The organism is Caballeronia sp. SBC1 (genome assembly GCF_011493005.1).
GTDB lineage: Bacteria > Pseudomonadota > Gammaproteobacteria > Burkholderiales > Burkholderiaceae > Caballeronia.
In genome coordinates this window covers 1,605,512-1,836,197 of the sequence record NZ_CP049157.1, presented here as the reverse complement: position 1 = coordinate 1,836,197, position 230,686 = coordinate 1,605,512, and the positions used below count along the sequence as shown (strand labels likewise).

The following is a 230,686-nucleotide window of genomic DNA, read 5'->3' as shown; positions in this document are numbered from 1 at the left end:
AGCGTGTGCAGCATGGCCAGAACAGGCGTCGCCCCGATTCCCGCGCTGAGCAACACAACCGGCCCTCCTCCGGGCTGCAGAATGAAGCTTCCGCGCGGCACGCTCACGTCGAGAGTATCACCCACCCGGACATGCTCCCGCAGCCAGGTGCCAGCCGCTCCATTCGGCTCGATCTTCACGCTGATCCTATAACGCTCCGTCGAAAGGGCACTCGAGAGCGAATAGCTGCGCAAAAGCGGCGGCCCACTGGCGGACCGTTGAAGACGCAAGACCACATACTGGCCGGGCAAAGCCGTTCGCAGCGGCTGACCGTCCGCGCGCTGCAACGTCAGCGACAGGACGTCCACGCACTCCCGCTCGATCGCCGTTACCGCTAGCGAGCTAAATCCTGGTGCAACCGGATGCGCAGCTGCTGAGGGCGCGAGCCCAGCGTTCCCACTCGCCGCGCCAGTCGTCCAGCTCCGCAATAATGCCTCGAATGAAGAACGCCATCCGGGTGAAAGCGCCTCGATCCGCAACGCGCGCCTGCAGTTCGCTGGCGTGGGCGGGCAGGATCGTGTGTTGCCACGCCCCTCGCGGCGCGGTCTGCGCACCCGCCCGGACGGCGTACCAGGATGTGGGCCCGAGGTCGGGGTGCTGGGTGGTATGGTCGATGCGTTCGAGAGTATTCGGAGAGATGTCAGTCTCCGGGAAGTAGGCTACCGGATAGCGGCCTGGTTCAAACAGGAGGAGAACCTGCTCGCTATCGGCGATCCAGTTTCCACCAAAGCACACGCGCATGCGCCGGCGCAACGGCTCGACGTACAACAGTCTCTTGGGCAGCGATTCGGGCACGAGAAACCGACCGATTGCTCCCGGTGAGAGCGGCCCTTGTTGCCATGACAGTCCCATTGCTGTTCTCCCTCCTTCAGGGCTAGCCAGCCGCGATTGGGCGCTATGAGTTTATCGGCCCCCACGCGCGCCGGCTGAACTTGCAGTCAATGCTTCTCGTCGGAAAAATCAGTCGCATCGCGCCATGCATTGGACGAATATCGGTCGCGGCCCAACGTCATTCCCATGAGCGTACTAAAGATCCCGTTGGTCAACAATACGATCCTTGATCTACGGCCAAAGCGGTCGCCAGCACACTGGGATTCGTGTCCAAGGGCGAACGCAGTCTGTTTAATCTGATTAACGAGTGAAGCACCCAAATGTAAAATCGCCGGCCATGGTGAACGACACTTCATAGCCTGTCCCTGCCTGACGGCGATCAGCAGCACGCGACCCTTTAGGCCACACGGGTTCACCGCCCCAGCGTTCGCTGTCAGAGTCACCGCGGACATTGACCATCGCCACCGAGAGGCGCCGGCAACTCCCGGCACAGACTTGGCGCTTCACTGGCAACCTTATGTCATCCTGCCCGCGACGACGCGTAGACGCTTCACCTCTTCCTCAAGTTCAGCAATACGTCGATCACGCTGATCAATGGCAGCAGCAACGTCTGCGGCATCGAAGCGATGCTGGATGTGCTTTGCGCAGTTAGCGTCCCAAGCCGTTACTTTGTCGCAGCGGTGGCAGCACCGGGTTTTGCAGGCATGACAGCACGGCCGTGTATTTCGAGTGAACGTGCAGGATGCAACGCGCTTCGTTATGCCGCCTGTGGATCGCCGAATGAATTGCCCACGCGGTGATGTCGGGCGCGTCGAGGCGATCGATGGTCTGCGTGTCGTGCGCATCCACTAGCCGCAGGTCGCTCGCCTTGATGCTGGAAAAGTGCCTGCCACTGCGCGGATGCCATGGCATCGAACTGGCAGTTGAAACCGTACGGACGTTGATGATGGCCTCGGGACCTTGGATTCCGCGCCGGCAACCCCCGCCCAAGATTGGCTGGCCGCTACGGTCGAGAATCGGAGCTTGATCCACAAGTATCTGGACGTGTTTGAGCACCCCGATAGGCGCATCGAAATTCGTGTCAATGGGGCCGCGCTCCCCTACTTCGAATACGACCGCCTGTCGCAGATCGATCAGGCTCAGTGAACGCGCATCAACGGCGTGTCGATGTAGCAATCGACGGCTTGCCTGAGCTATCGTCGGCCTCGTGCGAGAGTCGATTCAGACCGTCCGATGTGAAGGTCTGCTGCAGGATGAAGTAGCTGCCACTGTGCGGGTCAAAATTGTAGAATTGTGCATACTTGTACGTGTCGCCAGGATCACGATAGCCATTGAAGAGGACGAGGGACTGAGCTGCGCGTGATGCCGCGGAGTTGGTAGTCGAGTTTCCTCCAGCCATCGGGCAAGTCACGTCGCAAACGAATGGTGTCCAGGCGTTCCCGGTGCCCGGCTCAGCAGGAAAACTTGCGGCCAGGTGTTCATCGCGTCTACCGTCGCATGATTGGCGTTGAAAGCTCTCCGTATGCAGTACTTCCCGTGCGCGCTGCTAATGTTCTGACAGTGCGCAGCCAGACACTGATAGTTTGCGTTCGGTAAATTAGGGGGAATGTCTTGTCTACCCAATTTGAAGAGAGCGATGAAGAAAGCAACTACGCGTTAAAGCCGCATGAACAGCCGCTGATACTGGGCAGTCCCGCAAGTCCCGACCATCCGCCGGCAAGGCGCTATGCCTATTTCGCGATCGGATGCCTGATCGGGATCACCCAGGGCCTGGGCAATGGGCTCGTGTCGGTGAACCTGGTTTACGCGCAGGGGACGCTCGGTCTCTACAGCGACGAGGCGACCTGGCTCACCGCTGCCTATTTCATGGTCTATGCGTCCGCCAACCTGATCCTCGTGAAATTCCGCCAGCAATTCGGTTTGCGGCGCTTCGTCACCGCCGTGCTTGTGACTTACACCGTGATCGCACTGCTGCATCTATTCGCGCAAGGGTTCTGGTCGGCGGTCGCCGTGAGAGCCATCAGCGCTATCTCCGCAGCCGGCCTCTCGTCGATGGGCATTTATTATCTGATGCAGTCGATGCTCCCACCAAAAAGAATGCTCGGGATGCTCATTGGCATCAGCGTTCCCCAGCTTGCGACGCCGCTGGCGCGCGTCTTGTCGCCCGGGCTGCTGGAGACGGGCAACTGGCACAGGCTCGGTTGGTTCGAACTGGGGATGGCACTGGCGACGCTTGCTGCCGTGATGGTCCTGCCCTTGCCGCCAAGCGAGCGCCGCAAGGTATTCGAGCCGGCCGACTTTCTGACCCTGGCCCTGCTGGCGCCGGGGCTCGCGCTATTCGTGGCGGTATTCTCCGAAGGCCGGATCGAATGGTGGACCGATCGCGCCTGGCTGGGCTGGGCGCTCGCCGGCAGCGTGGCACTGATCGGAGCAGGCCTGATCATCGAACACTGCCGCGTCAGTCCGTTGATCAATACGCGCTGGCTGGGCACCCGCGAAGTGATCCGCGTCATGCTGATCGCGGCAGCGATCCGCATACTCCTCTCCGAGCAAACCTATGGGTCGGTTGGCTTGCTGACATTGTTTGGCATGCTCAATGACCAGATGATCACGCTTAATTCAATCATCCTGGCGGCATCGATCGCCGGGATCGTTGTCAGTGCGTTGACCTTCAATCCCGACAATCCAGGGAAGCCGATTGTCGCGGCGGCCCTGCTGATCGCGATCGGGGCCTTTATGGATTCTGGCGCGACCAACCTGTCGAGGCCGGCAAATTTCTATGTCAGCCAGGGATTGATCGGCTTCGCCTCGCTTCTGTTCCTGGGACGGGCCATGGTGCTCGGCGCTTCGCGAATGGTGCTGGCCGGCGGCCAGAATTATCTGGTGAGCTTTGTCGTCGTGTTCAACATCAGCCAGAGCGTCGGAGGCGTAGTTGGCAGCACCCTCCTCGGTACATTTCAGACGGTTCGTGAAAAGTTTCATTCGAACGAACTTGTCCAGTCGCTGGTCATGAGTAACCCAGTGGTCGCCGCGCAGGTTCGCGAGGGGGCGTGGCAACTGTCGCAACGCGTGTCGCGCGAAGCGAATGTTCTGGCCTATAACGACGTATTCTTGCTGGTGGGTGTGCTGGCAAGCCTGACCGTTGTTTGGGGCCTGGGAATCCAATGGCTGATATGGCGGCGAGGTGAAATTTCGCCTGTCATCCTTCTCCAGCAGGCGCTGAAAGCGAAGCTGGCACAAACCGACAGGAAGAGCCCGGAATGAACGAGCCCAGGAAAGATTCGCCCGCGGGCGATAGCCAAACGCAAACCGCACCCTCTCCTGCCGCTGCGGCTGAGCCGCATGGCTGGCAGTTGCCGAAGAAGAGTCCGGTAACGATCATCGTCATCGTGCTGCTGGCGCTGTTCGCCATTGTCGTGGTCCTTCGTGCCTGGCGCCTGCCGCCTTTCGCCGGCGCGTCGGAAGACACCGACAACGCCTATGTTCGCGGGCTGGTGACGACCATCAGTTCGCAAGTGAGCGGCTATGTCACCAGCGTGCCGGTCGACGATTTCGCCGAAGTGAAGACCGGGCAGATTCTCGTGACCGTGGACGACCGCACCTATGCTGCCAAGGTCGCGCAAGCCGAGGCCAATCTCGCCGCACAGCAAGCGGCGTTCGCCAATTCCAGACAATCGCAGCGATCGAGCGAGTTAGCGACGCGGAGCCAGGACGCCAATATTGCAACCGCGCGTGCACAGCTGGTCCGCGCCGAAGCCGATATGCGCCGCGCAGACGCACTGGTCAGCGACGGATCGCTTTCGAAACGCGAGCACGATCAGACTCTCGCCGCACTGCTCGCGGCCCGGGCGTCGCTGCAACAGGCCCTCGCGGGCCGCGCGATCGGCACGGAAGAAGTGCGCACCGTGCTTGTCGCGCGCGCGGGATTACAGGCGGCGATCGATTCCAGCAAGGCGGTGCTGCGCAGCGCGCAGGTCGACCTGGAGAACACCGTCATTCGCGCGCCTGTCGATGGACAGCTTTCCGAAATTGGCGTGCGCAACGGCGACTACGTCACCGCAGGCACGCAGCTGATGTCACTGGTACCGCACCACGTCTGGATCGTTGCCAACTACAAGGAAGCGCAGACGCATCGCATGCGCGCCGGGCAGCGCGTGACGTTCCGGGTCGATGCGCTTGGCGACGCGGAACTGCATGGTCATCTTGAAACAATATCCCCCGCAACGGGATCGGAGTTCGCGGCGATCAAGCCCGACAATGCGACCGGCAATTTCGTCAAGGTGGCGCAACGCATTGCCGTACGTATCAGCGTCGATCCGGGACAGGAATTGGCGGGGCGGCTGCGGCCGGGCATGTCGGTCGAAACCGCGGTCGATACTCGCGACGGTGACCGATGAGCCGCTGCGTCCGTAGTTGCGTCCTTAGTTGCGCCCTTACCCTCGGCGTTGCTCTGCTGCTGTCTGCTTGCGCGGGGCCCCAAGTAAAAGTTGCAGCCGTGCCCGATGTCGTGGAGCCCGCGGCATGGCAAGGCGATACCGCGCAGACGATCTCGCTGGATAAGGCCTGGTGGCGGCAATTCGGCGATCCGGAATTGACCGCGCTGGTGGAAAAGGCGCTTGCCAACAATACCGATATCGGCAAAGCAGTCGGCCGCGTGCGCGAGGCGCGCGCAGACGCACGGATCGCGCGTGCGGCGTTGCTGCCGACGCTCGACACCGGCTTCAATAATGCTGGGCGCTCCCGTGTCGTCAGCCCCTTTGGTACGCCGCTCGAATTGAGCACCGGACAAGTAGACATCGAGGCTGCATGGGAAGTGGATCTGTTCGGCCGGCTGGCCGATCAGCGCGCCGCGGCACGCGACGCGTATCTCGCCAGCGCGGCAGCACGCGACGCCATACGACTGTCAGTCGCCAGTTCGACGGCCAGCGGCTACATCACGCTGCTCAGCCTCGATGCACAGTTGAAGATCGCGCAGGCAACGCTCACCGCGCGCGCGAATTCGCTGCGCCTGGCTACAACGGAATTCGAGAATGGCTATTCGTCCCGGTTGGAATTGCAGCAAGCGCAGACGGAATATGATTCGACCGCGCAGCTCATCCCGCAAACGAGGCTAGCGATTACGCGCGCCGAAAATTCGCTGAGCGTACTCACCGACGATCTCCCAGGCGCTATCTCGCGCGGCGGGGTGCTCGATGCGCTGACCGAACCGGTCATTCCGCAGGCCCTGCCATCCGGGCTGTTGCGGCGGCGCCCCGATGTCGCTCAAGCGGAATACCAGCTTGCGGCAGCAGACAAGTCGCTGGCCGCGGCGCGCAAGAACTTCCTGCCACAGTTCAATCTGGCGGCCTCGTTCGGCCGGTCCTTCGGCACAGAACAGATATACCCGTTCAACATCTGGTCGTTGGGCGGCAGCATCCTCGCGCCGCTGTTCGAGGGGGGCAAGCTGACTGCCTTGGCCGAAAAGGCCGGTGCGCAGCGCGATCAGGCCGCGTTCGCCTATCGGGGGACTGCGCTGACCGCGATCAGCGAGGTTGAAACAGCGTTGTCCGCCGCTCAGCGTTTGGATGAGCAGTTGGTGATGGTCGTCGCCCAGCGCGATTCCCTGTCCGAACAGTTGCGGATCGCCACCAATCGCTATCGCGAAGGCTATGCGACCTATCTGGATCAGCTCGACGCGCAGCGCAATCTGCTTTCGGCGGAACTCGGTGTTGTCCAGCTTCGAGCCAATGCACTTGCAGCACGCGTGACACTCTATGAGGCGATGGGCGGTGGATGGAGCGCCGACATGATCGACAAAGCGGATGCAGATTAGTTAGTGCCTCCGTCTCCCGCTACACCCGGATTGGTGTGACCGGGGTATTTCAATCGGCTACAAATATCAAGCAGGACGGCGAATCGCAGTGCAAGGGCTCCGCTGCGGCGCAGCATCTGATCTTATCGGAGACCTGATGTCGACAAGCACCGGCAACGGAGATGTTGTGGATCGTCTCTACATCTAAAGCCGGTTGACTCAGGTAAACACAACGTTTCATACTAGAAAAAGGTTCACGACGAAAAGCAATGCATCGACCTTGCGGTCAACGCGCCGCAGGTATGGAACACGCAGGAACGTGTCGTCGGCTTCGAGCAGGCAATGCGCGAAGCGAAAGCCAAAGCTGTTGTTCGTGTCGTGGACATGACCATGCAGAAGGGCTTGGCGTCTGATGTCACACCAGATCTGCAAACGGGCCATTGTCATCCCGCGTATCCGTGCCGGTGTGCAGTCAATCGTCCGTCAATCTATTGTTGCCTGTATAACAGCGGGCAGAAAAACGGGGGCATTGTGAGTGAGCTAACAGGCAAAGGCGCGGTCGTGACCGGCGGTGGACGCGGTATCGGGCTGGCATGTGCACGGTTGATCGCCCAGCGCGGCGGATCCGTCGCATTGCTGGGCGAGGACCCTGACGTGCTGGAACAGGCAGCGGCAACGTTGCGCGCCGAAGGACTCAATGTCACCGCCATCGTCGCCGATGTTGGCATCGAGGACGAAGTTGCCGTCGCAATGGAAAAGTCCGCAGCATTTCTGGGTTCGATCGACATTCTGATCAATAATGCGGCGATTCAGCCCTATGGCACCGTTGCGTCCATGGGATCGGCTGAGTGGGACAACGTCATGCGTGTCAATCTACGAGGAACGTATCTGGCATGTCATCACGCCTTGCCATACATGCTCAGGTTACAACGCGGTTCGATCGTTAATATCGCCTCAGTACAAGCGCTTGCCAACCAGACCCGGGTGGCGGCCTATGCCACCTCGAAGGCCGGCATGCTTGCTCTGACGCGCTCTCTCGCCGTGGATTTTGGCCCTTCGGGCATACGTGCAAATGCAGTCTGTCCGGGTTGCATCGATGCGCCGATGACCCGCTTCGCGGCCGCTCAAACCGCTCCGGGGCGAGAGGAAGAAATCCTTCGTGAATGGGGTAAAGCGCAGCCGCTGGGCCGAATCGGGCGCCCGGAAGAAGTCGCTGAGGTCGTCGCCTTTCTGGCCAGCGATCGCGCAAGTTTTTGCACAGGAGCGGAGTTCAAGGTTGACGGAGGGCTGATGGCAAGCCTTGGCGTGACATTGCCGGAATGATAGGAACCGTGATTGTGCGGAATGCGCTAAAGAGCAAACCAACACTGTCACAACGGTTCGGAGGGAATCTGATCAAGCAGTGGGCAAGCAGTGGGCGCGTTTAACCCGTGCTAATTGCGTGCAAGCGAAATCAGCAACAATAGATCGATAGCTAGATTGAGCAGGATCACGAGTTTCCCGCAGCCTTAAGGACGGGAAGGCGTACCTTGATGGAGGTGCCGTGACTCGGCGAGCTCGCGACGTCGAGCTCACCGCCGAGCATAAGTACGCGCTCTTTCATTCCGGCCAGGCCAAATGATTTCTTGCCGGTCTTTGCCGGATCGAATCCACGGCCGTCATCGCGTACTTCCAGCAGGTAATCGCTCCCTTGTTGCTCCAGCGTAATGAACACTTGTTTGGCATCCGCATGTCGCGTGACGTTGGTTAGGGCCTCCTGGACGATGCGAAACAGCGCCACGGCCTGGTCTTCGGCAAGCTCCGGATTTTCTTCCGGTACGCACACGTAGCAGGCAATCTGGCCGCTCTGCGAAAATTCGGCGCCCAGCCATTCGAGCGCGGCGCCGATCCCGGCGTCGAGAGCCCCAGGGCGCAGAGAGGTAACAACATTACGTATCACCTGCATTGTCTTGTCGGCGAGGGACAGTATTTTTTGGACATGCTCGCCGAGAGCAGGATTGTCCTGGCCAAAACGGATGCGTAGAGTCGACACCCCCATGCGAAGCGCCGTCACGTGCTGGCCGAGTTCGTCGTGCATTTCGCGAGCAATACGCTTGCGCTCTTCCTCGCGCGCCGTCTCGCGTCGGGAGGTAAGCTCCCTTAGCAACTCGTATGACTCGCGCAAGCGCTGTTCGGCTTCCTTGCGCTCAGTGATGTCACGCCAGACAGTCAATACACTTTGCACGACCCCATGCGAATCGAGCTCCGGGACAGCATGGGCGTACCAGCACTGAGGCTCGCCATACCGGCTCCAGTTCACTTCGAATTTGGCCGCCACGCCGCTCTCCATGATCGCCTTGAGTTTCTCGTGAACATCCAGTGTGACTTCGTCCGTCACACCCAGTACGTCCGTAGGCTCACCTAGCAGCTTCTCGGCCTCGACGCCGCTCACGCGCACGAACTCCGGATTAACGTACGTACGACGACAGTTCAGGTCGTACCGGACAATTGCGTCCGGTGCATTTTCCGCAAGTGTGCGAAACGCCCGTTCGCTGTCGCGCAAGGCCAGCTCGGTCGTTCTCAGTCTAGTGATGTCGCGTCCAACGCCCAGCACGCTGACGACCTTGCCTTCCGCGTCCTTCTCCGGAAGATGCCGTGCCTCGAGTATGTGGACCTCCTCGACGGCTTGCCATCGCGTTTCATCTACGTTCGATTGCCCTTCGAGAAACGCACGCTGGATAGCCTGCTCAATACGCTCGGTCTGCTCCGCGTCGCGGGTCCAAAGCTCGCTCGGCCGCTTGCCGATCAAGGCTTCCTGCGGCAAGCCGTACGCTCGGGTTACGGCGGGATTGACGTAGAGATATCGGCCGTCGCTGTCGAACCGGGCAATGAAGTCCGGGAAGTTCTCGGTCAGTGTGCGAAAGAGCTGTTCGCTTTTCTTCAGGTCGTCAATGTCGCGACTAATGGCGAGCACGCTGGCGACCTTTCCATCGGGCGCAAATTCTGGAACGATCCGCATGTGCGTCCAGCGAATCCGACCCGCGGCATCGCGCAACCGCAACTCCTCGCGCGCTTCATTGCCCGTCTCGACCACGTGCTTCAACAGGTCCATATAGCGGGATGCATCGAGGAACGTCGACACTTCCGCCGGCGTGGTGCCAAGCATGGTTTTGTCAGGATGACGTACCAAATCGAGTAACGCCGGGTTGGCGTACACGCGGCGATACCCGAGATCGTAACGGGCGATATAGTCAGGCGAATGTTCGACGACGGCGCGGAATGCCTGCTCGCTTGCATAGAGTCTCTGTTCAGCTTCCTTGTGTTCGGTAATGTCCAGCCCGAGTGCAAGCGCGCCTACGATCTCGCCCGTTAAATCGCGCTCGGGGACGATGCGGCCGTGATGATGGCGCACGCCGTTACCAACATCGGGCAGCACGATGTCGAAATTACGTTCGATCCCGGTGTCGATTACCCGTGCGATCAACGCCTCATACCGAGCAAGATGGGAAGAGCGCGCGTGCTCTGTGGGTGTCTTGTCCAGCAAGTCCGCCAAGGGTTTGCGCAGAAGCTCCGCAAGCCCTGAATTCGCGTAGACAAGCTTGCATTGCCTGTCATAACGGCAAACAACGTCGAGCGTGCTTTCCGCCAGCCTGCGAAACCGCGCTTCGAGTTCCAACTGCGTTGTCAACAGCGACTCGGTCAGCTTGTGGGCCGTCAGGTCACGAGCAATCCCAACGATCCGGTGAACGCGCCCATAGCCGTCATGCACGGGCATAAGGATCGAGCGGTAGTGGTGACGCCCGCCTGGCAGATCGAGCGTGAATTCCTCGTCGGATGCCCTGCCAAAGTCAAAGCATTGCTGGTATTTCGCGGTCAGGATGTCAGCCGCTGCCTTCGGCACGATGTCGTCGATGAATCTTCCGATCAATTCTGTTCGTGCAAGACCGAGTGCTTGTTCGCCGGCCGGGTTGATCTCGAGAATGCGAAAGCGCCCTTGCGGCGTTGTTTCGAGCAGATAGAGCACATCGGAAACATTGTCGAAGACTTGCCGGTAGCGCTGCTCACTCTCGCGGAGCGCGAGCTTGGCACGCTCGCGCTCCGTGACGTCGCGGGCGAGCGCCAGGCAGTATTCCTGGCCGCCGTACTCGAAGTAGCTGGCATTGACCTCGACCGGTACCAACGTACCGTCCTTGCGGCAGTGCGTGGTCTCAACGACAAGCGAGCCCTTCTCACGCAGTACCTGCCAGGCTCCGACCAGCTTTTCGGCGGTCCAGTCCGGGTCGATATCCGTCACGGTCATCTGCAGCAACTCTGGGACACTGTACTGGAGCGTCCGGCAGGATTCGTCGTTGACGTAGACGAAACGCGAATTTACATCGATCAGGTAAGCCGCCTCGCGCACCCGATTGAGGGCGAAGCTCATCAGGTCCCCTGCCTCAATGCGTGCCGGCGATTCCCACCCCGGACTCTTGCAGTCTTTTGGATTCGTATTTGCCATGGAGTCAGGCGCGGATTCGGTCATACACTGGCTACCAAAAACTGAACGACACCCAATCTCGCTAGCAGCGGCAATTCGGGCGGCCAAGCAACTCGCGTGGGCGAAAGACCTGCTGCCAGACGAGATGGAAGATTGTGTTCCCAAACAAAATCAGAAGAGAACGCATTTCTCCAGGCTTGACTATCAGGATATCCCGCAGTGACATGACACGCGCGTCAATCGATATGAGATTTCCAGTCCCCTTCGCACCACGACATAAGGGGCGTGGTGGGCGCCCCAAGCAGGGATCCATCAGCAGGGATGAAAACGCGTTGACCCTGCCTGCCAGTGTGAAGCGCTTCGTCCACAAGCCGTTGGAATTCCGCGGTAACCGGCTCAAGCGATCCCGGCAGAATCCGCACCTCAACGCATTAAGTACTTAAGGAGATGGTCAGGCGGCCAAGTAGTCAGCATTCGTTATACTTATACAATTGTTCGGTATACGAATTATTAAAGATAAAAAAATAAACTGCCGAGCGCGTTAAAAACCTTGAGTAACACCTCTTCCAGCCGCAGCCGGCACCACGCTCGGTCATGAACAAGCCGCAAAGTGGCCCACGCCGAATCTTTTGACAATATTTTTGCCCAGGACACAAGACTTCGAACCGCCCGGGACTAGCGCGTCCTCGGTGATGGTTCCTAAGGCAGACTCATCTATCATATTTTGGATTACGAATGTTTATGAAGATCACATCGACAGAATAGTCGAAGCGGCACCGGGAAGTGACTCTCTGCCTTGCGGAGGCGGCGCTCGGGGAAGCAAATGAACGTCCTGATGTAGCCAGCCCGAGCCGACCGAAGAGGTGAATTTTGCTTCTTAGCGAAATGTGCGAATATCGCGTTTCGCGTCACATCGGCTTACTTGCCCTCAGACGGCTTTAACGCGGTAGGCTAGTTTTCTGTGTCATTCGCCGCATTCAATTCTTTCGACTCGCCCTGAAGTTCGAGGGATATGAAATCAACGAATGCCCTGATCCGATTTGACATTTGTTGCCGCTGAGAATAAACCGCGAAGATGTCGGCATCCGGCGTCTCATAGTCTGGCAGTACAGGAACAAGTTCGCCTGAATCGATGTACTCCCGTATGTCCCATTCCGCGCGCATCAGGATGCCATGTCCGGCAAGAGCCCATTTGACCGCAATCTCGCCATCGTTCGTGGTCAGGGTGCCGTTGATCCTCACAGCTTCCGTTTTGCGTGATGTCCCTCTGCCCGAGGACAACTTCCATACGCCATACGCTTCGTCACCCTGCCGGATGCCGATGCAGTCATGCTTGGTGAGCTCATGAGGCACGCGTGGAATGCCTCGTTTGGCCAGATACGACGGCGCGGCGCAAAGCAGTCGCCGATTGGGCGCCAGTCGACGAGCGACTACTCGCGCGTCAGGCGGCTCGCCAAATCGAATGCAGACATCGAACGCATCGTCGGTCAGCGGCGGCGGCGTGACGGATAACTGAAGCTGCACGGAGACCTGCGGAAACTTGGCAACAAAGCGGGAAATAGTCGGTGCGACGACGCTTCGTCCAAATCCCAGTGTTGCATTCACTCGCAGCAGCCCCTTCGGGCTTTTCTTCGCGCTGCCCAACAGTTCGGCAAGCTCGTCAATTTCATCGAGAATCCGACGCGCGTGCTCCAGGTAAAGCTCGCCCTCTGGGGTGAGCATCATTCTGCGTGTCGTGCGGTTGACCAGCGGTACGCCAGCGCGCGCTTCCATCGACGTCAGGTGTTTGCTCACTGCTGCAGGCGTGAGGCCCAGTTCGCGGGCGGCTGCACTCAGGTTTCCTGCCGCCGCAAGCGCAGAAAAGAAGCCCAAATCGGACGGTTGTACAGTTTCGCGCACGTTGTCACTTGTGAATTTAAGTTAAAAACGCTTTGAGTTTAGCACCGGTTTTTTGCGAAGTGGCGAGGGTAAAGTTCACTCACACCCACAACAGGTTGGAGACGGAAACATGAAGACATACCGCATTGCAACGATCCCCGGCGACGGCATTGGCAAGGAAGTCGTACCCGCTGGTGCTCAGGTCCTCGAGGCAGTTGCCAAGACCACGAAGTCGTTCACCTTCGAGTTTGAAAACTTTGACTGGGGCGGCGACTACTACCGCGAACACGGCGTCATGATGCCCGAGGACGGCCTCGACGCGATCCGCAACAAGGACGCCATCCTGTTCGGCTCTGCCGGCGATCCGGACATTCCCGATCACATCACGCTGTGGGGCCTGCGCCTGAAGATCTGCCAGGGCTTCGATCAATACGCGAACGTCCGTCCGACCCGCATCCTGCCGGGTATCGATGGCCCGTTGAAGCGCTGCGCCCCCGAAGACCTGAACTGGGTGATCGTCCGCGAAAACTCGGAAGGCGAATATTCCGGCGTGGGCGGCCGCGTCCACCAGGGCCATCCGATCGAGGCCGCAACGGACGTGTCGATGATGACCCGCGCCGGCGTCGAGCGGATCATGCGTTTTGCTTTCCGCCTTGCGCAATCCCGTCCGCGCAAGCTGCTGACCGTGATTACGAAAAGCAACGCACAACGACACGCCATGGTGATGTGGGACGAGATCGCGCTTGAGATCTCGAAGGAATTCCCCGACGTCAAATGGGACAAGGAACTGGTGGATGCGTCGACGGCCCGCATGATCAATCGCCCGGCTACCCTCGACACGATCGTCGCCACCAACCTTCACGCCGACATCCTCAGCGACCTCGCGGCCGCACTCGCCGGCAGCCTCGGCATTGCGCCGACCGGCAACATCGATCCGGAACGCCGTTATCCGTCGATGTTCGAGCCAATCCACGGTTCCGCATTCGACATCATGGGCAAGGGTCTTGCCAATCCGGTCGGTACCTTCTGGTCGGTCGTGATGCTGCTCGAACATCTCGGGGAATTCGACGCGGCCAGGCGCGTCATGCAGGCGGTCGAAGCGGTGACTGCGGACAAGTCCCTGCATACGGGAGACCTCGGCGGCACCGCAACGACCGCACAAGTCACGGCGGCCATGTGCGCGCTGCTCGACAAAGGCGCAGCCGCACCTGCAAGCGCTGCAGCGTAACCAGACCGACTCCGGGCCCCTGAGCATGCGTCTTATGCGTGTCGCATAGCGACCTCGTCAGGCGGCCCGAATCAACTCGCAGTCCGAGATTGAAACCGCAGTTTTCTGCGGCTGGGGAAGTGTTTGCCCCGCGTATCAATCAAAAGCAGGAGACAAGATGTTCCAGCCATCCAGTTCCAACCGATCCGCGCGCTCACAGTTCGTACGACTTGGACCACGAGCGCCGCAATGAACCGCGCCGACACCCCCACCCCGCCGGCGAACAAAAACCATTCCATTGCCGAGATAGACGGACTCCTAAACGATATGTTCAGCGCGGCGATCGCCGTTGCACAGCCAACGTTGCGTGTACCCGAATTCCTTCCATCACGCCCCAAGGGACGACTTATCGTGCGCTAACAAAGAGCCGCCGAAGCGGCCACCGCCCGCGCACCGCTGGCCGCATTTTCCATAGAGCACTGCTCACCCCTCCAAGGAGGAGACACAATGATTTCCGATCTCGAAGCCCGGGTCTCCCGAAAACTCATGCTGCGGATTATTCCGTTTGTCATGTTGCTTTATTTCGTCAGCTTTCTTGACCGCGTCAACGTCGGCTTCGCCGCGATGACCATGAACAAGGCCATCGGCCTATCTCCAACGGCGTTTGGTCTTGGCGGCGGACTATTCTTCGTCGGCTATTTCCTGTGTGAGGTTCCGTCGAATCTCATCCTCAATAAGGTCGGTGCACGACTGTGGATCGCCCGCGTGATGGTCACCTGGGGCATCGTCTCGGGCGCGTCCGCATTCGTGGTCGGTCCGAACAGCTTCTATGCTTTGCGGTTCATCTTGGGCGTTGCAGAAGCAGGCTTCTTTCCCGGCATCATCTTGTACCTGAGCCTGTGGTTCCCGTCGCGTCAGCGTGCGGTGGCGGCAGCATGGTTCATGGCCGCTGCGCCGATCTCCACGGCCATTGGTTCACCACTGTCCGGCGCGATCATGAAGCTGCCTCCGATCTGGGGTCTTGCTGACTGGCAAATGCTATACGTCTTAGAAGCTGTGCCCGCTATCATCCTCGGCTTCGTTGTCCTGAAATACATGACCGACTCGCCCAAACAAGCTCACTGGCTGCAACCGGATGAACGTGAATGGCTTGTCACCAAGCTTAAGACCGAGTCGGAGGCAAAGCAGTCGCATGCCGGTCACACCGCTGGCGCCTTGAGCGCATTGCTCGATCCGCGGGTTCTGGCGCTTGCATTGATCTACTTCGGAACGTCGGCCGGTCTTTATACGCTCGGTCTCTGGGCTCCTCTTATCATTCGCCAATACGGCTTCGGAAGCTTTGAAACGGGCTTGCTTGCCGGGGTACCCAGCATCCTCGCGGTCATTGTCATGATCTTATGGGCGAAGCATTCAGACCGCACCGTGGAGCGCACCTGGCACGTCGTCATCCCGTGTGTTGTCGCGTGCCTCGGTTTCGTACTCGCCGGCCAGGCTCAAACTGCCTTCGTGATCATCCTGGCACTCGTGATCGTGAACATCGGTATCAGCGCCGCGAAGGCCCCGCTCTGGGCAATGCCTAGCATGTTTTTGTCGGGCGCTGGAGCGGCCGCAGGGATCGCGATGATCAATTCGGTAGGAAATCTGGGTGGTTTCGTTGGCCCCTTCGCAATCGGCTGGTTGAAGAACGTGACGGGCGGCTATTCAGCGGGGCTGTATGTTGTCGGCACGACGCTCGCAGTGTCTGCTGTGGTGACATTGCTGCTAGCTCGACATTCAAAGCAGCATGAACCGGTGCCCGCCGGCGAGCGTCACGGTCATTGACGAAGCTGCGATGGACCGCTGCCAGACGAACTGGGTGCCACCCTCTTTCACACGAAAGCGTCCAAGTCTCGCTCAACTCGTTCAAGGTTCACTGCGCCCCGTCGGAGGACTAGACACGGGCGTAGCGCCTCATCGATCTTTGTCGGCAGCATTCACGCAATGAAAACACGAGCTCAAATGCGCTCAAGGACAGCGCCAGAAATGCGCGCGACCGGATCCTTCATGGTGGCGGACACAAAGGCTGAAACACGGCGTGCTCCCAGAATCCAGGAGAACAAACCACGAACCATTCCAATGACGCAAGAACGGAGTCACTAGTTGATTCGGCCCGGATTTCCGTTCCGCAGGAGCGGCGCAGTGGCCAAAGGCTGTGCCGCGCGTTACGGAAATGCTGTCTGACGACCCTACGGAGCGCCAAATTTAACCAACCTTTTTCCGGCGGTTCATAATCATCTCCAAGAGCCAAGCTTCGATGCAGGAACGAGCAGGACTCCGCGCGTCGTTCCCGGGTGCTGCCTCGTGTTCAATCGCGACGTAGACCGAAGGTTGCCGACACAAAAAACTGGCTGGAATTCGATTGTATGCAAGCAAGGATTAGGCGGAGCCTAAAGATGCGAAACGAACGAATGCAACAGGCTCATCGCCACTCGTTCGGCCATTGACTCTGACTGGCTCTAGCTGGCAGAACGGGACATCCTACACGTCAAACGGGCCGCCGACGCTTAGCCGCGGCAAGCGTGGGCAGCGGAACCGGGACGGCACCCGACATACCTTGATCGATGAGAAAATCACGAAACAGGCTTGCCACATGCGGCAAGCGCTTGTCGGAGACATGCATCACATACCAGTCCCGCTCAATTGGATTGCCTGGCAACGGCAGCAACGCGAGCAAGCCTGCCTGAAACTCCAGCGAACACGCGTGCAACGATAAAAACGAAATCCCAAGGCCCGCTTCAACAAGCTGCTTGATCGCTTCGTTACTCGATAGCTCTGAGCCAATGTGCAATTTATGGCCTTCCTGCTTGAACAGATTTTCGACAGTTGAGCGCGTACCCGAGCCCCGTTCACGCACGAACATATTTGCGCTTTTCAGATCGTCGAGGGACAAGCGCTTTTTTTTCATCAGTGGATGCAACGGCGAAGCGACAAACGCCATGGGATGTTTCGCGAATGGCGTGGCCGACGTGCGCAACTCTCGCGGCGCGCTGCCCATTATCGCCAGATCGATCTCATGCGTCGCCAGCATCCGAATGATGTCCGCACGATTGCCCACCTTCAACTGCACCTTCACCTGCGGCCGCTGTTCGGTGAAGCGCACCAGGAACGGCGGAATCAGATATTCGGCCGTGGTGATCGCGCCAATGCGCAGCGTTCCGCCCTGCTCTCCCTGCAGCGCGGCCAGGTCGTCGGCAGCGCCATTCCATAGATCAAGGATTTCAAGCGCATAACGCGCGAGGATTTCGCCCGCCGCCGTGAGCTGTATTCCCCGACCGACCCGTTGCAATAACGGCGCACCCGCTCCGTCCTCCAACAAGCGAATCTGCAGCGATACGGCCGGCTGCGTCAAACGCAATTCTTCAGCCGCGCGTGACACGCTGCCCAGCTTCGCCACGGTGTGAAGCGTTTTCAACTGGCGGAAAGTCGCTGCTTTTAGCATAAGTTATGACTTATATATTGAGTACAAACATTAAATTGTGCTGTGGTTTTAGCGGATTCTATACTCGGCCTCAGAGAATGTGTTGATGACCATGCGCAATGTCTCATCAGCATGTTCGTGGTAGTCCGGAAGAACGGTCCGATGCAACCCAACGCTTCAGGAGGATAGACACCATGGCCGCAATTGATCGACCAGCAACACGCACGAACCGCCAAAGACCGCATCGGATCGTTATCGTCGGGGGCGGTGTCGGCGGTCTTGGGCTGGCAACACGTCTTGGCGAGACGCTCGGAAAAGGCGGTGACGCGCAGATCGTGCTCGTTGACCGCTCGCCCACTCACTTCTGGAAGCCGCTGCTGCACGAAGCCGCGTCTGGACAAATCGACCCGGCCACGCATCAGCTTCAATATGCGGTGCAGGGACAACGCAATGGCTTCGAATTCGAGCAGGGCGAACTCGCCGGCATCGATCGCGCAGAGCGGCTGGCGATGATCGGCGCGACGCACGATGCCAATGGGCGCGAGATTCTGCCCGCGCGACAACTCGCTTTCGATACCCTGGTGCTCGCACTGGGCAGCGTGACCAACTTCTTCGGCGTGTGCGGCGCCGCCGAGCACGCGCTGCCGCTCGAATCGGTCGCGCATGCGGAAACGTTCAGGCGCAAGCTGCTGGACGCATGCATTCGCGCGAACCATGCACGCCGCGCGAACGCAGCACAAGCGGCCGCGCCCGTGTCGATCAACATTGTGGGTGCCGGCGCAACGGGGGTTGAACTAGCGGCTGCGCTGCGCGATACCGTGCGGCTGCTCAATCGCTACAGCTTGTTCGCGCTCGACCCGGTACGCGACTTCCGCATCCGGCTGATAGAAAGCAGCGCCCGGGTGCTGCCTGCGTTGTCCAACGAGATCTCCGATCGCGCGCAACAGATGCTCTGCGGTCTCGGTGTCGAGGTGCTGACGGACACGCGCGTCACCGAAGTGCGCACAGATGCAGTGTTCACGCACGGCGGCGTTCAACTACCGAGCGACATCGCTATCTGGACAGCGGGTATTGCCGGGCCACCGGTGCTGCGCGCGCTGGATGGCGTTGCCGTGAACCGGAGCGCACAGGTGCTCGTGAACCGCACGCTGCAGACCACAACCGATACGAACATCTTCGCGCTTGGCGACTGCGCGGCGTGTCCGTCGCACAGCGCGGATGCTTTTCTCGCGCCGCGCGCTCAGGTCGCACACCAGCAGGCGGAGTTCCTCGCGCGCGCAATGAAGTGCCGTGTCACTGGGCGCGCACTGCCGGAATTCACCTACCGCGACGCAGGCACGCTGGTCGGGTTCGGCAACAAAGGAACGATCGGGAGCCTCAGCGGGCCACGAGCTCAGCCCATATTCGTCGATGGCTGGCTTGCGACGATTGTGTACAAGCTGATCTATCGCAAGCACGTGATGACCCTTACGGGCTTCGCCAGGATGGCGTCCGATACGGCAAGCCATTGGTTGCGGCGGCGTGCGCATCCGTTGAGCAAACTGTACTGAGCAGGATACGGAAGGCAGATCCCGGCACTTACCCGGTTAGATCAGTAGGGACCGGGTTCTTCGCCGTGCACGTTCAAGCCAGCTAAATACTGCTCTAAACCGGCGACCTGTAAGCGTGCCAAGAAGCAGGCGGGGCTTTGTGTCATCGGCGTTCTGAAAGTCGTCAAAAATTGACGGCGTGAAAGTGTTTTTTCTTCCTGCATTTTCTTGCCCAAATTCATCTCTCTAGAACCTGGCTTTTCTTCGGTTCTTCGTCGCTTCTTCGTCGGTCTTTTCCTTGGCTGTGCTGATGACCCTGCCTGTTCTTCGCGCGCGCTGCGTGGGCTTAGCTCGCGCAGCGGCGCATGATCTGGCCCCAGGGAGGGGCCGGTCCATGACACGCCAAAGACAGCGTAAGTGCCTGGGTTGCGGGACGTTGTTCCGGCCGGATCCGCGCAATGTGCGGCACCAGCGGTATTGCTGCCAAGCCGCGTGCCGTCAGGCGAGCAAGGCGGCCAGTCAACGCCGGTGGCTTTCCCTACCTGAGAACCAGGACTACTTCCGCGGCGCGGAGAACGTCGTGCGAGTACAGCGCTGGCGTGGCGAGCATCCGGGGTACTGGCGGCATCCAGGCTCACCAGCGGCCGGTGCGTTACAAGATGACTGCCGCACGCAAGCCATTGAAATAAAAGAGGAATCCGCATTCTTAGTGGGCGAGGCGTTACAAGAGGCCTTATCGGCGCAACCGGCCGTGCTGATTGGGCTGATCGCCCATTTAACCGACAGTGCGTTACAAGAGGACATCGCGCGCAGCACCCGGCGACTGCTACAACTGGGAAAGGACATCTTGAGCGGGGGGCGCGAGCATGCCGATCAAGCGAGTCATCTGCCCTGAGCGGATGCGGCAGATTCCGGCGCACTTCAGCTGGGTCGATCACCGGCTGGTGCGCGAGCGGTATATCGAGCGCTGTGACGCGTGTGCCGCCGCGCTGTACCTGTTTCTGGTCACTGTCGCCGATGCCCAGGGCCTGAGCTATTACGCGGACACGTCGCTGGTGCATCGCCTGTCGATGGCGCCGGCGCGTCTGGAGATGGCCCGCAACGATCTGATCCGTATTGGCTTGATCGCCTGGCAAAGGCCGCTGTATCAGGTGCTGGCGCTGGATGCGCCGCCTCCTGAGTCGGCAGCGTCCCCGCGTGGCCACCCGGATGTGGCCACGCAGCTCGAGCGGCTGCACGCGGCGCTGGGCAAGCGCCATGCTTGACTATGAGGCGTACTGCAAGATCCGCGATTGCCATGATCGGCAGCACCTGACGATTACGCAAACGGCGCGCGCGCTCGGGCTGCATCCGCAAACCGTGACGAAATGGCTCAAGGCCGGTCAGTACCGGCCCCGCCAATCGCCCCCACGCGCCAGCCGACTTGATCCGTTCAAGGCGCAGGTGGTGCGTTGGCTTGACGGGCATCCGTACAGCGCGCAGCAGATCTTCCAGCGCTTGCGCGAAGTTGGCTTTGACGGTGGCTACACGATCGTGCGCGACTATGTGCACAAGGTTCGTCCGCCGCGGCGCCAGGCGTTCCTCAAGCTCGCCTTCGCCCCCGGCGAGTGCGCGCAAATCGACTGGGGCGAATACGGCTCGATTGGCGTCGGCTCGACTCGGCGGCGACTGTCGTTCTTCGTCATGGTGTTGTGCTACAGCCGCCTGATGTATGTGGAATTCACCGTGTCGCAGACGATGGAGCACTTCCTTGCGTGCCATGAGCACGCGTTCGCAGCCATCCATGGTTGCCCGAGGAAGGTGATGGTGGACAATCTGAAGTCCGCCGTGCTGCAACGCCTGGCGGGCGAGGCGCCAGTGTTCAATCCGCGCTACCTCGATGCGGCGCGGCACTGGGGTTTCGACATCGTTGCCTGCAACGTCGGCAAGGGCAACGAGAAAGGCCGGGTGGAAAACGGTGTTGGTTACGTCAAAAAAAATCTCCTCAACGGGCTCGAGCTATCCGAGTTCAGCGCGATCAACCCTGCGGCCCGACTCTGGCTCGACACCATCGCCAATGTGCGCATACACGGTGAGACGCATCAGCGACCCGCCGATCTGTTCGCCGCCGAACAAGCCCATCTGAAACCGCTCAATCCATTACCCTACGACGTTGCACGCATCGTGACGGTACGTGCGTCCAAGCAGTTTCGCGTGGCGTTGGACACCAACCATTATTCCGTGCCGGCACAGTACGCAAGCGAGCGCGTGACGCTCAAAGCCTATCCCGAGCGGGTCTGCATTTACCACGACAACTTGCTGATCGCCCGACATGCCCGCAGCTACGATCGCCGCCAGGACATCGAGGACCCCGAGCATCCGAAGGCACTCCTCGCACAACGCCGCAATGCTCGCGAACAGCGGTTGATGCTGCGCTTCCTGAGTCTGGGCCCTCACGCTCAGGCCTATTACGAAGGGCTCGAGCAACGGCGTGCCAATGCGCGGCAGCACATGCGCAAGATCGTCGCGCTGAGCGAGATCTACGGCATCGAGGCCCTCGCGCGCGCCTTGCAGGATGGGCTCTCGTTCCACGCCTTCAGTTGCGAGTACATCGCCAACATCCTCGAGATGAAAGCACGCGATTTGCCTGAACCCGGCGCGCTGCACCTGATCCGCCATCAGGATTTGCTGGACATCGAACTCGCGCAACCGGATCTCTCACGCTACGGACCGGAGCAGCCCCATGACGACGAAAGCTCAACGTAACACCACAATCGCGCACCCGAGCGAACTCGCCATCGATCCGTTGCGCACGCAGCTCACGGGACTACATCTGGGCTACGTGCTGCAACATTACGAGGCGTTGGCCACCGAGGCGGCGGCGCAGCACTGGTCGCATGTCGACTATTTAGCGAACCTGATCGAAGGTGAAGCGCATCAACGCGAGGATCGCAGTATTGCTCGGCGGGTCGCGCTCGCCCGTTTCCCGGTGCTCAAGACGCTCGATCAATTCGAATGGAATTGGCCCAGCAAGATCAATCGGCTGCAGATCCAGAATCTGTTTCGCCTGAACTTCATCGAAGAGCGAGCCAACGTGATCTTCCTCGGTGGCGTCGGGCTCGGCAAGAGCCATTTGAGTATCGCGCTCGGACATACCGCCTGTCTGCGCGGCTACTCTGTACTCTTCGCCACCGCGGTCGATATCATCAACTCGGTGAACGCCGCATACGCGCATGGCGGGCTCAAGCGTGAACTGCGCCGCTACGTCAAACCGCGCGTGCTCATCGTCGATGAGCTGGGATATTTACCCATCGATAAACAGGGTGCCGACGCGCTGTTCCAGATCATCAGTCAGCGGTACGAGCATGGCGCAACAATCCTCAGTTCAAATCGAGCGTTTAAGCACTGGGCCGAGATCTTCAACCACGACAGCACGCTGACCTCCGCGTTGCTCGATCGCGTCCTCCATCATGCCGAGACCGTCGTCATCGAAGGCAAAAGCTATCGCATGAAAGACCAGAGTGATCCTGAACCCACCACTTGATCATCTCGCCATGGTGAGTTTCAAACCGTCCGTTTTACTTGAAATTGACGCCGCCGCTGACACTTTGACTCGTTGCCGGCTCCAATCGGTAACTGCGTGTTACCAATCTCGCAAGCCGGTTGCACTTGTGAGCGCGAGTCACCCATAGACTCCAGCGACTGGACGGCATCGTAGTCCGACTATCTTTTTGGAGCTACACATGAACACACGCAATGTGGTCACTGCAATATCGGCGCTGACATTACTTACGGCCGTCGGCACGGCGCACGCGGCGGGATGTTTGAAAGGCGCGGTTGTCGGCGGAGTGGCCGGCCACGTTGCGGGCCACCATGCGGTTATCGGAGCCGTGGGTGGTTGCATCGTGGGGCATCACTATGCAAAGGAAAAGGAGAAAGAGCGGGCGGTCGCCGTGAGCCAACGCTCCGCGGTCGCACCGTCCTGATGGCTGGTAGTAGGTAGCGCGTATCGAACGCACAGACTAATGCGTCATGCTCGGTTCAAGAGACGGGTTGCTTCGCTGCGTCCCGCCTTGAGTCGAGGATGGTCGTATAAGGGGCTTGGACGTTCACCACCTCATCAATTGGAGAGACCCATGCTGCGAGTCCGTAGCCTTCGAGTTACCGCGCAGTTGGCAGACACAGAGATGTGCGCCGAATACTGCGCGCAGACCGGACACCTTCGCATCCTTAAAGATGGTGCTCTCGTGCGTGAGTGGTTTCCGCCAAATTCGTGGATGGCCATTGCGTCAGTCGCTGGCGCTCGCAATTGGGGAACTCGGCCCGATTCGAATGAGCTTCGCGCGTTGCTGGAAAGCCAGATGTTACTGCTGCACATAAGCTAGTCGTCGCGGGCGCCTGGGTGTAGCAACCAGAGCAGTTGCCGCCGTTGCCATTTGCTGATTTTCCTCGAAGAGACGTAATTCCGTTTGGTAGCGCCTTTGGCAGTGCCTTTGGTCACGCCACCTGCCGTCACTGGGCCAAGCGTCGCAGCTCGCCCTTTTATCACACGAAAATGTCCTCGCCAATCCGTTGGGCGTCCAGGTCCCTGACAGCTCAAAGCAGCATCGCGGACGGCCCGCCCTTGGATAGTAAAAAGAGAAGCCATGCTTTGCCTGATATCCGGCGACCTGATTACTTTAAGTACCTGCTGACACGTGTCACCGCCTATTTGAATACCTTGCCAAGGCCGCGGGTGATCGCTGAAGTTCGCGCAACGGGTACATGAACGGCGACCGCAGCAATTGCTGCCCGCACCCGCCGACGTTCGATGAACGCAGTGCGCCCCATTCAACGCGTCGACCGGAATCCCGAAATCAACATTGCCGAGCAACGACCGGGGCGACGTCCGCCCTCGGCTCCCTCAAAACGACGAAAGTGCATGTGCCAAAGTGCATGTGCCAATTACGCCGAGGCGGCGGTCGGGAAAGATAACGCGCTTCAAGACACACGGTTTTCGAAGAAATCGCGTCGATGCAAGGGAATATCGCCATCATTGAAGCAAGTTCTCTTGATTCCCGCCCACACGCGGCCTATTTTTAACATTGTGTCCTTTCGACACGTAAGGAGGTCAAAATGCCATCGCCCAAAAAGGCTTCACCAAGTCACGCGGCCGAAACCGATATGCCGAGCAGGAAGAAGGAAGTTGCAGCACCCAGCAAGTCCCTCGGGAAGACGCAAGATCAAAAGGGTGCGCAAGTAACGCAGCGTTCGAAGAGCAAATCTAAAGGCTGAGCGGCCTGCCCTCGTCTGCGCGAGGGTGGGGGCGCCTCGCCACAGCGGGGCGCCAGGTTGTCGCAACGCTGCGTGAGTTCTCCCGGTCATTGAAGCTTCGCAAGAATCGCCTCGGCCGCCTTGCGGCCGGTTTCGACGGCGCCGTTCATGAAACCCTGGAACGCCAGGCTGCAGTGCTCGCCGGCAAAAAACAGATTGCCGGCTGGCTCGCCTTCCCACCCGGCCAAGGTGGTCCATTGTCCCGGCTTATAGCAGGAGTAGGAACCGCGAGAGAGCGGATTGATACACCATTCGGTCGCTACACTGACACCCGTATGGCTTTGCTGCATCCCGGGAAACAGTGCATCGGCCTCACGCAGGTACTCTGTGGCCCGGGTTGCCTGATTGCCGGTACTGAGTTGCTTAGCGGTCGCACCGCCAAGAAAGAAGGTGTAGGAACTGCCGCCCTCCTGTAGACGGCTCGAGTCCCAGCCGGTCTGAAACGCAAGGTCCGAATAAGCTCCGCCGTCGCGCCCCTGGTCACGCCAGACGGAGGAACCCAGCCCAACAATGAGCTTTTCGCCGCTGCCGTATCCGAGCATATCAATTGCGTGGCGTTTCGAAGGCGGTAGATCAAGTCGCAGTTCGATGTCCCGCAACACGGTAAACGGAATCGCCAGTACAACGAAATCAGCGTCGATACTCTTGCTGCCGCTATCGCGGACGAAGTCCAGGCCAAGTCCTGTGCTGTGCTCGCGCACCGCTACCAGCCGATGTTCCAATTCGACTCGCCCATCCAACCGCTCGGCGAGCGCGTGGGCGATCCTCTCGTTGCCACCAAGGACCTTGAAGCGCTCGTCGCTGTCTCCAAAGATACTGAAACCCGCCGACGTATCGAGCGGCACCACGGAGAGCAGGTTAAGACACGACTGTTCTCCGATATCGGCTCCGTACTCGGTCGCGTAGGCCACGTCCAGCAGCGCACGCAACCAGCCGCCAGCACCTGCCCGATCCAGATATTGCGCAATCGACATGCGGTCGAACTCAACATCGAGGGGCAAGTGGCTGGTCGCCGAGATATCGGGCGAAAGTGTCTCCATGTCGGCGCGCATCCGCGCGGCCAGAGGGGCGAATTCGGTGATCACCTGGGCTTCCGAATAGTGCCTGCCGCCAAAGAAGTACGACGGCACGAGCGCATGCTCGGAGTCCACCTGCGTGTCGATGAGTGGAATGCCAAACTCCCTGACGAGCGCAAGCATGTCAGTGTGAGTGCTATCGATAAACTCGCCGCCCAACTCAGTCACAAGCCCCGGGGCTAGCCGGCCCACGACCGACTGTACCCGCCCACCGACCCGGCCCGAGCCCTCGTACACCGTGACCTCCACTCCCGCCTGCGTCAACCTCCATGCGGCGGTGAGCCCGGCCAAGCCTGCTCCCACCACGGCAACACGGGGGCTGGCCGAAGTTGATCTCGTCGCGTTCGCGCCGGGCGACACGGCTGTGTCTTCTCGACCGGCGCCCTGCTTACGTTTGTGCGTCATCGACGTACTCCACATGACGGGCGCGCAACTCCTCCCGGCGAATGCTGTCGATCCGCAAGAGAAATGCCTCGCGGCTGAGTTTATAGAACGGCTTAACTTCAGAATTACCCAAGTATGTCGAGTACTGCTGATCTGGGCCGAGCCACTCCTTGGCCTTGGAACCCTTCTTTGCCTTGGAACCGGTCTTCACCTCGGCGCCGTTGCGATCGAGAAACGAGAACAACAAATAAATGTACTCCAGTTCCCAACAGTCACTAGCGTGCTCGATAGCGTGCCGCAATTGCGGTTCGAATTCTTGCAATATCGCGTCGCGTTGCTCCTGTTCAGCGAGTCTCACCCACGCGAAAAATTCATCGAAGCATATGCCCCGCACGCGCGAATTCGCGTGCGCGAAATTGTCTCTTAGCGCACGCCGAAGCCGCTTGTAATCGTCCAGCTCCCGCACGTTGAACGCGGCATCCACCGTGCCATAACGCACGCGCCAATAGGCGTCGCGCTCGTCCAGCAACTCGTCAATCAGGCTGAGGTGGGCAATGTCCTCCTGCGCCAGGTCCGCTACTACCGACGTGGCGGCCTCGGCCACGGCCCAGAGCGAATGAGAAAACAGCACCTTGATGATGTCTTTGGCAACACGCCTCGTTTCGGCGTTTTTCTTCAAGGCGGCAAGCAATGCCGGGAAGGCATTTCGCACCCGCGGGTCGCCTGCGGCAAGCTTGTCGTAGGCTTTCAGGAGCGTGAGCAGCGGTTGATCCTCTCCTCCGCTTCCATTTCCATTTACATACGGATCGGCAAGCAGCCGATTTAGCAGCTTCGTGGTTTCATCATGCTCGCTTGCGCACTTCAGCAGCCTGGGATTAGCGGCGCCATCGGTCAAATGCTTTTCCGTCAGGACTTTGAAATCATCAATATCGATCGCATTGTTTTCCCAGATGGGATTCCAGAACACGTCGCCGTGGATCAGACTCACAATCTCGCCTTTCTTGTCATGCGCCAAACTGACCAGCAGCTCGCCAAGGATCATTCGTTCTATATTCGTCTCGCTGCCGGACCAACGCGAAATAACGTCGCTATCGATCAGATCAGGATTAGCGATGAATATCTCCTGCAGCGCATAGCCGGCCGTCTCGCGTTCCTCGATATTCTTGCCGAGCGCCTTCGCCTTGATTTCCGCCATCAGTTTTCTTCGCCTTGGCACGCTCGCGATCTGGAATACGTCACTCAACGCCTCGCCTACCGTGTGTTTCGCCACCATGTCGTACGGAGTAATGAACCGGTCGCGGATGCCCTCCTTGTTGGGACGCCACCACTCTTCGTAGTTGAATTCAATCAGGATACGCAGGACTCCGCTGTATATGCCTGTTTCATAGGTGTCGAAGATAATGTTGGCAAGCGCCCGTGGCGACATGGCCCGCGCGGCGGCATCCCGCGCCTTGCGCTCGGCGTCAGACAGCTTGTCCGAAGTCCGTTCCTCCAGCCAGTTGTGCAGGGCGAGCCCAACCTTCCTGCTGGTCACCGACGAAAGGTAGCCGCGTGGGAAGGATGTCTGCCGGTCCGCCCGGGTTTTCAGGTGATCGAGCAGCTTGACTGCCTCGGCTATTTTGTTGGCCTCGAGCAGGTGCACCACGCCGTGGCGCGCAAAGTACACAGCGAATGGCCCAGCTTCCTCCAATGACGCGCACGCACAGGCCCGGCTTACCAGCCACTCCTGCGCCAGTTTCACTGAGTCGCTGGTCGCCGCATCCTCTTCGAGGTGTTGGCGCAGCGAGTGGTGGTAGAGGCTGTAGCTGTTTCCCGTTTGTCCGTCTGTTCCTCCGCGCAACATGGTCGACAACTTGAGAATGACGGTTTCAAACCAGTCGTCGGCACTCGCCGTTTCTGAAAGATAACTCCGAAGGCGCAACAAGATCTGCTCTTTGGAAAGCGGCTCCTTGGCAATGGCTATCAGGCACAGGACCGGTGTGAGAAGCGTCTGTTCAACACCGATGTCCTGCTGTTTAAGAAGCTGCCGGTAGTAGGCTGTCAGGCCTTCTGGGAGTGGCTCCCGCCCGTCCAGCTTCACCAATCGACCGGCAAGAATATCGAGCACCACGTACCTGACATAAAGGGGCAGCCCCTCCGATCGCTTGGTGACAAGATCGACAAACTCGCTGTCCACCTTGTCCGAACAGACCTGCAGGTCCAACGGACCCCGCTCGATGTAATACATCTTGCCGCGTGTATCGTCGACGAGCCACGAAGTACTCTTTGCACCTTTATCCCCTGCGCCAGGCTGCGTGCGTTGACGGATAGGGTAACTACGAGCCGACGCGCTGAGCTCGTATCCTTTACCGGCAAGTTTGGTGAACACCGCGGCGGGTACGATACCCGCGTCGAGTTGCGTCGTGAATTCCCTGGACGAAGGCAGCGGAAACAGTTCGGTCCGTGTAGTCGTGTCGTTGAGGAGAAGCGCGTTGCGCGCGGGGCCGGTCTGGTCAAGCAAGATCGCGCGAATGTCCTCGTCGGTCATCTTCTCGAGTCCGTCTCGGAAGATGTCATCGGCTCCGGCGTCCTTCAGCCTCTGGGTAAGCAATGAATTGCGAGAATGCGCGCGGCCGGCCAAAAACCACGTGACGTTGCCGCGATCCGCAAACTCGTGTGCGAGCTTTATGCAAACGTCGGATAGAAACGCCGGGTCGAGCTCGTCAATCTCGTCAATCCCGTCAAGGACGAAGATGCATTTGACATCGCGCGGAAGCACGGTAAGCGCTCGGTGCAATGCTTCCGACTTGTAGTCCCCAAGCCCGGCGGTCTTGTTCGTCCGGGAAATACTGCGCGATGCCAGCATAAAGAACTGTTCGCGCGAGCATCTGGGGTCTCCCCGCCGAAACCGGTACGGCACGATCCGCAGCTTCGCGCCGGACGACTCTTTCGCTTCCGCCACCAGGCGATGCGCGACCTTGGCAACAAGGATCGACTTCCCAATGCCAGCTGTTCCCGAAAGCCAAAGCAGCGGGATGGGAGTGCGCGGGGGTGCACGGACCAGGTCAAGCACCTGCTCCAGCACATTCTGGCGCCCCACAAAGAGCTTTGCGTCCTTGCTGATCTCTCGTCTGAAGCTCTCTGCTGCGTCGTTGCTGCGCAAGTTCGAGCCCGTGGCTGCTCCTGGGGGAAACATCTCCATGAACCTGGCTGTCGCGTTCGCTCTGCTCGAACTCCAGTAAGCCAGGCGCAAGCCGATGGGAGTGTAGTGAAAGCCTTCAACGTTGCTGCGCCGCGCGTAGATTTCGACCACCGTATCCCTTGGCAATAAATTCTGTGTCGAAACCCATGGGATGCCATATCTGACGAGGGGCCAAATCACCATGCATCGATCACGCCGGACCACGATGACTTCATCTTCATTCAGGTCTCGTCCGAGCGTTACCGGGTCCACGACGCACCGAGGCACTTTTCCACGTAGAACAACTAACTTGCCGTCCGGTGAGCGCGCGTAGAACGACAAGTCGCCGAGCCAGTGGAAGCGCTGCAGAAACGCGTTGATTCTGTCTTCCCACGCATCCAGCAGCATGGCGGCCGCCCCGTCGGTCAGTCCCCCTCCATGAGCCAGACGGTTTCGAAGCGCTGAAAACGAGGTAAGCATGTCCGGCCCGTCGCTGGTGCGAACGGCCTTCGCTCCGTCGAAAAAATCTGCAATGACCACACGCATGTCGCGTAGCTCGACGAGCACGCTGTCAGCGGGCGAGATCGCGCCGATCAGATCGATCAGCATGGATTTCCAGAGTCCTAGCGTGGGCCGCTCTATTCGGTCGCGCAGCGAATCGACGAGAGTCGCTTTCAATTTGTTTCCTGCGTACAGCTCACCTATGCAGGTGAGAACGAGCAGCCGGACAAGCAGTTCGACCGCCTCGCAAGCGTGCCAGAGCTTGAGCAAGTGCAACCTTTCGTCGTTTTCGTTTTTATATTCTTTTTTGTAATCGACGATAGCAATGGCGAGTGGTGTCGGCAGCGCAGCAATGCGCGTCTCGTCAAAAATCGAATTTTCCTGGTCGGCCATAAGTCCTCACTTGAACTCGGCAACAGGCGGCGCAGGCGGCTCGCCACGACTCAACCCCGGCAGTATGGCTGCCTTGGCAACTTCTTCGGTGGGACATCGCACAGTCGCCGTCAATGTCTGCAACTACGCTCAGGTGAGCGCGCGCGGACAAATTACGTATAACTTACGAATTGACAACACACATTACAATCACCCACGCTGATTGATACCCTATGGACATCACCGCCTTCCTTGACGCCCTCAAGAACGCTCGATCACGCGTGATCGCGGTAGATACGTCAGGGCCAGAGGCCTTACAAGCGCTCAACGGCCGTCTGGCTGTCGCGCTGGGTGCGGGGTTCCCTCGCGATTCAGGCATCGCCGGGATTGTGTTGAAAAAAAGTCCGCACGATTCATCATTGTGCAGCGTGGTGGCCGGCACGGCGTCCACGTTGCTCACCCAGCCGCCCCTCAAGAAGCTGGCTGGGCAAAGTCCCGCGCAAGTGCTGGACAGCATGGTGTTCTTTATCAAGGACGCCAGCCCGGACAGTCTGCTGACCGCGCTACTGCTTGTGGCGCACGTTGCCGGTGTCGCAAAGATCGACACCACATTTGATCAATGGATTACGTCAGTGACCAATTGGGACCTTGGCCACATGCCGGAGCAGCCCTTCCGCTCATGGCCGGCGCTTGCCAGCGCCTTGAGCCATTCACACTTTGCCGTGTCCGATGCATCGGCTTCCCGCTCCCCAGCGCCCTTTGCCAGAGCACCGCTTCGACCTGAAGCTGCATGGGACCGGAGCTTTGAGTTCTTGATCAATAGTCTGAAAAGCGGACACGAGCCCGAGCAAATGCCGAGGGTTCCCGGCAGCCTCGCCGTGATTGCGTTGCGACGGCTCGAGCAGGTCTACGAGCACACGCTGACCCATGCCACCATGCTGCGTCTGTCAGTTCCCGCGGCGGATGCACCGACAGCCCATGTCATGGTCGATACGCTGGTCTACGTGGAAGACGATCCAAGCGACGCCGTCAAGATCTTCGGCCGCGCAGACACCAAGCGCGCGAGCGGTGGACGTGGATTCAAGCTGGGCGTTACCTATCGTCCAACCGCCGACGCATGGAACCGTTTCACGATTCATGGCGATCCGACTGAAGGACTCGACCTTACCCGCCTGTGGGTCGAACTCGAACGCCGTGAGACCGATGCGTACCGGGAACCGGCCACCGGTTTCATTACCCGCATGGCCGACAAGGGAGCACCCGGCCGGGACGAGTTTACCGCAGGCAACGCCGACAGTCTGAAGTTCCTTCCGAAAGGGATCAGTGGTCCTAACTCTTTTAAAATCGATGATCTCGACCGGCTTTCCAATAAGAACGGCGAGGCGCGCGTGCTGGCGAGCGTCAACAACATCTGGTGCAATCCGTGGTTCTTGCTCAAGGACGCGAGCCTGATTGCATCGCCCGGACTGGACGAAGCACGTGCGCAAGCCGAGCCTTCGCGTCTGACGTGGGAGCAGGTCCTCGACAGCCTCTGGACCGTATTCAATCCATTGAGCGGCATTCGCGTGCAGGCGCGCCTGAGTTCGAAGGAGGCTACCCTCGAAGAGGTCGAGTTGCTGAAAGCTCCGGCCATGGACCCCGGGCAGGATGGCCCGGTCTTCCGCTATCTGGACTGGACCAAAGGCACGGCGAAGTCAAATCAGACACGCGGCATTGAGCTCAACGATTCAGACGTCAGGATACTGGCGGCACTAGCCGAGCAGCCCGCCAGACCGGCGCCCATTGGCCTGGCGAACTTGCCGCCACGTACGGAGTGCCGCCTCGTCATGCTCAACGGGGGCTGCGCCGTGCTCTCCAATGGCGGCTGTGTCGTCATCGATGACTGGCATGATCCGCGTCTCAAGGACAGCGAGATAATCGAGGCAATGCAAAAAGCCGCCGAGTGGCGGAAGCAACTCGACTGTCATGAGGTCGATCTAAGCACATTCAACAAAGAATGGAAGGGTGAGGCAGGCGAGCGCAATGCGTCCGGATCCGTCCGGCAGTCTGCCCGGCAGCGGCAAAACTCAGCTCGAGGCTGGCTTAAGGAAGGCGCCTCTTACCGGCTCCTCGGTCAGGTCGCGCTGGGCCGGTCCACGCTCGCGGGTCAACGTGTCAAGGCGGCGGCTTCTCTGAAAGACGCCAACGCACGCCTGCTCTATCAGGAATTGAAGAGCTTCTGGGGTCTCGCCGAACGGGAATCTTATGTCGATCAGGGATACCAGCAGAGCGAGGCGTCCGCCAAAGCCCTGCTCGACGCGCGTTCCGCCCGGCTTGTCAGGTACCTGGCAATCTACGGGTTTCCCGCTTTCGTCAGCAGCAATATTTCGAAGCCGATGGCGAACATCGTCAATGCGTTTTGCGTGTCCCGGCATTGGATCTTGTGGACCACGCCCTCGCCGCTCTACGACGCACTCATCACGGGCGAAGAAGCCTTGTCATGGATTGCATGGACCCTGTTTTTGGCATGGGTGGTCAGTGCGCTGTATCGGAAGTGGGATCCGGTTCTGGCCAGCGCACTTGATCGATGAACCTTGAACGCGAAACGCTCGTGCGATTGAAGGTGTTGCGTTCAAAACGCGCGAGCTCTAGATCGGCTTGCCCTCGATCACGGTCGTACCGGTAGGTGAAATTGTTTCGACCGTTCGTGTCAGCTCGAACCCGGCAGCGCGGTAAAGCGCGCTATATTCCTCCTCGGTGCGCTCGCAACCTCCTGTCATAAGGAGCATGTTCAGGTCGGAGAGTTGGGGATAGACGGTCCTCGCGGCCGGACGCAGCATGGCTTCCAACAAGACCAATTTGCCGTTGGCGGCAATAGCCCGGCGGACGATCGTAAGGATTGCGGTTGCCCTTTCGTTGTCCCAATCGTGGATTACCCGGGAAAGAAGATAGGTATCCCCGCCGGCCGGAACGGAGACAAAGAAATCGCCCGACATGACCTCGCAGCGGTCTTCCAATCCAGCTTGCGCAATCGTGCTTTGACCACCCGCCAACGCGTGAGGCAGATCGAACAATATGCCGTGCATGCCCGGATTCCGCGTCAGGGTGTCAGCAATGATTCTTCCATGCCCTCCACCCACATCGACGATTTCTGTAGCTGAAGAAAAGTCATACGCTTCCAGCACCCCGCTCATATGAAGGGCCGAGAACGCGGTCATGGTGGCGTTGAAGTGTTTCGTCCGCTCGGGGTTGCTGAGGAGCCAATCGAAACAGTTGGAGGCGCCAGAGAGTTTCTGGCTCGCGCTTTCACCCGTCCTGACGCAGTGTTCGAAAAGCTCCACGACGCTCGCTCCGTCTGCGCCGCCGAAGAACAGAGCCGCGGAGTGCAAAGACCCCACTGTGTCATGCCTGAGCAGCTCACCCACGGGTCCCAAAGCGAAGCGGCCTGGCGTCTCTTCTGAAAAGACGCCAAAGCTCGACAGTGCTCGCATCGTGCGCCCAAGGGAAGGCGCGCTGGCGCCGGCCGCTTGAGCCAGTTGTTCGATGCTCCTGGACTCATCGGCGAGTAAATCGGCAATTCCCAGTGCCGCCACAACGTGAATTGCCTCTGAAATGAGCCGCATCTGGATTAGCTCAAGCAGTCGGGCGGCCGCCTCTGGTTTGGTTGCTTGTGCTTGTAATGGAGTAGTGGCATGCATTTGCTGTCCTCCCAAGTCTAGCAGTCAGCATCCTGCGGAACCGGGCACTTGGCAAGTCCCCGGGGCTCAGCCCTTGTGCAAGACGAAAAGAACCCGCGGGCATCGCATTGCTTGAGCGCACCCCAAGCATCGAAATTTGGCTTACGCCATTTCGTCGTTGCTCATGGTTCTCGCCCACAGGTGAAGGGACCGCAGGGGATTTGAAGGAAACTGAGCTGCTGCCATGCCAGTTTGGGTTTGTTGCGAGCCGCTTGGTCAGACTTCGGCAAATCAGGTTATAGATCGGTCCCCAGGGCGCCAAGCGCCGACACTATCTCCGTCCGTATATATATGATAATTTCGCATATCACATACAGCGGGACACGCCATGCCGACCACGGAAACCCTGCGCCTGACCTTGGTCCGCGCGTCAGGCGACGACGCATCTTTCAGCCCCGCCTACCAACGCGAACTGCGGCAGTTTTATAGCCTGGCGCGCGCGGAGGGCAGCAAGATTAGTGCGGTCACCTTTACGACCGACCGCGCGGACGGAGGCGACGGGCTCGTTGGGGAGTTTCTGGTCCCGTTCACCCCGGTCGCCGGGTCAATACTCACCGCTGCGACCAGCGCCTGGCTGCAAGGTCGCGCGGGTCGACGGTTGCGCCTGACAATGGGCGACGTTGAAGTCGAAGCGACGAGTGCGGGCGAACTGTACGGGCTCTTGAATCTGACCATGGCGGTAAGCGAACGAAAAGCGAAGCCAGAAGCCGATCGTGTCTGAGGCGCGCTCGCAGTTCGCCCATTAAGGACGCGCAGAGTTCGGTGTTTCGGACAACCCAGCACGGTATGGGGTAGCTCGGCGACACCCCTTTGCCACCAGGTAACAGCTACGCAATGACGCAGCGTAGCGCGATCGCCACAAGGCAGGCACAAGACTTGCTCAATCTCGTGCACCTTAATAAAACGAGAAATCAATATGAAAGTTTGGCAGAACGTGACGCGTGCAACCCTGCTTGCAACCCTGATTGGCACGGCAAGTATCACAGCGCAAGCACAAGTGGCCGGCACCCAGCCGCTGACTGTCACGGTCCAACAGTCGCAAGCATTGCTGCAAGGTTGGAGCGCTAAAAAGAGCATCCTCGGGAAAGCGGTCTACAACGACAAGAACGAGAAGATTGGCTCTATCCTCGACTTGGTGATTTCACCGGATACGACGGTATCGGCGGCCATCATCTCCACTGGCGGCTTCCTTGGCGTCGCGACGCATGATGTCGCCGTACCCATTGGCTCGCTCGACATACGCAACGGAAACTTCTATCTGGCGGGTGCAACGAAGCAAGCGCTGAAGGACACGCCAGAGTTTCAGTACAGCAAAGTGCAGGCGCCCCCGAAGCCGCGAAAGATTCAAGCCCAGTAACTGAAAGCGAGTAAAAGCGCGCGTCTCTCGCGAGCTTTGTACAAAAGCCGCGCTCATATCAGCGCGGCTTTTCTGTTTGGGGCAGGCAGAGATTCTTCGCGCTGAACGTTTCGGATCGATCCACCGATCCACAACTGGGCTTCACTGCTCCGATCACGAATCACGCCTGGATCACGGAATCAGCCAAAGCGCGGCCGCGTAAATCACCAGCGACACGACGAAAGTCACGGCCGTGTACCCCATCACGCGCTGGATCCGTATCCCGGCGATCGCAACAACCGGGACCGCCCAGAACGGCTGCAGCATGTTCGAGACGTTTTCTGCCATGGCAACACCCATTGCCGTGCGCGGAACCGATGCATGCAGACTGAGCGCAGCGGGCAAGACGAATGGCCCCTGCACGGCCCAGTGACCGCCCGCGCTCGGAATCAGCAACGTGATAATCAGCGAGCTCAAATAACTCAATACCGGCAACGTTGCCGGCGTGGCGATTGCCACGAAGCTCTTGGCGATCATCGACGCCAGGCCCGTGCCCGTCATGATCCCCATGATGCCGCCGTAGACCGGGTATTGCAGAAGCATCGAACCGGTCTGCCGGGCGGCGCGACGGATGGCGTCGGCATAGGCGATCGGCGTGCGTTGCAAGGCCAGGCCCGCGAGCAGGAAGATGAGAATCGTCGTGTTGATATCGAGTTCGAAGCCCTTGGTATGCCACGTCATCGCGAGGTAACCCACGCCTAGCGCTAACAGGAATACTGTGCCGAGCGGCGAATTTTCGGCACGAGCAGCAAATGACAACGACGCCCCCGATGTCCCCGACGACGCCACGCGCGCGTGTGGATCGGCCTCGCTTGCGGCGCCTGACGTGTTGTCACCGCTTTGCGTATCGATGAACGCAACGACCTGCTCCTGCTTCGGATGCATCCAGATAAAAATCGCCGTCATGACGACGACCACCAGCACCGTCGGGATGAAGACAAACGGCGCAAAAACCGTCTCGCTCAAGGGCACCACCTGCCCTGTGGCTTTCTCCACCAGATTTAACGCATTACCGTGAGACGCCTGGGACAACGCTATCGAACTCGATAAGCCGCTATTGCAAACCGACCAGGCAGAGTAGCTGCCCGCGACGAGCCACGCGAAATCCACCTTCACCCGCCGCGCGATTTCACGCGACAGCAAGGCGCCCACAACCAGGCCGAGCCCCCAGTTGAGCCACGCTGCAACCGCCACGATTGGAAATACAATCAGCGCGGCGCGAGTCGGCGTCTGTACCTTCGCGGCCAGGGCACGCAAGCCTCGCTGAACGATGGGCGCGTCGGCAATGGCATATCCGGTTGCGAGAATCAGGATCATCTGCAACGCGAAACCGAGGATGTTGAACGTGCCCGAGTACCACGACGCGAGCACGACCGGCACCGAGCCATGCGGCGCGAAAGCGACGGCGATCACGCTGACAAAGAACGTCAGACCAATTGAAAGGACAAACGGATCCGGCATGACCCGCTCGAACACATAGACCAGACCAGCTACAACGCCTCGCGGACGATCGGATTGATTCACAGGGGCTAAAGGCTTGTCTCTGGTGTTCATGGTCTCTGACTCCCTGGATGCCGCACTCCGCCGTACGTGTCAGCGTGGCCAGATACGGCGCGTGTTTTAATGACCGATGCGTTTTTCGATATCCCGGAACCGCCCCATCGACCGGTAGCGACGGAACCACGCATTCGTGCGCAATTCGCACAGGCGTGGAGAGCGGTCAGCCACTGCCAGTTCGAGCCAATGAAACATCTCGTCCGGTTTCGCGAGCCGCGCATAGAGTTCCGCAAACAGGAGCGGTGACGTGTAGCCCTTTTGACGTCTTGCCTGCAAGTCCTGCAAATACCATTGCAGGACCGCGTCGTAGCCGCCGGATTCCCAGACTGTCTGGATACGCTCGGCTCTGGCGAACTCGTTGCAACGCGTCAGTGCTTCGATGGACGCGTCAATGGCCTCCTTGTATAGACCCTGCACTTCGAACGCCGTTGCCAGCAACTGATACACCAGCGGCGAACGATTGCCATGACCGGCAGCAAGGTACTCCTTGACGACTTCTTCGTATCTGCCTGACTGCACGAGGCCGAATACGCGTGAGCCTTCGAATCCAAGCGGGTCGGTCTTCTCGGCACGCTCGAATTGAGCTCTCCCCTCCGCCTCCCGCCCAAGCACAAGCAGCAGCCTCGCGTAAAGCCGGCTGGTCTCGGCATGGCTCGGGTTCAGACGCAGCGCTTCCAGAAACTCGGCCTCCGCTTTGCGCCAATCCCAGTCATAAAAATAGTGTACGCCAGCCAGTGCCTGATGAGCCTCCGGAAGATCGGCGTCGAGCTCCAATGCACGTAGCGCTGCTTCGCGCGCTCGTGGGTAGCCTTGGCGAGCGGCATAGAAACCATGCGCCGCTGTTGCGCCATGAACGTTGGACAAGCCGACATAGCCCAGCGCATAAGTCGGATCCCGATCGATTGCCGCTTCGAAGTAGCCGCGCGCTCGAATGAAGTCCTCCGCGCTAAGCCCGTGATGGGCGGCGAAGCCGGCGTCGAAATGCACGCGACGGGTCCAGTAATACCGGCCGCGCAGATACGCATCGTGTGCGCAAGGATCGATTGGCAGGCGCCTTGCCAGCATGCGCCGCTGCTGCTCCCCCAGCGCGGGCGCGATCTGCTCGGCAAGCGCGGTGCCCACCTCCTTCTGCACGTCCAGCGCGTCTGTCGCCGTCGTTTCGCGCAAGCCGCTCCAGACTTGCGTCTGATCGAAGCAGCGCACCAGTTGCGCACGGACGCGCGCTCGCCCTCTATCGCGGGTCAACGCGCCTTCCAGCACGTAGTCGAGCCCCAGTTCATGGGCTATTTCCGCAATGCTCTTGCGAGTGTGCCGGTAACAGGCGGCGGTCGTTCTTGCGATGACCGCAATCTGCTCAGGATTGAGCATGCCGAGATTCGCCGAGGTCTCGTCGGCCAACGCGTCGCAAAAGTTGTCCAGGCTCGCATCATCGCTCTTGTTTTCGAAGGGCAGGACGAGCACGCGCACGGCGGCCGGCGGCGCGACCGGGGGCGGCGGCGGAGAAGAGATTCGTACCGCCTCGAGGCGATAGCCTTTGCCTTTCACTGTCAGCAGATAGCGCGGGTTCTCAGGGTCTTCGCCAAGCGCGATGCGAATTTTCCGGATCGCCGTATTGATGCCATTGTCGGTGTCGCGAAACGCGTTTCCACCCCACAGCGCCTTGACGATGTCTGCCCGCGTCACGAGTTGCCCGCTGCGCGACGCCATCAGGATCAGCAACTCCATCGGCATGCGCTCAAGGCGGATTCGCTGGCCGCCTCGGCGCAATTCATAGCGCTCGATGTCCAGCTCGATATCCGCGGCGCTGACCGAACATGGGCTGTTCACGTGTGCTCCTCGCACGTCGATCGTTTAATCGCTCGTCAGAACGCCACGTTTTGCGTCAGACGGCTTCATCGCGAACGACGCCACAAAAGCGAGGCCCGCGAACAACACCATGATGAGAGCCGGTGCTGCGTTCCAGTGTGTCCTCGCAACCAAAATGGTCGCGGCGAGCGGAGCGGTTCCCATTGTTGCGGCCAAGCCAAAATTCATGGCTGAGCCGAGGCCGCTATACCGCACGCCGATCGGAAACATTTCGGCAATCGCGCACGCGAAGGTGCCGCCTGCGAATGAAGCAACGACCCCTGCCAACAGAAACCATAGCATCAGGTCAGCCCGATCGCGGCTCATCGCCATGTAGAAGCACGGTGCGAATAGCGCAGTCAGCACGGCGCCCGCGCGGAACACGTAGCGTCGCGGCAGCAGATCACCGGCCTTGGCCGTGACGAGAACACAGCATGCAATAACGATCACATAGAGCGTCTGGGCTATCGCGATCTCGCGCGGCGCATAGTCGAGCTCCCGCAGATAGGCCGGCATATAGGCCACGAAGAGTCCATTGGACACGCCCGCCAGCGTGGTCGCCGCGACCCCCGTGACCAGCGCCCCGAGATGCCGGCGCAGCAGCTCGGCAAGCGGTTCCTGGTGTACGCCGCTGACCGAGCGCGCATACGCATCGGTCTCCGTCAGCGTGCGGCGCAAAACGAAACTGAGCAGTCCGATCAAACCGCCGACCAGAAAGCCCACCCGCCATCCGTACGCACCGACTTGCGCGGGTGTCAAAGCCAGCTGCATGCAAAGATTGATGCCTGCAGCGAACAACAATGCAATGTTGACCGCGAAAAACACGATACCGCACAGGAATCCCCGCTGCGTGCTGGTAGTTTCAACGGCATAGACCACAGCCCCCGGCAATTCTCCTCCCACGCAGACACCCTGTGTCAGCCGCAGTAACAGCAAGAGTGCGGGCGCCGCGACGCTCCAGGTCCGATATGAAGGAAGTACTCCGATGAGGAGCGTCGATACCGCAGACACCATTGCCGACGCGGCGAACACGAGACGGCGCCCGTACTTGTCGCCAAGACGGCCAAGAAAAATGCCGCCCAAGGGCCTTGAAAGGTGGCCAATCGCGAAGATCACAAACGACAGCGTCACAGCGGACGCGCGAACGCTCGGCGGGAAAAACTCGCGGCCAATGTCCTGCGCGAAGAAGCCGTAGATAATGAAGTCGAACGTCTCGAGCGCCCCTCCCGAACTGGCGATCAGGATCGTCCGGCGCTGCCGGGCGGTCATCGGCTCATGGCGGATCGAAAGTGCTTCGTCGAGCATGTCATCCCCAGCAATCACTTGGCGGGCGATGTCATCGTCACCACTACCATCTTAGTCGCTGACGAAGCATCGCAAAGGTTCGTCTCTACGGCTATGCGTATTCGGCCACTTCGTATGGAGCGGCATCGACTCTCGTTAAGTGTTTAACCCGAAGATCATGCGCACGCAGTGGCAGGTCTAGAAGCGGTGCGTTATGGCGAGAGCGGTTGCAAACTGGCTGCGACTCGACGACGGAGCGGCGTTGAAGCCGTCGCCTATTGTCGCGGTTGCGCCGATGACATCGCCAGCACCGCCCGTGCCCAGTGTCTGCCCGTGCGAGCGTTGGAAACCCTGCAACGCGTATAGCATGGTGCGCTTTGAGAGGTTGTATGACTCGGCCAGATTGAACTGCTGATACTGCGCGGGGCTGGTAATGCCATTGGCCCTGGTGGCGCGCGTGATGCTGTAGCCCGCCGCCAGATTGAGTGCCGCGGTTGCGCCAAAGTGCAGCGCGGCGCCGGCCGTATTAAAGGTCGCCTGATCCCGGAAGGCCGAACCAGCGCCCGGAATGTATTGAACGTTCGAACAAGATGCCGACATGCTCCACGCCGAAGTAAACGCCCAGAAACCCGCGATTGCGATCCGCTGCTGAGCGGCCGCGGTCTGATAGCCATTGGTAAGCGCAGACACGCCGGGCTCACCGCCCGAGTTCACGGTCGAGTCCGCTCCCCATGCGCCGCCGCCAGGCGTCGAGTTATTGAAACGCTCGATGCCCGCAGCAAGGCCTAGCGGTCCCTTCGCATACTGAATGGCAGCGCTCCAGCTCGAACCCCGGCTAACACTACCCGCCACTCCACCGAACGCGTAGGTGCCGCTGACGGTCACACCGTAAAACACGGGGGACGTGTACACGAGTGAGTTGTTGACGCGGTAAATGACGTCGAGATTGTCAATGTCCCCGGCGTGCGCGCCGAAATAGCCGGTCAACCAGGTGGTGGGGCCGTACGGCCCGACCAGCGAGTAATAAGAGGTGTACTGACGGCCTACCGTAAGCGAACCGTAACTCGCATCGGCCAGACCGACGAATGCCTGTCTGCTGAATTCACCGTTCGCAAACTGCTGGGTACCACTAAGGAGGTTAAAGCCCGACTCTAGCGTAAAGATGGCTTGAGCGCCGCCGCCCAGATCTTCCTGCCCTTTGATTCCGACGCGATTGCCATTCCAGATGTTCTGACCGAGCTTGACGACGGAACGGCCATCGGCGGTCGAGCCGAGCGACGTCTGGCTGCTCTGGTAGACGAGCCCCGCATCGACAATCCCATACAGCGTGACACTGCTCTGAGCGAGTGCGGACGCGGCAACGCAAGCGGTGCCGGCAATGACAAGCAGCCTGACATAAGGACCGTTGCTGTTCATTCAGTACCTGTTCTCGCGAGGGCCTGCGTGACACCAGGAAGCTCGCTTTGCATGATAGGCAACTTCTGTAGCTGATGCGAAGTTCGAGACATGCGAATGTCGCCTGACCCCGAACGAATGTCCGATCCTGTGCACGGTTGCAGTGAGAGCGTTCAGTACGAGGGTCTTCGTACGCGGATCTTCGTGGGTTAACAGTTTCTTAAGGTTGCCTCAATGGCACCGGCGTGAACTCCTTGCCAGAATGCAAACGGGGTCAGGTCGAACGGCAAGCATGGTCCTCGCCGTATCCGTGCGCCCACTCCAGCGAGCCCTGGCGAACCGCCGCGTTTGCTTGGGCGCTCAACCCATGGCTTCGGCGACAAGGAGATGAACATGAAAAAGCGTACAAGCGTTTTATCGATAGTGGCCGTTGCCCTCTTTTCCCTGGGCGGTGTGGCGCACGCTGCAGGCCTGTGCTCTAACGCAACGCTGAGGGGCTCATATGGGTTCAGCGCTCACGGCGAGGTGCTCGGCCTGCTCGATGCAAGCAATACACTCCATCCGTTTGCCACACCAGCGATCCTGGACGACGTCTCGATCTTCACGTTCGACGGCTCCGGGAAATTTGCGCGCACCGACTTCGGCAATATCGGCGGAGTTCCCAAAGGCGGCCAGACCGCTTTCAATCCGAACCAGAACGGCACCTACACGGTGAACTCGGATTGCACCGGCTCCATGCAGCTCGTCTACAGCACCGGTGTGGTGCTTGGTCTGGAAATGGTCGTCGCCGACGACGGGACGCTTGTCAAGGCCATCATCAGCACGGAGCTCGTCCCTACGGCCACGCCGACGGTGGACGGGACGACGTGCCCACCAAATTGCACGGAGGGCGTGCAAGTGAGCCTCGAGGGAAAAAAGGTCCTGGTCTACGGCTTCCGCTAAGCGCACGGCCAGCACGATACCTGTCCCGGCAACCAACCCGGAGGTTCGTCATGAACGCCGCCCCTCCTTGCGGCTTCGTTGACCTGCACGGCCACCTCGCACTCGTCACCGGCGCCGGCAGCCCGAGCGGAATTGGTTTCGCGACAGCCACGCTGCTGGCCGAACGCGGCGCGACCGTGTTCGTTCACGACATCGACCAACGCGCGCTGCTGCGCGCCGATGCGTTGCGACAACGCAACCACATCGCATTCGGCCATGCATGCGACCTGACCTCGCGGGAAGAGGTCGAGGCTTTCATTGAACGGATCATTGCCGAGTTCGGCCGGATCGACATCCTCGTCAACAATGCCGGGATGACGCAACCTGGCGAGCCGGAAAGATTCGAAGTGTTTGCTCAATGCCGTTATGAACACTGGGACGCCACTATCGCGCGAAACCTGACTACCTGCGTCAACGTAACGCGCGCAACGCTGCCACGCATGATCGAACGGGGCTATGGCCGCATTGTCAACGTGTCGTCGGTCACCGGCACGCTCGTCAGCGTACCGGGCGAGTCGGCCTATGGAGCCGCCAAAGCCGCGATGATCGGCATGAGTCGCGCTATTGCGCTCGAGGCCGCGGCGCATAACGTGACGATCAACAACGTCGCACCCGGCTGGATCGCATCAGGGTCGCAACGCGGGGATGAACTTCAGGCGTCGCAGCACACTCCGCTGCGGCGCGCAGGCAGGCCGGACGAAGTCGCGGCGATGATCGTGTTTCTCGCCTCCCCCGATGCGAGCTATATCACTGGCCAGATGTTCGTCATCGATGGAGGCAATTGCTTGCAGGAACGCAAGTTCGTAGTGGCGGAAGAAGCCTTCGCGCCGGGCACACTCGCGTCGGTCGCCTGACGCGAGTGTGGACTTCCAGTGGGGACCGATAGCCAGGGGGCTGACATGTTCGACGCGAGTCTCTTCGAAGGTAAGGTCATGCTCATCACAGGCGCGGCAGGCGGCGTTGGGCGAGCCGTCGCTGATCGGCTGCGGCGCTGTGGCGCAACGTTGAGCCTCACGTCGCAGAACGTCGAAAGGCTCCGGCGGCTCGCGACCGAACTCGGTGCGCATGCGATTGCGGCGGATGTCTCGCGGGTCGAAGATTGCCAGCAGGTTATTGACACTACGCTTGCGCGCTTCGGCCGCCTCGACGCGTTGGTGAACTGCGCGGGCGTCTGGATCGAGGGCGATAGTGACGCGGCGAGCGAAGCCGACTGGGACCGCTGCATCGACATCAACCTTAAAGGGACCTTCTTCCTCTGCGCCTATGCGATACCATCGCTCAAGGCAAGTCGCGGCGCGATCATCAATGTCGGCTCTGATGCGGGCGTGGTCGGCAACGCGGGCTGTGCGATCTACTGCGCAAGCAAAGGCGGCGTGACGCTAATGAGCAAGGCGCTCGCGCTTGAACTCGCGCCGTTCGGCGTGCGTGTCAATACGCTATGTCCTTCCGATATCAACACGCGGATGCTGCGCCGACAGGCGATGGAATACGGAGCAGGCAATCCTGAAGGCTATCTCAACGACCTGCTCGCGCACTATCCGCAGCGGGAGGATGCCCGTTTCATCGAAGCCGACGAAGTCGCCTGCTTCATCGCCTTCCTGCTGACCAAGGCCGCTGCGCCAATTACCGGCGCGGCGCTGGGAATGGATTTTGGCTTGACGGCTGGATATTGAAGCGCACGTATTTTCTGATCAGGATATGAAGCGCGGGCATGACGGCTAGTCATCGAACAGAGTCGCAACGACAAACGGCGTTGCGGTGTTAGCTTTGCCAAAGTGATGCATTGAACTCATGCACTATAAATAGCTATCCTTATTGATAGCGCCAGCAGAAACGAACGCGTTACAAACGAATATCAATTCTACAGCTTGGAAATGCGGGCAATGCCTTGCATGGTGATCTTGGTTTCCCCGCGCTCGTTTTTATGACAGAACCGTGACAACAGCTCGCTAACCTCGTTCAAGAGTAGTCTCTAATAGCGCGCAAGTGGCCAGATGGTGCCGGTTTCGCCGACTACCCAGCACTCGCCGCAACACCGTGATCGTGCCGGCCACCGTATTCGGTCTTCCGATGCAAACCCCGCGTCAATCGGTTCCTGCCGACCCATTTTAACGTTTGCGTATTTGCAGCAAATGACCGTTATGCCACGCTTTGCACAGGTCCGCTACGCCCGGCGCCGATCAATCGCTTTGTTTCGCAAGTCTCACTAAAGAGTTTCCAGAAAGGGCCGATATTGCGTCCAGAACACGCAAATATCGGTGATGTGCCTGAATACCCAACAAACAAAATACGGGACCGGGCGTCAACTCTTCGGGGGCTACATGAATCAGGAATCCTTGTCCAGATTGCGGGCAGTCGCACCAGGCGAAGTCATCTACTCGGAAGGGTATATCGGAACCTCGGCGATCTATGTAATTGCTGAAGGAAAAGTCGAGATCTCCGCGAAATGCGACGACAGGCGGGTTGTCCTCGCGACCCTGGGCAAGGGAGAGTGCTTCGGAGAGTCAGCGTTGTTGCCCTCCGAGCCACGCGGGTCGACGGCAAAGGCGCTTAGCTTCTGCCGTCTGAGCGTGATCGAAGCAAAGGTCGTGGAAGAAGAATTGGAGCGCGTCTCACCGCTCCTTCGCCACTTGGTGCGCACTCTGATTCGCCGAAACAAAAGAAAAGACGAACTCCTCGCGACATACACAAATGCGGACTTCCTGCCCGGCATAGTTTCCTACGCGCACGTGCTCAGCTTGATGGCGGGAGGTGAAAATAGAGAAGGACGCGGCCGCCGGCCTCAATCCGATGAAGTGTCAATCGCGCTTGCTGAAGTCTGCAAGCGGTGCCAGGCAGTAGCAGGCCATCCTCGCGTGCATGTCATGGCCATGCTCAAACGCATGGAGAAACTCAACCTCGTCACGCTCGAGTCCGGTCGCGCGGACTTTCTCGGCAACCTTGCGGCTTCCGCCACGGATGACCCCTCCAGCCGCCAGGTTGTCACCTTCGATCCTGTGCGGATTATTGAACGTGCTCAACGAGTGGGTGACCACGACCTCGATATTTCGATCGCCAGCGAATTGGAGTTGATAGAACTGTCCGATCTCGAGGCGCTTATCGGCGTCGAGAGACAGTTGATACTCGATAAGTTGTCACGCGCCGAAATTGCCGACGATATCTTCGCGTTCCGGCGAACCAAAGTACTGACATACATCGAAAAGAACGGCGTAGCTTACTTCTCCAAGAAAAAGGCGCGACCGGCCAGTGAGCTCGAATCGCTTACGGACCTTGATCTCATTGACGACCGGACGCTATTCGATGCCGTCAGCGCGTTCGATACCTACGATCTTGCAAAACTGCTCGCCTCGGCGACAGATCGTAAGGTCTCCGAGCGGCTGCTTTCAGTCATGACAAAGGCACGGCAGAGCGAGACGTCGTGGATCATGCGGCGTGACCTGGTGATCAATCCGCTCGAGATACAGGACATTGAAGAACGCTTCATTCAACTGGTCAAGTCGATAAAAGCCGGGCCCGCAGCCGACGCCCCCGAACAGCTTTCAGTCGGAGCCTGACCGTCCGGAGCTCGTCTGAAACAGCCGTCGCCGCAATCATCAAAAGATAAACGAGAGATCGAATGGATATCCTAACGCTGTGCGGAGCGCTGCTTGGCATCGTCGCCATCGTGGCCGGGTTCACTTTGGAAGGCGGCCGTTTCCTGACGCTCTTTCAGGTCGAGGCCATTGTCATTGTGCTGGGCGGCACGATCGGCGCCGTGATGGTTCAGAACACGTGGGCGAAATTCTCGGCAGGAGTAAGGCAACTCGGCATGGTTTTCACCCACGCCAAGCCGATAGATCGGGAAAACCTGACTATCCTGCTCGAATGGGGTCATAAAGCCAAAGTGGAAGGGATGCTCGCATTTGAAACCATCGATCCCGAAGGCATCAGCCCATTTGCAAAGAGGGGGCTGGAGTTGATCGCCAACGGCGTGCCGACCGCCGTAATCGAGGACGCGTTGCAAAGAGAGCTCGACGCGTATGAGCGCAACCAGATGGCTGCGGCGCGGATATGGCTGCAGGCCGGAGGTTATGCCCCTACCTTCGGCATCCTGGGCGCGGTGCTGGGTCTGATTCAGGTGACAGGGCACCTCCTGGAACCTGCTCAGCTTGGTCAGGGTGTCGCGGTCGCTTTTATCACGACGCTGTACGGTCTGGCTCTCGCGAACATCCTGTTGCTGCCCATCTACGGCAAAATCAAGGCAAGGATAGATAGCGAATTACGCTTCAAGAAATTGTACTTTGACGGCTTGCTTGCCATCTCACGCAAAGAGTCTCCGCAGTTGATCGAAGCCCGTCTCTTGGCGGATATTACTTAGAGGTGCGTGCGAGAGCCGTATGCGCCAAGCGAAGTCGATTGTCACGCTCTCGTTGCAGGCCCGGCTTCACTCGCTAAGGATATCTAATGTATTGGAGATGGCAATTTACCGTCCCTTGCGGTACGGCCGCGAGTGCCCGACCCGGATACATGCGACCCAAGGCACTTTACAGCGCCAATTTCTATGTGAAGACTATGTCCTCGGTATCTACCAAACCCAAATCCAATCCGAAGTTCGACGACGAGGCCGAGATACTCTCCGAGCGGTGGTTGATTTCGTATTCGGATCTCGTGACTACCTTGATGGTGCTATTCATCGCGTTATACGCGATGCAGCTTGCCCAGCATCGGGAAATTGAAACGAAAAATCTCACGCTTGCGCCGTTAGAGAAGCGCAGCGCAATCGATGCAACTGTTCAAGCTCCCCGGACCGCGGCGCTTGAACAGGTCCAGGCGTCCAAGAGAGAACTGATCGCTGCATTGAAGGCTATGCGCGACAAGCAGGAAATTCGCGTGCTCGAAAGCGCGCGCGGCGTCGAGATCGAAATCAACGCGAAGATACTTTTCCGTTCGGGGGAGGCCCATCTGATGCAGGATTCAAACGCAGTGCTGGATCAGGTGGCGACGGCGCTCAAGGGACACTCGGCGCAACAGATTCTGGTGGAAGGACACACTGATTCCGTTCCTATATCGACGGCAAAATACGAGTCCAATTGGGAGCTTTCGTCCGCGAGGGCCGGCTCGCTCGTACGATTCCTGGTCGATCGGGGCATTGAGCCACACAGGCTCGCGGCTATTGGCCGCGCGGACAATATTCCCGCTGTGATGGGAGACGACTCATTCGCCCGTGCAGCGAATCGTCGAGTCGTGATCGTCGTGCAATACGATGCTCCGACTGCCGCTCAGTAGACCCGGTCTCGCGCCGGCGAAACGCTTTCTCCAGCACCGGCAACAGCTTGACGGCCTAGAGGACCACCGTGGGATGAACGACTGAAACGCCGCGCCCGGCGGTCGTGATGAGCGCGCGCAAGTCAGGATCATGCCGAGCGGACAATGCAAGCGTTCGAGCGGTCGGCCAGCGTCGGATTTAAAGGCTTCATCAAGCTTTTAGTCGTTCATGTCGTTCCGCACATCGCGGCGGATCACCCTGTTCCAACAGAACCCTCGTATGAGGAATTGACCGAGATCGCGGTCTTTCATATCACATGGCCCGGCGCGTACGATCATGTTGGTATGATTTCCCAATTGATCGGCGCGGTCTGCAAGGTAATGAACCGATAGCGAAGGGTTAATTCTGGACACTCGCCGGCAACGCACGTCCTGGTCACCCGAACGAAATGAAACCCCTGGAAATTTTACGACAAGCAGTTTTGCTTTGAGCTGACTTAAGATGGCAATCGACATTACCGGCCGAACGTTTGGCAGGCTTACCGCTGTAGCTCGCGAGGACGGTTCTCGCTGGCTCTTCAGGTGCGCGTGCGGCGTCGAAAAGGTTCTCGAAGCCCAAAGCGTCAAATACCGCAAGACTCTATCGTGCGGCTGCTTGCGTCAGATTGACATCGCCCCCGGCCATCGCTTTGGGCAACTCACTGCGTCTCACTACGTGAATCACGGCAAGAACGGCGCACGCTGGTTTTTCCAGTGTGACTGCGGGTCCGGGAAGATCTTTCCGTCCAGTTACGTACGAAGCGGCCTCCGGACGTCGTGTGGATGCCGCGGGCGGGCTACCAAGGTCGTCCGCGTGGAACAACCAAGCGCGGATGTTTGGCCGTTCCCCAAGTGGCCCAGGGAGCGCGGCGGGTAGGCGAGCGTCAAGAGACAATCGTCGCGACGAAAGCCGGCAAAGAATGGACACGAGCCTGTCGACTTCATCGCGCGCCGTTGCTGGCGCACCGTCTGGAGCGATTGGACGATGTGGTCGATGTGGTCGATGCCAAATGCAGCCACAGTCGGGGCCTTCGGCATCAAGCCATTAGAGTTTGATCAAAACTGAATCCACGGCAAACCCTGAAAGCGCCAGCAATCCTCCACGCCTCGCCGCTGTTGCGAATCCAGTCGCCTTTCGAAACTCTCTTAAGCAGGCTTTGCGACATCGATAATCATCTGACCAAATCGATGTCGCCAAACTCGTACAAATTTCGTGTAATTATTGAAAGAAAACAAACGTCGAGCTTTTGCGTTAATCCGGCGACGGGACAATCACTGCAGGGGGCGCTATCACGCGCGGCTCGGCAATTTGCGCGCGGCCGAGCAACAGACGAGTCGCCAACGCATCGAGCGATGTGCACAGAATCAAATAGATGAGGCCCACGAACAGGAAGATCTGCACCGGATAGATCATGAGCCGGCTATTTACCTGGTTGGCGAGAAACGCGAGTTCCGGCACGCCGACAATGTAAGCCAGCGACGTATCCTTGACGAGCGACACCCACTGGTTAATGAACGACGGCGCCATGATGCGGATGGCCTGCGGCAGCAGCACATCACGCATCGCCTGCCAGCGTGTCAGCCCCAGCGACAGCGCCGCTTGGCGCTGCCCGCTCCCCACTGCCTCGATACCCGCATAAACCGAATGCGACAGGTAGGCGCCACCGACCAGCGATAGCGCGGCTACGACCGTCGCCAGACCGGGAACGTTGATATGAAGCAAAACCGGCAACAGGAAGAAGGTCCAGAAAATCAGCATCAGCACAGGTATGGCGCGAAAGAATCCGATTCCTGCAAGCAGGATCATGTGGCTCACGCCTCGTGTCATGGCAAGTGCAATGCCTCCTGCCAGCCCGAGGATCGCGGACGACAGGGCGGAGATCGAGGCCATCACCAGCGTCAGCGCCGCGCCGCCCAACGGACCATCGGGAAACGTGCCAACGAGCAAGTACGGCAGATTGGACAGGATGGCGGAAAGAGCGTCGTTCATCGGCGCACCGTTGCTCTCGAGCCGCTGCGCTGGACTACCACGAGCACCACTTCCAGCATCGCGATGGTCAGTATGTAGAGCACCGTTGCCAGACCAAATGCCTGAAATGTCTTGAAGGTCTCGGTATCCACCTGGCGCGACGAATACGAGAGTTCCGCCAGTCCGATCGCCATGGTCAGCGACGAGTTCTTTACGATATTCATGTATTGCCCGAACAAGGGCGGCGTCGAGATCCGCACCGCCTGCGGCAAGATCACATGAATGAATGCGGCGAGAGGCGTGAGTCCAAGGGCGGCTGCCGCGTTGTGCTGCCCCACGGGAACGCCCGATAACCCCGAGCGGAATTCCTCGCCAATGAACGTGATCGAATAGCAGGTCAATCCAATCCAGCCGGCCACGAATTCAAACGATGGCCAATGCAACTTGAACACGCCGAGATCCACCGCATGCGGCGTGTTCAACCAGGTCATGGCCGCTTCGGGCAGGAGTGTCGCCACGCCGAAATACCAGAACAGCAATTGCACGATCAGCGGCGAGTTGCGAAACACCAATACATAGAGCGCAGCGACACGACGCATGGGCGCCGCGCGCGAAGTGCGCGCAAGGGCAAGCAGGCAACCGCCTAACGTCCCTGTGACTATCACGGACGCTGACAATCCCAGCGTCATGCCGAAGCCCTGAAGCAGCCAGATCAGGTACTTCGGCGCAAGCCATCCGTTCATTGGAATCATTCAGTTGAACACGAATGGAAGATTGAAATGGCAAGCCCGGTTTGACCGTTGAGAGGTCGAACCGGGCTTGCCTGAAACATGCAGCGATCAGCTCTTCTGCGGATCGCCGATCTTGAACAAACGCGGCAACGGCGCGCGGCTTTTCGGCCCGAACCACTGGTCATAGATGCGGCTCGCTGTACCGTTTGCTTCGAGACCCGTCAGCGTGTCGTTGACGAAACTCAACAGGCGCGGCTCGCCCTTCGGAACACCCACGCCTTCGTAGTCGTTCGATATGGTGAAAGCCGGGATTTCGTACTTGTCACGGTCTGGCACGTTAGCGAGCAAGCCGACGAGTTTCGGACCATCCTGCGTGATCGCCTGGACGTTGCCGGTTCGAAGCGCGGCGAATGCAAACGGTGTGTCGTCATAAGCCACGATTGTCGCTCGCGGAAACTGAGCGCGAACCTGCTGCTCGTTGGTCGTGCCTTTGTCCGCACCGATACGTAAATCGTTCAGTTGCTCCGGCGACTTCAGGGTGCCCTTCTTCGCGATGAACTGCGTACCCGACGCGAAGTACGGCGTGCTGAAATCGACTTCCTTCTTGCGTTCGTCGGTGATAGTGAAGTTCGCGAAAACGAGATCCACTTTCTTCGATGTCAAAAATGCAATGCGGTTAGTACTACAGCCGTAGATATAAGGAAACTGGCGGTACGCAGCCTCGGCGCCGGTAATGGCACTGCAGGGCGCGGTATTGATGCCTGCGACGCCATATCGACCATGACAACACGTACTCGATGGAGTGAGCGCCGCGCCATAGGAGGCGGCAAAGCAGTCGGCGGATCTCCTGCACACTGAGCGGTACCAAACCTTCAGGTGTTTTTTTTGTCGCGCACCCGCAGGGTGACAAGCACGGCATGGGCCAACAAGGCCAGTGTGATGTGGCGATACCAGCCCTGCCATCGGCGTACCTCATATTGATCGAGCCCGCATTCGCCTTTGGTTGCTTCGAAGCCGATTTCGATTTCCCACCTGCGGCCCGCTACGTTGACCAGGATTTGCCGCGTGGCTTTGCTGCGCGGGGCGTATACGACGTAATACGCATGCTCGCGTTGCTCGTCCAGGCTGCGCCGCACCAGCAGGTAATGCCCGAAGCGGCGCTCTTCTGTGTTGATCTGCAGACGCCACAGCGGGGTGAGCGCCCAGTCATACAGGCGCTCGCCTTTGGCGCCGGCACCTGCTGACAGGCGTCGCCACGCCCGTGCCGGCAGGGCTTCGGCGATCTGGTCGGCCCGTACGTAGTCGGGACCCTGCCACCATAGAGGTTCGTTCTTCGCGACGGCCAGCACGAAGGACTGGCCGCGCGACTCCAGCCAGAGCCTCAGTTGACGGTCGCCGCCATAGACTTCATCACCCGTGACCCAGCCGCACGGCACACCTGCATCCAGCGTACGTTCAAGCATACTGCGCGCGAGTTGCGGCTTCGTTGCAAACTCCACCGACTCGGGAATGCCCGCTGCCTCGCAGCGCACACGGTCATCGGTCCACGCCTTGGGCACATACAGTTCGCGGTCGATAAACGCGCTGCCGCCACAACCGGCATAGCAGAGGAACACGCCGATCTGGCTATTCTCGATGCGGCCTGCAGTGCCACTGTACTGGCGTTGCACCCCGGCCGAGTGGAGCCCCTTCTTGACGAAACCGGTCTCATCCACGATCAGCACCGCGTCACGTTCGCCCAGTTGTTCAACAACATACTCCCGCAGTACATCGCGCGCGGCATCCGCATCCCACTGTGCCCGCTCCAACAGGTGCTGCACGCCGTCGGGTGTCGATTCACCGATCCACTCGGCGAGTTGCCAGCCGTTCTTGCGCTCGACCGTGCCCAGCAGGCCCTTCAGGTACGCGAGTGACCGCTGTCGGGGCTCGGGGCGCCTGAACAGTTCTCCTAGTCGATGGTGCAGCGCCTCCAACTCGTGCTCCCACGTTCTTGCAGTCGAGTGCATAGCTTTATCTGGTAGTTATCCTAAATACTATTAGTATAGTAAAAAATCTACGGCTGTAGTATTAGCCGGGTTGGTCGGTTGGATATCAAGCTTCACGCCGAGTTTGTCAGCGACCGCTTTTGCGTAGTCCACATCAAGCCCGACTATTTTGTTTGTTTTAGGATCGACAAAGCCAAAGGGCGGATTGCTGTCAAAAGTCGCCACGCGAAGCACGCCGGCCTTCTTGATATCGTCGAGGCGATCGGCATGCGCCAGGCTCGACATGAGCAGCAGCGACCCCATAAAAGCTGCGGTGAAGAGTTTGATTTTCATTATGTGTTGGTCTGCGCAGTTGTAGATAGAGCGAGCACACAAGCGGTGCATCACAGCCGGAAATGTAGCAGCGCACCGGGCCGTGACGAACCATCAATTCGTGTTGTGCTAAGCGTCAGACGGAATAATCAACACAGGGACGGCTATGGCGTCGTTCTTGACTGCATGTCAACTGTCAGTGCCACAGGGGGTGACGGAGTCGTCACGCGGTTGCGACGCACTCACGTCTGCTTGGGCGCTGAAGAAGTCATTGCAGACGTGACTACGAGAACCTTCTATTCGCAGCGTCGTCATCGGGACCGGCCCGATGTACGCCGCTGCTCCGGGAGTCAGGTGATCTTGGTCAACCCATCCATTAACTGCAGCGTCGGATAGCCTTGCACCAGTTTTTCGAAACCACGTACAACATCCGCTTCCATTTCCCGGATGCCCTTCTCCCCGTGCACAGTAAATTTACCCGTAGCGTTAAATTGCCGATTGAAGTAGTCGCTCACCTCGTCAATTTTTTCCGGGCTGTCCGAGTCGGTATAGAGAACAGATCGAGGCGACGCCACGTCGTAGAACAGGTTGTGTTTCCATTTGGGTACGAACGAGGCAGGCTTCGACTCAGTGATTAAAAACGAGCCAATAAGTTGTAGCCGCCCCTTCTTCCCCTTCGGCGTCGCAAATGTCCACACCTTGCGCGGAAGGCGTTCCTTCAGTTGTTCAAGCACGACTCCATCAGACCCGAGCGTTCCGATGCGGCCCTCCTTCACATCGAGCGCGAAGTCCTTCCAATGATAAAAAATATCCACGTCTCTCCCAGTTCTTAATCAATTTGCCACAGGGTCTCTCGCGGAGAAATCCGAAGGAGAATGATCCAGCCCATTCTAATGCCCGCAGCGGTACGCCGTTCGAATGGTTTCCCCGGTGTGGGACGGACCCATCTTTTACGGCGCGGGCCGAGTGAGCCGAATCGCCCAAGCAGCGAGTTTGCGCCTTATGCATCGGGCGGGCTTCGAAGAAGAAGCAATCAGGCAGCACGGCGGAGGCAATGTAGCCGATGTCTTCGGCCGACACCCGCCAAGCGAAGAAACTGTCGCGCCAGTGCTGGATCACCTCGACGATCCGATCACTATTGCCTACTTAAATAGGCGAAAAACTGCATAACGCCTAATATTTTGGGCAGTTTGACATACAAAATCATAACACCCCCTTGAATGTGACCTCATACCAGGGTTGAGACGCGTCCGTTGACGAGATCGAGAGGTCGCTTTGATATTCATCTGTTCAGCCTGAGCCGCATGGCGAGGCGGGGCCGCGTGGTGTCGCGGCGGCCGTCAGCGTGAAGCCGCCGTACCCGGTAGGTGGCTTCCAGCGAGGCGAGAAAGATGGGTTGGAACTTATTGGCAGCAGGTCGCCGTCGGAATTCTGGTCTTCTTCATGCTCGCAGTCAGAATCTTGAGTTCATCACCTCGGTGAGTGTCCAAGGGCGCGTGTCATGCCGCAGCGGCTCCGAGCGCCTCAAGAAACGGCCAGGGGAAAATCCCCTGCGCGTGACCGTCGCTGAAAATGAGCTGCACGCCGTACGCCATCGAATGAATGTCCACGACTGTGACGTCTCCGGGTACCTGCACGAAACTCGCGGCGAGGCGGATACGGCGGCACGCCGCGCATGGGCATGCGCGGCGCAAGGCAGCGTGACTGACACACTGCATTTGCGCGCCCCGCCAGTGCAGCGTGAGCGTATGGCCGCGCGAATCGACGTCGATGCGCTCGGGCATGTTCATACCAGAAGTCCTTCGATCTGCAGCAAGGCGATGCGAATAGCCTTGCGTACTTCCGGATCGGGATCGCCAAGCGCTGCTCGCAGCGCTGGCAGCAAACCGCGGTCGCCAAGCTCGCCTAGAGCAAGCGCCGCTTCCCTGCGCAAATTGCTGATGGAATGCGACAGCAATCGGCTAAGCGCCGCACCCGCGGCCGGGTCACGCAACCGGCCAAGCGCTCGCGCGGACTTCAGCCTGACCTGCCAGTATGGATCGTCGAGCGACATGATCAACGCGTCGCGGGCCTGAGCAGCGCGCAGCTTGCCGAGCGTCGCGGCGGCTTCCTCACGCACTTGCCAGGCGTCGTCACGCAAGCCACTGAGCAGCGCATAGACGATAGCTTCCGCCGGCTCCGAGCCCAGTCCCAAAGAACCCACTGCAGCCCGCCGAACGTCGGGATCGGAATCTCCTGCGGCCACTTGCGCGAGTTGCGCAAGCGCGCGCTCGTCCTTCAGCCAGCCCGCGACGCCGACGGCCTCAAGACGCACCCACGCAAGCGGATGTGAAAGTGCTCGCATAGCGGGCTCCAGGGCATCGGACAGGCGCAATTCCCGCAGCGCACGCAGTATCGCCGCCTGCACGAAAGGTTCTGGATGGGCGACCCATTTCAGCAGCACGTGGCCGGACGTCACTTCCTTGAGTTCCGAGAGGCTTTGAGCCGCAGCAAGACGCACCGCTTCATCGGGGTCGAGAAGTGTACGGCACAGCGCGTCAACAACCTCCGCCCCTTCCCAGGCCGCCAGCACGCGTGCGGCCTCCCGGCGCACCTCAGCCGAATCGTCATGGAGAAGCGCATGAACAATCGGCGGCAGCAGGTTCTCGTCCTCCAGATCCGCGAGTTCAAGGAGCGCGATGCGGCGAACCACGGGGTCGGCATAGGACAGGCGCGGCAGCACGACCGCTGCTTCGGGATCGAGCGCATCCGGGTCGAAAGTCAGCGGAGAGAAAGCAGTCATGAGTGGGTGGATGTCTAATGAGCGAATAACGCAATGAATAGTCAGGATGACGTATAACGTGCTATCACGCCGTCCCACGCAGCAGCGCAAGGCAGCGCCGCTTGATGTTGACGAACTCTGCCTCAACCGTGCTTTCGTCATCGCGTGGACGGGCGAGCGGCACCACGATATCGGGGACAATTCGCGCAGAGCGTCGCGACAGCACGAGAATGCGATCGGCCAGAAACAGCGCCCCGTCTATATCGTGAGTCACGAACATCACAGTCGTGCGCATGCGCGTCCACACATCGAGCAGAAGACTCTGCATCATCCGGCGCGTCTGCGCGTCAAGGGAGGATGCGCGGCCGGTTGATCAGCGCGCGTGCAATTTCCACCCGCTGCTGCACGCCGCCCGACAGTTGCACCGGATAACGCGCTTCGAATCCCTGCAAGCCGACAAGTTCGAGCAGCGCACGCGCCTCGCGATGCCGTTCCTCCATGCCGAGCCCGTTCATCTTCAGTCCGAACGCAACGTTGTCAATCACCCGCTTCCACGGGAACAGCGTGTGCTGCTGGAACACAAGACCCCCGGTTTCGATGCGGGCCTCCGACCCGTTCGCCATCGACCGCGATCTCCCCGCGGGTGGACGCCACATGTCCCGCGATAGAACCGAGCAAGGTCGATTTTCCGCAACCGGACGGTCCGAGCACGCAGACGAATTCGCCCGGTTTTATGGTGAAATCTGCGCCGCGCTCAATGACGCCATGACGAAGGCCAATGCCGCGGAAGCTCGAATCAGTTTCCGAATGCTCATCATTACTCAACCCCGAGTAGATAGTGGGTACGCCGCGAACCTGGACGCCACGTGATCAAGTCAGCGCAGCAAAGACGGAATATCGACCTTGACCGCACCGGTCGGACAATCCTGTTCGCACGGCATGCAGTACCAGCATTCGTCGAACTTCATGAAGGCTTTGCCTTTGGAGAGGTCAATCGCCAGCAGGTCGAGAGGACAGACATCCACGCAAACAGTGCAGCCCTTGTCAGCGATGCATTTGTCTTCATCGACGGTGACGGGCGCCGTGCTGCGCTGGAAAATTTCATGAGGCGTATAGGACATGGAGGCTCCGGTCAGGCAGATTCCGGCACGGCTGCAGGCGCGGACACACGCGCGCCAATGCGCAACTTTTGATAGGCACCGCTTTCGTCGTTATCGAGCGCAAGCACGTACGGCTCGACCGCGTGTTTCGCGCTCGTCATCTTGCCGAACTGATCCTTGAAAAGGTGCGTATGGCAGAACCACTCGCTGTCATTACGCTGCGGATAATCCACCCGGTGGTGATAAAGACCCCAACGGCTCTCGGTCCTGAATAGCGACGCACGTGCGGCCATTTCCGCGCAGTCCCTGATCGCCCGCACCTCGGCGGCGCGCATCAGTTCGTGCGGGTGGTGGGCTTTCATCTCGTCGATATCAGCGCTGATCTCCTCGAACCTCTGCAGCCCGATCTCCATCTTTCGTGTGACCTTGGGCGGTTGCAGATAGTCGTTCACCATGCGCCGCAACTTGTATTCGACCTGCGCCGGCGCAAGCCCGAATTCGCGTTCAAGCGGCGCATAGATACGTTGACGCTCAGCCGCGATCTGTTCGTCGTCGAGCGGCGAAAACTCGCGGCCCGCGACTTCGCCGGCCGCGTTCCATCCGGCGAACCAGCCGTAAGTGAACGCGCCGAGCATGTAGTTGTGCGGCACCGCAGCCATGTCGCCGGCTGCATATAAACCCGCCACCGTGGTCTCTGCACGCTCGTTGACATACACCCCCGACGCGCTATGGCCGCTGCAAAAACCGATCTCCGAGATGTGCATCTCCACCATTTGCTGTCGGTAATCGGTGCCTCGTCCTGCATGGAAACGCCCGCGGCTCGGCCGCTCATTGGTATGAAGGATGTCTTCAATCGTCTTGATCGTTTCCGCCGCCAGATGATCGAGCTTCAGGAACACCGGCCCATTGCCGCTTTGCAGTTCCTGGTAGAACTCCCACATCATCTGACCGCTCCAGTAGTCGCATTCAATAAAGCGCTCGCCCTTGCCGTTCGCCGTGAAGCCGCCAAGCGGTCCGGTCACGTAAGCGCAAGCCGGACCGTTGTAGTCCTTAATGAGCGGGTTGATCTGGAAACACTCGAGGTTGGAAAGTGCGGCACCGGCGTGATAGGCCATGGCATAACCGTCACCTGCATTGGTCGGGTTTTCGTACGTGCCCATCAGGTATCCCGATGCCGGCAACCCCAACCGGCCCGCTGCGCCACAACTCAGGATCACGGCCTTGGCGCGCACGATATAAAAGTCGGCGGTACGGCAGTCGAAACCCATTACGCCGCAGACACGTGCGGTTGCGTCGGTCAGAAGGCGCGTGGCGACAATCCGGTTGGTGATGGCGACACGAGAGCGCTTGAGCTGGCGATAAAGTACCTTCTTGATGCTGTGCCCTTCCGGCATGGGCAGCACATAGGAACCCATGTGATGCACCTTCTTGACAGCGTAGTCGCCAGTGCTGTCTTTCTCGAACTTCACGCCCCAGCGGTCGAGTTCCTCGATCGTCTTGAAGCTATGCCGCGCATAGGCATACACCGCCGACTGATCGACAATGCCGTCGTTCGCTATGGTGATCTCCCGCGTGTATTGCTCGGGCGTGGCATGCCCGGGAACAATCGCGTTGTTGAGCCCGTCCATGCCCATCGAGATTGCGCCGCTGCGCTTGACGCTTGCTTTCTCCAGCAGCAACACCCTGAGCGAGGGATCGCGTTCCTTTGCTTTCACTGCGGCCATGGGGCCGGCCGTGCCGCCTCCCACCACCACGACGTCGTATTCCAGAACATGTGTATTCATCGCGCTTTCCTCGCATTCCTGCGTTTCTTTTCCCGGTCGATACGCATCCGGTACTGGAATGCATCGCCGCGAAAATAAAGGTATTCATAGTCAATAGGCGTGCCGTCAGCGCAGTGGGTGAGGCGTTCGATCCTCAGTACCGGACTGCCCTCCTCGACCTGCAGCGCAGCGCCGATTTCTTCGTCGGCGAGGATCGCGTCGATCGATACATCCGCGTGACCGAGCGAGAGTCCGCAGTCGTTCTCAAGGATCAGAAAGATGTCGCGGGTCACGAGGTCGGCATTTGCCAGACGCTTTTCGAGCGCCTCGGGTACGTAGGTGATTTCAAGCGAGACAGGCGCCCGGTTGAGCAGTCGCACTCGATGGATTTCAACGACGCCCGAGCCCTCTGCAATATTCAGACTACTCGCGACGTGGCGGTCGGCCTTAACTACTTTGAACGTGCGCAACTGGTTGACGATTTCATATCCCATCGATGACATCGCCTCCGCAAAGCCTTGTAGCGACGTCACGTTCTGAAAGGCTTTTGGCTTGGAAACGAACGTCCCCTTGCCGTGAATCTTGAACAGCAAACCCTCTTTCTGCAGATCACCAAGCGCTTGGCGCACGGTGATGCGGCTGACCTCGAACATGGCGCAGAGCTCGTGCTCGGATGGCATCTGCCCATGCGGCGCATAAGTCCCGTCAAGGATGCGGCCGCGCAGCACTTCCTTTAACCGGGCATAGAGCGGGGCTGCGGACAGCGGCAGCAACGTGGCAGTGGGAGCAGTCATTTCAACTTGTTATGACAAGATGAAATGAAGTCTAAACAAGCCGATACATCCGACCAACGAAGATTTTCTGATATCGATCAAAGCAGAGTCGCAGATTTTCAGCGGGACGCGCTCTATCAGGAAACTCGAAGAAATCAGATCGCCGAGCGCTCGAGCATGAAAGTCTGAAACTGGATCAGCGTCGGATCAGATGAGCGCTCGGGATGCAGGCGAATGACGAACTGCCACGACCCCGGCAATTCATGCTCCGGAAACAGGCGAACCAGCCGGCCGTGGGCGAGGTCAAAATCGATCAGCGGTGAGCGGCCTAGCGCGACGCCCTTTCCCGCAATCGCGGCGCCGATGATCGGGTTAAAGCTGCTCAGCCGGACCAGGTTCTGCTCCTGAAGCGGACCCGCACCAAGCAGCGCGAACCACGTCTGCCAGTCTATTTCAGGGCTCGACGTGTGCTCCTCCTGCAGCAACCGATGCTCGGTCAGTGTCTGTGGAGTAGCGATCCGTGGGTCCATCAACAACGGGCTGCACACAGGGAACACAATCTCCCGGACCAGCGCCCGGTCGCTCGGGTGAGGGTTCTGAGTGTCGTTTGAAACGTCTGTCAACGGCACGCGCAGGATCGCGATATCGATCGTGTCATTCTGCCAGTCGGGCTCGTCGTCAAACACCCTCAGGTTCACCGCAATCTCCGGATGGCGCGTCGAGAATTCAACCACGTGGGGCGCAAGCCACAGCGATGAAAATGGCGCATTGGCGGAAACCGTTAAAGTGCGGCGACGCTTGCGCCGCCGCATGGTTATGCGCTCACAGGCTTCACCCAACGGAATCAGGCTCGCTTCAATAGCCAGCAACAACTCCTGCCCTGCAGGCGTGGGGGACGCGCGTGAAGTCGTGCCGCCGCGGTGAAGTAACGTTGTACCCAGTGCCGATTCCAGCGCGCGCAATTGATGACTGATCGCGCTCTTGGTAACGTTCAGCTCTTGCGCCGAGCGACTCAGGCTGCCCAGCCTTGCCACGGCTTCGAACGCCTTCAGGGCAGATAACGGCGGAATATGGGGAGAGAGTCTTGGCATGATGGGTAAAGTTTAGCTCAACCCTGGTTGAGAAAGCATCGCTCGCGCGCGACTCCAGTCCATGCCACGATGACCCAATATCTTAAGGAGCCGCCCAGATGTATTTCGATCTTCGCCTTTGGCAACTGACCAAAGGCCTACGCGGGCACATGGTGCTCAGCATTGCCGTCGGACTGCTGGCCCTGGTGGCCGGAATCGCCCGGTTTGTGTTTCTGGGCCAGTTGCTCGCTCTAGTCTTGCGCGGCAGTCCGTGGCAATCGTGGGTAACGCCCTCGGTCGCCGTGGCGGCTGCGATCGTGCTGCGCGCGTTGCTGGATCAATGGCGCACGAGCATCGCCTGCCGCACCGCAGCGCGAGCCCAGGAAACGCTGCGTGGCGAACTGTATGACCGCATTGTGGCGCTCGGGCCGGCCTGGTTTGCCGAACAACGTACGGGCGGCGTGATGTTGTCGGTCATCGACGGCGTCGAGCAGTTGCAGACCTTCTTTGGGCAGTATCTGCCGCAACTGGCCGTGGCCCTCTGTGCGCCGTTTGCCATCTTCGGCTTCATCGCATTCTGGGACCTGCCCGTGGCCGCCGTGCTCCTGGTGGCCGCACTCGTGGCGTTGTTCGGACCGATCGCCGTGCATATGCATGAACGCCGCACCAGCCTTGCGCGCGCCCAGGCATTCAAGGAATTCGGTGAAACGTTTCTCGACGCGGTCCAGGGCCTGCCGACGCTCAAGGCGTTCGGGCAAAGCCGCGTATGGGGCGAACGCCTCGCCACGCAGGCACGCGCGGTCTCCGACAACACCTTCTGGGTGCTCGCAGCGGGCCTCCTTACACGCGGCATCGTCGATCTTGGAGCCGCGTTGGGCGCAGCTCTCGCGCTCGTTCTTGGCGCGTGGCGCGTGACCCACGGGCAGATGGGCCTGACCACGCTCCTGATCGTCCTGATGGCGGGTACGGAGATTTTCCGGCCGTTGCGCGACCTGCGCAGCGTCTTGCACCAGGGCATGCTCGGGCAGGCCGCAACCGCGGGCATTCGCTCGCTGCTCGAGGCGAACCCGCCCATGCCGGAAGCCGGCACGGACCCGTTGCGCGACACTCAGGCGTCACTGGATTTCGACAACGTGCGCTTTGCCTATGCCGGTGGCCGGGGACTCGCGCACCGCGGGCTGACATTCTCGGTGGCGGCAGGCGAGCGCATCGGCATTGTGGGACCGAGCGGCGCAGGCAAGTCTTCGATTGTTCGTCTGCTTCTGCGCCAGTACGATCCACAAAGCGGCAGTATCCGCATTGCGGGTCAGGACGTGCGTACGCTGGACCCCGACGCACTGCGCGCGAAGATCGCGGTGGTCGCGCAGGACACCATGTTATTCGCTGGCACCGTCGAGGAAAACCTTCGGCTCGGGCGCCCGGACGCCACCGCTGATGAGCTGGAAGCCGCCGCGCGGGCAGCTTACGCTCACGACTTTATCTCGAGCCTGCCTGACGGGTATCAGACTTCTATCGGCGAACGCGGTGTGCAGTTGTCTGGTGGCCAGCGCCAACGGCTTGCCATTGCCCGGGCACTGCTGCGCGATGCCCCAATCCTGATCCTGGATGAAGCCCTCTCGGCCGTCGATGCGGAAAACGAGGCGCTGATTCAGCGGGCGCTGGACCGTCTGATGCAAGGCCGCACCACGCTGATTCTCGCGCACCGTCTGTCAAGCGTGATCGGCGCCGATCGCATCCTGGTTCTGGACGATGGCCTTGTCGCGGAAAGTGGTACGCATAACGAACTGATGAAAAGAAGCGGGTTGTATCACCGCTTGATGGCGGCGCAAGCGACGCCTCACCGAGTCTCCGCGTTGCGCTCCGATGCAGCCAGTCTTCAGGCAGGCGTGCCCGCGGCGCCCCTCGGGAAAATCGGGCACGCTGGCGACACGGAAGAAGATGCTGTGCAAGGTCCGCGCGAGCTTGATGCCGATGCGAGAATCCTGGATTGGAAGGCAACCCTTGCGTCGCTGGTCACGGCAATCCATCCCTGGCGGGTACGTCTGGCGCTGACCATTCTATTAGGCGTCGGGCGAGTGACGGCCTTCATTGGCGTTGGTGTGTTAGGTGCATGGCTGGTCTCTGCGCTGCGTGCCGGCGATCCGCATCAGGCCATTGCGGCCTATCTGTTGCTCGTTGCCCCGCTTGCTGCCGTTTTGCACTGGCTCGAATCCTGGCTCGCGCACGACATGGCGTACCGGCTGCTGGCGGATCTTCGAATCCGATTGTTCAGGCAACTTGATCGTCTGGCGCCGGGCTACTTGTTGCGCCGTCGCTCCGGCGACCTTGTAACGCTCGCCACGCAAGACGTTGAGACCATCGAATATTTCTACGCGCATACGGTCGCCCCCGCAGTCGTCGCGGTACTGGTGCCGGCCGCGGTGATAACCGTCCTCGCAACGGCGGCCTGGCCACTTGCGCTCGGGCTGCTGCCGTTCCTGGCGTACGCGATGCTCTCGCCGGTGCGCGGGCGCAGCCGTATCGATGTGCTGGGCAGCAAGGCACGCGAATCGCTGGGCCTGCTCGGCGCGCATATGACAGAGACCATCCAGGGTTTATCCGATCTGCTCGCGTTCCAGGCGACCGGACGTCGGCGAGAAGCGTTCATGGCGCTGGCGCGCGAATACAGCGTGACCCGGCTCGCACTGCTGGCGGATCTGGCTCGACAAACTGCGCTGCTGGATGTCGCTACGGGCCTCGGCGGATTGACAGTCGCCATAGTCGGCGCGTGGCTGGTCTCAGCCGGGCAGCTTTCGGCGGCCTGGCTGCCGATGCTGATTCTGCTAGCCGTGGCCGCCTTCATGCCAGTGGCTGAGATCGCGCAGGTGGGCAGGCAACTGGCGGATACGATTGCGTCGGCTCGGCGGTTAAGGGTCGTGCATGACGAGCCGGTTCGAGTGCTCGATGGAGAACGCGACTTGCAACCATCGCCGGGAGGATCGGAAGTCCGCTTTGAAGACGCTCGCTTTGCCTACGCCGAGCGTGCCCAACCTGTGTTGAATGGCGTGTCTTTCCGCGTGCGTGCCGGCTCTACGGCAGCGCTTGTGGGAGCATCAGGCGCCGGCAAGAGCACGATTGCGAACCTGCTGCTGCGTTTCTGGGACCCCGATACAGGTTCGGTCCAACTCGATGGCGTGGACTTACGGCGCTTGCGGCTCGACTCGCTACGCTCACACGTTGCCCTCGTGTCACAGGACACGTATCTGTTCAACGATACGCTTGAGGCCAACATTCGCCTCGCCCGGCCTGATGCCAGCGCGGACGCATTGCGACTGGCACTGGAGCAGGCATCGCTCGCCGACTTCATAGCAACGCTGCCGCAAGGGCTCTCCACGCGCGTTGGTGAACGTGGTGTGCAGTTGTCAGGAGGCCAGCGTCAGCGTGTTGCCATCGCGCGCGCTTTTCTCAAGGATGCGCCCGTATTGGTCCTGGATGAAGCAACGTCACATCTGGACGCCATCAGCGAAGCACAGGTACACGCCGCGCTGAAAACGCTCATGGCCAACCGCACGACCCTGATTATCGCTCACCGCCTGGCGACCGTACGCGAGGCCGACCTGATCATCGTGCTGGATCACGGTTCGGTGATTGAAGCGGGACCCCACGCGCAACTGCTCGCGAACAACTCGGTCTATGCGCAGCTGGTCAACCGGCAACAGGTAGGCAGCGGCTTGCAACACTCCGCGTGAGGCGGCCGTTCATGTACGCCACGGATGCTTATAGCAATATGCCAACGCTGCTGGCCGGTTCACGTCGACTTTGTTCCGCGCGGTCTCAGTGCGATGGGCCTGCGTCAGCGTGCACCGGTGCTCGCCATGAAAGTCCGATGACCACACCAAGCACGCACAGCCCGGCGATGTACCACGCGGGCGCCATGACGATCCCCTGCCGACCCACCAAGTACGAAGCGACTGCCGGCGCAGTACCTCCGAAGATCGCGTAAGCGGTGTTGTACGACAGCGCAAATCCGGTGAAGCGGACTTCAGGCGGGAAGCTCTTGACGATAATGTACGGTCCGAGCGTAATGGTGCCGATCAAAAATCCGCCCGCAATATAAAGCGGCCACACCGCGCTGCTTCCGGAACTCAGTGCGAAGTAGAAAGCGCTTGTCACAGCCAGCATGGCAAGGCTGCCCAGCGCATACGCGCGGCCACCGCCAATCTTGTCTGCAGCCCATCCGGCGGCCGTACTGCCAATGATCAGCCCGAAGATCGACCAGGAGTTGTTGGTGAAGACCGCTTTCGCTTCATAGTGAAACTGCGATTGCAGGAAGGTCGGCGTGTAGAGGAAATACAGCACGAAGATTCCCGAGAACACCCATGTGGCGAGCAGAGACACTGCTATCGCACCCCGATGATGCTTAAGCACCACCGACAGCGGCAGACGCGGGTCGGAAGCGCGCTTGGCGCGAAGGGCCTCGAAAACAGGCGTTTCGTGCAGATAGCGGCGCAGGTAGACAGAGATCAGTCCAAAGATCCCGCCAGCGATAAACGGCACACGCCAGCCCCAGCTCTTCAGGCTATCCGCATCGAGGCTGCCCATCAGGTACTTCGCGCTCAATGCACCGAGCAGGATACCGGTGCAAAGTCCTGACATCAGGAGGCCGCAAGCAAGCCCCACGCGGTCGCGCCGGACGTGCTCGGAGCAAAAGATCCATGCCCCCGGCACTTCACCGCCAACCGAAAGGCCCTGAAGTATCCGGCAAAAAAGGAACAGCAGCGGCGCGATCATGCCGAGCATCGCGTAACTAGGCAGCAGACCAATCAGCAGCGTAGGGAACGCCATCAGGAACAGGCTGAGCGCGAACATCTTTTTGCGCCCGATCCGGTCGCCGAAGTGGGCGAAGAAGATGCCCCCGATCGGACGAACAAGGTAGCCGGCGGCGAAGATACAAAACACCTCGAGCTGGGCTAGCCACTCCGGCGTGTGCGGCGGAAAGAAGACCGTGGCGAGCAACTTGGTGAAGAATACGGCCACGATGAAATCGTAGTATTCAAGCGCGCCGCCCAGTGAGGCGAGACCTAGCGTCTTGATGTCACTCCAGGACATCGACTGGCGCCCCAGGGACGCCTCATTTGATCTGGCTGGTGTAGTACTCATTGTTGGCTCCAAACACGTGAAAGTTGACGTCTGGCAAAATTGCCGATTCGCACTGGCAAGCACACTAATCAGCATACTGACGATATAGATTTCGCCTTGGTAACTGAAGAACGCGCTGGTCGATATCCTTGCGCGACGCTTGGGTTAAGTTGACTCTTTAGGTTGGGGAAATATCTGTCTGTGAAGTCGGTCTGGCAACTTGGCGGTAAAATCATCAGCGCACTGACAAATAAGTTTTTATCCTGAAAAAAAACCAAATGCAACAGGGGTTCGCATAGGGGTTGCACGAACAGGAATGCGACGAAGTTGCCGCCTCCCCAAGCAGGCTCTTGCCCGCCATCATGCAAGCGCGAGTTACACTTGACCCGGCTGACAGGACTTACTGGAAAGGATGAATATGGGCACAGTTACGGAGAAGAAAGCGACCGTCTCGAATCCGACGATTGAGACCGGCCACTTATGGCAGCGCCCGGGCTTCCTGATCCGGCGCCTCAACCAGATCCACATCGCGCTGTTCTTCGAAAGCTGTAAGGATTTCGCGATCACTCCGGTTCAGTACGGCTTGCTTACGACGCTAAGCGAGCGTCCCGGGCTCGACCAGACGTCACTGTGCGCTGAAGTCGGCGTCGACCGTACAACCATGGCAGACGTTCTCCGGCGCCTGGAAGAGCGTGGGCTCGTCAAGCGCGAGCCCAGCCCTGCTGACGGACGGCAGAAGATTGCAAACATCAGCGCCAAGGGGCGACGCGTAATGAACGAAATGTACGAGAGCATGCGCGAAGCGCAGGTCCGGTTCCTGGCGCCACTGGACCCGCAGGAGCGCGTCGAATTCGTCCGCATGATGATGCAACTGGTCGAAGGCAACAACCAGTACGGCCGCACGTTGCTCAAGCACTTCGACTGAGAAACCGCCATCTTAAGACGCCAGTTCCCCTGCTGATCAGGGACCGCCACGGCTCTGGCATCAAGTGGTCGCCAGACATCAACCGTGCACGGTGCATGTGCCTGGATTTCGGTCGAGGCAACCGCGCCGAACGATTTTCTGCGGCAGCTGGAAACCCGCTTCACTGCGAGATGTCCCGACGAAACGTTTCAGGAACGAAGAGCACGCCGACTATCACGGACATGCCTGCAATCACGATCGGGTACCACAGGCCGAAGTACACATTCCCGTTTTCGACTGCCATCGCGGAGACCACGAACGGCAACATGCCGCCGAACCAGCCAGATCCGAGATGGAACGGAAGTGAGAGAGAGGTGTAGCGAATTCACGCGGGAAAGAGTTCGACCATGAATGCCGCCATCGGGCCGTAGACCATAGCGAGATATACGATCAGCAACCACATCAGGAAGACCACGGCAGGCGCGTTGATCTGCGACGGGTCCGCGTGCTGTACCCAGCCAGCGGCCAGCAGCGCGCGCTCCAGATCGCCCCGGTCGCTGCCGTGCACTGTCACGTCGCCAATGGCCGTAGCGGTCGTCTGGCCGCCCTGCAACGGCACTTGCTGATACGAGACCCCCGAGGCACTCAGGAACGAGCGGATGCGGTCGCATTCGCTCCTTGGCGCGGCGAACAGCGAAAAGTGACAGTCATCCGCGTGGACTGTTACCGGCGAGGTTTTCTGGAACAGCTCCAGTTTCGGATTGGCGTAGTGCGTCAGGGCGTGAAAGATGGGCTGCGTGGTTAGTGCGAGCAACAGGCATGCGGTCATCATGATCCACTTGCGCCCGATGCGGTCCGAAAGCCAGCCGAATACAAGGTAGAACGGAAAGACGCACACCAGCGCGATAGCCAGAAAAAGGCTCACCGTGTCGGGTGCAACTTTCAATGTGTTCTGCAGGAAGTACATTGAGTAGAAGTGGCCAGTCCCAAACACGACGCCAACGCCGGACGCTGTGCTGAACAGCATGATAAGCACGTACTTGAGATTTTCCCACTTGCCGAAACTCTCGCTGATCGGAGACTCCGATAATTTTCCCGCCTCTTTCATGCGCTGGAAGGTCGGCGACTCCGCCAGCTTTGTCCGCAGGTAGACGGAGATTACGAGTAACACAAGAGAAACCAGGAATGGCACGCGCCAGCCCCAATCCTGGAATGACGCGTTATCCATGGCGCTCCGGCTTGCGCTGACCACCGCAATGGATGACAGCAAGCCAAGCGTCGCGGTGGTTTGAAGCGAGCTCGTGTAGAGCCCGCGGCGGCTTGCAGGAGAATGTTCCGCAAGGTAAGTAGCCGCCCCACCCGTTTCACCGCCCAGTGCGAAACCCTGCAATAGTCGCAGGCCGACGAGCAACACCGGCGCCAGCATGCCGATTTTCGCGAAAGAAGGCAGCAGCCCGACACCAACCGTAGCGGCACCCATCAGGACGATGGTCGCCATAAAGGTATATTTCCGGCCGATCCTGTCACCGAGACGGCCGAAGAACAACGCGCCGAGCGGTCGCACAAGGAACCCCGCACCGAAGGTCGCGAGACTCGCCAGGAAAGCCGTGGTGTCGTTGCCGCTGGGGAAAAAAAGCGTACTGAATGTTCCGGCCAACGCGGCATAGATATAAAAATCGTACCATTCGAGTAATGCCCCGAATGATGACGCGATGATCAGCGTAAATTCGCGGCGAGTGATAGCGCGCCGCGTTGGCTCTGACGTCGAGATGTCCATTCTCACTCTTGGCGGCACGACTCTCACCACGTTTCAGTTCAGTTATGCTAATTGCACAAAATTGACCGGGCGCTGCCGGGCCAGAGTCAAACCACGCTGTTATTTGGTGCACCCTATTCCTTCACGGCGGCTACCAATCCCCGAGTACTTCCAGCGCTTCGTCGCGGGTCATGACGGCCGCGTATTTTTGCGCCATGTCGAACAGGTTGCCGTCGTGAGGAGCAATGGCGCGGTCGCCAACGCAATCGGAGAGCACGAACGGACGGAAGCCGCACTGCATGGCATCAACCACGCTTGCGCGCACACAGCCGCTTGTCACTGCGCCGGCAATCACCAGTGTCTGTACGCCACGCAATGCGAGCCACGCAGCCAGCGACGTGCCAAAGAACGCCGAGGGTACCGTCTTGCGCACCACCAGCTCGCCCTCGCGCGGCGTGAGTTGCTGGACGATGGCGCTGTTGTGCGACCGCTCCTTGAGCGCGAGCAGACCTGGCACCTTCAGTGTGAAAATATTCTCATCGGCGTCATCGTCCGCGAACACAATGCGTGTGTGGGCGATGGGCCAACCGCGCTCACGCGCGTGTGCCAGCAGCGCGACGGTGCGTTCGATGGCCGACGCGATATTGCCCCCGCCAAACACTTCGGGGTCCGCAAAGCCATTGACGAAATCGATGATGAGCAGACCCACCGGCGCCTTCGGTTCGAGCGTCGAGCCGAAGCTCTGGCGTTGGTAGGTATCAAGTTCATTGGACATGCTGTTTCCTTAACAATCTTGTTTATCCAGCACGCGGCCGTTGCGCACCACTGCTTCACCATCGAGGAATACGTCGCAGTGACGCAGCGGGATATCTATGTGACAGGTCGTCGTGCGTTTCCCGCCCGCTTCGTTGTTCGGTCCTAGCGAGAACAGGAAGTTGCCTTCGAAGGCACGTGCGTCCATGCCAATGGTCGCCTCGCGATCGTATAAGCCCAGCGTCGACCAGTGCGCGCGCGGCTGAAGCCCCCAGCCTATGTGCGAGATCGCGTACGCCTCGGGGTCTCTGAACGTGCTCATGTATTCGTTGAGCAGATCTGCGTCCAGGCCTCCGTCAATCCGGGTAGCGAAGCCATTCTCGATGGTCAGTTCGATACGATCCTGAACGTAGCGCTTCTGCGGCAGCAGGATGTCTCCGCGATCGATCACGATGCGCCCATAAGCGCGGCCTTCATCCGGGAAAGTCAGTGCGAAGCCGCTCGGCCAGTGATCCCACCGCCCCGGTTCATCGACGAAACCGTATTCTGCAATCGCCTCGAATTCGCCTATCGGGCAGTGAAAGTCCGTCCCTGCAGCCGAAACGATGTGCATCTCGCGGGCCCGGTTGATACGCGCTTGTGCGGCGAGTACGCGCTCGCGATCGGCCAGACTTGGCACGAGCCGCGTAAGCACCTCGGGTGGCTCGACCGCGAGCAGGATCTTGGTGCCAGTCTTCAGGATATCGAGCTGTTCGGGTGAGAACAGCAGCGTCATCAAGTCCAGCACCAGGTCACTCGCCTTGAGTGCGGCGATCGCCGCAGGGTTCCCCGTGAGCGGCGTCGTGCCGAGATACGCGAGCGGGTCACGGCTAAGTGCCTTCTCGCCGTTCACCGGTGGCAGGTCCAACCGGTTGACGATCGCGCCCATCGACTGCGTGGCGATCAGCGCGGTCGAGAGTGTTTGTGGATGCGTCCCGGCACCCGTGAGAATCGTGACGGTCTGACCCGCCTCGAGCCGCGAGAGCGTGAGCACCTGCTTCCACGCTTCAATCATCTGGTAGTCACTGACTGGCATAGTGGTCTCCGTAAAAAAGGGGCGTCAGGCCCGGCCGTCAATCCGAACCGGCAACGCTGCGCCCAGAAAGTCACCAAACGCGCGATAGAAGCCTTCCGCGTCGTCCCACGGAATCATGTGGCCGGAATCGGGAACATGCGTATGAGCGAGCCGGGGCACCAGCGTGCGGATCTCCTCGATATCTTCCGGGCGCACCACATCACCGCGCCCGGCGGTCATCAGCATGGCAGGGACGCCGACGTGGGGCAGGTCCACATGGACATCGTCGGTATGAAAACCCTCGAAGCTCGCGATCACTGCACGTTCGTCGCACGTATGCAACCACTCCGCGCGCAGCTGCCTCTGCTCATGCGTCCAGGTGGGACAGAACGCGCGCATGCCTTCTGCATCCGTTCCTTCGCGCGCAAGCCGCATGGAATCGACGTACCACGGCAGCTGCGACGGATACGAACGGCGCCCCGGTCCGGACACGGGTGGATCGATCATGACCAGCCGCGCCAGACCGGCTGGCTGCGTACGAGCGGCGCGTACGCCAATGCGTGCGCCCATCGAATGACCCACCACGCTGTAGCGTTCAAGCCCGACCTCCTGAGCGAACGCGATCAGGTCTGCAGCTTGCGCATCCAGGCTGTAGTCGAGCGTATCGGACGCCGAAGATAGCCCCCGGCCACGAACGTCAAGCACGTAGGTATCGAACGTCGTGCCGAAGCGCTCGCCGACAAAACCCCACGTCACGGCCGGGCTGGTGATACCCGGCACGATGATGACGGCGTCGCGCCCGGCGTCCGCCAAGGTGGCACCGCCGTAGCGCAGGTAATGCTGGCGGATCCCGTTCGCGTGGACGTTGCCACCATAGAGGAAGGTGGATGCTGTGCTCATGAGGGTACGGGATTGATCGATCGTGGGCACGTCAGTAAGCACCCGATAGCAGCGCACCGGCACCCGGCACGACTGCTTCCAGACCGAGCTGCTTGAGCATTGCGTAGGTGGTCGCAATCGAGGCAGTGATGACCGGCTTGCCCGTCATCGCCTCGACCTTGGCTACTGCCGCCAGCGACGGCATCTGCACGCAGGCCGAGAGCACGATCGCATCGGCATTCGATGTATCCATCTGGGTCACGATGCCAGGTAACAGGCTCGGGTCGTGACGGCCAACATCGAGATTGTCGGGAATCTCAAGCGCACGGTAATCAAGCACCTCGTATCCTTCGTTGCGAATATAGTCGACCACCAGTTCAGTAAGCGGCTTCATATAGGGCGCGACGACTACGATCCGCTTGGCGCCGATCACCTTCAGCGCATCGACCAATGCGCCGGCACTGGTGATGACCGGTGCCGCCCCGCCATTCTCAACGGTACGCGAGCGCAGGCGTTCCTGCGACACGCGGTGATAACCGTGCCCCATCGCCATGATTGCAACGAGGCACGCGTAGCCCAGCACATCCACACGCGCATCGCTCAGTTCAAGCGCGCAGCGGTCCGACTCCGCGTCCATTGCGGCCAGTTCTTCCTTGACCACCTTCTTCATACGCATGCGGCTGGAATGGAACGTGAAACGCTCGGGACGGATTGTCTGGCGGGCGACCAGCATCGCCGGAATCTCCGTCTCCATTGTCGTGTTCGAACTCGGCACAATCTGGCCAATCCGATATTGCTTTGTCATTGCTTGCTCCGTGTACATTTGATTTGGTATGCTTATGATCGTGGCGGCAGTACCGAGGTCATAGCTTGAAAATGCGTTCCGCATTACCGTGACAAACAAGCTTGCGGACCGCTTCATCCAGCGGCGCCTGCTCGATGAAATCAGCGGCAATTGATGTCGATTCGTACGGGTAGTCCACCGAGAACATCACCGCCTCAGGACCCATTTCGCCAATCGCGCCAAGCAGCGAGGGTGCCGAGCACACACCGGATGTAGTGATCAGGATGTTCGTTCCGATGTACTCGGACGGCGCGCGCTCAAGCCGGATACCGTGCGAATAAACAGGGAAACGGCTGTCAAATCGCCACCGCAGATACGGCAAGCCTTCGCCCATGTGGCCCAGGATGACCTTCAGCGCGGGGAAGCGGTCGAAGACACCGCCGAAGAGGAGCCGCAGCGCATGGCTGCCGGTCTCCACGCCCCATCCCCATGCAGCACCCGTCAATTCCGGATGACCGTCGAACACCTTCGGCATGACATAAGCATCTGTAGGATGCAGATACAGTGGCACGTCGAGTTCCTGCATCCGCTCCCAGAAAACGTCGTACGCGCGGTCGTCGTAGTACGTTCCCAAGGTGTGTCCATTGACCAGCGCGCCTTTGAAACCGAGCTCGCGTACAGTGCGGGTCAGTTCGTCAACGGCACCTATCGGCGTATGCATGGGCAACGTGGCAAAACCGCCGAACCGCGTTGGGTGACGCGCAATCTGCTTAGCCAGGAAGTCATTGCTTTCCTGCGCGCGAGTCATTGCCACGGCCGGATCAGTCTCGCCCTGCACGCTCGGACCTGTCTGGGACAGGATGGTGTAATCGATCCCTGCACGGTCCATCTCGGCAATGCGCTGCTCGTCGAAGTCAGCAAGGCGCGCAGCGAGATCCGCCAGTACGTCAGGGGCAATGTGCTGAGTAAAGCTCTTCGAGTAGCCCTGAAAGCCGGGCGTTGAAAAGTGTTCTTCCAGGGCAATTTTCCGAATTCGTTTAGTCATGAAAAGACTCCATATATTTATTCAGCATACTGATAGTTTGAAGACTACGTAAGCTTCGACGAACCCTAAAGCCCGTCTCAAGCTACCGTGGCCAGCGGATTTATTCGCCTCGGCCAAAGAGACGTTTTATGCGGCCCCAGAGAACACTCCACACCAGACTACCGACGTTGAATCGGGTTGTCGAATCTGCGGAGGCAGGCAACTCGGCGCCCGCTAGTTGTGCTGTGATCCGCGCACCAAAGTCGGCAATCATCCGGCGTACGAAGTCTTTAACCAGGCCCGACCGCGAGAATTGAGCCAGCGGTCCCTGCAACATATATTCGAGCGTGACGGCTACTCGCGTCTGCGTCCCGTTCGATTCATCGCTCAATGCGTAAGTCACGTCGCCATTTGCTTTCGAGCGGCTGATGTTGTCCTGCCCGGCTCCGCGCATCACGGCGCGGTGCGCAGCGTCATCGCGTTCAAGGCGCGCCGCGCCCGCGAAATTCGCCGACATCGGACCAAACTTGATGGCGATCTTCCCTTTCACCTTTTCCGCGTCGTGTTCGATCAATTCGGCGCCCGGAAGGCATGCGGTAACAGACGGCAGGTCGCCCATGAACGCCCAAACCTGATCGAGCGGGAACGGCACGACAAAGCTGTCGTCAATTGCGGTCCAGCCCTTGCGTGCACCCGTCTGCTGGACGTTTGAAACCGGCGACGCGGCATCGTCCCGCGATAAGCGCGCAGGGGCATCGACAGACATCGCGCCCACCGCGGCGAACGTCTGAAACTCGCCTGCTGCCTGCTGCGGGGCTTTATGTGCAGGCTCCTGTCGAACTGGGGCAACGGCAACATCGGCTGGCGGATTCTCCTTCAGGTCGACAAGCACGGCTTTGATCGCGTTGACGATACCGACGTACCCCGTACAACGGCACAGGTTTCCTGAGAGCTCGAGTCGAATGCGCGCCTCATCAGCATCCGGAAAACGCCGTACGATATCGCGCGCGGTAATGAGCATGCCCGGCGTACAGTAGCCGCATTGCAGAGCGTGATGAACGGAGAACGACCGGCGCAGCCGCTTCATCAGTTCGTCGTCGTCGAAGCCTTCGATCGTACGAACTTTCTGATGGTCACAGGCCACTGCAAACGTGATACAGGAGCGCACTGGTTCACCGTCTATAAGAACCGTACACGCGCCACACACACCGTGCTCGCAACCAAGGTGCGTGCCAGTCAGGTTCTGATTGTCGCGAAGAAAGTCGCCCAGATGGGTACGCGGCGCGACATCGCCGCGGATTGCCCGGTTATTGATGGTGAGTTCAATGACAGACATGGAAATTCCTGTTAACGCGCGGATGAACCGAAGGCTTGCGCAAGGCAACGCTCGACAGTCGCTTCATGCATGGATCGGTCGATAGTGTCGGCATTCGGCATCGCGTTCGCCACGCCCGCCGCAATCGCCTCGGGAGTCGCCGCGCTGGGTCCATGTTGCGCTATTGACTGAGAGAGTGCTTCCAGCGCTACGGGCGGACCATCAAGCGCGCCAAGCACCACGCGGGCCAAACCGGTTTGCGCTTCGAACGCGGCGGCCGCGCTTGCGTGTGGGAACTCACCCGTCTTGCGGCACAGCTTGTGATAGCCCCAGCGCAAGGTGAGTCCCATCCTCGGCAACAAAACCGCTGAGATGATCTCGCCTTCCTCCAACAGCGTCGTGAATGCGCCCAGCATGAACTCGCTGGCACGCACGCGGCGCGTACCGCTTGCCTTCGCGAGTTCGATCCGGGCGTCGAGAGTGGCAAGCGCCAACGGCCAGTCCGCTGCAGGATCAGCGTGCGCAAGGCTGCCGCCAATGGTTCCTCTATTGCGAATTGCTCTATATGCAATACCCGAGGCGACATACTGCATAAAATCGTTCCGCAAAAGCTCGTACTTGCCGTCCTCAATTTCCGCATGAGTGATGGCCGCACCCACACGAATAAGGTCGCCTGAAACGGTCACGCTGCGCAGTTCATCGACACGCGATACGTCGATCACTTTCGACGGCCTTGCCAGCCGGAGATTGAGCATTGGCCCCATCGACTGGCTACCGGCTATTGGTTTGACGCTCCCGGCCGAAGCGCCGAGTTCGCTTAGCGCTTGCGGCAGCGTCGCGGCCCTGACGTAATCAAAAGCGGCGGCCTTCATCGAATCACCTCGTGAACAGGTTCTGCCGATGCCTCTGCCTTGTCGCGTGCAGCGGCCTTCGCAGCTTCAATGGCCGTGAGCAACCTACGCGGCGTGAGAGGTGTTTCGGAGACGAGTGCTCCCAAGGGGCTGAGCGCGTCGTTCACCGCATTGAAAAGTGCCGCCGGAGGCGCGATCGCGCCCCCTTCACCGACACCCTTCGCGCCGAACTCGGTATAGGGCGACAGCGTTTCCATATGAAGAATTGTCAGCGGCGGAAGCTCCGTCGGCCCCGGCAACATGTAGTCGGCAAGCGTAGAGGTCAGAGGCTGGGCATTTTCGTCATATAGCGTCTCTTCATAGAATGCCGTACCAATGCCTTGTGCCGTGCCGCCAATGGTCTGCCCTTCGACAACCATCGGGTTGATCATTCTTCCGCAATCCTCAACAATCACGTATTCCAGGATCTCGACGTGGCCGGTTTTTGTATCGACTGCAACGGCGGCCGCATGCGTTGCGTAGCTGAACGCGCCGGTATCGACCTTGGGCTTGAAACCGTGAGTTGCCTCGAGGCCCGTCAGGTCGACGCCCTTGGGCAGACGTTCGGGCCGCAAGTACCAGGCGTGCCCGATATCCGCCAGGGACACCCGTCCCGTTGCGCCGATAACCTCGCCAGCCTCGAACCGGACTGCGTCCTCCATTTCACCAAGGATATGCGCGCCAATTTTGATCAGCCGCGGCACCAGTTCGCGGCATGTTGCAGCGACCGCGCCGCCAGCCATGACAATACTGCGCGACGCATACGTACCCGTTGAATACGGCGTGAGAGCCGTGTCGCCGTGAATGACCTTGATCTTCTGGATGGGTACGCCCAACACCTCATTGGCGATCTGTGCCAGGGTAGTTTCCATGCCCTGCCCATGGGAGTGAATGCCGGCGCGTACTTCGAGACCGCCGTCCGCGGTAATGCGCACAGTTGCCAGGTCATAACCGGGAACGACCGGCAAACCCCACGACGCGAACACCGCCGTTCCATGAGCTGACTGTTCGGTGAAGGTCGCAAAACCGATACCGATCAGCCTGCCGTCCGGCTCGCGCTCTTTCTGGCGGCGGCGCCATTTGGCGACATCGAGTTGTGCGGCTGCGCGCTTCAGACTCTCCTGGAAATCGCCGCTGTCGTAGTGCTTTTTGACAACGTTCGTATAGGGCATGTCCGACCCACGAACCAGGTTGTCGTAACGCACTTCCCACGCCTCGCGACCGACCGCCCGCGCTATGGCGTCCATGGTCAGCTCAATCGCGAAGCAGACGCCTGTACGGGCCACGCCGCGATACGGCAGAAAGCCCGGCTTGTTGGTCGCCGCGCACTGCGTATGGCAGCGGTAACCACTGAAATCATACGGGCCGGGCAGGTTGCCAAGGGCCTGTCCTGTTTCCAGTCCTATCGTAAAAGGCCACGCCGAATAGGCCCCGCCATCGATCAACAGATCGCAGTCCAGCGCCAGGAGCCGCCCGTTCTTGTCCGCATAGGCCGTCAGTTCGTAATGATGCTGACGCGTGTTGGCGCCCGCGATCAGATGCTCGCGACGATCTTCGATAAACCGGAAGGGCCGCTTGTACGTGAGAGCGAGCCACGCAATGCAAAGCTCTTCCTGCTGGAGAACGCATTTATATCCGAACGCGCCGCCAACATCGGGCGAAATCACGCGGACTTGAGCATGATCGATTCCCAGGCATTGAGACAGCACCGTGCGGATCATGTGCGGCACCTGGGTCGACGTAATCACGACAAGTTGCGCCTGGGTATGATCCCAGTACGCCAGCACCGCCTTGCCTTCCATGGGGACCATGCACTGGCGCGCCAGGTCGACCTTCTGCTTCACGACGACGGGCGCATCCTTGGAGCGTTCGTCGAAATTCACATCCGCCTTGAGGTCGAGGAAGAGATTGTCGGTCCAGTGATCATGCACACGGACATCGGTGCGCTCACGGGCCGCAAAGGCGCTTGCAAATGCGGGCAGCTCCTCCAGATCAAGCTCAACCTCTTCCGCGATGTCCTCAGCCTCGGCGCGAGAACTCGCGAAACACATGGCCACAGGCTCGCCGACAAAACGGACCTTCCCCGAAGCAAGCGGAGGATGCGCGGAAGGCTTGTACGTTGGCAAGCTGGAGTCGGCCACAATGTCCGTGGCGGTATGCATGTCTTCCCGCACAATGACCCGGTCGGAGAAGCGCTCCGGCTTGCCAATGTGCTCAATACGCGCGTGCGCAAGCGGGCTGCGCAAGAACGCGACTTCCTGCAGATCAGGAAACGTATAGTCGGCGACAAATCGCCCTTTCCCATGCAGATGCCGCTCATCTTCGCGCCGCCTCACGCGAGCGCCGACGCCGCCACTTTCAATGGGCGCTTCCGTCGGTTCAGTGCTGCTCATATGCCTCTCCCAAGTTCGTAGCCCGCGAATAACATTGTCTGATCACGCCGTTCAAACAGGATAGGCCAGATCGTTTGCGATCATGGCAGTGTCATAAACCGCCTGCCGTTCCTTGAGAAGAAGGTCAGCGCCGTTGCGCGCAAAGCGGTCAAAAAGCCGGCCGGCCTGATGCAGCGAGGTCGCCCCTTCAACCAGCGTCTGCAGCAACATGTAATTGCTCTGAGCAATGATCTCTTCATCGGTCACATTGAGGATGCGGACGTTGGTGATGAAATGCAGCATCTGTCTGGGCGCGAACATCTGGGTTCTGGAAATGGCTACTGCACGGTCGCGGAGCATGTTCCGGCCTTCCGCGTAGACCAAACCGACCGGAAAACCATGAGCAGCGTTTTCGTACTCGGTCACGCGGTAAACACAGTCTTCCGTGAAAAACTCTGGCCACTGTTCGATGTCGCCGCCGTCGAGCACAGCACAATATTCAGCATGAAAATCCTCCACGGCCAGGCGCGCTGCAAGCGCCATGTCGCGTGCAATCGGTTTTTTTTCGAATCCTGGCAGCATTTAGAACCCCATTACTTCACGATAGTGCTTGTACATCGCACGAATGGCCGCTTCAGAGATCAGGCTATCCGCGGTTCCAATGTTTTCGCTGTCAAGCTTGATAACGCTGCGGTCCGTTACGGAGCGGCGAACCCCCTCCTGAACAAACTTCATTGCTTCGTTATCCTCCAGACCCAGGAAACCCGCCGGTCCCATCAGGTTGCCCTGGCGAAGCCGGTGGCGCGTGGTCTCTTCGGTATCGTCCTCGTAGCCGAACATGGTCCATAGCATGATCATGCTGTTCGGGCCGTTGGGGACAATATGCCGTACGCCCAAGGTGTTCATTTCGCGCTGAACAATCAGGTTCGGCCAGATCGTCTGCATGGTCACCGACCACTCGGAATCAAATTCCTTGACGTACTCAAGAAAGCGCTCGTCCTTCAGGACCATGCCCTCGTGAAACGAACGCATCTCTTTCTTCTTGTCGGCATCCACCGCCGCATAAAGTGAATCACTTTTCGCCGATGCCATCGTCCCGTGAATCCCGCGCTTGCTGTCGGCCACCATCGCCGACCGGTTGCCCGCGACCAGCAGGCCAAACACAACAAGGAACGAGTGCAGCAGGGTCGCGTGATACGGGTCCTTCAGATTCTCGTGATACATCTTCCAGTTGCACGGCAACTCGTTCTTGTAAAACCCGAGAATGCGCAACTTCTTGCCGTTAAAGACAGCGTCGAAATCTTTCAGGATTTCGGGTGTCAGGTAATCTTCAATCGGCTCCATGTCGTGCGTGAATGACGCGAAGACCACACCATTGCGCGTGGTGACAGCGAGCCTCTTGAGACCGTGGTCCTCGTTGCGGAAGTCGCGCGGCATCCCGCCGAGCTTGTTCACACCGCGTTTGAACGGAATACCTTGCAGGTTCCCTTTCAGGTCATAAGACCACTGGTGATACGGGCAGACAAATTCGGTATTGTTGCCGCGCGTGTGGCGACAGAACTCGGCGCCACGGTGGGCGCAACGATTCTCGAAGACGTGGATGGAACCGTCTTCTGCGCGCGATACAACCACCGGCGTCGGCCCCACGTATGAACGCTTGTAGTCCCCGCTATTCGGAACCTCGGCCTCGAGTGCAACGAAGTTCCAGGTGGGGCCGTGAAAAATCCGTTCTACCTCGCGAGCGTATACATCGTCACTCGTATAGACCCAGTCCGGGATCGCATGAAGGCCCTCTTCCGGCCAGACCAGTTGTTCGATGGGCTTATTCTTGACGCTCGGCGTACCGAGGCCGATGACTGTCTCTGACGAATACAAAATGCTCTCCTGAATACGTTATGAGTGAGCTTGTCGTTCAAGTTGCCGCAGCTTGACGCTCGGGTCCGCGAGAGCTTCGGGATCGACCTGGGTCGCCTGCTCAACAAAACGACGAATTGCCCGCAGCTCACCTCCGTTATTTACCGCGAGCGCGTACGCAATCGCGTTATCCCGCAAGCCCATGAGCAAGGTCTTGTCGATGGAAGTCCGACGCTCGATCCACTGATCCATTGGACCGTCGAGCATGCCCAGCATCTGGACGTTCCAGTCGTACTGGTCAGTCCAGAACCAGGGGTTTGGGCGATACTCGACCGACTCTCCCAGCATATTGCGGGCAGCGACAATCGCCTGGTCCTGCGCGTTCTGCCATGACTCCAGACGCAAACGCCTGCCGGACGCTCCAAACGGAAAATTCGCACAATCGCCTGCTGCATAAAAGCCGGCAACCGACGTCTCGCAATGCGCATCAACGTGTATGCCGTTACCCGTCTCAAGACCGGAAGCCCTGGCGAGCGATTCATTCGGCTCCTGCCCAATGGCAACCACAACGAAGTCAAAGCGCTCCGACGTATTCCCTTCGAACCTTAGGTTCACCCCGCCCGCCTCTTCCGTTGTGGAAATCAGCTTTGCGCCGAGCATGAACCTGACTCCATTCTGTTCGTGCTTGGCGCGTAGACGCTGAGAGAATTCGCGCGGCAGCGCGCGTCCCAGCAACTGCTCAGCGGCTTCCACGACAGTGACATCGATTCCACGGGCCCTGGCACTTGCGGCGAACTCCAGCCCGAGGAAACCTCCCCCGATAACCGCCACCGAACGCGCGCCAGCCATGCGCTCTCGTACTCTCATCGCGTCCTGCAGCGTGCGCAGCGTAAAAACATGGCGGCTGTCCGGCGTTCCGGGAAGCCGACGCGCTCGCCCACCCGTCGTAATCAGACATTTGTCAAACCTGACGCTTCGCCCACTTCGGAAGGTTGCTGTGCGGTGCATCACATCGAGTAGTTCAACGCTATCCGCGATCCAGTCGATATTGCTCGTCTCGTAGAAGTCACTCGAGTGAAGCCACGCGTCAAAGCAGTCGTTATCGTCAATCGCCGTCAGCATGGTCTTCGACAATGCCGGACGCTCGTAAGGCCGGTGCTGTTCGTCACCGGCGAGCACGATCGAGCCGTCGAAGCCTTGTGCCCGCAGCGTCTCGGCTGCGCGGCCACCGGCCTGTCCCGCGCCGATAATCAAGATCGTTTCCACTTTTAAATTCCTGGCTTGAGTCAAAGGGGGGATCGCTTAAAGCTCGACCATCACGGCGCCCTTTTCGATCTGAATCTTGTAAGTCCTGATCGGCGCGGTCGTGGGCGCGCACAGGGCGGCACCGGTCCTCACGTCGAATTTCCCCTGATGAAGCGGACACTCAATGCATCCGTCTTCCAGAAAACCGTCGCTAAGCAACGCGAACTGGTGGGTGCAAACGTTATGCGTTGCATAGACCTCACCGTCTACCAGGTACAGAGCGATCTGTTCGTTCTCGATCGTCGTGGCATAAGGTTCATCCGCGCTCAGATCGTCAAGGTTTGCTGCGAATTTGAGTGTCATCACTTTGCCTGGTGAATTGATCAGTATGCTGATGAAATAATCATAGCTCTAATCCGCCCTGAGTCAATATTGTCAAAACTATCGTTTACCCTTTGTGAGCGTATTTACAGATAAAGGGGCGGATTTGCAGGCCGATGCATTTGGTTTCTCCGCGGTCGCGCCACGGATGCAGACCGGGAGTGTTCTCGTCGCATCTGCAGCTTCCTTGAGAGCGTGGACCGTGCCCTCTATGCCTCAAAAGCAAATTGCGGCCAGCCGAAGCAAGAGTTAGCGTTGTCTTTTGGGAGGAAGGAAGGTGTAAGCAGACGAATCTACCGGCCCTGAAATCCCGCCTTTCGGTCGTGACCACTAGTGCGAGATTCGTTGCCCGTATGAGAGATATGTCGCTGTGTCCGCGCTGATATGCGTCTGGACATGGAAATGAATGGGTCTTTCGACCTTGCGTAGCAAGACCTTCTCGCGTCAGCGACGATCGCTGATCAATCACTTGTCAGCGTCGTAGATCCAGCCCGCTGACTGTTCTTTTCCGGACGATGACGGAAAGGCAAAATGCCCCGACGCGTGTGGAGAGGTCGAGATCGCTTTCGACTAAAAAAGCACAGCGCAAAACCGACCAGCCATAACGAGAAATACGTCATTACAAACAGCAGGAGTAACTCGATAATGTGAGCCACATGACCTCCCGGACTCCCGCTTAAGTGTAGTGAGCGAGCCGCTTACTTCGGTTTGCCGCATAACCGGTTTTCACTCCTGCTGCCACGGTTACGCGGAGGGTTAGTGCCCTATCGCGTAGCTGCTTCTGCCCACTCAGTCTGCTAGGAAAACTGTTCGGGGCGAAACAAAATGCGTTGGACAATGTATTGAACCGGCACACCGCTCGGCGGTCGACACTCCACTATCTGCCCCACCCGCGCGCCAAGAAGCGCGAAACCGGCGGGCGAAAGAACCGATATGCATCCCCGTTCGTAGTCCGCTTCATCCGGATAGACAAGCGTCCATTGATGGGCGTGACCGCTCGCGACCTCCGTGCATTCGATCCTGGTATTCACCATGACAACATCCGCCGGCACTTCGGCTGCGTCAAGCAGCATGGCGGTCTCCTCAAGCTCCTCCACGAGCGTACGCTGCTCGGATGAGGCACCCGACACGCGTGCACAACGCTTGAGCCGTTCCATATCGAGCTCGGACAGAATAGGCATGGCAACAGTCCTGGATCTGGCCAATGTGGATGGTTGAAGTTTATTGAATGACATGTGTACCTCGGGTGCAAATAAATATTAAGTGGGCTTACGCAACCGTCATCAAACCGTTTCTTATATAGTTAGTTATCCTGCACGATAAAAAACTCCAGGCCGCTGACATGGGAAGACCATGCGCGCAGCAGGATCGCTTCCGGTTTCCCCGGAGAATCAATGGAAAAACGACTTGCTTAACGGTTTAAACCGCTGCTCGAAATGATTCACCCCGCCGCCGAACAGACGGCCACGCGTGCGCTTCCAACGCCCGTTCCTGACAGGAATCGACGCCGATGAGGTGATGTGAGATGTGCGGGAGGAGAAGGCCCGGTTCGCGCGTTGACTAAAGATCAGTAATCAGTAGTTACGCAGGAGCCGGGCTCAAGGAAGTGCGGACATGTCCGCCGGACGTGCGCGGCTCCAGTTGAGCTGCGTGACTCTCAATTTTCCGCTCGCACGCAGGCATCTTCCGGTCATGACCGGAAGATGCAACGCTGCGAGCGAATGAAACGAAATGAGAAACACGGTAGTTGCCTATGTCAAGAGGGCTTAAGAGGAACGAACGAAGCGCAAGGCTTCATTAAAGCTTGTTTGTCAGGATATTGCAAGCTTTCAAGTTGCGAGCATGCCTTCCCTCGTCCGTTGAAGCGAGATTCAGAACATCCCAATTGCGTTGGCGGACATTGTCGGGTTGGGCTCGGCGATCCGTGGGATGCAGTTTTTCCTGCACGCGCTTCTTTTTCTCGAACCGGATACATCCGAGATGCATCCCCACACAAGCGAGATACAAGCGAATCCCATTGTCACACCTCGATCACCGGTGGCATTGGCCGTAATCTTCCGCAAGAAGCGCCAAAGGCCTTCGCTGACACTGTAATCGAAGTCGCCAGCTACTGAACGGATCGGATCCGCGGCGTCCTTACTTGCCCGTCATCTAAACAATAGCCGTTCGAGTCGCGGACGGCGCGTTTGCACGCTACGAAGCCGTGACGCCCATTCCGGCAGCTGCTACGGCTTTGCACGCTGAGTTCAGGATGCGTTTCGCTTTTTGCAATCGCTGGGGGCGTCGTGTATGAAGGGCGGACAGCCTCCCCACAAGTCTTGCTTCATCAGCAAAACCGTTCAGGTTCACGCCCCAAGCACAGCCGGGCGCCATACTGCGACAAAGCCCTGACCTGCATCAACTGCGCACAGACCGCGACGGCAATGGAAGCAGGCGCCTTATCGACGATCCCCTCCACGCCGATGGGGCACGTCATCTCCGTCAATCGCCGTGGGTCCACACCTCGATCCATCAATCGTCGCTCGAATTTCACGCGTTTCGTCTTCGACCCGATCATGCCGAAGTAAGCGAAATCGTTTCGTCGCATGATCCTGACTGCTAACGAAAAATCCAGAGAATGATCGTGCGTCATCACTAGAAAACAGGCGCCGGCCGGCGCCGAATCGACAATCACATCCGGCGTATCGGTTGCTTCGATCTCTACGTTGCCGGGCACTTCGTCGGGAAATAATTCATCGCGTGCATCAACCCACTGAACCACGCAAGGCAGCATGCCGAGCAACTTGACAAGCGCATGGCCGACGTGCCCCGCTCCAAACAATACGATATGCGTTGGCGGTGCAGCCAACGGTGTCGACAACCCGTGACGGCGGCCGATAATCACAGGTTCCTGGAGCAGGTCCATAGCAAGCCTCGAATCAATGAGCGGCAGCAGTTGCAACCACTGCAGCGCGAACGGCACGCACTGCCTTCAATATTTCCTCGCTGGTCGCGGGCGCATTCAGCGGCGGATTCACAGTGTTATTGCCGACGCTTGCCACTGCATCTCGGATCGCGAAGAACACCGAAAACGGCAGCAGCAAGGGCGGTTCGCCGACAGCCTTCGACCGGTGGATGCTGTCCTCCGCGTTGCGGTTCTTGAACAACCGGACATCGAACACGGGCGGGCAATCATTGACGGTCGGGATCTTGTAAGTTGATGGCGCATGGGTCATCAGCTTGCCGCCCGCGTTCCACCACAATTCCTCGGTCGTCAGCCATCCCATTCCCTGGATGAAGCCGCCTTCGACCTGCCCTACGTCCAAGGCCGGATTAAGCGACGCGCCTACGTCGTGCAATGCGTCGGCGCGCAGCACACGCATTTCGCCGGTCAGCGTGTCGATCACGACTTCGGAAACCGCTGCGCCATAGGAGTAGTAAGAGAAGGGCCGACCCTGCATCTTCCCCTGGTCCCAGTAGAGCTTTGGGGTCTTGTAGAAACCATCGGACCATAACTGCACCCGCGCGCGATACGCCTGCATGATCACTTCGTCGAAGGGGATCGCCTTGTCGCCCACCACAATGCGGTCGTCGACGAAACGCACGTCGCGCGCGTCGACCTGGCCCGCGCCATAGTGCTCGGCGGCCAGCGCGGCGAGCCGTTCGCGCAATTGCCGGGCGGCGTCCTGCGCGGCCTTGCCGTTCAAATCGCTACCGGTCGACGCCGCCGTCGCCGATGTGTTCGCCACTTTGCTCGTGTCGGTCGCCGTGACGCGGACACGGTTGAAACGGATGCCGAGCTCGTGCGCGACGACCTGCGCAACTTTCGTATTGAGCCCCTGCCCCATCTCCGTGCCGCCGTGATTCACGAGTACCGAACCGTCGGTGTAAATGTGCACCAGCGCGCCGGCCTGGTTAAAGTGAGTCACGTTGAACGCAATGCCGAACTTCACCGGCGTCAGCGCGAGCCCCTTTTTCAGCACATCGTTGTTTGCGTTGAATTCGCGCACAGCCTCGCGACGAGCGCGGTAATTGCTGGTGGCTTCGAGCTCGTCGAGCAGTTCGTGAATCACGTTGTCTTCAACCGCCTGACCGTACGGAGTCACGTTTTGCTCGGTCTTGCCGTACAAATTCCGGCGGCGCACATCGAGCGAATCGAGCCCCACCGAACGCGCGATGTTGTCGACAATGTACTCGATCGCGAACGCGCCCTGCGGTCCGCCGAAGCCTCGAAACGCCGTGTTCGACTGCGTGTTGGTCTTGCCGCAGAACCCGTCGATAGATACATGCGGCAACCAGTACGCATTGTCGAAATGGCACAGCGCGCGGGTCATCACCGGACCTGAAAGATCGGCCGAAAAACCGCAACGCGACGTCATGTCGACGGACACGCCGTCGATCAGACCGGTGTCGTCATAGCCGACTTCGTATGTGTAGTGAAAGTCGTGCCGCTTGCCGGTGATCATCATGTCGTCGTCGCGATCCGGACGCAGTTTCACGGGGCACAGCAGCTTCCATGCGGCGAGCGCCGCGCAGCACGCGAACAGTCCCGATTGCGACTCCTTGCCGCCGAAGCCCCCACCCATCCTCCTGCATTCGACCAGCACGTTGTGCGACGCGACGTTGAGCATATGCGCGACCATGTGCTGCATTTCAGACGGATGCTGCGTCGAGCACCACACGTGCATGCCATCGTCGTCCTTCGGCACGGCGTACGAAATCTGACCTTCCAGGTAGAACTGTTCCTGACCGCCCAGTAGCATTTCGCCGGTCTCGCGATGCGCGGCCAACGCGATCTTCGAACCGGCGTCGCCACGCGCGAGCTTCATTGGCGGCAGCACGTGGGAGTTGGCCGCGCGCGCCTGTTGCGGCGTGAGGATCGCCGGTAACTCTTCATACACGACCTCCGCACGGCGCACGGCGCGACGGGCAATGTCATGCGACATCGCGACGACAATGAACATCGGCTGACCGACGAACTGCACAATGCCATCGGCGAGGATCGGGTCGTCACCGTGAATGATGGGGCCGACATCGTTCACGCCAGGGATGTCGGCCGCAGTCAGGACGGCAACAACGCCAGGCATCGCGCGCACGGCATCGAACGACATCGATACGATCTTTGCGTGCGCCTTCGCCGACAATCCGAGGGCGGCGTGCAACGTGCCGGCGACTACCGGAATGTCGTCGGTGTAGCTCGCGCGGCCGCTGACGTGCAGATGCGCGGATTCATGCGGACGCGAAACGTGGACCTGTGTGAAGTCTGCTTCGAGAAGGTCCTTTGCTTCCTTCATGTCCCTCAGGAACGGTTCGGCTTGCTGATTCATTTCTGTTGTTCTCCGTGTCCTTCGAGGTTCAGGAAGCAGTCACTGCGCGTACGTCGAGCGCCGCTTTCGGCAACGGATTATCTGGACGTGTCTCGAGCCAGAAGCGATGCAATGTATTCTTTGCGGCTTCGAGCCGGTAGTCGCTCGACGCGCGCATGTCGGACAACGGCGCGTAGTCTTTCGCGAGCGCGAGCATGGCCGCCTGCGCGGTGGCTTCGTGCCAGTCGGCGTCGCGCAGCACGTCTTCTACGTGCGTCGCGCGCTTGGGCGTTGCGGCCATTCCGCCGAACGCGATGCGCGGATCGCGAATCGTGTGGCCGTCGGCGATAAAAGAAAGTGCGGCGCACACCGCCGAGATATCCGAGTCAAAACGCTTCGATAACTTGTAAGTGCGGAACTGCAGATTCGCGCGCACACCGGTGCGCGTGGGTACTTTCAAGCCGACGACAAATTCGTGCTCGGCCATGTCCTTCTTCTGATACGCGAGGTACAGGCCTTCGAGCGGCATGACGCGCTCGACGTCGTTTCCGCGAACTACCACGTGTGCGCCGAGCGCGATCAGCCCAGGCATGGAATCACCAATCGGCGAACCGTTCGCGATGTTGCCGCCGAGCGTGCCGGCGTTGCGGATCGGCAGCGACGCAAAGCGTTTCCACATTTCCTTCAGTTCGGGATAGTGCTTCGCGAGTTCTTCGTAGGCGCGTTCCACCGTGACACCCGCGCCGATTTCGATCCAGCCATCCGACGTTTCGATCTTCTGCAGCGCGCTGATTCGCCCGACATAAACGATGTCGCCAAGATCACGCATCAGTTTCGTGACCCACAGGCCGATGTCGGTGCTGCCAGACAGAATACGCGTCGACGGTTGCGCCGCCTTGATACGCGCGAGCTCGTCTACGGTGCACGGTGCGACGAAGCGCTGGCCCGCGTATTCGTAGCGGAACGCGTCTTCGCGTTCGAGCGTTTCGAGTGTACGGGACAGCGCGGCGACATCGACCGGTGCTTTTGGCGCGGGGACTTCGAACATCCGCACCGCCGCGTCGACGATGGGCCGGTAGCCCGTGCAGCGGCACAAGTTACCGGTCAGCGCGTCGGAAATATCGGCGCGCGACGGTACGCTTTTGTCCGCGCATGAATGTTCGTGGCCGTGCTTCTCGTACAACGACCACATCGACATCACGAAGCCGGGCGTGCAGAAGCCACACTGCGAGCCGTGGCATTCGACCATCGCTTCCTGCACCGGATGCAGCGAACCGTCCGGCTGACGCAGGTCTTCGACGGTGAACAACGCTTTGCCGTCGAGCGTTGGCAGGAACTGAATGCACGCGTTGACCGCCTTGAAACTGACGCCGCCCGCTTCGTCGCGTTCGCCGAGAACGACCGTGCACGCGCCGCAATCGCCTTCGGCGCAGCCTTCTTTCGTGCCAGTGCAGAGCGCGTCTTCGCGCAGGTACTGGAGGACGGTGCGCGTGACGGCTGCGTCGCTGACTTCGCGGATCGCGTTGCGGTGGTAGAAGCGGATGGGCTGGCTCATGTCTCGGTGCTCGCGTTGGTTTGCGCTGCTGCTTTTCGGGTCGTCTTGGCGTCGTTTTAGTGTCGTTCTAGCGTCGTTCCGCGGTTTTTTTCGACTGGCCTGACAGCCGCCGCAGTGACGGTTCGAAAAGTATCACTGTCAATATTCAGAACCCATAGCGGGGAAGATATGCGCGTCATATCGCTGTGGCGATAAGTCACAGGCAGGGGGGATGTGTCGTTGCGCCCTTCTGGAGCAAAAATGGTGATCCGCCCGTCGCTATTGGGTGCCATCGGTCGCCTGGCTGACGTTCGCACTCTGGTGCGAATTCGTGCTGCCACGGGCAACCAACGATCATGCCCGCACGGTCAGCGTCTTCACGCGAAACGGATTGCCTCCGACTGCCACCGCACCGCTTACACGTTGACCAAGTCCCGAGCGTGATGATCCTTCGTCCTCCAGGTTGAGTTCCGATACGGTCATCCGGATGGCAGAACCTCCGGTGTTTGCCACGACAACGGCAAGCTCATCGGAACAACGCGGATTGTTTGTATCGCTATGTATCTGCACGGGGCATGGACACACAACGTTTCACCCACGCTGCGTTCTGGACACAAGCCAGATACTTCCACGCGATCTAATACATTCACGCCAGCCCTGATTCACGGTGCACTCGAATCTAGTCTGGCTCGATTCAGCTTCAACCACTTAACGCGCAAACCGGTGTTTGCGAAAACACACTCTCCAGAGGTAGAAACCATGAAACTCGTTCAATCGCTGATCATTGCCGCTGTCGTTGCCATCCCGGCCGTATCGTTCGCTCAATCCAACGAATCTCTTACCCGGGCCGAGGTGCGTGCTCAACTGATCCAGCTGGAGAAGGCCGGCTATAACCCCGCTGGCGATCAGACGCAATATCCGAAGAACATTGAAGCAGCGCAAGCGCGGATCGACGCGGCGAACGGCGTGTCAGCATCTTCGTATGGTTCGTCGACTAGCGGCACCACTGCGGCAGGTTCACGCTCCGCGGATTCGAATGTGATCGGCCTGGGCTCGATCTACGCGCATCCCTAAGCTAAAGGTTGCGCCTTGACCGGCGTAACGTCTGCGCGCTTTCGAAGTAGGGGATTGCCTTGGTTATATCAGGGTGCACACCTTCAATTACTCAACGGACATTCCAGACCGCTCGGAAGCGGCCACCCTGTGCGGAAGACGTGCGACCTCGCCTCGTCAAGCGTCACGCCGGAGATTTGTATCGCAACGTATCTGAGAGTCGCATCGACACAAAGCATCGGATTTCCCCGGTTTTATCGACACAAACCAGATACCTGCAAACGTTCTAATGCATCAACGCCGGATTCACCGGTACTGATCAAACCCTCTCAGGAGAATCACATGAAACGTTCAATCATTACTTTGGTTTTTGCCGCATGCGCAGTCTCAGGTTGGGCTCATGCAGCCGGCACGGTCAGCTCGAGCGACGAAGCGGCCAACACCGTTCAGACGCAGCAATGGTCGCCGACCCGCAATAGCATTGCCCCCAAGACCCGCGCGGAAGTTCGTCAGGAACTGGTTCAAGCGGAGCGGGACGGGCAGCTCACTTACCTTAACGGCACGCTGTATAGGGGAGGCATGTAACTACACGTTCATCATCGGCTAATTTCGGTTAGTACAACATAGCGCAAGAAATATTACTGCACCTGGACTACGCAGCAAAATCGTCTTGCGTCACGCCTTACTGGAGCTAGCCCTAGTTACATCACTGAACGCAACGCAGCTCAACGAAACCAGGCAAGGAATCAACCATGGCAAAGCTTGAAAAAGTACTTTACACCGGCAAGACCCACACCACCGGTGGTCGCGACGGCGCGTCCCGCAGCGATGACGGCCGTCTGGACATCGCCCTTTCCTCTCCTGGGAGCAAAGGCGCCGGCACCAATCCCGAGCAACTGCTCGCTGCAGGCTGGTCTGCCTGCTTTATCGGCGCAATGGGTCTTGCGGCGGCCAAATTGAAGATTGCCCTGCCCGCCGACACGGCAGTCGACGCTGAAGTGGATCTTGGTACGACTGCGGGCGCCTATTTCCTTCAGGCACGGCTGAATGTCAGCCTTCCCGGTCTGGACCATGAAGTCGCCCAGTCTCTCGCCGACGCTGCCCACCAGACCTGTCCCTATTCCAAAGCTTTACGCGGCAACATCGATATCGTGATCAAGGTGGTCTGAGCCAGACGCGCTCTCGTTGCGGCATCGCTCCCGCTGTCCGGCCGGTTCGATGCCGCGTTGCAACTCAAGTCACTGCGGCAACCGGACCCCTTGCTGCCCGAAGCAATTCGCGAGTATCCGGGCGGCGCGACGCCCCAGCGGCACCTGCCAGACCGCTCAACTCGCGATCGAGCATCGGCTGCCGGAAAACAAGACATCGTAAAGATCAAACACTCTGCTGCCTCAATACCGGCTTCAATCGCGGCTTCAGCTTCACCATGGCGCGCGGACTTCTCGCGCCCCGCTCGAAGTAACTCCATACCGGCGCACCCAATCCGGCCGGCGTCGACATCCAAGCCCCTTGCCTCCTATGGCGTCGTGCACGAACATGGCTTTTGCTATATTCCATGTTTCCCCTGGCAACATTTAAATCATGCGAGTCGGCCGTCCCGTTCAAGCCCTGCCCCATCCGAATTGCGACTATTGCGGCGCAAAGGCAACGCTTGTGCGGCCCGGAGAGGCGGCTTACCCGTATCAGGACGGACACGGGCCCCTGTGGCTATGCGCACCGTGCGAGGCCTGGATCGGGATATTCGCACGCAGCACTCGCAACCTCCCGCTCGGCCGGCTGGCGAATGCCGAATTGCGGGAATGGAAAGCAAGACTCCACGCCGCCCTGGAACCCATGGCGGAGGCAAAGGCGAGACGCGATGGCGTGAGCATCTTCGAGGCAAGATCAAAGGGCTATAAGTGGCTGGCGGGAGAACTAAAGATAGAACCGAAAGCCTGCAACATCAATTTGCTAAATCTTGAACAATGCAGGGCGGCAGTCGGCGTCATCGAACAATTCGAACAAAATCGCCGGACTGACACCCCTTCAGAATAACCGCGACCTGTACGTTAACCTGTGGACAACTCTCCTGACGACTCCATGGCCCGTACCCTACCGTTTAACCGCGGCGCGCAAGCAACGCGTGTCCGCTTGTCCAAAATGCAGCTTCTTCCGATGCCCAGGTCGGAAGCTGACACACTTTCATTGCACGCTCATTGCGCACTGCAGGCGTTGCGCGACGGCACTGGATGGATGGCCGGAACCCAATCCCTTGCAGAAGTTCTGATCCTGACGGCGTACGTCGCCGAGGCGGGATACGGACAAATCACCCGCGACGCGTGGGTGCAGAGCGAGATAGCGATTAACGCCGCGTTTGCGCAAGGCCACGCGACGGGCGTCTGGAAACTGGACGACGCAAGCTGTGAGCAACTCGCCAGCGTCGTGTGCGTGCACGATGCGCAACTCCACAACGCTCCGTTGGGTGTACTCGCCGCAGCCAGCGAACGGCTTGAGCGCCTTAAAGCTGCGGAAGCGGACCCAATGCCAAAGCTAAAGAGGGCATGAACAGAAAAACCTGTCTTTTCCTTACGGCCGCCCGGCGAATTCGCCGCGCCATTCCATGGGCCATTGCGTTACCGCACGAGCGGGTTTTCACTGTGTCAAAACTTCACAACACTGCATATGTCATTGATGAAATAAAGTGACATGGGTACTAGCAAAATGATTAAATTGACCGGGCTGTTTCAGGCGTGACCGGACTTGCATCGCGCGCAGGGAATCGTCTCGTTGTGCATTGGCATTTGTGAAGATCGGCTGAAAACGCGCCGGTCAAATCTAGCGAGAGCACTATGTCGCCTTGGTTCGCCGTCGCCTTAGGCGCTGGAGTTTTCAGCGCAGTCGTCAACGTGACTTGCAACGCGGTTGCTCGCAAGCGCAACTCGGCGCGCAACGCCACCGCGCGTGTCCATGCCGGTCGTCATACCGCATTGGCCGTGGCCATCACCCTCGAAGAGTTTGCCCACCGCTGTCAGGTGACCATTGATCGCGCGGAACGCAGAGACCTTTCGGAGCAGCGGCACGTGCGGTTGGGCGACATCGAAATACCGCCCTTCGCATTTTCCAATGACATTCAATGGCGTGATCTCGACGCCGGGAAGGCATCGTACCTTCGGGCCTTCAGCGCTGATCAAACGCATAACGCCGAGCGGATCCAGTCGGACGATCGTTGCTCGAACGTTGACGAGTTCGCCGCATACATCAAGGGGCATTGCGCTGAATTCGGGCGACGAGCATGGCTGATGGCAGTTGAGCTACGCGAAGAAAATGAATTGGGCGCGGTCAAGGATCACGACTACCTGATCGAGTTCGACGCAGCACTCAGCCGATACACCGCGTGGGAACAGCGCCATAAAGTCCGCAACGAACGAGCCCCCGCTCCTTCACACGTGACTCAAAGTCCGCAACGCTCTGGAAACAGGGGACGGGGACTCGCCGTGGGCGGCCCGGCGTAAGTCTGCATTCCTTGTTGGTGATCAAACGGGCTTTGCGTTTGGCGTCGCCGTATGCGGACGCCGGCAGCCTGTGAGGATATGCTCCCCGTATATTCTCAGAACGGCTTATTCCCGTGGCTAAATCCGCGGCTTATTCCGTTCACGCCGATTTCGAAACACTGCACCGTATTGTTGCTCAATCCGAGTTAAAACCACGATGGCACGATGGCACGACGCTACCCGGTCATCGCCGACGGCGAACTATCGCTTGGTCATGCTTGATTGAGCACCCCGCCGCTCACCATGCCCTTCGCTCGCGCTGCGTACAAAATTGTCGGCGCGAGCTATCCGCGCTATCGTTGCGGCAAACCAATTTTATGAGGCAAACATGGTCCTGCATCCCGACAATCACCTGATCCCCGCAAAGCTCAACGCATTGCGCCCTACCCAAATGACGGTGGGTTATCGCGAAGTCATCGCGAAGCGCGAGCACTGGAAAACGCTGGGTAAGAAAGCGCGCACAGAGGCCATTGCTTCTCACTGGTTTCCCGCCGTGCTCGGCCCGGAGAATCTCTACTACATCGTGGACCATCATCACCTCGGGCTGGCGTTGCTCGAAGAAGGCGTCAAGGAGGTAAAGGTCGCAATGCTCAAGGACCTCTCGTGGCTGGACGAGGCGATCTTCTGGCGCATGATGGAGCACAACCAGTGGGTGCATCCGTTCGGCGCAGACGGCTCGCGATACGACTTCGAACATCTTCCCAAGATAGTGACCGGTCTGACGGACGATCCGTATAGAAGTCTCGCTGGCGAACTGCGCCGGGTGGGTGGCTTCGCAAAGGATGCAACGCCGTTCAGCGAATTCCTGTGGGCCGATTTCCTGCGTCCGCGGGTGGCCGAGAGCAAGATCCGCAAGAGCTTTGCGAAGGCGCTCGATCAGGCCAAAGCCGTCGCGCATACGCCCGAGGCACGGTATCTGCCGGGCTGGTCCGGGCTGATCGAAAGCCGGTAAGCAGACCTGCCTCGGCGCCGCGCGGCTGGGCGCAATTCTGCCAATAAACAGAATTCGGCCGCGCCGGCAGGGCTTTGCAGGAAAGCGCCGGGTACGGGAAAGGCCGGTCAACGCGTGCCGGGCCTGAATGTTATGGCTTACCGTGTGAATGTCACGGCTCTACATGGAACGCCACTCCGGCGTTCCATCGTAACCAAGCCAACCCGCACGAATACCCACTGCGGGATAGCGTGGTCCCGCAGGATCACGATTCCACGTCGGCCAGACTGAACAGTTCCGTCTTGTCGTTGTACGAGAAGATCTCGCCGTAACGGCCCCAGTTGATCACCGCGTCCAGCGTCTCCTTCGCGGCGCTATCCGACAGAAAGTCCTCCAGTTCCTGCTCGAAGCGCACGCGCGGCGCACGGTGCCCCGGGCGCTCGTTCAGCACCTTCTTGATCTGGGTAGCGAGCGGCACATGTCGCAGCAAATGCTCGGCGAACATCGTCTTGCGCTCTTGCGTGCCGAGTTCGGCGAATACGCGTGCCGGCGGCGTCAGGAAAATATCGCCTTCGCGTATTTCCGCAAAAGCGAGATGCTGCAGCACCTCGGCTACCGGGAACAGATCGTCAACCTCGAGCTGCAGGGTTCGAGCGATTTCCGGCATATCGGCGCGGCCATGGTACGGATCGGCGGCCAGCGTTTCGATCAGACCGGCCATCAGGTTGGTCGAGACCTCCGGCAGCCAGCTGCTCAGTTCCAGGCCCTTCTTCTTTTCTTCGCCGAGTTGGCGCGCGGTCATCTTGGCGTAGATTTCGTCGACAAGACTGCGGAACACAGGATCGAGGCGGTTGCGCGGATGCGCGAACGGCACCTTGATCTCTGCGATCACCCGCCCCGGATTGGACGACAGCACCAGGATCCGGTCACACATGAATACTGCTTCCTCAATGTTGTGCGTGACGATCAGCATCGACTTGATCGGCATCTTGCCCTGGGTCCAGAGGTCGAGCAGGTCGGTACGCAAGTTCTCGGCGGTCAGTACGTCGAGCGCGGAGAAAGGTTCGTCCATCAGCAAGAGCGTGGGATCGACAACCAAAGCGCGGGCAAAACCCACACGCTGGCGCATCCCGCCCGACAACTCACGCGGATACGCGTTCTCGAAACCGTCCAGGCCGATCAGATCGATGGCTGCCAGCGCGCGCTCACGCCGCTTCTGCGCGCCAACGCCGAGCGCCTCCAGCCCCGCCTCCACGTTCTGAAGCACGGTCAGCCACGGAAACAGCGCGAAGGTCTGGAACACCATGGAGACGCCCTTGGCCGGCCCGTCGAGAGGTTTGCCAAGGTAAGTCACGTCGCCGCCGGTCGGTTCGATCAACCCCGCGATGATCCGCAGCAGCGTTGACTTGCCCGACCCGGAGCGGCCGAGCATACCGACGATCTCGCCCTCTGGAAGCGTGAGGTTCACCCCATCGAGCACAAGCAGGTCGCTCTGGGTCTTGTCAAAGCCGTGGCTCACGTCTTTGAGATTGAGGATTTCATTCCTGGAACCGAGCGGCGTCTGGAGCAATTCGGCAGATACAACTTTAGGATTTAGCATCGCATTCACTCTCAATTCATTTTCAATCGAGCCGAAGCTTGGCTTCGGCATAGGCGTACAGCGGGCGCCACAACGTGCGGTTGAACAGGGTCACGAACAAGGACATCACCGCAATGCCCAGGATGATCTTCGGAAAGTCGCCGGCGGCCGTGGTCTGCGCGATATATGCGCCAAGCCCGTGCGCGACGACCTTGGTGTCGCCCCACTGGACGAACTCCGCCACAATGCTGGCATTCCACGCGCCGCCCGACGCGGTGATCGCGCCCGTGACGTAATACGGGAAGATGCCGGGCAGCATGACCTTGCGCCACCATTGCCAGCCGCGGATGCGGAAGTTCGCGGCCACTTCGCGATAGTCGTTGGGATACGCGCTCGCGCCCGCAATCACGTTGAACAGGATGTACCACTGCGTGCCGAGCACGATCAGCGGCGACAGCCAGATGTCGGGGTTCAAGTGGAAACGCACGATCACAATCACGAACACCGGGAACAACAGGTTTGCCGGGAACGCGGCAAGAAATTGCGCAAGCGGCTGGATCTTCTCCGCCAGCGCCGGCCGCAGTCCGATCAACACCCCGATAGGCACCCATACCAATGTGGAGAGCAGGATCAGCAGGGCCACGCGAAGCAGCGTGATGAGGCCAAGCACGAACACGTGGCCGACTTCGTCGAGCGTGACACCGGTCCGTACATACGCGATCACGCGATAGACAACATACGCCGTCAGCAGGATCACCAACGCACCCCAGACAATGTCGCCCATGCGCGATGACTTCCGTCTGCGCGGCATGCTGAAACGTACACCGCTGAAAGACGGCAGGCGCAGCGGGATACGTGCGGCATTCGCAAAGAGCGCGCCCATGGGCACGAGCACGCGATGAATCAGCCGCGTGCGGCGGATCAGGTCCAGCAGCCACGACTCGGGCGCATTGCCTGAGCTGGTGGTTTCCATGCGGAACTTGTCGGCCCATGCAACGAGCGGGCGGAACAGCAACTGGTCATACGCGAGAATCACCACGGTCATCGCGAGGATCACCCAGCCGACCGCGTGAAGATTTTTGTCGGCAATGGCCTGCGCGAGATACGCCCCGATTCCCGGCAGCGTGATCGTATTGTTGCCGACGGTGATCGCCTCCGATGCAACGACGAAAAACCAGCCGCCCGACATCGACATCATCATGTTCCAGATGAGGCCAGGCATTGAAAACGGCACGTCCAGCTTCCAGAAGCGCTGCCATGGAGTCAGGTGAAAGCCGCGCGACACTTCGTCGAGATCACGTGGCACGGTGCGCAGCGACTGATAAAAGCTGAATGTCATGTTCCACGCCTGGCTTGTGAAGATCGCGAAGATTGCCGCGAGTTCCGCGCCTAGCACGCGCCCTGGAAACAGAGCGAGGAAGAACGTGACCGTGAATGAAATGTAGCCCAGCACCGGCACAGACTGCAGGATGTCGAGGATCGGTACCAACACCTTCTCGGCGCGCCGGCTCTTCGCCGCCAGCGTGCCGTACACCAGCGTGAACGTCAGCGACGCAACCATGGCCGCGAGCATGCGAAGCGTGGTGCGCATCGCGTACTCGGGCAGACTCGCCGGATCGAGCGAGATGACCTGCGTTTTTAACGTGGCGATCGGCGCCATCGTCTGGTGAAAACCGATCGCGGTCATCGCAATCAGGCAGATGATCAGCGGAAAAGCGACAAAGTCCCAACCGTTGGGGAGCAACCGCCATGCAGAAGCATTCGCGATGCGGTTTGGGTTAAAACTGAAGTTCATCGGATGTCTCACCGGTCACGGATTGCAAAAACATGCGGCGTCTCGCCTGAGCGATACACGACAACGCGCTAAGAGGTCACGCCTGAAAGTTGAAGCCTTTCATGACCGGATACCGGTCATGAAAGGGCACAGAGAATCCACACCTCGTAATAACGGCCACGGAACTCAAGACAGCAGGGTATTGAGACGGCTCCAGAAGGCGCCCAGTCTGTTTGGTACAGCGGGGATACCCTCGACGTAGGCATGCACCGGGGGCACAGCGTGGTAATAGACGCGGGCTTCTTGCACGACAGGCGGGTGTGACAGCAGCAGACCGAAGTTCATGATATTTCTCCGAGCGTTTGGCTCAACGCGGTTTGTGGCAAGCCAGCAGACCCGGAGCTCGATCGCGTGAAACGCGCGGCGGCGAACGTCTACTCGCTTGCCTTCAGCAAAAGTGAAGTGCAACGGTGTATGGGACAACTATCAGGGTCCGGCATGGAAGCTCCTTGTTGGCGTTAATACAGATACGGCTAGCCACACGTTCGCTTTCGCCGGCAGCCTGCACCGGCGCAAACGGACATAGCCGCGAAGCTTATGCTTGGCGACTCAATACCATCAGGACGCACGTTACGATTGCGTCCAAAAGGGTGTTTTTAACGTGCACGGAGCGAGTTACTACGGCGCGCACCGTCTGCCTGCTGGCAAGACGGCGGCTAAGGGAAAAAGCGCGGACGTCCTGCCGATCAGGCGGCGAATTTGTTCGAAGGTCGACTACTACAGGTGTCCAAGGCATTAGCCCGATTTGTGGAGACTGCGAAGTTTAGGCATTTAAGGAATCACAAGTCAACCTCCTTTGGCATGACTGGCCAATATAAACCTGAAAATCAGGTGTTCAAGATGATCGGCGAGTCCCATATACAACAACAGCACTCTTTCATATGCCCCGTGACGAACGCACTTGGAAAGAGTAATGAAAGAATATAAGAGGGTCGACCGGCGTTGTTAATGGCCAGTGCAATACGTCTCAAGGTCCACGCGGACGGCATTTTTATACTATTTTTACTTGCCGCGCCGCTCTTGCGGCAAATAGGATCCGCTCGCCTCAATACGCCGGAGTGCCCTCGAGAAGGGACGCCGAAGTGGTGGAACTCGTTCCCTTATCGTGCGCCCTACCCTCGCGTTACTCTCTGAATCGCAAGTTAGTTGATGCGGAATGGCTGGCTTGTCCTCAGCTCAAATTTAGGATGCCGAAGTTATATCGTCATGATTGGCGCCCACCTAGAATGCGCCCGTCATCACAAAAGGGGCTAATGTCTTGGACAGTAGCAATTGTCGATCTTCGAACAGTTTCTCTGCCTGACCGCCAGGACGCCCGCGCTTTTTCTTCCAGCCGCCGTCTTGCCAGCAGGCAGACGGTGCGCGCCGTAGCAACGCTCTTTGTGCACCTTAAATAGCACCGTATTGACGCAGCGTGAGTGCAACTTCTGCACGTCAAGCACGTCCATACAGTACTGCATCGCGAGCACCCACTCGCGGCTGCGTTCGTTCGCGCCAAGGCCTGCCTGTCGGCATTGGCGCGAGTGGATAGACACGTGCGTGAAAAACGCCGATAAGGAACCGCTATGCCCGAGAGTGACAGTTATCACCTACCCCGGTATTCCTGAATTTAATTGCAGGAAAGCTGGTAGACCTTCCCCGCTGCGCGTCAAGCGTGCGGCGTGCATGCCCGCCTGCTGCCTTTCGGTGAACCGCGTGTGCCCTAAAATCTGAGGCGTTTGCCTGGCCTCGGCACTCAGCGCGCCTTGTTCATGGCGCGGCGGAACGCCTTGAGAGTCTCGGCGCTGACATAATGTTCTATGCCTTCGGCATCGCGCCGAGCCGTGTCGGCGCTCACGCCGAGCGAAAGAAGAAAATCTTCGACAATTTGATGCCGCACCCGGCTTTGCTGCGCGACTTCACGACCTGCGTCCGTCAGAAAAACGCCGCGATAGGGCTTGCGCGAAATTAAGCCCTTCGCCACCAGGCGGGCCAGCATCTTCGCCACGGTCGGCTGCGCGACGCCGAGTCGCGCAGCAATGTCCACTTGACGTGCTTCATTGCCGTCCTCGATCAAATCGGCAATCAGCTCGACATAGTCTTCGACCAACGCCAGTCGACTGGCCTCGCGTGTCTGACGGAACCCTTCCGAGTGGCTGTCGGCATCGATAAGCGGCTTCTCACGCGGCACGAATTGGCGCATATGTTCCGTGTCCTGGTTATTTATGGTGCGGCATGCCGCCTCCTTGATATTTATAGCATACGCTTCAATTCTTTATTCATGGAATACCCTGTCGGCGCATAGCAGGGTTGCTTCCTACAGGAGCATCGTCACATCGAAGAGTTGCAACCAAGCATCGTCGATGTAATATAGCACAGGGTATATAGTGAAGCCTTGGCGATTCCTATTGTGTTTGGGTTGAACTGCATCCAAATCCACCGGGAAAACGTAATGGTATATAGGCCACGCACGTCCACTGCCACGATCAGCGTGGAGGTTGCGGCGCCTGGAAAAGGATACCGACAAAGTCAGCCCGAAATGCATGCCTCTATCCGGGTACCCGGGTGGCAAATGGGTAAGACGGCTGTTGGCATTACCGAGTGTCGGCTATAGCGTTTCGATTAACTTTCGATTGGCCACACGGCCCTGGGAATTCGGTCGAATGATTTAGCCGGTAGTGTGCAATTTGACGAACACCATGCCCCGGATCATCTGCCGCATAGCAAGTGACAATCGTAACCAGTAGTCAGAAACCCGCCATCGCAAACAAAGGATAGCCATGTCGAGTACCACGAGCAGGAGTACCCTGACCGATCGCACCACTGAGGCTATTCACGACGTGCTCGCGGGCCGGCGGCAAGGGCTGCGTTCCGTGTTGCTATTCGCAGGACCCGCGGTGATTGCGTCTATCGCCTATATGGATCCGGGCAACTTCGCGACCAATATCCAGGCGGGGTCGCAGTTCGGCTATTCGCTGCTTTGGGTTGTGTTGATGGCCAACATGATTGCGATGCTATTCCAGGCATTGTCGGCCAAACTCGGGATCGTGACGGGCCGCAACCTGGCCGAGATGTGCCGTGAGCAGTTTTCCCGTCCGACCGTCTATGCCATGTGGGGCGTAAGCGAAGTGGCTGCCATGGCCACTGACCTGGCCGAATTTCTCGGTGGGGCGATTGCACTGTCGCTACTTTTCAAGCTGCCTCTTATCTCCGGCATGTTGATCACGGCGATCGTTACCTACGGCATTCTGCTGTTTGAGAAGAACGGTTTCCGGCCAATGGAAATTATCATTGGGACGTTTGTGGGAGTGATCGGGCTGTGCTACCTCGCCGAGATGTTTATCGCGCCTGTTTCCTGGGGACTAGTAGGCTTTCATTCCGTCGTACCTACATTGCCCAATGCCGAAGCACTGACGATTTCGGTCGGCATTGTAGGCGCGACCGTCATGCCACACGCGATCTACCTGCACTCGGGACTTACGCAGGGGCGAGCCCCGGGGAGTAATCCGCGCGAACGGAAGATTCTGCTACGTTTCTCGAACTGGGAGGTCGTCATTGCCCTTTCGATCGCGGGGCTCATTAATATGGCAATGGTCATTATGGCGAGCTCCGCTTTTCATGCCGGTCACAGTGACGTCGCGGAAATCGAGACTGCTTATCACACGCTCACGCCGTTGCTCGGCGCGGGTGCCGCCGCCGTGTTCCTGATTTCCCTCATCAGCTCGGGGGTTTCCAGTTCGGTAGTAGGCACGATGGCCGGGCAAATGATCATGCAGGGCTTCGTTGGCTTTCGCATTCCGGTCTGGCTGCGGCGCCTCGTTACCATGGTGCCCGCCTTCATTGTGGTCGCGCTTGGTGTGAATGCCACCCAGGCATTAGTGCTCAGTCAAGTCGTCCTGTCATTTGCCTTGCCGATTCCGATGGTGGCCCTGGTCTTGTTCACCCGTCGCAAGGACATCATGGGCGAGTTTGCCAACAGCCGTCTGACGGACGTAGTGGCGGTCGTGTCCACAATAATTATTCTCGCTTTGAATATGGTTTTGCTGCTTCAGACTTGCGGCGTCAAGGTGCCAGGGTTGCCTTCGAGTTAGGTTCAAACTCCAAATGATATTGGCATCTGTTGTTGGTTTATCGCTCGCCGTCGTTGGCCTTGCTTCTCTCGCATGGGAAGCCGGTAGTTCGGCCGGGGCGTCCGCACTAAAGACCAGAACCACTGTCACGGCCTCTGTCGTTTTGCTCGTCATCGGCATCATCATTTTGTTTCGACACCCCGTACATCTCTGACCCTTTACGGGTATCAGCACCGTCCGATAGATGCGCATTTCGCCGTATCGCGTGAGGCCTTCGAACCAAGCTTCGAACCAAGGTATCGCGCTGAACAGGCCGTACATGGCCGATGTTTTTGCACGGACGTCGCGCACTTTTCCCCGCTGTGCAACCCTTTATGGGGCATTGCTAGCGGCCGCGGAGGTATTGGCCGACACAGTATTTCCCGTACACCAGGCAATGCGGCGGCCGATCATCCGGTTTTCCACCGTGCGGTATCGCGTCAGCGGAAATACGTGTGCCGTCCACAGCGGATACTTGGTGGCTCTGATGCGGGGTGGCAAGAATGATGAGCAGCATTACCACTACGGCCAAGAGCGGGATAAATACCATCCTGCGGCGTATGTGCAAGCGGTTCATGGCCAACCCTCCGGCTGGCTTCACGCGTGATTCATTACCATTGCGAGTCCGGTGACAAAGCCCGCTGGCATGAGCCCCATTTGTGAATACTTTTAAGTTTTAGGTGGTCCAGGAATTGAAAGTCAACATGATTCAATAAGCAGAGCAAACCTAATTTAAAGCTGCTTGTGCAATGCCGCATGAGCTGCATCGACCTGCATGAGATCTGTACGCACCCTTCATTGTCCTTCCAAGCCGGTTTCGAATGGTATGTGAAAGAACTCATCGGAAAGATAGCCGGCGAGGCATGGCTACAGGCATGGCTACCAAGCGGAACCGCTATGGGGGCAGAACAACGGAGTCAAAGAAGAGAATGCAACAAGGGAGTCAAACGGGAGTGAGACAATCGTGCATTATTCGTATAAACGCACTCATTCATATTACCAAATTGAAAGCATTAGGGCGGCGCCGTCTTTGAATTACTGAATGCATGATTCCTCCTGACTTAGCCGCCTCCCTTCCCGTAAAATAGAAAGCTGACTTTCGAAATGAATACCCCCATGAAGCTTTCACGTCGCGCAGTGCTTGGCCGTAGCCTCGCCGTTCCCCTGAGCCTGAGTCTGTCGCCATTTATGGCCCTCCGGTCCGAAATCGCTAACGCCGCCAACGCCGCCCCTTCCTCGCTGGCCATTGTGATGAATTCCGGCGAAGCCAGTGTCTCGGTTATCGACATGGCGTCGCGCAAAGTCATCCGTACCTTGCCCACGCTGCGCGAACCGAGTCACTGGGCGCTTTCCCAGGACCGTAACAAGCTCTATATTGCGGACGCCAGCGGCAATGCGTTGTTCATCGTCGATCCGCGTACCGGTACCGCGCTCGGTCACAAGGTCATTGCCGATCCTTACCAGCTTGGCTTTACGCCGGATCATCGCTACCTGGTTGTCAACGCGCTTCGGCTCGACTATGTCGATGTCTATCGCGCTGACGACCTGACCCTCGCCAAGCGTTTCTCGCCCGGCTCCATGCCGAGCCACCTCGATTTCTCGCCGGACTCGCGCTGGAGCTTCAACTCCATGCAAGGCTCGGGAACACTTGTCTCGTTCGACCTGACCACCATGACGATACGCTGGAAGACGAAGCTGGGTTCAACCCCGGCGGGCGTGCTCTGGCACAACGGCAAGGTGCTGGTCTGCGTCATGGGCAGCGACCATGTGGCGGAGGTCGATCCGGTCACGGGTGACGTGCTGCGGCGAGTCAAGACGGGAGTCGGTCCGCATAACATTTTCCTGTCGCCTGACGGCAGCACACTCTACGTATCCAATCGTATTGGCGGGTCCCTGGTCGCCATGGATCCCACCACGTTCGCCATACTACGCACGTATCCGTTCCACGCCGCCGGACCGGACGACATTGGCATCGCGCCGGATGGGAAGTTATGGGTTACGTTGCGCTTTCGCGAACAGGTCGCGGTGCTGGACCCGAAAAGCGGCGCTTACGAGACCATTGATGTGGGGCGCTCGCCGCATGGCATCTTCCTCAATTCCGAGTTGAGCCGTAAGGGCCTGATCACCGCGGAAACCTTGTAAAGAAAGCCATGCTGATATTCCTCGACAGATTGTTTAACGCCCTGGCCGGCGAAATCGATCAGTACCTGGTCCTGCCAATGCTTTATCACTTCGGCTGGATGCAGTGGGAAGAGCTGTCGTTCGACTGGGTACTCGTGTGCGTGTATGGGATGTTCGCGGTCATCGTCACCTACGCCGTATGCTGGCCGCTGGAGGCGCTGTTCCCGATCGAGCACTGGAAGGATCGGAAAACGGTGGTGACGGACGCGTTCTATACGGTGCTCAATCGCGTTGGTGTATTGCCCGTCGTCAGTTTCCTGCTGTTCTATCAGGTGCAGGTGTGGGTGAACGGTTTTGTGGTCGCCCAGGGCTATATCCCGCCAACGCTTGAGACTGTCGTGCCGGCGCTGCTCGGGCACCCGATCATCACGTTCTTCATGTACGCCCTGATTCTCGATTGCGCGGACTATTGGCGTCATCGCTTGTCGCACACGTGGCGCGGCTGGTACGCGTTGCATGCGCTGCACCACGCGCAACGGCAAATGAGCTTCTGGTCCGACGACCGGAATCACCTGCTGGACGATCTTGTCGCGGCAATCTGGTTTGGCGTGGTCGGTCTGGCGATTGGTATTCCGCCGCTGCAGTTCCCGCTGCTGTTCCTGTTCATGCGTTTCATCGAAAGCCTGAGTCACGCCAATATCCGCATGTCCTTTGGCTGGCTCGGCGACAGGCTGCTTGTCTCGCCGCGCTTCCACCGTCTGCATCACGGGCTGCGTGCGGCGGGCCGTAACTCCTGCAATTACGGCGCCGTTTTCCCGATCTGGGACATCGTGTTCCGCACGGCCGACTTCTCGGCGGAGTATCCCCCGACCGGAGATCGACGCGCGCCTGAATCGATGGCAAGCGGCGGTTACTTCGCCCAGCAACTGGGCGGCTTGCGGTTTTTCCTCGATGAAATCCGGGCACCGTCGAAAAAGGCACCGCGCGGTTCTTGATGACCCTGGAGCCACCGCTTAAGGTGGGTGGCCGGAGTGCTTGAGGCTATCGGCGCCATGATGGCGCTGCGCCATCTGATGCGTCTCTCCGAACTCCCTGCCCGCGTGCCGCCTAAACAGAGGCCTGCAAAACGGCGACCGAAACCGGCCCTCGGGAGTTGAGGGTTTGACCAGATTCGCCTAAGTGCCCCTGCCCCGTGAGAAATCTTTCACGGATCTTGGTCAGGGACTTTCCCCGCTTTGTGGCCGCGACTAAAGCAACAGGCGTGGGATAGTTTCATCCCAGCTACGCTCGCGCACCCTCTCTCCGTTCTCCTCGGCCTGCAACGAACCCGTCAGATAGAAGTGCTCCTTGTCTGCGGACATATGTACGTCGCTGCGTACATGGATGTCCCAGCCTTCTCGGCCCATACGCAGCGATTGCGTCAGCGTATAACGAGCACTAAGCGGATCGTTGCCCTGGATCTTCAAAGAACGCTTCAGGTTGTGCTCGACGGTTGTATCGATTTCTGTAAACCGCTGCACGCCTTCGCCAAATAGGCCGCCGATGCCTTCAGTCACATACGTCCATTCGCCCGTGGTCAGGTCATAGGACGAAGTGCGTGTCATGCTGCCGCCGCGCACTTGCTCAGTGGGCGTCGCGGGACCTCGCTCAGGAGCGTGAAACCCGACCGGCGGCTCCGCGCCTTTCGTCTCGCGCACCGGCAAATGCAGCGCCGTATTGCCGAGTGTTACCTCAATCGTCGCGTCTTCCGGCGCGGGCCAGATCAGCGGCCAATAGGTCGTCGACAATGACAATCGAATCCGGTTGCCAACGCCAAATTCATGCGCGCACGCATCGAGCGTCAGCCGTACGCGAACCCTTTCGCCCGGCGTCAAAGCAGCGGGTTCGGCGGAGCCGTCACGATGCGTCAGGTTGAACATGCCATAAGAAACACGCGTTGCCGCGCCGTCCGGCATCACCTCGGAAACCCGTGCGCACAAGTAGGCGACGGGTCGGTCACTCGATACATCGATCTCGAGTTCCGGCATGCCCAGCAGCGCTAACGGTTCGGTCAGCGGTGCGCTATTGAACACCTGGGCGAGACCATCGTCGATGCGCTGGTCGGCGGGTGACTCGCCCGCAACGCCAGTACCCATCCATTCGCCGGCCGCCACGCCGTGGCCCTGATGCGTGTGAACCAGCACACGAGCCGCCGTATCAGGCGCGGTGCGTGTCAATGTCCCGCCGCCCAGATAGAGTGGCTGCATGGCGACTGAGGGGCTTGGCCATGCCGCCTCCGAGATCCATTTGCCCGGTGTCGTAGCGTAGGTGGTCTGCGGAGCACGCGGTGTCTCCATCCACACTCGCAACGCTGGACGCTCAGACGCCGAGCGTGAACCATCGTCACGGTCCGGACGCAGCCAACGGTTCCACCACTCCACGGCTTCCTGCAGAAAACCCACTGCAGGCCCGGGTACACCGTCGTGCGGATAGATATGCGCCCACGGTCCAATGAGACCTTGCCGTGGCACGTGCAAGCCTGCCATCAGGCGGAACACAGCATTCGTATAACTGTCGGCCCAGCCGCCGACCGCAAACACCGGACATTGGATCGAGGACCAGTCTTCGCATACCGAGCCATGGCGCCAGTAACTATCACGGTGCTGATGCTTCATCCATAACGCGGGAAAGAACGGCAGCTTGTCGAGGCGCGCCATCCAGGCGGACCGCCATTCGTCTCCGTACAGAAACGGGTCAGGCGGACGCCCCTGATAGGCGAGCATGATGCTGCCCCACCACAGGTTGTCGTTGAGCAGGCAGCCGCCTTTGTAGTGAATGTCGTCCGCGTAACGGTCGTCGGTTGAATAGACCGTGATGATTGCTTTGAGGGCGGGAGGCCTGCGCGCCGCGATCTGAAGCGCATTAAAGCCTCCCCACGATTTCCCCATCAAGCCGACCGCACCGCTGCACCACGATTGCCGCGCAATCCATTCAATGACCTCCAGCCCGTCGTCCTGCTCCTGCAGCACGTATTCATCGGCCATGAGACCGTCGGACTCGCCGCTGCCGCGCATATCGACGCGCACCGCCGCGAATCCGTTCGAAGCGAAGTAGTGATGCATCGGTTCGTCGCGCGAACGGGTGCCGTCGCGTTTGCGATACGGAATGTACTCGAGGATCGCAGGCACTGGCGACGCGTCAGTCTCGGCGACGTCCGGCATCCAGATACGGGCCGCAAGCCGGGTGCCATCAGCGAGCGGGATCCAGACGTGCTCGATCACGCGCACGCGCGCCGCTTGCTCATTGTTGCGCTGCATACTTCAATTCTCCCGTGAACGTGTTCGATTCAGCCGGCCGCGCACTCTGCATGAGGTTTTCGTCGAGCCATCCGATCCGCAGTTCAGGCACCGACGACAACAGCCGTTTTGTATAGGCATGACTCGGCGCATTAAACACGTCAGCCGTGGCGCCCTGCGCAATGATCTCGCCCCGCAGCATGACTGCCACGCGCTGCGCAATGCGCCTTACCGTGCCAAGATCATGCGTAATGAACAGGTACGACAGTCCGATGCGTTTTTGCAGCGACTCCAGCAACGAAAGAATGCCGTCGGCGACCAGCGGATCGAGGGCTGACGTGACCTCGTCGCAAATCACCAGGTCTGGTTGCGCCGCCAGCGCCCGCGCAATGCAAATGCGCTGCTTCTGCCCACCCGACAACTCGGCCGGTTTCCGGTCGATAAAGACTTCCGGCAGTTCAGTCAGGCGTAACAATTCCAGCACGCGTTCACGCACCTTATCTTTATGGATACCGAAATAAAATTCCACTGGTCGCCCGATGATCTCACCGACGGTGTGCATCGGATTAAGGGCGACGTCAGGCGACTGGTAGACGAGCTGGATGCGCCGCTTCAGCTCACGCGAACGCTCAACCAGGCGATGTGGCAAGGGCTCGCCGTCGAACCGCAGCGTACCGCTCTGCTGCTCGATCAACCCGACTATCGCTCGCGCGACCGTGCTCTTGCCGCTACCCGACTCGCCCACCAGCGCTAGCGTTTCACCGCGTGCTAGTTGCAGATCGACATCCCTGACGATCGCCTTGCCGTGATAACCCGCGTTCAGTCCTTCGATATTCAGAAGCGGCTCTGTCACATGAGGGGGACTAGCTCGCAGGGTGTCAGCCGCGCTGCGTTCAGCGACCAGACGCTGGGTATATTCGTCGCGCGGCGCGTTGAGCACCGCGTCCGTGGATCCCTCCTCCACCATCCGGCCGCCACGCAGCACCATGATCCGGTCGGCGACCTGCGCGACTACCGCCAAGTCGTGTGTGATGTAGAGCGCGGCAGCGCCGAACTCACGCACTATCCTGCGCAGCACGACCAGCACTTCGATCTGCGTGGTCACATCAAGCGCCGTGGTTGGCTCGTCGAGCACAAGGATTGATGGCTTGCACGACATCGCCATGGCGACCATCGCCCGTTGCAATTGCCCACCGGATACCTGATGCGGATAACGCCGCCCGAACGTATCCGGGTCTGGCAGGTCGAGTGACGCGAATAACTCGCGCGCCCAGGCCCGCACTTCTTCGCGGCCCATCAATCCGTGTCGCAATGGCCCTTCGCAGACCTGCTCGCCAATGGTCAACGCCGGGTTGAATGCAGCCGCTGCGCTCTGAGCTACATAAGCCACCTTGGTCGCGCGCAGCGCACGTTGCCGTTGCGGCGTTGCGCCCAAAATGTTCTCGCCAGCGAGCCACACTTCCCCACCCGTGATCCGGCAGCGGCCGCGAGCATAACCGAGCGCGGCGAGGCCGATAGTCGATTTACCCGCGCCGGATTCGCCGATCAGCCCGAGCACTTCTCCCTGAGCAAGAGTGACATCGACTTTGTCGACCAATACCTGACCGTTGGGTGCCTCGACCCGCAACGCCCGCATTCTCAAGACTGGGTTCATGCGATCACTCCCGCCTGCCCGACTGCCCGCACCGACAACAGCCAGTCGACGATCAGATTGATACCAATCGTCAGCAAGGCAATCGCCGCAGCCGGCACCAGCGGCGCCATGCCACCGAAATTGATCACCTGCGCGTTGTCGCGGACCATGCCGCCCCAGTCGGCATAGGGAGGCTGGATACCCAGCCCAAGAAAGCTCAGGCCGGCCACGAACAGGATCGTGAACCCGAAGCGCATGCCGAATTCCGCCAGCAGAGGTGGGACCGCATTCGGCAGGATCTCGCGGCGGATGATCCACGCGAGCCCCTCTCCGCGCAGCCGCGCCGCTTCCACATATTCTTGTACGGCGATGCCCTGCGCGACGAGCCGCGCGAGCCGGAACACGCGCGTTGAATCGAGAATCGCGATCGTGCCTATCAGCACCGGCATCGACGTACCCAGCACCGACAGGATCATCAGCGCGAAGATCAGGACCGGCATCGCCATGAGGGTGTCGACGATCCTGGACAGCACCTGATCGACCTTGCGTCCCAGCACGGCGGCCGCGAACCCTGTGACAATGCCGAGGGAAAAGGACAGCAGCGTGATCGCGAGAGCAAGGCCGAGCGTTGTACGCCCGCCGTACAACAGGCGCGAAAACATGTCACGCCCGATGCTGTCCGTGCCGAGCCAATGACCGGCACCGGGCGGCATCCATACGTCGCCGACCGTTTCGGTTTCGCCGTGCGGCGCGATGAGCGGCGCACACAGCGACGCCATCGCAATGACCGCGACAAGCAACATCCCGATCGCCGCGCTCATGGGCACTTCTTTACCGAACACTTTCATTGCCCTTTACCTCGCATGCCGCAAGCGCGGATTTGCCCAGACAGCAAGCACATCGGACACGGTATTAAGCCCGACGTAAGCCGTGGCAAAAAGCATCCCGCAAGCCTGCACCACCGGCAGGTCACGCTTCGATACCGCGTCCACCATCAACTGCCCGACACCCGGATACACGAACACGACCTCGACCATGATGACGCCGACGATCAGGTAAGCCAGGTTGAACGACACCGCGTTGATAATTGGCGCGAGCGCGTTGGGAAGCGCGTGACGCACCACGATCCATGACTTGGGCAAGCCCTTGAGGATGGCTGTTTCGGTATAGGCACTGCCCATCACGGAGAGCACGGACGCTCGCGTGGTGCGCAGCATGTGGGCGGCCACAACAAAAAGCAGGGTGAGCGTTGGCAGCGTGGTCGCGTAGAGTCGCTCGGAGAACGGCATATCGGGCGACACGGCGGCCAGACTCGGCAGCACTGGGAATTTAACCGCGAGCAAAAGCAGCAGCACGTAACCGACAAAGAACTCCGGCATCGATACGCTAGCAAGCGACAGCACGCTGGCCGCCCGATCGAAGAGACTGTCTTGCCATATTGCGGACGCGATGCCGACAAGTACCGACAGCGGCACCGCAACAAGCGCCGCATAGCCTGCGAGAAACAGCGTGTTGTACAGCCGCGGCAGCAAGTCCTCACTGACCGGGCGTCCGTTCGTCAGTGACGTCCCGAGGTCCCCATGCAGGAAATGCAGCACCCATAGCCCGTAACGTTGCAGCGCCGGGTGGTCGAGACCGAGCGACGCCCGAAGCGCCGCGACCGTTTCCGGCGTCGCCGACTGACCTAGGATGGCAGAAGCCACGTCACCGGGAAGCAGCTCGGTGCCCACGAAGATCAGCACCGAAACAAGCCACAGCGTCAAAACGCCCGCCAGCACCCGCTGCAAGACAAGCCGCTTCATTAGGACTCCAGCCAGACGTGTTCCGCGAGCCGGCCGCCCATGAAGTTAAACAGCGGATGCGGCGTGACGCCCTGAAGCTTGCTGCTGGTTGCATCGATATAGTCAGCGAAGAGCGGGATCATTGCACCGCCGTTGTCGCTCACCATGAGCTGCATCTCGCGGTACAACTCGCGGCGTTTGGTGTCGTCGAGCATCGCGCGTGCTTGCAGCAGCAATGCGTCGAACTTTGGGTCACGCCAGTGCGTGTCGTTCCATTTCGCGTCGGACTTGTACGCGGTCGATAGCATCTGGTCCGCCGTCGGCCGGCCGCCCCAATAGCCCATGCAAAAAGGCGCCTGCATCCACACCTTGTCCCAGTAGCTGTCGGCGGGCTGACGGCGAATGGAAAGCTGAATGCCCGCAGGCGCGCATTCGCCCTGGAACAGCGCAGCCGAATCCACTGCGCCTGCAAACGCTGCGTCGGACGTCGACAATTCGACCTTCAGTTCGGACAAGCCAGCCTTCTTCAGATAGAACTTCGATTTGTCGGGGTCGTACGCATGCTGCGGCAAATCCCCGGCATAAAAGCGGTCGGTCTTAGGCACAGGATGGTCGTTGCCGATCGACCCGTAACCGCGCAGGATGGTCGTCAATTGCTTCTGACGATCAATGCCGTATTTGACCGCGAGGCGCACGTTGTTGTCGGCGAAAGGCGATGCGGCGCAGTCCATCAAGAACGTAAAGTGCTGGCCACCGGCTGAGCGCACGATGCTGACCGCCGGGCTGCGCTTGAGCAGATCCACGGTCTTGAAGTCGACCCGGTTGATCGCATGGACCTGGCCCGAGATCAGCGCGTTCGTGCGCGCCGTGGCGTCGTTGATCACGATCAGTTCGACCGCATCCACATACGGACCATCGGTCTTCCAGTAGTGCGGATTGCGCTTGAAGAGCGACCGTACCCCTGGCGTGAACTCACCGAATACAAAAGGACCCGTGCCTATTGGATGGCTCCAGTCCTTGAAGCCGTTCGGCACCACCAGCAGGTGATAGTCGGACAGCAGGTAAGGCAGGTCCGCATTGCCGCTTTTCAGCTTCATCGAAATCTGCAGCGGGTCGATCTTCGTGATCTCGGTCACATCCGCGAGACTCGACTTGATCGCCGACTTTGAAGCATCGCCGCGATGCAGGTTGATCGAATAGATCACATCGTCCGCATCGAGCGTCTTGCCGTTGTGAAACACCACGCCCTTGCGGACTTTAAGTATCCATTCCGCGGCGCCGGGTTTTGCCTCCCAGCTTTCAAGCAATTCCGGTTGCGCATGCATCTTTGCATCGATCTCGACCAGGCCGTTCATGAGCATGTAAGCCTGGTTGAGCGGCACCCAATCCGGCAGCAGCGTTGGATCGATCGAGTCTGTTGTATTGCCGCCGCCCATGCCTAGTTTGAGCAAACCACCGCGCTTAGGCTGCGTCGCCGCGAGCGCGCTAGCCGGGGCGATCAGGCCAAGGCCGGTGCTTGCACTTAGCACCGCAACGCCTTGCAGAAACCGACGTCGGTTCAGCTGGCGATCCAGATTCTTATGCAGCGGCAAGTCAAACAAGTCCCCTTGATCGTCGAACGGCTTCATGCTTGAACTTCTCCTCATGGTGTCAACGCGTGGGATCAGGGTGCACGCCGGCTTGGGTCAATCCAGGCGTTCCTTTATCGGACAACGGGGCCAGAGCAGCGACCTTGCGGCGAGTATCGGTAGGCAAAACTACGCGGTCAACGCACTTTATTTTCACGCTCGCATAACAACAGGTAATATGAACGCCAGCCATCTGAACGCAGGTTGCCATGCGAGCAACTCAAGCGAGTCCCTGAAGAAAACTGGAAGCGCGAGATATGAAAGGATACCGACGCCTGATTCCTTCGCTAAACGCATTGGTCGACTTTGAAGCCGTTGCGCGGCTCAAGAGTTTCACGCTGGCAGCCGACGAACTCGGTGTCACACAGGCCGCCGTCAGCCGGCAAATCCGCTTTCTTGAAGACGCCATGAAGCTGCAGTTGTTTCATCGGCTGCATCGCTCGATCGCACTCACGAAAGAAGGCGAAGACCTCTTTTTCGTTACGTCGGAATCGCTCCAGAAAATCGCGGGCACCTTTGACAGTCTCAGCAGCAATACACGCGAGCAGGAATTCACCATCCTGGCGACCGCCGCGTTTTCGCAATTCCGCATCGTGCCCAGGCTGCCGCTGCTCAAGCGCTCCCAACCACAACTCAAGCTACGCCTGACCACGCAGATGTTCACCGCGGACCTGCGTCATAACGAAGTGGATATTGCGATTCGCTATGGCTCGGGCAACTGGCGCGACGGTCACTCAACGCTGCTCTTCAATGAGGAGGTGGTGCCGGTCTGTTCTCCGTCGTGGCTCGAAACGCATGGCGAACCTCAGTCGCCGCAGCACTTAAGCGATGCCCCGCTCATTGCCTACGACTCCACGTCGGAGGGCTGGATGGGCTGGGAAGACTGGTTCGACACAGTGGGCATCAAACGCAGCCGGCTGAACTATGTGCTGCGTTGCAGCCTCTACACCGATGCCATTCAGGCCGCGTTGCAGGGCCAGGGCGTCGTGCTCGGCTGGCGGCGGATGCTGGGCGACATGCTGACGTCGGGGCGCCTGGTGCCGCTCGGCGAAGCCTCTGTGAAAATGACCGACGCGTACTACGCCGTCGTGCCGCACGGACACGCTGTCACGCCAGCGGTAGATGCCGTTATCGAATGGCTTCGCGAGGAGCCGGCGCCGTAAAGCGAAGGTGTTTCGGCAACCATTGGCGACTCGCGCTGCCATTACTTATTGTTATGCGAGCGAGAAAATAAAGCGCGTTGACGCGTTGAATTGGCCTATCGATACTCCGTTCATTCCGCGACTCAGGTCGCGCCTGGCAACGTAGGGAATCTGATAAGGACCAGCGGATGTCGAGCATCAATGACACTACGCACGGCGTTTTGTTTCGCAGTCGGGCTTCAGGTCACGGTATGCCCGGCGCCCTGTTCGGCCGGCAGGATGTCTTTGAGAATGACGTCGATATCTTCTTCCACAAGCACTGGATCATGGCGGGTGTCACCGCCGACGTTCGCGAGCCCGGCGATGTCTCGGCGGTCGATATCGGCCGCGCCTCGATCATCATCGTTCGCGACGACGACAACATCGTTCGAGCGTACCGGAACGTGTGCCGTCATCGTGGCGCGCGCCTGCGCGAGCAAGGCAAGGGTTCCGTGGGAATGCTCGTCTGCCCTTACCACCAGTGGACGTACGGCCTCGACGGCGGTCTTAAACATGCTGCGCACATGGGACAGGATTTCGATCCAACCTGCCGCAGCTTGATGCCTGTCCAGATACGCGTAATAGGCGGGTTGATCTTTGTGTGCCTGAACGATGAAGCGCCCGCGGACATTGCAGCGCTCGACGAGACCATGACACCACGTCTCGCACCGTTCGATCTCGCTCGCACGAAAATCGCCTACGAAACGGACATCACTGAAAACGGCAACTGGAAGCTGGCAATCGAGAACAACCGCGAGTGTTACCACTGCGGCGCAACGCATCCCGAGCTCACCGTATCGTTCCTGGCCGAAGATTTCGGCTTCTGTCCCGACGGCTTGAGTGAGGAATCGGAGCGCGCGCTCGCTGAATATCGAGCGCTTAACGCGACTTCGCTTGCGAGCTGGCACAAGGAGGGATTGCTCAGCGAAGCCGTAGAACGGCTGGATGACGTAGCCACGCTGTTCCGGACACAGCGCTTGGTCATTGCCGGCAACGGCGAGTCACAAACGATGAACACAAAGGTCGCCAGCACCAGGCTCCTTGGCGACAACACGCGCCGCGATCTCGGCGATACGCATTTGTGGACGCACAACTCGTGGTCGCATGTCATGAGCGACCACGCGGTCATCTCGTACCTTATCCCGCTTGCACCGGATCGAACGCTGGTCAGAACCAAGTGGCTCGTTCATGAGGATGCGATCGAGGGCGTTGACTACGCGCTGTCTGATCTGATCGAGGTATGGCAAGCGACCAATGCTCAGGACGCCCGCCTTGTTGCGATCAATCACCAGGGTACGCAAGACCCGGGTTACAGGCCCGGACCTTTTTCGCCTTTCACCGAGTCGTATCTGGAACGATTTTCACGCTGGTACGCAACGCGGCTGGAAGCGCACGGCATCTGATGCCTTGTCTCGCGTCGAGCTTGTGATCCGGTGATCAACCGCGGTTGCCGGATGTTTTCGCTGCTTAGGCAGCGACCGCCGTTAGATGATTAACGCCTGATTACTTCGACCTTACAACGACTGCAAATCTCTCAACGAATGCCTCGCGTCCCATCGTGGTTGGCCCAACACGCGCCCCTCCATACGGCAGCATCAAGCCTCAACACGACGTCCAGCGACCTGTGCCGCGTCACGCTAAACTATGGAGTTAACGCGATGCAACACGCCCATGCATGCGCTCAACAGCACTCGAGTAGCCACTGGGATCACGGGAGACATTCGTTCAATGAACGGCGCAGACTTACCTGGCATGCTCCCCGAGATGCTGCCGCGACTATGGGCGTTCGCGCTTCGCATTTCCGGTGATCGCCACGACGCCGAGGATCTCGTCCAGCGAGCCTGCGTGCGGGCGCTCGAACGAGCGCATCAACTACAGCCCGACACGTCCCCGCTAAGCTGGATGTTTTCAATCGTCCATTCAACCTGGATCAACGAGCTGCGAGCGCGCAGCGTACGCAAGCGTTCCAGCATGGAATGGGATGATGACTTCCTGGAAAACGTTGCCGACCCCGTCGACAAAGGCCCGGAAGCGCTGCTCATGCACGGCCAGATCATCAGCGCCGTTGAACGGCTGCCCGAAGCCCAGCGTGTAGTGATGCTGCTGGTCGCGGTCGAAGGCTTGAGCTATCAGGAAGCGGCCGATGTTCTCGAAGTGCCTATTGGCACCGTCATGAGCCGGCTGTCGCGCGCACGTCAAGCGGTTGGCGCGTTGTTAGGCACGCCTGATCCGAAAGCCAGGGCTTCTGTCACGCGTAAGGACTCCATCGCATGAAAACCGATGACCTCATGCTGATGGCGTATGTAGACGGCGAACTTGCCCTCGGGGAGAGCCTGCAAGTCGAGGAGCACATTCGCGCTTCCTCTGAAGCCGCAGAGTTGGTAGCGCTGCTGCAAGCATCGCGTCTTGACTACAAGCAGGCGTTCGATGCGCAAAAATTGCCGCCGGTGCCGGACTCGCTGACGCGGAAGATCGAAGCAATGGCGCGTGCACATGGCACTGAAAGCGCGGCTTCGGATGCAAACGACCCTTCGCTTCGTGCGCCCGTCGCCGGGCCGGTTCGATCACGTCTGCGCACAGTTCCCACGTGGTTCGCAGCGGCGTGCGTTGCTGGCGCGTTTGTCGGAGGAGTCTTTTTTCGGCCCGGGACATTTCCGCTTCTCAGCACAAGCATGCCGGGTTCCGGCAACTCCACGACGGCGAACGCCGGCCTTTCGCCGTGGGTAACCGCGGCGGTGGGGTATCAGCAGCTTTACACGCGTGACACGCTGGCTTACGCCGACGAGAATCCGGCAGCGACTTCAAAAATAGTCGATGACATTCGCCGTGACGACAAACTCGCGCTGCGTATTCCCAATCTAAGCAGCGCCGGCCTGACTTTCAAGTCCGTGCGCCGTTTGCAGTTCAACAACAAACCGCTCGTGCAGATCGTTTATCTGCCTGAGAAAGGACCGCCCATCGCGCTATGTGTCATGAAGGGAGTGAAGGCGGATCAGGCAGTTGCCTCACGGTTAGTCGACACCATGCACGTGGTTACATGGCGGCAAGCGGAACTCAGCTATGCGTTGATCGGCAAGACCGAAGGCGTCGATCTGGACGCACTCGGCAAGCGTATTTCGAACCGCGAGGTGGAGCAGCTATTCAGCAAGACAAGTTCCGCGGAGTTCCCGCTGGCTGGGTAAGCAATGGCGGGCCAAAGGCTTAGGCGCTGGACACTCCGTGAAGCCTTGAGCCGTGCAGGTCAGTTAGCGGCTGACAGAATGCTTAGACCGCCGAACCCCGTACGGTTGCATGAAACACACGGCCCGCAGGGCATCGGCGAAACGCATATACACTTATAACCGGCCTGATTTATCGATTTTCACTGGTTCGGGCACTATGAATCTCGATAGCCGTTTAGCAGAAAATTAGCGAATCGACGCACGAGAACAAGCGAGAATTTAGTCATCAGCGAAAGTAACTGCTCAGTCTTATGAAATCCGACGATATCCTGCTAATGGCGTACGTGGACGGCGAACTACCGCCGCACCAACGCGAGGAAGTCGAGCGCGAACTACGCACGTCTCCCGACGTGGCGGAGCGCGTCGCACTGTTGCAGGCATCGCGGCTGCCGTACCGCGATGCGTTCGCCGCGCAAAAGCTGCCGCCGGTGCCGCGGAGTCTTAGCGCGAAGATCGAAGCGATGGCGCGTGCTGCGCAGACAAAAACCGCACAGTCCGTCGCCGGTCCCAATGCCGGCCCAGACATCAGCGTCAACGACCCCGTCGTTTCCCGTGCTCCGGGCAGTCCGTCTTCTTCGCGTATCCGCTCGCGGCTACGGGTTGCGCCAGCATGGCTAGGCGTCGCCTTCCTGGCCGGCGCGTTCGCCTGCGGATTGGTGCTTCGGCTAGGCCCTGGCCTGGGTCCGGCATCGAATGCCAGCGCTTCGCTGGCGTCGGTCGGCATGGGCTTATCCGTTTCGCCCTGGGTGATGGCCGCGGCCAGTTATCAGCAACTGTATTCCCGCGAGACACTAGCGAACGTCGATCCCGACACTACCCTGTCGATCAAGACCGTCAAGCAGATTCGCCAGGACGATGGCCTCGCGCTGCGCATTCCCGACCTGAGCGCGTCCGGACTTACGTTCAAGCGCGTGCAGCGCTTGCGGTTCAACAACAAACCGCTCGTGCAAATTGTCTACCTGCCGGAGAAAGGCGCGCCCATTGCGCTGTGCGTGATGAAGGAGGTCAAGCCCGATGCGGCGGTCGCCGACCAGCGTGTCGCCTCCATGACCGTTGTCACATGGCGGCAGGCCGAACTTGGCTATGCGCTGATCGGTCAGCCAGAAGGTGTCGACCTGACGGCGCTTGGCAAGCAGATATCGGCCGGCGGAACCGCTTCGCTGTTCAGCCGTGAAACCTCGTTGCCAGTAGCTGCCGCGTTGGCGTCGGTGAACATGGTCCCAAGCGTGGAATAAATTGGTTGCGTGGCTGAATTCAGAGGTTTGCAAACTTCCATAAACAATCGCATTCCTAACTAATTAGAGCAAACCTATCACCAAAATTTTCCTTGTTGTAGACCTATGCCCGAAACGCAAAAACCCCACCTTTGGGGGGTGGGGTTTCTGCGAGCTGCGGTGTGTTGCAGCGAATGAGGAGCCTGACGATTACCTACTTTCACACGGGTATCCGCACTATCATTGGCGTGGAGTCGTTTCACGGTCCTGTTCGGGATGGGAAGGGGTGGTACCAACTCGCTATGGTCATCAGGCATAAGGGGGTGTTGTGGTGGGGGTTAAGGCCATCACAACCAATCTGAGGAAGAAGTAGTCGAGTGCATGGGGGGTTTTACGCGCCGCACGCCTCGTTATTACTGGTGAAGCTTGGGGTTGTGTTTGTTGGCACAACACTGATCTCAACCTAGGCGTGTACTTAAGACCCTGCGCGTTGCGCAGGATGGGGCATCCATAAGTGCTGAAGCACTAACGGCTGCCGACACACACTGGTTATAGGATCAAGCCTTACGGGCAATTAGTATCAGTTAGCTTAATGCATTACTGCACTTCCACACCTGACCTATCAACGTCCTGGTCTAGAACGACCCTTCAAGGAGCTCGAAGCTCCAGGGATATCTCATCTCAAGGCGAGTTTCCCGCTTAGATGCTTTCAGCGGTTATCTCTTCCGAACATAGCTACCCGGCGATGCCACTGGCGTGACAACCGGTACACCAGAGGTTCGTCCACTCCGGTCCTCTCGTACTAGGAGCAGCCCCCTTCAAATATCCAACGCCCACGGCAGATAGGGACCAAACTGTCTCACGACGTTTTAAACCCAGCTCACGTACCTCTTTAAATGGCGAACAGCCATACCCTTGGGACCGGCTACAGCCCCAGGATGAGATGAGCCGACATCGAGGTGCCAAACACCGCCGTCGATATGAACTCTTGGGCGGTATCAGCCTGTTATCCCCAGAGTACCTTTTATCCGTTGAGCGATGGCCCTTCCATACAGAACCACCGGATCACTATGACCTGCTTTCGCACCTGCTCGACTTGTCGGTCTCGCAGTTAAGCACGCTTATGCCATTGCACTATCAGCACGATTTCCGACCGTACCTAGCGTACCTTCGTACTCCTCCGTTACACTTTGGGAGGAGACCGCCCCAGTCAAACTGCCTACCATGCACTGTCCCCGATCCGGATCACGGACCAAGGTTAGAACCTCAAACAAACCAGGGTGGTATTTCAAGGACGGCTCCACCGAAACTAGCGTTCCGGTTTCATAGCCTCCCACCTATCCTACACAGATCGGTTCAAAGTCCAATGCAAAGCTACAGTAAAGGTTCATGGGGTCTTTCCGTCTAGCCGCGGGGAGATTGCATCATCACAAACACTTCAACTTCGCTGAGTCTCGGGAGGAGACAGTGTGGCCATCGTTACGCCATTCGTGCAGGTCGGAACTTACCCGACAAGGAATTTCGCTACCTTAGGACCGTTATAGTTACGGCCGCCGTTTACCGGGACTTCAATCAAGAGCTTGCACCCCATCATTTAATCTTCCGGCACCGGGCAGGCGTCACACCCTATACGTCCACTTTCGTGTTTGCAGAGTGCTGTGTTTTTATTAAACAGTCGCAGCCACCAGTTTATTGCAACCCCTTCACCCTTTGCGCGCAGGCGCATCAAGCTACAGGGGCGTACCTTATCCCGAAGTTACGGTACCAATTTGCCGAGTTCCTTCTCCCGAGTTCTCTCAAGCGCCTTAGAATACTCATCTCGCCCACCTGTGTCGGTTTGCGGTACGGTCTTGTTAAACTGAAGCTTAGAGGCTTTTCTTGGAACCACTTCCGATTGCTTCTTCGCCTAAGCGAATGGCCTCGTACCCTTGAATTCCGCGCCCGGATTTGCCTAAGCGCCTTCTCCAATACAAGGACCGGGACTTCCAACACCCGGACAACCTTCCGCGATCCGTCCCCCCATCGCATTTAACAATGGTGCAGGAATATTAACCTGCTTCCCATCAGCTACGCATTTCTGCCTCGCCTTAGGGGCCGACTCACCCTACGCCGATGAACGTTGCGTAGGAAACCTTGGGCTTACGGCGAGGGGGCTTTTCACCCCCTTTATCGCTACTCATGTCAGCATTCGCACTTCCGATACCTCCAGCACACTTTTCAATGCACCTTCACAGGCTTACGGAACGCTCTCCTACCATGCGAGATAAATCTCGCATCCGCAGCTTCGGTATATTGCTTAGCCCCGTTACATCTTCCGCGCAGGACGACTCGATCAGTGAGCTATTACGCTTTCTTTAAAGGGTGGCTGCTTCTAAGCCAACCTCCTGACTGTTTTAGCCTTCCCACTTCGTTTCCCACTTAGCAATATTTGGGGACCTTAGCTGGCGGTCTGGGTTGTTTCCCTCTTGACACCGGACGTTAGCACCCGATGTCTGTCTCCCGTGATTGCACTCTTCGGTATTCGGAGTTTGCTATGGCGTAGTAATCCGCAATGGACCCCACAACCATGACAGTGCTCTACCCCCGAAGGTGATACACGAGGCACTACCTAAATAGTTTTCGGAGAGAACCAGCTATTTCCAAGTTTGTTTAGCCTTTCACCCCTATCCACAGCTCATCCCCTAATTTTTCAACATTAGTGGGTTCGGTCCTCCAGTACGTGTTACCGCACCTTCAACCTGGCCATGGATAGATCACTTGGTTTCGGGTCTACGCCCAGCAACTGAACGCCCTATTCGGACTCGCTTTCGCTACGGCTGCCTTAATCAGTTAACCTTGCTACTGAACGTAAGTCGCTGACCCATTATACAAAAGGTACGCCGTCACCCCTTTCAAGGCTCCGACTGTTTGTATGCATGCGGTTTCAGGATCTATTTCACTCCCCTCCCGGGGTTCTTTTCGCCTTTCCCTCACGGTACTGGTTCACTATCGGTCGATCACGAGTATTTAGCCTTGGAGGATGGTCCCCCCATCTTCAGACAGGATTTCACGTGTCCCGCCCTACTTGTCGTACACCTAGTTCCACACATCCGCTTTCGCCTACAGGGCTATCACCTGCTATGGCCACACTTTCCAGAGTGTTCGGCTAACGGTCGTGCTAAAGAGTACAGGCTGATCCCATTTCGCTCGCCACTACTTTGGGAATCTCGGTTGATTTCTTTTCCTGCGGTTACTTAGATGTTTCAGTTCACCGCGTTCGCTTCTCATAGCCTATGGATTCAGCTATGGATACTCCATTCGGAGTGGGTTTCCCCATTCGGACATCGACGGATCAAAGCTCGTTTGCCAGCTCCCCGTCGCTTTTCGCAGGCTACCGCGTCCTTCATCGCCTGTGATCGCCAAGGCATCCACCACATGCACTTGTTCGCTTGACCCTATAACGAGTGTGTCTCCGAGCGTTTTTCTCTACACCGAACCGAAGTTCAATGCGGATGAAACCTCTTTCACCCCGCTATAGGTTGAGTATTCGTGTTGCGCCGTATTCCAAAGCAATCTTTCGATCACCTTTTCATACATTGATACAATCACAACCCTGATTCACCTACTCGCACACCCATCTCTAAGTATGCTTTCGTGAATCTCTTTACTACTTCTTCCAGATTGTTAAAGAACGACAGCATCACCTAAAGCGCTATGCCTTAAATGATTTTACTGACTGGCTCAATCGCCAATGCAAATCACTCTTCATTTAAGAGTGCTTGGCATTGATGATTGGTGGAGGATGACGGGATCGAACCGACGACCCCCTGCTTGCAAAGCAGGTGCTCTCCCAGCTGAGCTAATCCCCCCGTACCTTGATGCTTGAGGGTCCGTAAATTCTATTGAATGTGATTCACTTCTCGTGAGCCACCTTCAAGCGAATCATGGTGGGTCTGGTTGGATTCGAACCAACGACCCCCGCCTTATCAAGACGGTGCTCTAACCAACTGAGCTACAGACCCTTAGCCTGTCTTCTTACAGCCGATAAGCGTGAGCGCTTTAGCACTTCACTTCAAAACGTTTGAGCTCGAGAAAGGAGGTGATCCAGCCGCACCTTCCGATACGGCTACCTTGTTACGACTTCACCCCAGTCATGAATCCTACCGTGGTGACCGTCCTCCTTGCGGTTAGACTAGCCACTTCTGGTAAAACCCACTCCCATGGTGTGACGGGCGGTGTGTACAAGACCCGGGAACGTATTCACCGCGGCATGCTGATCCGCGATTACTAGCGATTCCAGCTTCACGTAGTCGAGTTGCAGACTACGATCCGGACTACGATCGGTTTTCTGGGATTAGCTCCCCCTCACGGGTTGGCAGCCCTCTGTTCCGACCATTGTATGACGTGTGAAGCCCTACCCATAAGGGCCATGAGGACTTGACGTCATCCCCACCTTCCTCCGGTTTGTCACCGGCAGTCTCCTTAGAGTGCTCTTGCGTAGCAACTAAGGACAAGGGTTGCGCTCGTTGCGGGACTTAACCCAACATCTCACGACACGAGCTGACGACAGCCATGCAGCACCTGTGTATCGGTTCTCTTTCGAGCACCCCCACCTTTCAGCAGGGTTCCGACCATGTCAAGGGTAGGTAAGGTTTTTCGCGTTGCATCGAATTAATCCACATCATCCACCGCTTGTGCGGGTCCCCGTCAATTCCTTTGAGTTTTAATCTTGCGACCGTACTCCCCAGGCGGTCAACTTCACGCGTTAGCTACGTTACTAAGTCAATGAAGACCCAACAACTAGTTGACATCGTTTAGGGCGTGGACTACCAGGGTATCTAATCCTGTTTGCTCCCCACGCTTTCGTGCATGAGCGTCAGTATTGGCCCAGGGGGCTGCCTTCGCCATCGGTATTCCTCCACATCTCTACGCATTTCACTGCTACACGTGGAATTCTACCCCCCTCTGCCATACTCTAGCTCGCCAGTCACAAATGCAGTTCCCAGGTTAAGCCCGGGGATTTCACATCTGTCTTAACGAACCGCCTGCGCACGCTTTACGCCCAGTAATTCCGATTAACGCTCGCACCCTACGTATTACCGCGGCTGCTGGCACGTAGTTAGCCGGTGCTTATTCTTCCGGTACCGTCATCCTCCCGCCGTATTAGGGCAGAAGTTTTCTTTCCGGACAAAAGTGCTTTACAACCCGAAGGCCTTCTTCACACACGCGGCATTGCTGGATCAGGGTTTCCCCCATTGTCCAAAATTCCCCACTGCTGCCTCCCGTAGGAGTCTGGGCCGTGTCTCAGTCCCAGTGTGGCTGGTCGTCCTCTCAGACCAGCTACAGATCGTCGCCTTGGTAGGCCTTTACCCCACCAACTAGCTAATCTGCCATCGGCCGCCCCTATAGCGCGAGGTCTTGCGATCCCCCGCTTTCTTCCGTAGATCGTATGCGGTATTAATCCGGCTTTCGCCGGGCTATCCCCCACTACAGGACACGTTCCGATGTATTACTCACCCGTTCGCCACTCGCCACCAGGGTTGCCCCCGTGCTGCCGTTCGACTTGCATGTGTAAGGCATGCCGCCAGCGTTCAATCTGAGCCAGGATCAAACTCTTCAGTTCAATGCCTGTTACTGTTTTCTATTCTTGCGAATAGGTCGCTCACTCAACGTACTGACAAGTTCCTCCCATCTTCCAGTTGCCCGAAAGACGCTCAAAACCTACCTTAATACTAGTGTGAGACTTGATACTTTCGCTTCACGGCAGCATCTCCCGAGAAACCCCAGAAAACACCACCACGCTTAAAGCCAAGCACCAAGCGCCCACACTTATCGGCTGTTAGTTTTTAAAGAACATTCGCTTGAAGCTGCTTGCTTCTTGCGTCTTCCGCATCAGGAAGGAGGCGAAGTATGAAGACTTGCCTTCACCTCGTCAAGCGAATTCAGGAAATTTTTTAGAACGCGGAGGAAGGCGTTATTAGACCGCGGATTCGCGCGCGCACGATCGCATGATGAAGAAACCGAAAGCGCTATATCAGGTTTTGTCGGAGCAAGGAGCGCGGAGCGAACGAATCATGCGCATACATTCGACGCGCCCAAAGGGCTCTTACCCGCGAGTCCAATACTTAGCGGCGTACATGAAGTCATCTACGCGTAAAGCGTTCGCTGCACCGCATCGCAGCGGTAAGCAGCGACCCAAGCATCAAGATGGGTAACCTCCGCGACTATCAGGCTCCCGCACGCGCGCGTTCAACCTCCGTGCTCTTAACATCATCGCGTTGCTTGAAGAGTGTGAAGTCGAAATCGATCAGCACGAACTGACCCTCGACTCCATATGGCTTGCCTTCCGTCCCTTCCGCCTTTTTAAGCTCGGGTACAAGGCCATCACGCGTAGCAAACGCGAAGTCGTCCCACAGATACGGATCGCCATCAATGTTGATCTGCGTCGTCAGCTTGCGATAACCCGGCGCCGAGACAAAGAAGTGAATATGCGCCGGACGATGACCATGACGCCCCAACTGATCGAGTAATTGCTGGGTCTTCCCTGCAGGCGGCACGCTGTAGCCCACCGGTACGACGCTCGTAAAGCTGTAGTTGCCCGCGCTGTCGGTACGAATGGTTCGACGCAGATTGAACGCCGGCTGCGACGCGTCGAAGTATGAGTAGTTACCCAGATGGTTGGCGTGCCATACCTCAACCATCGCATCCTTCAGCGGCGCGCCGTCTTCGCCAATTACGCGACCGCGCATTACGAGCGTTTCGCCCGGATCCGTGCCGTCATCCAGACGCGCATGCCCGACCGACTCCGGCGCGCCGGCCACATATAACGGCCCTTCGATCGTGCGCGGCGTACCGCCTTCAATTCCCGCCTTCGCTTCCGCCTCATCCATCCGCAAGTCAAGGAAATGTTCGAAGCCCAAGCCCGCAGCAAGCAGTCCAAGCTCTCCGCTCTTGCCCGCTTCGCCGAGGTAGTTGAGCGCGGTCCAGAACTCATCGGGCTGTACATCGAGATCTTCGATCGTATAAAACAAGTCTCGCACAACGCGATTAACAATCGCCTTAGTGCGTGCGTTCCCCTCACTGGTGGCGCTGTCGTTAATGGTCTTGAGCAGTGCGTCGATTGCTTGGTGGTTCATGTTTGTCTCTATGTGTTGTGTAGGATCAGTACGAATTATTGCTAAATACTGCTAACCAGTTCGGGTCATCGTCGCAGTCGTTCGATACGCTCCCAGTCGAGCGTGACGCCCAGGCCCGGGCCCTGCGGCAAGTGCAGCGAAAATTCTTCATAACGCAGGGGTTCGATGAGAATTTCCTCAGTCAGCAAGAGCGGGCCGAACAACTCCGTCCCCCACTTCAACGAACTGAACGTGCTGAACAATTGCGCCGATGCAATCGTGCCGATCGCCCCTTCCAGCATCGTGCCGCCATACAAATCGACGTGGGCCGCAAGCGCGATCGATGCAACGCTTGCCGCTCCTAGCAGTCCACCGGACTGGGCAATCTTGACGGCGAAGACATCGGCGGAATGATTGCTCGCCAGAGCGAACGCATCGGAGGGACCATGCAGTGCTTCATCAGCCATGATCGGCACGCGGGCCAGGTCGGTGAGGCGCTTGAGGCCCGCGTGGTTCGTGGCGGCTATCGGTTGCTCGACCAGACTGACGCCGGCATCGGCAAAGCGCGGCAACGCCCAGATGGCGTCCGACTCGCCCCACGCCTGGTTCACATCCACACGAACCTCGCCACGCTCACCGAGCGCTTTCTTGATCGCCACGACATGCGCTACATCGTCGGCCACCGCTCCCGAACCAATCTTCAGCTTGAATACGCGATGCCGCCGCAAGTCCAGCATCTGCTCGGCTTCATCGATGTCACGCCGCGTGTCGCCGCTCGCAAGCGTCCATGCCACTTCAACCGAGTCCGTCACGCGGCCGCCGCACAACTCCGACAGCGGCACACCGATCCGTTGAGCCTGGGCATCGAAGAGCGCTGTTTCCACCGCGCATTTCGCAAACCGGTTGCCCTGGAACAGCTTGCGCAACTTCGCCATGGCCGCACCCGGCCGCGTTGCATCCAACCCTTTGAGCAAGGGCGCAAAGTACGTATCGATATTGACCTTGATGCTCTCGGGACTCTCTTCGCCATACGCGAGACCGCCGATGGTCGTGCCCTCGCCCACGCCGCTTACACCGTCCGAGCAGCGAATCCGGACCAGCACCAGGGTCTGGCAATTCATGGTCGCGACCGACAGACGGTGCGGCCGGATTGTTGGAACATCTATCAGCAGCGTTTCCACGCTTTCTATTCGCACCGCTATTGCCATCGTGTATTTCCTCCAGGAGCACACATGGTAGAAAGAAACGAACCGGGAAGTCCAACACCGTTTCCGACTACTTTCATACCCTGAAGGCATGAAGAGACCACTCTTCCAATAGATGCACCGCCGCTACACATCGGCGTATCGGTGCTCTTCGAATTCCCGCGTGCGCGGGAGACTGCACGACAAGGCTTATTCGGTGGTCGCTCCCCGCCACGGCACTAGAATTTTTTGCGTATGCCGAGGCGCAGCGCGACCTGATTCGCCGAACTCGACGCTTCCAGCACCGGAGCGAGATCAGCGACAGCACCGCCGCCGGCACGCATATAGGTTGCGGATGCGTACACGTCGGTGCTCTTGGACAGGAAGTAGTCCGCGCTCGCATCGAGTTCGTGGTAACGCGGCTCCTGTCCGGTTGCCGAGACATTCCCTTCGGTATAACTGTACGCAGCGCCCAGTTGCAGTGCTGGCGTAATCATGTAACTCGCTACGACCTCGCCGATATTGAACGTCACATGTCCGTTAATCTTCGCCCCTAATGCGGGATCGAGACCGCCGAACTGCGTGTGAGTCCAGTCAGCGCTAATCTTGGCCGCGCCGAAAGCATACGCGGCGCCCAAGCCAAACACCTTGTAGCTGCTGGCGGCCAGACCATAGTTACCGTCGACAGTGTTGGTTGCTGTCCACACCCCTTCCGGCACGGCGGTGGCAGGATGGTCGATCGAAGTGTACGCGCCCACCAGTTGCAGATTGCCGTTCACGTATTGAAGCGCGAACGATTTCGCGCCGTCCTGCGCAAAAGCACCCGGGACCCCGCCAAAGCTATAGGTAGCAATACCCGTCAGGCCCGCGATGGTCGGGGAAACGTACTTGACGGCGTTGTTGAGGTGAAAATCAATACCGTTATTATCCAGGTCTCCAGGATGCGGAAACAAAATGCCGCCTGGCAAGGTGCCATTTGCCGATAGCGCGCCGATATAGTCGCCCACTTCTTCGCCCTGCCGCCCCAGTGTCACCGTGCCATAACGATCGCTGGACAAGCCAACATAGGCCAGCCGGCCGAACTCCCGGCCCCCTTGACTGAGGGCGCCAGTATTGACGTTGAAGCCGTTTTCGAGTCGGAAAATCGCCGTCGTGCCGCCTCCAAGATCCTCGGCCCCCTTAAGTCCCCAGCGATTGCCTTGCGAGATGCTGCCTTGCATCTGAAGAGCGCTCTTGCCACCCTGGTTAGTCGACCAGGTCAGCCCGTCGTCGATGATGCCGTAGATTGTCACGCTGCTTTGAGCCCAAGCCCCAGCACTAAAGAACGACATCCCAACTAAAGCGGCTAGCGATTTCTTCACAATGTTTCCTTTTATGATATATCCGGCTTTATTTCGTATACCGAATTAATGTGCGATGAACGGAGCGTTCAATTGTTCTATTTTTTAACCACCGCCAGACACGACGCTCTTAGCTCAACAGGTGCCGCATGCTCTGTGTGTTGGGACTAGCTAGCGCGACGAGGCGGCACCTCGACATCGCGAGTCCCGGTACACGACCGGAAATTTAAGTTGCCATATTCCCAGCACCAAATCAGCCAAAAAAAGAGTCCGAAATCAGTGCGACTTATTTGGCACGAAGTTCCGCTAAGAGGCTGCAGCCAACATCAACCCCATTCATATTGTTCATTTTTGCCTTGCGGCAGTCGGCGAATGGTGCGGTGGCATGTTGCTGATTTTTTTAAAACGCGGCGCACTCGCGGTCTGGAGTCCCGGCGGCGCCGCGTTTGGCTTCGTCGAGGCTAGGTTGCCGCATCGTATATTTCCTCACCTTCTCTAACAATTCTCGGCCGACCCGGGCAACGCATGATTGAGTGATGCCATCTCCGATATGTTTCACCCAACCCGGCTTCTAGAAATCATTTGCCGCGCTGATATCTAACTCCATTTTCGGCGAATTTGACGCTGGGTTACGACAAGTCGACACTGGTTGCCATGCGGAGCCCTCCTCTCGAGGTCGCGACGTCTGACTATTTACTCACGAGCGAACATGGCATCCGTGCAACCATCTACCACCGCAATCGAGACCGCAGCGTTTCACAACAAGGCCCTCACCCGGATCGTCGTCGCGTCCGTCGCCGGCAATGCGATGGAGTGGTATGACTTCTTCGTCTATGGAACTGCTGCGGCCCTTGTATTCGGTCAGCTATTCTTTCCTGCCAATGCCGACCCGCTCGTCGGCACGCTAGGCGCGTTCGCCGCCTTCGCCATAGGCTTTGTCGCGAGACCCCTCGGCGGCGTCGTGTTCGGCCACATCGGCGACCGCTACGGGCGCAAGGCGTCGCTCGTCTGGACCTTGCTCATCATGGGCATTGCGACCTTCGGCATCGGTTTATTGCCGACCTATGCCCAGGTTGGACTCTGGTCGCCCGCTGCACTCGTCGCACTTCGGCTGTTGCAAGGGGTGGCATCCGGTGGTGAATGGGGTGGCGGCGTGCTGATGATCAGCGAGAACGCGCCCCCGGAAAAGCGTGGCTACTACGCTGCATGGAGTCAGTTGGGGGTGGGCGGCGGTTTCGTTCTGTCTTCCGCCGCATTCCTGGCTGTGCAGGCGCTGCCACACACACAGTTCATCACCTGGGGCTGGCGCCTGCCGTTCCTAGCGAGCATTCTGATCTTCGCGCTAGGCGTGTACATTCGCTACAACCTGCCGGAAAGTCGCGAGTTCGAACAAGCCGAGCATGCGGGCAAGACGTCCCATATGCCGGTGCTGGAAGCAATCAAAAGGTATCCTAAAGAAATACTGATCGTAATGGGCTTACGAGTGGCGGAAAACGGCGGTGCGTATATCTTTCTGGCGTTCTCCCTGGTCTACGGCAAGTTCGCTGGCATCGCCAGCTCAACCATGCTCACGGCCGTCATGCTAGCCATGGTCGTCGAAATGGGCGCGATGCTGGCATGGGGCAGACTCTCAGACAAGGTGGGGCGCAAGCCCGTCTATATGATCGGCGCCGTGTCGCTTCTTGTGATGGCGTTTCCGTTTTTCTGGCTGCTGAACACGCACTCCGCACCGCTGATCTTTCTTGCTTTGATACTAGGCACGGCAGTGTGCCATGGTGCGATGATCGGCACGCTACCCGCTCTCGTAGGCGAACTGTTCAGCACGGAAGTGCGATATTCCGGCGTGGCGCTCGGGCATGAGGTGGCCTCCATCTTTGCCGGTGGTATGTCTCCGTTGATTGCCGTTGCTTTGCTTTCACATTACCACGCGTATTGGCCCGTTTCGCTGTTCCTCATGCTGCTTGGCCTCGTTACTGTCGTCACGTTGCGGTTCGCGCACGAGACACACGCCCCATCGTAGTGGCCGGCAGCGCCGCCTTTTGCTCTCCGTTACACCAAACAGATCGTCCATATGGAAATCACCCGTTTGAAGGTCCGCGTCGATGCCTTGCACGACGAAGCGCAAGGTATCCGGTCGTTCAGCATCTCGCGTATGGATGGCCGCCCTTTCGACGCCTATGAACCTGGCGCTCACATCGACGTCACGAGCCCTGCCGGCATCACGCGGCAATACTCGCTGTGCGGGGACCCCGATCATTGTGACGCGCAAAGCTTCGCCGTGAAAAAGGAACAGGCTTCGCGCGGTGGTTCGCGGTCACTGCATGACGACGTGGTGACTGGCATGGAACTGTCGGTCAGCGCCCCGCGCAATCTCTTTCAGCTTGCAAGCGAGGCCGGCGAACACATTTTGATCGCCGCGGGGATCGGCATCACGCCGCTCCTCTCGATGGCGTATAGGCTCGTCAGGCAGCGCGTACCCTTCAAGCTGCACTATTTCGCCCGCAGTCCCCAGCAGGCCGCATTCCTCTCGCAACTGTCCGCTCCACCGTTTGCCGAGCACGTCGAAGTCCATCTGCAAGTGCCCCGTGATGCCTTAGACCAGACCTTGCACGCATGCATTGGCAACGCTGGTAACCGTGCGCATCTTTATACCTGCGGGCCGGCTCCATTCATGGAACGAGTGGTCGAAGTGGCGGCGGCCTATCTCCCCGAAGAGGCGATTCACCTAGAACGATTCAGTGCACAACACGACGCCCCTAAGAGTGAATCCAAGGACGAGAACTTCGAAGTCCGGCTAGCTAAAACAGGGGTGACCGTCGAGGTCAAGAACGGACAAACGATTGTCGACGCGTTAGCGCAGATCGGTCTCGAGGTCGATACGTCATGCGGTGAAGGTGTATGCGGCACCTGCATGGTGTCCGTGGTGGGCGGTGAACCCGAGCATCGCGACCACTGCCTGAGCAAGGCGGAACGCGCGAGCAATTCGGTCATCTGCTGCTGCGTCTCGCGTTCGCGCTCGCCCGTGCTTATTCTCGACCTCTAGGCCGGCCACAACATTTATCCTTCACAACTGGTCGAATTTGCGTACTGAATCAATCAGCAGGTTTCTCATCCACACAATACCGTCCTCGTCGTGAAAGTGCTCGTGCCAATGCATCGTCACCGAGGCCGCCGGCAAACGGACCGGTAAATCGTAGATCTGAAATGCCTTGGCCTTGTTCAGGATTTGCGCCAGACGCTTTGGAAGCGTCGCGTAAAGGTCCGTCACCGTCAGGATGTTCGGCAAGGCAACAAAGTGCGGTAGTTCGAGTGCGGTATTGCGACCGACGCCCTGCGCCCGCAGCGCGTCGTCCAAAGCGTGGTGACTGTGTTCGAGAGAGCGCACCCGAATGTGCGACGCGCCCAGAAAGTGCTCGAGGCTAAGCTTCTTGCCCGTCGGCAAGCCACGGCGTCGCCGCGTCATACATACGTAATCCTCTTCAAACAGCAACTGATGACGCGTATGCGCCATCAGTTCAGGAAGATTTCCGATGGCAAAGTCCAGCTTGCTCGAACGCAGTGCATCCTCAATGTCCTCCACGGGCATCGGTTGCACGATGAGCCGGGTATGCGGGGCCTGTTCGTGCAATGCCTTGCAGATGACGGGCAGATAGGCCATTTCGCCCGCATCGGACAGGGACAGTCGAAACGTGCGTGTGCTCACCGCGGGGTCGAATGACTCGGCATAGCGCAGCGCCTCGCGCACTGTGTCGAGGGCCCGGCCCACGATGGTCGCGAGTTCCAGTGCGATTGGCGTGGGCTGCATGCCCGAGCGGGTACGGATAAACAGTTGATCGTCGAACAGCGTCCGCAGGCGGCCCAGCGCATAGCTCACGGCTGGTTGCGAAAGCGCGAGCCGTTCACCCGCCCTGGTCAGGCTGCGCTCTTCCACGATGGCGTGGAAGACTCGCAGGAGATTGAGATCGACATGGTCAAGCGAAGTCATGGGGCAACCTATTATTTGTGTCACTTATGCGACATCTTATTTTAGATCGATTCGACCGATGTTGGCTACGTGCCGAAAGTAGAAGAACGGTAGCGCGAATTCCATCGCAGACTTGCCTCAAAGCGACTCGATCATGACAACCCCAGAGATACCGACGTCGATCATCTCTTGAACGCGCTTGAACTGAGCCAAGTTTGCAATCGGCCCGAGTACAGTCTCTTCGGACAGGTGCAAAACTTGCCCATGCATTGAAGCTACGAAAACCGGACAGCACGAAAAACATGCCGGGTAGTCGCGATACCGGTATAGGTAGCGGACTGGTTGAGTCACCGCTCACACCGTACGATCCGGATGGAAGCCGGCTTGCTTCCTCACCTTGCGTCAGGCGGTTGCTCCGGCCCTCAAGAAGTCGCGAGACAACCCTCAACCGCCCACGCTGACCCGGACAGAATGATGGACAAACAAACGGCAAGCGCACGTCACGACACTCCTCCGGAAGCGGAGGAGTTCACCCACTGGCGGCGCAATCTCATCGTCTGCGTATTTGGTTCGTTTACGACCATTGTGGCAATGACACTCATGTTGCCGTTCTTGCCGCTTTACGTGGAGCAACTCGGCGTCAAGGATCACGCCGCGATAGTCCAGTGGTCCGGCGTCGCTTACGGCGCAACGTTTTTCACCGCCGCACTGACCGCCCCACTTTGGGGACGGCTTGCCGACCTCTACGGCCGCAAGCCGATGCTGATCCGCGCCAGCCTCGGCATGGCCATCATCATGTCCTTGATGGGGATGGCACATAACGTCTGGCAACTCGTTGGCCTCAGGCTTCTCGCAGGCTTGCTCGGCGGCTTTGCGTCGGGCTCCACCGTGCTGGTCGCTACCCAGACACCGAAAGACCGATGCGGCTGGGCACTCGGCGTACTGTCTTCCGGCATCATGGCCGGCAATCTGGTCGGCCCGATTATTGGTGGATCACTGCCGCCGCTGATCGGAATACGGTCGACCTTTCTCGCCTCGGGCGCCCTTATTTTCATGACGTTCCTGGCGACCGTCTTCTTCGTCAAGAACGAGCGTCACCCGGGCTTGAACAAGAAGGGGAAGCGGCGTGGCAGCTGGGCTGAGATCGCAGACAAGCGGCCGACTGTCGCCATGCTCGTGACCGGCATGCTCCTGATGTTGGCGAACATGTCGATCGAGCCAATTATCACCGTCTACGTGGCGCAAGTAGTCGATGCGCACCAAGTCACGTTTGTCGCGGGACTGGTGATGTCGGCGGCGGCATTGGGCAGCATTCTCTCGGCCTCGTACCTGGGTAAGCTCGCCGATCGCATGGGGCATTGGAACGTCATTATCGGCTGCCTTGCGGTCGCGGGCATCCTGCTGATCCCGCAGGCGTTCGTCACACAGGGCTGGCAATTAGTGGTTCTGCGATTCCTGATGGGCCTCGCCCTCGGCGGACTGCTGCCTTGCGTTGCAAGCGTGATCCGGCACAACGTGCCGGCGTCGGTAGCAGGCAATATGCTCGGTTATTCAACGTCTGCCCAATATACCGGGCAGGTTGTAGGACCGCTTGCCGGCGGTTTCGTCGGAGGACATTTCGGCATGCGGGAAGTGTTTTTCGGCACGTCGGCATTGATGATCGCGGGCGCAGTCTATAACTGGATTCTCAGGACAACCGTTGTCGGCAAAACCCCTAACCCGCCGCTAAGCGGTGCGGTCGAGCAAGCCGCCAAGGACCGCTGATCGCCACGCTGATTGCCACATTGACTAGCGACCTCGGTCGGCGAGTGCGCTGCGCTTCGGACCCCGAACCCACCGAGCGCCCGGAAGCAGTTCCATGCCGACAAACGCCTTGTTTGCCGCTTCGCTCATTCCCCATGCCACAATCACAGCCAGCGCGTCCGTGAAATGCGGCTGCGTGACATCTTCCATTGCAATCTTCTGTGCCCGTGCTTCGGAGAAATTCGGACGTATCGGCAATACCTCTGGATCGTTAACCGTTTGAGGTCTGCATGGAGCTGCGACAACTCCGTTATTTCATTGCGGTAGCCGAAGAAATGAACATCACGCGCGCGGCCGGTCGTCTTAACATGACGCAACCGCCGCTTAGCCGGCAGATTCAGCAGATCGAGGAAAGTGTCGGATTGCCGTTGTTCGAACACGGCTCGCGGCCTTTGCGCCTGACAGAAGCGGGCCGCGTTTTCTACGCGCAGGCAAAGCGCCTGATTGACGAAAGCGACGAACTCGTTCCGCTCACACGCAGGCTCGCGCAACTGGCGGAACGCATTGTGATCGGCTTTGTGCCGTCCACGCTGTATGGCGCGCTACCGCAGGTAATCCGTGCATTTCGCGAGGCCGCTCCGCAGATCGAATTATCGCTGATCGAGATGTTCACGCTTGAACAACTCGGCGCTTTAAAGGGTGGACGAATCGATGTCGGCTTTGGACGCCTGCGTTTTGACGACGTGCAACTGACGCGCGAAGTACTCGTCGAGGAACGGATGATTGCCGCGCTGCCAGAAGATCATCCGTTAGCGGACGCTTCGGTGGAATTGACGCTGGAGGACATGGCACGCGAGACCCTGATTGTGTATCCGAGTTCACCGCGACCGAGTTATGCGGACCAGCAGTTATCCGCACTGCGCGATCGTGCGCTTGAACCTGCCGCCGTCCACGAAGTCCGGGAGTTGCAGACAGCGCTTGGGCTCGTTGCGGCGCGAGTGGGGGTGTCGCTGGTACCGGAGAGCGTTGACGGTTTGAGAGTGCATGGCGTCGTCTACCGGCACCTGCCCGAACCAGGCCCCACGTCGCCAATCATCATGAGCCGCCGCCTTCAGGATGAAGGGCAGACGACGGCCCTTTTCTGTTCCATCGCGCGTGATCTGTTCCGCCGCAGCCAGGCTTTTACAAGCCGCTAGTCAACACGCTGTCCGCCGTTGACTAGCAGACCGGGAATGATCGGTGCACTAAAAAAAGTCCCATCCGGGCGGGATGGGACTTGGAAGCACGACGAGGATGACTTCGTCGCGGGACACACCCTCGGAAGGGTGATGCTAGTGTCTCCGCATTCGCGTCGAAAGGAAATAATGTCAGCCCAGATCTGACAACATTTAACGATCTGCACAGCGAGACTGAGCACCTTGGAGATCCGTGAAGATGTGCCGGGCGCCCGCCCGCTACTTTGCGGACAGACAGAATGGTCATGAGCGCGGTCACGAGGACTGACTCCATTCGCCACGCGAAGCCGGCTAAACCCTGGCCGCAAGAAGCCCGATCAATGTGCCACGTCTAGCAAGGGCATGGATGGCAACGTGATCAGGAAACGCGCACCGCCCGAAGCGGACTCTTCCAGCCGTACCTCGCCGCCATGCACGAGCGCGACGCGACGCACAATCGCGAGGCCGAGCCCGAAGCCGCCGGTGTGCCGGTCGCGGCTTGCGTCCAGCCGGTGAAACGGTTCGAAGATACGCGCCCGCTCTGCAACGGGAATGCCCGGACCGTCGTCGTCAACAATTAGCACGAGCGCGCCCGCCGGCCCCAGGCAAGCGCTCAGCGAAATAGCGTGCTGCGCGTAGCGGGTGCTGTTGCGGATCAGATTCAACAATGCCCTCGCGACCAGCTTGGGATCGCAGACGTGGCTCGCAGGCGCCCCGGCCGCCGTAACGGAGAGGTTAAGCGCACGGTCGGCGACGTCGTTGGCCATGCTCGCCGCGACGCTGTCCAGCAGTTCGCCCACTGACACTCGCATAGGGACCATATATCCCGCGCCCTGTTCGAGCCGGCTCAACGTAAGCAGCTCCGTGACGAGTTCATCGAGTTCACGCACGTCGCGGCGCAGCGCAAGTTGCCGTTCGCGCTGCCGTTCAGGGGATTCCGGCGACTGCAAGAGCGCCAGGCCGAATTCGAGCCGCGCAAGAGGTGTTTTCAGCTCATGCGAAATGCCGTGCATCATGTCGCGCTGATGCAGGATCGACGCTTCTATCTGTCCTGCCATTTCATTGAACTGCTTTGAAAGATCGTAGATATTCGATTTCTTCGACAACTCCGCGCGGGTCGACAATTCCCCTTTGCCAAACGAGCGCGCAGCGGCCTCGAGCTTCCTCAAGTCTCGCCAGTGATAGTGAATCCACAGGACAACAGATAAAAGTGTTGCGAGCGCGACGAGAGCATAGGCCAGCGCCTTGATGTCCAGGTTGCCGGGTTCATCGGGATGGGCGTGGACGATCGTGCCGTCGGGCAACGGCAAGTAGTAGTCCTTGGCATCCATGCTGAGCACCAGCTTGCCATCGCGAAGGTCGCGCAACTGCTCGTCGTCTAGAAGAGGGATCGCGTCTTTCATCGTGAGGAGACTGAAACCCTCTTCACCATGTTTTTGCAGTTCAGCCAGCGCAGCTGCTCGTTGCTCGCCGGGATGCCGTTCCAGGTAGTCGGTCAGCACGAACGCATACGCTTTTACGCTCTCGCGCACGTTCTCGGTGACCCGCTCATGGAACAGTTGCGAGAACGATTGATCGACGAACACAATAGCCAGGCCGCCGCCCAGCAGCACGATCAGATACAGGCGGATCAGGGAGCGCAGCATTCAATCCTCCCACGCCGACGGGCTGAACAGATAACCGCGGCCCCAGATCGTCTTGATCTTGTGCGGCTCCGGCGACGCGTCTTCGAAGCGACGTCGCAGCCGCGAGATACCGGAGTCGACGGTACGGTCCAGTCCGTCGAATTCGATGCCGCGCAATTGCTTGAGGATATCGTCGCGGCTCAGCACGGTGCCGGCAGCGCGCGCGAGAATCACCAGCAGGTTGAACTCGGCTGTCTTCAGGTCGATGTCCTGGCCGCGCCACGTCACGGTGCGGTTCGGCGGCGAGATCACCAGTTCACCGAACGTAAGCGTGTCGGCAGTGCCGACACCCGCGGCCGGTGTCATGACTTCCTCAGCGGGCTGCGACCGCCTGAGCAACGCGCGTGCACGCGCCACCAGCACACGCGGTTCTATCGGCTTGACCACATAGTCGTCCGCACCGGTTTCGAGTCCCGCGACCTGGTCGAAGACATCGACGCGAGCAGTCAGGATCAACACCGGCACGCTCGAAAAACCCCGGATGCGCCGGCACACTTCCATGCCATCCATGTTGGGCAGCATCAGGTCGAGAATCACCAGCGCCGGTTTATGCTCGCGCACGGCAGCCACCGCAGTGTCGCCACGCCGCACGATAGTCACGGCAAATTCATAGCCATCCAGATACTCCGCGATCAGTTGCGCGAGGCGATCGTCGTCCTCGATCAGCAACACGTTGTACTTGGGTGAGACCTCGTTCATTGTTCTTCTCCGCACTTGCACACTAACAGCCGCCGATTCTATCCTCGCGCGCGTATGGCGGGGCCCGGCGCAACACTCGCGGACACTTGAACACAATTCAGCACAATTTCGCTCAACTTCAAAACAGACACCGGTCAACCGCGTCCCTAGACTGCGGCTTCACTCCTAAAAAAAGACCTGACCGTGCGCAAACGCCTCTCCTACTTGTGTCTCCCGCTGCTTGGCCTGACGTGTTCCACCATGGCATACGCCGAGAATTTCTATACCTTCGGCCTGGGTACGGGTGTCGCGCCGCGATACCTCGGCAGCAAGGACTACCGTGGCCTGGTCGCTCCGGTCTTCTCGGCCGAATTTTCCAACGGCTTTTTCATCAGCCCGTTTGAAGGCGCCGGCTACAAGAAGACCTTCGCCAACGGCATGTTCGTCTCGACCGCGCTCGACTATGACTTCGGCCGCAGCGACAGCAATCGCGCCGACCTGCCCGGCTCGAACTACCTGAAGGGCATGGGCCGCATTCCCGGCTCGCTGATGATGCACTTCCAGGTCGGAGCCACGGTGTTCGGCGACACGACCATCAGCGTGACGCTCGACCAGCCGATCACGCACACCACGCGCGGCATCAGCGGGCATTTCGACGTCACTCAGCCTGTTCTGCATACGGCCACCAACGACATCAGCATCACGGGCAGCCTGCACGCCGGCAGCGGCCGCTATACGCAGACCTTCTTCGGCGTCACCGAAGCGCAGTCCGCAAGCAGTGGCTTCCGTCCTTACTCGGTCAAGGCCGGCATCGATCAAGCAACCGTCTCGGCCGCGTGGACCTATTCGTTTACGCCGAAATGGTCGGTACGGACATCGGGAGGCGTGACGCGGATTCTCGGTTCGTCCGCGGACAGCCTGATCGTGCAAAAGAAGAACGCTTTTTTCGCGCTGTCAGCAGTGACTTATCGATATTAAGCGCGCGGTATTAAGCGCGGCATTTTGCGGCAACCATTTGCTCACCGCCGCCGTTAGCCCGCTGTTAGCCCCTACTCAACTTTGCTTCTGAACGGAGAACGCTATGTTTGCATGGCAAACCCCTCTGTCCACCGCCTGGCAAGACAGCCTCACGTCGTCTACGCGCATGCATGTGGTCGGCATCGACCGACTGGTGCTGACCGGCGCTACCGGTTTTATCGGCGGCACGGTGCTGGTGACGCTCATGAATGCCGGTCTGATCGAACGTCTCGTGTGTCTCGTGCGAGCGGCGAACGCGGCCGAGGCGCTGACTCGCCTGCGTGCTTCCGCCATACGTTGCGGCCTGCCGCACGTCCGCGCACAAAGACTGACGGAGGCGAACGTAATCGTAGGCGACCTGGGCGGCGATTTTACGGAAGCGGACCTCGCGCGGCTGACAGAAGCGTCGCATGTGATCAACTGCGCGGCCATGGCGTCGTTCTCCATGAACCCGCAAGTACTCGATATCAACGTGCGCGACACGTTGCGTTTCGCATCGCACTTTGCGGGCAGCCGGGTGCTGCGGCGTTTCCTGCACGTCAGCACGGCCATGGCCTGTGGTACGCAATGCAGTCCGGTCGTGCCGGAGTCCGCATTCGGTTATAACGAAAACGAAAACCGGAACGATGGCGAGACGAACCACCTCGTGCCCTATACGCAAAGCAAGCGCGATGTAGAACGGCTCCTGCGTATCTATTACCCGTCGCTGCCGGTGGTGGTGGTGCGGCCATCTATAGTCGTCGGACATACGGTGCTGGGCACGTTGCCGTCGCCGAGCATTTTCTGGGTGTTTCGCGTGGTGCATGCCGCGAGGCGCTTCAGCGCAAAGGCAATGACCCGGCTGGATGTGGTCTCAGTCGACGATTGCGCCCGCGCACTGGCTTTGCTCGCCGTCAAACCGAAGCTGGCGTTCGATACGTACCACGTGTCAGCCGGATCGGAGGCGCCGACCATTGGCCAGATTATTGGCGCGATGGATGAGGCCACGGGTATATCGGGGAAACGCTACTCCATCTGCGCACCGCGCGATTTCCGCAGGATCGCGTGCGAGGTGGTCGGGCGTCAGCACTCGGGCGCAGCGCGGCTGATCGAACATGCGCTGGGCCTCTACGCAGGGTTCGCCAATCTGGACTACCAGTTCGATAACCGCCGCCTGCGGGACGAGATCGGCTTCGAGCCCTTGCCGTTTATCGACTATGTCAGTGAATGCGTGCGGACGTCGCGCGGCATTGGGATCGTCGAGCAGATGCGCTGGGACTTTAAGTAAGCCGCGCGAGCAAGCCGCGCAACCAAGCCCCACGAGTAAACCAAGCGCACGCGTTTTCTTCGTCGCACGAAGTACCGGAGCCTCCTGACAGGACGCCCCGGTTCTTTTACTGCCATTGAACGCGTGATGCGTCCCTGATCAACCCTTGTTTCCGGCCAGTGCGCCCGCACTGTTGGCCCCGCCGAACAACGCGGTCAGATAGCTCGCATTGCTGCTCATATGCGCCATCAGCGTGTTGAGTGCAGTGAACTGCGCGTTGTAGCTATTCGTCAGTTGCGTGGCGAATGCATCGAGCTTCGTGCCCTGGACCTTGATGTTGTCGAGATCCTTGTTGATCGACGTTGTCCTTGCATCGAGTAAACCATCTTTCTTGAGAAAGGTCGTGAGGGTTTTGTTCATCTCCGCGCCCAGGCCGGTGCTCGAATTGAACAACGCGTTGACCGTGCCGGGCTTGTTGGTCAGCGCGGCGTTCAACGCGGTGTCGTCGATCTTCAAGGTGCCGTCCTGCTTCAGCTCAATACCGATAGACCCCAGGTTCGCCATTCCCTTGGTCTCGCCCGCTGCCGTCGGGACGCCCTTGGCAATCAAAGTTGCCAGCGCGTTCTTGACGGTGTTCATCATCGAGTCGCCGAGCAATGGACCGCCTTGCGAACCCTTGGGTTGCGACTTGTCGAAAGAAGTCAGCGACGCAGCCATGCCGACGAAGTTGTTATAGGCGGTGACGAAGGCCTTGATCGAAGTCTGCTGGGCGGTCGTGTCGGAGGTGATGCTCAGTGTCTGGGTCGTGCCCACGGACTCGGAGCTCAGGTTGATCGACAACCCCGCAATGGCCGATGTCACGCTGTTGCTCGGGCTGCTCACTTCCGTGCCGGCCACCGTCAGCAACGCGTCCTTGCCAGCCGCGGTTTGCTTCCAGTTCGCCGATGTCTCGATGGTCGTGTAAGGCGCTACAGTCTTGCTTGGGTCCGAGGGATCGACGGTCGATGTGGACGAGCTGACGTTGAGCTTCAATAACCCGGTGTTGTCGTCCGAGCCGGTCGGCGTGACCTCCAGCGAGATACCGTTCGCCACGCCCGTGGTCGACGAGTGCAGCACGAGATGCGCGCCGTCCGTACCCGTGATCACCGTTGCGCTCACGCCCGGATTGCCGGCGGCGGAATTGATCGCGGCGGCAATGCCGCTCAGCGTGTTGTTCGACGAATCGATCTTGATCGAAACGTCCGAACCACCCACGGAGAGTTTCAACGTGCCAGTACCGAGCGCGTCCTTCGCACCGAACGCGCCTGAGGTGATACTTTGCGATGTCGCGATGTTGGTGACCTGGATCGCATAGCTGCCCGTTGTGGCGCCCTTGCCGGCAGTGGCCGTGAGGCCCTTGCCGTCGGCCTTGGCAGTGACGGCGGATAACGCGGTGCCATCGGACAGCGCTGCCAGCGAGCTTTGCAGCAGCGACATGACCGATTTCAACGAACCGACAGCGGTCAGCTGGGAAGTGCTGGTCTTCTGTTTTGCCGAGTTAACCGCGTTCAATCCGGCAACCCGTGCGTTGACGATAGCCGCGACAAGCGCGGGTACGTCGGTATTCTTGCCGGTCGAGCCGTTGATTAGAGATTGTCCCGCGGACTTGATTGCGTCAGACATAGAAACTGGCACTCCCCTTGTGTCATGGCTTTGAACCGTGGCTTCAAATTGGCTCTCATTCGCTCATTTCGCGTGTTGCGTTGCCCGTGCAGCTGAACGGCGCCGCATGTTACGTAATGTTACTATTAATTACCCATATATTACGGTACGCCGACAAAATACTTTAGAAGAGTTTTCGTCAATTTGTCAGATGATTTTGGAATTCCATGATTTGAAGGGATATAGAATCGGAACAGATTGGTGAGGATTGGCGACCCCATCAAGGCATCTCGCGCTGTCACAGCCGCCGTAAAAAAACAAAAAATCGTGCGACGGATTTTCCTGGAGCCCGCGTTTAAGCACTCGATAGCACCTGCATCGAGCGTCTTTTCTCTCCTCAAAGGAACCGTTATGAAAGCACTGAAAAAACGGGCTTCGCCCACGTTCGCGGTCAAGGCCGTTTTGGCCGTCGTCACCGCCCTGGCCGCGCTGACCAGCGTGTCGGCATTCGCGCAAGAGGTGCTCATCGCCCCGTCCGCGCCGCCGCCAATGCGCACGGAAGTCGTCCCCCCAGCGCGTCCCGGTTATGTGTGGGACGGCGGCCACTGGCGCTGGGCCGGCCGCGGTTACGAATGGGTGCCGGGCCACTGGCGGCCGGTCCGGGTCGGCGCACATTGGGTTCCGGGTCACTGGGTGCAACGCGGACCGAACTGGCGCTGGATCGAGGGTCACTGGGCGCGCTAAAGCGGGCACAGACGCTTTCATCGCGGGTGACCTTCGGGTTACCCGCATGCCACCCTCTTCAGGCTAAGGCAGACACTCATGCTTAAAACTCTAGTCGCCATTGCGTTTGCGGCCGCGGCACTTTCCGCGTGTGTCGTTTATCCCGCGCGGCCGGCTTATTATCGGCCGGCGGTTGTCGTGTACTGAGCATTTCCCACGCTGGCGCGCCGGGCCTCAGACCCACCCGGCGCAGGCTGTTGAACATGTGCTGCGAGATCAACCACATTGAACCAAGAAGACCCGGACGCGGAGTTGCTAGCCCGTATCGATGGCAGGGAGCCCGGAGCGGTTCGCGAGATGGTCGCGCGCAAACTGCCGCGGCTGCTCGCGCTCGCGACCCGGATGCTGGGAGACCGTGACGAGGCGAGCGACGTGGCACAGGAAGCGTTCGTGCGGATCTGGAAGCAGGCATCACGCTGGCAGCGTGGTCAGGCGCGCTTCGACACCTGGCTGCACCGCGTGGCGCTCAACCTGTGTTATGACCGCTTGCGGCGCCGTCAGGATGTCATCTCCGATGACGACGCGCCCGAGCCCGTCGATCAGGCGCCACTGCCGGAAGATCAACTCGACGAGTCCGCGCGCAGTGAGCGCATTGCCGCCGCGCTTGCCGAATTACCGGCCCGCCAGCGCGAGGCACTGGTATTGCAGTACTACCAGGACCTGCCGAACATCGAGGCCGCGGCTTTGATGGGCATCAGCGTCGAAGCGCTGGAAAGCCTGCTCTCGCGCGCACGCCGCACGTTGCGCAGCCGTCTTGCCGGCGAACGCGGCGAGCACGTCTTTGGAAAGGAACGCCGATGACCCCCGAACGCTTTCGCCGCCTCACCGAGGCTTATGGCGCCATGCCGGAACACTGGCCGGCCGCCGAACGCGCAGAAGCCAAAGCGCTGCTCGCTCAACGTGACCCGGCCGCGTTAGCCGCGCTAGCCGACGCTCGTTCACTCGACCTCGTGCTGTCGAGGCACGTCGTTGCCGCGCCCGAATCGGATCTGGTCCGGCGCGTCCTGGCGTCCGCACCGTTGGCGCAGCCACGTCAGGAACCTGCGTGGAAACGGCCGCACTGGTGGCTCTCGGGCGCGGGTCTCGTGGGCGTGGGCGTGGCGGGAATCGCGGCGGGCGTGCTGGCTATTTCGTTGACCGGGTCTTTCTACAACACGCCGGCGAACCCGCCGAGCCTCTTCGATCAAACCGGTGAAAGCACCGTATTTAGCAGCGCGACGGCCGACTGGAGCGACCAATGACCATGCCGACAACCCGGCTCAAGACACTCCTGATCGTGTCGCTCGTGCTCAACATTTTCCTGCTTGGTGCAATAGCGGGCGGGACGTATCGATGGGTGGCGAAGCAGAAGGCCGAGGTGCTCGCGCAGCAACGCGGCCTGCGTTTCGCCGCAGCCGAATTGCCCACGGAGCGCCAGGACCAGTTGCGCGAGGCACTGCGGCAGACACGCCGTGAAAGCCTTCAGCAGATCATAGGTGCGCGCTCGGGTCGACTCGATGTCGTGCAGGCGCTCGCTGCACCGCAATTCGATCGCGCCACGCTCGACGCAGCGCTCGCCCGCACGCGCGAGGCTGACGTTGCCGTGCGTGCACGAGTCGAAGCGACGGTGGCTAACTTCGCCGGCACGCTGACGCCGGATGAACGACTCAAGCTCGTCGATGCGCTGGAGCGCCACGGCCCGCTGCATGTGGGGCCGTCGCCAAAAAAATAAACTGGCCGGACACCGACGGATTCACGCGGCCCCGCCGTTCAAGCTACATAGCAACTCAATTCGTGGGAACAGCCATGGCTGACGTGACACCAGGTACCTCCGTTACATCCGTGGTTACATCCGTGACCCCTGCCGCGATCGCATTAAATCGCTTCGGACTGGGCGCCCGCGCAGGTGAGGCGGCGCCGTCCGATCCGAAGGGCTGGCTCAAAAGCCAGCTCTCGGGCGCAAGCTATCAGGCAATGCCGCAAGCGTTAGGAGACCAACCTACAAGCACCGCGCTCGCAGCCGAATTCGCCGATCGCCAGAACGCGATCCGCAACGCCGGCGCCGACGACAAACAAGCGGTGCGTAAGTCCTATAACGAGAAACTCCGCGATATCTATCGCTCAGCCGTCAACGCGCGATTCGTAAGCGCGCTGCAAACGCCCACGCCGTTTGTGGAGCGGCTGGTGGCTTTCTGGTCGAACCATTTTGCGGTATCGGTAGAAAAACCGCCCGTGGCCATGCTTGCAGGCTCGTTCGAAGCTGAAGCCATCCGCCCGCATGTACTTGGGCGTTTCGAGGACATGCTGGTCGCGGTCGAACGTCATCCAGCCATGCAGATTTTCCTCGATCAGGCGCGCTCGGTCGGCCCCGATAGCCCAGCGGCTGAACGCGCCGCCATGCGCCATCCTGACCGCAAGCCTGGCCTGAATGAGAACCTGGCCCGCGAGATCATGGAGCTGCATACGCTTGGCGTGCGCAGCGGTTACGACCAAAACGACGTAACCGAGTTCGCCCGTGCGCTGACGGGCTGGAGCATCGGCGCAATGGGCGGCATGGGCGCAGGCGCCCAGCGTAATGACGCTGCCGCGCCCGGCCAATTCGTGTTTCGCCAGCCTCTGCACGAGCCGGGCACCCGCACGATCATGAACCGGCAATACGATCAGCCCGGCGAGCAGCAAGCGCTTGCCGTACTGCACGATCTGGCTGCCTCGCCCGCAACCGCGCAGCACATTGCGGGCAAGCTCGCCCGGCATTTCGTCTCCGATACCCCGCCGCCCGCGCTGGTCGATCGCCTGGCCAGCGTGTTCAGCGCGACGAACGGAGACTTGCCCAGCGTGTACCAGGTGTTGATCGATTCACGTGAAGCATGGTCGCCGGTGGATGCCAAGTTCAAGACGCCGTGGGACTGGACGGTATCGTCGCTACGGGGACTGGGCTTCAACAATCTAGGCAACACGCAGATCGCGCCCTTGCTGACACAACTCGGCCAGCCCGTGTGGCGGCCGGGATCGCCCGCAGGCTACGACGACATTGCCGCAAGCTGGGCGGCACCCGACGCGCTCGTGCGCCGGGTGGAACTGGCGCAGCGTTTTGCATCACGCGTAGGCGATACGCTGGACGCGCGCACACTCGGCGACCAGTTGCTCGCGGGTTCGCTAAGTAATGCTACGGCGTCCGAACTATCCAGGGCGGAAAGCGCACCGACCGCGCTCGCGCTGCTGCTGGTTTCCCCCGATTTCCAAAGGAGATAAAACAATGACCACGCGTCGGAATTTCTTGTGGTGCGCCGGTGCGGGTGTCGGTGCAATGCTGATTGGGTCCCGCATGGCGTTCGCTTCGGTGGAGTCGGACCGGCGATTTGTCTTTGTGATCCAGCGTGGCGCCGCCGATGGTCTCAACATTGTGGTGCCGTATGCCGATCCCGCTTATGCAAGCCTGCGCGGAGGGCTTGCTATTGATCCATCGACGGCAACGAAGCTCGACGGTACGTTCGCGCTGCATCCGTCGCTTGTCGAGACGGCAAAGATGTACGCCGCCCAGCAGGCGTTGTTCGTGCATGCGGTTGCATCGCCGTACCGCGATCGCTCGCACTTCGACGGCCAGAACGTGCTCGAAACTGGCGGCACCGCGCCCTATCAAATCAAGGATGGCTGGCTGAACCGGCTGGCGTCGATGCTGCCTGTCTCGAAGGCCAACGCGATCGCGCTGGCACCCACTGTGCCACTGGCGTTGCGCGGCCCTGCGGAGGTGACGTCGTACGCGCCGTCCGCGCTGCCGCAGGCACCCGACGATCTGCTCGTGCGCGTTTCGCAACTCTATGCCGGCGACCCACAGCTTCATGCTCTCTGGAGTTCCGCAATGGATGCTCGCGGGCTCGCCGCCGATGCCGGCGCGCGTCAGGACCCCGCGAGCCTCGGCAAGCTCGCGGCGAGTTTCCTCGGCCGCAGCGACGGACCGCGCATTGCGATGATCGAGACTGGCGGCTGGGATACGCATAGCGGACAAAACCAGCGGCTGGGGGCGCAACTGAAGGCGCTCGACACCATGATGGCGTCCATGCGCGATGGTCTCGGCGAGCATTGGGCGAACACGACCGTCCTGGTTGCGACCGAGTTCGGGCGCATGGCTGCGGCGAATGGAACGGGCGGCACGGATCACGGAACGGCGTCAGCCGCGATGCTGCTAGGTGGCGCGGTTCAAGGCGGCCGCGTTCTTGCAGACTGGCCGGGGCTGGCGCCGTCGGCGTTGTATCAGGGGCGGGATTTGCGGCCCACGCTCGGGCTCGACAGCCTGATTGCGGCTGCCGCTGGAGAAACGTTCGGCCTCGACCCGGTTCACGTCAGGGCAACTCTTTTTACGCAGAAGACCGCTAGCCCGATGTCCAGCCGATTGCTGCGCACGTAGGTACACGGACTGGCAAGCTGTCGCGGATTCAGTTTAACCAGGGAGAATTAAATAATGAAACACCTATTTAGCATTGCAGTCCTTAGCATCATGCTCACGGCTTGCGTAGTAGAACCCGCACGTCCGCCGCGCCCCGAGCCGCTTGTTGAAGTGGTGCCGGCGCAACCGGCGCCGGGCTACCACTGGGTGAAAGGACACTACAAGTGGGAGGGTAATCAGTGGGTATGGGTGCGCGGGCATTGGGCTGCGTACTGATTCAGCCTCGGACGGTTGTTGGGACGGTTGTTGTTCCGGCTTGAACGCACATGGCCGTCCCTATCCTGCGAACCTGGGCTCGGGCAAGCCTTTTACGCCCAGTCCCGTGATGGCGAACAACCCACCCTTGTCGCGTTCCTTCTGCGGGATGCCCCACATCGGCCGGCCCATGGTCGTGACGAACAAGATGTCCAGGTCGGGACCGCCGAACATCACGCTCGTCAGATTGCGTACAGGAAACTCCACCACGCGATCAAGCTTGCCGTCCGGCGCGAATCGCAAGATCCGTCCGCCAAACACGAGCGCCGACCAGAGATAGCCCTCCGCATCGACCGTCGCGCCGTCGAACGTACCGGCCAAATCTCGCGCTGACGCAAACGCCCGCCGGTTCGCCACCGCGCCTGTCTCGATGTCGTAGTCGTACGCGTACATCTGCCTGTCGTAGGAATCGGTGAAATACAACGTGCGGTTGTCCGGGCTCCAGCACGGACCGTTCGAACAACTGATACCGCCGTCCAGACGCGTCACGGAACCATCCGGATCCAGCCGGTACAACGCATCGCTCCGGTTCGAACGCTGGCCGCGATCGGCGTCGTAACGATCGAAGTCATAGGCCATCGTGCCAGCGATAAACCGCCCTCTGCGGTCCACTTTACCGTCGTTGAAACGCGTCTCGGGGTCATCGCTTTCCGGGTCGGCAATGAGCTTGACCGTCTGCGTCTCGAAGTCGTAGAAATGCAGGCCGTTCGCAAGCGCGACCACAGCGCCGCCGCGTTCGCGCAACGCCATAGAACCAATGTGGCGAGGCACGAAATAACGCCGTATGTCGCTGCCGTCGGCGCGGCAACTGCTGATCTCGGCGGCGGTGCTGTCAATCCAGTAAAGGCGCTGTTCCTTCACATCCCACAGCGGTCCCTCGCCAAGATGATTGTTGGCATCGACGATCAGTCGGGTTTCGATCATGGCTGTCTCCGGTTATCAACTCTTGTCGTCATCGGACTTCGACGTCGCGCGGCGATGCGCCAGCAACGCCATCAGCCGCCGGTCACGCCAGCGGCTGCGGCTTTCTATTTCATCGAGCGGCAACACCTCCCGGCGCTCGGCATCGAGTCTCGCGATGCTGTCAGGCGACCAGTCGAACGGCACGCTGTCCTTCGCGAAGGAGCGGTACATCGCGCCATAACGCGCAGCGTAATCCGCCACGCCACCGGGCGCATTCAGGTCTATGGTTTCAAACGGCCCCATGAACGACCACCGCAGCCCGAGGCCGTCGCGCATCACGGTGTCGAGATCGGCGGCGCTTGCATAACCGCGTGCGTAGAGGCTCAATGCTTCGTCGAGAAGCACGCCTTGCAAGCGGTTCAGCAAGAAACCCGGAATCTCGCGCGCAACCGTCACCGGCTCCTGACCGGCCTCCTCGTACAGCGCACGCGCACGGGCCAGCGTGTCCGGCGATGTCCACGGTGCACCGCATAGCTCGACCAGCGGCACGAGCGAAGGCGGATTCACAGGATGCGCCACAAAGCACCGTGCGCGCCCCTTCAGTCCTTCAGTGAACGTGGAGGCAGGCAGGCCAGAGGTCGAACTGGCCAGCAGCGTGTCGGGTCGCGTCAGCTTGTCCAGCTCAGCAAACAATGTGCGCTTGACTTCCGCTATCTCCGCAATGTTCTCCTGGACCAGGTCGACATCGGTCACCGCGTCCGCGAGCTGTTCACATGTCGTGACACGCGACACGATCCGCTCTTCCGGCTCGTCGACCAGTCCGTACTTGCCGAGATCCAACACACTGCGGCGGATAGACGGAATCGCGCCGTCGAGCATCGCGCGGTCGGCGTCGTGAAGCCTGACCTCGAAACCCGCACGCGCGAACACGATCGCCCACGCGCGGCCTATCCGTCCCGATCCGATCACTGCAATGCGTCTGCTCATGGTGTGGCTCCATCGACGATCAAGCTTTTTTATCGCGCAACGTAATCACGGCAGCCAGAACAACGAGGCCGTTGATGATGTCGCGCACGGCTGGCGGCACAGTCGTACCGGCGAGCAGCGTGCCCAGCGCGGTCAGCAGCAACGCGCCGCCGAACACGCCGAGATAATGACCGCGGCCACCGGTGATCAACGCACCGCCCACGACGACCACCGCAATGGAAGGCAGCAGATACGGGTCGCCCATGCCGAGGAAAGCCTGGCTGCTGAAGCCGGCAAGCAACAGGCCCACCACGGCGGAACACAAACCTGAGAGGCAATACACCGCGATCAAGGTGGCGCCCACGCGCACACCCGACAGCTTCGCCGCCACCTGCGAATTGCCGACTGCATAGATGCGCCGCCCAAAAGCCGTGCGATGCAGCAGCAACAACGCCAATGCGAGGAACAACGGCACGCACCACGCGGCAAGCGACAAGGGACCCACGCGCCCGTTCGTGAAATCGCTTATCGCAGTCGGCGCCCAGCCTTGCGGCGAACCGTTGCAATAGATCAGCGTGATGCCCTGCAACAAGCCGTTGGCAGCCAGCGTGACTACGATTGGCGGCAAGCCCAGCACCACCACGCCCACACCGTTGAACACGCCAACAGCCAAGCCCGCGCACAGCACCAGCGGCACGGCCCACGTCGCGGCTTCGTTGACGCCATGCGTCAGCCCGGTCAACAACACGCCCGCCAGCGTGATGAGCCAGGGCACGGAAAGGTCAAGTCCACCTGTCAGGATCACGGCGCCTTGCCCAAGCCCCAGAACGGCCAGGAACAAGGTCAGCGTCAGCAAGCTCGTATAGAAGTTGGCGCTAACCAGGACACCCGGGCCATAGACCACGCCCGTGATCGCGATCACCGCGAAGAACAGCAGATACGCGGGCACGACGTACTTCACCCATGCTCGATTGCGTTCGATCCAGTCGCCCAGCACGCGGCCCTTGAGCTCCGTGTTTTCTATGGGGCGGAAGTTCTCCACTTCGAACTTCACGCGCCGCGCTCCCTGGTCATTGCGTGCGCGTGTTCCCGTGCTCCACGCCGTGAACCATCGTCCGGCGTAGCGCGCGCAATGATGCGCCGCCGACTGCTTGCCAACCGATGACCCGAGCACCGCCAGGATCAGGATCACGGCTTCGGCGATGGTCGTAAAGAACGCGGATACGTTGAGCACCAGCAGGATATTGACCGTGATCATCAGGGTCATTGCAGCGAACACCGTGCCCACGCAGCCGCCCCTTCCGCCACCAAGCCACGTGCCGCCCAGCACGACGGCCGTGAACATGGAGAGCAGCAACGGCCGGCCCACCAGCGGATCGGCAGAACCGGTCTGTGCCGATACATACAAGCCCGCTGCCGCGTAGAACATCCCGGCGAGTGCATAGGTCGCGATCCGGTAGCCTCTGACAGGCATGCCGTTCGCATAGGCGCCATCCGGGTCGCTACCGAGCGCATACAGGCCTACGCCGAAGCGCGTACGTTTGACGAAGGTCCAAACGAGCAGGGCAACGACCAGCACGGCCGCTGACATGGGGACTTTGTCGGGCACGAGATCGGAGGTGATGAAAGCACCGAACTGATCGCCGATGCTGCCGCCCGGTTTGTTCTGGATCAGTAGCGTCAAGCCCTGCACCATGAACATGGTGGCGAGCGTGACCACGATGGACTGCAGACGGAACCATGCGATCAGCGCGCCGTTGATCAGTCCAATGCCCCCGCCTATCGCAAGAATCAGCGCAACACCGCCCCATTGTTCGATCGGCGTCCCCTGCACGAAGCGCACGGCGAGCACGTTGGACAACGACACCACCGCCGACGCCGACAGGTCGAAACCGCCGCTTAGCACAACAATGGTCTGCCCGATCCCCGCGAGGGCGAGCGTGGCGCTGCTCGAGATCACGGAGCCGACGTCGTACATCCCGACCGGCGTGGCGGACAGCGACACCCACGTGATCATCATCGCGAGCAGCGCGCCGATCGCGATGATCAAGCCACGATAATGATCCACACGCGCCCGAAAACCAACGTGCGCACCGGGTCGCACGACCTCACTATCGGGCGACGCTATTGCAATTTTCATGATCGAACCTCTGATTGCTTGAACGAGCTTCAAGAGCCCGTCAACTTGAAAGCATCTTGCGCATCACGTTCTCTTCGGTGAGCGCTTCGCCGGCTAACTCCGCGACATTGCGCCCGCGATACACCACCGAGACCCGATCGCACACATTGACCAGTTCCGGGACGTCGGTGGAATAGAACAGCACGGAACCGCCGGCCGCTGCGAACGCACGCATCAGCACGAAGATCTGATGCTTGGTTCCCACGTCAACGCCACGCGTGGGGTCGAACATCAGCCACACGCGGCTTTGCGTCAGCAGCCATTTCGCCATGGCGATCTTCTGCTGGTTACCGCCCGAGAAAGAAAGACACGGCTTGTAGATCGCCCGCGGATTGACTTCCATTTGCGCGAGCGCCTGCTTGATGGCGGCCTGCTCGCGTTTCCTGTCGATCAGGCCGAAGCGCGAGAAGCGCTTGATCACCGGGAGCGAGACGTTCTCCCCGCCGGGCAGACGAAGGAACAGACCCTCGGTCTTGCGGTCTTCCGGCAGAAAACTCGTCGATACTCCGGCCTTCAACGAATCGGCGGTCGAGGTCAGCGTGACCGGTTTTCCATCGATCAGGATCTGACCCGCGTCGATAAACTCGGCACCGAACAGCGCCTCGAAAATTTCGCGCTGCCCCATGCCTTGCAGCGCTGCAATGCCATGCACTTCGCCTGCCTTGAGCGTGAGGTCGAAGTCGTTGACCACGCCGTCCACCTTGATGCTTCGTACTTCCATTGCCGGAGTCTGAAGCGTTGACGGGGTGGCCACTTTCGGCGGATATTTGGCGTCCATCGAACGGCCGATCACAAGACGGATGACTTCGTCGTCCGAGATCGAATCGGTATCGAAAGCGCCTACGTCACGGCCGTTTCTATACACGGTGAGGCTGTCGCAGAACTCGCGCACTTCCTGCATCCGGTGCGTGATGAACACAAAGGTCACCCCGCGCGCCTTCAATTCCTCGATGCGTCGCGACAACCACGCAACGTCACGCCCGGAGAGCGCGGACGTAGGTTCATCGAGTAGCAGCACTTCAGGCTGGCGGACCAGCGCCTTCGCAATCTCGATCTTCTGCCGCACTGGCAATGCAAGATCACGGATATACGCACCCGGGCGGATATCGCCCAGTTCGAGCCGGTCGAGCCATTGCGCAGCCTGCTTTTGCGATTCGTGTTGCCGAATTCGGCCAAACCAGCCGGTCGGTTCGTACGCCATCAGCAGGTTCTGCGCGACGGTCAAGTCCCGCACCAGTGTCATCTCCTGGAACGCCGTCTGCACACCCGCACGATGCGCGTCCTTGGGACCACGCATGCTCACGTTGCGGCCCATGATCGAGATGCTGCCCGCATCCGGCTGCATGAGACCGGACAACAGCTTGACGGTGGTCGACTTACCGGCGCCATTCTCGCCGAGCAGCGCATGAACGGCGCCGCGTTTGACGCGGAATGACGCGTTGTCGAGTGCGACAGTGGCACCGAACCGCTTCGTGACCTTCGAGAGATCGAGCGCCCATTCGTTGTTGCTCGTGTTGCCTGCTCCCATTGCTGTCATAGTCTCCGTCCCTGCACTCGACATGGCGTACTCCTCTACCCTTAATCCGGCTTGCCGGTCAGCGCCGCGTTGAAACCAACCTCGCTGGTCTCTGGCGAATAGATGTCCGCAAACCAGCCCGGCGGCACCTTGTCCGGCATGAACGCGGTGCACCCGCCCTTCAGTTCATCGATGGAACCCGTCGTGCACAGTTTCGATTGCGACGTCTCCACCAGCGGAAGCTTGAGCGTCACATGCGCCGGGAAATCCTTGCCGTCGAGCTTGTCCACGGCCATCTTCAGCGCGAGCGCACCGGAGTACGGCGGCGAACCATAAGAGATGGACCGGTAGCCAATCGAGCGATAGGCACCGTCGCCCTTCACCGTGCCGGGCGGCAACATCTGCACGCGATGACCGTTCGACGACTCACCCGCGCACGGCTTGATCTTGTCGTCCGCTATGCCGGCTTCGAGCTGCATGGATGCCGCCGTGAAGCAGCCTACCTGCATCCACAAGCCGTCGATCTTGTCCCAGCTATTGGTGGCCAGGATCTTCGACAACTCCGTCTTGGCCGTTGCCTGACTCCACATGCCCGTGCCTTCCGCCACGATCTTGATCCCCGGATACTTCGCGAACACGGCCTTGGCGGCCTCGGTGCGCGCGCGATCCACGGAGGTGCCCGGCACGCCGTTGATCAGCACGATGTTGCCCTTGCCGTTGATGGTCTTCGCGAGCCATTCAGCGGTGACGGTGCCTGCCTGCTTCTGGTCGATGGTCACGTTGTGGGCACATGGTTCGGTCACTTCGCCGTCATAGGCTGCCACCACTACACCCTTGGAACAGGCGTTCTTGATCGCGCGATTCAACGCGGTCGGCGAGATGGGGTAGATCACAATGGCCTTGGCGCCGGCCTGAACCATCGAGTTGATCTGCTGGATCTGTTTCTGTGCGTCGGTGCCGGCAACCTGTACTTCGAGGTCGACCTTGTCCTTCAGCCCCGGCGTGGCGGCCATGGCCTTGACCATGTTGGCCGCCTCGGTTTGCCAGTCATTGCCGACATAACTCATCGACAGAAAAATCTTGTATTTACCCGCTGCCGAGGCCTGTCCCGAGACGGCCAGCGTCGCGAGAAGCGCGGCGCCTAGCGCGAGCCGAGCCCCCCGACGGATGGTGTTCGTCAGTGCGTTCATGTCTTCCTCCAATCCTGCGTATGGTTATATGATCCGGTACTCTTCAACGCTTGCTTAATGTTATTGCAACACCAGCACTACTAACCTTCAACGTGCTTCATCCGTGCGCTGGCGGGCAGTTGAATGCCAGCCGATCCAGCCACGACATTCGGGTCGTGACCGGGAATAACGAAGTCCGCTATCTGCCGGATACGCCTGAGCGAAGCCAGTTCGGCGGCCGTCTCATGGACAATGCCGACCGGCACCAGATCCACGATGTTCTCCATGCAGCTTGCGCAGTCGCCGGCAATCAGGACCACGCCATCGGCCGTATCAACGGCAACCGATTGATGCCCCGGCGTGTGTCCCGGCGTTGGCACAACCCGCACGCCAGGCGCGATATCGGCAACACCATGCACGAATTGCCAGCGAAAATAGGCGAGCGGTTCGCGGCCGATCAGAAACTCCTGATAAAACGTGGACTGCGTCGGCAAGGGCCGGCCCGCGTATTCCCACTCGCTCGCCTGGACGACGAAACGCGCGTTCTTGAAGAGCGTGTTGCCGCCGGAATGGTCGTAGTGCAAGTGGGTGTTGATGACAATATCCACGTCGTCCGCGTTCCAGCCCACATACTCTTTCAGCGCACGCTCAAGCCGCTCTTCCGGTGCCTGCTCACAAGGACAGACGAAGCTCGACACCCAGCCTGGATCGTGAATCCCTGTATCCACCACAATCTTTTTGTCGCCGCCTACAATCGCCGTTGACCACACCGGAACTTTGATCTGCTGGCCGTAGTAGCGGCCATAGATCTGCGATGAACGGTCAACAGTCAGCCAGCCCGTAGGCATTGCCACGACCTTGAGTTTCGACACAGTCACGATGGTCTCCACCGTCAAAGGTTGAAGGAGTTGCGCCCGCTAAGGCGACCTTAGAAATTCGTGTTGTCCGCGCCCTTGAGCCCGAGCATGGCGCGCGCTTCGTCCGGGGTTGCAATCTCCAGCGAAAGGCCTTCGATCACCTGACGAATCTTCACGACCTGCGCGGCGCTGGATTCAGCCAGCTTGCCCGCCTCTATCCAGAGCGAGTCCTCAAGCCCGACCCGCACGTTTGATCCCTGCGCCACGCCCAGTGTTGCAAGCGGAATCTGGTTACGCCCGGCACCGAGGATCGACCACACGTAGTCGCTTCCGAACAAGCGGTCGGCGGTGCGGCGCATGTGCATGAGGTCTTCCGGATGCGGTCCGATACCGCCTAGCAGGCCGAACACGCTCTGCACGAAGAACGGCGGTTTCGCGAGACCGCGGTCAACGAAATGCGCCAGGTTGTACAAGTGCGAGATGTCATAGCATTCGTACTCGAAACGCGTACCGTTCGCGCCGCATGACGTGAGGATGTATTCAATGTCCTTGAACGTGTTCTTGAAGATCAGGTCGCGGCTATTTGCCAGATGCTGACGCTCCCAGTCATGCTTGAACTCCTTGAAACGGTCGAGCATGGGATAGAGGCCGAAATTCATCGAACCCATGTTCAGCGACGCCACCTCCGGCTTGAAATGGTGAGCGGGTTTTAACCGCTCCTCTACCGTCATGTGCGGACTGCCGCCACTCGTGATGTTGATCACCGCATCGGTCTCCGCCTTGATACGCGGCAGGAATTGCTGGAACACGGCGGGGTCTTGCGTGGGCCGGCCATCACTGGGATCGCGTGCATGCAGGTGCAGGATTGCCGCGCCCTCGCGGGCGGCGGCGAGCGCTGCATCGCCGATCTCTTGCGGTGTGACCGGCAAATACGGTGACATCGACGGAGTATGGATTGCGCCCGTGGGAGCACAAGTAATAATAACTTTACGCTTCGTTGCCATGCTGTAAGTCCTCGTCGGATAAGAAAAGCGTTCAGAGCACTTCCACGTTGCCGCACACCGAGATCGCCTGCCCCGAGATGCCGCTGCCACCCGGCGAGCACAGGAACAGCGCGGTCGCCGCCACTTCTTCCGGCGTGGTCATGCGACGCAGAGAAATTCTCCCGAGATACTCTTTTTCCATCTGCTCGTAGGAAAGACCCAACTGTTGCGCGCGTGCGGCGATCACCCGTTCAATGCGCGGCCCCTTCACAATGCCCGGCTGGATTGCATTGACGCGAATGTTGTCCGGGCCGAGCTCGATGGCCAGGCTCTTGGTGAGGCCGACGACCGCCCACTTGGTCGCCGAATAGGGCGTGCGATACGCATATCCGAGCCGCCCTGCCACCGATGACAACGCAATGATCGACCCGCCGTCACGCGCCTGGCGCAACAGCGGCACCGCGCGACGTGCGAAGTAGAACTGAGCATTAAGATTCACGTCGACGGTCTGTTCCCAGTCACCCGTATCCATCTCGTCGATACCGCCCGTCGGACCCGCAATCCCCGCGTTATTGATCAGCACGTCGAGGCCGCCGAGCTGCTCGTTTACATCGTCGAATACACGGTCGACCGCCGCGCGATCTGATACATCCGCGAGCGTCGCGGTGATCGCGTTCATCTCGGCGCTTTGTTCGGCTTCGTTGAGCGAATCGATGGCTCGCTGGCTCGAGTCGCAGACATGCACACGCGACCCGGCATCGACAAACGCACGGGCGATCACAAGACCGATGCCCGACGCGCCGCCCGTGACCAGCACGCGCAACCCCGCGTGGGGTTTCAACATCTGTAGAACTGTCATGCTTGTCTCCCTCGTTTTTTCGCGCAGCTTGCCGGCGCAACTCACAGGCACACGTCAAGCTCACGCCCTGGCCGCTTCCCTGCTCTGCAAGCGTTCCCGCAAGTCCGCTGCGGCGCCGCCGATGTCCTCTTCAATGCCCGCCCGCGCGCCTTCACCGTCGCCCTTCCAGAGAGCATCGACAATCTTGCGGTGCGCCGCCATCGACAACCTCATATGCGGGATGTCCGGTGCCACGAGGTTCAGGAATGGGCCAATGCGCATCCAGAGATTCTGGATGGTCGCGAGCGTCAGGTCGCTTGCGCCATGCGTATAGATTGCTATATGGAATTCGAAATTACTGCGCAGGTACGCGGGTACATCGCCGGCTTCCACGTGGGCATCCATGGTGTCGAACACCGCTTGCAGCGCGTTCAAATGTTCCTTGGTCATCCGCGATGCCGCCCGTTTCGCCACGCAGCCTTCAAGGGCGATCCGCACGTCGCGCAGCTCTTCGAGCAGGTCGAGCGTCATGGGGGGCACCATCAGCGCGCGGCCCGGCCCGTCGATCAACGCGCCTTCAGCTTGTAGCCGCGTGAGCGCGGCGCGTACCGGCATGGTCGATGAACCGACTGCTTCGGCAACCCCGCGCAAGCTCAGCGCCTGACCGGGCGCAAAGCGTCCCGTCATGATCGCCTCGCGCAACTGCGCGTAGACGCGGCCCGCCATGGTCTCGCGCGCCACCAGCTCAAGCGGCAGCGCGTCCGCGCTTATTTCACGTGTTGTCAATTAAACAGCTCCTTCCGAGATGTGTGACCTGTGATCACACCACAAGAAGGAGTTTGGTACCCTTGGCGCGCTTAGTCAACCTTCGAGTACTAGGGGAAAACGCGACTGCCGCGGAGTCGCCACGGCAAACGCGTCGGCTCCACCGCGGCGCTGCTCATGCAGTCTTTTTGTCGTCGCTCCGGGGCTGCGAATCGCGCAGATCGAACGGCGTCGACCGCTTGCGCTCCCCGGTCAGACGATAAATGGCATTGGCAATAGCCGGTGTCACCGCCGGGCTCGACAGTTCGCCTACGCCGCCCAGTTTGGCGAGGTCGCCCTGCACGATGTCGATATCGACGGCCGGCATGTCGCTCATCCGAGCCACCCTATACGTATCGAAGTTGTGTTGCATGACGCGGCCGTTACGGATGTCGATCTGGTCGAAGCTCGCGTGTCCCAGGCCCCACATCAGGCCACCATAGAGTTGCTCCTCCACGCCACCGGGCGAAACCGCCAGACCGCAATCCGCCACGCAGGTCAGCTTCTCTATGACGATCGCTCCATCCTTCTTCGCAACACGCGCGACGATCGCGACATAACTGCCGTATGCCTGATTGGTGGCAATGCCCAGCGCAACGCCTGCAGGCAACGGGTCTTGCCACCCCGCGCGCTCCGCTGCTCGCCTCAAGACCGCCGCATGGCGAGGCTGGTCATGCATGTTCGCCAGTCGGAACAGCAACGGGTCTTGCTTGCCGAGGTGTGCAGCTTCATCGATGATCGACTCGACCGCGAACACATTGGGGATGTAGCTGACCGCCCGATACCACCCCGTCGGGACACCCGTTTCATGACGCACCCAGCCAATGTCCAGATGCGGCGCGCGGTACGTGAACTCGCGTGCGTTGATGGCCTCGGTGGTGCTGTAGTCCATGCGATCCGCGCGATCGAAATAACCCGGCTCCCATTGTTCCGGCGAAGCCGGCGAGACGGCGCGCAGTTGCAACGCGGCCAGGCGGCCGTGCTCGTCGAGCGCCACCTTCGCGCGATGGTACGTAGCCGCGTGATAAAACAGCGCGCCCATCTCGGTCTCGCGGTTGTTCATCAGCTTGACCGGTTTGCCGGTCTTTACCGCGAGGTAGGTGACTTCGAACAGCCAGTATTTGGATTCGCGCGCACCGAAGCTGCCGCCCGATACAAGCTCGTGCACCGTGACCTGATCTCCCTTGAATCCGCCGATCACAACGGCAGCCTCCTGCGCCGTTGAAGGAACCTGGATACCACCCCAGTAGGCTATGGAGTCCTTCCTTGCCCATGCGGTGACGTTGACGGGTTCCATAGGGTTCTGGGCTTTGTACGGCATCGAATACGATGCTTCGATCACGCGGGCCGGATGCGTCCACGCGGCCTTCGCATCGCCGGATTGAATGGTCGGCACGACATGCGCGGCCGGGCTGTCGAGCCACGCGGCCTGATGACCTGCAAGCGCGTCGCTGTTGAAGCTTTCGAAGAGGCTGTCATCCCACTCGATCTGCAACGCCGCCTGACCCTGATGCGCCGACCAGTAGTCATCCGCAAGAATCGCGACGCCTGCCTGATTGCCGCCGAGCACATCCGGCCGCCCCGGAATCTCGATCACGCTGCGCACGCCCGGCAGCTTGAGTGCGTTGGACGAATCGACGCTGCGCACGCGCGCGCCTATCACCGGCGCGCGAGTGATCACGGCGACCAGCATGCCAGGCAGATCGACGTCGATGCTGTATTGAAACGTCCCCGCGACCTTCTGCGCCGCCCCACGCTTCTTCTGCAGCTTGCCGATGTACTTGAATTGCGCGGGGTCCTTGAGCGCGACATCCTTCGGCGCAGGCTCGCGTGCGGCGGCGTCGGCAAGCGAGCCATAGTTCGCTCGGCGGCCGCTCGCCGCGTGCTCGACATAACCGTTCGCGGTCGAGCACGATGCAGCGGGCACGTTCCACTGGTTCGCGGCTGCAACCACAAGCATCGCTCTTGCGGTTGCGCCTGCCAGCCGAAGGCGATCGTATTCGAGCGAAACGCTGGTGCTGCCACCTGTTGAGAACACCTTCCACAATGGATGAATGTAGACCATGTAGAACGGATTCTCGGGCGTGATCACGTCGACCGCGAACGGGTCGACATCGAGTTCTTCCGCCACGATCGCTGCCAGCGCGGTCCGCGTTCCGGTCCCCGAGTCATGTTTGTGGACCACGAGTTTGATCGTGTCGTCGGGCAATACGCGGACCCATGCGTTGGGCTCAAACTCGTGGGTTGCGTTGCTTGTTGAAACAACACCTGACGCTTCGCTCGCCCGCGCGTCAGGCAGACGAAAACCGACGGCAACCCCTGCGGCGAGCAACGCCGAACCCTGCTTCAGGAAACGCCGGCGAGAGACCTCACGAGACTCGACCAAGGCCGCAGCCGGTTTGCTTGCGTCGCGCATCATGCCTCCTTTTTCGGCGACAGGAGTTCGGGCGCGGCGCGTTTGATAGCCCTTCGAATGCGCGCATAAGTGCCGCAGCGGCACACGTTGCCCGACATGGCTGCCGTTATCGTTTCGTCGTTGACTACAGGTTTGCCGTCGAGGAACGCCGCTGCCGACATCAACTGCCCGGGCTGGCAATAACCGCATTGCGGTACGTCCTCTTCAACCCATGCACGCTGCAATGGATGCTCGCCGGTCTTCGACAAACCTTCAATAGTCGTAATGCGATGCCCCGCTACCGCCGCGACCGGCAGCACACACGAGCGCATCGCATTGCCGTCGAGGTGCACGGTGCATGCGCCGCAAAAACCGCCGCCGCAGCCGAACTTCGTGCCGGTCAGTTTCAGGCGGTCGCGCAACACCCACAACAGCGGCATGTCTTCCGGTACATTGTCGAGCGTATGCCGCTCGTCGTTGACGATGATCTCGATCATGGTGTCTCCCTTCGCTTGTCGCTTGTTGTCCAGCCGTCGCGCCGATTATTGAAAGCCGTTAAATCCCGCGCCAGCGACAATTTCTTCCAACGGCCGTCAGTCCGACTAACAGGTATGTTCAAACGCTACCCATCCATCCAGTCGATGCAGTCCTTCCTCAACGCGGCGCGCGGCGGCAGCTTTTCGAGTGCAGCAAGGCAGCTCGACCTTACGCATAGCGCTATCAGCCAGCAAATCCGGACGCTGGAGGAATTCGTCGGACAGCCGTTGTTCGAACGCAAGAATGGGCGCGTCATGCTTAACGACGCCGGCGTGCTGTTCGCCAACCTGCTTGGCGATGGCTTCGAGCAGATCGACCGCGCGTTGTCCTCCGTGCAGGAGCGGCTGGTCGCACACTCCCTTACGCTCGATGTCGATCCAGAGTTGTCACAACACTGGCTTAGCTCGCGCCTGGCATGGCTGATTGAAGCGTTGGACGGACGTGCGCTGACTGTGCTGTCCACGCCTCGCCACGAGCGCACGGCGTTCGAACGCGTCGATATAGCGTTGCGATACGGCTACGGCGAATGGGAGGGTTATGAAAACATGCTGATGTGCAGCGACCGGCTGACGGTGATGGCCTCACCGGCGCTGGTGAAAAAATTCGGCCTGAATTTGCCGCTCGCGCCCGAAGCGGTGCTCGAATTGCCGCTGCTCGGTTATACGAAGCGATCATGGATTCCGTGGCTCGAGGCGGCCGGCTTGGCAGCGCTCGAACCCTCGAACACGCTAGCCGTGTTCGACAACGCGGCGAGCCTGATTGAAGCCATGGCAGCCGGCGTAGGCGCCGGGCTCGCACGGGGTTTGCTCGCGGCGGATGCGCTACGTGCGGGGCAACTGGTGGCGCTGACCGAGGTCGCCATTCCAACGCACTACAACTTGTACGCGGTGTGGCCGCAAGGCAAACGCGAGAGGGTGGCGGACGTGGTGGAGACGCTCAAGGCGCTCGTTGTGCAGAGCCTTGAGTAAAAGGTGTTTCATTGCAAGGTGTTTCATCGCAAGGTGTTTCGGCGCACTGGCGTACGGTATCGAGAAACAGCCGTAGCACCGGCGACGTATCGCCTGTCCGGAAGCGCGCATAGAGCGACACCTCCGGCGGTTGTCCACTCAACGGCTTGAAGACCACACCGCCGGTCGTCAACTGCTGCGACGAGGACGGCACCAGTGCCACGCCAAGCCCTTGCCTCACGAGGCACAGCAACGTCTGCACTTCGACCACCTCCTGCTCGATCTTCGGCGTAAACCCGGCTTCAATACAACAGTCCCGTAAGAACCTCGCAAGCTTCGACTGCGTCAGGCCAAACGACACGAAGCGCTCCGCGTGCAACTCCTTCAACGCGATCTCCTGTCTCTGTGCGAACCGGTGTCTCGGCGGCAGCACGGCCATTGCACATTCCCTCACGACCACCTCGCTCTGGATCTCGGGGTCGTCATGGGTCATACGAAAGAAACACACGTCAAGGCGGTGCTCCTTCAGCGCTTGTATCTGCGCGGCGGGCGTCATTTCGTGCAGCGTCCAGCGAACGGCGGGATAACGCTCGTCGAACGCGCGCAGCGCGAGCGGAATGGCGTCGACCATGGCAGAACTGATGATGCCTATCTCGAGGTTCCCAACTTCCCCTCGGCCCGCGCAACGGGCCAGATCGACCGCCCGTTCGAACTGCGCGAACACCAGGGGCACTTGTTCCTTCAGTGTTTTCCCTGCCTCCGTGAGTTCGACACGATGTTGCGAGCGCGTAAAAAGAGCCGTGCCCAGCTCCTCTTCAAGCAGCCTGATCTGCTGACTCAAAGGGGGCTGGGAAATGTGCAGGCGCGCGGCTGCGCGGCCGAAATGCAACTCGTCGGCAAGCACCGCGAAGTAACGCAACAGCCGGATGTCCATATCGCCTACGTATCAAGAGTCACGTTAAAAAATATTGTACAGAGCGCTTCGCTTTGAAGAGACTGCGAATCAAGCAGCAGTGCACATCAGTGTGACACTCGATGCCGGCGAGGGGAAAGCGCTAAAAAAATAGTGCTTTGAAAAGGGCCGCAATGCACATCCGCAGATGCGCCTGCCAGCGATCCGGCAACTGGCTAATGCCAGTTCCTCTGTTATGGGAGATCGAGTACATGATCATCGACACTAGCTGTTACCCGACCAACCTGGTCGACCTCGCCTGGCGCCACGACGGCGAGCCGTTCACGGGCGAACGCCTCCTCAAGACGCTCGACGGGCCCTATGTCATCAACGGCAAACCGCGCCGCATCGACAAGGCTTTTATCCAGCCGCCCCAGGGCAATACCATTTATACGTGGACCGACGGCGAGCGTTCAGGCCGCGAATCGATCGACGACTACATGGCCTACACCGTCGAGCTGACACAACGTTACCCCGACCGCCTGATAGGTTGCTTCGTCTACAACCCGCGCTGCGGTCCGGAGAACGGGGCCCGTGCCATTGAGTTCTACGCGAAGGAACACGGCTTCAAGATGGTCCAGTTGCAGGCCAACATGCACGCTTACCGGCCGGACCGCGCACTCGACTGGCTAAGGCCCGCACTGCGCAAATGCGCGGAGCTGGGTCTTATTGTCAAGCTGCATACCGGCGATGGTCCATACAGCATTCCGACCGAGTGGTATCCGCTGATCCGGGAGTTTCCGTCGGTGAATTTCATCATGGCGCACTTCGGCGTGCAGACCGGTGGTGTGTATTGCTTCGAGCCGTTCCAGATGGCGATGGATACCCCCAACGTCTATTGCGAATCGAGCTGGTGCCTGCAATCGCGCATTGTCGAATTTGCAAAGGTGCTACCCACGCACAAGATCCTGTACGGCTCCGACACACCGCCTAACGAACCGGGCATGTGGCTGCGCCTGCTTGAAGTCCTGTGCCACGAGCCGCCGCAAGGTCTCAATCTCGACGAAGACACGCTCGAGGATTATCTCGGCAACAACCTCGCGCGAATGATCGGCCTCGAACCGAGCCCGCCGCCGCGCAGTGTGGAGCAAGCACACGACTATCTGAACCAGTTTGCCGGAGTCCGCGCATGATTATCGATACCCACCTGCACCCGACCAATCTCGTCGACGAAGCCTGGCGCCATACCGGCGAGCCGTTCACCGGCGAGCGCTTGCTCAAGATGATGGACGGCCCGTACATGATCAACGGCAAGCCGCGCCGTATTGACATGGGGTTCATCCAGCCGCCGCCTGGCAACACGGGTTATCGCGACGGTAACCGGCGTGGCCGCGACGGCATTCGCGACTACATGGCGTACATCGCCGAACTGACGCAGAAATACCCCGACAGGTTTATCGGCAACTTCACCTACAACCCGCGCTGGGGCCCGGAAAACGGTGCGGCCGAACTCGAGTTTCATGTGAAGGAGTACGGCTTCAAGATGCTGAAGCTGCACGCCAACATGCATGGCTACCGGCCTGATCGTGCACTCGACTGGCTGCGTCCCGCCATGAAGAAATGCGCGGAACTGGGCGTGGTCGTGCTGATTCATACCGGCGACGGACCGTACACCATCCCGACGCAGTTCTATCCGATCATCCGCGAATTTCCGATGGTGAATTTCATCATCGGCCACTTCGGGATTCAGACCGGCGGCAACTATTCGTTTGAATCCTTCTGGATGGCAATGGACACGCCGAACGTGTATTGCGAGTCGGGCTGGTGTTATCAGTCGCGCATTGTTGAGTTTGCGAAGGAGTTGCCGCGTAACAAGATCGTGTTCGGCACGGACTCGCCGCCCAACGAGCCGGGCATGTGGCTGCGTGAACTGGAGATGCTGTGTTCGCCAGCGCCGCAAGGCATGGACCTGGACGAAGACGGGCTCGAAGACTACATGGGCAACAACATCGCGAGGCTGGTCGGCATTGAGCCGAGCAAACCGCCGAAAGATCTTGCCGAGGCTGAGAAGCGCCTCAAGGCGAGCTATGTGTAGTTGATGGAAGACCGCGGGCGCCGTATCCGTATCTGTATCCGTGCGCGCCCGCGGTCGTCTCACCTCTCTTGTCCACATGCCGGAGCCCACCATGGCCGATGCACGCTTGCACGATCTCGCGGGGACGCAGGACTTTCACGCGTTCGTGTCCTCCTATCGCGACCATTTTCCCCATGACGTGCTGACGATCAGGCAGCCGTTGTCCGCCGATCAGGATGTGACTGCATTGGTCGCCGAACTGGCGGCGCGAGGCCGGCACGAGATGCTGGTTTGTGAGCAGGTCGATGGTTTGGACACGCCGCTGGTCACTAACGTGTTTGCGTCGCGCAGTCGCATTGCGCGGCTGTTCGGTGTTGAACCGCCACAGTTGTTTGAAGCCTATCAACGCCGTGCGAATGCACCGCTCGCGCCGCGTTTTGTAGCGAATGGTCCAGTGCTCGATCAGGTCACCGAAGGCGATGCAGTCAACCTCGATCACCTGCCAATGATCCGGCATTTCGATACCGACCGCGGCCCCTACATTACCAACGCGGTGATCGTTGCCGAAGATCCGGTGACGGGCATCGCCAACCTGAGTTACCACCGTTCCATGCGCCACGCGCGCAATGCACTCGCCACCAGCCTGCATTCACGCGGCCACCTCTGGCGAATGCTGCAAAGCGCGCAGCAACGCGGTGACGTGCTCCGCGTTGCAATGGTGATCGGTGCTCATCCGCTCTTCATGCTCGCAGCTTCCGCGCGGGTGCCGTTCGGGACGGACGAGCGTTCGATTGCCGGGGGCCTGTTCAACGCGCCGCTTGAACTCGTGCGCACGCCGCGTTACGGCATAGGCGTACCCGCTGCTGCGGAGTTCGTGCTCGAAGGCACGATCGATCCGACCGAGCGCGCCGAAGAAGGTCCGTTCGGGGAGTTCTCAGGTTATTCATCGGACCGCTCGACCAACAACGTGCTTCGCCTCGACACCATGATGCGCCGTCGCGATGCATGGCTCGTCGACGTGGTCGGCGGCCCGTATGCCGAGCACCTGACGCTCGCGCGCTTGCCGCGCGAAGCGGAAATGAGCGAGAAGTTGAAGGCGCGTTTTCCATCCGTGACAGCGCTTCATTACCCGAACTCCGGCACGCACTTCCATTGCTATGTCGCACTGAACCAGTCGCGCGACGGTGAGGCGCGCCAGATCATGCTCGCATTGCTGGGCTGGGACCCTTATCTGAAGAACGTGATTGCGGTGGACAGCGACATTGACATCAGTGAGGACTCGCAAGTGTTATGGGCGGTCGCCACGCATTTCCAGCCGCATCGCGACCTGTTCGTTATCGACGGCTTGCCAGGCAGCCCGCTCGATCCTTCGTCATCGGCTTCAGGCACGACCTCGCGCATGGGTATTGACGCGACTCGCGGGTCCACGTTCGACGGCGTTCGTGCACGCATCGGCGAACGTGCGATCGATCATGCGCGCTCATTGCTTGCTGGTCTCGAGCGCGGAGTGCCGGCATGACGATCGATAAAACCCGCCGCATGGTGGTCGGCATCAGCGGTGCATCAGGATTCGTCTACGGCGTGCGCTTGCTTGAATTGCTGCGAGCACTGAATGTGGAAACGCACCTGATCGTCTCGCGCGCGGCCCTGCTTACGATGACGCACGAGACCCATTACAAACTCGCCGACGTCAGCGCGTTCGCCACCACGACACATCGTTGCGACGACCTTGCAGCAAGCGTCGCAAGCGGCTCGTTTCGCACGATGGGGATGATTGTCGCGCCCTGCTCAATGAAGACGCTGGCAGAAATTGCTAACGGCATGTCGTTCGGGCTGATTTCAAGAGCAGCCGACGTGACGCTGAAAGAACGTCGGCCGCTTGTCCTGCTCGCGCGCGAGACACCGCTCACGCTCGCGCATCTGCGCAACATGACCGCTGTCACCGAGATGGGGGCCATCGTGGCCCCGCCCGTTCCCGCGTTCTATACGCGGCCGCAATCGCTTGAACAAGTGATAGATCACACGCTAGGCCGTGTGCTCGACTTGTTCGGGCTCGAGACAGGCACCGTCACGCGCTGGCGGGAAGCCGTCGAAGAACCGCTTTCCGTATGAAGTTTCGCATGAAGGCTAGCCACGCATCAGCAGTCAGTACGACCACCAGGAGACGATTGATGAACACCATTCACATGACCCATCATGAAGCCGCGAAAATTCCGGTCACCATTTTGGCCGGCTTCCTTGGCGCGGGCAAAACAACGCTGTTGAACTACATCCTGCGCGAAAACCACGGCCGCAAGATTGCCGTAATCGAAAACGAATTCGGCGAAATAGGCATCGATGGCGGTCTGGTGCTTGAATCGACCGAAGAAATCTACGAGATGACGAACGGCTGTGTCTGCTGTGTCGGCGCGGTGCGCGAGGATCTGGTGCGCATCGTACGCACACTGGTCGACAGGCCCGAGCGGCTCGATCACATCATTGTGGAGACAAGCGGTCTTGCCGATCCGTATCCGGTCGCGCAAACCTTCTTTCTCGACGACCCAATCGCGAAACAGGTCACGCTCGACGCAGTCGTGACGATGGTGGACGCGAAGCATATCGCGGCCCACCTGGACGATATCCTCCTCGACGGTTCGGACAATCAGGCAGTAGACCAGATCGTGTGCGCGGACCGCATTGTGATCAACAAGGTAGATCTTGTGAGCGACCAGGAAGTTGCCACCCTGACCGCCCGGATTCGCGGATTGAACGCCACCGCCGACATCGTCCCGTCAAGCTATGCGCTGATCGACCTGGGGAAGATCCTTGGCGTCGGCGCCTCCGAGTTCTCTCAGCAGTTGGTCGAGACGGGCGGACTCTCCGAGCATGAGCATGAAAATCACGAGCACCACGAGCACGCCGGTAAGCACGCAGATGAACACGAACACGACGCCAGTGTCTCATCGGTCGGTATCGAAGTATCCGCCGAAGTCGATCTCGACGCGTTGCAGGATTGGCTTGCCCAACTACGCTCATCGGATGCGAGCAAGCTGTTTCGCATGAAGGGCATTCTTGCAGTACAAGGGCAACCGTGCCGCTACGTTCTGCAAGGAGTGCATAACGTTATCGAACTGCGCGCGGCGCAAGCCTGGGGTTGCGAGCCTCGGACCAGCCGCATTGTTTTTATTGGCCGCGATCTCGATCGTGCCGAACTGACCGACCGCTTCCATGCCTGTCTCGGCACGCCTATAACGGCCTGACGGGTTGAACAGCCGGCCCGCGGATTACTCGTGGCGAGACTGCTGCCAAAACAGCGCGTGCACACGTGCCGCGGACCGCGTGCTGGTCAATAACGAAAATTCAGGAGACGTTCGATGAACACCGCCCCACACCCTGTTGATCAGCGGCTGCCGAAGCGCCAGGTTATTACGCTCGGACTGCAGCACATGCTGGTTGCTTATATCGGTGCGATTGCCGTGCCGCTTATCGTCGCGTCGGCGCTCAAGATGTCGTCCGCCGACACGACCGTCCTGATCAGCACCGCGCTTTTTTGCTCGGGTATCTCGACACTGCTGCAGACCATCGGCTTCTGGAAATTCGGCGTGCGTTTGCCGATCCTGCAAGGCGTTGCGTTCAGCAGTGTGGGACCGGTGATCGCCATTGGCTCGAATCCGAATGTCGGCTTCGCGGGCGTGTGCGGCGCTGTGATCGGGGCGGGTTTGTTCACCCTGTTCGCAGCACCCCTGGTCGGCCGGCTGCGACGCTTCTTTCCTCCAGTCGTGACCGGATGCATCGTGACAGTGATCGGCCTGCAGTTGTTTCCGGTGGCCTACGAGTGGGCAGCAGGCGGCCGGCAGAACCCCCAATTCGGCGCATCGCCATTCCTGCTGGTCGCGCTGTTCGTCGCCCTCGTGATACTCGCGGTCAATCGCTTCGGTTCGCCGTTCCTGCGCAACCTGTCGGTGTTGATCGGGCTGATTGCCGGTGGTGTTGTCGCGTGTCTGCTCGGGATGGGGAACTACAGCGGTGTCAGGAGCGCGCCGTGGTTCACCGTACCCTATCCATTCCACTTCGGTACGCCGGTGTTCGCCGTCGTACCCGTGTTGACCATGATCGTTGTCATGGTCGTGCAGATGGTCGAGTCAATGGGGCTTTTCATCGCGATCGGTGGCATTGTCGACAAGCAGGTCACCGAAGAGGAGGTCGTGCGCGGCCTGCGCGCTAACGGCCTTGCCAGCGCCATCGCCGGAATGTTCGCGGCGTTTCCGTTTATCGCGTTCATGGAGAACGTCGGGCTCGTGATCCTCACCGGTGTGCGAAGCCGCTGGGTAGTCGCCACCAGCGGTGCGCTGATGTGCGTCGTGGCCCTGGTGCCGAAGATAGGCGCGGTCGTCGCAGCGACGCCTGCCGCCGCGCTCGGCGGCGCCGGGATCGCCATGTTCGGGGTAGTCGTCGCAGCTGGCGTGCAAACACTCTCGAAGGTTGACTTCGAAAGCAACCGATACAACGTGTTGATCGTGGGCTTCACGATCGCGACCGCATTGATTCCCGTGATGGCCCCCGAGGTATTCAAGCAGATGCCCGAGTGGACCCAGCCGTTCCTGCATAGCGGCGTCGTGCTCGCCTGTCTCGTCTCCGTGGTCCTCAATGCGGTGCTTAACGGCGCGCACGAGGAGGTCGTGGTCGAGACGCATCAACTGGCCCGGGAATAAGGCGAACCCAGGCGAACCCAGGCAAACCCAGCCAAACCAACACACGCGGCGGGGGTGTCCGTGCCGCCGCACAGCATGAGCGTTGCAAGGAGAGACACAAAGTGAGCACCCCAAACGAAGCCCTGTTGATCAAGAATCCGCTCGCTGTCATGAGCGGCCTGCGCGGCGAACACGCCCGCCTCGGTCAAGTCGACCTGCGCATTCGCGCGGGGCGGATCGAGGAAATCGGTCCGCAACTCGTGGCGAGAGAAAATGAAAGAGTCATCGATGCCAGTTCCTGCGTGGTCTATCCGGGCTGGGTCAACACGCATCATCACCTGTTCCAGAACTTATTGAAGGCGGTCCCGGCCGGTATCAACGCGGATCTTCAGGAATGGCTTGCTGCGGTGCCGTACCCTCGCCTCGCGCGCTTTACACCCGACCTGGCTCGCATCGCCGCCCGGCTCGGTCTCGCGGAACTCCTGCTCTCGGGTGTGACGACCTGCGCCGATCACCATTATCTGTACCACGCAAAAGGCACGACCGAAACCGGCGACCTTCTGTTCGAGGAAGCCGCTGCGTTCGGCATGCGCTTCGTGCTGTGCCGTGGTGGTGCACTCCAGGCGGCGGGGGACCATCCAGGGTTTGCGAACAGCGTGTTGCAGCCGGAGTCACTTGACCAGATGCTCGGAGACATTGAGCGCCTGAAGTCCCGCTATCACGATGCCCGCCCCGACTCCATGCGCCGGGTCGTGGTCGCGCCCACCACGCCGACCTTTTCGTTGCCGCCCGCGCTGTTGCCGGAAATCGCACGTGCAGCGCGCGGCATGGGCCTACGTCTGCATACGCACCTGTCCGAGACGCGTCGTTACGTCGACTTCTGCCGGGAGAAATTCGGCATGCTGCCCGTCGAGTTTGTCGCTGAGCATGAATGGCTTGGGCCAGATGTCTGGTTCGCCCATCTGGTTCATCTGGAACCCGGCGAGATCACCATGCTCGCGCAAACGCGGTCCGGTTGCTCGCATTGCCCTGTCAGCAATGCGCGGCTTGGCAGCGGTATTGCGCCGGCGCCGCAGATGGCGGCAGCAGGCGTGCCTATGTCACTGGGTGTGGATGGCGTGGCCTCGAACGAGTCCGGGAGCATGACCAACGAAGCGCATTTTGCATGGTTATTGCACCGTGCGGCGCAGCAGGTATCCGCCACTACCGTGGAAGAAATCATTCACTGGGGGACGGCCGGCGGCGCAGCCGTGCTTGGTCTGGATGCGGTTGGCACGCTGGAAGTGGGCAAGGCGGCAGACCTGGTGCTGTACGACGTCGACGCGCTGCGTTTCAACGGCTTTCACGATATGGCGATCGCGCCGGTGGCAGCCGGCGAGCCAACCAAAGTTCGATACAGCATCGCGAATGGCCGCGTTGTAGTCGACGACGGAGAGATCCCCGGGCTGGATCTGGATGAACTCCGGCGGGACGCCAGAGAGGGAGTGCGGCTCTTGCTTGCTTAGGCGACAGCAAGCGCAGCTCAGTCAAGCGCTGGAGCTTCTGGCGCACGGTCACGCGGTGGCGGAGGTAGCCGACGCGCTCGGCTACGCCACGCCGAGTAGTTTCATCTTCATGTTCCGGCGAGCCTTAGGCGACTCCCCGGCAAGCTACTTCGCCAAGCGCGCCAGGAGTCAATGACCAGTTCAGGTTTGTGCGGACGACTCGAACGCGACGGTCAGCGTCCAGGTGGTCGTCATGTGCGAGCCAATAAGCGTTGAAGAATTCGCGTCCTGGGCCGGTGTTCGTGCTGTCAGGCAAACCGCTTAGAGTCCCACCGCAGCCGGATTCATTTCGATGTGCAAAACCACCAGCCATAACTTCGGACAATCGGGCGCGATCTTGAGCGCCGGATTGGTCTTGTCCACGGGGGTGATACAGCCTTTCTCGCGCGCCAGCAAATACGCGCGCCGTGCGTCCGACTGCAACCATATGCTCACGAGACCGCACGTCAGGAAACTGAACATGGTCGTGATAAGACCCGGCGCCCCCGGATCAAGCTGTTGCACCGCATACGCGAATACCGTAGTCAGCACCTGATTCGCCACGATAGCGACACACACCACCTTCGCCATGCCCCTGATTCGCATAGCTGTATGAAGCTTTAACACGATTGTTTACTCTTGACTGAACGCCGGTAGATGTTGGTTGGTTGATCGACGTGCTTGCCGACGTGCATATTGTCGTGCTTATTGCCCCGCTTGTGATAGTCACTTACCTAGTGAACCATCGTTACCGGTGTTTGCATGCTACGCCATAACTTGTTCATCACCCACCATCGGGTAAGAAAGCCCAGGTGACTGGCGTCGACAAGGACAATGTCCGAGCGCTTTTCAGCCGCGCGCGCCGCGATGGTTCCAGCCACTGGCCCAAACACACGCGACCAATGATACGGAACCCCCGCGTCGTCCAGAATAGCGCGTGTCTGGCTGAGCGCACTCAGCATCGCGCGCTTTTCCTGCAAGCGCAGCGCGCTGCGGGAATGAAAAGCACTGGCGCGGCCCTGGTCAGGAGGCTCAAGCACCTCCATCAACTCGACCTCGGACACGCAGTGCTCGGCAAAAAGAAATGCAGCATGGCGTGCCGCCTGAAGTGCGCCTTCCTTGTTTATCACCGGTATCAGTACGCGTAACATGAGCTTCCCCGTTTTCGCTACCACTACAACTTGATTACAGCAGGTCCAGCGTTAAACGTGAGCAGAGTTTCGCGCCTTTCGCGTAAAAATTGTGTCAAGGAATTGATTCAAGTAATTGAGTCAAGGCGACCCTACAAGCGCAACCTTGGTGGCATCGTCCGGCGGCGTGTGCAGGCTGGCCGAGAACTGCCTCATGCGAAAAGCCACGCGTTGGGCATATCCCTTGCCGCCGCCGCTGTATCGTTTGAGCGCGACGCCAAGGTCACCGCCCGACGCATCAAGATACTCACGAAGGATCGAAGAACCTACCCGCACGTTCTCGGCGGGTTCGGTCAGATCGTTGCCCGATGCAAATACCTGCGGATGAGCGGCCGGGAGGATCTGCATCAGGCCCTTAGCGCCGGCAACGCTGACCGCTTGCCGGTCGAACCCTGACTCGGTTGCAATGACCGCGAGCAATAGCACGGGTGACATTGCATATTCGTTTGCCGCGCTGATGACCGCACGCGCAATCAGCGTGGCCTCTTGCCGGGCCACCCGGAACTGCCGCCATAACACCGCCGCTACATCTGCAACCTGTGGCGATTCGCCAGGTGAGGATTCGACGCTAGCCGATATTTGCCCATCAGGCATTGTCCGGTCATTGGTTGCATCCGTTGCATTGGTCGCATATGCAGCGCTTGCAGCCATGAACGAAAACGCGCAGAGGGCAAGTCTCGCGCACAACCGTCGCCTTGATTCTTTTGACTGGTTCTCATGCATCACGGTCCCTTCTCGTTTGCGTCCGGGAAGGCTACGCCGTGCGGCGTATCGGTCGAGATAAAAGCGGAGCATGCCGTATCAAGAACGCGTCAAGACGTGATCTTTCAGCGTCTAATTTGTGGAATCTATATGCTCTCCTATGCTATTTAATCACCGTCATTGCGCGAGCGGAACGACACTTTATGTCTACATCGAGAGAGTCACCAACATGCACGCCCTGACGTTCTGGAAGCGCACTCCCAGACAAAACGAGCCGGACCAAGAAAGCACACGATCGAACATCGCTGGACAGCAAACGCGTCGGCGAACGCTGCTTGCGGTATCGCTGGCCGGTACGGCGGTTGCAGCGATCGCCATAACCTTGGGCCTCCCGGCAACCGGCCTGGCGGTTTATATCGCGGCTACGTTGCCGTTTGCGCTTTTTCCATGAGCGGCGTTCGCGCCGCGAATATTGAACTGCGCTAGCGCGCCGTCAGACGCTCACGCGAACGCCGCTAAGCAACGCGTAAAACCCACTCCTACTGCGCACCCACAAGCCTATAACCCACCCCGGTCTCGGTCAGGATATGAACCGGCTGGGCCGGATCAAGCTCCAGCTTGTGGCGAAGGTGTCCCATATAAACACGCAGATAATGCTGGTTCTCCACATACGCGGGTCCCCAGACTTCACGTAGCAATTGCTGATGCGTGATGACTCGCCCAGCGTGGCGTACCAGCGTAGTCAGCAGCCTGTATTCGATCGGCGTGAGATGAATCACCTCGCCGTCTCGCGTGACAAGCCTCTCCGATAGATCCACCGAGACCGGACCAAACCGTACTTGCGGTGTCTCCTGCTGCCCGCCGCGATTACGCCGTCTTAGCTGTGCACGGATTCGCGCGAGCAACTCCGACACACCGAATGGCTTCGTCAGATAGTCGTCCGCTCCCGCATCCAGCGCTGCAACCTTGGAATCTTCGTGAGTGCGTGCCGAGAGCACGATCAACGGTTGCTCGGTCCAGGTACGCAGTTCGCGAATCACATCAATACCGTCGGTGTCCGGCAAGCCAAGGTCAATAACAATAAGATCAGGCAGCCGAAAGGCAGCTTCGCGCAAGCCCTGTTGCCCGGTTTCCGCTTCGAACACGGTCATGCCCTGCGCTTCCAGCGTGCTGCGTACGAAACGGCGAATCTGCTTGTCGTCTTCTATGACGACAATGGTCAACGTAGGCTCGCTCATGGCGTATCCGTGTGGGCAGCAGCGTCCGCCCCATCGCCATTCTCGTCAGGAAGCGCCTCGAAAGGCGGTGTCTGATCGGCCGGCAACGTGAACCAGAACCTCGCGCCCAACACCTTCCCTTCTCCATCCACCCGGTTCTCAGCACCGATCTTTCCGCCGTGCGCCTCTACAATGGCCCGGCAGATTGCCAGACCCAGACCAATCCCGGGCTTGGCGGATTCCTTCTCTCCACGCGTGAATTTATCGAAGAGCGTTTGTTGTATGCCCGGCGGCAGACCCGGGCCGTTATCGTCGACGCAGACCCGCACATAGCGCTCGCCCGACAGCTGTTCAACCGCTGCGTGAATGGACAGTGATGAATCGCGCGGCGTGTATTTCGCCGCGTTCTCAAACAGGTTGGCGAGCAGTCGTTCCATCAGGACAGCGTCTAGTTGTATCAATGGAAGGTCGGCTGGAACGCGAACCTGCACCGTGTGTCCGGCAAGCGTGCGGCGGCATACGGCGAGCGCCGCGCCAACTACCTCTTCCAGCATCAACCACTGCCGGTTCAGACGGATGCTGCCTGCCTGGAGCCGGGCCATGTCGAGCAGATTCGTCACAAGCCCGCTCATGCGCAGTGCTTCCTCGTGGATTGCGTGAACCAGCTCGCGCGCGGTGTCGGCCGTACCGTTGTGAATGCGCTGCTGCTCCTCCAGCACCGAAGCGAATCCGACGATCGAGGTGAGCGGCGTGCGCAGGTCATGCGAGATGGCCGAGAGCAGCGAATTGCGCATGCGCTCCGACTCCATGTTGACCAACGCATCCTGCGCGATCTCGACGTAGTGGACACGTTCGAGCGCGAGCGCGATCTGTGAAGCGAACGTGTCAATCATGCGTTGCTGTTCAGGGACCGCGAGCTCGGCTGCATGAGCGGTGATGAGTGCCAGCACACCGCGTGTACGCATGGGCGCCTTGAGCGGCAGATAAAGCGCGTTGCTGGCCGGCAGCGTGTCCGTGCCGCGTCCCGCGGGCTTTTGCTGGTCGTACACCCACTGTGCGATGTCGAGGTCGAGATCGGCTGCATCGAGTGTGAACTGCGGATTGGGATCGTCGACTTTCTGGCGGATCTTTTCCACGCTGTCGGGCAGCAGGATCGCGACCTTGGCCTGGAAAATTTCCCCTACGTGGCGCGTCCCGATTTCGATGATCTGTTCGGTCATCAACGCGCCGCCCAGTTCACGCGTCATGGCGTACATGGCGCCGGTGCGCCGCTCGCGTAACGAGGCTACCTGCGCCTGACGCCGAAGATTCGAAGTCAGATGGCTGATCGTGAGCGAGGTCAGCAACATCACGAAGAAGGTCAGCAGGTACTGCGTATCTGAAACGGAAAAGGAAAGTTGCGGCGGAACAAAGAAGAAATCGAACGCCGCGACGCTCACGAACGAAAGCAGTACGCCGGGGCCTCGTCCGAGCCGGACCGCGGCAAAAACAACGCCCAGCAGATACAACATCACAAGATTCGTGAGGTCGATGTGCCGCGACAGCAGGCTCGCCAACGCCGTGATCGCGACGCCGATAGCAGCCGCATAAAAGTAGGCGTTGGGCGACGAGCGGGCTTCGTTGCGCACGGCGGCGAATACCGGGATACCAGCGTCGCGCTCGCGCCCTTCCTTCGCCGCTTTCACGCCCACCAGCGTCACGTCGATATCGTGTGCATGGTGCACCAGTGCTTCGGCAACGGATCGATCAAGCAGCCGCCGCCAGCCGGGCGCGTCTGACGCCCCCGCCACGATCTTGGATACATTGCGCATGCGCGCGTACGCGACCAGCGTGGCGGCCGCGTCGGCGCCATCAAGGGTCACGGTTTCGGCGCCCAGCTCGGACGCCAGCTTGAGCGCATCCAGCGTGCGTTTGCGCGATGCGTCAGGCAGGCGCTGCAGCTTCGGTGTTTCGACATACACCGCGAGCCAGTCCGCCTTGAGACTCGCGGCGAGGCGCGCGGCCGAGCGCACCAGCGTAGCGCTTTCAGGACCCGGCCCAATGCACGCGATGAGTCGCTCACGAGCCTGCCAGATCCGGCTAATCGATTGATCGGCGCGATACTCGCGCATCTGCGCGTCCACGCGGTCGGCCGTTCGACGCAACGCCAGTTCGCGCAATGCAATCAGGTTACCTTTGCGGAAAAAATTCTTGACCGCGTTTGCCGCTTGCTGCGGCATATAGACTTTTCCGTCCCTCAAGCGGTCCAGCAGCTCTTCGGCTGGAAGGTCCACAAGGGTAACTTCATCGGCGAGATCGAACACGCGGTCCGGCACGGTTTCCCATACGCGAATACCCGTGATCTGCCCAACGATATCGTTCAGGCTCTCCAGATGCTGGACGTTGACGGTGGTGTATACGTCGATACCGGCGTCGAGCAACTCGTACACGTCCTGCCACCTTTTGAGGTGACGAGCGCCCTGCACATTCGAGTGCGCAAGTTCGTCGACGAGTATCAGTTGCGGCTTGCGCGCGAGCGCTGCGTCGAGGTCGAATTCGGGCAGCTTCCGGTTGCGGTATTCGTACAGCGTCAGCGGTACGGCATCCAGCCCCTCAACCAGCGCAAGCGTCTCCTTGCGGCCATGTGTCTCGACAATCCCGACGACCGTGTCAATACCTTCTTCGCGGCGACGGTGCCCGGCTTGCAACATGGCATAGGTCTTCCCCACGCCAGCCGATGCACCGAAGAAAATCTTCAGCCTGCCGCGCTGCTTTTTCTCTTCGTCGCGCTGGATCTTGTCCAGCAGCTCGTCGGGATCGGGGCGGTCCATCTCAGCTTGCAGGCTTCATTTCGTCAAGCGCCAGGTTCAGCTTCAGCACGTTCACGCGCGCCTCGCCAAGAATGCCGAACTGACGGCCGCTCGTTGCACGCTGGACCAGTGCATCGACATCGTTATGCGACAGCTTGCGTGCCTTCGCGACACGGTCGATCTGATACGCAGCAGCAGCCGGGCTGATCTCGGGGTCCAGCCCGCTGCCTGACGACGTCACGAGGTCGACCGGGATCGGCGCCGTATTCGTCGGGTCCGCGTCGTGCAACGCGCTGATGCGTCCTTTCACTTCATCTGCCAGCGCCGGGTTCGTCGGGCCAAGGTTCGAAGCACCCGAGCTTTGCGGGTTATAGGGGTTCGGCGACGTGGCCGACAAGCGGCCCCAGAAATAGCCTGGTGCATCGAATTGCTGGCCCAGCAGTTCCGAGCCGACCGGCTTGCCGTTCTTCTCGATCAGGCTACCGTTTGCCTGGCTCGGAAAGGCGGCATGCGCGACCGCGGTAACCACGATCGGATATGCCAACCCGGTCACCACGGTCAATGCCGCGAACAACACGAGCACGGGACGAAGAATGTTTTTCATGATGATTCAATCCAATTAGATTGTAATGAGACCCGAGGTGGCAGCGGCCGAGTCTGCAGAAGCAGACCCGGCGCACGCCGCCTGCCGCTCAGGCCCAGCCACATGCCGTCAGAATCATGTCGATGATCTTGATGAACGGGAACGGCAGCAAGATTCCGCCGAGGCCGTACACCAGCAGATTGCGACGCAGCAATGCCGCGGCGCCCAGCGGCCGATACTTCACGCCCTTCAGTGCCAGCGGGATCAGGAACACGATAATCAACGCGTTGAAGATCACGGCGGACAAGATGGCGGACGACGGCGACGTCAGGTGCATGATGTCGAGCACGCGCAATTGCGGGTACGTCGATGCAAACGCGGCCGGGATAATGGCGAAGTACTTGGCCACGTCGTTGGCGATCGAGAACGTCGTCAGCGAGCCGCGCGTCATCAGCATCTGCTTGCCGATCTCGACAATCTCGATCAGCTTGGTCGGATTCGAATCGAGGTCGACCATGTTGCCGGCTTCCTTCGCCGCCTGCGTGCCGGTGTTCATTGCCACGGCCACGTCGGCCTGCGCCAGCGCCGGTGCGTCGTTGGTGCCGTCGCCGGTCATCGCAACCAGCCGTCCTTCCGCCTGATAACCGCGGATGGTCGCCAGCTTCGCTTCAGGCGTAGCTTCCGCGAGGAAGTCGTCAACACCCGCTTCGGCGGCAATCGCCGCAGCGGTCAGGCGGTTATCGCCCGTCACCATCACGGTCTTGATACCCATCTTGCGCAGCTCGGCAAAACGCTCCTTGATGCCGCCCTTGACGATGTCCTTAAGCTCGATCACGCCCAGGACACGCGCACCTTCTTCGCGCCGGTCGGCGACGACCAGCGGCGTGCTGCCGCGACGCGCGATTTCATCGACCGCATTCGATACTTCCTGGGGATAACGACCGCCATGACGCTCAACGTAGGACTTGACCGCATCGGCCGCGCCCTTGCGAATCTCACGATCAGGCAAGTCGACGCCGCTCATGCGCGTCTGTGCGGTGAAGCTCAGGAAGGTCGCATGCAGCGTTGCCATCTCGCGCTGACGAATATTGAAGCGCTGCTTCGCGAGCACGACAATACTGCGCCCTTCAGGCGTTTCGTCGGCCAGCGACGCAAGCTGCGCAGCGTCGGCCAGGTCCTGCTCCGAGAGACCCGGAGCCGGCACAAAGCTGGATGCCTGACGGTTGCCCAGCGTGATCGTGCCGGTCTTGTCGAGCAACAGCACGTCGACGTCGCCCGCGGCTTCCACTGCACGGCCGGAAGTCGCGATCACGTTTGCCTGCATCATGCGGCTCATACCCGCCACACCAATGGCCGACAACAGTCCGCCGATGGTGGTCGGGATCAGGCAGACCAGCAAGGCTGCCAGCGCGGTGATCGTCACCACGTGACCGGCCTTCACTGCACTGACCGAGAACATTGAGAATGGCAGCAGCGTGGCAGTCGCGAACAACAGCACCAGGCTCAGTGCCACGAGCAAGATGGTCAACGCGATTTCGTTAGGCGTTTTTTGACGCTTCGCGCCTTCCACCATCGCGATCATGCGGTCGAGGAACGCTTCGCCCGGATTGACCGTCACGCGCACCACGATCCAGTCCGACAGCACACGAGTACCGCCCGTCACCGCGGTAAAGTCACCGCCCGATTCGCGGATAACCGGCGCGGATTCGCCCGTGATCGCGGACTCGTCGACCGACGCCACGCCGTCGATTACCTCACCGTCCGCCGGGATAACGTCACCCGTTTCGATCAGCACGATATCGCCCTTGCGGAGCTCCGTTGCCGTCGTGATGCGCAACGGCGACTTCGGATTCGCGTTTTCCAGCTTCTTCGCCATCACGTCGCGCTTGGCGCTGCGCAGCGAGGCCGCTTGCGCCTTCGAGCGACCCTCGGCCAACGCCTCGGCGAAGTTGGCGAACAGCACCGTGAACCACAGCCACAGCGAGACCGCGAGAATAAATCCTGACGGCGCTTCAGCCTGGCCCGAGAGAGCCGCCACCCACAGCACCGTGGTCAGGATACTGCCGATGTAGACGCAGAACATCACCGGGTTACGCAACTGCGTACGCGGGCCCAGTTTCCTGAACGAGTCCGCAATCGCCGGCATGACGATGGCGGGGTCGAACATGGAACGGGCGGCCGAGCGTGAGTGTCCGCCCGACCCACTCGGCTCCGGCGTTTTCTCCGGTGCCTTGTTCGGCGTTTTCACTGGCGGTTTGACAATTGTGTTCATACTTTCCTCTGTATCAGTGACCGCTTATTTGCCCGAGAGCATCATCAGATGCTCGACCACGGGACCCAGCGCGAGCGCGGGTACATATGTCAGTGCGCCGACCAGCACGACTGTGCCGAGCAACAACACGACAAACAGCGGACCGTGAGTCGGCAAGCTGCCGGCCGTAGTGGCAATACGCTTTTTGGCGGCAAGCGCACCGGCAATGGCCAGGACCGGGATGATCGAACCGAAGCGGCCAAACCACATGGCAATGCCGGTCGTGATGTTGTAGAACGGCGTGCTGACTGTCAGGCCCGCGAAGGCGCTGCCGTTGTTGTTGGCGGCAGAGCTATAGGCGTAGAGAATCTCGGAGAATCCGTGCGGCCCTGGGTTGGCTATACCCGCTGTTCCCGCCGCCGTTAGCACACCAATCGATGCACCAAGCAGCACCAGAAACGGCGTCAGCAACACGACAATAGCCACCATCTTCATCTCGTACGACTCGATCTTCTTGCCGATATATTCAGGTGTACGACCAATCATCAGACCGGCGACGAACACCGCGAGCATGGCGAAGACCAGCATCCCGTATAAGCCGGAACCCACGCCGCCGAAAATCACTTCACCAAGCTGGATCAACAGCAGCGGTACGAAGCCACCCATTGGCGTCAGCGAGTCATGCGCGTTGTTCACGGCACCGCACGATGCAGCCGTGGTGGCGACCGTGAAGATGCCCGACTGCGCAATACCAAAGCGCGTTTCCTTGCCTTCAGCGTTACCGCCTGCCTGCATCGCCGAGGCGCTTTGGTCCACATGCAGCGACGTGAACAGCGGATTGCCGGCCTGCTCGAATGAGATTTCACCCCAGCACGCTATGGAGAACGCGATGGTCATCGCCGCGAGGATTGCGTAGCCCTGCCGCTTGTCGCCCACCATGCGTCCGAACACGACACACAACGCCGCCGGAATGACGAGCATGGCGATCATCTGGACGAAGTTGGAGAACGGCGTCGGGTTTTCGTACGGATGGGCGGAGTTGGCGTTAAAGAACCCGCCGCCATTCGTGCCGAGCATCTTGATCGCTTCTTGCGAGGCAACCGGGCCCATGGCGATCGTCTGCTTGTCGGCCTTGTTGTCCACCATCACCGGATTGCCCTTGGCATCCTTGACCGGATTGCCTTGAGCGTCCGTCTTCGGCGTCTGGTAAGTCGTCACTTGAAGCGTGGCGACGTCCTGGTACGACTCGAAGTTCTGGATCGCGCCCTGGCTCACGAACACCAGCGCGATGACCGTAGCCAGAGGCGCAAGGATGTACAGCGTGATGCGCGTGATGTCGACCCAGAAGTTGCCGATGGTCGTTGCGGTATGACGGGCGAAGCCACGAATCAGCGCGACGACAACGGCTATGCCGGTCGCGGCCGAAAAGAAGTTCTGCACGGTCAGGCCGACCATCTGCGAGAGATAGCTTGCGGTCGACTCAGGCGTGTAGTCTTGCCAGTTCGTGTTGGTCACGAAGCTGACAGCCGTGTTGAACGCGGCGTCCGGGGTCATGGGACCGAAGGCCTGCGGGTTGGACGGCAGCCACTGTTGCAAGCGCATGAATCCGTACACGACGAGCACACCGAGTGCGTTGAACGCCAGCACGGCGAATGCGTAGTGCTTCCACGACATCTCCGACTTTTCATCTACGCCAGCTAGCTTGTAAAGCAGCGCTTCGACTGGACGACCGATGCGTCGAACAACGACTGACGAACCATCGAGCACGGAGGTCATATACCGGCCGAGCGGAATCGCGAGCGCGATCAGCACGACGATATAAAGGCCCATTTGAAATACGGTATTGGCGTTCATTCCAGATCCTCCGCACGCAATAGTGCGTACACGAGGTACACGAACAAGAGCAGAGTCGAGGCGCCTGCCAGCAACAGCATCCAGGTGGTCATGGGCGACCTCCCGGGGCGCGACGCAGTTTGTCGCAACCGATGGCAAGAGCCGCGCACACTGCCCAGAAGGCGATGATGCCGGCGATATATAGCAGGTCCATTGTTTTGATCTCCCGTAGCGGATTTGGACGTGCTGAAGGTTAGTTGATCGCGCGTAAACGGCTGGAAAAGAGAACTGGCGGGGATATAAAGAAAGTGTAAAGACGCGGGGAGACTCAGGCGGGACGCGGGGGTGGCCCGGGCGATGAACGGCGCACTGCGGGAACAAGACCAACGCAACGGTTGACCCACCAACAACAGTGGACTAATATGGACTTAGTCCACTAGGAGCAGATATGCAAACTATCAATATTCACGATGCAAAAACGCATTTTTCGAGGCTTGTTGATGCCGCGGCGAATGGTGAAGAAATTATCATTGCGAAAGCCGGCAAGCCCGCTGCCAGACTGGGGCCCATTCAGCACGAACGGATTCCGCGCCGTTTCGGTGGTTTAAAAGGAAAGGTGAAAATTGCCGACGACTTTGATGCAGCTCTACCCGACGACGTGATTGCTGCGTTTGAGGGCCGTTGATGCGTGTACTCCTGGACACTCACATTTACCTGTGGGCGGTAACCGACAACCGAAAATTGTCAAAGCACGCGCGCAAGCTGATTACTGACGCCGATGATGTTTTCGTCAGCAGCGCAAGCATATGGGAGGCATCGATCAAGGTTGGGCTGGGCAAGCTGGATGCAGACGTGAATCTTTTGGTAGCAGAAATAGCTGCAAGCGGTTTCAAGGAACTGCCGGTTCGCGCAGTGCACGCTGCGTTGGTCCGCGATCTGCCGGATATCCATCGCGACCCGTTCGACCGCCTTCTGATCGCACAGGCGATTTCTGAGCCCCTTCGCCTGTTGACTGCCGACGGTCATCTGAGTGCATATTCCGAGCTCGTCATAACGGTTTGAGAACAATTCAGTAATGGCAACATGACCATTTGCCATTACCGCGAATTTGTTCAGCGCGGTCACGTGTCGCTAACAGAGTCTCCGTAGCTTGCAGCCGGCCTCAACCCGCTAACTCAAGATTATGGAAAAGCGAGGTAACAACTGCCGCCATCGAAAGACTTTTGATTGCAGCCGCAAGAAAATTGAAAGCAACGACACGGCGAATACCCACAAAAGCCGAAACTGTGCTCTGATTGCTTAATGCGCTAATTTGCCGCCGAGCAAAGCAATTAATGCACTGCCTACGAATGCACTGCCTATGTCGCGGTCGTGACCGTCGCAAGCCGGTCCGCACGAAGCGACCCATCATCTAAAACGTGTCGAGTTAATCAATGGATGACCGCGTCCGCGCCGAGCCCAGCCAATCAATGAGCGACAGTACGACTCGCGCCATGCGTGATGTGCTGGAAGGCCGCCGCACGGGCTGGTCGGTGCTCCTGCCCTTTGCCGGACCAGCAGTCGTAGTCTCCGTCGCTTATATGGACCCGGGCAATTTTGCGACCAATATCCAGGCCGGCGCGCGATACGGGTATGGATTATTGTGGGTTGTGCTGCTGGCAAACGTCATTGCCATGCTATTTCAGGCACTTTCCGCAAAACTGGGCATTGTCACCGGGCGCAATCTCGCGGAGCTATGCCGGGATCATTTACCCAAGCCGCTCGTGTATGTCATGTGGGGAGTCAGCGAAGTCGCGGCCATGGCCACCGATCTGGCCGAATTCCTCGGCGGTGCGATCGGCCTGAGTTTGCTTTTTCACATGCCGTTGCTGATCGGCATGATCGTCACAGCGATCGTCACGTATGGCTTGTTGTTCTTCGAGAAAGCGGGATACCGGCCGCTCGAATTGATTATTGGCGCACTGGTCGGGATCATCGGCTTGTCTTATCTCGCGGAGCTTTTCATAGCTCCAGTAGCCTGGGCCCAGGTCGGGCTGCATATGTTCAAGCCGGACTTGCCCGATGCGCAAGCTGTGACCATCGCGGTGGGCATTATTGGAGCGACAGTCATGCCGCACGCGCTATTTCTTCATTCGGGACTTACCCAGGGCCGCTTGCCTCCCAAGACCGAAGCTGAGCGCAAACGGCTGCTCACGTTCTCGAACGTTGAAGTGATCATTGCGCTGACCATTGCGGGCATGATCAACATGGCCATGGTCATCATGGCATCCGGCGCCTTTCACTCGGGTCATCCTGAAGTGGCCGAGATCGAAACGGCCTATCACACGCTAGCGCCGCTGCTGGGCATTGCTGCCGCGGGCATTTTCCTGCTGTCGTTGATCGCGTCGGGCATTTCCAGTTCGGTCGTGGGAACCATGGCCGGTCAAATGATCATGCAAGGGTTTGTCGGCTTCCGCATCCCCCTATGGCTGCGTCGGGCAATTACGATGGTGCCGAGTTTTGTGGTGGTCTGGCTGGGCGTGAACGCTACGCAAGCGCTGGTCATGAGTCAGGTCGTGCTCAGTCTTGCGCTGCCGTTTCCCATGGCGGCACTCGTGTGGTTCACGTGCCGCACAGATGTCATGGGCTCCTACAAGAACCGGACACTGGTAAAAATAGCGGCCATCGTTGCGGCCTTCGCAGTGCTGGCCCTTAACGCGGTCCTCTTGCTGCAAACATTCGGCGTTGATATTCCGGGCCTGCCAAGCGCTTGAGTGGCTGAGTGGCTAACACTCCGCATAGGCGCAATGCCAATGCATGTGCATGAAGTACGCATGAAGCGTCACTTTAGTTAGCTCGACGGTTAGCTTGATGGCGCATGACGATTATTGCGTTTTGAAGTGATTAACGCGTGGCATAATCGGCGCCATATCATCGACCGTCCGGTGTTGATCACAGCATGTTCCGCCGTCGCTTACTGAAGATCGGAAGTATTCTGGGGTTGCTTGCAATCCTGATGACTTCTGTCGCGCCGACGGTCTCGCACGCACTAGCCTCGCATGACCGGCTAGGCCAGGCGCTAAGCACGTATTGCTCGGCTGACCCGGCCTTCAGCGAAGCGGGCAACAGCGACTCCTCCTCACACTCTGGTGCGCTGCATTGGCAGGCTTGCGCCTATTGCGGCCTGCTCGCTCACTTCCCCATCCTGACCGGTTCGACGGTGGCCTTTGCCGCCGCTGTGTCGGTGACCAGTGCTCCGCTTCCCGTGGTACGCACAGCCGTTCGCGCGTTGCCGCTCTTCATTGCCGCCCAGCCTCGCGCACCTCCTGTCGCTCCCTGATCCATCTCGTGCCTATTGAATTGCTCGCACCGCTGACGGCGGCGCGATGCCGTTGCGTGCCAAACGCGACGGCGCTCAATAGCGCGCTCACAACGATCATGACAAAGGAAACACCATGCGTATGCTTCTAAAGCGGCACGCGGCGCCAGCACGCGCCGCTCTTATGTGGGCGGCGGGCGCCGCCTGTCTTGCGAGTTCATCCGCCGCCTGGGCTCACGCGGTGGTCGGCGACCGGGTCTTCCCGGCGACGATGGCGGTGGACGACCCCGGCGTCGGCGATGAATTCGACTTCCAGTACGGCCACATAAAAAGTCCGACCGACGACGGCGACAACATGAACGTCAACACCGCCTCGTTCGAATGGGACAAGCTGATTACGTCGAATCTGGCGTTCAGTATTGCGAGCGCCTACGTCACGCAAAATGCCCCCAATGGCGGCTCCGCAAAAGGCTTCGACAACGTCACGCTCGGCCTGAAGTATCTGGCTTACTCCAACGCTCGCCATGAGTTCATGGCATCGGTCGGCGTGAATACGGAACTGGGCGGCACGGGCGCTCACGCGATTGGCGATTCGTCTTCCACCATTACGCCAACGGTTTATTTCGGCAAGGGCTTCGGCGACCTTCCCTCGAGTCTTGGCTTCCTGAAGCCATTCGCGATCACCGGTGAAATCGGACCTAACCTGACGACGTCTCGATCATCACCGAACTCGCTCGACTGGGGCACGACGCTGCAATACAGCATTCCGTATCTGCAGCAGCAGGTGAAAGACCTCGGCTTGCCGCAGCCGCTCGCCAACCTGATTCCGGTGGTCGAGTTCCCCATGAACACCTGCACCGCGGGTCCGTGTTCCGGCCATACGACCGGGACCATCAACCCCGGGTTCATCTGGCTGAACCGCTATGGACAGCTAGGTATTGAAGCGCAGATTCCGGTCAATCGCGCGACGGGCAATCACGTCGGGATCCTGCTTCAGGCGCATCTGTACTTCGACGATATCTTCCCTAACTCTGTCGGCAAGCCACTCTTCAATCCATGAAAATCGCTCTTACTCTTATGAACTCTGCCGCCGTGCGTATGTTGATCGCTGCAGCCGCTCTTGCGAGTGCGCAGCTCGCTCAAGCGCACGCCTATCCACAACATCAGGAGCCGGGCGCGGGGGCCACCGTGTCGACTTCGCAAAAGGAAGTGGCGATCGAGTTCGACGATGGACTCGAACCCGCATTCAGCTCGATCACTGTCACCGATGCGCAGGGCAAGCCTGTCACCAGCGCAAAGTCAGTCGTTGATCCGGCAGACAAGAAACACATGTCGGTCGCGCTGAATGCGTTGACGCCCGGTGTTTATTCGGTCGCCTGGATTGCCGTCGCCGACGACGGGCATCGCACGCAAGGGCACTATAGATTCACGGTCAAGTAGGAAACAGCTAAGGACCGGTCGCCGTTGCGAGGCACGCAAATGTGTGACTCGCAACGGCCGAGCAGGCCACACTGCGATCATGAGAGCGACGCTATGCGGTAACCTTGGACAGCGCTCAACCCATTACCCATTTCACTTATGCCCTACGCCCTTGAAGAATGTATAGCAGAACACACCATCGTCTAGCGTAGTCCGATATAGATCCCTGATACCGTCATCGAAATCCTCCGGCTTGATCAGGCCGGCCGATATTGCCGATGCACGCACACCCTCGATCATCGCGGTAAAGGTCTTTCTTGTGAATCCGTCCACCAGATCGGGCTGGCTCGAGTCCGCGTACACCATGCGCGGCGACACGTGAACCTGATTGAAACCTGCCTGGTTCATCAGCGGATATAACTGCCTGCCGATAAGCGCATTGCCGCCAGCTTGCTGTTGCAACGTGACTTGGCACTGTATTGCAGCCCGCGCCGCGTGACTGTCCGGATGAAAACAGGTCGAGCCGTGATCCCCTTCAATGACCGTGATGGTGCCCCCCGGCGTGAGCAAACGCTTGAGCCGCGTGAGTGCTTCCATCGGCTGCCCGAGATGCTCTAGCACGAAGCAGACAAAAATGTGGTCGAAAGAGTCAGGCTCGAACGGCAGAGAAAATATATCGGCTTGCTGGAACATGACGTTCGTCAGCCCGGCAGCACGGGTTTTTTGTTGCGCTGCATTAACAGACTGAGAACTGATGTCGATAGAAGTAAATCGTGCAGCCGGGCTGCGCGCGGCCAGCGTCACCGTCTGCGCACCAACGCCGCATCCGGCCTCCAGCACGGTGTGACCGGCAGGATAAACCGTGTCGAAGTGGAGCAGGTCCGTGAGCGTTCGCGCCTGGTTTTGCAGGCGCTCGTTCTCGTTCCACTGATACCCGTGTACATACGAAGCCACGACTGCAGACCTCCTTCAAGTAGGTGGCCCAGTGTCACGATTACTTCAGCGCTTGTCTTGAACGTTATTGCAGTGCGCGCCCGGCCACCTTCTGCCACGCCCCCGGCGTGAAGCCAAAATGACGTAGAAAAAGCCGGGTCATGTGGCTTTGATCCGAGAAACCACACGCGGCCGCCGCTTGCGCCAGGCTTAACCCTTTTCGAATCAGACCTCGCGCCTGCTCGGCGCGCTGTTGCAGCAGCCAGGAATGCGGCGGTACACCATAGGTCTTTTCGAAGCGGCGCAGCACCTGGTATTTGCTAAGGCCGGACATGGCGGCTAGTTCATTGAGCGTTGGCGGATTAAGCAGGTCATCGCCCAGCCGCTCGCGAACCCGTCTCAGGTCACCCCCAATCTCCCGGACCGGTGAAGTGGTTGAATGAACGTTCAACAAGAGCGCGCAGGTCTGGACCAGGGATTCTTCGCACGCGAGAACATGGGTGTTGGTCGAATGCTGTCCGGTGCCGCAATTCTCTACGCGGCAAAACAGTTCCCGCAGCGCAGCACGGAGTCTCTCGTCTTCTATAACAGGACGCGTGAGTGCGACGTCCGCAGCAGCGCGAGACTGAGGATCGCCCAACATGGAAGCGATCACCGCGGGCTCCAGATACACCATGCGCCAGCGGCGCGAAGCACCGCCAATCGGGCGGCCGTCATGCACCTCACCGGGGTTGGTCGTGATCAGGTTGCCGTCGTACGCCTCGACCTGCCCCTGACCGCTGGCCGAGCTTTGCGCACCGCTCTCCAGCAGTCCGAGACCGTAGGTCGCGTGCCAGTGTTTGCCGTAGTGGCGAGCACTATTGATGTCCGTGCAATAGACATCCGCCCAAGGCGAGCCGAAAACCCGACAGTAGTGATCTGGAGTGAGCTTCATATCTCGAAGAATATCGCACTCAGGGCGTGAAGATTCCGTTACGACAGTCGATCCTGGCCTTGAATCAGCGATCGAGATCGCCAAGGGCGGACCGGTGAAGGCAACCGGTTCGCAGCGCCTCTATGATCAGGGCGTGGCCGAGACAATGGCCATGATAGAGGCGCTCATTGATTGGACCGCTTATGCCAGCGGTCTTTACCATCGGAATAAATTGTCTCAGTCGTCCGCGAGCGGTACGCGTGATGTCTCACGGCTTGCAAGCATCGCGATCAGCGCTACTACCGCCGCCCCAACCATGTACCACGCCGGGGCGAGCTTGCTGCCGGTTGCATGGATCAACCAGGTCGCAACGAGCGGTGCCGTGCCACCAAACAACGCGTTCGCCGCATTGAAACAGAACGCAAATCCGCTATAGCGCACGCGTGTAGGAAAAATCTCTGACAGGAAGCATGGGAGCGTGCCGTCGTTCATTGTCAGCAGCGCACCAAACCCAATCTGGATCATCACGATCGTCAGGAAGCTGGCACCCACCAGTCCCTTGAAGAGCGGCACCGTCAGCAAGGCGAAGAGGATGGAAGCACCAATCAACATCGTCTTGCGACCGACCCGGTCCGACAGCGCCCCCATGATAAAAATAAAGCCGATATAGGCAGTAAGAGAAATGGTGGCCGCTATAAAAGATTCCGTCTCACCCATGCCCATTTCCGTGGACAGGTAGGTCGGCATATAGCTCAGCACCAAATAAAACGCTACAGCGTTCAGGCAGGTAACGCCGAACGCAATCAGCATCTTGCCGCGATGCACGCTAAGCAACTCCCTGACCGGCGCACGCGCGACATGATGGGACATCTCGAGCGCCTTGAACTTGGGCGTATCTTCCAGACGCACGCGAATGTAGCGCCCGATCAGTCCGAACGGTGCAGCAAGCAAAAACGGCAGGCGCCAGCCAAACGACTGAATCTGTTCAGTAGTCAGAACGGCATGCAGCACCGCGACGAATATCGAACCGAACAGAAGGCCCGCTGCCGTGCTGGCCGGGACAATACTGGTATAGACGCCACGCTTGCCCTCCGGCGCATATTCGGCCAGGAACGCCGAGGCTCCTGCGTACTCGCCAGATGCGGAGAACCCCTGGACCAGCCGGACCAGCAGCAGAAGGATCGGCGCCATGACGCCCACCTGGGCATAGGTCGGCAGGAATGCGATAACGAACGTCGAAGCCGACATGATCAGGATCGATAGCGACAGCGCCGTCCTGCGACCGATCTTGTCGCCAAAATGTCCCCACACAATGCCGCCTATCGGCCGCACGATAAACGAGATCGCAAAGACGGCGTATGCCGCCAGCAGACCCGTTGCGGTATCGGTCTTCGGGAAAAAGACCACGGCGATGATAGTCGCCAGATAGCCGTACGACGCATAGTCAAACCACTCGACGAAATTCCCGATGAAGCTCGCCATCGCCGCGCGCTTGAGCAGACGTCCATCGGGCGCGTGAGTCGCCTGACCGTTGCCAGGCGGGAAAGATATGCCGGCCTGCGAGATGCCGGCGGCTGCCGCCGCTCGCCCTGAAACCGCTTTCCTGGTATCCATTTGTTTCTCCAAACATGACGTTAGAATGCTCCGTTTTCGGCGGCGGCTCTTGTGGCCACTTCACCGGCCTGTGTCTTCTTACTTGAGTACGACGATTCGTTACTGTTGATGGAAATGCGCCGTTCAACCAGGAGCCCAGGCGCACGAGGCATTCAACATCGCATTCGGTCGCGGTTGGTCACAAAGTGCGCAGTCGCACCAATGAGCTTCGCGCTCGGAAATGCAGGTAAATCCGGATGATCAATAGTTGAGGCACGAGCCGCGCGTATCGGTGGTTCCCCTTGCGTCGCGTACGAACGTGTCTGGTGCATCGACTTCGTACGCGTGCTCCTTGACGAAGCCGATGCGCATTCTTAGAGTCCGGAGTACACCGGCAAGCGCGCACACAACGCCGCTACCTGTTCGCGCACCCTTTGCTCGATCTGGGCATCACCGGGGTGATCCAGCACGTCGCACATCAGCGAGGCAGTCAGCACGGCATCGGGCTTAAGAAAACCACGTGTGGTGATGGCCGGTGTTCCAATTCGGATGCCGCTCGTCACGAATGGAGATTGCGGATCGTTTGGCACCGCGTTCTTGTTCACGGTGATGTGAGCGCGGCCCAATGCTGCATCTGCGTCCTTGCCGGTCAGACCCTTCGCGACCAGATCGACGAGGAACAGGTGATTGTCCGTGCCGCCGGACACAACGTCATAGCCGCGTTCAACGAATACCGAAACCATGGCTTGCGCGTTCGCGATAGTCTGTTTCTGGTAGTCGACAAACTCCGGTCCGAGTGCTTCCTTGAACGCAACGGCCTTCGCCGCAATGACGTGCATCAGCGGACCGCCCTGGGTGCCTGGAAAGACCATTGAGCTAAGTTTCTTCTCGATCTCGGGGTTGCCCCGAGCCAAAATCAGCCCGCCGCGTGGGCCTCGTAACGTCTTATGCGTGGTGGTCGTGACAATATCGGCGAACGGTACGGGGTTCGGGTAAAGCCCGGCTGCGACGAGTCCCGCGACATGCGCCATATCGACGAAAAGGTATGCACGTACGCGGTCCGCAATCTCACGAAAGCGTGCAAAGTCGAGCACACGCGAGTATGCGGAGAACCCCGCGATGATCATCCTGGGCTTGTGGTCGATCGCAAGCCGCTCCACTTCGTCGTAATCAATCAGGCCGGTCTTTGTATCGACCCCGTACTGGACTGCGTTGTACAGCTTGCCCGAGAACGACACCTTCGCGCCATGCGTCAGGTGACCACCATGCGCGAGACTCATGCCGAGAATGGTGTCGCCGGGAGTCAGCAGCGCGAGATAGACCGCTGCGTTCGCCTGCGAACCGCTATGCGGCTGTACATTGGCATAATCGGCCTTGAATAACTGCCTGGCCCGCTCGATTGCCAGCGACTCTACAACGTCTACATGCTCACAACCGCCGTAGTAGCGCTTACCCGGATAACCCTCCGCGTACTTGTTGGTCAGCATAGAACCTTGTGCTTCGAGCACACGCGGGCTGGCGTAATTCTCGGAGGCGATCAGTTCAATGTGATCTTCCTGCCGCTGGCGCTCAAGCGCCATGGCGTTGGCAAGCTCTGGATCAAACCCATCAATAGTATGTTGTGCTGAGAACATTAATGCGACTCCTGCGCGAGCAGCTTCGTCCTGCGGCAGAAGCCGCAGGGTTTGTTTAAAACAAAATACTTATCCCTTGATGATGTTCTTCTCGGGACCATACGGGAAACCGGTGATGTTGGTCGCGTCCTTCTCGCCAATCACCAGGATGTCATGCTCGCGATAACCGCCTGCGCCCGGCATGCCTTCGGGCAGCATGATCATCGGCTCCATTGAGATCACCATGTTCGGCTCAAGAATCGTGTCAATATCTTCGCGCAGCTCGAGACCCGCTTCGCGGCCGTAGTAATGCGACAGCACGCCGAACGAGTGGCCATAGCCGAACGTGCGGTATTGCAGCAGCCCGTATTCGGCGTAGATCTTGTTCAGTTCATGAGCGATATCGCTGCAACGCGCGCCCGGCTTGATCAGCTTGAGACCCGCTTCGTGCACTTCAACGTTGACCTTCCACAGCCGCAGATGTTCGTCCGAACAATGGTCGAAGAACATCGTGCGTTCGAGCGCCGTGTAGTACCCCGCGATCATGGAGAAGCAGTTCAGGCTGAGGATGTCGCCCTTTTGCACCTTGCGGGTCGTGACCGGATTGTGAGCGCCGTCGGTATTGATACCTGACTGAAACCACGTCCACGTATCCATCAACTCGGAATCGGGAAAACGGCGTGCGATCTCACGCACCATTGCCTGGGTCGACGCAAGGGCCACCTCGTGCTCAGGCACGCCTTCGTGCACGGCGGCGGCAAGCACGGCACCGCCAACATCGCAAACATTCGCGCCGTGCTTGATCACCGCAATTTCTTCTGCCGACTTGATCATGCGCAGGCGCATGGTCTGCGCGCCGATGTCGACAAATTCGACCTCGGGCAGCGCCGCTTTCAGCTTGGCCAGCACATCCACCGGCACGTGGTCGAACTCGATACCCACGCGCCCTTTGTTGTCCACTTCAGCCTGTACCGCGCGGAAGAAGTTGTCGCGCTGCCAGTCGGTGTAGACCACGTTGTAGTCACCCACGGTGCGACGCCACGGCTGGCCCCCGTCGATATTCGCTGAAATCGACACGACCTTCTTCGGCGTAACCACGAGTCCGTACTTGCGACCGAACGAGCAATACAAAAAGTCCGCGTAGTAATTGAGGTTGTGATACGACGTGAACAACACCGAGTCGATATTCTCGCGCCCCATCAGCTCGCGAAGCTTGCTTTGCCGGCTTGCGTATTCAGCGTCCGAGAATGTGTGCTTTGCCTTTTCGCCGTTCTCGATTCGAATCAGATTCTTCAGTTCCATCCACTTGCTCCTTGGTGACGAGATGAGTTCGTGGAGCAAATAGTAGGAGCTTGGAGAATGAACAAATTTCCAGATTCGACGTAATTGTTTTCCTTTTCGACTTTCAGGGTATACGCCAGATGAGCGCCAGCTGAGCGCTAGCCGAGAGCACTTCGCGGCTTCATGGCGGTGCACGCACCCTGTTCGGATACCCAATGCGGTGCACAGAAGATGAACCGTTTCAGCGCGTGGCGCAGCAAGTCGCGCTTACTTCAAAGAGCGCTTTGGTAACGCTTGCGGTCTGCGATGGGAGAGATCTGAAACTGCTCTTTGTAGCGCGTTGAAAAATGGGTGATCGAGGTGAACCCTGTCCGGGTGCAAATCTCTTCCAACGGCCGCGAAGTGCGAAACAGAAGTTGGCGAGCACGCAAGAGACGAATTTCGAGGTACGTCTGCGCGGGGGTCTTGCGGATTCGTTCGTGAAACCAGCGCTCAAGTTGCCGCTGTGACACGCTTATAAAGGCGGCGACTTCAGCCACGCTCAATGGCTCTTCCACGTTGCTTTCCATGAGCTGAAGGGCTTCTTCCAGCTTCGCGTGTTCGGCGCCTATGTACTGCCGCAACGAGGTACGTTGGCGCTGCTCGTGGCTGCGCCTGTCTGCTACGAGTAGTTCAAGCACGCGTGCGGACAGATCGGCGCTTCCCGGCGGCAGCCCCAGCAAGTGGATCATCATGTCGAGCGGCGCTATGCCGCCGCTGCATGTGAAACGGTCCCGGTCAACTTCGTACAGGCGGTTGGATACCGTCACCTTCGGAAACTGCTCGACGAGCACGTCTCGATCTTCCCAGTGGATGGTGCATCGGTAACCATTGAGCAAGCCTGCACGGGCAAGAAAATAGCTTCCCGTATCGAGTCCGCCAATTGCAACGCCCTTGCGCGCTTGCAGCCTCAACCAGTCAAGCACGACACCAATGCCCCGGCGTGGAATCGGGTTAGGTCCAACAACAAACACGGCATCGAACGTCTCGCCGTCGAGGAACGTACAGTCAGCTAAAAGTCGCATGCCATCGCTGGATCGCACTTCCTGACCCTCGGCAACAATCATCTTGTAGTTGTAGACGCGTCGGCCAACAACCATATTTGCAATGCGCAGAGGATCGACTGCGGCGCTCAACGCCAACAGCGAAAAATTCTCGACCAACAGGAAGCCAAACGTCATCACGCGAAAGTCATGCAGCCCCGCGGAGTACGAGGTGTCGGGCGTAGCGAGGCGACCAGAAGGTTTGCTCATTTTTGTCTTGGCGTTAGCGGCTCGGATGGCTCTGGCGATGCCGGGAAGGAAGTCACTTGCCTACAGCGCACGCGAGAGCCGTGTCAGCGTATCAACTCGGTGCCAGCCAGCCTTTTCCCAAAAGACCATGGCGGCCTCGTTATCAACAACGACATCCAGATGCACCCATCCGAGGTGATGTTCCCGGAGGCGCTCGATACATCTGTCGATCATTGCCCGGGCGAGGCCTTGACCGCGCGAAGACGGTGCAACCACGACGTGCTGGAGGAATCCGCGGCGGCCATCGTGGCTAGCCAGCGCGCAGCCGACCAGCTCGCGATCATTGACGGCAACGACGCTCAAGCCCGGGTTTCTGGCAAGCAACCGTTCAATGCCGTCTCGGCTGTCGGTCACCGGCCGAATGTCGACCCCCGGCGTACTATTCCACAATGCAACAACAGCGTCGTAGTCAGCCAATAGCATTTCTCGAATCAGTGCGCCCATCATCCATCCTGTCAATAGATACTGTTTAACGTCGGTACTTCGGTTTGGCCGCAGTACCGAAAGCAATCACGCCGATCACATCGACCACGTCAACCACCAACGCAGAATTCTGGGAGCGTTACCCGACTGCTTGCGTTCGACATTCTATCTATCCGCCTTTTCATTTTCCCTTGCCGGTGAACATCATCGCCCGGTTGTTCGACGTGCCTGTCGAAGATGGTGTCAAGCTCGGCTCGGCGGCGAGCTACTTCGGCAACGCGCTGGAAGCAGCGCTCATGCACGCCACGCACCTTGCTGCGGCAAACGAAGCAACGCTCAAATTGGAACGCTATTTCAAAAGTGTGGTCGAGGATCGGCGCGCGAAACCCGGCAACGATCTCGTGTCCTCACTGCATCGTGCGGAGGAAGCAGGCGAATCGCTCACCGTCGACGATATCCTCTCGAACGTACTGCTGTTGTTCGTTGCAGGACATGAAACGACGTCGAACACGCCGGGTAATGCGCTGGTTGCATTGCATTCGGCGCCGGCATACATCACTGCCTGAGCGCGCGGCTCGCGAGACTGGAACTCGAAACGGGGCTGGGCGCCCTCATCTCACAGCTGCCGGATCTGCGCATCACGAATGGCGACACGCTGCAGTGGCGGCAATGCAATACCTGCCCGGCGGGGAATTGTTAAAGGCACTGCATTAGCCGTCCGGCTATTCCTGACATGCGTGGAATGCATTCATTCCATGTGTAAGCGGCATTGGTACGCATGGGCAAAAAAAATCGGACGCGCCGTAACATTGAGCTTGGTACGGCGGTCCGATTAAACCCACACTGTGCAGAAGATCCTACGCAAACGGTCTGTAGCGCCGTTGACTTAAGTCAATGACTCAATTCAATGAGTCAGCGCCAGCAACGGCGCGCCTTCGGGCGCTGACTTTCCTTGTGCGGCATAACTTGCCACCGTCAAGTCGATATCAAGTGCCGCCAATGTCTGAGCGTCAATATCGATCCAGCATGCAACCACCATCCGGCCGTCGATGCGTTGCGCCGGCCCTGCCCGGTGCGCATGCACACCAATGCGGCGGAACAGCCGCTCCATGCTGAGGAACGTCACGCCGATCAACTGTCGCGCCCCGAGTTGGGCGGCGCACTCTACAACGGCTGCGAGCATGGGGCGCACAGCCCACGCGAGATTGCCTTCCTCGATATGTGCGCTGACAACCGGGCTCGCGGCAAATCGCGAAAGCTCCCATACATCCGGCGATGAAGGCACCGGCATACCCTGCGCAAGCAAGGAGGGAAACAACTGTCCGAGCAGATAAGGGCGCGTAGTCGGCAACAGCCTTGCGCATCCGCAAATAGATGCGGCATCGTCGTTCGCGATCACATAGACGGTATCGTCCCGGTCATATTGATCGCGCTCGCAAAAGCCGTCTGCCATTGGCAGTCCCCAACCCAGATGCTCGACGAATATCTGATACCGGTAGCGCGCGAGCGCCAAGCTCATGCTCTCTGACAGCGGCCCGTCCTGATGAACGAAAGTGCGCATCATGCTCCCCGTATTGTTTTTAAAGGGATGCATTACAACGCGCGGTCCTTCAGACAGGAACTGTCAACTTTGACAGGCGTCGAGCGCCTTACTTTTGAGGTCGACCTAATGTCCGAAGATTGATAAAACTTTTTAATTTGTCTATAAAGAACGAACACAAGCGGCAGGCGGCGAGCTATGGCATAACGGTTGACGGAAAGCCTGATGGAAAGGCTGATGGGGAAGCCTGAAAATCAGCGAACAATTGGTTTGATGTGCTGCGGGGTAAACGACATGGCTACCGCGACTACATTGGTCCAGTTCAACCGGCCAAGCCCGAGCCTTAGTGAGGCGGCGGTGTTTGTCATGCCGATGTCGGAGCCGAAGCAATCGGTTCCCATGACATTGCTTCTCACGTCACCGTTCACCACCATAAGAATGCCCAACGTACGGTCGACATACCAGTCCCATCCGACCGATATTTGGCTGGCTTCCTGGAACGTAGTTTGCCACTCCGTATATCCCGCACCGACAGCGTCACATTTGGCGGCACGCAACTCGGCCAGCAATTCATCGTCGAAGCCCGACATCACATGGGCTAGTTTTAAAACGCTCAGCGTTTGCTCTGCAATGCGGACGTAACCGTCGCACCGCTCGTCATACTGCGGGAAGTAAGAATGCACATACGAGAGTTTCATGGGGAGACCTTTGCCAAAACGTCGAGCTAATGGAACCTGAAAATACAACCGGACCACCACGGGGGAGCAATGGAACGAGTCTGTCAGGACGCCCATCAACAATTTCATACGGCTGCGAATGAACAGCAGCTTTTCCAACATATCGCCTCTTTTGCAAAGCGGCTCGGCTTTGATTACTGCTGTTATGGAATTCGAATACCGTCGCCGCTTGCCAGGCCGGCGATCTCTATTTTTGATACTTACCCGACCGGATGGATGAAGCATTATCAGGAGAGCCGCTTCATTGATATTGATCCGACGGTGCGCGCCGGCATGCACAGCACGAGCCTGATCGTCTGGCCAAACAAACCCTCCGGTGAGACCTCACGCCTGTGGTCGGACGCGCATGATTTTGGCCTGACCGTTGGCGTGGCTCACTCCAGCTGGAGCGCAAACGGCGTCTTTGGACTTCTGACCATGTCCCGCAACTCAGCGCCGCTGACGCCGGCTGAGATCAGTCGCTTGCCGTTACCAACAAACTGGCTGGCGAACGTCTCGCATATGATGATGAGCCGCTTTATTCTGGCTCAGAGTACGCCTGAAGCGGCCGCGTCACTGACCGCACGCGAGCGTGAGGTGCTGTGTTGGACCAGTGAAGGAAAAACGTCCTATGAGATCGGGCGGATCCTGAACATCGCCGAGCGTACGGTTAATTTTCATATCAACAACGTGCTTTTGAAACTCAATTCCACGAATAAGGTACAGGCCGTTGTCAAGGCGATGACTATGGGCCTGCTCAATTCGGATTGGTGACCCATAGCCATAACACCTCCATCGCGCTAAGTGCATGGTTTGGCCCCGACGTTCAGTGGCCAAACCATGCTTGTGTCGCCATGCGCAATACGCCCTGAGCGCAGCCCGTGGAATAACCCCTCGTTCAAGCAGCCTTACTCAAGTCGAGCGCAAGGACGGGCAGCGGCCAAGTTAACCTCACGCAAGCTTTCAGGCGACCTTCACCGAAGGGTCCCAATAGAAGTAACCATAGAGGTTTTGTTTTTCACCGGAAGCATCGAGCGAATAAAGCGCGAAATAAACGTAGAAGTACTCAAGACCTCCCTTCGCAATCCGCGAGTCGTAACTGGCGAAGGTGACCGTTTCCTGATTGGCCGGCAATCCGGTCGGTTGATTGGCCGGGTTCGGCAGCACCGCCCCGGTCCGGGTCATGAGGTTCGACTCGAAACCGTTGAAGACCTTGTCCCCTTTCCAATAGTTGATGCCGTAGACAATCACGGCATCGTCCGAATTGGCATAGATGGATGTACCCGTAAAGGAGACAAAATCCCCCACGTTCGCGCTGAACTGGAGGTCCGCCGTTCCTTGTCCAATTGGAGGCGTTCTGGACCCGGTGCAAATCATGAATTGACTGTTATGGTCAATTCCCTGGGGGCTCGACTGGTTGGTGTTCGGTGGGTAATGGGCCTTCACGTAGTCGGTGTCGATAACAACCAACACGTTCACCTGTTGCGCGCTCGCCTTCAAGTCATTTTCTTTCGCCATGATGCCCTCTCAGTTCTGGTTCTAGATTAACAACGCGGCCACTGGGACGCGCCTCAGCGCGTCAAACCCAGCATGACAGAGCAAGACGGACACGACACCTGTCAGGACTCGCAGTTGTTATCTCCCAGCGGCCGGGCGTGTTAAGGGCACCGCTAGCTCGTCAGGATCAAGTGGACCCATGCATCACCAACTCGTCTGCCCTCGATAGAAACAACTTCAGGATCGCAGAGGTATTCGACCTGCTATAGCCGATCACAAGATCCACCGTCGGTGCCTCGCCTTCAAGTGGCCGACTGACTACCGACCACGGCAGCAGGTTGGTCGCGTACTCCGGAATCAGCGCTAACCCCCGCGTAGACGCTACGAGCGACATGGCCATCGCCAGATTGTCGACGGCGTGTTCGGGCGTGATATTTATCCCGTTGCGTTCCAGATACCGCTCGATCACTTCACGCGCTACTCTCGCCTTGTTCGAGACCATGATGAAGGTCTCGCCCAAGAGGTCCTTGGGACGGATCGCTGCTCGTTCGGTGAGCGGATGATCGCTGGGCATCAGCACAATCAGCTTTTCGCGGGTAACCACGCGATAGTCCAGATCGAATCCCGGTTCGGCCCGCAGGAACGCGAGATCGAGCTTGCCGCGTGCGAGCGCATCGGCGAGGTCCGGCGAATAGTGACTCGATATCGTCAGGTCGGTGTTCGGGAGTTCATCGCGAAGCACCTGCATCGCGCGCGGCAGCCAGGTCATCTCCTGACCGGTCAGGAAACCCAGCGCGAAAACCTGTTTCCTTGGTTGCGCCGCACGGCGCGCGGCCTCGATCGCGGCATCGACTTGTGTGAGTGCTAACCGCGCGTGGTCGAGGAACGCCTTGCCCGCCAGCGTCAGCTCGACCCCGCGCGCGCTACGGTTGAACAGTTCCACGCCAACCTCGTCTTCCAGATCACGGATCTGCCGGCTAAGCGACGGTTGCGACGTATGCAAGCGGCGTTCAGCCGCAACGGTCAGGCTACCGGTCTCCGCGACGGCCAAGAAATACCGCAAATGTCGAAGCTCCATAACGGTCCCCTGAGTTCAGCCATGCCTGGCAGGCATGCCCGCCAGCCTACAAAGTCTTTTTACTTTCCGCAAGACCCAACTAGATTACGCATCAGGTAGCGACGAAACGGCAACAACCCGTTCGCCGCAACGACTTGAAATCTATTCGATCCATGCCTTTCATCTATATCGGAGAATCGCCATGACCGGCCATACGCACGAAACCGCCCCAACACAATTCGTTGATGCGAACGGCGTCCGCTTCGCTTATCGGCGCTTCGGCACGACGGGCGGCGTGCCGCTCGTGTTAAACATCCACTTCACCGGCACGATGGACCATTGGGACCCGGCCGTCACCAACGGCCTTGCTCAAGGCCGCGAAGTGATCCTGTTCAACAACGCCGGGATCTCCAGCACGTCAGGCGAGGTACCGCAGTCGATTGAAGAAATGGCTGCCAACGCTGCCGCCTTTATCAAGGCACTCGGACTCACGCAAGTCGACGTGCTCGGTTTTTCGATGGGCGGTCTGATTGCACAGGAACTGGCGTTGGCCGACCCGAAGCTCGTCCGCCGCCTGATCCTGGTTGGCACGGGCCCCCGCAGCGGCGAAGGCATGGTGTCGCTCACGCCGGAAGCACAGGATATTTTCAGCGCGACTTATGAGGAGCCGGATCACTTGTGGCTGCGTGTGCACTTCTCCCCCTCGGATGCGAGCCAGGCAGCCGGCCGCAAGTTCCTGCAGCGGTTCCGCCTGCGCACCGAAGGCCGGGACCCCGATGTCAACGACAAGGTCGCACCGGCGCAACTCGCCGCACTCGCCAAATGGGGCGCGCCCCGCGAGAACCCTTTCGATTACCTGATGGCGCTCGCTCAGCCCACGCTCGTAATTAACGGGGATAACGACGTAATCATCTACTCGATCAACTCGTGGATCCTGCAGCAGAACATCCCGAACGCGCAGCTGATCATTTACCCGGATGCCAACCACGGTTCGCTGTACCAGTATCCCGAGCGCTTCGTCACGCATGTCGCGCAGTTCCTGTCCGAGAACGACGAACACGCCTGAATCAACGCTCACGCTTATGCTCATGCGCTGAATCAGCAGATGGTTTTACATTCAAACTACAGGATTCTCACCATGACCAACCTCACCGGGAAGACCGCTCTCGTCACAGGCGCTTCACGTGGTATCGGCCATGCCAGCGCGCTCGCACTTGCCAAAGAAGGCGCACAAGTGCTGGTCCACTACAGCAACGGTGAAAAGGAAGCGGAAGCAGTCGTTGCTGAAATTCGTGCAGCCGGCGGCAACGCTCAAAAAGATCGCCGCGAATCTGCGCGATGCAGACGGCCCGCATGCGCTTGCCAAGCGTGTACGCGCTGTAGTGGGCCATCGACTGGACATTCTGGTGGCTAACGCCGGCATTTCGAAAGCGGCAAGCATAGAAGAAACGACGGTTGAAGATTTCGACAACCTGTTCGCAGTGAATGTGCGGGCGCCCTTTTTCCTCGTGCAGCAATTGCTGCCGGTGATGTGCAAAGGCAGCAGCGTTGTTCTGCTCTCCTCGCTCGCGGCGCATGCCGCCGTGGGCACGCTGCCAGCATACGCAGCAACCAAAGGCGCGGTCGACACCCTTGTCAAGCATTTCGCCTCCGCACTTGGCGAACGCGGTATTCGCGTGAACGCGGTAGCGCCCGGCGTGGTTGAAACCGACATGCCGGGTTTCACCAAGACTGACGCGGGACGCGCGGCCACGCTCGGCATGCAGGCGCTAAAACGTCTCGCGCAACCGGATGACATTGGGAGTGCGGTCGCTTTTCTTGCATCCGATGCAGCGCGCTGGATTACCGGTGAAACGCTGCATGTTGATGGCGGTTCAAAACTCTAGATCGAAGTAGTTTAGGCCTTCTCTGCACGCGTGTTAAAAGTCTTATCAATTAGTTATCCAAATTTATGCAGAACGCTAAAGGAAGATTCAAATGACATCCTCTGTCCCCGTACTATACGAATCAAAAGGCTCCCCGAACGCGCGCCGTGTGCGCATCTTCATCGCGGAGAAGGGAATCGATATCCCGATGAAGCCGGTCGACCTTGGCACCAAAGAACAATTCTCCGACTCTTACCGCGCAATCAATCCGCGCAGCCAGGTGCCGGCGTTGGCCCTGACCAACGGCCCCGTGATCGCGGAAGTGCTCGCTATCTGGCGTTACCTGGAAGAAGCGTATCCCCAAACCCCGTTGCTGGGGACAACGCCAGAGTCGAAGGCGCTCGTCACCATGTGGGAACGTCGCGCAGAACTGGATGGCTTCGCGCCGGTCACGGAAGGCGTGCGCAACGCGGTCGCCGGATTGAAGGGCCGCGCGCTCTCGGGGCCGCACGCCTATGAGCAGATTCCCGAACTGGTCGAGCGTAGCAAACAACGCGTGGCGAATTTTTTCTCCGACTTCAACGAACGGCTCGAGACGGTCCGTTTCGTCGCTGGCGATGAATTCTCGGCGGCGGACATCACCACGCTGGTCACGGTCGACTTCGCGGCCAACGCGCTGAAGATGCCGATTCCAGCAGAACACACTGCGTTTCGTCGATGGTACGACGTGGTCTCTGCACGGCCAAGCGCTACCGCGTAAGATCTTCGCGCAGGTCATTAACGACCGGCGCGTTAAGAAGCTCAATTTGCCGCGCTTCGGCCCTTCGCTTGACCCCACATTCTCTGGAGAGTCTCATGTCACGCACTATCAAGTTTGCCAAAGCCGGCGGTCCCGAAGTCCTCGAATTTGTCGAGACAGAGCTGTCCGCTCCCGGTCCGACCGAAGTTCGCATCACCGTCAAGGCAATAGGCATCAACCGCGCCGAGGCGATGTGGCGCGTGGACGCCTACATCGAACCCGTCAGGTTTCCCGCAGGTCTCGGGTATGAAGCAGCGGGCATCGTTGACGCGGTGGGTAGCGACGTTACAGGCTTCGCGCCCGGCGACAAGGTCAACGTGATTCCATCGTTCTCGATGAATCAGTATCACACGTACGGCGAAGTGATCATCGTGCCGGACCACGCAGTCGTTAGACACCCGGAATCACTTTCTTATGCCGAGGCGGCGTCGGTCTGGATGATGTTCGTGACGGCCTACGGCGCGCTTGTCGAAGATGCAAAGGTGAGCAAGGGCGATTTTGTGATCATCCCGGCGGCGTCCAGCAGCGTTGGACTCGCGGCGATCCAGATTGCCAACTACGCCGGGGCGACGCCCATCGCAACAACCCGCACGGCCGACAAGAAACAGCAGTTGCTCGACGCGGGCGCGGCGCACGTAATCGTCACGGACGAAACCGATCTGGTCGAAGAAGTCACGCGTATCACAGGCGGTCAGGGTGCGCGCGTTGTGTTCGATCCAGTCGGCGGCCCGACCTTCCCGAAGCTGATTTCCGCGCTGTCGTTCCAGGGCATTGCGTACATCTACGGTGCGCTCAGCGAAGGCGTAACACCGCTGCCCGTGCTGGACATGATTGCGAAGATGACTACCGTCAAGGCTCACAACATCTGGCTGACGAGTGGTGATGCGACACGTCGCAAGGCTGCGGTGGAGTACGTACTAAAGGGGCTCGAAAGCGGCGCGCTCAAACCGGTTATCGATCGCACCTTCACGTTCGACAAAATGGTCGATGTGCATCGTTATCTTGAAACCAACGGCCAGTTCGGAAAGATCGTGGTGACCGTGTAAGTCAAAGCGCCGGCGCTTGATCACAAGCGCCGGCAACCCATGAGTGGCAGTGCGATCAGTAGAACTTCCTTTTGCACCACCCGATCAAGGAGAGCAACTAAATGACCAGCCATCCTGTTGTACTCATCACCGGCGCGCTAACCGGCATTGGCCGCGCCGCCGCTTTTGCATTCGCCCGCGAAGAAGCGCGTATTGTTGTGTCGGGCCGCCGCGCTGAGGAAGGCCAAAAGCTCGCCGCAGAACTGAACGCACTCGGCGTAGACGCTGAATTCATCCAGGCGGATGTCCGCTTCGAAGACGATGTGCGCAATCTCGTCGACGGCACGCTGGCCCGTTTCGGGCGGCTCGATGTCGCGGTCAACGCCGCGGGTGCTGAAGGCGAGTCAGCGCCTGTGATGGAACAGACTCCCGAACGCTATGCAGCGGTCTTCGATACAAACGTCCTAGGCACGCTGCTAAGCATGAAACACGAGCTGCGCGTGATGACCGGGCAAGGCAGCGGCAGCATCGTTAACATATCGTCGACAATGGGTGCGCGTGGCGCGGCAGGCGCGTCGCTCTACGTGGCCAGCAAGCACGCGGTGGAGGGCCTTACGAAGTCCGCGGCGCTAGAAGCCGCGGGCTTCGGTGTACGGGTCAATGCCGTCGCCCCCGGTCCCGTGGAGACGGCAATGCTAAATCGGCTGCTGTCGGATGCGGAACGCAAGGCCGCCTTTCTCGCGGCGGTTCCGCTCAAACGTGCTGGAACGCCTGAAGAAATCGCCGACGCTATTGTGTTCGTTTCTTCCGACAAGTCGAGCTTCATGACCGGGGAAGTACTCAGGGTCAATGGCGGACGAACCGCGTCGTAACCCATATTTATTGCTCAGGAGATAACCCATGCTTTACGAAATCCGAACCTACACCTTCAAACCGTTGCGCGCTGCTGAATGGCTTGCGTTGTACAAAAGCGAGGCCCTGCCGCTTCAGAAGGAATTCCTTGGCGAACTGGTCGGGTTCTTCACGACGGAGATTGGTGACATCAGCCAGATCGTTCATATCTGGGCGTACAAGAGCCTGGACGATCGGCTTGAGCGCCGCGACAGGATGGCGGCCGACAGCCGCTGGCAGGCATTCGGCAGCAAGGTGAAAGCGCTGGATATTCTCGTCAGCATGGAGTCGCGAATCATGCGGCCAACGGACTTTTCGCCGCTGAAATAACGCAAACAATCAAAGGAACAGGCAGTCAGGTTCGTCATGCGGACCGCCGAAGCTGCCTGCATAGCGATGGTGAACACCATGTCTACTCCGACTTTCGATGACCTTCCCACGCCGCTCAAGAGCGTGCAAACCCGCCCTCTGTTTGTCATGCGGCTCGACGTCAAGCCGATTGTGATCGTTGGTCAAACGCCGGGGCCGTTTCGTCGCGTCGGAATCGTACCGTCAGGAACATTTGCCGGCGAGCGGCTGTCGGGTCAGGTGCTGGACGGTGGCGCCGACTGGCAAACAGTGCGCGGCGACGCAAGCACCACGCTCGACGTACGCCTGATCCTGCAAACCGACGACGGCGTAAACATCACGATGGCGTATCGAGGCGTGCGCCACGGACCCGCCGATGTCATTCAACGACTGGAAAAAGGCGAGGAGGTCGACCCGGCAACCTACTACTTCCGGATCAACCCCATGTTCGAAGCACCCGCGGGAAAGTATGAGTGGCTGAACCGGATCATTGCCGTGGGCACCGGACATCGATTCGCCTATGGACCTGTCTACAGCGTGTTTGAAGTCTTGTAGGCAACCCGCTCGCGAGACGCAATTGCCCCAAGCCGCTATTATTCAACCCGTCTCGGCCATGCTAGCCGGCGTGCGGCCACAGCGTACGGCCGAAAAAGGTCAGCGTCCGGTCCCACGCCAGTTGCGACCAGACCGGATCGAACTGGGTCCTTGCAATACGGCCCGGGCCGACCGCGGTTTCGTTGGCGAACGCATGATGCGCAAGGTAGCGATGAAACTCGACGTCGACCTTGGCCTCCGTCAGCTTGCCCTCCAGTGCGTCAACTGTTTCAGCCGGAAAGAATTCGTCCTGTGTGGCCCAGTGACCCAGCACGGGCGCCTTGATCTTTGATGCGTCGACATATTCGAGCGGCGGGAAGCCATACCAAACCGCACCGGCAGATATGTCAGGGACATGGCACAGGGCTAGCAGCGTAAGCGCGCCGCCCATGCAGTAGCCGGTCACGCCAACCCGCTCCGAATGCGCCTTGAGGTACTGCACGGCGCCTGCGATGTCCTGGCCGGCGGCGTCGGCGAAGTCGAGCTCGCCCAGCAGGTGGTTTGCCTCTTCTTCCTCGACGGTGGTTTTACCGCGAAAAAGATCGGGGACCAGCACCAGATAACCGGACTGCGCGAAGCGGTCTGCGACGCCGCGAATCTGGTCGTTCAAACCCCACCACTCCTGAATCACGACAATGGCAGGTGCGCCCTCCAGCTTCTGGGGCTTGGCCAAATAACCCTGGACGTCCTTCCCGTCTGGGCGTTGGTAGGCGATCATGGATCCGGATGACTGTTTCATGACATGGTCCTCGATTGAGTGGAACCGGTAGCATAGCGTCAGTGGCGCGCGCCCGCTTACCGCTCTACCGGTTGCACCGCGACGGTGGATTGATCAGAAAATTCGCGACTCACGGCGACCGGCTTCATGACGCAACCTGTGCCCCGTCCTGGAAGTAAGCGGCAAGCGAGAACGTTCGCGGACCATCTTGGCAAACTGGACTAAGCGCTTGAACCGATCCAGCACTAAAGATGGGCCTTCATACGGTGATGATCACCGGAGACAATGCGTTGACCGCTGCGACGCTTGCACGGCTCGCGGGGGTCAACGAGTACATTGCCGAAGCAACGCCGGAAGCGAAACTGGACTATCTGCGCCGCGAACAGGCCGAAGGCAAGCTCGTCGCGATGATGGGCGACGGCACCAACGACGCCCCCGCACTCGCCCAGGCGGACGTCGGCCTCGCGATGAATTCCGGCACGCAAGCCGCGAAGGAAGCCGGCAACATGGTCGACCTGGACAGCGATCCAACGAAGCTCATTGAGGTCATCGAGATCGGCAAGCAACTGTTGATGACGCGCGGCGCGCTGACCACATTCTCGATCGCCAACGACGTGGCGAAATACTTCGCGATTGTCCCGGCCCTGTTCGCCGGCACGCCGCCGTGGCTGGGCGCAATGGATGTGATGCATCTGCATTCGCCGACGTCCGCGATTTTGTCGGCGGTGATCTTCAACGCGCTGATCATTCCGCTGCTGATTCCGATTGCGCTCAAGGGCGTCAAATACCGCGCGCTAGGCGCCGACGCGCTGTTGCGCCGCAATCTCCTGGTATGGGGACTAGGCGGCGTAATCGTGCCTTTCGCCGGAATCAAGCTGATCGATCTGGTCATGGTCGGGTTGCATCTGGTCGCGTGAAGTTTGCATGACAGGCCGCATGAGGTTTGCATACGGTCGCGCAAGGAGAAAATCATGCTGCGCTATCTGTCGAAGAGTGTCTGGCTGCTGGGATTCGTTGCCGTGCTTGTGTGCGGTATTTATCCGGCGGTGTTGTGGGTCATCGGCCAGACTGCGTTTCCGTTCCAGGCGAACGGCAGTATTGTTGATGGCCCGGACGGCAAACCGGTCGGTTCGCTGCTGATCGCGCAACCGTTTACTAAAGACGAATACTTCCAGTCGCGCCCGTCGGCGGTGTCGTATGACGCGTCGGCTTCCGGGTCGTCTACGCTCAGTGCTACGAACTATCTGTTGCGCGACCGCGTGGCCCGCATGCTGGGGCCAATTGCACGCTACGCTACCGGGCCGCAGGCCGGGCAACTCGTCGCGCCTGATGTGGAGCGCTGGTTCCAGGCCGACCGTGCGGGCGGCCAGCCGCATATCGTCGCGCAATGGGCGGACGCTCACAACGGACTCGCTCAGGCATGGGTGAGCGCCGATCCGTCGCACGCAAATTACGTCGATGACTGGGCCAAGAAGCATCCGGACGTGGTGAAGCATTGGGTGGCCACGAATCCCGCCACACCGAACCCGAAGGCAGCGGATCTGGCCGTGGTGTTCTTCGAAACGTTTTCGGCCGAGCACCCCGGACAGTTCCCGTCGAGCGTGACGCACACCGGCAGTAACGGCAAGAGCGTGAGCGCGATCGAACCGGTAAAGGACGGCGCCGATGTCCAGTCCATTTTCTTCGACATGTGACGGCAGGATCATCCGAACGTAGCGCTGCAAGACGTACCGGGCGACTTCGTCACGACGTCCGGATCAGGACTTGACCCGGACATCACATTGGCGAATGCGACCTACCAGCTCGATCGCGTAGCGGCGTAGCGGTAGCGCGGGCATTTCCGTGAGCGTAAATCGCTACCCCACGTTCATCGGTAGCAGCACCATTTGCCTGCCCTGCTGATGCAAGCGCGTCTGGATTTCCACCGGCGTCTGGTTATGCAACCACGCCGTCAGGAAATTGACGCGCTTGAAAATCAGCTTGCTCGCAAAACACACGCTGTTTGGAAACTCGTCCATCGTGGTCTCGGTGAGTTTCATGAATTCGCCGATAGGATGCGTGCCGAAGGCAATCCGGTAATCGGCAGGAATGCCATGCCGCCGGCAGTACAAAACGTAATACTCAAGCGATGACTGGATCGTTTTCTGCAGACGCTCGAGGTGTTCCGCGCCTTCGTAGCTTTGCGCATCGACTTCGCCCACGGCCAGGAAGATGAAGTTCTTGAAATGTTCAGGGAACAGCCGGTTGACCCACAAAAATGCGTGCATGCTGGCCCCGCGATGCTTGCCGACCAGCAGGATCGCAGTCGGCTTTGACGGGTCAGGTTTAGCGACGTCGGGTTCGCTGCCGACTAGCGGCACGTCCGTGAAAAGCGAATCCTCGCGGGCAAGCTGCGAACGCGTGTCGATGTAATGACGCCTGATCAGGAAACACGCGGCGATCACCGCGCTGGTGACAAGCACCGTTAGCCAGCCACCGGCCGTGAACTTCTCGATCAGCGTGATGACCAGCACGGCACTCGTCACGGAAAGACCCAGCGCCGACAGCGCGAACGGCCTCACCCAGCCCTTGCCATCGTGGCGATGCTGCCACCAGTACGTGCATAAGCCGAGCAGTGACAGGCTGAACGTCAGGAACACGTTGATGCTGTACAGGACGACGAGGATGTCCACATTGCCTCTTGTCCACATCAGGATGACGAGGCTTGCTATGCCCATGACCACGATGCCGTTCTGCCTGACGAGCCGCGTGGACAGATCACGGAAATGGCGCGGCACCCATGAATCGGAGGCCATGTTCGACAACACTGCCGGGCCATCGAGAAAGCCCGTTTGCGCACCGACCAGCAACAACCCCGCTTCGAGCGCCAGCACGACTGCCAGCAATGCGTGACGCGCGAACGCCGAGCCGAGTCCCAGATGCTCGATCACGCTGCCGAACACCACGGCGTTGAGCGTCTGGCCTTCGACTGGCTGGGCATGCCACAACATGTAGAGCAGGATGATGCCGCCCGCCGTGAACGCCAACGACGTCGCCATGTAGAACATGGTTACCTTGCCGTTCGGTACGCGCGGTTCGGCCAGCATGTTGACGTTGTTCGACACGGCTTCGAGCCCCGTGTAAGTCCCGCCACCGAGCGAGAACGCCCGCATCAGCAAGGCGGCGACCACCAGCGGTCCTAGCGTGTGCGACATGCTGTGCGCTTCCGCTACGGCACCCGGCACGACAGCCGCCAGATGATCGCCGTGAACGGCTACACCATAGATGATCAGTCCAAGGTGGAGCACTACAAAGCCGAGGAAGATGGGCAACAGCACAAGGATCGATTCCTTCATGCCGCGGAAATTCAGGCCGGTCATCAGCACGATCAGCGTCAGCTCGGTGGCGAGTTTGAATGCCTGTGCGCCGACCGGCAATAAACTGAAGAACGCATCGACGCCGCTTGCGAGCGATGTCGCGATCGTCAGCACATAGTCGACCAGGAGGGCTGCACCGGAGACAAGCCCCGGCGTTGAGCCCAGCAACGCAGTCGCCACGCGATAGCCGCCTCCGCCAGTCGGAAATAGTTCGATGACCTGGTTGTAGCCGAGCGCGATGATGAAGACGGTCGCCGCGGTCGCCAACGCGAGGATCAGCGCGAGCGGCGTATGCTGACCAAGCGCGAGAAACGCTTCTTCGGGACCGTAGCAAGAGGAAGACAGGCCGTCGGCACCCAGCCCCACCCACGCGAGCAGAGGCGTGACGGCAATCACATGGCGCGTGCGCGGATCAAGAGGATCGAGCGGCTTGCCTACCAGCACACCCCAGATCTTTTGAACGGCAGTCATGGCGTCTCCCGGTCGATCGAGAAGCGGCAATACCATTGCGGATAAAAACGTTGAGGCTCGGTTTTCTTTCTCTTTTCTTTCTGCCTGAGCAAGCGCACGCGCTGACTCATAGGCTCAGCGAGAAAGAGATGTAGGGCCGGTTCATATGGTACGCCCGCGGCTGCCAGGGGCACTAAAAATCCGACGCCAAACACGCTGCTAATTCAGCCGTGTCTTGATGAAATCGATGAACAAACGGGTCCTTGCCGGCAAGAGCCGCGTGTCGGTAATCGCGTGCACCTGGATGGGCGCAAGACTCCAGTCCGGTAGTACACGCCGCAGGCGGCCCGACGCCACGTCCTCGCGCGCAAGCTCGGTATCGAGCACGGTGATACCCACATCCGAGAGCGCCAGCGCACGGCTAAGGCCAACGCTGTTCATGCTGAAGCGCGACGCGATCATCACATTGACCTCCTCGTCCCCGCGATAAAAGGTTCTCGACACTTCCCCCTGGCTCGTCGCAGCTTGCACGATGCACAGCACATGGTGCTTCAGGTCCTCGGGATGGATCAGCGGCGCAGCGGCCTTGAGATAGCCAGGCGATGCATAGAGATAGCGTGGCAACAGCGCAATCTGCCGTGCGACAAGCGTTGACGGAGTGGTCGGCGGCGGTCCCATGCGAATGGCGAGATCAAACGGATCGCTCTGCAAGTCCACGCGGCGCGGCGTCAGGTCGAACTCAAAACTGATCAGCGGATACGCCTTGGCGAACTCGCTCAGGATGGGTGTGAGATAACCGGTCGCGAGATCGACCGGCATTGATACCCGCAGCGTGCCGCTAGGGTGCTCCACCACGTCGAGCAGGGATTCGTGCGCAATGCGCGCTTCTTCAACAATGCTCTGGCATCGCTTGAAATACACATCGCCCGCAGCAGTGAGTTCGACCTTGCGCGTTGAACGATGCAGCAACTGAAGACCAATCGTCTTTTCCAGCTCCGATATATGACGCGACAGCGTTGAGTTGGGCATATCCAGCGCTTCGGCCGCGCGCCTGAAGCTTTTGGTCCGGGCGACTTCCACGAACAAACGCATATAGCTCAACAGTTCCACGATGATTGCTCCACTGGTGGATCACTGTTTTCAATTATAGCTATTTATCCCTTGAATGGATCAATGCAATATGTCTCTACACCTCCTCACCCAAGGAATCGACATGAACTCGCTCTTCAGCAACACCCGCATTGGCCGCTATACGCTTCGCAATCGCCTCGTCATGGCGCCGATGACCCGCTCGCGCGCCGACGACACCACGGGCGTGCCCTCGCCCATGGCAGTGGACTACTACAGCCAGCGCGCCGGCGCGGGCCTGATCATCACGGAAGGCACCTATCCCGCGCCGATGGGCAAAGGCTACGTGCGCACGCCTGGCATCCATTCCGAGGCGCAGATTGAAGCATGGAAACATGTCACCGATGCAGTGCACGCCAAGAGCGGCCTTATCTTCCTCCAGCTCATGCACACGGGGCGCATCTCTCATCCGAGCCTCTTGCCAAGCGGCGCAACGCCGGTTGCACCTTCGGCAATCCGGGCCGCCGGCACGGTATTCACGGCGACAGGACCGCAAGAGTTTGTGCAGCCGCGCGCCCTTGAGACCGATGAAGTAGCAGATATTGTCCAGGAGTATCGGCTTGCTACCCGCAACGCGTTGACTGCAGGTTTCGACGGCGTTGAATTGCATGCGGCCTCGGGGTATCTGCCGGAGCAGTTTTTGTCGTCGGGTACGAATCAGCGGACTGATCTTTATGGCGGCTCGCTTGCGAATCGCGCGCGCTTCATCCTGGAAGTGCTGGGCGCGATGTCTGAGGAAGCAGGCAGCGACCGCGTGGGTATCAAGATCGCGCCTGAAATGGGCTTCAACGATGTAACCGATGCAACACCACAGGACACCTATCTTTATCTCGTGAAGCAACTCTACGCGCTCAAGCTTGCGTATCTGCATGTGGCGAAGACCCAGAGCGAATTCGATTACCGCACGTTCCTGCGCCCGTTGTTCAATGGGGCGTATCTGGCTGGCGGTGGGCTGACCAGCGAGAGCGCGCAAACGCTGATCGAGCAGGACAACGCCGATGCAACCGTGTTCGGTAGTCTGTACCTTGCCAATCCGGATTTGCCGCAGCGTTTCCTTGACCATGCACCGTTCAACACGCCTGACCGTAACTCGTTCTATTCGCCCGGCCCGACCGGGTATATCGACTATCCCGCACTGGAGCAAGCTCAATGAACCGCGCCCTTCGTATCCACAGCTATGGCGATGCTGACGCCCTGAAGATTGATAGCATCGCAATGCCCACCCCCGCTTCAGGCCAGGTAGTTGTTCATGTCAAAGCCGCGGGAATCAACAGCATCGACTGGAAGATTCGCGACGGCTGGTTGCAGAACGATTTCCCGTTGCCCCTCCCCGCTACGCTCGGCGTTGAACTCGCCGGTGAGGTGATTGAAGTCGGTCAAGACGTGGGTGGATTCGCCATTGGCGACCGGGTCATGGGTCCCTCGGTCGGACTCGGCGCCTATGCTGATTTTGTAGCGATCGCGTCGAACACGCTGGTGAAAACGCCTGCCAGCCTGACCGACGAACGTGCTGCGGCCATCCCCGTTGGCGCGCTGACGGCGTGGCAGGCTTTGTTCGAAGCGGGAGAATTGAAGCGCGGCCAAACCGTATTGATTCATGGCGCGGCCGGCGGCGTGGGAAGTTTCGCCGTGCAGTTCGCGCGCCGCGCCGGAGCGCGTGTCATAGCGACGGCTCAGGGCATCAACGCAGGTTATCTGCGGGGACTGGGTGCGGATGAGGTTATCGATTACCGCACTTCCTCGTTCTGGGAGCGGGCGAAGGACGTCGACCTGGTGCTTGACCTGGTAGGTGGCGCGGTGCTGGCCAACTCGTGGCAAGTGTTAGCCGATACGGGAAGAATCGTGAGCGCGGCCGCGCCTGATATTGAAGCGCAGACGCCAGCGGGCAAACGCGGTATCTGGTTTCAGATGCGGCCCGATGCGGCACAGCTTGCGGAGATTGTGGGTTTGGTCGATCAAGGCGGAGTGAAGGTGGAAGTATCGGAGGTCGCTGCATTAGGCGACGCTACCGCTGCAATCGAGCGTAACAAGACGGGGCATGGACCGGGGAAAGCGGTGATCTTGTTTTGATAACGACTTCGCTGCGGGAAACCGCAGCGAAGTCGTTATCGCCCGGCGTTATCCGGAAGATCGCGAACCCGGCAGAACCGCTCAGGGTATCGAGTTCGCTTGTGGACCGGTTCGCAGCTTATTTCGCAGCGGCAGCCGTCAACACCGGTGCATCAGCCGGCGCAGCCCAGCTACTGCGGCGCACATGATGGATGATCAGCGGGACGCCGCCAAACACCACAATGCCGAGCGTCACCAACCCAATGTACATAGCTGGCGAACCCACCGGCAACTGGTCGGGCGGGAAAAATGACACCACGAAGCTGAACACCACGCCCGCGAGGCCCACGCCCGCAAAGATCCACATTCCCACGATCCCGCCGGGTACTGTGAACGGGCGCTTGAGATCCGGCGCGGAATAGCGCAGTTTTATCGCTGCTGCGTACATCAGCATATAAGCGATCAAATACAGCGCGATAGTCATTGCCGAGATCAGGAAAAACGCAACCGATACGTCCTTGATGACGAAGTAGAAGCAGGACATCAAGGTAACAATCACGCCTTGCACCAGCAGGATATGCGTGGGCATTCCTTGCTTGTTCTTCGCCTGCAGCACGGGAGGCAGTTCACCCTCATGCGCTGTTTCAAGCAGTCCGCGTGAAGGGCTGCCAAGCCACGCGAGCACACCGCTTATGGCACCCACGCCCACCAGCAGCGACAGCACCGATACCAGCCACTGCATGTGCCAGATGTCCGTGATGACCGCGGCGAAGGTATCGAATACGCCGGACTGAAGCGAGATCTTTTCGTACGGAAGAATGCCAGCTATTGGCAGCGCCCCAAGCGCAAAAATCAGGATCGAGATGATGGCTCCAAGACCGATTGCTGCCGGGTAACCTCGGCTCGGGTTGCGCATGTCCATCACATGCACGGCCTGCACCTCGACGCCTGCGAACAGCAACACAATACCGGCGAGAAACGCAATGGTGCCGAAGCCATGGATCGCGGGCCAATAACGCGCATGACCTGCCTCCGAAAGCGCCGGATCCTTAATATGCTGCCAGCCAAGCGCGTGCCCCGTATAGATCCAGTACGCCAGCAACGCCAGCAAGACGAAGCCAGGAACAATCGTGCCGATAATGAACGTCCAATTGGCGATCCGCGCGAAAACCTCCACGCCTTGCAGCACCACCCAGGTCGCAAGCCAATACGCAACGATGCAAAACACGCCGACATAGACGCCGTTCGTCGCCAGCTCCGGACGGCCGATCGTATAAGCGATAGCGGCTGCCCCGAACGTCAACGCGACCGGATACCACACCACGTTTTGAATCCATTGCAGCCAGATCGCGAGGAAGCCCCATCGATTGCCGAACGCCTCGCCCACCCAGGTATATATTCCACCGCGCCGGTCGGCGAAAGCACCGCCAAGTTCGGCGGAGATCAGTGACGCCGGGATCAGGTAGAAGATCACGGTGAACGCGAGATAGACGAACATCGTCATCTCTTCCTTCGCGAGCAGCGGCAGACCGCGCAAGCTGGTTACCACGGCGGCCGCTGTCATCAGGCCGATGGAAGTGGCACTCAGGTAAGTGCCTTTCTTTGCTGTCGCAGTCATATCAGACCCTTGGTCGTTAAGTCGTCAACAAAGTTGTCAACTAAGCCGTGAATGTCAGTCATGGTGAAAGCCCGGTCCCGCCTTTGAATTCGGCATTGGATTTTCCAGCAGATGCGCAATTGCGGTCTTGATGTCGTTTAGCAGCAGTACCGCCATGTCACGCGTGATGCCGCGGCGAATCAGGATGCGCTGGACGATCGTTTCCTCGCGGTCAGCGGGAAGCTTGTAAGAGGCGATCTGCCAACCCCGCATGCGAACACGATCCGATAAGTCGAAAAGCGAAAAGCCAGCGGTATCGGGGTGGCGCAGCTTGTAGCAAACCGCCGGCAGCGCACCGCGGCCGTCGTACACCATTTCTATGGCACTAAGCTTGGCGAGACCGTCTGCCAGGAATTGCGCTGTATCTGCACATTCCTGCTGGATGCGCCTGTATCCCTCATGGCCTAGCCGAAGCAGTAAGTAATACTGAGCGATGATCTGTCCCGCTGGCCGTGAAAAATTAAGCGCGAATGTGGGCATGTTACCGCCAAGATAGTCGACCATGAAGATCAGGTCGTCAGGCAGGTCCTTCACGCTACGCCATACCACCCAACCTACCCCGAGCGGTGCCAGACCATATTTATGACCTGAGCTGTTAATGGATTTCACCCGTTCTATGCTGAAGTCCCATTCCAGGTCCGGCTGGATGAAAGGCGCGACAAATCCGCCGCTAGCGGCATCCACGTGGATGGGGATGTCCAGGCCAACATCTCTTTGCAAAGCATCCAGAGCGCCCGCGAGCGCCTTGACGGGTTCGTAAACGCACGTGAAGGTAATGCCGAGCGTAGCGACAACACCGATAGTGTTTTCATCGCAATAGGCAGCCAGCTGTTCCGGTTGCAGACCAAGCGAATCACCACTAAGAGGAACTTGCCGAAGCTCGACATCGAAGTAACGGGCGAACTTGTCCCAGCACACTTGCACGGGTCCGCACACAATATTGGGCTTGTCGACCGGTTTGCCTTCTGCCAGGCGGCGCTTCTTCCACTGCCATTTGAGCGCAAGTCCACCCAGCATGCAGGCTTCACTCGAACCCGTTGTCGAGCATCCTGTTGTCTCCCACGAACGCGGTGCGTGCCAGAGGTCGGCAAGCATATGGACGCAGCGTTTTTCAATCTCGGCGGTCTGCGGATATTCGTCTTTATCGATCATGTTCTTATCGATCGACAGATCCATTAAACGACGGACTTCATCGTCTGCATAGGTCGTGCAGAAGGTCGCCACGTTCTGACGCGAATTGCCATCCATGAAAAGTTCGTCGCGAACAAGGTCAAACACCGCGTGAGGCTCCGACGGCATTTTCGGAATGCGATATTTCGGCAATGACGCGCCGGAGATAGTGGTCGAATACTCGTCATTGTTCGCTTCGGCGCTGCTGAGCGCGGGCTTAAGAAATGTCATTGACCATTCCGATGGAAAGTTGAGCGGAGATGCCAGGCGTGCGGTGCGATAAGTAAAGTGGCTTCGTCGCGAAGCCCTGCGGTTGATTACAACCACGTAAAGAATGGGTATCTTGTGGCTGTTTCAACAGCCGGTCAGGGGTCCGGTTTGCCGTTCAGGTGGCAACCGCTTCGCGCGGCCTGATACCTTTATATGCCGCTGACTCAAACGATCGTTGACCTGTGTCATGCGCATGGTGAGCTGGTTCTCAATACCTGAGGGCGGCTTTGGTTATCGGTTACATGCACCTTTCAACTACGCTTGCGCATCAGTTTGGTGCCGAGGGAGATTTTCACAGCGGGGTCAATCGCTCGCGCAGTGACAGGCCGGGTGTAAAGTTGCGTTGGCCGCCCGAGCTTGGCCAGTGTGCCGATTCATTGATCGGCTTGATCTTCCACTCCCGGTCAGCTTCGATCCTTGGACACCAGCGCTTGGAAACTCGACAATCGATATATATTGAAAACCTGCAACGAAGGAATGGAAAGTCGGCCGGCCGAAAACTGCCTTTCGTCTTGACGGAGGGGCAGACCGAAATAACTCTTGATGCGGTATTCGAACCAAGACGATCAATGTTGTTATGGAGATTGCATGAGCGCGAAGGTCGATGAGCTTGCTAAGAAGTTGATACGAAATTTCAACGACATTGAGAAAACGGCGGAAGTTCGTTTGCCTCTATATGAGACCCTCAGTGCGCGGCTCGGAACGGGTACTGCCGCGAAACACCTCGGCGCATCAATTGATATTGTCGCGGCCGGAAAGCGCTCATGTCCGTATCACTTTCACCACGCGCAAGAGGAAATGTTCGTTATCCTCGAAGGGGATGGAACGCTGCGCGTTGCGGACGAACTCATCCCGATCCGGGCCGGCGATGTAATTTTCATTCCTCCCGGCCCAGAATATCCGCATCAGATCATTAATTCATCTGAAGCGCAGCTCAAATACCTCTCGGTTGGCACACGACACGACCCGGAAGTCGTCGAATACCCGGACTCAGGGAAGTACCAGGCGATCGTTCGCGGCAAGGAGGAAGGTCCCCTCCTCGTTATTCAGCGAAAAGCTAATTCCCTTGACTACTGGGATGATGAACCGTAAGTCTGACGCGTGGCCATGAATAACCTTCACGAAGCTTCGTGCACGAACTCTGAGTGAGATCCCGGAGCGGCCGCTTTGGAGACGTTCGTGTGACCGCCGCGCGTCGGTGCCGCCCTTCGCGACAGGCAGCAGGCGGCCGGACCCACACGTCTGGAGGGACCTGGCAAAGAGTCGCGTGCTGACGCACAGTGCCATTGCGTGGAATGAAATTAGTGAGCGTAGCCAGTGGCGTAGCGCTTCGCTCAAAGCCTTATTGACGGCGCGGAGGTGCGCCTGCCCACCGCAATGCATTCGCTATGACATCAATTGAACCGGGTCGCGACGCCCGGGTCGATCACCGATTACATCGAGGGAATCATCATGGGGGCATCGGTATGGTCTTCCACGCCCTTGACGCCTGGCACCTTTTCAGCGGCAATGCACATGGCACGCGCTTGCTCGCGCGACGTGACAACACCCCATAGATGAACCGTGCCGTCATTCACAATAACGTTCTCGGCGGCCACGGCCCAACGGTGACCGCCAAGTTCCCGGATAACCGCGTCGCGCAGGGTCTGGTCGGCGTCCGGCTTGGTTACGCCTGCGTCCTTCGGAACGCTTGCCAACGCCTTCACCAGATTTGCCCGGCTAACAATGCCGAGAAGCTCTCCGTCGTACAACACCGGAACGCGCTTGATCCGGTGCCGCTCCAGAAGGTCGGCTATTTCTCTGACCGAGGTGGTCTCCTTGACGGTAATCACCTTGGGCGTCATGACGTCCTTAACCAGGCGCGCGTTCTCCTTGATATACGTTGCGGCAAGATTCTGCGTCGACGCGAAAAATTCAAGCCACCATGAACGTCGCCGGGCTTGCGTGCCGATCTCGGCTCTATGGATGAGGTCACCCTCGGTGAGCATGCCGAGCAAGCGGCCCTCATCGTCCACTACCGGTGCACCGCTGATGTGATTGTCGGCAAACAGGCGCGCGGCCTCTCGCACAGTCGTGCCGGGTCCCACGGTAATGACCTTCCTGGTCATGACATCGACTGCTCGCATGGTATTCCCCTCAATGTGATCGGGCGAGCGCCTGATCCAAGGGTCGAACCTCCCTAACCAGGACTCGCCTCAGCAGGACTCGCCTACATTAAGAATGTTAGTGAAGGATCGCGCCGCGGGCTTGACTCAGATCAACCGTGCCGCATCAGAAACGCATGCCAACGCCAACGCCGACCACCAGGGGGTCGATCTTGAGCGACCCAAGCGATGCGCCGTCTGCCGACGCGCTGGTGCGCATCCAGATCTTCTTGATGTCGAAGTTGACGAACAGATTGCGCGCGACCTGCACGTCGACACCCGCTTGCAGCGCGGGGCCGAAGCTCGAGTTCTTGATCGATACGGGCGTATCTCCGGCGTGCAGCCCGTTGTTATAGAACAGCGTGTAGTTCACGCCCGCGCCAACGTAGGGGCGAACCTTGCCGGGCGCGTTGAAATAGTACTGAAGCAAGAGCGTAGGCGGCAGGACGTTCACGCCGCCAAGCGCCCCTGCGTTCGACGTTACCTGATGACGCGACGTGGCAAGAATCAACTCGATGCCAATACTCGGGCGCACCATATAGACAAAATCGAGCTCGGGAACGATGGCGTTGTTGACACCCGTCCCGATGCTTCCCAGTGTGCCGCCCGCGGAAACACCGGGCTGGATGCTGATTGCCCTGACGCGCGCAAGAATGTCGCCCTGATCGGCCTGTGCCGGCACGCATACCGCCGACAAAACCGCGCTCAACAGCGCCGCTGCAAATAGTGAATGCTTTCCCACGGATTTTCCCCTGTCTTTCCGGCCGCAAATTTTTTTGCCGTATCGGAATTTTCCGAATGCAGCCGGTGTTGCGCCATGATGTGGATCAGCAAACCGGGATAACAAGGGTGCGGCGAATTGCGTTTTCCGCGTGAACTGCACTGTCCGCTTCAATACCCGTATGCCGGGCCCATTCCGTGCTGCCAAACCGGTGTACCCCACCGTATACAATCGATCCCAGGCAAACACGCTCTCCGCCAGCCCCACGCTTTTCGTGCGGCAGCCCGGAGGATATGAACGACACGAGCGACACGAGCAATTCAAGCCGGAGAACCACGTGCCAAGCGACCGACCCTCCTCACCTCTGCCTAGCGGCGCACCAGCGGGCGACGAGCTCGTCAGCAACGCATTTCCTCATGCCCTGAGCGATATCCACTTCAGGCTGCTTGTCGACGCGGTACAGGACTACGCGATCTTCATGCTTGATCCGGACGGGCGTGTCGCGAGCTGGAACCGCGGCGCGCAAAGCATCAAGGGCTACGCGGCCCGGGAAATCATCGGGCAGCACTTTTCGGTTTTCTATACGCAGGAAGACATTGCGGCGGCCAAGCCGCGCACGGAGCTGGCGCTTGCTGCATCGGAAGGCCGCATTGAAGACGAAGGCTGGCGTGTGCGCAAGGACGGTTCGCGCTTTTGGGCGAACGTAACCATCACCGCGATCCGCGCGCCCGACGGTGCGCTTCGCGGCTTTGCCAAAGTGACGCGGGACATGACGGATCGCCTGCGACTGTTAGAGCTTCAGCATGCCAGCGCGTTGTCTTTACACGTGCAGAGCGCACGCGAGGAAGAAAGAACCCGGATTGCACGCGAGCTCCATGACGACCTCGGCCAGCAACTGGTCGCACTCAAGATGGATATCGCCTTGCTGGATCAGGCCGCGACGGAAGACGGCAAAACCGCGCGTCATACCATTGCGCAGACGATTGCATTGCAAGTGCAAATTGATTCGATCATTGCCTCGGCACGGCGCATTGCGGGCGGTCTGCGTCCGCCCATGCTCGACGACCTGGGCCTTGCGGCTGCACTCGAATGGCTTGCGGCAGAATTTCGTAATCGCTACGGGCTCGCCGTCACCGTGCTGAACAAGGCGGATCAACTGGCGTTATCGCCAACAGCTGCAACCGCCATTTTCCGCATGGTGCAGGAAGCGCTGACCAACGTTACGCGTCACTCCGAAGCCACCCGGGTAAGCGTCGAGATGCACGTCATGCAAGATGAATTCCGGCTGCACATTGAGGATAACGGCAAAGGAACGACGCTCGATCGAAATAGGAACAAGGATAACTTCGGACTACTCGGCATGCAGGAACGGGTACGCCAATTGCATGGACGAGTAACATTCGACAGTGCGCCGGGCGACGGATTTCGAATCGACATCTGTTTGGCCGCCAACGCTGTCAAGGCGAACCACGACGGCACCTAAGTCATTGCGCGCCGCCCTACAGATGAATCGTTTCCGCGCGTTTCAGGCTGATCCACACCACGCCCTCGCGCAAGCCGTCGAGTACCGTCTCCCACTCGCGCGCAAAGATTTTCGAATGCCGGAACTGATGTTTGAATTCACCTGCCGCGCCGCCATGGGCAACGTGCACTTCACAGCAAAAGCCGCCGTCGACAGGAATGCTGTGGGTGGAAACGCTCCAGCCGTCCCCCGTCACTTGACCCGTCAGTGCCATGTCATGTCTCCCTTACTCGACGACCTGACGGCCGCTCCGTGTTAGTGCCGCCAAACCATGAACCGCGCCGCATCCAAGCCAGCATCGGCGGAACACCTGCACCTTCCTTAAGCTTCGATAATCACCTTGAGCGCATGTGTATCGGCGGCTTGTGAGAAGGTCTCGTACGCTTTTAAAACGTCGTTCAGCGCAAAGCGGTGGGTGATAAGCTTGCCCGCTTCCAGACGCCCGGAACGCACAGTCTTTAGCAGCATGGGCGTGCTGACGGTATCGACCAGTCGCGTGGTAATCGTTATGTTGCGATCCCACAGGCATTCCATGTGCAGATCGACCTTCACGCCATGCACGCCCACATTGGCGATGGTGCCGCCAGGCGCAATGATCGATTCGCATAGTTCGAAGCTGGCGGGCACACCGACCGCTTCGATTGCGCAATCCACGCCAATGCCACCGGTCAGCTTCATGATTTCAGCCACCGGGTCGCCACTTAAATTATTCACGCACGCGGTCGCGCCGAAGGTTCGCGCTACTTCCAGCCGGTTTGCATCGCGGTCGATCATAATGATCTGCGCCGGTGCGTAGAACTGCGCCGTGAGCAACGCGGCAAGGCCAATGGGTCCCGAGCCGACAATGGCAACCGTGCTGCCCGGCTGCACTTTTCCGTTCAGCACGCCGCACTCGAAACCGGTTGGAAGGATGTCCGAGAGCATGACCAGCGCTTCCTCATCGGCACCGGCGGGAATGGGATACAAGCTCGTTTCCGCGTGCGGGATACGCACATATTCGGCTTGCGTGCCGTCAATCTTGTTGCCGAGAATCCAGCCGCCTGTCGTGCAATGGGAGTACATGCCGCGGCGGCAATAATCACATTTTCCGCACGACGTGATGCAGGAAATCAGGACGTGATCGCCGGGTTTGAATGTCGAAACCGCGGCGCCTACGTGCTCGATTATGCCAACGCCCTCGTGTCCCAGGATGCGGCCCGGTTCACAAGTTGGCACGTCACCTTTCAGGATGTGCAGGTCCGTACCGCAGATTGTCGTGCGCGTGACCTTGACGATGGCGTCCGTCGCCGAAAGGAGCTCTGGCATTGGTCGTTCGTCGAGGGATTTACTGCCGGGTCCGTGATACACGAGTGCCTTCATCGTCAATCTCCTTTTACCTGGACATACCTGGAAACGGGGCTTCCACGACAAAACTTTAGGCTTGGCGACGCCGGCGCGGTTGACCTGTATCAATCGATAAGACATGAACGCGGAAGTTTCCGCCGTGACCATGACAGCTGCCGCGCGCCGTTCAAGACCCGCCGGGTTGCGGCTCCTTGATCTGCATCAACGGAAAAAAAGCGCGAACTCATAGACTTTTTGTAAGCGCCGGGCGATCTGGACCGGTTCCAGGACCGATTCCGGAGCAACGCCACCCGCTCACTGCGTCACTGACGCCAACGACCCACTACGGAGCCTGCGATGAGCTACAAAAGCATCGTTGTTCAACTCGACATGAGCGCGCGCGCCCAGCCACGCCTCGAATATGCGTTGCGTCTCGCCTTACAATTCGACGCGCACCTGACCGGCGTGTTCTCGGCGTTCAGTCCAGATCCGCGTTCTTTCTATGTCATGGCCGGAACGGCGGACTACTACGAAGAGCACCGTAAAACCCGCCAGCAACGTCACGGCGCGCTCGAACGGATCTTTCACGCGGAACTGCTGCGCGCGGGCGTGAGAGGCCAGTGGATCGACTATCCCGATTCCGCCGGCGAAGCGATTCCTCGTTATGCCCGCTACGCGGATCTGGTCGTGGCGGGCCAGGACGATCCAGACGATCCGGAAGCATTTATCTCCGATCATTTCCCCGAAACGCTCGTAATGACCTCGGGCCGCCCTGTGCTGTTCATTCCCTACACCGGCGTGTTCCCCACGCTTGGTGCGAACATCATGGTCGCGTGGAACGGCAGCCGCGAGTCGGCCCGCGCGGTCCACGACGCCATGCCGCTGTTGCAGCGCGCCGAAAAAGTCACCGTCGTCAGGCTCAACGAGTCGAAAGACGAGCAGGGTGCCAACCGCATTCCAGGCGCCGACATCGCGCTCCTGCTCGCTCGGCACGACGTCAAGGCCGAAGTGGCGGCAATCGACGATATCAATGACGTGCCCATGGGCGACATGCTGCTTACGGGCGCGGCGGACCTGGGCGCCGACCTCATCGTCATGGGCGCGTATGGCCACTCGCGCTGGCAGGAACTCGTGATGGGCGGTGCAACGCGCACCATGCTGGCGTCCATGCCCATACCCGTATTGATGTCACATTGATGTTGGCTTGAGAGCCGAGGAGATTCTTCATGTACACCCGCATTCTCGTTCCTATCGACGGTAGTGAAACGTCGGCGCACGCCCTCGACGCCGCGCTGGAACTCGCTCACGAACACGACGCGGAACTCAAGCCGGTTTATGTGGTGGACGTGCCGCAATTGATGTATTCGGGGCCGGCCTGCGATCCGTCGCTCGTACGCGAGGCCTTTGTCAAAGAGGGTTCACTGGTGCTGGCCGACGCTGCCGCCAAGATGCTGCGCGCGGGTGTCAAAGGTTCGACACTCGTTGTTGAAGTCGATCCTTTGGGAGACGATATCGCCCAAAGGATCACGGCCGCCGCAAAAGATTTCAGCGCTGATCTCGTGGTCATGGGCACGCACGGCCGGCGCGGCTGGCGCAGGCTCGTGCTGGGCAGCGTGGCCGAGCGTTTCTTGCGGATTTCGACCCGGCCAGTGCTATTGGTACCGCTGCATTCCGCGGAAAGAAGGGAACCACGCAAAGCGAGCACGCCGGACGTTGCCGGCGCGTCTTTATAAGCGGCGGGACGGTCTCGATCCGGCCCAGCGACTGAGCGCCGCCGGTCGGGCCGCTAGGGAATGCGCCAGAGCGCTAGAGCGCGAGCGCCGCGTCGTGCTTGTCGTCGTGTTCCTCGTCACGCTGATCGTCACGAACGGTGAGGACCGGAACATGACTCGACCGCAAAACCGTTTCCGCAACGCTGCCGATCAAATGCCGGCGCACGCCACGCGGCCCATGCGCCCCCATGACGATGAGATCCGCTTCGAATGCCTGGGCCGCCTGCATGAGGGCGTCCGGGATGCTCGCGCCGTGCGCATCAATTATCTGAGTAATGCAGCGTACCCCGCTGCGCTCGCACAAGTCGCGCACATGATCGAGTTGCCAGTGCGCGCCCGCATCGGCCGCTTGTTCTCCGATAACTCCCACGAGATCGCAAACGTCGTGCGAGACAACGCACGCCACCATCAACGTTGCATCCACCGCTTGCGCCAGCTTGAGCGCCTCTTCAAGCGCGAGGCTCGCGCTGACGCTGCCGTCGAGCGCTACCAGAATTCGTTTGTACATGACCGGCTCTCCGGATGTCGTTCAAGCTTCAGTGTCCGCGTGCAGGCCCGCCGGTCAATTGATCCACATCAATTCACGCGGCCGGGGGTGGGCGGCGAAAATCACGTCCGAAGCGCACGGTATGATCCGCACAACCTCAGCGGCGCACCTTTAGCTCTTTCCCGGAGACCCTATGTCCGCGCCACGGCGTAACACGGCATCGCAGCGCAGCGCCGGTCGACAGACCCGCGTGACCGGCACAGTTGGCATTGTCGGCGCGCTCCTTCTCACCGCGAGCGCAGCCTTCGTGACACTCACGCGCAAGGGCACGAAGACCGCGAAGGCCACGGCGCTGGCTTCAACGCGGCTTGACGAAGCGCGGCTGCTTGGCATCATCCGGTCGTCGATGGAAGCGATCATTACCATCGACGAAAACCAGCGTATCGTCATGTTCAATCCAATGGCAGAACGTCTGTTCGACTGCCCGGCGGCCAACGCGCTCGGTACCCCCCTTGCCCGCTTCGTTCCCGAGCGCTTTCGCGCCGGTCACGAAGCGCATGTGCGCCAGTTCGGCGTTACCGGCGTGTCCGACCGGCAAATGGGCGGGCGGCGCATACTGTATGGCCTGCGCGCGAGCGGCGGCGAGTTCCCGTTCGAAGCATCGATTTCTCAATTCGGCGATGAAAACGGCAAGCTTTACACGGTGATGCTGCGTGACATCAGCGCGCAAATCGACGCTGAACGCTCGCTGCAGCGCTCGCACGAGGAACTGCGGGAGCTCTCCGCGAATCTGCTGAATATCCGCGAGGAAGAAAAATCCCGTATTGCAAGGGAATTGCATGACGACCTGGGCCAGCAATTGACCGCGCTGAAAATGGATATATCCTCGCTCGAACTTAGCCCTGGAACAGACGTTGAGGCGCGCGCACACTTGCGCGGCATGCAGCGCCTGATTGACGCAACTGTCGCCTCGATGCGCCGGATAGCCGCCGATCTGCGCCCAGTGATGCTCGATGACCTGGGCCTGGTCCCGGCCATCGACTGGCTGGCGATCGACTTTACGAACCGCTACGGTATTGACGTCGAGCGGCGGATCGACGCGAGGCACACCATTTTCAGCCGCGACGGTGCGACCGCCGTGTTCCGGATCGTGCAGGAAGCGCTGACCAACGTGGCGCGCCATGCGCAAGCTACCCGTGTGGATCTCGCGTTGTATCTGGAAGGTGACCGCTGCATCCTGCGCATTGCCGACGACGGCATAGGCGCCCATGAGCGTGCCGACGCCGGGCGCAAGTCGTTTGGCCTTATCGGCATTCGCGAGCGGGCGCACGGGCTGGACGGGTCGGTGTCAATCGAATCCGGCATCGGACAAGGGTTCGCTGTGACCGTTACATTTCCACTGGCGACCTTGCAACAGGACGAGCCTTTCTCCGACAATCCCGAAAACACCGAGGAAGAACCGCTGCAATGACCCGAGTATTGATCGCCGATGACCACGCCCTCGTGCGTGACGGGCTACGCCATATCCTGCTCAGCGCGAACGGCCTTGAAGTCGCTGGTGAAGCCAGCGACGGCGCTACCACCATGGCGATGATCCGCGCCACGCCGGCGGACGTGCTGGTCCTCGACCTGTCCATGCCCGGCAGGAACGGCGTCGAACTGCTCAAGCAGATCAAGGACGAGAAACCGGCGCTGCGCATCCTGGTCCTGACAATGCATGCTGAACAGCAATACGCGGTACGTGCGTTCAAGGCGGGGGCATCGGGTTATCTGACCAAGGAAAGCGCGAGCGCCGAACTGGTCACGGCGGTGAGCAAGGTCGCGGCGGGCGGCGTGTACGTGAGCCTCGCCATGGCCGAGCGGCTAGCACAAAGCCTGAACGAACCAGCCGACGACCTGCCGCACCGGCGTCTTTCCGACCGCGAATTCGAAGTATTCCGGCGGATCGCCGCGGGTGAAACGATCACGCAGATCGCCCAGGCGCTGTCGGTGAGCGCCAAGACTGTCAGCACGTACAAAACTCGCATCCTCGAAAAAATGCAGATGCCGCACGACACCGCACTGGTCCGCTACGCCATGCGCCACAAGCTCTTCGACGACGACTGCGACGCCTGACGGGTCCAATAAGCGCGAAATAGCCTGAATACCCCCGCCCAATACGCAAGCATCAAGCGTGTAGTCCGATCCCTACAGCCCTTCCCAAACCCCTACATCATGTCTGGCCGCTCGCCCATTTTATTTTGAGATAGCCGCGATCATACTTTGGCGCATGAACTCAAACGGTTGCGCGCCATGCTGAAGATCTTCCTTGTCGACGACTCAAGCCCTGTGCGCCGCCGCCTCTCTGCGCTGATTGGCGCGCTGGCCGGTGTGGTGATCGTGGGCGAGTCGGAAGAAGCGGACACGGCGCTGGGGTGCATCCGCATGACCCGCGCCGATCTCGTGATCGTTGACCCGCATCTGGCGGGTGGCAACGGCATGGACATCGTTGAATCGCTGGCGCGTGCCACGCCGCCCATCCTGACCATGGTGTTGACCAATCATTCGGGCCCGGCGTTTCGTGCCGCGTGCCAGCGCGCCGGCGCCCGCTATTTCTTCGACAAGACCTGCGAATACGAACTAGCCCGCGACACGATTCAGCAACTGGCGGATGCGCCCCGCCCCGAGCCAACATCCTGCGAGCCGGTATGACCGCCTTTCAGTCGATCAGTGCCCGATCCGCACAGCTCGTCAATTCATCTATTCAGTGATCGTCCGACTCTTCTGGAGACAGGCATGACCTCAGCTACCGCTTATGCGCCCGCATGTAAGGCCGCTTATGCGCCCACTTACGCACCGGCCGCTTCAACGACCGCGAATCGTCTCGCTTATATGGCGCGTTCCGCCACCACGAGCCTGCCACCACCGGGCGCACTCGCGAGCACGAGCTGCTCCGGCTGTTCGTTGCACTCCATCTGCATGCCGGCTCATCTGAGCGCGACGGAGCTGGCACGGCTCGACGCCATTGTCTGCTCCACGCGGCTTGTACGACGCGGCGAGACGCTATACCGCGCCGGCGATAAATTCAAAAGCATCTACGCCGTGCGTGTCGGCTGCTTCAAGACAGTCATCACGCATCGCGACGGCCACGAGCAGGTCACCGGGTTTCATATTGCGGGTGAACCGCTCGGACTCGACGGCGTGTGCTCCGATGAACAGAATTGCGATGCGATCGCGCTCGAGGACAGCAAGGTGTGTGTCATCCCGTTCGACTTGCTGGAGGACCTTTGCCACGACGTAAAGGCCATGCAGCAGCATGTGCATCGCATGATGAGCGGCGAGATCGTGCGCGAATCCGGCCTCATGATGATGCTCGGCACCATGACCGCGCAGCAGCGCGTGGCTGCGTTCCTGCTCAATTTGTCGTCGAGGATGAAAACGCGGGGCTACTCTTCCGCGGAATTCAACCTGCGGATGACGCGTGAAGAGATTGGCAGCTATCTCGGGCTGAAACTCGAGACCGTAAGCCGGATGTTCTCCAAGCTGCAGCAAGCAGGGGTGATCGATACAAACGGCAAGCAGGTACACATTCTCGACAGCGAGAAGCTCGCCGGGGTTTGATCGAAGCGAACGGACATGCCCATAGAGTACCTGCGAGGTTTCGCCAGGCCGGAGCGCACCGACCGGAACAACCGGCGCCTTGGACGCTGGCTTGCGTTTATAGCAGGCGCGGCCAACGCTGGCGGTTTTCTTGCCGTCGGGCAGTACACCTCGCATATGTCGGGGATCGTGTCGGCACTCGCCGATAACCTCGCGGTAGGCGACCTTGGCCTCGTCGTCGCCGGATTGAGTTCACTCGCGGCGTTCATGACCGGCGCGGCCACTTCCGCAATCATGATCAACTGGGGCCGGCGCCGGCGGGCACAAAGCGAATACGCGCTGCCGTTGATGCTGGAAGCCGTGCTGCTGCTCTGCTTTGGCCTGCTCGGTTCGAATCTGGAAAACAACCGGTTCCTGTTCGTGCCCGCGACGGTAGGCTTGCTTTGCTACGTCATGGGCCTGCAGAACGCGATCATCACGAAGATCTCCAAAGCAGAGATCCGCACCACGCATATGACCGGCATCGTCACGGATATCGGCATCGAGATCGGCAAGCTTTTTTACTGGAACGTGTCCGAGTCCGGGCCCGGAGTTACCGCTGTCAGGGCGGACCGATCGAGGCTCCGGCTCCTGGTCTCACTGCTCGGCATGTTTTTTATTGGCGGCCTCGCAGGCGCGCTGGGTTTCAAGTACGTGGGGTTCATATCGACCCTGCCGTTGTCGGCCATGCTGGTCGTACTGGCAGTCGTGCCACTGGTGGACGATCTGGTTGGCCAGCGTAGGTGAAGCAACGGCACTGACCTGCTTGCTTGACTTGCATCAATGAGATATCCACTGGACATCCCATAGTCAGATAACGGCGGCGCTTTTTCGACCAGCGCAGCCGGCGCACTTCCTGTTGCGCGATCGGGTCATCAAGAGCCCTTCATCAAGAACCCTTCCCCAAGCGACGATCCCTGTTGGCTCGCCGATCTCATGATCCATGACTAAAGCGAGGAGACCATGTCTACCATCGAATCCACCCCTCTCGTCCCTGCCCAGGGCATTCCTCCGGCAGGCCGCACCGCGATTGAAAGCATGGACGCTTACCGCGCGCTCGTGGCTGAGGCGGGCCAGGATCACGAAGCTTTCTGGGCACGTCTTGCGCGCGAACATCTGACCTGGCGCCGTCCGTTCACGCAGATTCTCAACGACCGGGACGCGCCGTTCTACAAGTGGTTCGAAGACGGCGAACTGAATGCGTCGTACAACTGCCTCGACCGCAATCTGGCCAGCGGCAATGCGAACAAGACCGCGATCATCTTCGAGTCCGACGACGGCCGAGTCTCGACCGTCACATATCAGGCGTTGTATCACAGGGTATGCCGGCTCGCGAATGCGCTGCGGGCGCGCGGCGTGAAGAAAGGCGACCGCGTAGTCATCTATCTGCCGATGTCAGTCGAAGGTGTTGTCGCGATGCAGGCCTGCGCGCGCATCGGCGCACCGCATTGCGTCGTATTCGGTGGCTTTTCCGCGAAGTCGCTGCATGAGCGCATAACGAACGTTGGCGCGGTAGCAATCATTACCGCGGACGAGCAGGTTCGCGCCGGCAAGACGCTGCCGCTGAAAAGCATTGTGGACGAGGCGCTTGCCATGGGCGGCACCGACGCCGTGAAGACCGTCGTCATCTACCGGCGCACGGGTGGCCGGATTCCATGGATCGGCGGTCGCGACGCCTGGCTGCACGAGCTTGAGAATGAACAGCCGGACACCTGCGAGCCCGAATGGGTGAGCGCCGAGCATCCGCTGTTCGTGTTGTATACGTCAGGGTCGACCGGCGCGCCGAAGGGCGTGCAGCACAGTACGGGAGGTTATCTGCTGTGGGCCGCGGTCACCATGAAGTGGACCTTCGATATCAAGCCCGACGATGTCTTCTGGTGTACCGCGGACATCGGCTGGATCACGGGGCATACGTACATCTGCTACGGACCGACCGCCGTTGGCGCGACCCAGATTATTTTCGAAGGCGTGCCGACGTACCCGAACGCCGGCCGCTTCTGGGACATGATCGAGCGCCACAAGGCGACGATTTTCTACACCGCGCCGACTGCCATCCGGTCACTCATCAAGAGCGCTGAAGCGGATCGGGCAGTGCATCCGGCAAGCTTCAACCTGAGTACGTTGCGCATCCTCGGCACGGTCGGCGAACCCATCAATCCGAGCGCGTGGAACTGGTATTCGGAGCATGTTGGCGGTGGTAAGTGCCCCGTACTGGACACGTTCTGGCAGACCGAAACAGGCGGACACATGATCACTCCGTTGCCGGGCGTTACCCCGCTTGTTGCCGGCTCCTGCACGCTGCCGCTGCCCGGCATAGATGCCGCGATCGTCGATGAAACCGGTCACGAGGTCCCGAACGGGCAAGGCGGCGTGCTGGTCATCCGCAAGCCCTGGCCGTCGATGATCCGCACTGTGTGGGGCAACCCGGAGCGCTTTCGCAAGGGCTATTACCCCGACGAACTGGGGGGCACCCTGTATCTCGCTGGAGATGGCGCGATTCGCGACGCCGACACCGGCTATTTCACGATTACCGGGCGCGTTGACGATGTGCTGAATGTATCGGGTCACCGCATGGGCACGATGGAAATCGAGTCGGCGCTGGCAGCCTGCCCGCTGGTCGCGGAGGCAGCAGTTGTGGGTCGCCCCGACGAGACGTTCGGCGAAGCCATCGTCGCATTCGTCGTGTTGAAAGGCCCGCGTCCTACCGGTACCGACGTGAAGCGCGTAGCCGACGAGTTGCGCGCATGGGTCGGCAAGGAGATCGGTCCGATTGCAAAACCGAAGGAGATCCGCTTCGGCGACGCCATGCCAAAAACGCGTTCCGGCAAGGTCGTGCGCCGGATGTTGCGCTCGGTCGCGAAGGGTGAATCGATCTCGCAAGACACCTCGACCGTTGAAAATCCGCAGGTGATCGCGCAGTTCGCCGACCCGGCTTAACGAGCGCATATAGAGAACGTTCAACCCTAAGCTTGCGTTGCGCGGCCGTTGCTTCGTCCAGACTGCCGCGCGACAGATTTTGTTTCCTTCAGGAGACCTCATCATGAACTTCAAGACACCCAATCCCGCGTCGCTCGGGCTCGCCGGATTTGCTCTGACAACCTGGCTGCTCAGCATGATCAACGCTGGCTGGTTCACAGGCGATTCAATGGGCATGGTGCTCGCCGTCGCCTTCGCTTACGGCGGAACAGCACAGGCATTAGCCGGGCTCATGGAGATACCGCGCGGCAACACGTTCGGCGCCACCGCTTTCCTCAGCTACGGGGCATTCTGGTGGTCGCTCGCGCTTTTTGTGCTGTTCCTGCACGACAAGGTGCCGGCTGCCTTTATCGGCTGGTATTTGTTCCTGTGGGGCGTATTCACGCTGTATATGTGGGTCGCGACATGGCGCTCGGCGCGTGCGCTGCAATTGGTGTTCTTCGTCCTTTGGATCACCTTTTTCGTGCTGGCCGCAAGCGAATGGACCGGTCTCGTGTGGCTGCATCACGCAGGCGGCTATTGCGGTCTAGTCACTGCAGCGCTGGCGTTCTATCTGTCCGCAGCCGAAATCATCAACGAGACGCACGGGCGCAGCGTACTGCCCGTGGGGACAGCCGGCGCGGCGATCGTCGGGTCGGTATCGGTTGATTCAGCCGGGAACCTTCAACGAAGCTGATCGACAGGTGACGGCGCCGCACAAGGTCTTGTGCGGCGTCGTTGCAACGGAGCGCGTCGCAGTCATTGCACTGTCCGATTACGCTGTCCTGTCGAATAACGGGCTGGTTCGAGCGCCCGGAATTACCGCGAATGCGCCTCATCAACGGTTGATAAAGATCAAGGGTTTCCACCCCTCAGACGATAAAGTTGATTCGAGCACGCGCCGTTCTTTTGCGGTCCCTCACGTGCACTTCACTTTCACGACAAGTCACCGGGCGCATGCGCCGCTCCCGTTTCATGGGCGGGAATACAGTCTGTCTGAAGGAATCAAATTGAACACTCGCCCGCCGGTCGCCACCATTGACAACCCTCCCCCATCGGACGGCGTGGAGAAGGCAGGTCCTGTTGAGCCGCTGTCAAGCCTTGCTGGCCAGGTAAGCGTCGAGCCCGTGTCCTCGGCCCATGTTGGTGGATCTCAGGGCCGCGTAGTCGCGGTACGGGGTGCGATCGTGGATGTCGCGTTCGACCACGCTGCGTTGCCGCTCATCGAAGAATCGCTTTCCATCCTCACCGATCGCGGAGTGCCGATCATCGCGGAAGTGCAGGCTCATCTGGACGAATACACGGTGCGCGCGCTGGCGTTGCAGTCGACCGACGGGCTGAATCGCGGGACGGCCGTGCGTGCATCTGGCGGCCCGATCCTCGTGCCGGTGGGTGAAGCCATGCTCGGACGTCTGATCGATGTCACCGGCACGCCGGGAGACCGCGGAGCGCCCTTCGCCGACGACGTCCCCCGCCGCCCGATTCATCGCGCCCCGCCGCCGTTCGCATCGCAGAGCGCGGCCACCGAGATCTTCTGGACCGGGATCAAGGTCATCGATTTATTGACCCCGCTTGCGCAGGGCGGCAAGGCCGCGACCTTCGGCGGCGCCGGCGTGGGTAAGACCGTGCTCGTCATGGAGCTCATTCATGCAATGGTCGAACGTTATAAAGGCATCTCGGTGTTCGCGGGGGTCGGCGAGCGTTCGAGGGAAGGCCACGAGATGCTGCTCGACATGCGCAACTCCGGCGTGCTGCCGCGAACCGTGCTGGTCTATGGCCAGATGAACGAGCCGCCCGGCGCGCGCTGGCGGGTGCCGCTGACTGCGCTCACCGTCGCGGAATACTTTCGCGATGAACGTCATCAGAACGTGCTGCTGCTGATGGACAACGTCTTTCGGTTCGTCCAGGCAGGCGCGGAAGTCTCAGGACTGCTTGGACGGCTGCCCTCGCGGGTTGGCTATCAGCCCACGCTCGCAAGCGAAGTGGCCGCGCTGCAGGAGCGCATTGTGTCGGTAGGCGGCGTGTCAGTTACTGCGATCGAGGCGGTCTACGTTCCGGCGGACGACTTCACCGACCCGGCCGTGACGACCATCGCGGCGCATGTAGACAGCATGATCGTCCTGTCGCGTTCGATGGCCGCCGAGGGCATGTATCCCGCCATCGATCCGATCGCTTCATCGTCCATCCTGCTCGACCCGGCTTTCGTCGGCGACGAGCACGCGGCGATCGCCATTGAGGTGCGCAAGACCATCGAACATTATCGGGAACTGCAGGACGTGATCTCGTTGCTCGGCGTCGAGGAACTCGGCGTGGACGATCGTCGCATCGTTGGGCGCGCCCGCCGCCTGCAGCGCTTCCTGAGCCAGCCGTTCACCGTCACGGAGGCGTTTACAGGCGTGCCCGGCCGCTCGGTGGCGGTCGCCGATACCATCGCCGGCTGCAAGGCGATCCTCGCCGGTGACTGCGACGCCTGGCAGGAAAGCTCGCTCTACATGATCGGCACTCTCGATGAAGCCCGCGCTCGCGAAGCGGCCTCGTCAACGCCGCCTGCGGCTGAGGCTAAACCCGCGGCGGAGCATGTCGGATCATGAGTACGCTCCTGCATCTGACTATCGCCACGCCGGCGCGCGTGCTGTTCGACAGCACAGAAGTCGTCGCGTTGCGCGCTGAGGACGCTACCGGCAGTTTCGGCATTCTGCCCGGCCACGCGGCGTTCCTGACCGTGCTTGCACCGTCCGTGCTGCGCTGGCACGGCGCCGACGGCGTCGAACAATTTTGCGCCGTGAAGGAAGGCGTGTTGCGCGTGTCGGACGGACAGGAGATATCGATTGCGTGCCGCGAAGGTGTGATGGGCGCGAGCGGCACATCGCTTGAAGTGATCGAGGCGCAAGTCGATGCCGCGCGGGCGGCACAGCTCGATGCAGTGCGGCGTGCCCGCGTAGACGAAACCCGTCTCCATGCACAAGCCGTGCGGCAGTTGCTGCGCTATCTGCGCCCGGGCGCGAGACCGACGGACGGAGCAGGACCGTGACTCAGCCCTTCGATCCCAAGCGCGACGCCGACCTTGACGGGGATACTGACAAGAACTCTGACGCCGACCGCATGGCGCGCGCCGCGCGGCAAGCCGTGCAGCGCGAACGCCAGGCGAAGGAAGAGCCGGAACCATCGCTCGGCAGCCGTCTCGGTCAGATCGGCATTCTCGGCTGGACCATCGTCGTGCCAACGCTGCTCGGGCTCGTCATTGGCCACTGGCTCGACCGGCACTTCCACACCGGCGTGTTTTTCTCAGCGCCGCTACTCATGGTCGGTGCGGCCGTCGGACTGTGGTCTGCATGGAAATGGATGCATCGTCAAACCCGGAGAGATCGGCAATGACCTATCACTTACCGCTCGCAGCCCAGATCGTGATTGGTGTGAGTGTCGGCCTCGCGGCCGGCGCTATCCACTTCTCGACCTTGCGCTGGAATGTCCAGCTGTTGATTTCCGGTACGCCGGCCAAGGCACTCGCCCTGCAACTGCTACGTCTCGCAGGCGTGGTCGTTCTATTCGGTGTCCTGGCGAAACTCGGCGTGTGGCCGCTGTTATGCGGCGCTGCCGGTTTGTTGCTGGCGCGCAGCGTCATCCTGCGACGCGTCCAGGTCACGCCATGATTGCCTCGCCGCTCGTCACCGCCACGCTGTTCCATATTGGGCCGATCGACGTATCGGCGCCGGTCGTGGTGACATGGGTCATCATGGCGTTGCTTGGCGGCGGCGCTGCCTGGTACACGCGTCGCTTGTCGCTCACGCCATCGAAAATGCAGACGGTGCTCGAACTGGTGGTCAGCACCATAGACGTCCAGATTCGCGACACCATGCAAGCCGAGCCCGAGCGTTATCGCTCGCTGGTGGGCACGCTCTTTCTGTTTATCCTGGTCAGCAACTGGTCGTCGCTGCTGCCGGGTGTCGAGCCCCCCACGGCGCATGTAGAAACCGACGCCGCGCTGGCCCTGATCGTATTCTGCGCGACCATTTT

Annotated in this window: 196 protein-coding genes, 2 tRNA genes, 3 rRNA genes and 10 pseudogenes (2 of these 211 cut by a window edge); 100 read left to right on the top strand and 111 right to left on the bottom strand. The window is 59.6% G+C overall.

Annotation, left to right across the window (positions count from 1 at the left end; genetic code table 11):
* The 3 genes and pseudogenes from SBC1_RS26215 to SBC1_RS40675 all read right to left on the bottom strand — a co-directional run.
* Nucleotides 1–347, bottom strand: the beginning of a protein-coding gene (locus SBC1_RS26215; RefSeq protein ID WP_165100725.1) for a 2Fe-2S iron-sulfur cluster-binding protein. 667 nt of this gene lie to the left of the window's left edge; the window shows 347 of its 1,014 coding nt (coding positions 1–347); the start codon lies at nucleotides 345–347; its stop codon lies beyond the left edge, outside the window.
* Between the two features lie 166 nt (nucleotides 348–513).
* Nucleotides 514–891: pseudogene (locus tag SBC1_RS26210) on the bottom strand (DUF427 domain-containing protein); the annotation flags it as partial.
* A gap of 627 nt (nucleotides 892–1,518) precedes the next feature.
* A complete protein-coding gene (locus tag SBC1_RS40675; RefSeq protein WP_370469646.1) occupies nucleotides 1,519–2,046 on the bottom strand; it encodes a class II aldolase/adducin family protein in 528 nt (175 codons plus the stop codon).
* Nucleotides 2,047–2,481: 435 nt separating this feature from the next.
* On the opposite strand from SBC1_RS40675, the gene SBC1_RS26200 reads away from it, so the two are divergent.
* The 3 genes from SBC1_RS26200 (at nucleotide 2,482) to SBC1_RS26190 (ending at nucleotide 6,682) form a co-directional block, all read left to right on the top strand.
* The gene (locus SBC1_RS26200) at nucleotides 2,482–4,134 is read left to right on the top strand and encodes an MFS transporter (protein WP_165100731.1); all 1,653 of its coding nucleotides are present in this window, start codon (nucleotides 2,482–2,484) and stop codon (nucleotides 4,132–4,134) included.
* Complete coding sequence (locus SBC1_RS26195; RefSeq protein ID WP_165100734.1) at nucleotides 4,131–5,267, top strand: HlyD family secretion protein; 1,137 nt, start codon at nucleotides 4,131–4,133, stop codon at nucleotides 5,265–5,267. The genes SBC1_RS26200 and SBC1_RS26195 overlap by 4 nt, the downstream gene beginning before the upstream one ends.
* Nucleotides 5,268–5,365: 98 nt before the next feature.
* The gene (locus tag SBC1_RS26190; RefSeq protein WP_241202185.1) at nucleotides 5,366–6,682 is read left to right on the top strand and encodes an efflux transporter outer membrane subunit; all 1,317 of its coding nucleotides are present in this window, start codon (nucleotides 5,366–5,368) and stop codon (nucleotides 6,680–6,682) included.
* A gap of 216 nt (nucleotides 6,683–6,898) precedes the next feature.
* On the opposite strand, the gene SBC1_RS26185 is transcribed toward SBC1_RS26190, so the two are convergent.
* The gene (locus SBC1_RS26185) at nucleotides 6,899–7,108 is read right to left on the bottom strand and encodes a hypothetical protein (RefSeq protein ID WP_165100740.1); all 210 of its coding nucleotides are present in this window, start codon (nucleotides 7,106–7,108) and stop codon (nucleotides 6,899–6,901) included.
* Between the two features lie 84 nt (nucleotides 7,109–7,192).
* Here SBC1_RS26185 and SBC1_RS26180 point away from each other — a divergent pair, with 84 nt between their 5' ends.
* Complete coding sequence (locus SBC1_RS26180; RefSeq protein WP_165100743.1) at nucleotides 7,193–7,984, top strand: SDR family NAD(P)-dependent oxidoreductase; 792 nt, start codon at nucleotides 7,193–7,195, stop codon at nucleotides 7,982–7,984.
* Nucleotides 7,985–8,150: 166 nt separating this feature from the next.
* Here the strand turns inward: SBC1_RS26180 and SBC1_RS26175 are convergent, their stop codons facing one another.
* Both SBC1_RS26175 and SBC1_RS26170 read right to left on the bottom strand, forming a co-directional pair.
* The gene (locus SBC1_RS26175) at nucleotides 8,151–11,063 is read right to left on the bottom strand and encodes a PAS domain S-box protein (RefSeq protein WP_165100746.1); all 2,913 of its coding nucleotides are present in this window, start codon (nucleotides 11,061–11,063) and stop codon (nucleotides 8,151–8,153) included.
* A 1,005-nt stretch (nucleotides 11,064–12,068) separates the two neighbouring features.
* A complete protein-coding gene (locus SBC1_RS26170; RefSeq protein ID WP_165100748.1) occupies nucleotides 12,069–13,016 on the bottom strand; it encodes a LysR substrate-binding domain-containing protein in 948 nt (315 codons plus the stop codon).
* 109 nt (nucleotides 13,017–13,125) lie between these two features.
* Between SBC1_RS26170 and SBC1_RS26165 the strand changes: the two genes are divergently transcribed.
* The 3 genes from SBC1_RS26165 (at nucleotide 13,126) to SBC1_RS26155 (ending at nucleotide 16,023) form a co-directional block, all read left to right on the top strand.
* Nucleotides 13,126–14,223 carry a tartrate dehydrogenase gene (locus SBC1_RS26165; protein WP_165100751.1) on the top strand — a complete coding sequence of 366 codons (1,098 nt, stop codon included), beginning with the start codon at nucleotides 13,126–13,128 and terminating at the stop codon, nucleotides 14,221–14,223.
* Nucleotides 14,224–14,451: 228 nt separating this feature from the next.
* Nucleotides 14,452–14,622, top strand: a complete 171-nt coding sequence (locus SBC1_RS26160; RefSeq protein WP_165093762.1) for a hypothetical protein — start codon at nucleotides 14,452–14,454, stop codon at nucleotides 14,620–14,622.
* Between the two features lie 87 nt (nucleotides 14,623–14,709).
* Nucleotides 14,710–16,023, top strand: coding sequence for an MFS transporter (locus SBC1_RS26155; protein ID WP_165100754.1), 1,314 nt, complete (start codon nucleotides 14,710–14,712; stop codon nucleotides 16,021–16,023).
* A gap of 703 nt (nucleotides 16,024–16,726) precedes the next feature.
* Here the strand turns inward: SBC1_RS26155 and SBC1_RS26150 are convergent.
* Nucleotides 16,727–17,680, bottom strand: a complete 954-nt coding sequence (locus SBC1_RS26150) for a LysR family transcriptional regulator (protein WP_165100757.1) — start codon at nucleotides 17,678–17,680, stop codon at nucleotides 16,727–16,729.
* Nucleotides 17,681–17,853: 173 nt separating this feature from the next.
* Here SBC1_RS26150 and SBC1_RS26145 point away from each other — a divergent pair, with 173 nt between their 5' ends.
* Nucleotides 17,854–19,209, top strand: coding sequence for an NAD(P)/FAD-dependent oxidoreductase (locus SBC1_RS26145; RefSeq protein ID WP_165100760.1), 1,356 nt, complete (start codon nucleotides 17,854–17,856; stop codon nucleotides 19,207–19,209).
* Between the two features lie 41 nt (nucleotides 19,210–19,250).
* Here SBC1_RS26145 and SBC1_RS26140 read toward each other — a convergent pair whose 3' ends face one another.
* Nucleotides 19,251–19,424 carry a hypothetical protein gene (locus SBC1_RS26140; RefSeq protein ID WP_165100763.1) on the bottom strand — a complete coding sequence of 58 codons (174 nt, stop codon included), beginning with the start codon at nucleotides 19,422–19,424 and terminating at the stop codon, nucleotides 19,251–19,253.
* Between the two features lie 158 nt (nucleotides 19,425–19,582).
* Between SBC1_RS26140 and SBC1_RS26135 the strand changes: the two genes are divergently transcribed.
* The 5 genes from SBC1_RS26135 to SBC1_RS26115 all read left to right on the top strand — a co-directional run bounded on the left by SBC1_RS26135 (nucleotide 19,583) and on the right by SBC1_RS26115 (nucleotide 23,153).
* Entirely contained in the window at nucleotides 19,583–20,083 is a 501-nt protein-coding gene (locus tag SBC1_RS26135; protein ID WP_165097078.1) for a hypothetical protein, read from the top strand.
* The gene (locus tag SBC1_RS26130; RefSeq protein WP_147408238.1) at nucleotides 20,055–20,453 is read left to right on the top strand and encodes a hypothetical protein; all 399 of its coding nucleotides are present in this window, start codon (nucleotides 20,055–20,057) and stop codon (nucleotides 20,451–20,453) included. The genes SBC1_RS26135 and SBC1_RS26130 overlap by 29 nt, the downstream gene beginning before the upstream one ends.
* On the top strand, nucleotides 20,446–21,933 hold the full coding sequence (gene istA, locus SBC1_RS26125) for an IS21 family transposase (protein WP_165097075.1): 1,488 nt from the start codon (nucleotides 20,446–20,448) through the stop codon (nucleotides 21,931–21,933). The genes SBC1_RS26130 and istA overlap by 8 nt, the downstream gene beginning before the upstream one ends.
* A complete protein-coding gene (gene istB, locus SBC1_RS26120; protein WP_165097072.1) occupies nucleotides 21,911–22,711 on the top strand; it encodes an IS21-like element helper ATPase IstB in 801 nt (266 codons plus the stop codon). Before istA ends, istB begins: the two co-directional genes overlap by 23 nt.
* A gap of 199 nt (nucleotides 22,712–22,910) precedes the next feature.
* Nucleotides 22,911–23,153, top strand: coding sequence for a hypothetical protein (locus SBC1_RS26115; RefSeq protein ID WP_165100766.1), 243 nt, complete (start codon nucleotides 22,911–22,913; stop codon nucleotides 23,151–23,153).
* 1,374 nt (nucleotides 23,154–24,527) lie between these two features.
* Here SBC1_RS26115 and SBC1_RS26110 read toward each other — a convergent pair.
* Together SBC1_RS26110 and SBC1_RS26105 are read right to left on the bottom strand one after the other, a co-directional pair.
* Nucleotides 24,528–25,961, bottom strand: a complete 1,434-nt coding sequence (locus SBC1_RS26110; RefSeq protein WP_165100769.1) for an NAD(P)/FAD-dependent oxidoreductase — start codon at nucleotides 25,959–25,961, stop codon at nucleotides 24,528–24,530.
* A complete protein-coding gene (locus SBC1_RS26105) occupies nucleotides 25,945–29,508 on the bottom strand; it encodes an ATP-binding protein (protein ID WP_207958443.1) in 3,564 nt (1,187 codons plus the stop codon). The genes SBC1_RS26110 and SBC1_RS26105 overlap by 17 nt, the downstream gene beginning before the upstream one ends.
* Before the next feature lie 698 nt (nucleotides 29,509–30,206).
* Here SBC1_RS26105 and SBC1_RS26100 point away from each other — a divergent pair.
* Nucleotides 30,207–32,543, top strand: coding sequence for a hypothetical protein (locus SBC1_RS26100; protein WP_165989046.1), 2,337 nt, complete (start codon nucleotides 30,207–30,209; stop codon nucleotides 32,541–32,543).
* A gap of 57 nt (nucleotides 32,544–32,600) precedes the next feature.
* On the opposite strand, the gene SBC1_RS26095 is transcribed toward SBC1_RS26100, so the two are convergent.
* On the bottom strand, nucleotides 32,601–33,650 hold the full coding sequence (locus SBC1_RS26095) for a methyltransferase (protein ID WP_165100778.1): 1,050 nt from the start codon (nucleotides 33,648–33,650) through the stop codon (nucleotides 32,601–32,603).
* Between the two features lie 367 nt (nucleotides 33,651–34,017).
* On the opposite strand from SBC1_RS26095, the gene SBC1_RS26090 reads away from it, so the two are divergent.
* Together SBC1_RS26090 and SBC1_RS26085 are read left to right on the top strand one after the other, a co-directional pair.
* Nucleotides 34,018–34,410: a hypothetical protein gene (locus SBC1_RS26090; RefSeq protein ID WP_165100782.1), complete on the top strand. Its 393-nt coding sequence runs from the start codon at nucleotides 34,018–34,020 to the stop codon at nucleotides 34,408–34,410.
* Nucleotides 34,411–34,605: 195 nt separating this feature from the next.
* Nucleotides 34,606–35,046, top strand: coding sequence for a PRC-barrel domain-containing protein (locus tag SBC1_RS26085; RefSeq protein ID WP_165100785.1), 441 nt, complete (start codon nucleotides 34,606–34,608; stop codon nucleotides 35,044–35,046).
* A gap of 171 nt (nucleotides 35,047–35,217) precedes the next feature.
* Here SBC1_RS26085 and SBC1_RS26080 read toward each other — a convergent pair whose 3' ends face one another.
* The 4 genes from SBC1_RS26080 to SBC1_RS26065 all read right to left on the bottom strand — a co-directional run bounded on the left by SBC1_RS26080 (nucleotide 35,218) and on the right by SBC1_RS26065 (nucleotide 41,187).
* A complete protein-coding gene (locus tag SBC1_RS26080) occupies nucleotides 35,218–36,639 on the bottom strand; it encodes a short-chain fatty acid transporter (RefSeq protein WP_165100788.1) in 1,422 nt (473 codons plus the stop codon).
* Between the two features lie 66 nt (nucleotides 36,640–36,705).
* Nucleotides 36,706–38,469: a winged helix-turn-helix domain-containing protein gene (locus SBC1_RS26075; RefSeq protein WP_241202187.1), complete on the bottom strand. Its 1,764-nt coding sequence runs from the start codon at nucleotides 38,467–38,469 to the stop codon at nucleotides 36,706–36,708.
* 24 nt (nucleotides 38,470–38,493) lie between these two features.
* Nucleotides 38,494–39,792 carry an MFS transporter gene (locus SBC1_RS26070; protein WP_165100791.1) on the bottom strand — a complete coding sequence of 433 codons (1,299 nt, stop codon included), beginning with the start codon at nucleotides 39,790–39,792 and terminating at the stop codon, nucleotides 38,494–38,496.
* Nucleotides 39,793–39,969: 177 nt separating this feature from the next.
* Nucleotides 39,970–41,187 (bottom strand): porin, encoded by a 1,218-nt coding sequence (locus tag SBC1_RS26065; RefSeq protein WP_165100795.1) that lies wholly within the window; start codon nucleotides 41,185–41,187, stop codon nucleotides 39,970–39,972.
* A gap of 372 nt (nucleotides 41,188–41,559) precedes the next feature.
* Between SBC1_RS26065 and SBC1_RS26060 the strand changes: the two genes are divergently transcribed.
* The 7 genes from SBC1_RS26060 to SBC1_RS26030 all read left to right on the top strand — a co-directional run bounded on the left by SBC1_RS26060 (nucleotide 41,560) and on the right by SBC1_RS26030 (nucleotide 47,784).
* Nucleotides 41,560–42,108, top strand: a complete 549-nt coding sequence (locus SBC1_RS26060; RefSeq protein WP_165100797.1) for a hypothetical protein — start codon at nucleotides 41,560–41,562, stop codon at nucleotides 42,106–42,108.
* A 50-nt stretch (nucleotides 42,109–42,158) separates the two neighbouring features.
* Complete coding sequence (locus tag SBC1_RS26055; protein WP_165100801.1) at nucleotides 42,159–43,001, top strand: SDR family NAD(P)-dependent oxidoreductase; 843 nt, start codon at nucleotides 42,159–42,161, stop codon at nucleotides 42,999–43,001.
* A 45-nt stretch (nucleotides 43,002–43,046) separates the two neighbouring features.
* Entirely contained in the window at nucleotides 43,047–43,820 is a 774-nt protein-coding gene (locus SBC1_RS26050) for an SDR family NAD(P)-dependent oxidoreductase (RefSeq protein ID WP_165100804.1), read from the top strand.
* A 648-nt stretch (nucleotides 43,821–44,468) separates the two neighbouring features.
* Complete coding sequence (locus SBC1_RS26045; RefSeq protein WP_165100809.1) at nucleotides 44,469–45,701, top strand: Crp/Fnr family transcriptional regulator; 1,233 nt, start codon at nucleotides 44,469–44,471, stop codon at nucleotides 45,699–45,701.
* Nucleotides 45,702–45,763: 62 nt separating this feature from the next.
* The gene (locus SBC1_RS26040; protein WP_165100824.1) at nucleotides 45,764–46,504 is read left to right on the top strand and encodes a flagellar motor protein; all 741 of its coding nucleotides are present in this window, start codon (nucleotides 45,764–45,766) and stop codon (nucleotides 46,502–46,504) included.
* A gap of 194 nt (nucleotides 46,505–46,698) precedes the next feature.
* Nucleotides 46,699–47,412, top strand: a complete 714-nt coding sequence (locus SBC1_RS26035) for an OmpA family protein (protein WP_165100827.1) — start codon at nucleotides 46,699–46,701, stop codon at nucleotides 47,410–47,412.
* Nucleotides 47,413–47,556: 144 nt separating this feature from the next.
* Nucleotides 47,557–47,784: a hypothetical protein gene (locus SBC1_RS26030; RefSeq protein ID WP_165100830.1), complete on the top strand. Its 228-nt coding sequence runs from the start codon at nucleotides 47,557–47,559 to the stop codon at nucleotides 47,782–47,784.
* Nucleotides 47,785–48,682: 898 nt separating this feature from the next.
* Here the strand turns inward: SBC1_RS26030 and SBC1_RS26025 are convergent.
* The 13 genes and pseudogenes from SBC1_RS26025 to SBC1_RS25965 all read right to left on the bottom strand — a co-directional run bounded on the left by SBC1_RS26025 (nucleotide 48,683) and on the right by SBC1_RS25965 (nucleotide 59,915).
* On the bottom strand, nucleotides 48,683–49,420 hold the full coding sequence (locus tag SBC1_RS26025; protein WP_165100833.1) for an amino acid ABC transporter permease: 738 nt from the start codon (nucleotides 49,418–49,420) through the stop codon (nucleotides 48,683–48,685).
* On the bottom strand, nucleotides 49,417–50,142 hold the full coding sequence (locus SBC1_RS26020; protein ID WP_165100836.1) for an amino acid ABC transporter permease: 726 nt from the start codon (nucleotides 50,140–50,142) through the stop codon (nucleotides 49,417–49,419). The genes SBC1_RS26025 and SBC1_RS26020 overlap by 4 nt, the downstream gene beginning before the upstream one ends.
* Nucleotides 50,143–50,238: 96 nt before the next feature.
* Entirely contained in the window at nucleotides 50,239–50,985 is a 747-nt protein-coding gene (locus tag SBC1_RS26015; RefSeq protein ID WP_371826758.1) for a transporter substrate-binding domain-containing protein, read from the bottom strand.
* Between the two features lie 41 nt (nucleotides 50,986–51,026).
* Nucleotides 51,027–52,136: pseudogene (locus SBC1_RS26010) on the bottom strand (IS701 family transposase); the annotation flags it as partial.
* Between the two features lie 60 nt (nucleotides 52,137–52,196).
* Nucleotides 52,197–52,448 (bottom strand): annotated as a pseudogene (locus SBC1_RS26005) (transporter substrate-binding domain-containing protein); the annotation flags it as partial.
* Nucleotides 52,449–52,777: 329 nt separating this feature from the next.
* Nucleotides 52,778–53,242, bottom strand: coding sequence for a hypothetical protein (locus tag SBC1_RS26000; RefSeq protein WP_165100842.1), 465 nt, complete (start codon nucleotides 53,240–53,242; stop codon nucleotides 52,778–52,780).
* Between the two features lie 684 nt (nucleotides 53,243–53,926).
* Nucleotides 53,927–54,217, bottom strand: a complete 291-nt coding sequence (locus SBC1_RS25995; RefSeq protein ID WP_165100845.1) for a gamma-butyrobetaine hydroxylase-like domain-containing protein — start codon at nucleotides 54,215–54,217, stop codon at nucleotides 53,927–53,929.
* Nucleotides 54,214–55,209 (bottom strand): HEAT repeat domain-containing protein, encoded by a 996-nt coding sequence (locus SBC1_RS25990; RefSeq protein WP_165100848.1) that lies wholly within the window; start codon nucleotides 55,207–55,209, stop codon nucleotides 54,214–54,216. Before SBC1_RS25990 ends, SBC1_RS25995 begins: the two co-directional genes overlap by 4 nt.
* A 64-nt stretch (nucleotides 55,210–55,273) precedes the next feature.
* Nucleotides 55,274–55,968: pseudogene (locus SBC1_RS25985) on the bottom strand (ABC transporter ATP-binding protein).
* Between the two features lie 95 nt (nucleotides 55,969–56,063).
* Nucleotides 56,064–56,309, bottom strand: coding sequence for a ferredoxin family protein (locus SBC1_RS25980; RefSeq protein ID WP_165989044.1), 246 nt, complete (start codon nucleotides 56,307–56,309; stop codon nucleotides 56,064–56,066).
* An 11-nt stretch (nucleotides 56,310–56,320) separates the two neighbouring features.
* Nucleotides 56,321–58,072 (bottom strand): fumarate reductase/succinate dehydrogenase flavoprotein subunit, encoded by a 1,752-nt coding sequence (locus SBC1_RS25975; RefSeq protein ID WP_165100855.1) that lies wholly within the window; start codon nucleotides 58,070–58,072, stop codon nucleotides 56,321–56,323.
* Entirely contained in the window at nucleotides 58,069–58,845 is a 777-nt protein-coding gene (locus tag SBC1_RS25970; protein ID WP_165100858.1) for a GntR family transcriptional regulator, read from the bottom strand. Before SBC1_RS25970 ends, SBC1_RS25975 begins: the two co-directional genes overlap by 4 nt.
* A gap of 134 nt (nucleotides 58,846–58,979) precedes the next feature.
* Nucleotides 58,980–59,915: a LysR substrate-binding domain-containing protein gene (locus tag SBC1_RS25965; RefSeq protein ID WP_165100861.1), complete on the bottom strand. Its 936-nt coding sequence runs from the start codon at nucleotides 59,913–59,915 to the stop codon at nucleotides 58,980–58,982.
* Between the two features lie 98 nt (nucleotides 59,916–60,013).
* Between SBC1_RS25965 and SBC1_RS25960 the strand changes: the two genes are divergently transcribed.
* Nucleotides 60,014–63,622 (top strand): ABC transporter ATP-binding protein, encoded by a 3,609-nt coding sequence (locus SBC1_RS25960; RefSeq protein WP_165100864.1) that lies wholly within the window; start codon nucleotides 60,014–60,016, stop codon nucleotides 63,620–63,622.
* An 85-nt stretch (nucleotides 63,623–63,707) separates the two neighbouring features.
* On the opposite strand, the gene SBC1_RS25955 is transcribed toward SBC1_RS25960, so the two are convergent.
* Entirely contained in the window at nucleotides 63,708–65,033 is a 1,326-nt protein-coding gene (locus tag SBC1_RS25955; protein ID WP_165100867.1) for an MFS transporter, read from the bottom strand.
* Nucleotides 65,034–65,430: 397 nt separating this feature from the next.
* Here SBC1_RS25955 and SBC1_RS25950 point away from each other — a divergent pair, with 397 nt between their 5' ends.
* Nucleotides 65,431–65,937, top strand: a complete 507-nt coding sequence (locus SBC1_RS25950; RefSeq protein WP_165100870.1) for a MarR family winged helix-turn-helix transcriptional regulator — start codon at nucleotides 65,431–65,433, stop codon at nucleotides 65,935–65,937.
* Between the two features lie 160 nt (nucleotides 65,938–66,097).
* Here SBC1_RS25950 and SBC1_RS25945 read toward each other — a convergent pair.
* The 18 genes and pseudogenes from SBC1_RS25945 to SBC1_RS25860 all read right to left on the bottom strand — a co-directional run bounded on the left by SBC1_RS25945 (nucleotide 66,098) and on the right by SBC1_RS25860 (nucleotide 87,555).
* Nucleotides 66,098–67,693 (bottom strand): annotated as a pseudogene (locus tag SBC1_RS25945) (MFS transporter).
* 130 nt (nucleotides 67,694–67,823) lie between these two features.
* Nucleotides 67,824–68,447, bottom strand: a complete 624-nt coding sequence (locus tag SBC1_RS25940) for an N-carbamoylsarcosine amidohydrolase (protein ID WP_165100873.1) — start codon at nucleotides 68,445–68,447, stop codon at nucleotides 67,824–67,826.
* 9 nt (nucleotides 68,448–68,456) lie between these two features.
* The gene (locus SBC1_RS25935) at nucleotides 68,457–69,500 is read right to left on the bottom strand and encodes a 2,5-dihydroxypyridine 5,6-dioxygenase (protein WP_165100876.1); all 1,044 of its coding nucleotides are present in this window, start codon (nucleotides 69,498–69,500) and stop codon (nucleotides 68,457–68,459) included.
* A 24-nt stretch (nucleotides 69,501–69,524) separates the two neighbouring features.
* Nucleotides 69,525–70,379, bottom strand: coding sequence for an alpha/beta fold hydrolase (locus SBC1_RS25930; protein WP_165100879.1), 855 nt, complete (start codon nucleotides 70,377–70,379; stop codon nucleotides 69,525–69,527).
* 31 nt (nucleotides 70,380–70,410) lie between these two features.
* Complete coding sequence (locus tag SBC1_RS25925) at nucleotides 70,411–71,163, bottom strand: Asp/Glu racemase (protein ID WP_165100882.1); 753 nt, start codon at nucleotides 71,161–71,163, stop codon at nucleotides 70,411–70,413.
* Between the two features lie 58 nt (nucleotides 71,164–71,221).
* Nucleotides 71,222–72,187 carry an amidohydrolase family protein gene (locus SBC1_RS25920; protein WP_165100885.1) on the bottom strand — a complete coding sequence of 322 codons (966 nt, stop codon included), beginning with the start codon at nucleotides 72,185–72,187 and terminating at the stop codon, nucleotides 71,222–71,224.
* Nucleotides 72,188–72,287: 100 nt separating this feature from the next.
* On the bottom strand, nucleotides 72,288–73,508 hold the full coding sequence (locus SBC1_RS25915; RefSeq protein WP_165101642.1) for a 2Fe-2S iron-sulfur cluster-binding protein: 1,221 nt from the start codon (nucleotides 73,506–73,508) through the stop codon (nucleotides 72,288–72,290).
* A gap of 5 nt (nucleotides 73,509–73,513) precedes the next feature.
* Nucleotides 73,514–74,353 (bottom strand): xanthine dehydrogenase family protein subunit M, encoded by an 840-nt coding sequence (locus SBC1_RS25910; RefSeq protein WP_165100888.1) that lies wholly within the window; start codon nucleotides 74,351–74,353, stop codon nucleotides 73,514–73,516.
* Nucleotides 74,350–76,764 (bottom strand): xanthine dehydrogenase family protein molybdopterin-binding subunit, encoded by a 2,415-nt coding sequence (locus SBC1_RS25905; protein WP_165100891.1) that lies wholly within the window; start codon nucleotides 76,762–76,764, stop codon nucleotides 74,350–74,352. Before SBC1_RS25905 ends, SBC1_RS25910 begins: the two co-directional genes overlap by 4 nt.
* Before the next feature lie 51 nt (nucleotides 76,765–76,815).
* Nucleotides 76,816–77,325: an aromatic-ring-hydroxylating dioxygenase subunit beta gene (locus SBC1_RS25900; protein WP_165100894.1), complete on the bottom strand. Its 510-nt coding sequence runs from the start codon at nucleotides 77,323–77,325 to the stop codon at nucleotides 76,816–76,818.
* Entirely contained in the window at nucleotides 77,326–78,618 is a 1,293-nt protein-coding gene (locus SBC1_RS25895; RefSeq protein ID WP_165100899.1) for an aromatic ring-hydroxylating dioxygenase subunit alpha, read from the bottom strand.
* Nucleotides 78,619–78,636: 18 nt separating this feature from the next.
* Complete coding sequence (locus SBC1_RS25890; RefSeq protein WP_165100903.1) at nucleotides 78,637–79,863, bottom strand: NAD(P)/FAD-dependent oxidoreductase; 1,227 nt, start codon at nucleotides 79,861–79,863, stop codon at nucleotides 78,637–78,639.
* Between the two features lie 36 nt (nucleotides 79,864–79,899).
* Complete coding sequence (locus SBC1_RS25885; RefSeq protein ID WP_165100907.1) at nucleotides 79,900–80,205, bottom strand: non-heme iron oxygenase ferredoxin subunit; 306 nt, start codon at nucleotides 80,203–80,205, stop codon at nucleotides 79,900–79,902.
* Nucleotides 80,206–81,020: 815 nt separating this feature from the next.
* A complete protein-coding gene (locus tag SBC1_RS25880) occupies nucleotides 81,021–81,404 on the bottom strand; it encodes a GreA/GreB family elongation factor (RefSeq protein WP_241202188.1) in 384 nt (127 codons plus the stop codon).
* A gap of 1,145 nt (nucleotides 81,405–82,549) precedes the next feature.
* The gene (gene xdhC, locus SBC1_RS25875; RefSeq protein WP_165100910.1) at nucleotides 82,550–83,128 is read right to left on the bottom strand and encodes a xanthine dehydrogenase accessory protein XdhC; all 579 of its coding nucleotides are present in this window, start codon (nucleotides 83,126–83,128) and stop codon (nucleotides 82,550–82,552) included.
* Nucleotides 83,129–83,141: 13 nt separating this feature from the next.
* Nucleotides 83,142–85,529: a xanthine dehydrogenase molybdopterin binding subunit gene (gene xdhB, locus SBC1_RS25870; protein WP_165100914.1), complete on the bottom strand. Its 2,388-nt coding sequence runs from the start codon at nucleotides 85,527–85,529 to the stop codon at nucleotides 83,142–83,144.
* A gap of 28 nt (nucleotides 85,530–85,557) precedes the next feature.
* Nucleotides 85,558–87,063, bottom strand: coding sequence for a xanthine dehydrogenase small subunit (gene xdhA, locus SBC1_RS25865; protein WP_165100917.1), 1,506 nt, complete (start codon nucleotides 87,061–87,063; stop codon nucleotides 85,558–85,560).
* Between the two features lie 333 nt (nucleotides 87,064–87,396).
* Nucleotides 87,397–87,555, bottom strand: coding sequence for a hypothetical protein (locus tag SBC1_RS25860; protein WP_165100921.1), 159 nt, complete (start codon nucleotides 87,553–87,555; stop codon nucleotides 87,397–87,399).
* A gap of 246 nt (nucleotides 87,556–87,801) precedes the next feature.
* On the opposite strand from SBC1_RS25860, the gene SBC1_RS25855 reads away from it, so the two are divergent.
* The 7 genes from SBC1_RS25855 (at nucleotide 87,802) to SBC1_RS25825 (ending at nucleotide 92,577) form a co-directional block, all read left to right on the top strand.
* Nucleotides 87,802–88,116 carry a DUF4148 domain-containing protein gene (locus tag SBC1_RS25855; RefSeq protein WP_165100924.1) on the top strand — a complete coding sequence of 105 codons (315 nt, stop codon included), beginning with the start codon at nucleotides 87,802–87,804 and terminating at the stop codon, nucleotides 88,114–88,116.
* A gap of 321 nt (nucleotides 88,117–88,437) precedes the next feature.
* Entirely contained in the window at nucleotides 88,438–88,680 is a 243-nt protein-coding gene (locus tag SBC1_RS25850; RefSeq protein ID WP_165100927.1) for a DUF4148 domain-containing protein, read from the top strand.
* Between the two features lie 167 nt (nucleotides 88,681–88,847).
* Nucleotides 88,848–89,264 (top strand): organic hydroperoxide resistance protein, encoded by a 417-nt coding sequence (locus tag SBC1_RS25845; protein WP_165100930.1) that lies wholly within the window; start codon nucleotides 88,848–88,850, stop codon nucleotides 89,262–89,264.
* A gap of 412 nt (nucleotides 89,265–89,676) precedes the next feature.
* Nucleotides 89,677–90,129, top strand: coding sequence for a zinc-finger-containing protein (locus SBC1_RS25840; protein WP_165100934.1), 453 nt, complete (start codon nucleotides 89,677–89,679; stop codon nucleotides 90,127–90,129).
* 198 nt (nucleotides 90,130–90,327) lie between these two features.
* Nucleotides 90,328–90,639, top strand: coding sequence for a hypothetical protein (locus SBC1_RS25835; RefSeq protein WP_165100938.1), 312 nt, complete (start codon nucleotides 90,328–90,330; stop codon nucleotides 90,637–90,639).
* A 428-nt stretch (nucleotides 90,640–91,067) separates the two neighbouring features.
* On the top strand, nucleotides 91,068–91,586 hold the full coding sequence (locus tag SBC1_RS25830) for a hypothetical protein (protein WP_165100941.1): 519 nt from the start codon (nucleotides 91,068–91,070) through the stop codon (nucleotides 91,584–91,586).
* Nucleotides 91,587–91,953: 367 nt separating this feature from the next.
* Nucleotides 91,954–92,577 carry a ParB-like protein gene (locus SBC1_RS25825; protein WP_165100944.1) on the top strand — a complete coding sequence of 208 codons (624 nt, stop codon included), beginning with the start codon at nucleotides 91,954–91,956 and terminating at the stop codon, nucleotides 92,575–92,577.
* Nucleotides 92,578–92,821: 244 nt separating this feature from the next.
* Here SBC1_RS25825 and SBC1_RS25820 read toward each other — a convergent pair whose 3' ends face one another.
* The 4 genes from SBC1_RS25820 to mntR all read right to left on the bottom strand — a co-directional run bounded on the left by SBC1_RS25820 (nucleotide 92,822) and on the right by mntR (nucleotide 98,151).
* A complete protein-coding gene (locus SBC1_RS25820; protein ID WP_165100947.1) occupies nucleotides 92,822–94,156 on the bottom strand; it encodes an AAA-associated domain-containing protein in 1,335 nt (444 codons plus the stop codon).
* A gap of 22 nt (nucleotides 94,157–94,178) precedes the next feature.
* Nucleotides 94,179–95,930, bottom strand: coding sequence for an ABC transporter permease subunit (locus tag SBC1_RS25815; RefSeq protein ID WP_165100950.1), 1,752 nt, complete (start codon nucleotides 95,928–95,930; stop codon nucleotides 94,179–94,181).
* Between the two features lie 165 nt (nucleotides 95,931–96,095).
* Nucleotides 96,096–96,254, bottom strand: coding sequence for a hypothetical protein (locus SBC1_RS25810; RefSeq protein ID WP_165100953.1), 159 nt, complete (start codon nucleotides 96,252–96,254; stop codon nucleotides 96,096–96,098).
* A 1,450-nt stretch (nucleotides 96,255–97,704) separates the two neighbouring features.
* Nucleotides 97,705–98,151 (bottom strand): manganese-binding transcriptional regulator MntR, encoded by a 447-nt coding sequence (mntR, locus tag SBC1_RS25805; RefSeq protein ID WP_165100956.1) that lies wholly within the window; start codon nucleotides 98,149–98,151, stop codon nucleotides 97,705–97,707.
* Nucleotides 98,152–98,728: 577 nt separating this feature from the next.
* On the opposite strand from mntR, the gene SBC1_RS25800 reads away from it, so the two are divergent.
* From SBC1_RS25800 to SBC1_RS25790, 3 genes are all read left to right on the top strand, one after another.
* A complete protein-coding gene (locus SBC1_RS25800) occupies nucleotides 98,729–100,039 on the top strand; it encodes an Nramp family divalent metal transporter (RefSeq protein WP_165100959.1) in 1,311 nt (436 codons plus the stop codon).
* A gap of 1,134 nt (nucleotides 100,040–101,173) precedes the next feature.
* On the top strand, nucleotides 101,174–102,199 hold the full coding sequence (locus SBC1_RS25795) for a YncE family protein (RefSeq protein ID WP_241202189.1): 1,026 nt from the start codon (nucleotides 101,174–101,176) through the stop codon (nucleotides 102,197–102,199).
* 8 nt (nucleotides 102,200–102,207) lie between these two features.
* Entirely contained in the window at nucleotides 102,208–103,173 is a 966-nt protein-coding gene (locus SBC1_RS25790) for a sterol desaturase family protein (protein ID WP_165100962.1), read from the top strand.
* A gap of 252 nt (nucleotides 103,174–103,425) precedes the next feature.
* On the opposite strand, the gene SBC1_RS25785 is transcribed toward SBC1_RS25790, so the two are convergent.
* Genes SBC1_RS25785 through SBC1_RS25765 form a run of 5 tightly spaced genes read right to left on the bottom strand, consistent with a single transcriptional unit; the run spans nucleotide 103,426 to nucleotide 110,495 of the window.
* Nucleotides 103,426–105,474, bottom strand: a complete 2,049-nt coding sequence (locus SBC1_RS25785; RefSeq protein WP_165100965.1) for a CocE/NonD family hydrolase — start codon at nucleotides 105,472–105,474, stop codon at nucleotides 103,426–103,428.
* The gene (locus tag SBC1_RS25780; RefSeq protein ID WP_165100969.1) at nucleotides 105,458–107,107 is read right to left on the bottom strand and encodes an ABC transporter ATP-binding protein; all 1,650 of its coding nucleotides are present in this window, start codon (nucleotides 107,105–107,107) and stop codon (nucleotides 105,458–105,460) included. Before SBC1_RS25780 ends, SBC1_RS25785 begins: the two co-directional genes overlap by 17 nt.
* Nucleotides 107,104–107,934 carry an ABC transporter permease gene (locus SBC1_RS25775; RefSeq protein ID WP_165100972.1) on the bottom strand — a complete coding sequence of 277 codons (831 nt, stop codon included), beginning with the start codon at nucleotides 107,932–107,934 and terminating at the stop codon, nucleotides 107,104–107,106. Before SBC1_RS25775 ends, SBC1_RS25780 begins: the two co-directional genes overlap by 4 nt.
* Before the next feature lie 6 nt (nucleotides 107,935–107,940).
* The gene (locus SBC1_RS25770) at nucleotides 107,941–108,888 is read right to left on the bottom strand and encodes an ABC transporter permease (RefSeq protein WP_165100975.1); all 948 of its coding nucleotides are present in this window, start codon (nucleotides 108,886–108,888) and stop codon (nucleotides 107,941–107,943) included.
* Nucleotides 108,888–110,495 carry an ABC transporter substrate-binding protein gene (locus SBC1_RS25765; RefSeq protein ID WP_165100978.1) on the bottom strand — a complete coding sequence of 536 codons (1,608 nt, stop codon included), beginning with the start codon at nucleotides 110,493–110,495 and terminating at the stop codon, nucleotides 108,888–108,890. Before SBC1_RS25765 ends, SBC1_RS25770 begins: the two co-directional genes overlap by 1 nt.
* Before the next feature lie 257 nt (nucleotides 110,496–110,752).
* Here SBC1_RS25765 and SBC1_RS25760 point away from each other — a divergent pair, with 257 nt between their 5' ends.
* The 5 genes from SBC1_RS25760 to SBC1_RS25740 all read left to right on the top strand — a co-directional run bounded on the left by SBC1_RS25760 (nucleotide 110,753) and on the right by SBC1_RS25740 (nucleotide 116,132).
* Nucleotides 110,753–111,658, top strand: coding sequence for a LysR substrate-binding domain-containing protein (locus SBC1_RS25760; RefSeq protein WP_165100981.1), 906 nt, complete (start codon nucleotides 110,753–110,755; stop codon nucleotides 111,656–111,658).
* Nucleotides 111,659–111,825: 167 nt separating this feature from the next.
* The gene (locus SBC1_RS25755) at nucleotides 111,826–113,079 is read left to right on the top strand and encodes an SRPBCC family protein (protein WP_165100984.1); all 1,254 of its coding nucleotides are present in this window, start codon (nucleotides 111,826–111,828) and stop codon (nucleotides 113,077–113,079) included.
* 325 nt (nucleotides 113,080–113,404) lie between these two features.
* Nucleotides 113,405–113,950 (top strand): RNA polymerase sigma factor, encoded by a 546-nt coding sequence (locus SBC1_RS25750; protein WP_165100987.1) that lies wholly within the window; start codon nucleotides 113,405–113,407, stop codon nucleotides 113,948–113,950.
* Nucleotides 113,947–114,858, top strand: a complete 912-nt coding sequence (locus tag SBC1_RS25745) for an anti-sigma factor (RefSeq protein WP_165100990.1) — start codon at nucleotides 113,947–113,949, stop codon at nucleotides 114,856–114,858. The genes SBC1_RS25750 and SBC1_RS25745 overlap by 4 nt, the downstream gene beginning before the upstream one ends.
* A 290-nt stretch (nucleotides 114,859–115,148) precedes the next feature.
* Nucleotides 115,149–116,132, top strand: coding sequence for an anti-sigma factor (locus SBC1_RS25740; protein WP_165100993.1), 984 nt, complete (start codon nucleotides 115,149–115,151; stop codon nucleotides 116,130–116,132).
* Between the two features lie 180 nt (nucleotides 116,133–116,312).
* Here SBC1_RS25740 and rrf read toward each other — a convergent pair.
* From rrf to SBC1_RS25700, 8 genes are all read right to left on the bottom strand, one after another.
* Nucleotides 116,313–116,425, bottom strand: a 5S ribosomal RNA gene (gene rrf, locus SBC1_RS25735).
* A 239-nt stretch (nucleotides 116,426–116,664) separates the two neighbouring features.
* Nucleotides 116,665–119,545, bottom strand: a 23S ribosomal RNA gene (locus SBC1_RS25730).
* Nucleotides 119,546–119,883: 338 nt separating this feature from the next.
* Nucleotides 119,884–119,959: transfer RNA gene (locus SBC1_RS25725), tRNA-Ala, on the bottom strand.
* A gap of 76 nt (nucleotides 119,960–120,035) precedes the next feature.
* Nucleotides 120,036–120,112, bottom strand: a tRNA-Ile gene (locus tag SBC1_RS25720).
* A gap of 70 nt (nucleotides 120,113–120,182) precedes the next feature.
* Nucleotides 120,183–121,713: ribosomal RNA gene (locus SBC1_RS25715) — 16S ribosomal RNA — on the bottom strand.
* The 16S, 23S and 5S rRNA genes sit together here with 2 tRNA genes alongside, the layout of an rRNA operon.
* A 604-nt stretch (nucleotides 121,714–122,317) precedes the next feature.
* Nucleotides 122,318–123,226 (bottom strand): catechol 1,2-dioxygenase, encoded by a 909-nt coding sequence (catA, locus tag SBC1_RS25710; protein WP_165100997.1) that lies wholly within the window; start codon nucleotides 123,224–123,226, stop codon nucleotides 122,318–122,320.
* A gap of 65 nt (nucleotides 123,227–123,291) precedes the next feature.
* On the bottom strand, nucleotides 123,292–124,413 hold the full coding sequence (locus tag SBC1_RS25705) for a muconate/chloromuconate family cycloisomerase (RefSeq protein ID WP_165101000.1): 1,122 nt from the start codon (nucleotides 124,411–124,413) through the stop codon (nucleotides 123,292–123,294).
* A gap of 215 nt (nucleotides 124,414–124,628) precedes the next feature.
* Complete coding sequence (locus SBC1_RS25700; protein ID WP_241202190.1) at nucleotides 124,629–125,750, bottom strand: porin; 1,122 nt, start codon at nucleotides 125,748–125,750, stop codon at nucleotides 124,629–124,631.
* A gap of 688 nt (nucleotides 125,751–126,438) precedes the next feature.
* Here SBC1_RS25700 and SBC1_RS25695 point away from each other — a divergent pair.
* On the top strand, nucleotides 126,439–127,749 hold the full coding sequence (locus SBC1_RS25695; protein WP_165101002.1) for an MFS transporter: 1,311 nt from the start codon (nucleotides 126,439–126,441) through the stop codon (nucleotides 127,747–127,749).
* A gap of 51 nt (nucleotides 127,750–127,800) precedes the next feature.
* Nucleotides 127,801–128,772: a PDR/VanB family oxidoreductase gene (locus tag SBC1_RS25690; RefSeq protein WP_165101005.1), complete on the top strand. Its 972-nt coding sequence runs from the start codon at nucleotides 127,801–127,803 to the stop codon at nucleotides 128,770–128,772.
* 21 nt (nucleotides 128,773–128,793) lie between these two features.
* Here the strand turns inward: SBC1_RS25690 and SBC1_RS25685 are convergent, their stop codons facing one another.
* Nucleotides 128,794–129,714, bottom strand: a complete 921-nt coding sequence (locus tag SBC1_RS25685) for a LysR family transcriptional regulator (RefSeq protein ID WP_165101008.1) — start codon at nucleotides 129,712–129,714, stop codon at nucleotides 128,794–128,796.
* Between the two features lie 453 nt (nucleotides 129,715–130,167).
* Between SBC1_RS25685 and SBC1_RS25680 the strand changes: the two genes are divergently transcribed.
* Nucleotides 130,168–131,457 carry an MFS transporter gene (locus tag SBC1_RS25680; RefSeq protein WP_165101656.1) on the top strand — a complete coding sequence of 430 codons (1,290 nt, stop codon included), beginning with the start codon at nucleotides 130,168–130,170 and terminating at the stop codon, nucleotides 131,455–131,457.
* A 24-nt stretch (nucleotides 131,458–131,481) separates the two neighbouring features.
* Here SBC1_RS25680 and SBC1_RS25675 read toward each other — a convergent pair whose 3' ends face one another.
* Nucleotides 131,482–131,646, bottom strand: coding sequence for a hypothetical protein (locus SBC1_RS25675; protein ID WP_165101011.1), 165 nt, complete (start codon nucleotides 131,644–131,646; stop codon nucleotides 131,482–131,484).
* Nucleotides 131,647–131,726: 80 nt separating this feature from the next.
* Between SBC1_RS25675 and SBC1_RS25670 the strand changes: the two genes are divergently transcribed.
* Nucleotides 131,727–132,632 (top strand): LysR family transcriptional regulator, encoded by a 906-nt coding sequence (locus SBC1_RS25670; RefSeq protein ID WP_165101014.1) that lies wholly within the window; start codon nucleotides 131,727–131,729, stop codon nucleotides 132,630–132,632.
* 356 nt (nucleotides 132,633–132,988) lie between these two features.
* Here the strand turns inward: SBC1_RS25670 and SBC1_RS25665 are convergent, their stop codons facing one another.
* Nucleotides 132,989–134,296 carry an ATP-binding protein gene (locus SBC1_RS25665; RefSeq protein WP_165101017.1) on the bottom strand — a complete coding sequence of 436 codons (1,308 nt, stop codon included), beginning with the start codon at nucleotides 134,294–134,296 and terminating at the stop codon, nucleotides 132,989–132,991.
* Nucleotides 134,297–135,034 (bottom strand): response regulator transcription factor, encoded by a 738-nt coding sequence (locus SBC1_RS25660; protein ID WP_165101021.1) that lies wholly within the window; start codon nucleotides 135,032–135,034, stop codon nucleotides 134,297–134,299.
* A gap of 240 nt (nucleotides 135,035–135,274) precedes the next feature.
* Here SBC1_RS25660 and SBC1_RS25655 point away from each other — a divergent pair, with 240 nt between their 5' ends.
* Nucleotides 135,275–135,991, top strand: coding sequence for a MipA/OmpV family protein (locus SBC1_RS25655; RefSeq protein ID WP_165101024.1), 717 nt, complete (start codon nucleotides 135,275–135,277; stop codon nucleotides 135,989–135,991).
* A 103-nt stretch (nucleotides 135,992–136,094) separates the two neighbouring features.
* Complete coding sequence (locus tag SBC1_RS25650; RefSeq protein WP_165101028.1) at nucleotides 136,095–137,297, top strand: SDR family oxidoreductase; 1,203 nt, start codon at nucleotides 136,095–136,097, stop codon at nucleotides 137,295–137,297.
* Between the two features lie 138 nt (nucleotides 137,298–137,435).
* Here SBC1_RS25650 and fliD read toward each other — a convergent pair whose 3' ends face one another.
* Nucleotides 137,436–138,938 (bottom strand): flagellar filament capping protein FliD, encoded by a 1,503-nt coding sequence (gene fliD, locus SBC1_RS25645; protein WP_165101032.1) that lies wholly within the window; start codon nucleotides 138,936–138,938, stop codon nucleotides 137,436–137,438.
* 390 nt (nucleotides 138,939–139,328) lie between these two features.
* Between fliD and SBC1_RS25640 the strand changes: the two genes are divergently transcribed.
* From SBC1_RS25640 to SBC1_RS25610, 7 genes are all read left to right on the top strand, one after another.
* A complete protein-coding gene (locus SBC1_RS25640) occupies nucleotides 139,329–139,661 on the top strand; it encodes a YXWGXW repeat-containing protein (protein WP_165101035.1) in 333 nt (110 codons plus the stop codon).
* A 264-nt stretch (nucleotides 139,662–139,925) separates the two neighbouring features.
* Entirely contained in the window at nucleotides 139,926–140,501 is a 576-nt protein-coding gene (locus SBC1_RS25635; protein ID WP_165101038.1) for an RNA polymerase sigma factor, read from the top strand.
* The gene (locus SBC1_RS25630) at nucleotides 140,498–140,941 is read left to right on the top strand and encodes a hypothetical protein (RefSeq protein WP_165101041.1); all 444 of its coding nucleotides are present in this window, start codon (nucleotides 140,498–140,500) and stop codon (nucleotides 140,939–140,941) included. The genes SBC1_RS25635 and SBC1_RS25630 overlap by 4 nt, the downstream gene beginning before the upstream one ends.
* A complete protein-coding gene (locus SBC1_RS25625; protein WP_165101045.1) occupies nucleotides 140,938–141,411 on the top strand; it encodes a periplasmic heavy metal sensor in 474 nt (157 codons plus the stop codon). Before SBC1_RS25630 ends, SBC1_RS25625 begins: the two co-directional genes overlap by 4 nt.
* Before the next feature lie 74 nt (nucleotides 141,412–141,485).
* Nucleotides 141,486–142,931, top strand: a complete 1,446-nt coding sequence (locus tag SBC1_RS25620) for a DUF1800 family protein (protein WP_165101048.1) — start codon at nucleotides 141,486–141,488, stop codon at nucleotides 142,929–142,931.
* A 4-nt stretch (nucleotides 142,932–142,935) separates the two neighbouring features.
* On the top strand, nucleotides 142,936–144,084 hold the full coding sequence (locus SBC1_RS25615) for a DUF1501 domain-containing protein (RefSeq protein ID WP_165101051.1): 1,149 nt from the start codon (nucleotides 142,936–142,938) through the stop codon (nucleotides 144,082–144,084).
* A 54-nt stretch (nucleotides 144,085–144,138) separates the two neighbouring features.
* Nucleotides 144,139–144,339 carry a YXWGXW repeat-containing protein gene (locus SBC1_RS25610; RefSeq protein ID WP_165101056.1) on the top strand — a complete coding sequence of 67 codons (201 nt, stop codon included), beginning with the start codon at nucleotides 144,139–144,141 and terminating at the stop codon, nucleotides 144,337–144,339.
* Between the two features lie 60 nt (nucleotides 144,340–144,399).
* On the opposite strand, the gene SBC1_RS25605 is transcribed toward SBC1_RS25610, so the two are convergent.
* The 11 genes from SBC1_RS25605 to SBC1_RS25555 form a co-directional block, all read right to left on the bottom strand.
* On the bottom strand, nucleotides 144,400–145,302 hold the full coding sequence (locus tag SBC1_RS25605; RefSeq protein ID WP_165101059.1) for an SMP-30/gluconolactonase/LRE family protein: 903 nt from the start codon (nucleotides 145,300–145,302) through the stop codon (nucleotides 144,400–144,402).
* Between the two features lie 15 nt (nucleotides 145,303–145,317).
* Nucleotides 145,318–146,268: a 3-hydroxyacyl-CoA dehydrogenase gene (locus tag SBC1_RS25600; protein WP_165101062.1), complete on the bottom strand. Its 951-nt coding sequence runs from the start codon at nucleotides 146,266–146,268 to the stop codon at nucleotides 145,318–145,320.
* Between the two features lie 19 nt (nucleotides 146,269–146,287).
* Nucleotides 146,288–148,387 carry an ABC transporter permease gene (locus tag SBC1_RS25595; RefSeq protein ID WP_165101066.1) on the bottom strand — a complete coding sequence of 700 codons (2,100 nt, stop codon included), beginning with the start codon at nucleotides 148,385–148,387 and terminating at the stop codon, nucleotides 146,288–146,290.
* A 40-nt stretch (nucleotides 148,388–148,427) separates the two neighbouring features.
* Nucleotides 148,428–149,954 (bottom strand): sugar ABC transporter ATP-binding protein, encoded by a 1,527-nt coding sequence (locus tag SBC1_RS25590; RefSeq protein WP_165101659.1) that lies wholly within the window; start codon nucleotides 149,952–149,954, stop codon nucleotides 148,428–148,430.
* A gap of 50 nt (nucleotides 149,955–150,004) precedes the next feature.
* Complete coding sequence (locus SBC1_RS25585; protein WP_165101070.1) at nucleotides 150,005–151,132, bottom strand: sugar ABC transporter substrate-binding protein; 1,128 nt, start codon at nucleotides 151,130–151,132, stop codon at nucleotides 150,005–150,007.
* 80 nt (nucleotides 151,133–151,212) lie between these two features.
* Nucleotides 151,213–151,959 carry an N-acyl homoserine lactonase family protein gene (locus tag SBC1_RS25580; protein WP_165101663.1) on the bottom strand — a complete coding sequence of 249 codons (747 nt, stop codon included), beginning with the start codon at nucleotides 151,957–151,959 and terminating at the stop codon, nucleotides 151,213–151,215.
* Nucleotides 151,960–152,039: 80 nt separating this feature from the next.
* On the bottom strand, nucleotides 152,040–152,972 hold the full coding sequence (locus tag SBC1_RS25575; RefSeq protein ID WP_165101073.1) for a 3-keto-5-aminohexanoate cleavage protein: 933 nt from the start codon (nucleotides 152,970–152,972) through the stop codon (nucleotides 152,040–152,042).
* Between the two features lie 31 nt (nucleotides 152,973–153,003).
* A complete protein-coding gene (locus SBC1_RS25570; RefSeq protein WP_165101077.1) occupies nucleotides 153,004–153,810 on the bottom strand; it encodes an SDR family oxidoreductase in 807 nt (268 codons plus the stop codon).
* Between the two features lie 60 nt (nucleotides 153,811–153,870).
* Nucleotides 153,871–154,515 carry a GntR family transcriptional regulator gene (locus SBC1_RS25565; RefSeq protein WP_165101667.1) on the bottom strand — a complete coding sequence of 215 codons (645 nt, stop codon included), beginning with the start codon at nucleotides 154,513–154,515 and terminating at the stop codon, nucleotides 153,871–153,873.
* A 214-nt stretch (nucleotides 154,516–154,729) separates the two neighbouring features.
* Nucleotides 154,730–157,012 (bottom strand): xanthine dehydrogenase family protein molybdopterin-binding subunit, encoded by a 2,283-nt coding sequence (locus SBC1_RS25560; protein ID WP_241202191.1) that lies wholly within the window; start codon nucleotides 157,010–157,012, stop codon nucleotides 154,730–154,732.
* Nucleotides 157,009–157,485: a (2Fe-2S)-binding protein gene (locus SBC1_RS25555; protein WP_165101080.1), complete on the bottom strand. Its 477-nt coding sequence runs from the start codon at nucleotides 157,483–157,485 to the stop codon at nucleotides 157,009–157,011. Before SBC1_RS25555 ends, SBC1_RS25560 begins: the two co-directional genes overlap by 4 nt.
* A gap of 114 nt (nucleotides 157,486–157,599) precedes the next feature.
* Between SBC1_RS25555 and SBC1_RS25550 the strand changes: the two genes are divergently transcribed.
* Nucleotides 157,600–158,493: a LysR family transcriptional regulator gene (locus SBC1_RS25550; RefSeq protein WP_165101083.1), complete on the top strand. Its 894-nt coding sequence runs from the start codon at nucleotides 157,600–157,602 to the stop codon at nucleotides 158,491–158,493.
* On the opposite strand, the gene SBC1_RS25545 is transcribed toward SBC1_RS25550, so the two are convergent.
* The gene (locus SBC1_RS25545) at nucleotides 158,462–159,406 is read right to left on the bottom strand and encodes a LysR substrate-binding domain-containing protein (RefSeq protein WP_165101086.1); all 945 of its coding nucleotides are present in this window, start codon (nucleotides 159,404–159,406) and stop codon (nucleotides 158,462–158,464) included. The genes SBC1_RS25550 and SBC1_RS25545 overlap by 32 nt on opposite strands.
* A 230-nt stretch (nucleotides 159,407–159,636) precedes the next feature.
* On the opposite strand from SBC1_RS25545, the gene SBC1_RS25540 reads away from it, so the two are divergent.
* From SBC1_RS25540 to SBC1_RS25505, 8 genes and pseudogenes are all read left to right on the top strand, one after another.
* Nucleotides 159,637–160,557, top strand: a complete 921-nt coding sequence (locus tag SBC1_RS25540; RefSeq protein WP_165101674.1) for an amidohydrolase family protein — start codon at nucleotides 159,637–159,639, stop codon at nucleotides 160,555–160,557.
* Nucleotides 160,554–161,459 carry an amidohydrolase family protein gene (locus tag SBC1_RS25535; protein ID WP_165101089.1) on the top strand — a complete coding sequence of 302 codons (906 nt, stop codon included), beginning with the start codon at nucleotides 160,554–160,556 and terminating at the stop codon, nucleotides 161,457–161,459. Before SBC1_RS25540 ends, SBC1_RS25535 begins: the two co-directional genes overlap by 4 nt.
* 91 nt (nucleotides 161,460–161,550) lie before the next feature.
* Nucleotides 161,551–162,957, top strand: coding sequence for a UbiD family decarboxylase (locus SBC1_RS25530; protein WP_165101092.1), 1,407 nt, complete (start codon nucleotides 161,551–161,553; stop codon nucleotides 162,955–162,957).
* Nucleotides 162,954–163,550: a UbiX family flavin prenyltransferase gene (locus SBC1_RS25525; protein WP_241202192.1), complete on the top strand. Its 597-nt coding sequence runs from the start codon at nucleotides 162,954–162,956 to the stop codon at nucleotides 163,548–163,550. The genes SBC1_RS25530 and SBC1_RS25525 overlap by 4 nt, the downstream gene beginning before the upstream one ends.
* A 59-nt stretch (nucleotides 163,551–163,609) precedes the next feature.
* Nucleotides 163,610–164,677, top strand: a complete 1,068-nt coding sequence (locus SBC1_RS25520; RefSeq protein ID WP_165101095.1) for a GTP-binding protein — start codon at nucleotides 163,610–163,612, stop codon at nucleotides 164,675–164,677.
* A gap of 114 nt (nucleotides 164,678–164,791) precedes the next feature.
* Nucleotides 164,792–166,129, top strand: coding sequence for a nucleobase:cation symporter-2 family protein (locus SBC1_RS25515; protein WP_165101098.1), 1,338 nt, complete (start codon nucleotides 164,792–164,794; stop codon nucleotides 166,127–166,129).
* 149 nt (nucleotides 166,130–166,278) lie between these two features.
* Nucleotides 166,279–167,613 (top strand): amidohydrolase family protein, encoded by a 1,335-nt coding sequence (locus SBC1_RS25510; RefSeq protein WP_371826760.1) that lies wholly within the window; start codon nucleotides 166,279–166,281, stop codon nucleotides 167,611–167,613.
* A 1-nt stretch (nucleotide 167,614) separates the two neighbouring features.
* Nucleotides 167,615–167,788, top strand: a pseudogene (locus SBC1_RS25505) (helix-turn-helix domain-containing protein); the annotation flags it as partial.
* Between the two features lie 125 nt (nucleotides 167,789–167,913).
* On the opposite strand, the gene SBC1_RS25500 reads toward SBC1_RS25505, so the two are convergent.
* The 9 genes from SBC1_RS25500 to SBC1_RS25460 form a co-directional block, all read right to left on the bottom strand.
* Complete coding sequence (locus SBC1_RS25500; protein ID WP_241202193.1) at nucleotides 167,914–168,258, bottom strand: hypothetical protein; 345 nt, start codon at nucleotides 168,256–168,258, stop codon at nucleotides 167,914–167,916.
* Nucleotides 168,259–168,365: 107 nt separating this feature from the next.
* A complete protein-coding gene (locus SBC1_RS25495; protein WP_165101108.1) occupies nucleotides 168,366–168,782 on the bottom strand; it encodes a universal stress protein in 417 nt (138 codons plus the stop codon).
* Between the two features lie 120 nt (nucleotides 168,783–168,902).
* A complete protein-coding gene (locus SBC1_RS25490; protein WP_241202194.1) occupies nucleotides 168,903–169,415 on the bottom strand; it encodes a lytic transglycosylase domain-containing protein in 513 nt (170 codons plus the stop codon).
* A gap of 647 nt (nucleotides 169,416–170,062) precedes the next feature.
* Complete coding sequence (gene kdpE / locus SBC1_RS25485; protein ID WP_165101111.1) at nucleotides 170,063–170,761, bottom strand: two-component system response regulator KdpE; 699 nt, start codon at nucleotides 170,759–170,761, stop codon at nucleotides 170,063–170,065.
* Nucleotides 170,758–173,550, bottom strand: coding sequence for a sensor histidine kinase KdpD (locus tag SBC1_RS25480; RefSeq protein WP_165101116.1), 2,793 nt, complete (start codon nucleotides 173,548–173,550; stop codon nucleotides 170,758–170,760). Before SBC1_RS25480 ends, kdpE begins: the two co-directional genes overlap by 4 nt.
* Nucleotide 173,551: 1 nt before the next feature.
* Entirely contained in the window at nucleotides 173,552–174,133 is a 582-nt protein-coding gene (gene kdpC, locus SBC1_RS25475; RefSeq protein ID WP_165101119.1) for a potassium-transporting ATPase subunit KdpC, read from the bottom strand.
* A gap of 88 nt (nucleotides 174,134–174,221) precedes the next feature.
* On the bottom strand, nucleotides 174,222–176,279 hold the full coding sequence (gene kdpB / locus SBC1_RS25470) for a potassium-transporting ATPase subunit KdpB (protein ID WP_241202284.1): 2,058 nt from the start codon (nucleotides 176,277–176,279) through the stop codon (nucleotides 174,222–174,224).
* 129 nt (nucleotides 176,280–176,408) lie between these two features.
* Nucleotides 176,409–178,217, bottom strand: a complete 1,809-nt coding sequence (gene kdpA / locus SBC1_RS25465) for a potassium-transporting ATPase subunit KdpA (RefSeq protein WP_165101125.1) — start codon at nucleotides 178,215–178,217, stop codon at nucleotides 176,409–176,411.
* The gene (locus SBC1_RS25460; RefSeq protein WP_035566418.1) at nucleotides 178,214–178,309 is read right to left on the bottom strand and encodes a potassium-transporting ATPase subunit F; all 96 of its coding nucleotides are present in this window, start codon (nucleotides 178,307–178,309) and stop codon (nucleotides 178,214–178,216) included. The genes kdpA and SBC1_RS25460 overlap by 4 nt, the downstream gene beginning before the upstream one ends.
* A gap of 335 nt (nucleotides 178,310–178,644) precedes the next feature.
* On the opposite strand from SBC1_RS25460, the gene SBC1_RS25455 reads away from it, so the two are divergent.
* The 6 genes from SBC1_RS25455 (at nucleotide 178,645) to SBC1_RS25430 (ending at nucleotide 182,934) form a co-directional block, all read left to right on the top strand.
* A complete protein-coding gene (locus SBC1_RS25455; RefSeq protein WP_165101128.1) occupies nucleotides 178,645–178,881 on the top strand; it encodes a type II toxin-antitoxin system Phd/YefM family antitoxin in 237 nt (78 codons plus the stop codon).
* Entirely contained in the window at nucleotides 178,881–179,258 is a 378-nt protein-coding gene (locus tag SBC1_RS25450) for a type II toxin-antitoxin system VapC family toxin (protein WP_165101131.1), read from the top strand. Before SBC1_RS25455 ends, SBC1_RS25450 begins: the two co-directional genes overlap by 1 nt.
* A 371-nt stretch (nucleotides 179,259–179,629) precedes the next feature.
* Nucleotides 179,630–180,949 (top strand): Nramp family divalent metal transporter, encoded by a 1,320-nt coding sequence (locus SBC1_RS25445; RefSeq protein ID WP_165101134.1) that lies wholly within the window; start codon nucleotides 179,630–179,632, stop codon nucleotides 180,947–180,949.
* Between the two features lie 185 nt (nucleotides 180,950–181,134).
* A complete protein-coding gene (locus SBC1_RS25440) occupies nucleotides 181,135–181,515 on the top strand; it encodes a DUF2946 domain-containing protein (protein ID WP_165101137.1) in 381 nt (126 codons plus the stop codon).
* Nucleotides 181,516–181,630: 115 nt separating this feature from the next.
* Nucleotides 181,631–182,554, top strand: coding sequence for a hypothetical protein (locus SBC1_RS25435; RefSeq protein WP_165101140.1), 924 nt, complete (start codon nucleotides 181,631–181,633; stop codon nucleotides 182,552–182,554).
* Between the two features lie 17 nt (nucleotides 182,555–182,571).
* Nucleotides 182,572–182,934 carry a copper resistance protein CopC gene (locus SBC1_RS25430; RefSeq protein ID WP_165101143.1) on the top strand — a complete coding sequence of 121 codons (363 nt, stop codon included), beginning with the start codon at nucleotides 182,572–182,574 and terminating at the stop codon, nucleotides 182,932–182,934.
* A gap of 132 nt (nucleotides 182,935–183,066) precedes the next feature.
* On the opposite strand, the gene SBC1_RS25425 is transcribed toward SBC1_RS25430, so the two are convergent.
* Together SBC1_RS25425 and SBC1_RS25420 are read right to left on the bottom strand one after the other, a co-directional pair.
* On the bottom strand, nucleotides 183,067–183,867 hold the full coding sequence (locus SBC1_RS25425) for a methyltransferase domain-containing protein (protein WP_165101146.1): 801 nt from the start codon (nucleotides 183,865–183,867) through the stop codon (nucleotides 183,067–183,069).
* A gap of 64 nt (nucleotides 183,868–183,931) precedes the next feature.
* On the bottom strand, nucleotides 183,932–184,780 hold the full coding sequence (locus SBC1_RS25420) for an AraC family transcriptional regulator (RefSeq protein ID WP_165101150.1): 849 nt from the start codon (nucleotides 184,778–184,780) through the stop codon (nucleotides 183,932–183,934).
* 2 nt (nucleotides 184,781–184,782) lie between these two features.
* Between SBC1_RS25420 and SBC1_RS40670 the strand changes: the two are divergent.
* A pseudogene (locus SBC1_RS40670) lies at nucleotides 184,783–184,958 on the top strand (sugar ABC transporter substrate-binding protein); the annotation flags it as partial.
* Between the two features lie 38 nt (nucleotides 184,959–184,996).
* Here SBC1_RS40670 and SBC1_RS25415 read toward each other — a convergent pair.
* The 5 genes from SBC1_RS25415 to SBC1_RS25395 form a co-directional block, all read right to left on the bottom strand.
* Nucleotides 184,997–186,241 (bottom strand): MFS transporter, encoded by a 1,245-nt coding sequence (locus SBC1_RS25415; protein ID WP_241202285.1) that lies wholly within the window; start codon nucleotides 186,239–186,241, stop codon nucleotides 184,997–184,999.
* Between the two features lie 485 nt (nucleotides 186,242–186,726).
* Complete coding sequence (gene glyA, locus SBC1_RS25410; protein ID WP_165101157.1) at nucleotides 186,727–187,986, bottom strand: serine hydroxymethyltransferase; 1,260 nt, start codon at nucleotides 187,984–187,986, stop codon at nucleotides 186,727–186,729.
* Between the two features lie 69 nt (nucleotides 187,987–188,055).
* The gene (locus tag SBC1_RS25405; RefSeq protein WP_165101161.1) at nucleotides 188,056–189,267 is read right to left on the bottom strand and encodes a M24 family metallopeptidase; all 1,212 of its coding nucleotides are present in this window, start codon (nucleotides 189,265–189,267) and stop codon (nucleotides 188,056–188,058) included.
* A gap of 251 nt (nucleotides 189,268–189,518) precedes the next feature.
* The gene (locus tag SBC1_RS25400; protein ID WP_241202195.1) at nucleotides 189,519–190,538 is read right to left on the bottom strand and encodes a GlxA family transcriptional regulator; all 1,020 of its coding nucleotides are present in this window, start codon (nucleotides 190,536–190,538) and stop codon (nucleotides 189,519–189,521) included.
* A gap of 60 nt (nucleotides 190,539–190,598) precedes the next feature.
* Nucleotides 190,599–191,024: a GNAT family N-acetyltransferase gene (locus SBC1_RS25395; RefSeq protein ID WP_241202196.1), complete on the bottom strand. Its 426-nt coding sequence runs from the start codon at nucleotides 191,022–191,024 to the stop codon at nucleotides 190,599–190,601.
* Nucleotides 191,025–191,065: 41 nt separating this feature from the next.
* Here SBC1_RS25395 and SBC1_RS25390 point away from each other — a divergent pair, with 41 nt between their 5' ends.
* A complete protein-coding gene (locus SBC1_RS25390; protein ID WP_165101167.1) occupies nucleotides 191,066–191,566 on the top strand; it encodes a cytochrome P450 in 501 nt (166 codons plus the stop codon).
* Between the two features lie 338 nt (nucleotides 191,567–191,904).
* Here the strand turns inward: SBC1_RS25390 and SBC1_RS25385 are convergent, their stop codons facing one another.
* Together SBC1_RS25385 and SBC1_RS25380 are read right to left on the bottom strand one after the other, a co-directional pair.
* Nucleotides 191,905–192,561, bottom strand: coding sequence for an acyl-homoserine-lactone synthase (locus SBC1_RS25385; RefSeq protein ID WP_165101172.1), 657 nt, complete (start codon nucleotides 192,559–192,561; stop codon nucleotides 191,905–191,907).
* A gap of 233 nt (nucleotides 192,562–192,794) precedes the next feature.
* Complete coding sequence (locus SBC1_RS25380; RefSeq protein ID WP_165093766.1) at nucleotides 192,795–193,238, bottom strand: DUF4902 domain-containing protein; 444 nt, start codon at nucleotides 193,236–193,238, stop codon at nucleotides 192,795–192,797.
* Nucleotides 193,239–193,307: 69 nt separating this feature from the next.
* Here SBC1_RS25380 and SBC1_RS25375 point away from each other — a divergent pair, with 69 nt between their 5' ends.
* Nucleotides 193,308–194,030 (top strand): autoinducer binding domain-containing protein, encoded by a 723-nt coding sequence (locus tag SBC1_RS25375; protein WP_165093769.1) that lies wholly within the window; start codon nucleotides 193,308–193,310, stop codon nucleotides 194,028–194,030.
* 189 nt (nucleotides 194,031–194,219) lie between these two features.
* Here the strand turns inward: SBC1_RS25375 and SBC1_RS25370 are convergent, their stop codons facing one another.
* Nucleotides 194,220–194,774 (bottom strand): inclusion body family protein, encoded by a 555-nt coding sequence (locus SBC1_RS25370; protein ID WP_165093772.1) that lies wholly within the window; start codon nucleotides 194,772–194,774, stop codon nucleotides 194,220–194,222.
* Between the two features lie 166 nt (nucleotides 194,775–194,940).
* Nucleotides 194,941–195,831, bottom strand: coding sequence for a LysR family transcriptional regulator (locus tag SBC1_RS25365; RefSeq protein WP_165093775.1), 891 nt, complete (start codon nucleotides 195,829–195,831; stop codon nucleotides 194,941–194,943).
* A 181-nt stretch (nucleotides 195,832–196,012) separates the two neighbouring features.
* On the opposite strand from SBC1_RS25365, the gene SBC1_RS25360 reads away from it, so the two are divergent.
* The 8 genes and pseudogenes from SBC1_RS25360 (at nucleotide 196,013) to SBC1_RS25330 (ending at nucleotide 201,293) form a co-directional block, all read left to right on the top strand.
* Entirely contained in the window at nucleotides 196,013–196,876 is an 864-nt protein-coding gene (locus SBC1_RS25360) for an alpha/beta fold hydrolase (protein WP_165093779.1), read from the top strand.
* Between the two features lie 39 nt (nucleotides 196,877–196,915).
* A pseudogene (locus tag SBC1_RS40080) lies at nucleotides 196,916–197,059 on the top strand (SDR family NAD(P)-dependent oxidoreductase); the annotation flags it as partial.
* A 31-nt stretch (nucleotides 197,060–197,090) separates the two neighbouring features.
* A complete protein-coding gene (locus SBC1_RS25355) occupies nucleotides 197,091–197,696 on the top strand; it encodes an SDR family NAD(P)-dependent oxidoreductase (RefSeq protein WP_243830303.1) in 606 nt (201 codons plus the stop codon).
* 91 nt (nucleotides 197,697–197,787) lie between these two features.
* Nucleotides 197,788–198,435 (top strand): glutathione S-transferase, encoded by a 648-nt coding sequence (locus SBC1_RS25350; protein WP_165989042.1) that lies wholly within the window; start codon nucleotides 197,788–197,790, stop codon nucleotides 198,433–198,435.
* Nucleotides 198,436–198,530: 95 nt separating this feature from the next.
* The gene (locus SBC1_RS25345) at nucleotides 198,531–199,520 is read left to right on the top strand and encodes a zinc-dependent alcohol dehydrogenase family protein (RefSeq protein WP_165093791.1); all 990 of its coding nucleotides are present in this window, start codon (nucleotides 198,531–198,533) and stop codon (nucleotides 199,518–199,520) included.
* A 101-nt stretch (nucleotides 199,521–199,621) separates the two neighbouring features.
* Complete coding sequence (locus SBC1_RS25340; RefSeq protein WP_165093796.1) at nucleotides 199,622–200,371, top strand: SDR family NAD(P)-dependent oxidoreductase; 750 nt, start codon at nucleotides 199,622–199,624, stop codon at nucleotides 200,369–200,371.
* 28 nt (nucleotides 200,372–200,399) lie between these two features.
* A complete protein-coding gene (locus SBC1_RS25335) occupies nucleotides 200,400–200,720 on the top strand; it encodes an NIPSNAP family protein (protein ID WP_158938058.1) in 321 nt (106 codons plus the stop codon).
* Between the two features lie 78 nt (nucleotides 200,721–200,798).
* Nucleotides 200,799–201,293: a DUF3237 domain-containing protein gene (locus SBC1_RS25330; RefSeq protein WP_165093800.1), complete on the top strand. Its 495-nt coding sequence runs from the start codon at nucleotides 200,799–200,801 to the stop codon at nucleotides 201,291–201,293.
* A 61-nt stretch (nucleotides 201,294–201,354) separates the two neighbouring features.
* Here SBC1_RS25330 and SBC1_RS25325 read toward each other — a convergent pair whose 3' ends face one another.
* Nucleotides 201,355–202,071: a dienelactone hydrolase family protein gene (locus tag SBC1_RS25325; protein WP_165093804.1), complete on the bottom strand. Its 717-nt coding sequence runs from the start codon at nucleotides 202,069–202,071 to the stop codon at nucleotides 201,355–201,357.
* A 227-nt stretch (nucleotides 202,072–202,298) separates the two neighbouring features.
* Here SBC1_RS25325 and SBC1_RS25320 point away from each other — a divergent pair.
* The 3 genes and pseudogenes from SBC1_RS25320 to SBC1_RS40665 form a co-directional block, all read left to right on the top strand.
* Nucleotides 202,299–202,967 (top strand): annotated as a pseudogene (locus SBC1_RS25320) (HAD-IC family P-type ATPase); the annotation flags it as partial.
* 54 nt (nucleotides 202,968–203,021) lie between these two features.
* The gene (locus SBC1_RS25315) at nucleotides 203,022–203,744 is read left to right on the top strand and encodes a potassium-transporting ATPase subunit C (protein ID WP_165093807.1); all 723 of its coding nucleotides are present in this window, start codon (nucleotides 203,022–203,024) and stop codon (nucleotides 203,742–203,744) included.
* Nucleotides 203,745–203,768: 24 nt separating this feature from the next.
* A complete protein-coding gene (locus tag SBC1_RS40665) occupies nucleotides 203,769–203,873 on the top strand; it encodes a potassium-transporting ATPase subunit C (RefSeq protein ID WP_165101175.1) in 105 nt (34 codons plus the stop codon).
* Nucleotides 203,874–203,906: 33 nt separating this feature from the next.
* On the opposite strand, the gene SBC1_RS25310 is transcribed toward SBC1_RS40665, so the two are convergent.
* Together SBC1_RS25310 and SBC1_RS25305 are read right to left on the bottom strand one after the other, a co-directional pair.
* Complete coding sequence (locus SBC1_RS25310) at nucleotides 203,907–205,877, bottom strand: APC family permease (RefSeq protein WP_165093812.1); 1,971 nt, start codon at nucleotides 205,875–205,877, stop codon at nucleotides 203,907–203,909.
* Between the two features lie 198 nt (nucleotides 205,878–206,075).
* Nucleotides 206,076–206,966, bottom strand: a complete 891-nt coding sequence (locus tag SBC1_RS25305) for a LysR family transcriptional regulator (protein ID WP_165093817.1) — start codon at nucleotides 206,964–206,966, stop codon at nucleotides 206,076–206,078.
* A 103-nt stretch (nucleotides 206,967–207,069) separates the two neighbouring features.
* Between SBC1_RS25305 and SBC1_RS25300 the strand changes: the two genes are divergently transcribed.
* Nucleotides 207,070–208,137 (top strand): alkene reductase, encoded by a 1,068-nt coding sequence (locus SBC1_RS25300; RefSeq protein WP_165093822.1) that lies wholly within the window; start codon nucleotides 207,070–207,072, stop codon nucleotides 208,135–208,137.
* Nucleotides 208,134–209,054, top strand: a complete 921-nt coding sequence (locus SBC1_RS25295; protein WP_165093825.1) for an NADP-dependent oxidoreductase — start codon at nucleotides 208,134–208,136, stop codon at nucleotides 209,052–209,054. The genes SBC1_RS25300 and SBC1_RS25295 overlap by 4 nt, the downstream gene beginning before the upstream one ends.
* Before the next feature lie 118 nt (nucleotides 209,055–209,172).
* On the opposite strand, the gene SBC1_RS25290 is transcribed toward SBC1_RS25295, so the two are convergent.
* Both SBC1_RS25290 and SBC1_RS25285 read right to left on the bottom strand, forming a co-directional pair.
* Nucleotides 209,173–210,651: an amino acid permease gene (locus tag SBC1_RS25290; protein WP_165093830.1), complete on the bottom strand. Its 1,479-nt coding sequence runs from the start codon at nucleotides 210,649–210,651 to the stop codon at nucleotides 209,173–209,175.
* A 54-nt stretch (nucleotides 210,652–210,705) separates the two neighbouring features.
* Nucleotides 210,706–212,091, bottom strand: a complete 1,386-nt coding sequence (locus SBC1_RS25285) for a glutamate decarboxylase (protein ID WP_165093834.1) — start codon at nucleotides 212,089–212,091, stop codon at nucleotides 210,706–210,708.
* A 627-nt stretch (nucleotides 212,092–212,718) separates the two neighbouring features.
* Between SBC1_RS25285 and SBC1_RS25280 the strand changes: the two genes are divergently transcribed.
* Complete coding sequence (locus SBC1_RS25280) at nucleotides 212,719–213,222, top strand: cupin domain-containing protein (RefSeq protein ID WP_165989040.1); 504 nt, start codon at nucleotides 212,719–212,721, stop codon at nucleotides 213,220–213,222.
* A 341-nt stretch (nucleotides 213,223–213,563) separates the two neighbouring features.
* Here SBC1_RS25280 and SBC1_RS25275 read toward each other — a convergent pair whose 3' ends face one another.
* Nucleotides 213,564–214,256, bottom strand: a complete 693-nt coding sequence (locus tag SBC1_RS25275) for a CBS domain-containing protein (protein ID WP_165093862.1) — start codon at nucleotides 214,254–214,256, stop codon at nucleotides 213,564–213,566.
* Nucleotides 214,257–214,401: 145 nt separating this feature from the next.
* Nucleotides 214,402–214,986 carry an OmpW family protein gene (locus SBC1_RS25270; protein ID WP_241202286.1) on the bottom strand — a complete coding sequence of 195 codons (585 nt, stop codon included), beginning with the start codon at nucleotides 214,984–214,986 and terminating at the stop codon, nucleotides 214,402–214,404.
* A 346-nt stretch (nucleotides 214,987–215,332) separates the two neighbouring features.
* Here SBC1_RS25270 and SBC1_RS25265 point away from each other — a divergent pair, with 346 nt between their 5' ends.
* Nucleotides 215,333–216,478: a PAS domain S-box protein gene (locus SBC1_RS25265; RefSeq protein ID WP_370469647.1), complete on the top strand. Its 1,146-nt coding sequence runs from the start codon at nucleotides 215,333–215,335 to the stop codon at nucleotides 216,476–216,478.
* A 16-nt stretch (nucleotides 216,479–216,494) separates the two neighbouring features.
* On the opposite strand, the gene SBC1_RS25260 is transcribed toward SBC1_RS25265, so the two are convergent.
* Both SBC1_RS25260 and SBC1_RS25255 read right to left on the bottom strand, forming a co-directional pair.
* Nucleotides 216,495–216,731 (bottom strand): UDP-glucose 4-epimerase, encoded by a 237-nt coding sequence (locus SBC1_RS25260; RefSeq protein WP_165093872.1) that lies wholly within the window; start codon nucleotides 216,729–216,731, stop codon nucleotides 216,495–216,497.
* Between the two features lie 107 nt (nucleotides 216,732–216,838).
* Nucleotides 216,839–217,876: a zinc-dependent alcohol dehydrogenase family protein gene (locus SBC1_RS25255; RefSeq protein WP_165093875.1), complete on the bottom strand. Its 1,038-nt coding sequence runs from the start codon at nucleotides 217,874–217,876 to the stop codon at nucleotides 216,839–216,841.
* Nucleotides 217,877–218,197: 321 nt separating this feature from the next.
* Here SBC1_RS25255 and SBC1_RS25250 point away from each other — a divergent pair, with 321 nt between their 5' ends.
* Both SBC1_RS25250 and SBC1_RS25245 read left to right on the top strand, forming a co-directional pair.
* Nucleotides 218,198–219,037 (top strand): universal stress protein, encoded by an 840-nt coding sequence (locus SBC1_RS25250; protein WP_165093878.1) that lies wholly within the window; start codon nucleotides 218,198–218,200, stop codon nucleotides 219,035–219,037.
* Nucleotides 219,038–219,066: 29 nt separating this feature from the next.
* Nucleotides 219,067–219,573 (top strand): universal stress protein, encoded by a 507-nt coding sequence (locus tag SBC1_RS25245; protein ID WP_165093881.1) that lies wholly within the window; start codon nucleotides 219,067–219,069, stop codon nucleotides 219,571–219,573.
* A gap of 73 nt (nucleotides 219,574–219,646) precedes the next feature.
* Here the strand turns inward: SBC1_RS25245 and SBC1_RS25240 are convergent, their stop codons facing one another.
* A complete protein-coding gene (locus SBC1_RS25240; protein WP_165093885.1) occupies nucleotides 219,647–220,120 on the bottom strand; it encodes a universal stress protein in 474 nt (157 codons plus the stop codon).
* A gap of 157 nt (nucleotides 220,121–220,277) precedes the next feature.
* Between SBC1_RS25240 and SBC1_RS25235 the strand changes: the two are divergent.
* The 12 genes and pseudogenes from SBC1_RS25235 to SBC1_RS25180 form a co-directional block, all read left to right on the top strand.
* Nucleotides 220,278–221,570 (top strand): annotated as a pseudogene (locus SBC1_RS25235) (histidine kinase); the annotation flags it as partial.
* Nucleotides 221,567–222,214: a response regulator transcription factor gene (locus SBC1_RS25230; RefSeq protein ID WP_031359413.1), complete on the top strand. Its 648-nt coding sequence runs from the start codon at nucleotides 221,567–221,569 to the stop codon at nucleotides 222,212–222,214. The pseudogene SBC1_RS25235 and the gene SBC1_RS25230, both read left to right, overlap by 4 nt.
* A 177-nt stretch (nucleotides 222,215–222,391) precedes the next feature.
* Nucleotides 222,392–222,790 carry a response regulator gene (locus tag SBC1_RS25225; protein ID WP_165093891.1) on the top strand — a complete coding sequence of 133 codons (399 nt, stop codon included), beginning with the start codon at nucleotides 222,392–222,394 and terminating at the stop codon, nucleotides 222,788–222,790.
* Nucleotides 222,791–222,874: 84 nt separating this feature from the next.
* Nucleotides 222,875–223,699 (top strand): fumarate/nitrate reduction transcriptional regulator Fnr, encoded by an 825-nt coding sequence (fnr, locus tag SBC1_RS25220; protein WP_370469648.1) that lies wholly within the window; start codon nucleotides 222,875–222,877, stop codon nucleotides 223,697–223,699.
* Nucleotides 223,700–223,714: 15 nt separating this feature from the next.
* Nucleotides 223,715–224,464 carry a YoaK family protein gene (locus tag SBC1_RS25215; RefSeq protein ID WP_165093896.1) on the top strand — a complete coding sequence of 250 codons (750 nt, stop codon included), beginning with the start codon at nucleotides 223,715–223,717 and terminating at the stop codon, nucleotides 224,462–224,464.
* Nucleotides 224,465–224,680: 216 nt separating this feature from the next.
* Entirely contained in the window at nucleotides 224,681–226,654 is a 1,974-nt protein-coding gene (acs, locus tag SBC1_RS25210) for an acetate--CoA ligase (RefSeq protein WP_165093899.1), read from the top strand.
* Nucleotides 226,655–226,757: 103 nt separating this feature from the next.
* The gene (locus tag SBC1_RS25205) at nucleotides 226,758–227,369 is read left to right on the top strand and encodes an acetate uptake transporter family protein (RefSeq protein WP_165093902.1); all 612 of its coding nucleotides are present in this window, start codon (nucleotides 226,758–226,760) and stop codon (nucleotides 227,367–227,369) included.
* A gap of 430 nt (nucleotides 227,370–227,799) precedes the next feature.
* A complete protein-coding gene (atpD, locus tag SBC1_RS25200; protein WP_165101182.1) occupies nucleotides 227,800–229,263 on the top strand; it encodes a F0F1 ATP synthase subunit beta in 1,464 nt (487 codons plus the stop codon).
* Nucleotides 229,260–229,703 (top strand): F0F1 ATP synthase subunit epsilon, encoded by a 444-nt coding sequence (locus SBC1_RS25195; RefSeq protein WP_165093905.1) that lies wholly within the window; start codon nucleotides 229,260–229,262, stop codon nucleotides 229,701–229,703. The genes atpD and SBC1_RS25195 overlap by 4 nt, the downstream gene beginning before the upstream one ends.
* Before the next feature lie 71 nt (nucleotides 229,704–229,774).
* On the top strand, nucleotides 229,775–230,047 hold the full coding sequence (locus SBC1_RS25190) for an AtpZ/AtpI family protein (RefSeq protein WP_165101186.1): 273 nt from the start codon (nucleotides 229,775–229,777) through the stop codon (nucleotides 230,045–230,047).
* The gene (locus tag SBC1_RS25185; RefSeq protein ID WP_241202197.1) at nucleotides 230,044–230,322 is read left to right on the top strand and encodes an ATP synthase subunit I; all 279 of its coding nucleotides are present in this window, start codon (nucleotides 230,044–230,046) and stop codon (nucleotides 230,320–230,322) included. The genes SBC1_RS25190 and SBC1_RS25185 overlap by 4 nt, the downstream gene beginning before the upstream one ends.
* Nucleotides 230,319–230,686, top strand: partial view of a F0F1 ATP synthase subunit A gene (locus tag SBC1_RS25180; protein WP_165093911.1) — the 5' portion only. 331 nt of this gene lie beyond the right edge of the window; only the first 368 of its 699 coding nucleotides appear in the window; the start codon lies at nucleotides 230,319–230,321; its stop codon lies off the right edge, out of view. The genes SBC1_RS25185 and SBC1_RS25180 overlap by 4 nt, the downstream gene beginning before the upstream one ends.

Bases quoted from the DNA above. Each gene is read 5' to 3' on its own strand.
- SBC1_RS25880 (WP_241202188.1), bottom strand. From the start codon at position 81,404: ATGCCTATTCTGTCCGAGCTCGATATGGAACGGCTCAAGCGTTGTGCA.
- SBC1_RS25535 (WP_165101089.1), top strand. From the start codon at position 160,554: ATGATTATCGATACCCACCTGCACCCGACCAATCTCGTCGACGAAGCC.
- SBC1_RS25750 (WP_165100987.1), top strand. From the start codon at position 113,405: ATGAACGGCGCAGACTTACCTGGCATGCTCCCCGAGATGCTGCCGCGA.
- SBC1_RS25620 (WP_165101048.1), top strand. From the start codon at position 141,486: ATGGCTGACGTGACACCAGGTACCTCCGTTACATCCGTGGTTACATCC.
- SBC1_RS25585 (WP_165101070.1), bottom strand. From the start codon at position 151,132: ATGAACGCACTGACGAACACCATCCGTCGGGGGGCTCGGCTCGCGCTA.
- SBC1_RS25740 (WP_165100993.1), top strand. From the start codon at position 115,149: ATGAAATCCGACGATATCCTGCTAATGGCGTACGTGGACGGCGAACTA.
- SBC1_RS25640 (WP_165101035.1), top strand. From the start codon at position 139,329: ATGAAAGCACTGAAAAAACGGGCTTCGCCCACGTTCGCGGTCAAGGCC.
- SBC1_RS25660 (WP_165101021.1), bottom strand. From the start codon at position 135,034: ATGAACGAGGTCTCACCCAAGTACAACGTGTTGCTGATCGAGGACGAC.
- SBC1_RS25615 (WP_165101051.1), top strand. From the start codon at position 142,936: ATGACCACGCGTCGGAATTTCTTGTGGTGCGCCGGTGCGGGTGTCGGT.
- SBC1_RS25275 (WP_165093862.1), bottom strand. From the start codon at position 214,256: ATGCGAGCAGTCGATGTCATGACCAGGAAGGTCATTACCGTGGGACCC.
- SBC1_RS26185 (WP_165100740.1), bottom strand. From the start codon at position 7,108: ATGACAATGGCCCGTTTGCAGATCTGGTGTGACATCAGACGCCAAGCC.
- SBC1_RS25315 (WP_165093807.1), top strand. From the start codon at position 203,022: ATGCTGCGCTATCTGTCGAAGAGTGTCTGGCTGCTGGGATTCGTTGCC.
- SBC1_RS25695 (WP_165101002.1), top strand. From the start codon at position 126,439: ATGGCATCCGTGCAACCATCTACCACCGCAATCGAGACCGCAGCGTTT.
- SBC1_RS25260 (WP_165093872.1), bottom strand. From the start codon at position 216,731: ATGGCACTGACGGGTCAAGTGACGGGGGACGGCTGGAGCGTTTCCACC.
- SBC1_RS25295 (WP_165093825.1), top strand. From the start codon at position 208,134: ATGAACCGCGCCCTTCGTATCCACAGCTATGGCGATGCTGACGCCCTG.
- SBC1_RS25850 (WP_165100927.1), top strand. From the start codon at position 88,438: ATGAAACGTTCAATCATTACTTTGGTTTTTGCCGCATGCGCAGTCTCA.
- SBC1_RS25480 (WP_165101116.1), bottom strand. From the start codon at position 173,550: ATGGACCGCCCCGATCCCGACGAGCTGCTGGACAAGATCCAGCGCGAC.
- SBC1_RS25575 (WP_165101073.1), bottom strand. From the start codon at position 152,972: ATGGCAACGAAGCGTAAAGTTATTATTACTTGTGCTCCCACGGGCGCA.
- SBC1_RS25655 (WP_165101024.1), top strand. From the start codon at position 135,275: ATGGCATACGCCGAGAATTTCTATACCTTCGGCCTGGGTACGGGTGTC.
- SBC1_RS25255 (WP_165093875.1), bottom strand. From the start codon at position 217,876: ATGAAGGCACTCGTGTATCACGGACCCGGCAGTAAATCCCTCGACGAA.
- SBC1_RS25205 (WP_165093902.1), top strand. From the start codon at position 226,758: ATGAACTTCAAGACACCCAATCCCGCGTCGCTCGGGCTCGCCGGATTT.
- SBC1_RS25595 (WP_165101066.1), bottom strand. From the start codon at position 148,387: ATGAAAATTGCAATAGCGTCGCCCGATAGTGAGGTCGTGCGACCCGGT.
- acs (WP_165093899.1), top strand. From the start codon at position 224,681: ATGTCTACCATCGAATCCACCCCTCTCGTCCCTGCCCAGGGCATTCCT.
- SBC1_RS25215 (WP_165093896.1), top strand. From the start codon at position 223,715: ATGCCCATAGAGTACCTGCGAGGTTTCGCCAGGCCGGAGCGCACCGAC.
- SBC1_RS25400 (WP_241202195.1), bottom strand. From the start codon at position 190,538: ATGAGCAAACCTTCTGGTCGCCTCGCTACGCCCGACACCTCGTACTCC.
- SBC1_RS25605 (WP_165101059.1), bottom strand. From the start codon at position 145,302: ATGATCGAAACCCGACTGATCGTCGATGCCAACAATCATCTTGGCGAG.
- SBC1_RS26085 (WP_165100785.1), top strand. From the start codon at position 34,606: ATGAAAGTTTGGCAGAACGTGACGCGTGCAACCCTGCTTGCAACCCTG.
- catA (WP_165100997.1), bottom strand. From the start codon at position 123,226: ATGAACCACCAAGCAATCGACGCACTGCTCAAGACCATTAACGACAGC.
- SBC1_RS25340 (WP_165093796.1), top strand. From the start codon at position 199,622: ATGACCAGCCATCCTGTTGTACTCATCACCGGCGCGCTAACCGGCATT.
- glyA (WP_165101157.1), bottom strand. From the start codon at position 187,986: ATGTTCTCAGCACAACATACTATTGATGGGTTTGATCCAGAGCTTGCC.
- SBC1_RS25350 (WP_165989042.1), top strand. From the start codon at position 197,788: ATGACATCCTCTGTCCCCGTACTATACGAATCAAAAGGCTCCCCGAAC.
- SBC1_RS25930 (WP_165100879.1), bottom strand. From the start codon at position 70,379: ATGAGCACAGCATCCACCTTCCTCTATGGTGGCAACGTCCACGCGAAC.
- SBC1_RS25840 (WP_165100934.1), top strand. From the start codon at position 89,677: ATGCGAGTCGGCCGTCCCGTTCAAGCCCTGCCCCATCCGAATTGCGAC.
- SBC1_RS26035 (WP_165100827.1), top strand. From the start codon at position 46,699: ATGTCCTCGGTATCTACCAAACCCAAATCCAATCCGAAGTTCGACGAC.
- SBC1_RS25755 (WP_165100984.1), top strand. From the start codon at position 111,826: ATGTCGAGCATCAATGACACTACGCACGGCGTTTTGTTTCGCAGTCGG.
- SBC1_RS26110 (WP_165100769.1), bottom strand. From the start codon at position 25,961: ATGACGCACAAACGTAAGCAGGGCGCCGGTCGAGAAGACACAGCCGTG.
- SBC1_RS25375 (WP_165093769.1), top strand. From the start codon at position 193,308: ATGGAACGAGTCTGTCAGGACGCCCATCAACAATTTCATACGGCTGCG.
- SBC1_RS25515 (WP_165101098.1), top strand. From the start codon at position 164,792: ATGAACACCGCCCCACACCCTGTTGATCAGCGGCTGCCGAAGCGCCAG.
- SBC1_RS25775 (WP_165100972.1), bottom strand. From the start codon at position 107,934: ATGAAAGTGTTCGGTAAAGAAGTGCCCATGAGCGCGGCGATCGGGATG.
- SBC1_RS25800 (WP_165100959.1), top strand. From the start codon at position 98,729: ATGTCGAGTACCACGAGCAGGAGTACCCTGACCGATCGCACCACTGAG.
- xdhB (WP_165100914.1), bottom strand. From the start codon at position 85,529: ATGAATCAGCAAGCCGAACCGTTCCTGAGGGACATGAAGGAAGCAAAG.
- istA (WP_165097075.1), top strand. From the start codon at position 20,446: ATGCTTGACTATGAGGCGTACTGCAAGATCCGCGATTGCCATGATCGG.
- mntR (WP_165100956.1), bottom strand. From the start codon at position 98,151: ATGCGCCAATTCGTGCCGCGTGAGAAGCCGCTTATCGATGCCGACAGC.
- SBC1_RS25540 (WP_165101674.1), top strand. From the start codon at position 159,637: ATGATCATCGACACTAGCTGTTACCCGACCAACCTGGTCGACCTCGCC.
- SBC1_RS25925 (WP_165100882.1), bottom strand. From the start codon at position 71,163: ATGACAAAGCAATATCGGATTGGCCAGATTGTGCCGAGTTCGAACACG.
- SBC1_RS25670 (WP_165101014.1), top strand. From the start codon at position 131,727: ATGGAGCTGCGACAACTCCGTTATTTCATTGCGGTAGCCGAAGAAATG.
- SBC1_RS26130 (WP_147408238.1), top strand. From the start codon at position 20,055: ATGCCGATCAAGCGAGTCATCTGCCCTGAGCGGATGCGGCAGATTCCG.
- SBC1_RS26135 (WP_165097078.1), top strand. From the start codon at position 19,583: ATGACACGCCAAAGACAGCGTAAGTGCCTGGGTTGCGGGACGTTGTTC.
- kdpC (WP_165101119.1), bottom strand. From the start codon at position 174,133: ATGAAAAACATTCTTCGTCCCGTGCTCGTGTTGTTCGCGGCATTGACC.
- SBC1_RS25460 (WP_035566418.1), bottom strand. From the start codon at position 178,309: ATGACCACCTGGATGCTGTTGCTGGCAGGCGCCTCGACTCTGCTCTTG.
- SBC1_RS25935 (WP_165100876.1), bottom strand. From the start codon at position 69,500: ATGCCAGTCAGTGACTACCAGATGATTGAAGCGTGGAAGCAGGTGCTC.
- SBC1_RS25625 (WP_165101045.1), top strand. From the start codon at position 140,938: ATGACCATGCCGACAACCCGGCTCAAGACACTCCTGATCGTGTCGCTC.
- SBC1_RS26195 (WP_165100734.1), top strand. From the start codon at position 4,131: ATGAACGAGCCCAGGAAAGATTCGCCCGCGGGCGATAGCCAAACGCAA.
- SBC1_RS25630 (WP_165101041.1), top strand. From the start codon at position 140,498: ATGACCCCCGAACGCTTTCGCCGCCTCACCGAGGCTTATGGCGCCATG.
- kdpB (WP_241202284.1), bottom strand. From the start codon at position 176,279: ATGTTCGACCCCGCCATCGTCATGCCGGCGATTGCGGACTCGTTCAGG.
- SBC1_RS25190 (WP_165101186.1), top strand. From the start codon at position 229,775: ATGGCGCGCGCCGCGCGGCAAGCCGTGCAGCGCGAACGCCAGGCGAAG.
- SBC1_RS25810 (WP_165100953.1), bottom strand. From the start codon at position 96,254: ATGAACTTCGGTCTGCTGCTGTCACACCCGCCTGTCGTGCAAGAAGCC.
- SBC1_RS25285 (WP_165093834.1), bottom strand. From the start codon at position 212,091: ATGACATTTCTTAAGCCCGCGCTCAGCAGCGCCGAAGCGAACAATGAC.
- SBC1_RS25495 (WP_165101108.1), bottom strand. From the start codon at position 168,782: ATGTTACGCGTACTGATACCGGTGATAAACAAGGAAGGCGCACTTCAG.
- SBC1_RS26045 (WP_165100809.1), top strand. From the start codon at position 44,469: ATGAATCAGGAATCCTTGTCCAGATTGCGGGCAGTCGCACCAGGCGAA.
- SBC1_RS25975 (WP_165100855.1), bottom strand. From the start codon at position 58,072: ATGAATACACATGTTCTGGAATACGACGTCGTGGTGGTGGGAGGCGGC.
- SBC1_RS25685 (WP_165101008.1), bottom strand. From the start codon at position 129,714: ATGACTTCGCTTGACCATGTCGATCTCAATCTCCTGCGAGTCTTCCAC.
- SBC1_RS25300 (WP_165093822.1), top strand. From the start codon at position 207,070: ATGAACTCGCTCTTCAGCAACACCCGCATTGGCCGCTATACGCTTCGC.
- SBC1_RS26155 (WP_165100754.1), top strand. From the start codon at position 14,710: ATGATTTCCGATCTCGAAGCCCGGGTCTCCCGAAAACTCATGCTGCGG.
- SBC1_RS25185 (WP_241202197.1), top strand. From the start codon at position 230,044: ATGACCTATCACTTACCGCTCGCAGCCCAGATCGTGATTGGTGTGAGT.
- SBC1_RS25435 (WP_165101140.1), top strand. From the start codon at position 181,631: ATGCGTATGCTTCTAAAGCGGCACGCGGCGCCAGCACGCGCCGCTCTT.
- SBC1_RS26175 (WP_165100746.1), bottom strand. From the start codon at position 11,063: ATGAGCTTCGCCCTCAATCGGGTGCGCGAGGCGGCTTACCTGATCGAT.
- SBC1_RS25510 (WP_371826760.1), top strand. From the start codon at position 166,279: ATGAGCGGCCTGCGCGGCGAACACGCCCGCCTCGGTCAAGTCGACCTG.
- SBC1_RS26030 (WP_165100830.1), top strand. From the start codon at position 47,557: ATGCAAGCGTTCGAGCGGTCGGCCAGCGTCGGATTTAAAGGCTTCATC.
- SBC1_RS25385 (WP_165101172.1), bottom strand. From the start codon at position 192,561: ATGCGCACTTTCGTTCATCAGGACGGGCCGCTGTCAGAGAGCATGAGC.
- SBC1_RS25780 (WP_165100969.1), bottom strand. From the start codon at position 107,107: ATGAACCCAGTCTTGAGAATGCGGGCGTTGCGGGTCGAGGCACCCAAC.
- SBC1_RS25365 (WP_165093775.1), bottom strand. From the start codon at position 195,831: ATGGAGCTTCGACATTTGCGGTATTTCTTGGCCGTCGCGGAGACCGGT.
- SBC1_RS26105 (WP_207958443.1), bottom strand. From the start codon at position 29,508: ATGCTGCTGGATGCGTGGGAAGACAGAATCAACGCGTTTCTGCAGCGC.
- SBC1_RS25650 (WP_165101028.1), top strand. From the start codon at position 136,095: ATGTTTGCATGGCAAACCCCTCTGTCCACCGCCTGGCAAGACAGCCTC.
- SBC1_RS26115 (WP_165100766.1), top strand. From the start codon at position 22,911: ATGAACACACGCAATGTGGTCACTGCAATATCGGCGCTGACATTACTT.
- SBC1_RS25345 (WP_165093791.1), top strand. From the start codon at position 198,531: ATGTCACGCACTATCAAGTTTGCCAAAGCCGGCGGTCCCGAAGTCCTC.
- xdhA (WP_165100917.1), bottom strand. From the start codon at position 87,063: ATGAGCCAGCCCATCCGCTTCTACCACCGCAACGCGATCCGCGAAGTC.
- istB (WP_165097072.1), top strand. From the start codon at position 21,911: ATGACGACGAAAGCTCAACGTAACACCACAATCGCGCACCCGAGCGAA.
- SBC1_RS25195 (WP_165093905.1), top strand. From the start codon at position 229,260: ATGAGTACGCTCCTGCATCTGACTATCGCCACGCCGGCGCGCGTGCTG.
- SBC1_RS25790 (WP_165100962.1), top strand. From the start codon at position 102,208: ATGCTGATATTCCTCGACAGATTGTTTAACGCCCTGGCCGGCGAAATC.
- SBC1_RS25920 (WP_165100885.1), bottom strand. From the start codon at position 72,187: ATGACTAAACGAATTCGGAAAATTGCCCTGGAAGAACACTTTTCAACG.
- SBC1_RS25745 (WP_165100990.1), top strand. From the start codon at position 113,947: ATGAAAACCGATGACCTCATGCTGATGGCGTATGTAGACGGCGAACTT.
- SBC1_RS26020 (WP_165100836.1), bottom strand. From the start codon at position 50,142: ATGAACGGATGGCTTGCGCCGAAGTACCTGATCTGGCTGCTTCAGGGC.
- SBC1_RS25290 (WP_165093830.1), bottom strand. From the start codon at position 210,651: ATGACTGCGACAGCAAAGAAAGGCACTTACCTGAGTGCCACTTCCATC.
- SBC1_RS25910 (WP_165100888.1), bottom strand. From the start codon at position 74,353: ATGAAGGCCGCCGCTTTTGATTACGTCAGGGCCGCGACGCTGCCGCAA.
- SBC1_RS25815 (WP_165100950.1), bottom strand. From the start codon at position 95,930: ATGAACTTCAGTTTTAACCCAAACCGCATCGCGAATGCTTCTGCATGG.
- SBC1_RS25795 (WP_241202189.1), top strand. From the start codon at position 101,174: ATGAAGCTTTCACGTCGCGCAGTGCTTGGCCGTAGCCTCGCCGTTCCC.
- SBC1_RS25560 (WP_241202191.1), bottom strand. From the start codon at position 157,012: ATGATGCGCGACGCAAGCAAACCGGCTGCGGCCTTGGTCGAGTCTCGT.
- SBC1_RS25885 (WP_165100907.1), bottom strand. From the start codon at position 80,205: ATGACACTCAAATTCGCAGCAAACCTTGACGATCTGAGCGCGGATGAA.
- SBC1_RS25430 (WP_165101143.1), top strand. From the start codon at position 182,572: ATGAACTCTGCCGCCGTGCGTATGTTGATCGCTGCAGCCGCTCTTGCG.
- SBC1_RS25905 (WP_165100891.1), bottom strand. From the start codon at position 76,764: ATGAGCAGCACTGAACCGACGGAAGCGCCCATTGAAAGTGGCGGCGTC.
- SBC1_RS25550 (WP_165101083.1), top strand. From the start codon at position 157,600: ATGTTCAAACGCTACCCATCCATCCAGTCGATGCAGTCCTTCCTCAAC.
- SBC1_RS25335 (WP_158938058.1), top strand. From the start codon at position 200,400: ATGCTTTACGAAATCCGAACCTACACCTTCAAACCGTTGCGCGCTGCT.
- fliD (WP_165101032.1), bottom strand. From the start codon at position 138,938: ATGTCTGACGCAATCAAGTCCGCGGGACAATCTCTAATCAACGGCTCG.
- SBC1_RS25765 (WP_165100978.1), bottom strand. From the start codon at position 110,495: ATGAAGCCGTTCGACGATCAAGGGGACTTGTTTGACTTGCCGCTGCAT.
- SBC1_RS25405 (WP_165101161.1), bottom strand. From the start codon at position 189,267: ATGGAACTGAAGAATCTGATTCGAATCGAGAACGGCGAAAAGGCAAAG.
- SBC1_RS25995 (WP_165100845.1), bottom strand. From the start codon at position 54,217: ATGAACATGCCCGAGCGCATCGACGTCGATTCGCGCGGCCATACGCTC.
- SBC1_RS25680 (WP_165101656.1), top strand. From the start codon at position 130,168: ATGGACAAACAAACGGCAAGCGCACGTCACGACACTCCTCCGGAAGCG.
- SBC1_RS25665 (WP_165101017.1), bottom strand. From the start codon at position 134,296: ATGCTGCGCTCCCTGATCCGCCTGTATCTGATCGTGCTGCTGGGCGGC.
- SBC1_RS25965 (WP_165100861.1), bottom strand. From the start codon at position 59,915: ATGCCAAGACTCTCTCCCCATATTCCGCCGTTATCTGCCCTGAAGGCG.
- SBC1_RS26070 (WP_165100791.1), bottom strand. From the start codon at position 39,792: ATGCTCGACGAAGCACTTTCGATCCGCCATGAGCCGATGACCGCCCGG.
- SBC1_RS25955 (WP_165100867.1), bottom strand. From the start codon at position 65,033: ATGAGTACTACACCAGCCAGATCAAATGAGGCGTCCCTGGGGCGCCAG.
- SBC1_RS25360 (WP_165093779.1), top strand. From the start codon at position 196,013: ATGACCGGCCATACGCACGAAACCGCCCCAACACAATTCGTTGATGCG.
- SBC1_RS25525 (WP_241202192.1), top strand. From the start codon at position 162,954: ATGACGATCGATAAAACCCGCCGCATGGTGGTCGGCATCAGCGGTGCA.
- SBC1_RS25420 (WP_165101150.1), bottom strand. From the start codon at position 184,780: ATGAAGCTCACTCCAGATCACTACTGTCGGGTTTTCGGCTCGCCTTGG.
- SBC1_RS25455 (WP_165101128.1), top strand. From the start codon at position 178,645: ATGCAAACTATCAATATTCACGATGCAAAAACGCATTTTTCGAGGCTT.
- SBC1_RS26100 (WP_165989046.1), top strand. From the start codon at position 30,207: ATGGACATCACCGCCTTCCTTGACGCCCTCAAGAACGCTCGATCACGC.
- SBC1_RS25990 (WP_165100848.1), bottom strand. From the start codon at position 55,209: ATGACTGCTTTCTCTCCGCTGACTTTCGACCCGGATGCGCTCGATCCC.
- SBC1_RS26080 (WP_165100788.1), bottom strand. From the start codon at position 36,639: ATGAACACCAGAGACAAGCCTTTAGCCCCTGTGAATCAATCCGATCGT.
- kdpA (WP_165101125.1), bottom strand. From the start codon at position 178,217: ATGAACGCCAATACCGTATTTCAAATGGGCCTTTATATCGTCGTGCTG.
- SBC1_RS25820 (WP_165100947.1), bottom strand. From the start codon at position 94,156: ATGCTAAATCCTAAAGTTGTATCTGCCGAATTGCTCCAGACGCCGCTC.
- SBC1_RS25580 (WP_165101663.1), bottom strand. From the start codon at position 151,959: ATGCCTACGGGCTGGCTGACTGTTGACCGTTCATCGCAGATCTATGGC.
- SBC1_RS25980 (WP_165989044.1), bottom strand. From the start codon at position 56,309: ATGTCCTATACGCCTCATGAAATTTTCCAGCGCAGCACGGCGCCCGTC.
- SBC1_RS26150 (WP_165100757.1), bottom strand. From the start codon at position 17,680: ATGCTAAAAGCAGCGACTTTCCGCCAGTTGAAAACGCTTCACACCGTG.
- SBC1_RS25225 (WP_165093891.1), top strand. From the start codon at position 222,392: ATGCTGAAGATCTTCCTTGTCGACGACTCAAGCCCTGTGCGCCGCCGC.
- SBC1_RS25440 (WP_165101137.1), top strand. From the start codon at position 181,135: ATGTTCCGCCGTCGCTTACTGAAGATCGGAAGTATTCTGGGGTTGCTT.
- SBC1_RS26040 (WP_165100824.1), top strand. From the start codon at position 45,764: ATGGATATCCTAACGCTGTGCGGAGCGCTGCTTGGCATCGTCGCCATC.
- SBC1_RS25490 (WP_241202194.1), bottom strand. From the start codon at position 169,415: ATGCCTGATGGGCAAATATCGGCTAGCGTCGAATCCTCACCTGGCGAA.
- SBC1_RS25900 (WP_165100894.1), bottom strand. From the start codon at position 77,325: ATGCTGCCAGGATTCGAAAAAAAACCGATTGCACGCGACATGGCGCTT.
- SBC1_RS25835 (WP_165100938.1), top strand. From the start codon at position 90,328: ATGGCCGGAACCCAATCCCTTGCAGAAGTTCTGATCCTGACGGCGTAC.
- SBC1_RS25960 (WP_165100864.1), top strand. From the start codon at position 60,014: ATGTATTTCGATCTTCGCCTTTGGCAACTGACCAAAGGCCTACGCGGG.
- SBC1_RS25240 (WP_165093885.1), bottom strand. From the start codon at position 220,120: ATGTACAAACGAATTCTGGTAGCGCTCGACGGCAGCGTCAGCGCGAGC.
- SBC1_RS25705 (WP_165101000.1), bottom strand. From the start codon at position 124,413: ATGGCAATAGCGGTGCGAATAGAAAGCGTGGAAACGCTGCTGATAGAT.
- SBC1_RS25950 (WP_165100870.1), top strand. From the start codon at position 65,431: ATGGGCACAGTTACGGAGAAGAAAGCGACCGTCTCGAATCCGACGATT.
- SBC1_RS26060 (WP_165100797.1), top strand. From the start codon at position 41,560: ATGAAAAAGCGTACAAGCGTTTTATCGATAGTGGCCGTTGCCCTCTTT.
- kdpE (WP_165101111.1), bottom strand. From the start codon at position 170,761: ATGAGCGAGCCTACGTTGACCATTGTCGTCATAGAAGACGACAAGCAG.
- SBC1_RS25590 (WP_165101659.1), bottom strand. From the start codon at position 149,954: ATGGGAGCAGGCAACACGAGCAACAACGAATGGGCGCTCGATCTCTCG.
- SBC1_RS25855 (WP_165100924.1), top strand. From the start codon at position 87,802: ATGAAACTCGTTCAATCGCTGATCATTGCCGCTGTCGTTGCCATCCCG.
- SBC1_RS25245 (WP_165093881.1), top strand. From the start codon at position 219,067: ATGTACACCCGCATTCTCGTTCCTATCGACGGTAGTGAAACGTCGGCG.
- SBC1_RS25380 (WP_165093766.1), bottom strand. From the start codon at position 193,238: ATGAAACTCTCGTATGTGCATTCTTACTTCCCGCAGTATGACGAGCGG.
- SBC1_RS26165 (WP_165100751.1), top strand. From the start codon at position 13,126: ATGAAGACATACCGCATTGCAACGATCCCCGGCGACGGCATTGGCAAG.
- SBC1_RS25565 (WP_165101667.1), bottom strand. From the start codon at position 154,515: ATGGCGGGCCGCGTCTACGCGCAGTTGCGCGAGGCGATCATGACGGGA.
- SBC1_RS25825 (WP_165100944.1), top strand. From the start codon at position 91,954: ATGGTCCTGCATCCCGACAATCACCTGATCCCCGCAAAGCTCAACGCA.
- SBC1_RS25610 (WP_165101056.1), top strand. From the start codon at position 144,139: ATGAAACACCTATTTAGCATTGCAGTCCTTAGCATCATGCTCACGGCT.
- SBC1_RS25250 (WP_165093878.1), top strand. From the start codon at position 218,198: ATGAGCTACAAAAGCATCGTTGTTCAACTCGACATGAGCGCGCGCGCC.
- SBC1_RS25450 (WP_165101131.1), top strand. From the start codon at position 178,881: ATGCGTGTACTCCTGGACACTCACATTTACCTGTGGGCGGTAACCGAC.
- SBC1_RS25280 (WP_165989040.1), top strand. From the start codon at position 212,719: ATGAGCGCGAAGGTCGATGAGCTTGCTAAGAAGTTGATACGAAATTTC.
- SBC1_RS25230 (WP_031359413.1), top strand. From the start codon at position 221,567: ATGACCCGAGTATTGATCGCCGATGACCACGCCCTCGTGCGTGACGGG.
- SBC1_RS25325 (WP_165093804.1), bottom strand. From the start codon at position 202,071: ATGAAACAGTCATCCGGATCCATGATCGCCTACCAACGCCCAGACGGG.
- SBC1_RS26055 (WP_165100801.1), top strand. From the start codon at position 42,159: ATGAACGCCGCCCCTCCTTGCGGCTTCGTTGACCTGCACGGCCACCTC.
- SBC1_RS25395 (WP_241202196.1), bottom strand. From the start codon at position 191,024: ATGATGGGCGCACTGATTCGAGAAATGCTATTGGCTGACTACGACGCT.
- SBC1_RS25545 (WP_165101086.1), bottom strand. From the start codon at position 159,406: ATGGACATCCGGCTGTTGCGTTACTTCGCGGTGCTTGCCGACGAGTTG.
- SBC1_RS25940 (WP_165100873.1), bottom strand. From the start codon at position 68,447: ATGTCCAATGAACTTGATACCTACCAACGCCAGAGCTTCGGCTCGACG.
- SBC1_RS26160 (WP_165093762.1), top strand. From the start codon at position 14,452: ATGAACCGCGCCGACACCCCCACCCCGCCGGCGAACAAAAACCATTCC.
- SBC1_RS25845 (WP_165100930.1), top strand. From the start codon at position 88,848: ATGGCAAAGCTTGAAAAAGTACTTTACACCGGCAAGACCCACACCACC.
- SBC1_RS25675 (WP_165101011.1), bottom strand. From the start codon at position 131,646: ATGGAAGATGTCACGCAGCCGCATTTCACGGACGCGCTGGCTGTGATT.
- SBC1_RS25555 (WP_165101080.1), bottom strand. From the start codon at position 157,485: ATGATCGAGATCATCGTCAACGACGAGCGGCATACGCTCGACAATGTA.
- SBC1_RS25785 (WP_165100965.1), bottom strand. From the start codon at position 105,474: ATGCAGCGCAACAATGAGCAAGCGGCGCGCGTGCGCGTGATCGAGCAC.
- SBC1_RS25330 (WP_165093800.1), top strand. From the start codon at position 200,799: ATGTCTACTCCGACTTTCGATGACCTTCCCACGCCGCTCAAGAGCGTG.
- SBC1_RS26025 (WP_165100833.1), bottom strand. From the start codon at position 49,420: ATGAACGACGCTCTTTCCGCCATCCTGTCCAATCTGCCGTACTTGCTC.
- xdhC (WP_165100910.1), bottom strand. From the start codon at position 83,128: ATGGACCTGCTCCAGGAACCTGTGATTATCGGCCGCCGTCACGGGTTG.
- SBC1_RS25370 (WP_165093772.1), bottom strand. From the start codon at position 194,774: ATGGCGAAAGAAAATGACTTGAAGGCGAGCGCGCAACAGGTGAACGTG.
- SBC1_RS26145 (WP_165100760.1), top strand. From the start codon at position 17,854: ATGGCCGCAATTGATCGACCAGCAACACGCACGAACCGCCAAAGACCG.
- SBC1_RS25530 (WP_165101092.1), top strand. From the start codon at position 161,551: ATGGCCGATGCACGCTTGCACGATCTCGCGGGGACGCAGGACTTTCAC.
- SBC1_RS25415 (WP_241202285.1), bottom strand. From the start codon at position 186,241: ATGGCGAGCTTCATCGGGAATTTCGTCGAGTGGTTTGACTATGCGTCG.
- SBC1_RS25770 (WP_165100975.1), bottom strand. From the start codon at position 108,888: ATGAAGCGGCTTGTCTTGCAGCGGGTGCTGGCGGGCGTTTTGACGCTG.
- SBC1_RS25970 (WP_165100858.1), bottom strand. From the start codon at position 58,845: ATGACTGCTCCCACTGCCACGTTGCTGCCGCTGTCCGCAGCCCCGCTC.
- SBC1_RS25600 (WP_165101062.1), bottom strand. From the start codon at position 146,268: ATGAGCAGACGCATTGCAGTGATCGGATCGGGACGGATAGGCCGCGCG.
- SBC1_RS25310 (WP_165093812.1), bottom strand. From the start codon at position 205,877: ATGACTGCCGTTCAAAAGATCTGGGGTGTGCTGGTAGGCAAGCCGCTC.
- SBC1_RS26065 (WP_165100795.1), bottom strand. From the start codon at position 41,187: ATGAACAGCAACGGTCCTTATGTCAGGCTGCTTGTCATTGCCGGCACC.
- SBC1_RS26090 (WP_165100782.1), top strand. From the start codon at position 34,018: ATGCCGACCACGGAAACCCTGCGCCTGACCTTGGTCCGCGCGTCAGGC.
- SBC1_RS25445 (WP_165101134.1), top strand. From the start codon at position 179,630: ATGGATGACCGCGTCCGCGCCGAGCCCAGCCAATCAATGAGCGACAGT.
- SBC1_RS25690 (WP_165101005.1), top strand. From the start codon at position 127,801: ATGGAAATCACCCGTTTGAAGGTCCGCGTCGATGCCTTGCACGACGAA.
- SBC1_RS26095 (WP_165100778.1), bottom strand. From the start codon at position 33,650: ATGCATGCCACTACTCCATTACAAGCACAAGCAACCAAACCAGAGGCG.
- SBC1_RS26050 (WP_165100804.1), top strand. From the start codon at position 43,047: ATGTTCGACGCGAGTCTCTTCGAAGGTAAGGTCATGCTCATCACAGGC.
- SBC1_RS25520 (WP_165101095.1), top strand. From the start codon at position 163,610: ATGAACACCATTCACATGACCCATCATGAAGCCGCGAAAATTCCGGTC.
- SBC1_RS25760 (WP_165100981.1), top strand. From the start codon at position 110,753: ATGAAAGGATACCGACGCCTGATTCCTTCGCTAAACGCATTGGTCGAC.
- fnr (WP_370469648.1), top strand. From the start codon at position 222,875: ATGACCTCAGCTACCGCTTATGCGCCCGCATGTAAGGCCGCTTATGCG.
- SBC1_RS25570 (WP_165101077.1), bottom strand. From the start codon at position 153,810: ATGACAGTTCTACAGATGTTGAAACCCCACGCGGGGTTGCGCGTGCTG.